This window comes from Cohnella boryungensis (genome assembly GCF_042651945.1).
Taxonomy (GTDB): Bacteria; Bacillota; Bacilli; order Paenibacillales; family Paenibacillaceae; genus Cohnella; species Cohnella boryungensis.
In genome coordinates this window covers 346,029-576,714 of the sequence record NZ_JBHSED010000003.1, presented here as the reverse complement: position 1 = coordinate 576,714, position 230,686 = coordinate 346,029, and the positions used below count along the sequence as shown (strand labels likewise).

Annotated in this window: 177 protein-coding genes, 6 tRNA genes and 1 pseudogene (2 of these 184 only partly in view); 32 read left to right on the top strand and 152 right to left on the bottom strand. The window is 55.2% G+C overall.

Annotation, left to right across the window (positions count from 1 at the left end; genetic code table 11):
* From ACFO1S_RS03690 to ACFO1S_RS03650, 9 genes are all read right to left on the bottom strand, one after another.
* On the bottom strand, positions 1-253 hold the 5' end (the start) of the coding sequence (locus ACFO1S_RS03690; RefSeq protein ID WP_378126265.1) for a Gfo/Idh/MocA family protein. 872 nt of this gene lie to the left of the window's left edge; 253 of the gene's 1,125 nt are visible here — the first part of the coding sequence; the start codon lies at positions 251-253; the stop codon falls past the left edge of the window.
* Between the two features lie 342 nt (positions 254-595).
* The gene (locus ACFO1S_RS03685; protein ID WP_204600573.1) at positions 596-4,126 is read right to left on the bottom strand and encodes an S-layer homology domain-containing protein; all 3,531 of its coding nucleotides are present in this window, start codon (positions 4,124-4,126) and stop codon (positions 596-598) included.
* Positions 4,127-4,400: 274 nt separating this feature from the next.
* Complete coding sequence (locus ACFO1S_RS03680) at positions 4,401-5,378, bottom strand: aldose 1-epimerase (protein ID WP_204600575.1); 978 nt, start codon at positions 5,376-5,378, stop codon at positions 4,401-4,403.
* Between the two features lie 83 nt (positions 5,379-5,461).
* On the bottom strand, positions 5,462-6,454 hold the full coding sequence (locus tag ACFO1S_RS03675; protein ID WP_204600577.1) for an ABC transporter permease: 993 nt from the start codon (positions 6,452-6,454) through the stop codon (positions 5,462-5,464).
* A gap of 20 nt (positions 6,455-6,474) precedes the next feature.
* Positions 6,475-7,437, bottom strand: a complete 963-nt coding sequence (locus tag ACFO1S_RS03670; RefSeq protein ID WP_204600579.1) for an ABC transporter permease — start codon at positions 7,435-7,437, stop codon at positions 6,475-6,477.
* Positions 7,438-7,586: 149 nt separating this feature from the next.
* Positions 7,587-9,146, bottom strand: coding sequence for a sugar ABC transporter ATP-binding protein (locus ACFO1S_RS03665; RefSeq protein WP_204600580.1), 1,560 nt, complete (start codon positions 9,144-9,146; stop codon positions 7,587-7,589).
* Positions 9,147-9,210: 64 nt separating this feature from the next.
* Positions 9,211-10,317: an ABC transporter substrate-binding protein gene (locus ACFO1S_RS03660; RefSeq protein ID WP_204600582.1), complete on the bottom strand. Its 1,107-nt coding sequence runs from the start codon at positions 10,315-10,317 to the stop codon at positions 9,211-9,213.
* A gap of 175 nt (positions 10,318-10,492) precedes the next feature.
* Positions 10,493-12,094: a response regulator transcription factor gene (locus ACFO1S_RS03655; protein ID WP_204600583.1), complete on the bottom strand. Its 1,602-nt coding sequence runs from the start codon at positions 12,092-12,094 to the stop codon at positions 10,493-10,495.
* A 26-nt stretch (positions 12,095-12,120) separates the two neighbouring features.
* On the bottom strand, positions 12,121-13,947 hold the full coding sequence (locus ACFO1S_RS03650) for a cache domain-containing sensor histidine kinase (RefSeq protein WP_204600585.1): 1,827 nt from the start codon (positions 13,945-13,947) through the stop codon (positions 12,121-12,123).
* Between the two features lie 283 nt (positions 13,948-14,230).
* On the opposite strand from ACFO1S_RS03650, the gene ACFO1S_RS03645 reads away from it, so the two are divergent.
* From ACFO1S_RS03645 to fdhD, 3 genes are all read left to right on the top strand, one after another.
* Positions 14,231-14,596: a Na-translocating system protein MpsC family protein gene (locus tag ACFO1S_RS03645; RefSeq protein ID WP_204601019.1), complete on the top strand. Its 366-nt coding sequence runs from the start codon at positions 14,231-14,233 to the stop codon at positions 14,594-14,596.
* Positions 14,597-14,755: 159 nt separating this feature from the next.
* A complete protein-coding gene (locus ACFO1S_RS03640; RefSeq protein ID WP_204600593.1) occupies positions 14,756-17,110 on the top strand; it encodes an FdhF/YdeP family oxidoreductase in 2,355 nt (784 codons plus the stop codon).
* 52 nt (positions 17,111-17,162) lie between these two features.
* Complete coding sequence (gene fdhD, locus ACFO1S_RS03635) at positions 17,163-17,951, top strand: formate dehydrogenase accessory sulfurtransferase FdhD (RefSeq protein WP_204600595.1); 789 nt, start codon at positions 17,163-17,165, stop codon at positions 17,949-17,951.
* A 143-nt stretch (positions 17,952-18,094) separates the two neighbouring features.
* Here the strand turns inward: fdhD and ACFO1S_RS03630 are convergent, their stop codons facing one another.
* From ACFO1S_RS03630 to ACFO1S_RS03615, 4 genes are all read right to left on the bottom strand, one after another.
* A complete protein-coding gene (locus ACFO1S_RS03630; protein ID WP_378126260.1) occupies positions 18,095-19,291 on the bottom strand; it encodes an MFS transporter in 1,197 nt (398 codons plus the stop codon).
* Between the two features lie 352 nt (positions 19,292-19,643).
* Positions 19,644-19,865, bottom strand: a complete 222-nt coding sequence (locus tag ACFO1S_RS03625; protein ID WP_204600597.1) for a hypothetical protein — start codon at positions 19,863-19,865, stop codon at positions 19,644-19,646.
* Positions 19,866-19,979: 114 nt separating this feature from the next.
* A complete protein-coding gene (locus ACFO1S_RS03620) occupies positions 19,980-20,153 on the bottom strand; it encodes a hypothetical protein (RefSeq protein ID WP_204600599.1) in 174 nt (57 codons plus the stop codon).
* Positions 20,154-20,185: 32 nt separating this feature from the next.
* A complete protein-coding gene (locus ACFO1S_RS03615) occupies positions 20,186-20,644 on the bottom strand; it encodes a flavodoxin (RefSeq protein WP_204600601.1) in 459 nt (152 codons plus the stop codon).
* Positions 20,645-21,052: 408 nt separating this feature from the next.
* On the opposite strand from ACFO1S_RS03615, the gene ACFO1S_RS03610 reads away from it, so the two are divergent.
* Positions 21,053-22,282 (top strand): nitrate/nitrite transporter, encoded by a 1,230-nt coding sequence (locus ACFO1S_RS03610; RefSeq protein ID WP_204600603.1) that lies wholly within the window; start codon positions 21,053-21,055, stop codon positions 22,280-22,282.
* A 161-nt stretch (positions 22,283-22,443) separates the two neighbouring features.
* Here ACFO1S_RS03610 and ACFO1S_RS03605 read toward each other — a convergent pair whose 3' ends face one another.
* The 13 genes from ACFO1S_RS03605 to ACFO1S_RS03545 form a co-directional block, all read right to left on the bottom strand.
* A complete protein-coding gene (locus tag ACFO1S_RS03605; protein ID WP_204600604.1) occupies positions 22,444-23,445 on the bottom strand; it encodes a Gfo/Idh/MocA family protein in 1,002 nt (333 codons plus the stop codon).
* A gap of 3 nt (positions 23,446-23,448) precedes the next feature.
* Positions 23,449-24,426, bottom strand: coding sequence for an ROK family protein (locus tag ACFO1S_RS03600; RefSeq protein ID WP_204600606.1), 978 nt, complete (start codon positions 24,424-24,426; stop codon positions 23,449-23,451).
* Complete coding sequence (locus ACFO1S_RS03595) at positions 24,423-25,055, bottom strand: D-sedoheptulose-7-phosphate isomerase (RefSeq protein WP_204600608.1); 633 nt, start codon at positions 25,053-25,055, stop codon at positions 24,423-24,425. Before ACFO1S_RS03595 ends, ACFO1S_RS03600 begins: the two co-directional genes overlap by 4 nt.
* A complete protein-coding gene (locus ACFO1S_RS03590; RefSeq protein WP_204600610.1) occupies positions 25,048-26,745 on the bottom strand; it encodes a hypothetical protein in 1,698 nt (565 codons plus the stop codon). Before ACFO1S_RS03590 ends, ACFO1S_RS03595 begins: the two co-directional genes overlap by 8 nt.
* 66 nt (positions 26,746-26,811) lie before the next feature.
* Complete coding sequence (locus ACFO1S_RS03585; protein ID WP_204600617.1) at positions 26,812-28,455, bottom strand: extracellular solute-binding protein; 1,644 nt, start codon at positions 28,453-28,455, stop codon at positions 26,812-26,814.
* A 77-nt stretch (positions 28,456-28,532) separates the two neighbouring features.
* Positions 28,533-29,453: a carbohydrate ABC transporter permease gene (locus tag ACFO1S_RS03580; protein ID WP_204600619.1), complete on the bottom strand. Its 921-nt coding sequence runs from the start codon at positions 29,451-29,453 to the stop codon at positions 28,533-28,535.
* A gap of 33 nt (positions 29,454-29,486) precedes the next feature.
* Positions 29,487-30,434: an ABC transporter permease gene (locus ACFO1S_RS03575; protein ID WP_204600624.1), complete on the bottom strand. Its 948-nt coding sequence runs from the start codon at positions 30,432-30,434 to the stop codon at positions 29,487-29,489.
* 104 nt (positions 30,435-30,538) lie between these two features.
* Positions 30,539-31,627 (bottom strand): beta-galactosidase BglB, encoded by a 1,089-nt coding sequence (gene bglB / locus ACFO1S_RS03570; protein ID WP_378126255.1) that lies wholly within the window; start codon positions 31,625-31,627, stop codon positions 30,539-30,541.
* Positions 31,628-31,685: 58 nt separating this feature from the next.
* Positions 31,686-32,840, bottom strand: coding sequence for a trans-sulfuration enzyme family protein (locus ACFO1S_RS03565; protein WP_204600625.1), 1,155 nt, complete (start codon positions 32,838-32,840; stop codon positions 31,686-31,688).
* A 21-nt stretch (positions 32,841-32,861) separates the two neighbouring features.
* Positions 32,862-34,751, bottom strand: coding sequence for a heparinase II/III domain-containing protein (locus ACFO1S_RS03560; RefSeq protein WP_204600626.1), 1,890 nt, complete (start codon positions 34,749-34,751; stop codon positions 32,862-32,864).
* 187 nt (positions 34,752-34,938) lie between these two features.
* Positions 34,939-36,720 carry a sensor histidine kinase gene (locus tag ACFO1S_RS03555; RefSeq protein WP_204600627.1) on the bottom strand — a complete coding sequence of 594 codons (1,782 nt, stop codon included), beginning with the start codon at positions 36,718-36,720 and terminating at the stop codon, positions 34,939-34,941.
* A 23-nt stretch (positions 36,721-36,743) separates the two neighbouring features.
* On the bottom strand, positions 36,744-37,823 hold the full coding sequence (locus ACFO1S_RS03550) for a glycoside hydrolase family 88/105 protein (RefSeq protein ID WP_378126253.1): 1,080 nt from the start codon (positions 37,821-37,823) through the stop codon (positions 36,744-36,746).
* A gap of 134 nt (positions 37,824-37,957) precedes the next feature.
* On the bottom strand, positions 37,958-39,607 hold the full coding sequence (locus ACFO1S_RS03545) for a response regulator transcription factor (protein ID WP_204600628.1): 1,650 nt from the start codon (positions 39,605-39,607) through the stop codon (positions 37,958-37,960).
* A gap of 192 nt (positions 39,608-39,799) precedes the next feature.
* Here ACFO1S_RS03545 and ACFO1S_RS03540 point away from each other — a divergent pair.
* A pseudogene (locus ACFO1S_RS03540) lies at positions 39,800-40,039 on the top strand (MFS transporter); the annotation flags it as partial.
* 75 nt (positions 40,040-40,114) lie between these two features.
* On the opposite strand, the gene ACFO1S_RS03535 reads toward ACFO1S_RS03540, so the two are convergent.
* From ACFO1S_RS03535 to ACFO1S_RS03510, 6 genes are all read right to left on the bottom strand, one after another.
* Positions 40,115-41,131: an SGNH/GDSL hydrolase family protein gene (locus ACFO1S_RS03535; RefSeq protein ID WP_204600630.1), complete on the bottom strand. Its 1,017-nt coding sequence runs from the start codon at positions 41,129-41,131 to the stop codon at positions 40,115-40,117.
* Positions 41,128-42,504: an FAD-dependent oxidoreductase gene (locus ACFO1S_RS03530; protein ID WP_204600631.1), complete on the bottom strand. Its 1,377-nt coding sequence runs from the start codon at positions 42,502-42,504 to the stop codon at positions 41,128-41,130. Before ACFO1S_RS03530 ends, ACFO1S_RS03535 begins: the two co-directional genes overlap by 4 nt.
* A gap of 44 nt (positions 42,505-42,548) precedes the next feature.
* Entirely contained in the window at positions 42,549-43,559 is a 1,011-nt protein-coding gene (locus ACFO1S_RS03525) for a glycoside hydrolase family 130 protein (RefSeq protein WP_204600632.1), read from the bottom strand.
* A gap of 33 nt (positions 43,560-43,592) precedes the next feature.
* Positions 43,593-44,495, bottom strand: a complete 903-nt coding sequence (locus ACFO1S_RS03520) for a carbohydrate ABC transporter permease (RefSeq protein ID WP_204600633.1) — start codon at positions 44,493-44,495, stop codon at positions 43,593-43,595.
* A 99-nt stretch (positions 44,496-44,594) separates the two neighbouring features.
* Positions 44,595-45,494 (bottom strand): carbohydrate ABC transporter permease, encoded by a 900-nt coding sequence (locus ACFO1S_RS03515; RefSeq protein ID WP_204600634.1) that lies wholly within the window; start codon positions 45,492-45,494, stop codon positions 44,595-44,597.
* 72 nt (positions 45,495-45,566) lie between these two features.
* Positions 45,567-46,979: an ABC transporter substrate-binding protein gene (locus tag ACFO1S_RS03510; protein WP_204600635.1), complete on the bottom strand. Its 1,413-nt coding sequence runs from the start codon at positions 46,977-46,979 to the stop codon at positions 45,567-45,569.
* A 290-nt stretch (positions 46,980-47,269) separates the two neighbouring features.
* Between ACFO1S_RS03510 and ACFO1S_RS03505 the strand changes: the two genes are divergently transcribed.
* Entirely contained in the window at positions 47,270-48,766 is a 1,497-nt protein-coding gene (locus tag ACFO1S_RS03505) for an FAD-dependent oxidoreductase (RefSeq protein ID WP_204600636.1), read from the top strand.
* A gap of 9 nt (positions 48,767-48,775) precedes the next feature.
* Here ACFO1S_RS03505 and ACFO1S_RS03500 read toward each other — a convergent pair whose 3' ends face one another.
* From ACFO1S_RS03500 to ACFO1S_RS03480, 5 genes are all read right to left on the bottom strand, one after another.
* Positions 48,776-49,606, bottom strand: coding sequence for a helix-turn-helix domain-containing protein (locus ACFO1S_RS03500; protein ID WP_204600637.1), 831 nt, complete (start codon positions 49,604-49,606; stop codon positions 48,776-48,778).
* A gap of 123 nt (positions 49,607-49,729) precedes the next feature.
* Positions 49,730-51,346, bottom strand: a complete 1,617-nt coding sequence (locus tag ACFO1S_RS03495) for a response regulator (protein WP_204600638.1) — start codon at positions 51,344-51,346, stop codon at positions 49,730-49,732.
* Complete coding sequence (locus tag ACFO1S_RS03490; RefSeq protein ID WP_378126248.1) at positions 51,333-53,096, bottom strand: cache domain-containing sensor histidine kinase; 1,764 nt, start codon at positions 53,094-53,096, stop codon at positions 51,333-51,335. The genes ACFO1S_RS03495 and ACFO1S_RS03490 overlap by 14 nt, the downstream gene beginning before the upstream one ends.
* 203 nt (positions 53,097-53,299) lie before the next feature.
* Complete coding sequence (locus ACFO1S_RS03485) at positions 53,300-56,356, bottom strand: 3-keto-alpha-glucoside-1,2-lyase-like domain-containing protein (protein ID WP_378126247.1); 3,057 nt, start codon at positions 56,354-56,356, stop codon at positions 53,300-53,302.
* A 270-nt stretch (positions 56,357-56,626) separates the two neighbouring features.
* Positions 56,627-57,268 (bottom strand): lysoplasmalogenase, encoded by a 642-nt coding sequence (locus tag ACFO1S_RS03480; protein WP_378126245.1) that lies wholly within the window; start codon positions 57,266-57,268, stop codon positions 56,627-56,629.
* A gap of 220 nt (positions 57,269-57,488) precedes the next feature.
* On the opposite strand from ACFO1S_RS03480, the gene ACFO1S_RS03475 reads away from it, so the two are divergent.
* The gene (locus tag ACFO1S_RS03475; RefSeq protein ID WP_204600641.1) at positions 57,489-61,292 is read left to right on the top strand and encodes a helix-turn-helix transcriptional regulator; all 3,804 of its coding nucleotides are present in this window, start codon (positions 57,489-57,491) and stop codon (positions 61,290-61,292) included.
* 214 nt (positions 61,293-61,506) lie between these two features.
* Entirely contained in the window at positions 61,507-64,584 is a 3,078-nt protein-coding gene (locus tag ACFO1S_RS03470) for an S-layer homology domain-containing protein (protein ID WP_204600642.1), read from the top strand.
* A gap of 571 nt (positions 64,585-65,155) precedes the next feature.
* Here ACFO1S_RS03470 and ACFO1S_RS03465 read toward each other — a convergent pair.
* The 6 genes from ACFO1S_RS03465 to ACFO1S_RS03440 form a co-directional block, all read right to left on the bottom strand.
* Entirely contained in the window at positions 65,156-66,493 is a 1,338-nt protein-coding gene (locus tag ACFO1S_RS03465) for a cohesin domain-containing protein (protein WP_204600643.1), read from the bottom strand.
* Positions 66,494-67,240: 747 nt separating this feature from the next.
* Positions 67,241-67,326, bottom strand: a tRNA-Leu gene (locus tag ACFO1S_RS03460).
* A gap of 53 nt (positions 67,327-67,379) precedes the next feature.
* Positions 67,380-67,455 (bottom strand) — tRNA-Lys (locus ACFO1S_RS03455).
* Between the two features lie 3 nt (positions 67,456-67,458).
* A tRNA-Glu gene (locus tag ACFO1S_RS03450) sits at positions 67,459-67,533 on the bottom strand.
* Positions 67,534-67,774: 241 nt separating this feature from the next.
* Positions 67,775-67,865 (bottom strand) — tRNA-Ser (locus ACFO1S_RS03445).
* Between the two features lies 1 nt (position 67,866).
* Positions 67,867-67,942, bottom strand: a tRNA-Asn gene (locus tag ACFO1S_RS03440).
* 234 nt (positions 67,943-68,176) lie between these two features.
* Between ACFO1S_RS03440 and ACFO1S_RS03435 the strand changes: the two genes are divergently transcribed.
* Both ACFO1S_RS03435 and ACFO1S_RS03430 read left to right on the top strand, forming a co-directional pair.
* Complete coding sequence (locus tag ACFO1S_RS03435; RefSeq protein WP_204600644.1) at positions 68,177-68,704, top strand: TetR/AcrR family transcriptional regulator; 528 nt, start codon at positions 68,177-68,179, stop codon at positions 68,702-68,704.
* Between the two features lie 56 nt (positions 68,705-68,760).
* Positions 68,761-70,197, top strand: a complete 1,437-nt coding sequence (locus tag ACFO1S_RS03430) for a DHA2 family efflux MFS transporter permease subunit (RefSeq protein ID WP_204600645.1) — start codon at positions 68,761-68,763, stop codon at positions 70,195-70,197.
* Here ACFO1S_RS03430 and ACFO1S_RS03425 read toward each other — a convergent pair.
* Complete coding sequence (locus ACFO1S_RS03425) at positions 70,186-70,689, bottom strand: SprT family protein (RefSeq protein WP_204600646.1); 504 nt, start codon at positions 70,687-70,689, stop codon at positions 70,186-70,188. The two genes, ACFO1S_RS03430 and ACFO1S_RS03425, sit on opposite strands and share 12 nt — an antisense overlap.
* Before the next feature lie 120 nt (positions 70,690-70,809).
* Here ACFO1S_RS03425 and ACFO1S_RS03420 point away from each other — a divergent pair, with 120 nt between their 5' ends.
* Both ACFO1S_RS03420 and cmpA read left to right on the top strand, forming a co-directional pair.
* Positions 70,810-71,166 (top strand): hydrolase/acyltransferase, encoded by a 357-nt coding sequence (locus ACFO1S_RS03420; RefSeq protein ID WP_204600647.1) that lies wholly within the window; start codon positions 70,810-70,812, stop codon positions 71,164-71,166.
* A gap of 86 nt (positions 71,167-71,252) precedes the next feature.
* Positions 71,253-71,405 (top strand): cortex morphogenetic protein CmpA, encoded by a 153-nt coding sequence (gene cmpA, locus ACFO1S_RS03415; protein ID WP_204600648.1) that lies wholly within the window; start codon positions 71,253-71,255, stop codon positions 71,403-71,405.
* Positions 71,406-71,485: 80 nt separating this feature from the next.
* Here the strand turns inward: cmpA and ACFO1S_RS03410 are convergent, their stop codons facing one another.
* The 17 genes from ACFO1S_RS03410 to ACFO1S_RS03330 form a co-directional block, all read right to left on the bottom strand.
* Entirely contained in the window at positions 71,486-72,148 is a 663-nt protein-coding gene (locus ACFO1S_RS03410; protein ID WP_204600649.1) for a nitroreductase family protein, read from the bottom strand.
* A 232-nt stretch (positions 72,149-72,380) separates the two neighbouring features.
* Positions 72,381-74,117: an ABC transporter substrate-binding protein gene (locus ACFO1S_RS03405; RefSeq protein WP_204600650.1), complete on the bottom strand. Its 1,737-nt coding sequence runs from the start codon at positions 74,115-74,117 to the stop codon at positions 72,381-72,383.
* A gap of 104 nt (positions 74,118-74,221) precedes the next feature.
* On the bottom strand, positions 74,222-75,127 hold the full coding sequence (locus ACFO1S_RS03400) for a carbohydrate ABC transporter permease (protein WP_204600651.1): 906 nt from the start codon (positions 75,125-75,127) through the stop codon (positions 74,222-74,224).
* 12 nt (positions 75,128-75,139) lie between these two features.
* The gene (locus ACFO1S_RS03395) at positions 75,140-76,108 is read right to left on the bottom strand and encodes an ABC transporter permease (protein ID WP_204600652.1); all 969 of its coding nucleotides are present in this window, start codon (positions 76,106-76,108) and stop codon (positions 75,140-75,142) included.
* 260 nt (positions 76,109-76,368) lie between these two features.
* A complete protein-coding gene (locus ACFO1S_RS03390) occupies positions 76,369-77,895 on the bottom strand; it encodes a response regulator (RefSeq protein ID WP_204600653.1) in 1,527 nt (508 codons plus the stop codon).
* 4 nt (positions 77,896-77,899) lie between these two features.
* Positions 77,900-79,672 (bottom strand): cache domain-containing sensor histidine kinase, encoded by a 1,773-nt coding sequence (locus ACFO1S_RS03385; RefSeq protein ID WP_204600654.1) that lies wholly within the window; start codon positions 79,670-79,672, stop codon positions 77,900-77,902.
* Positions 79,673-79,907: 235 nt separating this feature from the next.
* Positions 79,908-80,375 carry an Rrf2 family transcriptional regulator gene (locus ACFO1S_RS03380; protein ID WP_204600655.1) on the bottom strand — a complete coding sequence of 156 codons (468 nt, stop codon included), beginning with the start codon at positions 80,373-80,375 and terminating at the stop codon, positions 79,908-79,910.
* A gap of 119 nt (positions 80,376-80,494) precedes the next feature.
* A complete protein-coding gene (locus tag ACFO1S_RS03375) occupies positions 80,495-82,675 on the bottom strand; it encodes a Tex family protein (RefSeq protein WP_378126239.1) in 2,181 nt (726 codons plus the stop codon).
* Positions 82,676-82,912: 237 nt separating this feature from the next.
* Positions 82,913-84,154, bottom strand: a complete 1,242-nt coding sequence (locus ACFO1S_RS03370) for an aminopeptidase (RefSeq protein WP_204600657.1) — start codon at positions 84,152-84,154, stop codon at positions 82,913-82,915.
* A gap of 92 nt (positions 84,155-84,246) precedes the next feature.
* Entirely contained in the window at positions 84,247-84,597 is a 351-nt protein-coding gene (locus ACFO1S_RS03365) for a type II toxin-antitoxin system PemK/MazF family toxin (protein WP_204600658.1), read from the bottom strand.
* A gap of 3 nt (positions 84,598-84,600) precedes the next feature.
* Positions 84,601-84,882 (bottom strand): CopG family ribbon-helix-helix protein, encoded by a 282-nt coding sequence (locus ACFO1S_RS03360; protein ID WP_378126237.1) that lies wholly within the window; start codon positions 84,880-84,882, stop codon positions 84,601-84,603.
* A gap of 185 nt (positions 84,883-85,067) precedes the next feature.
* Positions 85,068-86,249 carry an alanine racemase gene (gene alr, locus ACFO1S_RS03355; protein WP_204600659.1) on the bottom strand — a complete coding sequence of 394 codons (1,182 nt, stop codon included), beginning with the start codon at positions 86,247-86,249 and terminating at the stop codon, positions 85,068-85,070.
* Between the two features lie 190 nt (positions 86,250-86,439).
* A complete protein-coding gene (locus tag ACFO1S_RS03350; RefSeq protein ID WP_204600660.1) occupies positions 86,440-87,591 on the bottom strand; it encodes a LolA family protein in 1,152 nt (383 codons plus the stop codon).
* 238 nt (positions 87,592-87,829) lie between these two features.
* Positions 87,830-89,029: an MFS transporter gene (locus ACFO1S_RS03345; protein WP_204600661.1), complete on the bottom strand. Its 1,200-nt coding sequence runs from the start codon at positions 89,027-89,029 to the stop codon at positions 87,830-87,832.
* Positions 89,030-89,036: 7 nt separating this feature from the next.
* Positions 89,037-89,486 (bottom strand): MarR family winged helix-turn-helix transcriptional regulator, encoded by a 450-nt coding sequence (locus ACFO1S_RS03340; protein ID WP_204600662.1) that lies wholly within the window; start codon positions 89,484-89,486, stop codon positions 89,037-89,039.
* 174 nt (positions 89,487-89,660) lie between these two features.
* Positions 89,661-90,374, bottom strand: coding sequence for a M50 family metallopeptidase (locus tag ACFO1S_RS03335; protein ID WP_378126235.1), 714 nt, complete (start codon positions 90,372-90,374; stop codon positions 89,661-89,663).
* 118 nt (positions 90,375-90,492) lie between these two features.
* Positions 90,493-91,503 (bottom strand): peptidoglycan DD-metalloendopeptidase family protein, encoded by a 1,011-nt coding sequence (locus tag ACFO1S_RS03330; protein ID WP_378126294.1) that lies wholly within the window; start codon positions 91,501-91,503, stop codon positions 90,493-90,495.
* A gap of 213 nt (positions 91,504-91,716) precedes the next feature.
* Between ACFO1S_RS03330 and ACFO1S_RS03325 the strand changes: the two genes are divergently transcribed.
* Together ACFO1S_RS03325 and ACFO1S_RS03320 are read left to right on the top strand one after the other, a co-directional pair.
* Positions 91,717-92,439 (top strand): response regulator transcription factor, encoded by a 723-nt coding sequence (locus ACFO1S_RS03325; protein WP_204600663.1) that lies wholly within the window; start codon positions 91,717-91,719, stop codon positions 92,437-92,439.
* Positions 92,429-94,192 (top strand): sensor histidine kinase, encoded by a 1,764-nt coding sequence (locus ACFO1S_RS03320; protein ID WP_204600664.1) that lies wholly within the window; start codon positions 92,429-92,431, stop codon positions 94,190-94,192. The genes ACFO1S_RS03325 and ACFO1S_RS03320 overlap by 11 nt, the downstream gene beginning before the upstream one ends.
* Positions 94,193-94,256: 64 nt before the next feature.
* On the opposite strand, the gene ACFO1S_RS03315 is transcribed toward ACFO1S_RS03320, so the two are convergent.
* From ACFO1S_RS03315 to ACFO1S_RS03305, 3 genes are read right to left on the bottom strand one after another with little or no spacing between them, the layout of a single operon-like run.
* The gene (locus tag ACFO1S_RS03315) at positions 94,257-95,345 is read right to left on the bottom strand and encodes a Gfo/Idh/MocA family protein (protein WP_204600665.1); all 1,089 of its coding nucleotides are present in this window, start codon (positions 95,343-95,345) and stop codon (positions 94,257-94,259) included.
* A complete protein-coding gene (locus tag ACFO1S_RS03310) occupies positions 95,342-96,391 on the bottom strand; it encodes an AraC family transcriptional regulator (RefSeq protein ID WP_204600666.1) in 1,050 nt (349 codons plus the stop codon). Before ACFO1S_RS03310 ends, ACFO1S_RS03315 begins: the two co-directional genes overlap by 4 nt.
* 29 nt (positions 96,392-96,420) lie before the next feature.
* A complete protein-coding gene (locus ACFO1S_RS03305; protein ID WP_204600667.1) occupies positions 96,421-97,407 on the bottom strand; it encodes a Gfo/Idh/MocA family protein in 987 nt (328 codons plus the stop codon).
* Positions 97,408-97,620: 213 nt separating this feature from the next.
* Here ACFO1S_RS03305 and ACFO1S_RS03300 point away from each other — a divergent pair, with 213 nt between their 5' ends.
* From ACFO1S_RS03300 to ACFO1S_RS03290, 3 genes are all read left to right on the top strand, one after another.
* Positions 97,621-98,787 carry a M20 family metallopeptidase gene (locus ACFO1S_RS03300; protein ID WP_204600668.1) on the top strand — a complete coding sequence of 389 codons (1,167 nt, stop codon included), beginning with the start codon at positions 97,621-97,623 and terminating at the stop codon, positions 98,785-98,787.
* Between the two features lie 309 nt (positions 98,788-99,096).
* Positions 99,097-100,830: a methyl-accepting chemotaxis protein gene (locus ACFO1S_RS03295; RefSeq protein ID WP_204600669.1), complete on the top strand. Its 1,734-nt coding sequence runs from the start codon at positions 99,097-99,099 to the stop codon at positions 100,828-100,830.
* A gap of 223 nt (positions 100,831-101,053) precedes the next feature.
* Positions 101,054-101,425 (top strand): DUF3862 domain-containing protein, encoded by a 372-nt coding sequence (locus tag ACFO1S_RS03290; protein ID WP_378126232.1) that lies wholly within the window; start codon positions 101,054-101,056, stop codon positions 101,423-101,425.
* Positions 101,426-101,535: 110 nt separating this feature from the next.
* On the opposite strand, the gene ACFO1S_RS03285 is transcribed toward ACFO1S_RS03290, so the two are convergent.
* The 10 genes from ACFO1S_RS03285 to ACFO1S_RS03240 all read right to left on the bottom strand — a co-directional run bounded on the left by ACFO1S_RS03285 (position 101,536) and on the right by ACFO1S_RS03240 (position 111,972).
* Positions 101,536-102,681 (bottom strand): MFS transporter, encoded by a 1,146-nt coding sequence (locus tag ACFO1S_RS03285; RefSeq protein WP_204600670.1) that lies wholly within the window; start codon positions 102,679-102,681, stop codon positions 101,536-101,538.
* 17 nt (positions 102,682-102,698) lie between these two features.
* Positions 102,699-103,460 carry an SDR family oxidoreductase gene (locus ACFO1S_RS03280; protein ID WP_204600671.1) on the bottom strand — a complete coding sequence of 254 codons (762 nt, stop codon included), beginning with the start codon at positions 103,458-103,460 and terminating at the stop codon, positions 102,699-102,701.
* A gap of 25 nt (positions 103,461-103,485) precedes the next feature.
* Entirely contained in the window at positions 103,486-104,937 is a 1,452-nt protein-coding gene (locus tag ACFO1S_RS03275; protein ID WP_204600672.1) for a CoA-acylating methylmalonate-semialdehyde dehydrogenase, read from the bottom strand.
* 13 nt (positions 104,938-104,950) lie between these two features.
* The gene (gene iolC, locus ACFO1S_RS03270) at positions 104,951-105,937 is read right to left on the bottom strand and encodes a 5-dehydro-2-deoxygluconokinase (protein ID WP_204600673.1); all 987 of its coding nucleotides are present in this window, start codon (positions 105,935-105,937) and stop codon (positions 104,951-104,953) included.
* 27 nt (positions 105,938-105,964) lie between these two features.
* A complete protein-coding gene (iolB, locus tag ACFO1S_RS03265; RefSeq protein ID WP_204600674.1) occupies positions 105,965-106,783 on the bottom strand; it encodes a 5-deoxy-glucuronate isomerase in 819 nt (272 codons plus the stop codon).
* Positions 106,784-106,836: 53 nt separating this feature from the next.
* A complete protein-coding gene (locus ACFO1S_RS03260; RefSeq protein WP_204600675.1) occupies positions 106,837-107,658 on the bottom strand; it encodes a carbohydrate ABC transporter permease in 822 nt (273 codons plus the stop codon).
* Entirely contained in the window at positions 107,655-108,500 is an 846-nt protein-coding gene (locus tag ACFO1S_RS03255; RefSeq protein WP_204600676.1) for a carbohydrate ABC transporter permease, read from the bottom strand. The genes ACFO1S_RS03260 and ACFO1S_RS03255 overlap by 4 nt, the downstream gene beginning before the upstream one ends.
* 178 nt (positions 108,501-108,678) lie before the next feature.
* Positions 108,679-109,971 carry an ABC transporter substrate-binding protein gene (locus ACFO1S_RS03250; RefSeq protein ID WP_378126292.1) on the bottom strand — a complete coding sequence of 431 codons (1,293 nt, stop codon included), beginning with the start codon at positions 109,969-109,971 and terminating at the stop codon, positions 108,679-108,681.
* 50 nt (positions 109,972-110,021) lie between these two features.
* Positions 110,022-111,176: a diphosphate--fructose-6-phosphate 1-phosphotransferase gene (locus ACFO1S_RS03245; protein WP_204600678.1), complete on the bottom strand. Its 1,155-nt coding sequence runs from the start codon at positions 111,174-111,176 to the stop codon at positions 110,022-110,024.
* A gap of 7 nt (positions 111,177-111,183) precedes the next feature.
* On the bottom strand, positions 111,184-111,972 hold the full coding sequence (locus tag ACFO1S_RS03240; protein ID WP_378126228.1) for a DeoR/GlpR family DNA-binding transcription regulator: 789 nt from the start codon (positions 111,970-111,972) through the stop codon (positions 111,184-111,186).
* Between the two features lie 212 nt (positions 111,973-112,184).
* On the opposite strand from ACFO1S_RS03240, the gene tkt reads away from it, so the two are divergent.
* Together tkt and ACFO1S_RS03230 are read left to right on the top strand one after the other, a co-directional pair.
* On the top strand, positions 112,185-114,194 hold the full coding sequence (gene tkt, locus ACFO1S_RS03235; protein WP_204600680.1) for a transketolase: 2,010 nt from the start codon (positions 112,185-112,187) through the stop codon (positions 114,192-114,194).
* A gap of 64 nt (positions 114,195-114,258) precedes the next feature.
* Positions 114,259-115,116: a class II fructose-bisphosphate aldolase gene (locus ACFO1S_RS03230; protein WP_378126227.1), complete on the top strand. Its 858-nt coding sequence runs from the start codon at positions 114,259-114,261 to the stop codon at positions 115,114-115,116.
* 402 nt (positions 115,117-115,518) lie between these two features.
* Here the strand turns inward: ACFO1S_RS03230 and ACFO1S_RS03225 are convergent, their stop codons facing one another.
* The gene (locus ACFO1S_RS03225; RefSeq protein ID WP_204600682.1) at positions 115,519-117,015 is read right to left on the bottom strand and encodes an alpha-N-arabinofuranosidase; all 1,497 of its coding nucleotides are present in this window, start codon (positions 117,013-117,015) and stop codon (positions 115,519-115,521) included.
* A gap of 133 nt (positions 117,016-117,148) precedes the next feature.
* On the opposite strand from ACFO1S_RS03225, the gene ACFO1S_RS03220 reads away from it, so the two are divergent.
* Positions 117,149-117,928, top strand: a complete 780-nt coding sequence (locus ACFO1S_RS03220) for a helix-turn-helix domain-containing protein (protein WP_204600683.1) — start codon at positions 117,149-117,151, stop codon at positions 117,926-117,928.
* Between the two features lie 79 nt (positions 117,929-118,007).
* On the top strand, positions 118,008-120,509 hold the full coding sequence (locus ACFO1S_RS03215; protein ID WP_204600684.1) for a winged helix-turn-helix domain-containing protein: 2,502 nt from the start codon (positions 118,008-118,010) through the stop codon (positions 120,507-120,509).
* A gap of 92 nt (positions 120,510-120,601) precedes the next feature.
* On the opposite strand, the gene ACFO1S_RS03210 is transcribed toward ACFO1S_RS03215, so the two are convergent.
* From ACFO1S_RS03210 to ACFO1S_RS03120, 19 genes are all read right to left on the bottom strand, one after another.
* Positions 120,602-124,705, bottom strand: a complete 4,104-nt coding sequence (locus ACFO1S_RS03210; RefSeq protein WP_204600685.1) for an S-layer homology domain-containing protein — start codon at positions 124,703-124,705, stop codon at positions 120,602-120,604.
* Between the two features lie 214 nt (positions 124,706-124,919).
* Positions 124,920-126,212 (bottom strand): extracellular solute-binding protein, encoded by a 1,293-nt coding sequence (locus ACFO1S_RS03205; RefSeq protein WP_204600686.1) that lies wholly within the window; start codon positions 126,210-126,212, stop codon positions 124,920-124,922.
* 109 nt (positions 126,213-126,321) lie between these two features.
* Positions 126,322-127,941 carry a response regulator gene (locus tag ACFO1S_RS03200; RefSeq protein ID WP_378126290.1) on the bottom strand — a complete coding sequence of 540 codons (1,620 nt, stop codon included), beginning with the start codon at positions 127,939-127,941 and terminating at the stop codon, positions 126,322-126,324.
* A 20-nt stretch (positions 127,942-127,961) separates the two neighbouring features.
* Positions 127,962-129,761: a sensor histidine kinase gene (locus ACFO1S_RS03195; protein WP_204600688.1), complete on the bottom strand. Its 1,800-nt coding sequence runs from the start codon at positions 129,759-129,761 to the stop codon at positions 127,962-127,964.
* Positions 129,762-129,831: 70 nt separating this feature from the next.
* Positions 129,832-130,506, bottom strand: coding sequence for a beta-phosphoglucomutase (gene pgmB, locus ACFO1S_RS03190; protein WP_378126223.1), 675 nt, complete (start codon positions 130,504-130,506; stop codon positions 129,832-129,834).
* A complete protein-coding gene (locus ACFO1S_RS03185; RefSeq protein ID WP_204600690.1) occupies positions 130,490-132,856 on the bottom strand; it encodes a glycoside hydrolase family 65 protein in 2,367 nt (788 codons plus the stop codon). The genes pgmB and ACFO1S_RS03185 overlap by 17 nt, the downstream gene beginning before the upstream one ends.
* 35 nt (positions 132,857-132,891) lie before the next feature.
* On the bottom strand, positions 132,892-133,704 hold the full coding sequence (locus ACFO1S_RS03180) for a carbohydrate ABC transporter permease (RefSeq protein WP_204600691.1): 813 nt from the start codon (positions 133,702-133,704) through the stop codon (positions 132,892-132,894).
* Between the two features lie 2 nt (positions 133,705-133,706).
* Entirely contained in the window at positions 133,707-134,651 is a 945-nt protein-coding gene (locus tag ACFO1S_RS03175) for a carbohydrate ABC transporter permease (RefSeq protein WP_204600692.1), read from the bottom strand.
* A gap of 158 nt (positions 134,652-134,809) precedes the next feature.
* Positions 134,810-140,266: an S-layer homology domain-containing protein gene (locus ACFO1S_RS03170; RefSeq protein WP_378126221.1), complete on the bottom strand. Its 5,457-nt coding sequence runs from the start codon at positions 140,264-140,266 to the stop codon at positions 134,810-134,812.
* A gap of 374 nt (positions 140,267-140,640) precedes the next feature.
* Entirely contained in the window at positions 140,641-140,910 is a 270-nt protein-coding gene (locus tag ACFO1S_RS03165) for an S-layer homology domain-containing protein (RefSeq protein WP_378126219.1), read from the bottom strand.
* A 278-nt stretch (positions 140,911-141,188) separates the two neighbouring features.
* Positions 141,189-142,817 (bottom strand): chaperonin GroEL, encoded by a 1,629-nt coding sequence (gene groL, locus ACFO1S_RS03160; RefSeq protein ID WP_204600695.1) that lies wholly within the window; start codon positions 142,815-142,817, stop codon positions 141,189-141,191.
* 27 nt (positions 142,818-142,844) lie between these two features.
* Positions 142,845-143,129, bottom strand: coding sequence for a co-chaperone GroES (groES, locus tag ACFO1S_RS03155; protein ID WP_204600696.1), 285 nt, complete (start codon positions 143,127-143,129; stop codon positions 142,845-142,847).
* Between the two features lie 275 nt (positions 143,130-143,404).
* Positions 143,405-144,676, bottom strand: coding sequence for a methyl-accepting chemotaxis protein (locus tag ACFO1S_RS03150; RefSeq protein WP_204600697.1), 1,272 nt, complete (start codon positions 144,674-144,676; stop codon positions 143,405-143,407).
* 166 nt (positions 144,677-144,842) lie between these two features.
* Positions 144,843-145,619 (bottom strand): twin-arginine translocase subunit TatC, encoded by a 777-nt coding sequence (gene tatC / locus ACFO1S_RS03145; protein WP_204600698.1) that lies wholly within the window; start codon positions 145,617-145,619, stop codon positions 144,843-144,845.
* Between the two features lie 97 nt (positions 145,620-145,716).
* Positions 145,717-145,950 carry a twin-arginine translocase TatA/TatE family subunit gene (gene tatA / locus ACFO1S_RS03140; protein WP_204600699.1) on the bottom strand — a complete coding sequence of 78 codons (234 nt, stop codon included), beginning with the start codon at positions 145,948-145,950 and terminating at the stop codon, positions 145,717-145,719.
* Between the two features lie 39 nt (positions 145,951-145,989).
* Entirely contained in the window at positions 145,990-147,015 is a 1,026-nt protein-coding gene (locus ACFO1S_RS03135) for a molybdopterin-binding protein (protein ID WP_204600700.1), read from the bottom strand.
* Complete coding sequence (locus ACFO1S_RS03130; RefSeq protein ID WP_204600701.1) at positions 147,012-147,506, bottom strand: MogA/MoaB family molybdenum cofactor biosynthesis protein; 495 nt, start codon at positions 147,504-147,506, stop codon at positions 147,012-147,014. The genes ACFO1S_RS03135 and ACFO1S_RS03130 overlap by 4 nt, the downstream gene beginning before the upstream one ends.
* A 59-nt stretch (positions 147,507-147,565) precedes the next feature.
* Positions 147,566-148,048, bottom strand: coding sequence for a cyclic pyranopterin monophosphate synthase MoaC (gene moaC, locus ACFO1S_RS03125; RefSeq protein ID WP_204601044.1), 483 nt, complete (start codon positions 148,046-148,048; stop codon positions 147,566-147,568).
* A 5-nt stretch (positions 148,049-148,053) separates the two neighbouring features.
* Positions 148,054-148,704, bottom strand: a complete 651-nt coding sequence (locus tag ACFO1S_RS03120; RefSeq protein ID WP_204600702.1) for a 5-formyltetrahydrofolate cyclo-ligase — start codon at positions 148,702-148,704, stop codon at positions 148,054-148,056.
* A gap of 166 nt (positions 148,705-148,870) precedes the next feature.
* On the opposite strand from ACFO1S_RS03120, the gene ACFO1S_RS03115 reads away from it, so the two are divergent.
* Positions 148,871-150,787 carry an ABC-F family ATP-binding cassette domain-containing protein gene (locus tag ACFO1S_RS03115; RefSeq protein WP_204600703.1) on the top strand — a complete coding sequence of 639 codons (1,917 nt, stop codon included), beginning with the start codon at positions 148,871-148,873 and terminating at the stop codon, positions 150,785-150,787.
* Between the two features lie 365 nt (positions 150,788-151,152).
* On the opposite strand, the gene gluQRS is transcribed toward ACFO1S_RS03115, so the two are convergent.
* The 8 genes from gluQRS to thiL all read right to left on the bottom strand — a co-directional run bounded on the left by gluQRS (position 151,153) and on the right by thiL (position 157,458).
* Positions 151,153-152,124: a tRNA glutamyl-Q(34) synthetase GluQRS gene (gene gluQRS / locus ACFO1S_RS03110; protein ID WP_204600704.1), complete on the bottom strand. Its 972-nt coding sequence runs from the start codon at positions 152,122-152,124 to the stop codon at positions 151,153-151,155.
* A 77-nt stretch (positions 152,125-152,201) separates the two neighbouring features.
* Positions 152,202-152,278, bottom strand: a tRNA-Asp gene (locus tag ACFO1S_RS03105).
* Between the two features lie 111 nt (positions 152,279-152,389).
* Positions 152,390-153,316, bottom strand: coding sequence for a helix-turn-helix transcriptional regulator (locus ACFO1S_RS03100; RefSeq protein WP_204600705.1), 927 nt, complete (start codon positions 153,314-153,316; stop codon positions 152,390-152,392).
* 190 nt (positions 153,317-153,506) lie between these two features.
* A complete protein-coding gene (gene tsaD / locus ACFO1S_RS03095; RefSeq protein ID WP_204600706.1) occupies positions 153,507-154,583 on the bottom strand; it encodes a tRNA (adenosine(37)-N6)-threonylcarbamoyltransferase complex transferase subunit TsaD in 1,077 nt (358 codons plus the stop codon).
* Complete coding sequence (rimI, locus tag ACFO1S_RS03090) at positions 154,576-155,073, bottom strand: ribosomal protein S18-alanine N-acetyltransferase (protein WP_378126215.1); 498 nt, start codon at positions 155,071-155,073, stop codon at positions 154,576-154,578. Before rimI ends, tsaD begins: the two co-directional genes overlap by 8 nt.
* Positions 155,074-155,077: 4 nt before the next feature.
* Positions 155,078-155,878 (bottom strand): tRNA (adenosine(37)-N6)-threonylcarbamoyltransferase complex dimerization subunit type 1 TsaB, encoded by an 801-nt coding sequence (tsaB, locus tag ACFO1S_RS03085; RefSeq protein ID WP_204600708.1) that lies wholly within the window; start codon positions 155,876-155,878, stop codon positions 155,078-155,080.
* Positions 155,875-156,393 (bottom strand): tRNA (adenosine(37)-N6)-threonylcarbamoyltransferase complex ATPase subunit type 1 TsaE, encoded by a 519-nt coding sequence (gene tsaE, locus ACFO1S_RS03080; protein ID WP_204600709.1) that lies wholly within the window; start codon positions 156,391-156,393, stop codon positions 155,875-155,877. Before tsaE ends, tsaB begins: the two co-directional genes overlap by 4 nt.
* Positions 156,394-156,399: 6 nt before the next feature.
* Positions 156,400-157,458 carry a thiamine-phosphate kinase gene (gene thiL / locus ACFO1S_RS03075; RefSeq protein WP_204600710.1) on the bottom strand — a complete coding sequence of 353 codons (1,059 nt, stop codon included), beginning with the start codon at positions 157,456-157,458 and terminating at the stop codon, positions 156,400-156,402.
* A gap of 802 nt (positions 157,459-158,260) precedes the next feature.
* Here thiL and ACFO1S_RS03070 point away from each other — a divergent pair.
* Entirely contained in the window at positions 158,261-158,983 is a 723-nt protein-coding gene (locus ACFO1S_RS03070; RefSeq protein ID WP_204600711.1) for a CAP domain-containing protein, read from the top strand.
* A gap of 179 nt (positions 158,984-159,162) precedes the next feature.
* On the opposite strand, the gene ACFO1S_RS03065 is transcribed toward ACFO1S_RS03070, so the two are convergent.
* From ACFO1S_RS03065 to ACFO1S_RS03055, 3 genes are all read right to left on the bottom strand, one after another.
* Entirely contained in the window at positions 159,163-159,726 is a 564-nt protein-coding gene (locus ACFO1S_RS03065; protein ID WP_204600712.1) for an NAD(P)/FAD-dependent oxidoreductase, read from the bottom strand.
* A 96-nt stretch (positions 159,727-159,822) separates the two neighbouring features.
* Positions 159,823-160,014, bottom strand: a complete 192-nt coding sequence (locus ACFO1S_RS03060; RefSeq protein ID WP_204600713.1) for an H-type small acid-soluble spore protein — start codon at positions 160,012-160,014, stop codon at positions 159,823-159,825.
* Positions 160,011-160,187 (bottom strand): hypothetical protein, encoded by a 177-nt coding sequence (locus tag ACFO1S_RS03055; RefSeq protein WP_204601074.1) that lies wholly within the window; start codon positions 160,185-160,187, stop codon positions 160,011-160,013. Before ACFO1S_RS03055 ends, ACFO1S_RS03060 begins: the two co-directional genes overlap by 4 nt.
* Positions 160,188-160,307: 120 nt before the next feature.
* On the opposite strand from ACFO1S_RS03055, the gene ku reads away from it, so the two are divergent.
* Both ku and ACFO1S_RS03045 read left to right on the top strand, forming a co-directional pair.
* A complete protein-coding gene (gene ku, locus ACFO1S_RS03050) occupies positions 160,308-161,177 on the top strand; it encodes a non-homologous end joining protein Ku (RefSeq protein WP_204600714.1) in 870 nt (289 codons plus the stop codon).
* A 34-nt stretch (positions 161,178-161,211) separates the two neighbouring features.
* Entirely contained in the window at positions 161,212-162,171 is a 960-nt protein-coding gene (locus ACFO1S_RS03045; protein ID WP_204600715.1) for an ATP-dependent DNA ligase, read from the top strand.
* Positions 162,172-162,259: 88 nt separating this feature from the next.
* Here the strand turns inward: ACFO1S_RS03045 and ACFO1S_RS03040 are convergent, their stop codons facing one another.
* Positions 162,260-162,577, bottom strand: coding sequence for a winged helix-turn-helix transcriptional regulator (locus ACFO1S_RS03040; protein WP_204600716.1), 318 nt, complete (start codon positions 162,575-162,577; stop codon positions 162,260-162,262).
* 60 nt (positions 162,578-162,637) lie between these two features.
* Between ACFO1S_RS03040 and ligD the strand changes: the two genes are divergently transcribed.
* Positions 162,638-163,534 (top strand): non-homologous end-joining DNA ligase, encoded by an 897-nt coding sequence (gene ligD, locus ACFO1S_RS03035; RefSeq protein WP_378126288.1) that lies wholly within the window; start codon positions 162,638-162,640, stop codon positions 163,532-163,534.
* Positions 163,535-163,538: 4 nt separating this feature from the next.
* Here the strand turns inward: ligD and cls are convergent, their stop codons facing one another.
* Positions 163,539-164,972: a cardiolipin synthase gene (gene cls, locus ACFO1S_RS03030; RefSeq protein ID WP_204600718.1), complete on the bottom strand. Its 1,434-nt coding sequence runs from the start codon at positions 164,970-164,972 to the stop codon at positions 163,539-163,541.
* A gap of 110 nt (positions 164,973-165,082) precedes the next feature.
* On the opposite strand from cls, the gene ACFO1S_RS03025 reads away from it, so the two are divergent.
* Together ACFO1S_RS03025 and ACFO1S_RS03020 are read left to right on the top strand one after the other, a co-directional pair.
* Positions 165,083-166,069, top strand: coding sequence for a M23 family metallopeptidase (locus ACFO1S_RS03025; RefSeq protein ID WP_204600719.1), 987 nt, complete (start codon positions 165,083-165,085; stop codon positions 166,067-166,069).
* Positions 166,070-166,074: 5 nt separating this feature from the next.
* Positions 166,075-166,518 carry a bactofilin family protein gene (locus ACFO1S_RS03020; protein WP_204600720.1) on the top strand — a complete coding sequence of 148 codons (444 nt, stop codon included), beginning with the start codon at positions 166,075-166,077 and terminating at the stop codon, positions 166,516-166,518.
* A 20-nt stretch (positions 166,519-166,538) separates the two neighbouring features.
* Here the strand turns inward: ACFO1S_RS03020 and ACFO1S_RS03015 are convergent, their stop codons facing one another.
* The 22 genes from ACFO1S_RS03015 to ACFO1S_RS02910 form a co-directional block, all read right to left on the bottom strand.
* Entirely contained in the window at positions 166,539-167,564 is a 1,026-nt protein-coding gene (locus ACFO1S_RS03015; RefSeq protein ID WP_204600721.1) for an NAD-dependent epimerase/dehydratase family protein, read from the bottom strand.
* Positions 167,561-168,850 (bottom strand): L-2-hydroxyglutarate oxidase, encoded by a 1,290-nt coding sequence (lhgO, locus tag ACFO1S_RS03010; RefSeq protein ID WP_204600722.1) that lies wholly within the window; start codon positions 168,848-168,850, stop codon positions 167,561-167,563. Before lhgO ends, ACFO1S_RS03015 begins: the two co-directional genes overlap by 4 nt.
* Positions 168,847-169,923, bottom strand: coding sequence for an acyltransferase (locus ACFO1S_RS03005; RefSeq protein WP_204600723.1), 1,077 nt, complete (start codon positions 169,921-169,923; stop codon positions 168,847-168,849). The genes lhgO and ACFO1S_RS03005 overlap by 4 nt, the downstream gene beginning before the upstream one ends.
* Entirely contained in the window at positions 169,916-170,809 is an 894-nt protein-coding gene (gene rfbA, locus ACFO1S_RS03000) for a glucose-1-phosphate thymidylyltransferase RfbA (protein WP_204600724.1), read from the bottom strand. The genes ACFO1S_RS03005 and rfbA overlap by 8 nt, the downstream gene beginning before the upstream one ends.
* Positions 170,810-170,844: 35 nt before the next feature.
* Positions 170,845-171,753: a glycosyltransferase family 8 protein gene (locus ACFO1S_RS02995; protein WP_204600725.1), complete on the bottom strand. Its 909-nt coding sequence runs from the start codon at positions 171,751-171,753 to the stop codon at positions 170,845-170,847.
* 56 nt (positions 171,754-171,809) lie between these two features.
* Entirely contained in the window at positions 171,810-173,450 is a 1,641-nt protein-coding gene (locus ACFO1S_RS02990) for a glucosamine inositolphosphorylceramide transferase family protein (RefSeq protein WP_204600726.1), read from the bottom strand.
* Positions 173,395-174,588 carry a GNAT family N-acetyltransferase gene (locus tag ACFO1S_RS02985; RefSeq protein WP_204600727.1) on the bottom strand — a complete coding sequence of 398 codons (1,194 nt, stop codon included), beginning with the start codon at positions 174,586-174,588 and terminating at the stop codon, positions 173,395-173,397. Before ACFO1S_RS02985 ends, ACFO1S_RS02990 begins: the two co-directional genes overlap by 56 nt.
* Positions 174,585-175,670 (bottom strand): GNAT family N-acetyltransferase, encoded by a 1,086-nt coding sequence (locus ACFO1S_RS02980; RefSeq protein WP_204600728.1) that lies wholly within the window; start codon positions 175,668-175,670, stop codon positions 174,585-174,587. The genes ACFO1S_RS02985 and ACFO1S_RS02980 overlap by 4 nt, the downstream gene beginning before the upstream one ends.
* 16 nt (positions 175,671-175,686) lie before the next feature.
* The gene (locus ACFO1S_RS02975) at positions 175,687-177,093 is read right to left on the bottom strand and encodes an oligosaccharide flippase family protein (RefSeq protein WP_204600729.1); all 1,407 of its coding nucleotides are present in this window, start codon (positions 177,091-177,093) and stop codon (positions 175,687-175,689) included.
* A gap of 26 nt (positions 177,094-177,119) precedes the next feature.
* Positions 177,120-178,250, bottom strand: coding sequence for a glycosyltransferase family 4 protein (locus tag ACFO1S_RS02970; RefSeq protein WP_204600730.1), 1,131 nt, complete (start codon positions 178,248-178,250; stop codon positions 177,120-177,122).
* Positions 178,247-179,287 (bottom strand): UDP-glucose 4-epimerase GalE, encoded by a 1,041-nt coding sequence (gene galE, locus ACFO1S_RS02965; RefSeq protein ID WP_204600731.1) that lies wholly within the window; start codon positions 179,285-179,287, stop codon positions 178,247-178,249. Before galE ends, ACFO1S_RS02970 begins: the two co-directional genes overlap by 4 nt.
* 23 nt (positions 179,288-179,310) lie before the next feature.
* Positions 179,311-180,228, bottom strand: a complete 918-nt coding sequence (locus ACFO1S_RS02960; RefSeq protein WP_204600732.1) for a glycosyltransferase family 8 protein — start codon at positions 180,226-180,228, stop codon at positions 179,311-179,313.
* Positions 180,229-180,241: 13 nt separating this feature from the next.
* Complete coding sequence (locus ACFO1S_RS02955) at positions 180,242-181,222, bottom strand: NAD-dependent epimerase/dehydratase family protein (RefSeq protein WP_204600733.1); 981 nt, start codon at positions 181,220-181,222, stop codon at positions 180,242-180,244.
* 26 nt (positions 181,223-181,248) lie between these two features.
* A complete protein-coding gene (locus ACFO1S_RS02950) occupies positions 181,249-182,679 on the bottom strand; it encodes an oligosaccharide flippase family protein (protein WP_204600734.1) in 1,431 nt (476 codons plus the stop codon).
* Positions 182,680-182,689: 10 nt separating this feature from the next.
* Entirely contained in the window at positions 182,690-184,042 is a 1,353-nt protein-coding gene (locus ACFO1S_RS02945; protein ID WP_204600735.1) for a sugar phosphate nucleotidyltransferase, read from the bottom strand.
* A gap of 17 nt (positions 184,043-184,059) precedes the next feature.
* On the bottom strand, positions 184,060-185,310 hold the full coding sequence (locus ACFO1S_RS02940; protein WP_204600736.1) for a hypothetical protein: 1,251 nt from the start codon (positions 185,308-185,310) through the stop codon (positions 184,060-184,062).
* 28 nt (positions 185,311-185,338) lie between these two features.
* Positions 185,339-187,318 (bottom strand): WecB/TagA/CpsF family glycosyltransferase, encoded by a 1,980-nt coding sequence (locus ACFO1S_RS02935; RefSeq protein WP_204600737.1) that lies wholly within the window; start codon positions 187,316-187,318, stop codon positions 185,339-185,341.
* A gap of 12 nt (positions 187,319-187,330) precedes the next feature.
* Positions 187,331-188,458 (bottom strand): glycosyltransferase family 4 protein, encoded by a 1,128-nt coding sequence (locus ACFO1S_RS02930; RefSeq protein ID WP_204600738.1) that lies wholly within the window; start codon positions 188,456-188,458, stop codon positions 187,331-187,333.
* A gap of 19 nt (positions 188,459-188,477) precedes the next feature.
* Entirely contained in the window at positions 188,478-189,119 is a 642-nt protein-coding gene (locus tag ACFO1S_RS02925) for a sugar transferase (protein WP_204601046.1), read from the bottom strand.
* 52 nt (positions 189,120-189,171) lie between these two features.
* Positions 189,172-190,059, bottom strand: coding sequence for a UTP--glucose-1-phosphate uridylyltransferase GalU (galU, locus tag ACFO1S_RS02920; RefSeq protein ID WP_204600739.1), 888 nt, complete (start codon positions 190,057-190,059; stop codon positions 189,172-189,174).
* 241 nt (positions 190,060-190,300) lie between these two features.
* Positions 190,301-190,975: a CpsD/CapB family tyrosine-protein kinase gene (locus ACFO1S_RS02915; RefSeq protein ID WP_204600740.1), complete on the bottom strand. Its 675-nt coding sequence runs from the start codon at positions 190,973-190,975 to the stop codon at positions 190,301-190,303.
* A complete protein-coding gene (locus tag ACFO1S_RS02910) occupies positions 190,956-191,711 on the bottom strand; it encodes a YveK family protein (protein ID WP_204600741.1) in 756 nt (251 codons plus the stop codon). Before ACFO1S_RS02910 ends, ACFO1S_RS02915 begins: the two co-directional genes overlap by 20 nt.
* Positions 191,712-192,055: 344 nt before the next feature.
* Here ACFO1S_RS02910 and ACFO1S_RS02905 point away from each other — a divergent pair, with 344 nt between their 5' ends.
* A complete protein-coding gene (locus tag ACFO1S_RS02905) occupies positions 192,056-193,510 on the top strand; it encodes a glycosyl hydrolase family 28-related protein (protein ID WP_204600742.1) in 1,455 nt (484 codons plus the stop codon).
* Positions 193,511-193,587: 77 nt separating this feature from the next.
* Here the strand turns inward: ACFO1S_RS02905 and ACFO1S_RS02900 are convergent, their stop codons facing one another.
* The 7 genes from ACFO1S_RS02900 to ACFO1S_RS02870 form a co-directional block, all read right to left on the bottom strand.
* A complete protein-coding gene (locus tag ACFO1S_RS02900) occupies positions 193,588-194,367 on the bottom strand; it encodes a polysaccharide deacetylase family protein (RefSeq protein WP_204600743.1) in 780 nt (259 codons plus the stop codon).
* Between the two features lie 15 nt (positions 194,368-194,382).
* The gene (locus ACFO1S_RS02895) at positions 194,383-195,507 is read right to left on the bottom strand and encodes a glycosyltransferase family 4 protein (protein ID WP_204600744.1); all 1,125 of its coding nucleotides are present in this window, start codon (positions 195,505-195,507) and stop codon (positions 194,383-194,385) included.
* Between the two features lie 26 nt (positions 195,508-195,533).
* Positions 195,534-196,316 carry a tyrosine-protein phosphatase gene (locus ACFO1S_RS02890; protein WP_204600745.1) on the bottom strand — a complete coding sequence of 261 codons (783 nt, stop codon included), beginning with the start codon at positions 196,314-196,316 and terminating at the stop codon, positions 195,534-195,536.
* A 149-nt stretch (positions 196,317-196,465) separates the two neighbouring features.
* The gene (locus tag ACFO1S_RS02885; protein WP_378126208.1) at positions 196,466-197,260 is read right to left on the bottom strand and encodes an ABC transporter permease; all 795 of its coding nucleotides are present in this window, start codon (positions 197,258-197,260) and stop codon (positions 196,466-196,468) included.
* On the bottom strand, positions 197,244-198,176 hold the full coding sequence (locus tag ACFO1S_RS02880; protein ID WP_204600747.1) for an ABC transporter ATP-binding protein: 933 nt from the start codon (positions 198,174-198,176) through the stop codon (positions 197,244-197,246). The genes ACFO1S_RS02885 and ACFO1S_RS02880 overlap by 17 nt, the downstream gene beginning before the upstream one ends.
* 277 nt (positions 198,177-198,453) lie before the next feature.
* Positions 198,454-199,545: an LCP family glycopolymer transferase gene (locus ACFO1S_RS02875; protein ID WP_204600748.1), complete on the bottom strand. Its 1,092-nt coding sequence runs from the start codon at positions 199,543-199,545 to the stop codon at positions 198,454-198,456.
* A 39-nt stretch (positions 199,546-199,584) separates the two neighbouring features.
* The gene (locus tag ACFO1S_RS02870; RefSeq protein ID WP_378126207.1) at positions 199,585-200,025 is read right to left on the bottom strand and encodes a hypothetical protein; all 441 of its coding nucleotides are present in this window, start codon (positions 200,023-200,025) and stop codon (positions 199,585-199,587) included.
* Positions 200,026-200,284: 259 nt separating this feature from the next.
* Here ACFO1S_RS02870 and ACFO1S_RS02865 point away from each other — a divergent pair, with 259 nt between their 5' ends.
* On the top strand, positions 200,285-200,659 hold the full coding sequence (locus ACFO1S_RS02865; RefSeq protein ID WP_204600750.1) for a helix-turn-helix domain-containing protein: 375 nt from the start codon (positions 200,285-200,287) through the stop codon (positions 200,657-200,659).
* Positions 200,660-200,754: 95 nt separating this feature from the next.
* Here ACFO1S_RS02865 and ACFO1S_RS02860 read toward each other — a convergent pair whose 3' ends face one another.
* From ACFO1S_RS02860 to gltB, 6 genes are all read right to left on the bottom strand, one after another.
* Positions 200,755-200,892, bottom strand: a complete 138-nt coding sequence (locus ACFO1S_RS02860) for a hypothetical protein (RefSeq protein WP_204600751.1) — start codon at positions 200,890-200,892, stop codon at positions 200,755-200,757.
* Between the two features lie 190 nt (positions 200,893-201,082).
* Positions 201,083-201,421, bottom strand: coding sequence for a LytTR family transcriptional regulator DNA-binding domain-containing protein (locus ACFO1S_RS02855; RefSeq protein WP_378126205.1), 339 nt, complete (start codon positions 201,419-201,421; stop codon positions 201,083-201,085).
* Between the two features lie 118 nt (positions 201,422-201,539).
* On the bottom strand, positions 201,540-201,668 hold the full coding sequence (locus ACFO1S_RS02850) for a cyclic lactone autoinducer peptide (RefSeq protein ID WP_204600753.1): 129 nt from the start codon (positions 201,666-201,668) through the stop codon (positions 201,540-201,542).
* Positions 201,665-202,192, bottom strand: a complete 528-nt coding sequence (locus ACFO1S_RS02845; RefSeq protein WP_204600754.1) for an accessory gene regulator ArgB-like protein — start codon at positions 202,190-202,192, stop codon at positions 201,665-201,667. The genes ACFO1S_RS02850 and ACFO1S_RS02845 overlap by 4 nt, the downstream gene beginning before the upstream one ends.
* 2 nt (positions 202,193-202,194) lie before the next feature.
* A complete protein-coding gene (locus ACFO1S_RS02840; RefSeq protein WP_204600755.1) occupies positions 202,195-202,842 on the bottom strand; it encodes a hypothetical protein in 648 nt (215 codons plus the stop codon).
* 981 nt (positions 202,843-203,823) lie between these two features.
* The gene (gltB, locus tag ACFO1S_RS02835) at positions 203,824-208,428 is read right to left on the bottom strand and encodes a glutamate synthase large subunit (protein WP_204600756.1); all 4,605 of its coding nucleotides are present in this window, start codon (positions 208,426-208,428) and stop codon (positions 203,824-203,826) included.
* 278 nt (positions 208,429-208,706) lie between these two features.
* Here gltB and ACFO1S_RS02830 point away from each other — a divergent pair, with 278 nt between their 5' ends.
* Positions 208,707-209,990, top strand: a complete 1,284-nt coding sequence (locus tag ACFO1S_RS02830; RefSeq protein WP_204600757.1) for a stalk domain-containing protein — start codon at positions 208,707-208,709, stop codon at positions 209,988-209,990.
* Positions 209,991-210,081: 91 nt separating this feature from the next.
* Here the strand turns inward: ACFO1S_RS02830 and ACFO1S_RS02825 are convergent, their stop codons facing one another.
* The 3 genes from ACFO1S_RS02825 to kapB form a co-directional block, all read right to left on the bottom strand.
* On the bottom strand, positions 210,082-210,258 hold the full coding sequence (locus ACFO1S_RS02825; protein WP_204600758.1) for a putative motility protein: 177 nt from the start codon (positions 210,256-210,258) through the stop codon (positions 210,082-210,084).
* Positions 210,259-210,272: 14 nt separating this feature from the next.
* Positions 210,273-212,534 carry an Ig-like domain-containing protein gene (locus ACFO1S_RS02820; RefSeq protein ID WP_204600759.1) on the bottom strand — a complete coding sequence of 754 codons (2,262 nt, stop codon included), beginning with the start codon at positions 212,532-212,534 and terminating at the stop codon, positions 210,273-210,275.
* Between the two features lie 169 nt (positions 212,535-212,703).
* Positions 212,704-213,084: a kinase-associated lipoprotein KapB gene (gene kapB / locus ACFO1S_RS02815; protein ID WP_204600760.1), complete on the bottom strand. Its 381-nt coding sequence runs from the start codon at positions 213,082-213,084 to the stop codon at positions 212,704-212,706.
* 103 nt (positions 213,085-213,187) lie between these two features.
* On the opposite strand from kapB, the gene ACFO1S_RS02810 reads away from it, so the two are divergent.
* Complete coding sequence (locus ACFO1S_RS02810) at positions 213,188-214,303, top strand: MGDG synthase family glycosyltransferase (RefSeq protein WP_204600761.1); 1,116 nt, start codon at positions 213,188-213,190, stop codon at positions 214,301-214,303.
* A 128-nt stretch (positions 214,304-214,431) separates the two neighbouring features.
* On the opposite strand, the gene ACFO1S_RS02805 is transcribed toward ACFO1S_RS02810, so the two are convergent.
* The 7 genes from ACFO1S_RS02805 to ACFO1S_RS02775 all read right to left on the bottom strand — a co-directional run.
* Positions 214,432-215,154 carry an AraC family transcriptional regulator gene (locus tag ACFO1S_RS02805; protein WP_204600762.1) on the bottom strand — a complete coding sequence of 241 codons (723 nt, stop codon included), beginning with the start codon at positions 215,152-215,154 and terminating at the stop codon, positions 214,432-214,434.
* Between the two features lie 314 nt (positions 215,155-215,468).
* Positions 215,469-218,987, bottom strand: coding sequence for a glycoside hydrolase family 48 protein (locus ACFO1S_RS02800; protein ID WP_204600763.1), 3,519 nt, complete (start codon positions 218,985-218,987; stop codon positions 215,469-215,471).
* Between the two features lie 46 nt (positions 218,988-219,033).
* On the bottom strand, positions 219,034-222,291 hold the full coding sequence (locus tag ACFO1S_RS02795) for a glycoside hydrolase family 9 protein (protein WP_204600764.1): 3,258 nt from the start codon (positions 222,289-222,291) through the stop codon (positions 219,034-219,036).
* A gap of 104 nt (positions 222,292-222,395) precedes the next feature.
* Positions 222,396-224,873, bottom strand: a complete 2,478-nt coding sequence (locus ACFO1S_RS02790) for an endo-1,4-beta-xylanase (protein WP_204600765.1) — start codon at positions 224,871-224,873, stop codon at positions 222,396-222,398.
* Between the two features lie 71 nt (positions 224,874-224,944).
* Positions 224,945-227,011 carry a cellulase family glycosylhydrolase gene (locus tag ACFO1S_RS02785; RefSeq protein ID WP_378126200.1) on the bottom strand — a complete coding sequence of 689 codons (2,067 nt, stop codon included), beginning with the start codon at positions 227,009-227,011 and terminating at the stop codon, positions 224,945-224,947.
* A gap of 18 nt (positions 227,012-227,029) precedes the next feature.
* On the bottom strand, positions 227,030-229,735 hold the full coding sequence (locus tag ACFO1S_RS02780) for a glycoside hydrolase family 9 protein (RefSeq protein WP_378126198.1): 2,706 nt from the start codon (positions 229,733-229,735) through the stop codon (positions 227,030-227,032).
* Positions 229,736-229,974: 239 nt separating this feature from the next.
* Positions 229,975-230,686, bottom strand: partial view of a hypothetical protein gene (locus ACFO1S_RS02775; protein WP_378126196.1) — the 3' portion only. The gene runs 416 nt beyond the window's last position; 712 of the gene's 1,128 nt are visible here — the last part of the coding sequence; its start codon lies off the right edge, out of view; the stop codon is at positions 229,975-229,977.

Below are 230,686 nucleotides of genomic sequence, written 5' to 3'. Positions count from 1 at the left end.
CGATGTCCGGGTCGCGGATCAGCTGCTCCCAGGTTTCGTGAACCTTCGGGATGCCTCGCAGCTCTGCAACCGCTTTCGCATTAGCGTACGTTCGCGAGGCGATCGCCACAGGATTGAATCCCGCGTCCCGGTAAGCAACCAGATGGCAATCCCTCATGATGAAGCCCGAGCCGATACAGCCGATGCGATAATCCTTGCGTGCGGGCATAACCGGTTCGATATTCAAGTTCAAATCCAGTTCCAACTCGCTCAAGCGCGCTTCCTCCTTCACAGCCAAGCCGTTGTGATGCTTCCATCATAAAATTCCCGGCTTCCGAATCCGACCCATAAAATCAACTTGTTGGGGGTGTTTTTTATACCTGTTGAAGCGCTTACTTTATTGCCTTGCCGTCTATTTCTGGGTCTGTATCTTCTATATCTGATTGTTCAAGTAAAAACAACTTGCCGGCCTTGGGCTCGACGGCACATGTTTTGTATCGCGCGATCAGATGAGGATAAGGAGGTCTGTATCTTTGCTAGATGATCGTTCAAAAAAAATCCCCCGCCAGCCAATGAAGGCCAGAAGGGGATTGTCCGTTCTATTCAGGATTCTCTATCAGGGATTGATCAATTCGGAGCGTTCCAGAACACGCTCCAGAAGAACGGCGGTCTCGGCGCGAGTGATGTTGCGATCCAACTGGAGTCGATTGCGCTCGCCTTGAATCAGACCCTTCGACACTGCGAAGGAGACAGCCTCCCTCGCCCAGGCCGGCGCATCGCGGTAGTCGTCGAAGCTCTCCAGCTTTAACGTATCCTGACCGCTTTTCAAGCGGCTCTTAACGCCCGAAGCCGTGAGCGCGCGGACCAGCATCGTCAGCGCTTCTCCGCGACTAATCGGCTGCTCCGGACGGAAAGTTCCGTCAGAATATCCGTCGACGATCCCGTAAGCTTTGGCCAGCCCGATATCCGCTTGATAACGGGACAAGCCGGAGACATCCGAGAAAGCCGCGTCGGCAGACAGCCTGTATAAACCAAGCATGCGAACCAGGGATGCCGCGTACTCCGCCCGGCTCGTGCGGCTCTGCCAGGCGAAAGTCGTTCGTCCATCATCCGTGCGTTCCGGTTCCATGATCAGCCGATCGAGCATCTGGCCAACGCCTTCGCTCGCCCATGCCGGCAATGGCTCATCTAGCTTAACCGAATGTCGGATCACGCCATACAAGCTATTGGTCAAGCTGCTGATTCGAGCATAGGTCACTCCATCTCGGGTATAGAAATAGGTCGGAACATGCCGCAAGACCGATTGACGCTCATCGTATACGACACCCGTGGTCATCTCTCCCGCATCAGCCGTACTCGGCATGCGGATCTCGCGTTCCACCCTGCCTCCGAACATCTCTATCGCCACATTCTTATCCCCCGCCTGCAGCTCAAGCCGGAATTCCATTGGCGTTGCGAGCACGCTTGCCCCGGCATATGAAGCTGCCCTAGCGAAGCTATCGCTCTGCCGCTGGCTGGCCGGAGCCAGCGTGACCTTGAAGATCATTTGCTCATAGGGCATATCCTCGGAGAACTGCCCCGTCTTAATCCGTTCCGATATACGGAATTCGGACGACGGAAGGCGATAGGTTCCGCTCCCTGTCCGAATCTCCAACGACTGGTTATGCTCGACCAGGGTTTGGGCCAACAAGCCGTTCCACTCCACCGTGACCGGACCGTTCTCCGAGGAAACGTCTACCGTCACCGTTCTCCATTCCGTCTTCTCTGTCAGCTTGCGAGCAATGGCGGATTCCTCCAACATGACCCGAAGCGTTTCTCTGCCAGAGAGCTGAATACGTTCTCCGAGAGCCAATCGGTTCTGCCGGTCAGCGTCGAACCATACATCGATGCTTCCGACCTGAACCGGAGGCTTCTCTGCGGTTCCTGCGGAGTCTCCGTTGCTGCCGCTGGAGGCATCCGACTCTGCGGTGACCGCAACCGACGGAAGACTTTCCGCATCGTTAACCGTCTGGGTTACGATATAAGATGCTCCTCCCGTTAGCCCGGTAAAGACATGCGTTGCCCCGTCAGGAGTCGCGCTTGCAACGGAGACATTGCGGGAGTCGTATAGGGTAAGCAGCGCGCCGGGCATGAAACCGGACACGGAAACGGATCTTTTCCCCGCAACCGCTTGAACCGCCGGAGGCAGCGAAGCCGCCAGGCCGGAAGCACGCGAGGTTACGCCGTTCAGCCTCTGCTCGACATAATAGTTATGACCCGGCGCAACGTTGGCGAAGGTATAGTCGCTTTGCCCCAGCGACCAAGTGGTGTTCGCGAGTTCCGTTCCGTCCGCTCGATATAGGATGACATCCGCCTCGTACACCGCCTGCGTAACCGAAACGGAGAGCACGCCCCGTTCAAGCGCGGGAGCATTCGGCGATACGCTAACCAGATTGGAGCCTTGGCTTTCCGCGCCGCCGGTCGTTTGGGTCACGTAATAATTCAAGCCCGGCGTTACGACGGTAAACGTATGCCCCGTCTCCAGCGCCCCTAACGTATGCTGAGCCAGCACTGCGCTTCCATTCCCTTGATAGAGCTTTAACTCGGCGCCGTTATCCGCTCCGTTTACCGCAACCGATTGCTCGCCGCCAAACACCTGAAGCCCCGACGGAGCAACGGTCACGGTGTTGGAAGCTGCGCTTTCCGCGCCGTTGGCGACCTGACGGACATAATAGCCGCTTCCTGCCGGAACGTCCGTAAACACATAGGCCGTTTCGCTTCCCGTCAATCCATGCGTTTGCAGAAGCTCCCCATTCGACCGATACAGGTTCAGAGTCGCCCCGGTCTCGGCCCCCGTAACATGAACCGCTCTCGTTCCTCCGTCGAGCAGAACCGGGGAGGGAGTGACGGTCACCGTATTGGAGCCCTGACTCTCCACTCCCGCAACGGATTGGGTCACGAAATAGTTCAGCCCAGGCGCTACGGCACTAAACGTATACTCTGTTTCCAGAGCCCCCAGTACGTGCGTAGCTACCGCCGTCCCGCCTCCCTCCGCATACAGCTTGAGAACCGAACCGCCGGTTGCGGCAGAGGCTTGAACCTCTCTCGTTCCGCCGACCGCCGACACCGCTTCCGGAGAGACGGTCACCGTATTGGAGCCATCGCCCTCCGAATTGTTAACTGTTTGCGTAGCATAATAGCTCGTGCCTGGAGGAACGGCGAGGAAGCTATGGGACGTTTCCGTGCCGGTTAAGGTATAGCTTGCCTCCTCCGCGCCGTTCGACCGGTAAAGCCGAATCGTCGCCCCGGTCTCGGCTCCCGACATGTGAAAGACGCCGACGCCTCCCGACGCCATAATCGCCGGGGGCGCAACCGTTACGGTCGCCGAGGACGCGCTGCCGACGGCGCCGACCTGCTGCAGAACGTAATAGTTCAAGCCCGGCGCAATCCCCGTGAACGTATGCGAGGTTTGTCCGGCAGCGAGCTGCTCCGTCCCCGCTGTCGTGCCGTCCGCTCTGAATAGCGTAAGCAATGCGGCGTCCTGCGCGTTCGTTACGGCGACCTGCCCGACACCGCCGCTGACGGAAGGCGCCGGCATGGAGGAGGTAACGAATACGGAATTCAAGGAGCTCCGTCCGTTAACCGTCTGAATGACGTAATAATTCTCGCCGTACGGAACGGCTTCAAACGTATAGGCCGTTTCGCCGGAAAGTAACGTATGGGAAGCAATCACGCCCCCGCCGGATTGATACAAGGTCAGCAAAGCGCCCTCCGTCGCATCGGACACCGGCACCCGGCCGAAGCCCCCGTTCGCTGTTACGGCTCGAGGGTCCACGCTGATCATATTGCTTCCGGTATACGCATACTCCAGCGTGCTCTTGACGGGCAAGCTGTATCGATAAGATTTAACATAATAATTTTCGCCAGGAGGCACGTTCGTGAATGTATAAGAACTGGCGATCGAATTGGATACGTTCACTTGCAATCTGTCTTGCTCCGCTCCGTTCCCGCGATAAAGAACAACATCGGTCGCATCGGAAGGAATGTTCGTAGCCGTGACCGACTCTACGCCCCCCGCCAGCGTAGCGTCCGCGGCATAAGCCTGATTCGGATAATAGACCGCCAGTAGTACCGTAACTAATAAGAAAACAATGCCTTTTCTGATCATAGAATCTGCTCCTCTGTAGGTCTCAAGTTCCCATCGTTCGATCGCTATGCGATCTTATCGCGCGACACAGACAATCGCTTATCGATATCCCGATTGTAACGGACCTCCAGAACCGGAGACAAGCAATATTTGGCGAATATCGTTGAAATTTGTCGAGTTGCGACTCTGCCCGGGAGGCTATCGAGAATGAGGCGTTTGGGCGTATCTTCGCACAAAGCAAAACGACCCCGCCGCGTTCGTTAAGAGCACGGTGAGATCGTCCCTGCAGTTCACCTTATTCCACCCACATGCACGTGCTGAATTCGATCTCCTCGCCCGGAGCAATTCCTCTTGCCCCCGTCCGTTCGTAGGCGTAGGGCAGATTAAACGCGTCCGTCACATAGGTGTACGGCTCAAGCGAATAGGCCGACGCCCAATCGGGACGAAAGAGAAGCACGTACGGAAACTCAGGTCCAAGCCGGTAAGCGATCGTATAGCCGCTCTCCTTCAGCTCTATCCGGCAAGTGCGGTCCCCGCTGTCGTCCAGCGACAGCAGAGAGCATCCGAGCCGGGGATAGTCGGAGATCGGAACACCCGACCGCAACCGGCCGCTGAACGCCGTCTTCGACGGTTCCCCAGTCACGAAGGCTTGATCGGTCACCGGCCATTCCTCCGCGGCAGGAACCCGCAGCACGATTTCTTCCCCGTTTCCGAACGGCAGCGAGAAGTAAGGATGCAGTCCGAATGCGAACGGCGCCTCCTCCCCTCCCTCATTCTTGATCGTACCGCCCATAGCCAGCCGTCCTTCGTATAGCCTTATCGTTACCGTAAAAGTCAACGGATGAGGAAAATACGCCAGGATGTCCGGATGCGACGAATATTGGAACCGAGCGGTCACGTACGCGCCTTCCTTTTCGGATTCGCCGAGGTCGATCACCTCCCACGGGCGCGAGCTGAGCTCGCCGTGAAGATGGTTCGTCGGCTCGTTCAGCGGCAGCCGATATTCCTTGCCCCGATAAGCGATCCGCCCATCCTTCACCCGGTTCGGAGGGAACAGGATCGGCGTGCCGTAACGGAACTTGTCGAACTCCTCGTCCCGAAATGCGCTCAGGAGCGGCGGAGGCACAAGCACCTGCTTGCTGCGGCACTCGAAACGGTACAGATTGCAGCCGAACTCCGGGGCGATCTCCGCAAGGCTATCCGTCAGACGATCCGTCAGCTCGATCACGTCAAACCCGTCTCTTTCTTTGACCCTTGCTCCATAACGCTTCATGTCGCTTGCTCCTTTCTTCTCGGGCTAAGCTTCAAGCAATGGGGCGCTTGCGGATTAGCCCGTGTATCGCGCGCCCAATTGAGCTACGCCGTTTTCTGTCGGCCGTATACGATCAGCAGCAGCAGTAAAATGCCGCCGTATACGATCTGCCTGCCGCCCTCGCTGATGTTCAGCGTAATGAGGATGCTGCTGAGCGTAGTGAGCAGAATCGCGCCCGCCACGGTGCCGTTGTAGCTCCCCAGGCCTCCGGCCAAAGAGATGCCCCCGATGACGACGGCGATCACCGTAGGAAGCATATAGGCGGCGCCGATGTCGAGGAAGGCCGTGCCCGTGTAGCTCAGCAGCAGCATCCCGCCGATTGCGGAGATCGCCCCGCTTGCTCCGTATACGACCGTGCGGACGACGCGCGTCCGAATGCCCGACAGCTCCGTGGTTAGTCGGTTCATGCCCAGGCCGTAGAGCAGATTGCCCCATTTCGTCCGGGTCATGAAGAGCCAGACGAGCAAGGCAAGCGCAAGCCATAGCAGAACCAGGTTCGGAATGCCCGCCGTTCTTCCCGTTCCCAGCTCCTTCAGCAAGGGCGAGGCCATTCCCTTCGGCTGCCCGTTCGTATAGACGAGCGCTGCCCCTTGAATGACGCTGGCCATCGCGAGCGTCATGACCAGCGGCGGCACCTTGAAGTATGCAATGCCCACCCCGCTCGTGCAGCCGATAAGAAAGCCAACGGCCAGGACGACGATTACGGCGAGAGGCAAATTTCCGTCCAGGCCCCCGATCAGCTGCGAGGACATAACGGCCCCCAGAGAAGCCATAGCTCCTACGGACAGATCGATGCCCTCCCCGCCGGAGAGAACGACGAGCATCTGAGCCAGCGCGATAAAGCCGAGCAGGGCGGAAATGTTCAGAACGTTCATAATATTGGAGAAAGCGCCGAACCCGGGAGAGACGAGCTGCCCCGCGACGAAGATCAGTACGGCAAGCGCGTAGGCGACCAGCGCCTTGTGATTGCCGAGACTCCGGATTTTCCGCAGCGCCAGACCCGGCGCGCCCGCTTCGCTTGTTTGCAATGGGCTCATGCGAGATATAACCTCCCTTTTCAGGCCAACGCTTTCTTCCGAAGAGAAGGAAGAATGGACAGAGTCAGCGCGAAGATGATGATCAAGCCTTTAATCAAATCCTGATAGAAGGAGGACAGATTCGCGAAAAAGATAATGTTGGAGATCAGGCCGAGAATCAAAGCCCCCAGCACCGCGCCGATGAGATTGCCCTTGCCCCCTTGCAGGCTGATGCCCCCGATGACAACGGCGGCAATTGAATTCAGCGTATAGGCTCTGCCGATATTCGCATCGCCGGTAGCCGTCTGCGAGACGATGACCAGCGCCGCCAGCACGATGAAGATGCTGCTGATCAGGAAAGCGTACAGCTTGACCTTCCTCGTGGGGATTCCGTTCGCGTAAGCCGCCTGCTCGCTGCCGCCGACCGCATACAGGTGCCGGTAGATTTTCCGTCGGCGTATGAATGCCCAGATTGCAAGTCCGGCAAGGATGAACAGAAGCGACACCGGCAGGAACGATGCGATCGTCGCCTGATACGTCTCATAGAATACGTAGGGAATGTAGCCCCCCGGCTGCGGCATGATCAGCAGCGCCGCTCCGTAGCAGATCGAGGACACGGCGAAGGTCGAGATGATGGCGGGCAGCTTCAGGAAGCCGACCGTTAAGCCGTTCAGCGCCCCAACGGCAAAGGTAGCTATCAGCGCAAGCCCGATGCCGATCAGGATGCCCGAGGGCGAGTCGTCCATCGTCGCGGCCATGATGACCGTTGACAGCGTGATCGCCATTCCGAGCGACAAATCGATGCCGCCGACGAGAATGACGACGGCCTGCGCCATGCTGGCGAGGACCAGGGGCGTGAAGCTGGCCAGATTGGAATGGATGACGTCGTACGTAAAAAAGCCCGGCTGCAGCACCGCATTAACTCCTACGACAATCAGAAACAGGATCGCAATGGGAAACAGGCTGTGGTGCTGAAGCTTATGCCAGCGGTTATGTCCGTTCATATCGATTCACCCCAGACTATCTTGCTAGTAGGTTCTCAATGCCCACACGATTGAAGAGCAATGCATATGTCTTCCTTGCGCCGAAGCAGACTGCCGCTCTCGCACGGCCGCCCGTCAAGGCGGCCTTGGCTGATTTGGATACGGCGCGTCTATCTCCCCGCAGCAGCCGCGCTTGGCCGTCCCGCTGCCGCAGCGGGGCCTGCTGCCTTCGCCGAGCGCAGCGATGCGGAGACGAAGCGCTGCTCCCCGTATTCGGCGGGGAAGATCTCATCGACGATCTGATCCTCGAACAGTATGAATACGCGATCGCAGATGTCCATCAGCTCCTCGTGATCGCTGGCGTACAGCAGCACGGAGGTGCCTTGCTCGGCCAGCCTTCTCACCGTGTCGTACAGCTCCCGCTTGGCTCCGACGTCCACGCCCTTGGCGGGGTCGCTGAGCAGCAGAACCTTGGGCGCCAGCGGAAGCCACTTCCCGACGACCACCTTCTGCTGATTGCCGCCGCTCAAATATTGCACGACTTTGCCCGGATCGTTAGGCACGATATTGACCTGGCGAATGACCTCTTCCGCTTCCCGCTTAAGCTTCTTCCAGTTCAGCAGAAACCCCGTCTTCCTCGTCGCGAATTGCGGATAGATCAGATTCATCAGCACGTCATGCTGCAGAAACAGGCCTTCCTTATGCCGGTCGCCCGGGACGAGTACGATCCCCTCCCTGACGGCCTGCTTCGGATGCCGCAGCTTCAGCCTTCGCCCGCCGAGCGAGACCTGTCCGCCGGCCGGCTGCTCCAGGCCGGACAAAGCCAGCAGAAGCTGCTCCTGCCCCTGTCCCTGCAGACCTCCGAAGCCGACGACCTCCCCCTTCTTGACCTTGAAGCTCAGGCCCTCCCGGGCTTTGCGCAGCTTGAAGTCCCGCACCTCCAGCAGCGTATCCGCACCCGGGTCCAGCCGGCCGCCCGTGCGTTCGCCAAGCGCATGGCGATGCTCCTTGCCGGATATCATCGAGACGATCAGGCTCTCATCCTTCGCTTCGGTGTCGAAGTCGATGGCCCCGACGGTTTCCCCGTTGCGGAAGACGACCACATAATCGCAGATGCTTTTGATTTCCCAGAGACGATGCGAGATGAAGATGATGGAGGTTTGCCGCGCCTTCAGCTCCCGCATGACCGCGAACAGCTTCTCTACCTCCGACTGCTCCAGCGGAGCCGTCGGCTCGTCGAGAATGAGCAGCTTGGGCTGCTGCGCAATCGCTTTGGCGATCTCCACGAATTGCTTTTGCGCCAGGGACAGCTCCCGCACCTTAAGATCGATTGCCAGCTCCGGGGCGAATTTGGCCAGGAACGCCTGCGCGGTCTCCTTGGACGCCTTGTCGTTCACGAAGCCCAAGCGCCCCTGAGGCTCGATGCCGAGCGTCATATTCTCCCAGATGGTCAGCTCCGGGATCAGGCTCAGATGCTGGTGGACCATAATAATCCCCTGCTTCCTCGCTTCCTGCGGATTCGCCACGTCCAGCTTCGTCCCGTTGAACCAGATTTCCCCTCCGTCCGGCTTGACGACACCCGATATCATTTTGGAGAACGTAGATTTGCCGGATCCGTTCGCGCCGAGCAAGCCGCACACCTTGCCTTGCTTGCAGATCAGGTTGCCGTCGCGAAGCGCCGCGACTCCCCCGTACGATTTGCGCAGCGATTTGGCTTCGAGCAATTGCATGCCTCTTCCCCTCCTGCTTTGAGAAGGAGGGGATACCTCGGTACCCCCTCCTTGCATTGCCGTGCTATTCGAAGTAAGAATTCAGTTGTTCCTCGCTCAGCATTTCGTCCAGCGTATACGTATCCGGCTTATCGGACACCTTGGCCAGCTCGGCTTCCAGATTATCGTTCTTGATGTGCGTGCCAATCGGATAATAGTACGTATTGTCCTTCATCGGAAGCTTGCTCTTCTTGCCTTGCAGCAGCCGGACGCCGATGCCCAGCGCAGTCGCGCCGATGCCCGGAGGATTGTTCTGCCCGTAGGTGTTGAAGCCCTGGGCATCCTTCAGCTCTTTCCACTTCTTCAGGAAAGCGACGTTATTCTCTCCCGTGATGACCGGCAGCTCCTTGTTCGCGGCCTGGAAAGCGTTCACGACCCCCAGCGCCATGCCGTCCTGCGTCAGAACGCCGTCGATCTTCGGATAAGAGGCGATCAGATTGGAGGTGACCTGCTGCGCGTTCGCTTCGTCCCAGTTGCCGTTGACTTCCGTCAGCACTTTAATATCCGGATATCTTCCGAGCACTTCCTTCATCCCGATCAAGCGGTTGACGTTAGCCGGGTGGCCGGCCAGTCCGCTGACGATGACGATGTCGCCCTTGCCGCCAAGCTCATGCACGAACCACTCTGCGAGGTTCTTGCCGAATTGCTGCTGGTCGATGACAACGTTAATCGCCTTGGGAGTCGTCACCGGCTGATCGAACGTGATGACGGTGATGCCCTTCTTGACCGCCTCCTCGATTACCGGATTGAGAGCGGTTTCAGAATTGGGGTCGATCAGCAGCAGATCGACTTTGGCGTTAATCATATTGCGGATTTGCGCGATCTGGTTGTTCACGTCGACGCCTGCGTGCTGCACGATGATTTTCTCGACCCAGCCCTTCTTCTTGTACTCCTCCGCAAGCTGCTCGATCGCTTCCGTCATCTGCGTTCTCCACCCGTTGCCGATGTACCCGTTGCTCATCCCGACGACGATGGGCTTAATTTCTTTGTCGGAGCCCCCTTGAGAAGCGCTTGCGCTGCTGCCCGATGCCGGCGCGGAGCCTTCCGACCCGCTTTCCTTCTTGCTGCACGCCGACAGCACGAGCACGGACGCCAGCACGATGCCGAGTACGATGGACAAACCTTTTCTCATTTGAAAAGCCTCCCTCTGATATGGAACATCCATGATCTGCTCTCCGCGGCGTCCCGGTCTCTCTGCGATTAGTTGCGGGTACGGGCTTCTGCCTGAGACCTAGATTATCACGGATGCCGAACGTCGCAGACGCACAGAATCAACTAAACGAGTGCAAAAATTATACCTAAATGCTTCATGTACGATTGTCGGTGTATTGGCTCGGGCTGATGCCGAAAAACTTCTTGAACACCTTGCTGAAGTATTTCGGGTCCTCGTAGCCGACGATCTCGGATATTTCCTGCTGTCTGAGCGAGGTCGTCTCCAGCAAGCGCTTGGCTTCCTCCATGCGAATGCGCGTGATATAGCCGTTAAAGCTCTCTCCGGTGTAGGTCTTGAATATGCGGCTGAAATAAATCGGGTTGATATGATACTTCTCCCCTACCCAGCTCAGCGTCAAATCCGAGCTGCAGAAATCTTTGATATACGCTTTAACGCGATAGACGATTTCCTTGCCCGTCGCATCCTGGCCGTCGATCAGATGGCGGCAGGCCTCCTCCAAATATTGATACAGCCAATCCACCATCTGCTCCAGCTGGCTGAATCCGGCGACGATGCCCGCGATATCGCCCGCGGAGTCTCCCGAGCCGTCGGAGGCGACGGCCGCTTCCTCCTGAGCGAACTGCTTGATGGCAAAATAGAGCTCGAAGAACAGCTCTTGAGCGTGCGTATGGTTCAAGATGAGCTTCGTGCGAACGGCGTTGCGGAACAGAACGTCGATATGCTCCTTGGCTTTATCCCACTTCTTCTCCTTCAGCAGCTTGACGAGCAGCTTCGTATCCGCGCCAAAATTCGGTCGGTCCGCCTTCGACGGAACGAGCGCGAAATCGATCGCCTTGCCGGTACCCTGAAGCAGCCTCTCCTTCACCGCAAACAACGCCTCGCGGTAAGAGGCCGGTATGCCGGCAGCCTGCCCGTACGCGCCGCCCAGGCCGACAGTCACGCGAATAGGAAGCTTTCGCTCCAGCTCCGCCGCGAACGCGTTCAGCGCTCCGAGGCATGCGTTTCCCTTCCCGGAAGCCTCCGGATGCAGCAGCAGAATAAACTCATGCTCCCGCCGGATGCTCTTTACGACGCTGCCCTCGATTCCCATACCGGTCGCGAATTCGCCGCAGGCCCGTTCAACCTCCTGATAGAGCATGAGATCATGCTTCGGCGCCAGCTCGCTCCCCGCCAAGTCGGGAGCTTCGATCTTGACTACGGCGACTCTGTGCCGGCTGGCCCCCAGCTCCTTGCTCCATTCCCGCTCCACGTCGGCCGGGATCGAAGCGGCCGCATGGCTCGACAGCCAATGCAGCAGCGACTCTTCCTTGAGCTTCAGTCGTTCCCGTCGTTCCCGTTCCCTGCGCCATGCGCTCTCGGAGGCAAGGATCTCCTCCTTGACGGCCAGCAAGGAGTCTCTCATCTCGCTCTCCTTAATCGGCTTGAGCAGGTATTCCGATATTCCGTATTTCATCGCCGCACGGGCATATTCGAATTCGCCGTAGCCGCTCACGATGACAAACTTCACCGTATCGTTGATTTCTGCCGTACGGCGGATCAAGGAGATGCCGTCCATGACCGGCATCGAGATGTCCGTAACAACAAGATCGATCTGGCCGTCCTCGATGACCCGCAGCGCTTCGGCTCCGTCTCCCGCCTCCGCCGCGACGCGCATCCCCAGACTCTCCCAATCCACCTTCATCTTGATGCCGCTGCGAATCGGCGCCTCGTCGTCCACAATCAATACGTTTAGCATGATGGTTGACCCCTCTCTCTGATCGTTCAAGCGCTGTGTCCGGCTTGCACCGCCTCGCGCAATATCGGGATTTCGATCGTCACCTTCGTGCCGAGCCCCTCGGAGCTGACGATCGCAAGGCCGAATCTCTCCCCGTAGAAGCTCTTGATCCGATGCCGCACGTTCGCCAGTCCGATGTGAACGCCTCCGTCAACTTTGCTCTGGAGCCGGTTCGGCGCGGCTTCCAGCCGCTCGATCAAGGCGGCAAGCTTGTCGTCCGTCATGCCCGCTCCGTTGTCTTCAATCGTGAGAAGCAGGCTCTCCTCGCCCGGCCTTACGATAATCCGGATCATGCCTCCTTGGCGAATGCCGTGAACGACGGCGTTCTCCACGATCGGCTGGAGCAGCAGCTTGACGATGGTGCAGTCGCGTACGGTCGGATCGATGATCAGCTGCCACTTGAGATCGTCTCCATAGCGGATTTTCTGAATATGCAAGTAGCGCAGAAGCTGCCCCGTCTCCTCCTCGATCGTCGCCTGATCGTTCCCGTTCGTGCTGTAACGGAAAATATCCGCGAGCATCTGGGTAATCTGACTGATCTCCTTCTCCTGCTTGACGGTGGCGATGCTGTCGATAACCGACAGCGTATTGTACAGGAAATGGGGATTGATCTGGGACTGCAGCGCTTTGATCTCCGCATCCTTCTGCAGAATCTCCGCCTCGTACACCCGATCGATCAGCTGATTGATCCGCTTGAGCATCCGGTTGAAGCTGCTGCCCAGCACCCCGATCTCATTGTTGCTCTTCAGATTCACGAACACCTTGAGATCCCCGCCCTCGACCTTCCGCATGGCTGCGGCCAGCCGCTTGACCGGCTTGGAGATGCTGATGGAGATGGACAGGGAGATCGCAACCGCCAGGACGAGCAGGATGAGATACATCTGGATGGAAAATTTGCCGACCGAGACGATTCGATCCATCAGGTAAGAATACGGAATCGCGCTGACGACGAACCACCCTGTCGCCGTCGACTTGGCGTAGGTAATCATAAATTTCTGACCGTCCAGCGAGGAGGAGAACATTCGCGGGTCGCCATCCCTGGCGCTCCTGATCTGCGGCACGAACGAATAATCCGCCGGCTGGGTCAGCTTCTTCTTGCTGAGATGGGAGACGACCTTCCCTTCCTTGTCCATAATAAACACGAAGCCGTTAGGGCCGAGATCAATATAGGAGAACGTGTCGGCCAGCGCAAACTCCTTCGTGCCCAGCACAAGCATCGCCGCCACATTACCCGTAGACGGGTCGTATATTTTACGCGTCAGCGTCGTGAGATACTCGTACAGCATGGACGGGCTCCGGTTGCGGATCGTCCCCCGCCAATAAACCGGCTCCGCCCTCGCCAAAGCCCGCCTGTATTCCTCGGACTGCTTGTAATCCTCGGGAACCATCATCTCGCCGGACGTGATCGCGAGCTCTTGATCGGCCATCAAGATCTGCGCGCCGACAATCTCGCGCTTCGAGCTTAGAATCTGACTCAGCTTCTGCTTCAGCTTGGCCGCCGCATGGCTCTCCTTCTCCCGGTCGCCTGTCGCCGCAATGTCCCGGATGAGCTGCTGAATGTCGACACCGGATACGATCTGAAGACTGATGTCTTCGATTCCCGTCAGCAAGGCGTCCAGTCTCCCGGCCGACTGCACCATGATCTGCTCGGAGTACAGACCAGTCTTCTCTTCGATTCCTTTGTACGCATTGCTGTAAAGCACATAACCGATCAAGATCGCGGGAATGACGGTCAAAATTACGAAAAAAACGAACAGCTTCCACTGCAATCGACCGAAGAACGAACGGGACAATCGGTTCCAATGTCCGAACAAGGCTGGCGTTCCTCCTTTTCTGACTCCAAATTGTATGCGCTTGCATAAGCTCGTGCGGAGGTTCTCTCACATGCCTTTCCGGGCGCGCTTTCCTCAGTTGTCGTTCGTGTTGTTGAACTCTATTATAATGGACTTTGCATCGAGGTCTAGCCGCTAACATTTTCCCTGCCGCCAAAATTCCCGATTGCAGACGGGCGCGTTTTCTTGTTAAGATGGGGCTAATATCGGCCTTTGTCGCGGAGCAGCGATCCTGCCGCCGGGCATGGGCAATCGAGGGAATGCGATGAATCGATACGAAGCCGAATTCAGCAATCTCGTGAAGGCCTACCGGAAAAGACACATGGGCAAGGGCCCCAGCCGCATCGTCACGACATTCTGCAAAAATTGGGCCATCTGCGAGATGGAGGGCAACCTCTCCCCCGTTGAGAAATTCATGGCGTCCGCCGATGAGGGCAAAAGCTTCGTTCGCGACGCGAGAACGCTGGGGGTGAAGGACATGTACCGCAAGCATCCGCCGGTCGAAATGGAAGCGCTTTTAGGCGCGAAATTCGTCTCGCTCTACCTCGACATCGACGTGGACAAGGATTTCGGAATGTCTATCTTCGTCTTCGACGAGGACCTGCAGCGGAAATTTGGTACGTCTTCCTGAACGAAACATGCTGTTCAACCCAGGATTGGACCCCGGCAGCGCTCCTGCAAGGGACTAACCGCAAGACTAGCGCGCTCTTCTTGATGAAGAAAGCACAGGCTTGGCGGTTTTTTGCGCATGGGCATTCCATAGACGCGGCGAAGAGATGGAGGATTAAAGATGGGCAAGACGAAGCATAGCGGTAAAATCAAGCTGCCCGGAAGGCCCGACCCGAAGCTGTGGGTCAGCAAGGTTCCCTTCGGTCTGGGCAAAGTCAAGCCCAAGCATATTCGGGATACGATGAAGGTCGTCTGGGATAACCGGGATCGTCTTCCTTACGCTTACCGGATATTAACGCAGGGCGTCTGCGACGGGTGCGCGCTCGGCGTATCGGGCCTGTACGATCAGACGCTCAGCGGGCCTCACCTGTGCACCACCAGGCTGAACGTTCTGCGACTGAACACGATGCCCGAGATCAAGCCGGACATTCTGCACGCGGATATCGAGGTGCTGCGGGGAATGGACAGCACCCGCCTTCGGGAGCTCGGCCGAATTCCGTATCCGCTTGTTCGCCGCAAGGGCGAGCGTTCCTTCCGGCGGGTCGGCTGGGAGGAAGCGCTGGATCGGATTGCGGCTAAAATCCGCGGCATAGACCCGAAGCAATTGGCCTTCTATCTGACCGCGCGCGGCATTACGAACGAATCCTATTACGCGGCGGCGAAGGCGGCGCGTTATCTCGGCACGAACAATATCGACAACGCTTCGCGTATCTGCCATTCCCCTTCGAAGACCGCATTGAAGCGGTCTCTTGGCATCGGAGCCTCCAGCTGCAACTACAAGGATTGGATCGGCACGGATGTTCTCGTGTTCTGGGGCAGCGTCGCGGCCAACAACCAGCCCGTATCGACCAAATACATGTACGCGGCGAAGCGCCGGGGCACGAAGATCATCGTCATTAACCCTTATCGCGAGCCCGCAATGGAAGGATACTGGATTCCGTCGATCCCGGAATCGGCTCTGTTCGGAACGAGGCTGGCGGACGACTTCTATCAAGTGAACATCGGCGGGGATATCGCCTTCATGAACGGCATTATGAAAACCTGGTTCGAGATGGAGGACGCGAGGCCGGGCTCGGCGATCGACCACGCCTTCGTAAGCGCGCATACGGTCGGCTTCGAGGAGCTGAAAGCCCATCTGTCCGCTCAGGACTGGGGGGCGCTCGAACGCTCCTCCGGCTTGACGCGGGACCGGATCGGCGAGTTCGCCAGACTGCTCGCTCTCTCTCGTTCCGGCGTGTTCGTCTGGAGCATGGGATTGACGCAGCATCGCTTCGGGACGGACAACATCTCGCAAGTGGCCAACCTCGCGCTGCTTCGCGGCTTCCTTGGACGGGAGCATTGCGGGGTGATGCCGATTCGCGGGCATAGCGGCGTTCAAGGCTCGGGCGAGATGGGCGCGGACCCGTTCAGCCTGCCGGGCGGCGAATTCTCCGCCAAGGACATCGAAAGAATCGAGCGCTTATGGGGGTTCAAGCTTCCGCAGTGGCAGGGCGATATCGTCGGCGTCTCGCTGGAGAACGCTCTGCTGCCCGCGGATCACGAGCGCAAGCTCAAGCTGTTCTACACGTCTGGCGGCAATTTTCTGGAGACGATGCCGGACCCGGACTTCGTCAGGCGATGTCTGGAGAGCGTCGAGCTGCGCGTCCATCAGGACATCGTGCTGAACACGTCTACGCTGGCCGACGCGCAGGAGGAGGTCTGGGTGCTTCCGGCGATGACCCGTTATGAGCAGCCCGGGGGCGGAACGTCCACCTCGACCGAGCGAATGGTCTATTTCTCGCCGGAGATTCGCGGGCCGCGCATCGCCGAAGCGCGCCCCGAGTGGGAAATATACGGCCAGTTGGCTGCGCGGGCGAAGCCGGAAGGAAGTGCGGCCGTCGCCTTCCGGGATGCGGCGAGCATTCGCGGCGAGATCGCGCTGGCCGCCCCCAACTATGACGGCATCCAGCATCTTGCCAAGCAGGGGGATGTGTTTCAGTGGGGCGGCGCTTGGCTTTGCGAGAACGGCGTATGTCCGACGGAGGACGGCAGGGGCCGCCTGCTGCCGATCGAGCTCCCGGAGCTGCGCAAGCCGGAAGGCCGCTTCTATGTGACGACCCGGCGCGGAAAGCAGTTCAATTCGATGGTCTACAGCGAGACCGATCCCTTTAACGGAGCGGGCCGCTTCGACGTGCTCATGAGCCGGGAGGACTCGGCGGACCTCGGCGTGCGCGAGGGCGATGCCATCGTCGCGTACAATCGTTACGGCGTGTTCTACGGCAGAATCAAGCTGGAGGATATCGCCAGAGGCAACATTGAACTGTATTGGCCTGAGGGCAACGTATTGCTGCCCAAGGGCGTCTATGAGCCTTACGCCGGCATCCCGGAGTACAACGCGGCAGTTGTCGTCGAGAAGGCGGAGACGTATCACGCGCTTAAGGATACCCGTTATGTGGAACGCAGAATCGAGGAATTGGAGCTTGAGGCGCCGGAATGAACGGAAGGACCACAGCGCGCAGGGAGGAATGGGAATAAAAGGAGGACGGAACATGATCCAGCGGTCTTGTGTCACTTGGCGCACAACGAAGGCGCTTGACGGGCAAACGTTCGAAGCGGACGACGAGATCGCGGCGGAATTTCCGCTGACGATCCGGCTCGACGGCGAGGAATTCGCCACGCTTGTCTGCTCCCCAAGCGATCTGCACGATCTTGTCGTCGGCTTCCTTGCCTCGGAAGGCATTATCCGCTCGGCGGAGGAGATCAAGACGTTCACCCTTGACGAGGTGCGCGGCATGGCTTACGTCGATCTGCATCGGCCGCAATCGTCCGCGAAGGAGCTTCATTCCAAGCGGCTGATCGGTTCCTGCTGCGGCAAGAGCCGCCAGTTTTATTTTCATAACGACGCTCGAACGGCGCGTACCGTCGCCGGGGGAGCAGCCATAGCCCCCCAGCGCTGCTTCGAGCTGATGAAGCGGATGCAAGACAGCTCCGTAGAATTCCATCTGACCGGCGGAGTGCACAATGCGGCTTTCTTCGATGAAGCCGATCTTATGGAGGTTCGTTCGGATATCGGCCGGCATAACGCGCTGGATAAGCTGTTCGGACACAGCCTTCGCCAGCGCGCGAGCATGAGACGCGGCGTTATCGCATTCAGCGGCCGTCTTTCCTCCGAGGTGGTGCTCAAGGCGGCGAAAATCGGCTGTCCCATTCTGCTCTCCAAGTCCGCTCCGACCGACCTCGCGCTTCGGCTTGCGGAAGATCTCGGCATGACCTGCGTCGGCTTCATTCGCGCCAATTCCATGAACGTCTACACGCATCCGCAGAGAATCCTCTTGTAATCGCGCTCAGGAATGCCGCACAGGGCACAAAAAAGCACCGAATCCAAGGCCTGGCTCCAGGCCTTGGATTCGGTGCTTTACGCTTTGCCGGCTGTCATTCACCTTGACGCATCGTCGTCAGGTCAACCGCCGTTAGACCTTGTTCACGCCTTCGTTCTTTTCTTGTCCCAGGCCATCACGAACACCGCGACGGCGCAACCCAGCAGCGACAGCAGCGCCCCTGCCCAGGGAAGCGCCCCCAGGCCCGCGTTCGTAATGACCAATCCGCCCAGAAAAGCGCCGCCCGCATTGCCGAAGTTGAGCGCGGAATGCGTTGAGGTCGAGGCCAGCGCAGGAGCATCCTTGGCCAGCGTCATGATCAGCACTTGAAGACCCGGCAGCACGGCGAACGAGACGATTCCCCACAGAAAGATCAGAACGACGACGACCGCCGGAAGATCGTCGAAGAGGGCCATTACCGCCAGCACCGCAGCCAGCGCGGCAAAGCTGCCCACCAGCGTCGGCATCAGCTTCCAATCGGCCAGCTTGCCCCCAAGGATATTGCCGAGGGTGACGCCGATGCCGAACAGGACGAGCACCCATGTCACATCATGCTCGGCGAATCCGGTCACCTCCTGCAGCAACGGCGCGATATACGTGAACACCGTGAACAAGCTGCTGCAGCCTAGCGCGCCGGCAAGCAGCACGACGAGCAGCTTAGGCTGAACCAGAGCCCGGATTTGCCGCAGCGCGCTGGAAGCCTGCTGCTGGCGCACATCCGGAACAAGCGCCAAAATGCCGATCAGCGTAATCAGGCCCATGGCGACGACCGCCCAGAACGATGCTCGCCAGCCCATATACTGCCCGATAAATGTGCCGAAGGGCACGCCGATCACGTTCGCCAGCGTAAGTCCCGCCATCATCACCGACACCGCCGCCGCACGACGATTCGGCGCGACCAGATTGGACGCCAGAATCGCACCGACGCCGAAGAACGTACCGTGAGCCAGTGCCGTGAACAGCCTCGCTCCCATAAGCACGGCATAATTCGGCGCAACGGCAGCTACTCCGTTGCCGATGATGAACAGCAGCATCAGCAGACACAGCAGATTTTTCTGCGGAATGCGATGCGTTGCGACTGCGAGGATCGGAGCGCCGATCGCCACGCTCAGCGCATAGCCGGTAATTAACTGCCCCGCCTGCGGGATCGACACATTCAAGTCCGACGCCACATTCGGCAGCAGCCCCATAATGACAAATTCCGTCATGCCGATGGCGAACGCGCCGGCGGTCAACGAAAATAATGCCAACGGAAAACGATCCGACGCCTTCGCGTCGGCGGTTAAACTTCCTGTACGCAAATTCTTATACCTTCCTTCTGACTGACTTGCAAGTATTCGCGTTGTCCTATCCCGGAAGCAGACTGCTTGTCCGTCTATGATGTGCTTAAAAGTCCTGATAAAACGGCTTGAACCCGCAGTTCAACGCTGCAAGCCAGACTCCTATCAACCCGTAGGAAACGGCAGACATCCTTAACGATATGAAGCGAACAGTGCTGCCAGGAATTCAACTTATATAGAATAAGGCCAAACCGCAAGAAGCACAATATGCGCTTCGCCCCCCGTTCAACCGCCAAAAAGAGACTTTCGGCAAGCCCCGCCCAAGCGGAACTTGCCGAAAGTCTTTTTCCCATGGAGTTATCTGGATAATTCCTCAGATCAGCGCGATAGCCAGAAGCGTAAACAAGGACAAAGTCAAAATATCGGAAGCGCCGCCGAAACCAAACCAGCCCGATATTCTCACGTCTCCCGACGTTCTTAAATACACATTGTCCCGGTCCACATGGCAGATTACGCCTTCGAAACAGCCGCAGCGCGTATGAATACGCACCCTGCGATTCATGTGCTGCTTGCAAATATGATACATTTGTTCCATGTTTGAATGAGCCTCCCGTATAGTGGTCGCATACCTGTTACAAGCTTATGTGAACCCTCTTCCGGGGGATTGGACAATTGCGGAAATGTACGTATGCCCTTGGACGCTTGACTGTTATTCCCGTCCTGCGGACGTGCGCCCTATCGGGTGCTTAAGCAATTCCGCCAGCGTGAACGAAGGCTCCGAGCCGTTCTCCTTCTGCGGATGCTCGACCAGATCTTCCCGCTGAGCCTGATATTCCTCGCTGCCCTGTTGAACGGACTGATAGATTTTGTACAATAACCCCATGCGACTATCCTCCTTCATTAAGCTTGCTCTGCTTATCCCCGTACGCGGCTTCGCACGTAACCCACGAATTCGCTGCCGTATTGTCGGCACTCTTGCATCTCCTCCGAGGAGGGCGACAGTTCCACCTTCAGGCCGGGCAATACCAGTTCCGCTCCAACTTCCTGTAGCTTCTCGTTCAACAAATCAACCGCGGCGCCATATGCCGGGTAACAGGAGTCGCAAGAGCCGAATACGGCCGCAGCGCGTCCCTCCAGCCGCACCCGATCCATCTCCTCGTAGAAATCAAGGAATTCGTCCGGAAGCTCTCCGTCCCCCCAAGTATAAGCGCCTAACAATATGCCATCATGCCGTTCCAATTCGGAAGCGCTGGCGTCCATCACCGATTTGACGATTACTTCGGCGCCTTCCGCGCGAATGCCTGCCGCGATCGCTTCGGCCATTTCTTCTGTATTCCCCGTCATACTTGCGTAAACGACTATAATATCCGCCAAAGCTGCAGTTCCTCCCTTGCCGGCTGTCCTTTAAGACGACCGCAGGTTAGTGAAATAGGGTACGTTCTTCATTTTAATGATAATGATTCTCATTGTCAATATAAGAGGGTTGGATTATACGTTGGAATCGTCTTTCCTGAGGAGTTCTTTTAGGAATAAGCACTTAAAATTTGCGTCATATATTCTAACTCAGTTATCGAGAAATCTAGAAAATTTGTCTTATGTGTAATATATATTGACTCGATATTTACATTTATTTATAATTCGGATTAAGTTCACACTGCTGTGATCCCCTTAATAAATCGGTTAGCACAATGACGTGCTGCCATCCGGCAACGAAGCCGCAGACTTCCCTAGGGAGGCTTGCGGCTTTATCGCATTTCCCCAACTTAAAGGAGCGATGTTCGAATGGACAAAAAAGGGTTCTGGCAAAGCGGGCATAAACCTTCACTCTTCAGCGCGTTTCTGTATTTCGACATGAGTTTTATGGTCTGGGTTCTGATCGGACCGCTCGTTGTCATCATTATGAAGGATTATCCAATGGATCCCATCCAGAAAGCGAACCTCGTCGCTCTCCCTATTCTCGGGGGGTCTATCCTTCGCCTTGCGTTCGGCTTCCTGACGGACTATCTCGGTCCCAAACGAACCGGACAGCTCGGTCTCCTGCTGACAACCATTCCGTTGATATGGGGATGGCAATTCGTTAATTCCTTGACCGACATGTACGCGGTAGCCCTGCTGCTCGGCGTAGCCGGAGCCTCCTTCGCCGCCGCTCTTCCGCTGGCCAGCCAGTGGTATCCGAAACAGCACCAGGGACTCGCCATGGGCATTGCAGGCGCCGGCAACAGCGGAACCGTATTCTCGACCTTGTTCGCGAATCGGCTTGCCGAGCACTACGGAAGCTGGGAAACCGTGTTCGGGCTCGCCCTGATTCCGATCTTTCTCGTCTTTGTCGTCTTTACAATCTTCGCCAAGGATAGTCCTAATCGCCCCGCGCCCAAGAAGCTGTCTCAGTACGCAAGCGTGCTGAAGCAGCGGGACACCTGGCTGTTCTGTCTGCTGTACTGCGTTACTTTCGGCGGATTTGTAGGGATGTCCAACTACTTGACGATTTTTTTCAACGCCCAATACAACCTCGGCGCCGTACGGGCGGCGGATTTCACAACCCTATGCGTCATCGCCGGAAGCTTCTTCCGTCCCATCGGAGGCTTCCTCTCCGACAGGCTCGGAGGCGTGCGTATGCTGACCCTTCTGTACGCCGGAGCATTCACCATGTTCGTCTGCGTGGCGACCCTTCCGTCCCTGTCCATGGTTGTCGTGCTGCTTTTCGCCGGAATGATGTGCCTCGGAGCGGGCAACGGCTCGGTATTCCAGCTCGTCCCCCAACGATTCGGCTCCGAGATCGGCCTCGTCACGGGGATTGTTGGAGCAGCGGGCGGGCTCGGCGGGTACGCGCTGCCGCTGGTGCTGGGAAGCCTGTATCAATCCAGCGGGACCTATTCCACAGGATTCCTGATTCTAGGCGGTGTCGCCCTGGCCTGCGTTTTCTTGCTGCTGATCGTTCAGGGAGCTTGGAAGCGTACTTGGAGCGGCCAAGGCGGAACCGCCAAAATCGACAGCCTCGGCCAAGCCTCTTAAACAAACCGCAAGGGGCATTTTCTCCTTGGCGCCATGCGCTTCTTTGGAGAAAATGCCCCTTATTGTGTTATGCGACCTAGCCGAACTATTTCACTCCGCGCAAGCGCCGCAACCGCTTTTAGTTCGACCTAGCCGCACTATTTCGCTCCGCGCGAGCACTGTTACAAGGTGACCGACCGGCCGCTATCCACCGATTCGTTGGCTTTGATGACCAGGGCAAGCGACTGCGCCGCATCGGCATAGGATGAACGGATGAACGCCTGCTCACCCGTTCTGACCGCTTGCAGGAACACAGCCGCTTCCTCGGCGTACATGTTCTCGTCCGCATAATGCAGCGAGATTTGCTCGCCCTTATATGTTCCATGCAGCCTGCTGCCCAGTCGCGTCAGATCGACGAGGAGCCGATAATCCCGTCCCAGCAGCTGGATCTTCGCCTGCGACTCCGCAATGCCCCACGAATGCGTATGCGTATGAACCATGCCGGACTCATAGGCCAGATTCACGACAAAATTCTCCTCGACGGTGTATTCCTCGCTCTTGGGTCTCTGCACGTTGCCTCCAAACGCATGAAGCCCGGTTGCCCGGCGCGCGCCCTGACCTGTAATGTAGCGTGCAGCGTCGATTAGATGAATCGCCTGATCGAACAGCGGCCCCCCGGACAACGTTTTGTTGTACAGCCATCTGGGCGTCGTCGCTTCAACCAGCCCCGCGCCGCACACATGAACGCTGCGCACGATCGGAACGACGCCGCCTTCCGCAGCGATCAATTCCTTGGCCTTGCTCGCCGCTCCGGTATACCGATACATGAAGCCGACGGAGTGGATTATGCCGCTCTCTTCAATAATCGCAGAGATGGCTTCCGCTTCCTCCATCGACTTGGCCGGCGGCTTCTCGATAAAGCAGGCGACTCCTCTGGCCGCCGCCTCGGCGATCGGCCCCTTGCGAAGCCCCGGAGGCGTACAAATAAACACCGCGTCCAGCCGGCTCCGCTCGAACAGCAGCTTGTAGTCCGTATACGGCTCCGCGCCATATTCGCGAGCGATCTCCGCAGTCTTCTCCTCTTGATTGCCGCATACCGCGACAATGCTCACATCCTCATGCGCGATCAGATTGCTCATATGCCGCGTGCCGATGACGCCAATTCCGATAACTCCGATCCTCATCCCCTATGCCTCTCTTTCCTTTAATTCCATATGAGCGACAGCCAGACTGGCATAGTCGCCCACCCGCTCGCCCAGCTTGGCGGGAACGATCGTACAGACCGAGCGCGACCGCTTCAACGCCCGCTTGGCCAGCTCCTCTAACGCCGCAGGTTCCAGCAAGCTCCGCTGACGATGATAGATGCTGCCGACCACAATCCGTTCCGGGTTCAGAATATCGACCAGGACAGCCAGGCCTCTGCCCAGCTGCTCCCCGGATATCCGCATAATCTCCACCGCCGCTTCGTCTCCCCGCAAGGCGGCTTCGCCAACCCTCCTCGCGCTGATCCGCCCCAGCTGCTCGTAGCTCTCGCAGAAGGAAAGCGGCTCCCCCGCCTGCAGGGCGGCCAGCGCGCAGCTGCGGGCAAGCTCCGCGATCCCTCCGCCGCTGCAGAAGCCTTCGAACGAACCGACCTTGCCATATCCGACCGGTCCGAAGGCTTCCATGGTCACATGCCCGATCTCTCCCGCCATATCGTTCGTTCCGCAATAAAGCTGTCCATTCAGAATGAGACCCGCTCCCATGCCGGTGCCGAAGGTCAGGAAAACCATGTTGCGGGTCCCTCTGCCCGCCCCCCATTTCCATTCCGCTACCGCACCGGCATTGGCGTCGTTCTGCAGCTTTACAGGCACCCCGTATCGTTCGCGAAACGGCCGAACGATATCGACGCTATCCCAGCCCGGAAGGTTGGGCGGGGAGAGCAGCAGTCCCTTCTCGCTGTCCAAGGGCCCGCCGCAGCTAATGCCGACGGCAGACGGCCGCGCAACGGATGACAGCCGGAGCAATTGCTCCAGCTGCTCCATAAGCATGTCGATCGTCTGCTCCGGACCTTCCGGAGTCGCGAACTGACGCTTCTCCAGAATGACCGCCTCTTCCCCCTCGATTCGCCCCAGACTGACCGCGCATTTCGTCCCGCCGATGTCGATCCCGGCGATATGGCTCATTGGAAATTCGCCTCCTCCAGAAGCAGGCAGATCGCATGATAGATCGGAAGATGCCGCTCCTGAATGTCCGGCGTATGCGCATAGGGCACCCGAATCGTCACGTCGGCCAGACGCTTAAGCTCGCCGCCCGATTGTCCCGTGAAGGCGATCGTCTTAAGGCCGAACGCTTTAGCGACCTGCACGGCGCGCAGAACATTGCGCGAGTTGCCCGAGGTGCTGAGGCCGAGCAGCACATCGCCGGGCCGGCCATAGCCGTAGACCTGCTGGGCGAATATCATCTCCGCCTCTACATCGTTGGCATAGGCGGTCATCAAAGCCGAGTGGCTGACGAGAGAGATGGCCGGCAGCGCCCCTTGCAGGCGATCCGCCAAATATTCGCCCTCTCCCGGGTAGGCTTCAATCAGGGTATCCCGTCGAGATTCGGGAAGCTCCCTGCGGGAATTAAAGCCCTTCATCAGTTCGCCTACGATATGCTCGCAATCCGCGGCGCTGCCGCCGTTGCCGCAGGCTAGCAGCTTCCCGCCCCTGTCATAGGAAGCTTGCAGCAGCTCGAATGCCTTCCGCACATCGGGAAGGCACTCGCTCAGCTCCGGGTATTTCGCCGCAAGCCCGTTCAGGATGCTACTCATCGCCCTCGGTGAAGCAGCGGAATCGGAGCCACGCATCGGCAGGGGTAATCCAGTTGACCGTCATATTGATCGCATACGGATTGATCGGATCGTTGCGCATCGTCGTTTCGTCATGCTCGTGCGCGCCGCCTTCGACGCGAATGCAATCGTTGCCTGCGCGGAACAGGGCTCCGCCATGCGACAGCCGCTTCGTCGCTCTTCCGGTATCGACGAGGCCTTCTCCAGTCAGGGCGCCGCCCTCGTCGAAGACGCACACCGCTTGCAAATATAATCCGCGAGGATCGTCCGATACGACCCTTACGTCCATTCCGTCTTCAAGCAGTCGAAGCTCCATGGCAACCGTCATCTTGACGACTCCGACTCTCTCGCGAAGATGGTTCGGCATATCGACGTAGCTGCCGTTGGCCGGTTTCGTGTATTCATCCGCCAACGGACCGAAGTAACAGCCCTCCAGCTCGATTTCCATGCGATAGAGGTCTTCGGCCAGCTTGGCGATTCCCGGAAATGCCGCAGCGCCGACGCCGAACCAGCCTACGCCGAGCTTCATGCCGAACATCCGGGCTTCCCCATATTGGAGATAGAGACTGTCGGGCTGACCCGCCATTGCCGTAATGCTGAGCTTGCCTTGCCGATGGCGAAGCACCGCCGCGCCGTGCGGATGCTTGACAAGCGGCCCCACGTAAGGGACCCGGTCGGGAACGCGAGCACGATTGCCTTCTCCGAACAGCACCGTGTACGAATCGCTCAGCTCCGCGACGGTGTCCGGCAATTGCATCCGCTCGGGCTCCAGCATCCAGTGCAGCAGGGTCAAGCTTCCCCGAGGCGCGGTGCGATTCGCCACCTTCGCCATCGCCGCCAATGTCGGGTCCTGGTCATACGAAGCGAACAGATGATAAGCGACATAATAGCGGTCGTCCATTCGGCATATCAAACCCAAGTCCTGCCGCCCGGAATATTCGGTCACGATGGTATCCCCCGGATGCATGAGGTAACACATCATGCGCAAGGTGCGGCTGGCCGCTTCCATCGCCGGCTTGTGATCAAATACGAGTCCTACGGTATACAAATAATAAGAGCAGATCGCATTGTAGAACGCATTGCTGCGCTCCGTCCACTCGCCGTATTCGGTAATGTCCAGCCCTTCGTTCAGAAACTCGAAGGCGCGCCGGCGATATTCGTCTCCTCCGAACAACTGCTCCAGCTTGGCGAGCGCGGAAGCCATGACCCAGCGGTGATTCGGAGTGTGGATGCCTCCCCGCAGCAGCGCCGGAGAGGCGCGACGCAGAAATTCAAGGAGCGTATCCGTTACTTTCGCGGCTTCGGGGCCGCCGTCTCTAAGCGCCAGCTGCGCCAGCGTAGCGGCTAGATGCGTCGTAAACGCCGTATCCGGCGGAGAGTCGATATTGCAGAAATACAACGTCACGTTGCCGCTCGGCAATTGAGTGTTCAGGAAAGCCTGGGCCATCCGCTCCATCATGCTTATAAGCTCCCGATCCCGGTAGTACGCCGATTTGGGCTGGCAATAGAGCACCAGCATAAGCATCAATCGATGCAGTTCTTCCCCCTGAACACGCATTTTCGTGCCCGTCTCCTGCTCCTTCAGCATCCGCGGCCATTCCTCCGCCAGCTTTCCTTCCTGCAGGCGAATCAGCTCTAGCAGCTCCTCGTGCCCCACAGCTTGTGCGTTCATCCTCTGTCCCCCCATGTAAGTCGAAAGGACGGATGGCTTCTGCAACCCTTCCGTCCTTCCTGTCGTTTACTCGTTTGTCGTTTTCCAGTTCATCTGCACAAGACTTTCGGTCACTTCCGCGTCATACGCTTCCCCGCCGTTTTTCTTCCAGCCGGAGACGACCTTCTCCCACTCCGCATCGAAATCCTTGGCGATAATCGCCTTGGACAGCGCGTCATAGAGAAACTTCGTAATGTTCGCGATGGACTTCTCCGAGACCGGACGCGGCGTGTCGATCAACGGCACCTGCTTGCCGTAATTTTCGTACGCCTTGTAGTACGGATCGAGAATGTCGGCAATCTCGTCGGCATTCGGCTCGTTCATGTACAAGGTTTTAAGTTGCTCCTTGTTCGGATTGCCCATATAGCCTTGGGTAATCAGATTCAAATCCTTGAAGTACCAATCGATCTCCTCGGCGTTTTTGGCCGGATCGATCGTGATGAACAAGCCGTTCTCTTCCTTGTAATGCACGCCCTCGATACCGCCCTGCACCAATTTGATGTTTTTCGCCAGGAAGTTCAGGTATTTTACGGCGGCTGCAGGGTTTTTACTCGACTTCGGCACCAGATTGAACAAGCCGTAGAGGTTCGCCTCGGTTATCGCTTGGGTGCCGTTCGGGCGAATGAACGGATCTACCGTAACCCACGTTGCCGTCGGAACCGTCTTTCTTGTTTCTTTCGTCATCATCCAAGGGTCTTCATTCGATTCCAGGAAGCCCGCTACGCCGGACATATAATGCTGCAAATATTGCTGCGAATTGACATCCGTCACGAATTCTCTGGAAATCAGGCCTTCCTTATACAGCTTGTTCATGAAGCGGAAATACTCCTTGCCTTCCTCCAGAACGACCGGGGAATGGAACACGCCGTCGGTAAAGTTGCCGCTAGGCATATACATCTCCGAGCTCGGTCCGTCCGTCGCCACGCCTGCGCCCCACATCGGGCCGAAGAAGAAGCCCTTCATGCCTTGGCTGATCGCCGGGAGCGCCCATGGTATAACGTTGTCTTTGCCTACGCCGCCGGGATCTTGCTCCTTAAACGCTTTCAATACGTTATACAATTCGTCCAGCGTCGTCGGCGCCTTCATGTCGAGCTTGTCGAGCCAATCCTGTCTGATCTTCATATTCGCGCCCGCCGCGGTGCTCATCCGCATCGCCGGAATCGCGTAACGCTTGCCCTTGTACTTGCCGGCTACATCCAGCGCAGGACCGATCATGCTCTTGATATCCGGGCCGTATTGATCCAGCAGATCGTCCAGCTCCCACAGGCCGCCCTGCTCCGCCCACTTGAACACCGCGTTGACGTCATACGTGATGATGATGTCCGGACCTTCGCCCGAAGCCATCCATACGCTGTTCTTCTCGCTTTCCTGGGAACGAGGCAGGATGACGTACTCGACGTCCAATCCTTCCTTCTTCGCTTCCTCTTGCAGCTTTTTCACAATAATCGTATCGCCCAGCTTCTGGCCGCTCGGAGAATTGGAGCGATCCCACAGCGATACGCGCACCTTTTCCAGCTTGCCGGGCTGCTCGGAGCCCGAGCTCCCCGTTGAATTCTCCGCCGGGCTTGCGCCGCTGTCTTTATTTTTGTTTCCGGAGCAAGCCGCCAACGAGATCATCACCAGGATGAGTGCCAAGCCAAGCAAGAGCCCTTTCGTCATTCTCCCCTTCATCTACATTGCCTCCTCGGTTGTTGGTCGTGATTCATTTATGAAGCCGGAACGGCCAGCTGCAGCTAGCCGCCGGGTCATCATCCCTTAACGGAGCCCAGCATGGAGCCTTTGACAAAATACTTCTGAAGGAACGGATACACGACGAGAATCGGAACGGTAGCGACAACGATGACGGCTGCCTTCAGCGATTCCTGAATGACCGTGAATTGGCTGTCCATCGTCATCTGCTCCAGAGAGGTATCCATCTGCGAGAGCAGCAATATATTTCTCAGCTTGACCTGCAAGGTAAGCAGGTCCGGATTATCGATATACAGTACGGCGCCGAAGTAGGAATTCCAGTGACCGACCGCGTAGAATAGCCCGATCGTAGCCAGCGACGCGCCCGATAAAGGCAATATAATCTGCACCAGATAACGGATATTGCCGCAGCCGTCGACAATGGAAGCCTCGCGAAGCTCGTCTGGCATCGCCTGGAAGAAGCTCTTCATGATAATGACGTTAAAGGCGCTGATGAGCCCCGGAATGATGAGCGCCCAAAGCGTATTCAACAGATCCAGCGACTTCACGAGCAGGAACAGCGGAATCATTCCGCCGCTGAAGAGCATCGTGATGACCATGAACTTCATGAAGATGCCCCTGCCTTTAAGATCCCGCCGCGAGAGCGGGTAAGCCGTAATGATCGTGAAGAACAGATTCATCGCCGTGCCGACAACCGTGAGATATACCGTCACCAGAAGCGCGCGGATGACCGAATTGTCAGCCAATATCATGCGCATGGAATCCCATTGGAATTCCACCGGCCAGAGCAGCACCTTCCCCGTCTGAATCGCGTTGCTGCTGCTGAAGGCGTTCGCCAGCGTATTCACGAACGGAAAGAGACAGATCAAGGTGAAGAAGATCAAAGCCCCGTATACGATAAAGCTAAACAACGATTCGCCGAGAGACTGCTTCCCTCTTCTTGGCGACGTTTTCCCCGAAGCGGCTTCAAGAGCGGGCATTCGCCATCCTCCTTTCCCGAAGAGCGGGACCGTTTACCATAGCCCTTCGCCCCCTGCCTTTTTGGCCCAATGGTTCGCCGTCACGATCAGCGCCAGATTGATGACCGACTGGACCATGCCGACCGCCGTCGTCAAGCCGAAGTCGCCCTGCTTGATCCCGACCCGGTACACGTAGGTGCTGATGACATCGGACACGTCGCCCACGACCGAGTTCGCCAGCGCAAGCGGCTGCTCGATGCCGATGGACACCATATTTCCTACGGCGAGGATGAACAGAATGATGATCGTCGGCATAATACTGGGCAAGGTAACGCTTACAATTTTGCGAATGCGGCCCGCTCCGTCAATGGAAGCCGCCTCGTACAGCGAAGGATCGATCGCCGTGATCGCCGCCAGATAGATGATCGTGCCCCAACCGGCGCTTTGCCACACTGCGGATAACGTATAGGTGATAATCCACCAGGTTTTATCCGCCATGAAGTAGATTTCGTCCATTCCGAACCAGCGCAGAATCTCGTTGACCACTCCGTATTTCGGAGACAGCACCGCGTACACGATTCCGCCGAGCACGATCCAGGACATAAAGTGCGGCAGGTAAAGCAGCGATTGCGACACTTTCTTCAAGTACTTCGAGCGCACCTCGTTCAGCATCAGCGCGAGCAGAATCGGGGCCGGAAAGCAGATGAGCAAGCCCAGCAGGTTCAGCACGAGCGTGTTCCGCGTAATCTGCACGAACTCGGGGATCGACAGCATCTCCCGGAAGTTCGCCAGCCCCGCCCAATCGCTGCCCCACACGCCCTCGAAAATATTGAAGTCCTTAAAAGCGATAATCAATCCCCCCATGGGGATATAAGAAAAGACGATGAAAAAAGCGACAGCCGGCAAAAGCAGTAAATATAAATCGTAGTTTTTTCTCCATTCCTTCATGGCCGGTCTCGCGCTTAACGGAATTCCCGTTTTGTTGATTCGATGTGCTTTCATGTTCGCTCCCCTCCATTGGCGCTGCCTATCCGTCGTTTCCGTGTTTATAAATGAAGTATAGAGGCGAATGTAAGCGTTTCAAATACGGTAATTTTTTGATTTTATTAGTTATTTTGATTTCCCCGAACATGATGCAGACTCTCCGCCAGCATAAGCAGCGCCATCGATTGTCCGTAAGGCATCGGACATTGCGGAATCTCTTTGTAGAAATCCAGAGTGCGCCCCATTCGCGTGCCATAGGAAACCCCCTGCACCGCTCCGCCTTCGTCGATTCGGGCAATGACGGCTTGCAGAGCGCGCATGCCCGTCTTCCGGTAGCCTTCGTCGAGATAACCCTTGCGAACCGCCTTTAGAATTCCGTAAGCGAAGCCGGCCGTCGCCGAGGTTTCCTCGTAGGAGGTCGGATCGTCCAGCAGCGTATGCCACATCCCGGAAGGGGCCTGCAGCTCCGCCAGCTTGCCGACCTGCCGCTCCAGCGAAGACAGCAGGAAGTTCCGAACGCCGCCCTCCACCGAGACGATGTCCAAGTAATCGACCAGCCCCGCGGTGTACCAGGCGTTGCCCCTGCCCCATCTCGCGCCGGCGAAATTGTGGTTTTCTTTAAACGTCCAGCCATGGTAAAAGAGTCCCGTACTCGTATCCGTCAAATATTTCAGATGAACGAGGAACTGCCTTACGCTCTCGTCGACATAAGCGCGCTCGTTCAGCAGATCGCCCATTCTCGCCAAGAACAGCACGGTCATATACAGCGTATCGTCCCACAGCTCGCCTTCATTGGGGCTGTCCACCGCCGTATGGGTAATGCCGAACTCCGGCGTGCGCGGCATCTTCACGGCCGCGTAGCTCGCCCACTCCTCGCAAATATGAAGATATCCCGTATCGCCGGTCTCCTCGTACAGATAGCTGAGCGTCAGAAGCGGGCACATCGTATTTACGTTCTTCTCCGGCAATCCCCGCTCGATATGCCGATTAAACCAGGAGGTCAAATAATCAAGAATTTCCTTGTTGCCGGTTTCCTTGTAATAGAGATACAGCGAGAACAGCCCCACGCCCTGGGACCAGTCCCATACGTCCATGGAAATAATGCTCTCGGCCGTATCCTCCTGAATCGTGACCTCCAGATTGCGCATGCCGGCGATCACTTGCTCGATCAACGTCCGCACGTCCTGTCTGCCCATCGTTTGAATGTCCATGCCGCACACCCCTGTTTATATAATCTCAAATGACGATCTCCTCGTCGCAGCTCGTTTGTTATAGACGCTTCATCGCTTCCAGCGAGCGATCCAGATCCGCCAGCAGCGATTCGGGATGCTCCAGACCGACCGAGATGCGCACAAGCCGCTGCGGCACCCCCGTTCGCCGGGAGGTTTCTTCATCCAGAGAAAGCCCCGGCGAGTTGATCAGGCTCTCGAAGCCGCCCCAGCTCGGGCCTTCCTCGAACAACGTCAACGATTTAATAAAGCCCGCAACCTGCGCCTTCGTGCCGCGCGGAACGAAGCTAAGCAGCCCCGAGCAGCCGCTCATCTGGGTTTTTCCCAGCTCATGCTGCGGATGGCTCGGCAGTCCCGGGTAGAGCACCCGCTCCACGAGCGGATGCTCTTCGAGGAAGGCCGCGATGCGCATGCCGCTCTCCTGATGCCGCTCCATTCGCAGCGGAAGCGTCCGCAGCCCCCGAATGAGGAGCCACGCCTGATGCGGGTCCATCGTCGCCCCGAACAGCCCGCGCTCCTCATGGGTGATTCGCTCCATCCGTTCTTTGCTGCCGACGATAACCCCGGCGATAATATCGCTGTGCCCGCCCATATATTTGGTCGCGGAATGGACGACCAGATCGATTCCGCAGGCGATCGGGTTCTGGAACAGCGGCGTCGCCCAAGTGTTGTCGGCGATTGTCACAATGCCCCGCGCTCGGGCAATCGCCGCAATCGCGCGCAAATCCTGGAGCGTGAATACGTTCGAGAGCGGCGTCTCCAGATAGATCGCCCTCGTATTGGGCCGTATCGCCGCTTCGAACTCGCTTGCGCTCTCCCCCGATACGAAGGTCGTTTCTACTCCGAATCTGGCCATATACGTCTCCAGAAAGATTTTCGTCGGAGCATAGACGTTCAGCGGGCAGACGATATGGCAATCCTTCTCCATGACGCTCATCAGCGCAGCTGTAATCGCGGCCATGCCGGAGGAAAAGCAGCGGGCTTCCTCCGCCTCCTCCAGCGCCGCGATCTTCTTCTCGGCGATTTCCGTCGTCGGATTGGACACGCGGGTATACGTGTAGCCGTGATTCACCGTTTTGCGGGTAAAGAGCGAGTTCTGAAAGATCGGCGGCACGATCGCCCCAAGATAACGATCGTAGTCGTCTCCCCAATGCGCGCAAATATCTTCCTTGCTCCTGCCTTGAATGTGATCCATGTCGCTTCCTCCCGTTGCGGCTTAAAGGGATGTCGTCCAGCGGTACTCCGCCTTATAGAGGGCCGAGCGGCCCGTTCGGCGCACCATCACGCCCCAACGCGTCTTATCCAGGCGATGCTCGTAGCCTCTGAAGACATACACTGTCGTGCCCGGGGCGCCTGCCATGCGGAGCGTAACCCGCTTGTCGCCAAGCGTCCATACAGCCTCCCATGCTTCGTTCGTCTCGCAGCAGGACGTATCCAGCATCATCTGATAGCCGTCCGCGCTCCCCGGCGGGTCGCACGGGGTCAGCTCAAGCGAAGTGCCGAGGTCGCCGGAGCAGTGGAACAGCCAGTCGATCACATGCTCCTCCTCGCTGCCCGCCGTCGGTCTCACCTCGAACTCATCCATGAGCCTATCCGGCTCTAGCTGCAGCCGTCGGGCGAAGCCGATCCCCGGGTACACTTCATCCGCAGCAACGGCACACAGATTGCGCTCCAGATCGAACAGCTCCATCCGCCCTGCCGGACGGTTCGGCTGATTGGCCCGATCGATCATGACCGAATTATGGGCAATCGTCTTTCGCTGCCACTCCCGAAACAGGTCCGAGCCGTATCCGCTGTTGGAAACGTCTCTGGAAACAATCTCATCCTTAAGGAACACCTCGAAGTGGTGAATGTCCGCATGAGAATGCCCTTCCAGCACAAAGCCGTATTTCAGGAAAACCGTCGCCTCGCCGCTTTGCAGCTGAGCGAAATAAATATCCTTGTCATAGCGGGAACGACCGTCAGGCAAACCGCTTCCGGAAGGGAGGGCATCGAAGCGTTCGTTCTCCCAGTCCCGGCCGAACAAGAGCCGGGCGACTCCCCCGACATTCGCGCCGAGATGCGCCTGATCGGGCAGCTCGTAGCTGCGCGACAGGGCGTAACGGAACGGCGCCTCGTCATGCACGCTTCGAATCCATTCGTATTGCTGGGCGTAATTGGCGAACTTGAGCAGCGGCCAGCCGTCGTTCGGATTCGGAAACTCTCCGTTCGAGAACGCATACTTGACCGGATAGCGGTACATCCGCAGCAGCGCATCCTCCAGAATCGGAAAATCGTAGTCGTACAGCCTGCAGAAGGCATGATAGTAGGTCAAGCCTTCCGCACAGTAGAAGTGGTAATGGAACGAAGCCTCGTACCAGAAGCCCTCCGGCAGCAATCCGTCCGCCAGCTTCCGCTTGATGCCGTTCTCGCCTTCGGCGGCCCGCTCGCACCAGATTCGTTCGTCGAAGAACAGACCGATCATGCCGGCCGCAGCTTTCATCCAGCAGATGATATTGGGCGTGCACCCGATCTTCTCGATGAGAAATTCAGCCTGAGGGATAAAGAAGCGCCGCTTCCAGACCTCCAGCTCTTCCCGCGCGAATGCGTCCTTGACCAGCTCCATGCCGTTCAGCAGCCAGATGACGGCGACTCCGTCGGTCAAGTCGCACCCCGAGAAGCGCCCCTCCTGTCCGGGAGGCGTCCGTACCTGAAAGCTGCCGTAATTGTCGCTGAGAAAGGACAGCACCCGGCGAATGTAAGTCAGATAGGCAGCGTCTCCATACAACCGATACAGCACGGCCGCCTGAAACACCTGAGAACATGCGGAGGTTCTGTAGATATAACACCAGGCCTCATCCGCCTCCGAAGCGACTCTCAGCTCCCCGCAGCCGCTGCAGCGATGCTCGGAGGGCTTGGCCGGATCGAAGATCAGCGCCGCGAAGCACCGATCGCAGAAGTAATGATGCCCCCAGCCGGCAATTCGATTAACGTCATCCTCGTAGTGGGCGACCCACCAATCCGTCTCCGGCTTGAATCGACCGACAATGCTTCTTGCCCATTCGAATGTCTCGATTTTGTCGCGTATCGCCGACCAATCCTCTACCATGCGCCTTGCATCGCTCATCTCCGCACTCTCCTTAGAACGCATTCCAGATCGATTTCGGAGCAACCCCCGCTCGCTCAAGCGAGACCCGGTTCCTCTTCGTGCCTCCTATTCTACAAGAACCGCAAACGCTTTCCATTGGACATTCTTGCGCTTATATTAGCTATTTTGCAATAAAAAACGGCGAAACGAAGCCGCTATAAGCGCTTCATTCCGCCGTTTGAACCCTCGGCAGCCGCACGCGAACCGACGTGCCTTCTCCGACTTGACTGCTGATCTCCAGGCCGTAGCCTTCTCCGTACAAAATACGAATTCGCTTATGCACGCTGATGACCCCGACATTCGTGTGCTTCTTCTTCTCGCTCGGCGCCGTCTCGTATAGCTCGGGATTGAGCAGCCGCCGGATTTTCTCCTCCTCCATGCCCACTCCGTTGTCGGTGACCGTCAGGAGCAAATCCCCGTCCGCCTCTTCGCAAGCGATGCGAATGAGCGCTTTTCCCGGCTTCTCCTCGATGCCGTGAACGATCGCATTCTCCACCAGAGGCTGCAAAATGAATTTGGGCACCTCGCAATCGCCCAGCTCTTCGTCCGTCGCATAATCCACCTCGATGCGATCGCCGTAGATGATGGAGTGGATAGACAAGTAGTTGCGGATAAACTCCAGTTCTTCCCGCAGCGTAATGACGTCGCCTTTCTTCCCCAGGCTTTCCCGTAGCAGCTTGCCCAACAGATAGATCAGCTCGCCGATCTCTTCTTCCCCTTTAATCTTGGCCATGCTGTAGATGGACTCCAGCGTGTTATACAGAAAATGCGGATTCATCTGCGCCTGCAGCGCTTTGTATTCGAATTGCAGCGTTCTGTACTCGGCCTTCTGCTTCAACAGCTTCTCGCGATACACCGAGTTAAACAGATCGTTGATCTTCTCCGCCATCGTGTTGAACTTCACGGTCAGCATCCCGACCTCGTCCCGGCTTCTCGGGACGATCACCTCATGGTTGAAGTCGAGCGTGAAGCTGGACATTCGTTGCAGCAGCACGCGAATGTTCTCCGTAATGTTCTTGGAGATGCGTGCCGCGAGCAGAAAGGCGAACAGCAGCGAGACGAGCAGCGTGCTGATCGTCCAATATTTAATGCTTTCCGTGCCCCGGGTCAGCTGGCCCACATCGATAATCTGCACAATCTTCCACTTGTCGTAGTCGGTCGCCAGCACATTCGAGATGTAATGCTTGCCTCCGTAGTCGAAGTCGGTTTTTCCCGTGCCGGACAGATGCATCGTCTTGCTCAAGTAGTATTGCGCGGCTTCGCTCCGACCGCCGGCGACGAACAGCTCGTTGTTCTCGTCGAGAATGAGCACGTCTCCGTCCATCAGGTTGTGAACGCGGGTCAGCACGCTGCCGATATAATTGCTCTCCACGCCGATCGCGATAATTCCCACATAACGGGTCGTGGCGATATCGTAAAGCGCCTTTACCATAAAAAGCGTGTCGTTCTCCCCGCGGTACCAGTGCGCCCTGCCCCGCATATCCCGAATTTCGTTCAGATCGAGCCGCTCCAGCAGATTCTCGTTGTCCTTCGAAGCGCCTTTGCGTCTGATCGAATAATGCTGGTCCTGGGCGTCGATAATGAGGACGGACAAGTAATAATCCTCATAGAACAGGAGATCGTTCAGAAAATCGTTAATGTATTTATCCCGGGGATAGCGGCTTTCGCCGGCCTCGGGGAGCTGGCTGAGCTTCTCGCTGAGCGAGGAGTTGCGAAACTGCTGAAAGGCCATTCTCTCTACATCTGTCGTCAGCTTATCGATATTAAGGCCGATCTGACCGATCAAATATTGCGAGAATTCTCCCGAATTCCGCTTGATCGCCCCGACAGAAACCCAGTAATTAATACCGCTGATGGTAAGCCCCGTAATCAGAATGATAATCGTGATGGAAAGCAGAAATTTGGTTCTCAGCTTGGCGTCGACAAAGAGATTTCGGATTGTCCGCATCTCATCCCCCGCTCCCGGAAGTTTTACAGCTCGTCCATATGGCGCAGAGACTCCACGAGCATAAGCAGCGTCATCGATTGTCCGTAGGGCATCGGACATTGGGGAATATCGCGGTAAAATTGCTTGGTAAGCCCTATGCGCGTGCCGTAGGAAACCCCCTGCACCCTCCCGCCCCCGTCGATTCGGCGAAGGACCGCGCGCATCGCGGACACGCCCGAATCGCGGTAGTCTTCGCTGATGTAGCCCATGCGCACCGCCTTGAGAATGCCGTAGGCCAAGCCCGCAGTCGCGGAGGTTTCCTCATAGCTGGACGGATCGTCCAGCAGCGTGTGCCACATGCCGTTCTTCTCCTGAAGCTCGGTCAGCTTGCGAACCTGCTGCTCCAGCGAGCCCAAGAGAAACATTTCGGTGCCCAGTGGCAGATCGACGATGTCGAGATAGTCGACCAAGCCTGCCATGTACCAGGCGTTGCCCCGTCCCCAGAGCGCTCTCGCGAAGTTGTCCCTGCGCGCGAACGACCATCCGTGAAAGAACAAGCCCGTTTCCGAATCGGTCAAATACTTCAAGTGGACGAGAAACTGGCGAACGCTCTCCTGAACGTAGTGCTCCCTCTTCAACAAAACCCCCATCCGCCCGACGAACAGCACAGCCATATACAGCGTCTCGTCCCGCAGTTCGTTTTCGTTCGCGCCATCTAGCGTCCCGTGGGCCATCCCAAACTCCTGCGTTCGCGGCATCTCGTCGACGGCATAGCTCGCCCATTCTTCGCAGACGACCAAATATTCCGGGTTCCGGGTTTCCTCGTACAAGTAACTGAGCGTAAGCAGCGGACACATCGTATTCACCGTCTTGCGGGGCAAGCCCTCGCGCAGCCGGTCGTCGAACCAGTCGGTCAAGTAGCGCAGCGTGTCCCGATTGTTCGTTTCCTTGTAATACAAGTAGAGAGAGAACAAGCCGACTCCCTGCGACCAATCCCATTCCTTCATCGAGACGATGCTGACCGGCGTGTCCTCCTCGAAGCCCACCTCCAGGCTTTGCATGCTCGCAATGACCTTCGCGATGTTGCCTTCGATCTCTTCCCTGTCCAGACGAGCCCTCGTCATTCCCCATCCTCCCGTCTCTCCCGCGACCGCCGACGAATCCTCATTCGGCATTTGCCCTCGTGTTCGTCCATACTCCCGGCAAAGCTAACTGTAGGTCATCGGGCTTCCAAAAGAAATACGCCGATATTGCGGTTTTAATAGGAATCTTTACTCTTGTTCTTATATTCCTTGGGAGAGACGCCCTCTACCTTCTTGAAAACCTGATAGAAATAAGCGTACTCCTTGTACCCGACCATCTCTCCCACTTCGTTTACCTTATGTCTGGGATCTCTGAGCAATCGTTTGGCCGCTTCGATCCTCGCCTTGGCGACCAGATCCACGAAATTGATGCCCGTCTCCGTCCGCAGCAGCCGACTCAGATAGCTGGGACTCAGTCCGAAATGCTCGGCAAGGGAGGTCAGGCTGATATTGTCCGCGAAGTGGCTGTTGATATAATCCATCGATTTCTTCACGATCAGGCTGTATTCCTTATCGTTGCCTTCGAGCTTATGCTTGACCGTCTGGATAAAGGAGCTCAGGTAATCGGAGGCCGTCCTCATGTTGGGCAGCTGATAGACGTCCTCCAGCATCTCGTCGATGCTCTTGTCAAAGCCGAACTCGTCTCCGGTGACGCGATAATAATAGCGGGCCGCCGCCAGGCACACATCCGACAGGAGCCCCTTCGCCACCAAAATATTGCCCTCGCTGTAAGCTTTGATATGCTCAAGAAACTTCTCCAGATGGCTTGCCATTTCGTCGCTGGACGCATGCTCCAGCATACGGTTGAATTCCTCAAGATCGCGAATAATCGCGAACCTGCCGATCTCTCCCGCAGCCTCGATTCTCTCCGGGAACAGCACGGGCTCTTCGGCTCGAAAAAAGCTGACATCCATCAGCGCGGAGGCCTCGGCATAAGCTTCGCGAAGCTCCTGGAGCTTGCGGTAGTTGGAGCTGACGGCCATGCAGCACAGAAGCCCGTGCTTCTGGCGCACCAGCTCGATCAGATCGTGGCAGAAGCTTTGCAGCTTCAGTCTAAGCTCTCGGGGGGACAGCGGTCTGGGAAACAGGCAGACGAGCACCAGGTCGCTGCGGTCGTACGATTCGATAACCTCGAATTCTCTCCTTGCCGCCGAGGCTTGCGCCAGCTTCGTCAGATCGCCGCGAATGCGCGGATGAATGCTGTGACTGTCCGCGCCCTGCACCGTCTCGAACATCTGCTTCGAGCGGACGATGAGCACGGAGCATCGGCTCCACGCGATGCCCAGCTCGGCCGTCGCCGCGGCCAAGTCGTCATCCTGCGGCTGGCTGCCACCGATCAGCTCGGACACCAGCTTGCTCCGCAGCGAAGGCAACGAGCTCCGATGACGCTCCGAGAGCTGGCTGAAGGCTTCGTCCTTCTCCGCGCGCCGAGACAGCTCCGATTGCTTGTTATCCAGCTCGGTCACGGCCTGGCCGATCACCCGCTGCAGCTCTTCGTTGTGAATCGGCTTCACGACGATATCGTGCACGCCGAGCCTCACGGCTCGCTTGGCGAAATCGAAATCCTGGTAGCCGGTAATCAGGATCGTCTTCGACCGGGGCAGCTCCTCGTGCATATACTCGGCAAGCTCAAGACCGCTGATCCCGGGCATCTTGATATCCGTGATGAGAATATCCGGCTGCTTGTCGAGAATCACTTGCTTGCCCTCGACGCCGTCCATCGCCTGGCCGACAACCGTGCAGTTCAGCCGGCTCCAATCCACGGTTTGCACGATCGATTGCAGTATAAGCGGCTTGTCGTCAATGACGACAACGGTCTTCTTCACTCGAATCCCCCCTGATGACTTAACTCACGACTGCAAGCGTTTACAATTATAGATGCATTAGAATGACCGTTATGGCTTTTTGCTTATTTTAGCATAGCGGCGGCAAAGTGATAAGCTCCTGTGTCCGGCTTGCCGGTGAGTCCCTCAGCTCCGTCAAAGATACGCTGCTTCGGCCGGCCAGCCGGTGCCCCTGTACAGGCGGCATTGTTCCAAAGCACACCGAAGGAAATCATCGGTGTGGCTTCCGGACTATTTAGTACGTCGAGAAACCTGGGAGCCATCTTCTCTTCCTTGTTGATCGGCATCGTCATGGGGAATACGTTCAGCTTCGGGGGCTTACATATGCTAGGGATAGTTCTTACGATCGTAGCTTTGTGCCTGGTATTCATGGGTTGGAGAAGGCGGGAGTCAAAGCAACTGCCAGAAATGTAGGGTCATTGAGTTATGTGAACGCTTTGACAAACAAAAAAACCGAGAGCCGAAGCCCCGGGCATTTGTTATAGATTTTCAACTTCGTACTCGTCCACGTCGAATGTCATTATCGAACGCAAATTCATGAAGGTCGCGGAAACGCCGGCCTAATAGCTCATACCCTTCGGCTCCAGGGTGCAGACCGTCCGTCAGAAAGGATTCATCCTCCGGGCCGAGCCAGTTCAGACCATCCTGGTAGTATAACTGGCGATCGCCCCGCTCCCGCAACTGCTCCACGGTCTCGCGGATGGCTTCCCGCATCATGGGCAGAGTGAAGCCCAGCGAATTGAGCTCCGTTTCGCGGACGGTGCCGTAGATCGGTGAAATGACAAGCAGCGGGGTTTCCCTGTGCTTGTCGCGTATCGTCTCCAGCAGTCCGATCAGCAGCGGCTTGAACATGCGCGGGCTTAAGGTGGCTGCGCCATAGATGTTCACGCCCGCGCATATAGAGATGAAATCGGCCGGCAAGTCGCGAATCAGCCGCCCGATCATCGGCTCCATGTGGCAGTTGCCGGAGAAGCCGAGATTGGTCAAGCTGAAGCCGCAAGCTTCGGCGGCAATGGCAGGCCAAGCGCGCGAGGGGCTGGAAGCCGCGACGCACTGGGTAATGGAGCTGCCGTAAGTAATCCAACGGGGCCGGGTGTCCGGCAGCGGGACTCCGACGGCTTCGGCGCCAATCCGCAGGCCGGTGACGGTCATTCCGATATTTTGCGGAAGCCAAATCTCTAGATCCTTGCTTCCGCCCTCAAGTCCGCTGAATAACGCTTCCGTCGCTCCAGAGGGCAGGCGGAGCGTCTGGCGCAATTCTCCTTCTGCCACGCAATCCATCGCCGCTGCATCCGCAAGCGGAGCGAAGGATACGGACGCCTCCGTGGAGTCCGTGCGCAGCCGCAGGCGAACCCCGGCACAAATCTCGGCTTTGCCCTCGATTCCCTCCGGCGGATACAGCTCGTAATCCGTGTAAGGAATACGCCAGGGCTTGATCCCTTCCTCCAGGCGCTGGAGCGACACGGCGCCGTGAAACCACACCTCCGTTAAGGGAAGGGACTTCACGGCGCACTCCCTTCCTTCTGCTGCTCAGCCGGGATGCAATCCTCCCCCAGCCATACATCCTGCTCCAGCAACCGCCGCTGAAGCTCGGCTACGGAAATGCCGCGCGAGCCGGCGCCATCGCGCAGTGCCAATGCGGCCGCCGTTCCCGAGGCTTGGCCCATGGAGAAGCAGTTCGGCATCACCCGCAGGGAGCCTTGCACCGCTCGATCCGAGGATACGCAGCGTCCGGCAACCCAAAGGTTGTCGATGCCGACCGGCAGCATGATCCGGTACGGTACGCCGTGCGAAACCCCCGGCGGTAGATGGTTGAAGGTCATTTCGCTTTTGCTGTTGGCGAGATGAATATCGATGTAGTAGGCGTTGCGGGCAATGTCGTCCGGGAAGGAGCGCGCGGCAAGGAAATCCTCGACCGTCAGGATATAGTCCCCTTCAATGCGCCGAGTCTCCCGGATGCCGAGCTGCTCTCCGCTCGCCGCCATATGGGCGTGCTCAAAGCCCGGCACATAACGACGGAAGAACTGCAGCTGGCGTTCCGCCGTGCGACGTCCTTCAATCGCCCCTCGCGTCAAATCCTCGGCAAGGGTGCCGTCAACGCCGAATACATGGCCGAAGTTGACCCCCACCAGGCAATCGCTGATCCAGGCCAGACCGGAGATCGACTTGCGGCCCTCCGGCAGCGCGCCATCTGCGATAGCCTGCTCCACCGTCTTATGCAGCTGACCCGTATCCCCGCTCTCCTCCAGAAACCTTTTGAACTTCGGACGGTCCACATTCGCAAGCAGATAGCACATGCTGCCGGGCTGAAGCTCGCCCGCTTTCCCGCCCTTCTGAAAAGGGACTCCCGCCAGAGCGGCAATATCCCCGTCTCCAGAGCAATCTATTATATATCGGCAGGCGATGAAGGAACGTCCCGTTTTGTTGACGACAACGACGCCTTCAACCGTCCGGCGGTCCTCGGACAGCACGACATCGTAAACAAAGGTATGATATAGCGGCATAACGCCGCTTTCCAGAATGGCATCGTCATACACCCGTTTCAGCACCTCGGGATCGATCGGCACCCAATCCAGCGTCTCTTGATATTCCTCGCGGTACTCAGGCTCGCACGCCTGTTTCATCCGTTCCATCAGTTGAAGGCCGAGACCGCGGATAATCGGCTTCCGCTTATCCGTAAAGGGACAGAAGGCCGGAACGAGCGCCACCGTGCCCATGCCGCCAAGGAACCCTCTCTGCTCCACCAGCATCGTTTGCGCTCCCCCTTTCGCGGCGGCAATAGCCGCGGCGATGCCGGAAGCTCCTCCGCCGATGACCAGCACATCCACCTCGCGGGCAACCGGAATGCTGGCGGATGGCAAAGTAATGTGTCTTTTCATAGAAACCTCCCCCATTCCGTATAGGTTAAGTAGTTCATAATTGCTTATTTGACTGGGCCTTCCAGACATATTTGCAGCAAATCGTCTACATGCGCAGTAGCCAAGCATTCTACGGTATCGGCGGCCCCATAGTAGATTTTGACTTCTCCGGAATCCTCCAGAATCATGCCCCCCGGAAAAATAACATCGTTGCGGAAGCCCCCATTGGTCTCATAAGCGGCTTCCGGCGCAAGCAGCGGCGCCTCGGCCTTGCCGATGATCCGGCTGGGATCGGCAAGATCCAGCAGCATAATGCCGGATGTATAGCGTTTCTTCCAGCTGTCCTCCCAGCCGTTCTTGCCCCGGCTGCGGTCGATGTCCACGGCATGGAACAGGGTCAGCCAGCCTTTGTCCGTTTTGACCGGCGGAGCGCCCGGGCCTACCTTGTCATTCGCATAGGCTACATCTTCAACCGCCAGCAGCAGCTTGGAATTGCCCCAGTATTTCAGGTCAGGCGAATCGCTCATCCACATGTCGAAGCGGTCTATGCCTCCCCGGCTGTATACGGGCATAGGGCGCTCCAGCCGGACATACTTGCCCCCGATCCGCTCCGGGAACAATACCATGTTGCGGTTATCTGGCAGCGATAGGCTCAGCACCTCGAAGGAGCTGAAATCCTCGGTTACGGCAATTCCGCCGCGCAGCCCGTGCTTGGTATCGACCGCAAAGCACAGATAGCATTGTTCGCCGATTACCGTTAGACGCGGATCATACACCCGGATGACCTCTTCATCGTGCCAGGACCAGCACGGTTCCGGCTGCACATCCCACTTTATACCATCATCGCTGAAGGCCAGTCCAAGATTCGTTGTATGATGAGGGGCAACAATCCCTTTATGTTCATCGCCGTAGTCATTGCGAAAAACCATCACGTATTTGCCTTTGAATTTGGCAACCCCGGCATTAAAGACCATCGCCGGACCGTAAGGCACGTCGTCCGGAGACAGTATCGGATTTGCGGAATACCGGGTAATGATCGGGCTGGAAAACAAAGATCCCAATTTATAATCGCTCATATGCATGATGTCTCCTTGTACATGGAATTGAAGTTAACCTTTGACTGAACCCGCCGTAACCTGAATGAACGACTTGTTCGCCACAATATAAGCGAGCAGCATCGGCAGGATAGACAGACATGCTCCCGCCATCATCAGATGGATCTGCATCGCCGCGGAAGAACCGTATCGGAGATTCGCCAGCCCGACGGTGAGCGTCTGCAGCTTCGGATTGGTCATCGTGAACACCAGCGGCAGAATGTATTCGTTCCAGGCATGGCGGAAGGCGAACAGACCGGCCACGCCCAGCCCCGGCGTCAAGAGCGGCAGAATAATCCGGAAGAAGGTTCGGGCGAACCCGGAGCCGTCCACCATTGCCGCTTCGTCAAGCTCGCGGGGAATCGCTTTGAAGAAGCCCAGCAGCATGAAAAACGTGCTGGAATGGGCGCTGATCAGAATCAGGATAACTCCCCACAACGTAGTATTCAGGTTGAGCGCGACCATCAAATCGAATTGCGGGCGCAGCACGATGGCGCCGACGGATATAAACATCATCGATGCCTGAGTCGTCACATACAGGGATTTACCGGGAAAATTGCGCCGATCCACCACATAAGCCGCCATGGCAGCTACCAGCAGGGTGCCTGCCGTAACCATAATGCTGATAAAAGCGCTGTTCCAGGTATAGCGGGCAAAATTGGCCTGCTTCCAGGCTTCCGCATAGTTGACGAACTGCAGCTTGGCCGGCAGCAGGCTGCCGCCGGTCATCATTTCGGCGCCGGTCTTAAGAGAACCGAACAATGTCATCAACAGGGGAATGGATGTAAGTATCGCCGTTATCAATAAAAACAGCCACATGACCGTACGGCCCGCAATTCTGCCTGTGCGGCCGGAGAGCAGGCGGGCGGCGATCTTGCCGCGCCTGCTCGGCTGTTGGGATAACGCCTGTTCGTTCATTCGCTGAACCTCCTGTCACCCGCAGCCGTTCATGATGCACCGATCTGCGGCGTTGTCGTCAAATGGTAAAGGCCTTCGCAAAATTGGCGTCTGACGCTGCTAATGCAGCTTGTTCATTTTACGGCTCAATAAGAAATACAGGCCGGTGATCGCTCCGACAATAACAGCGGTTGCCAAGCCTACGGCGCTGCCGTATCCAAGCTGCTGCTCCACAGGCGAACCCGTGGATACCGGGAACAACAGTTTGTACAGATAGAGATACATGACCTCGGTTTTGCCGATCGGCCCGCCTTCCGTGATGAGCATTATGCTCTCATAGCCTTTCAGGGAGGCGATAATCGCCAACATAACGACCAACTGGGCAACCGGAGCCAGCATCGGAAGCGTAATGCTCCAGAACCGTCTTCCGGCGTTCGCGCCGTCAATGGCCGCGCTCTCGTACAAATCCTGCGGAATGCTCTGCAGCCCGGCCAGAAACAGCAGCATATAGTTGCCGACCGCACCCCATACCGCCACAAGAATGACCGTAAGCATCGCATACTTCGGCCCCAGCCAGTCGATTGGCTGCGAGACCAGATGCAGCTTCATCAGCACGGTGTTAACCATCCCGTTATAGGAATTGAAGATCGTATAGAACACAACGGATATAACTGCGGTACTGATGATCGTCGGCATAAAATAAATGCCGCGCAGCAGATTTCCTCCCTGCAGCTTGCCGTTCAGGATAACCGCCAGCAGCAGGGACAGTGGCAGCGTCAGCAGCAGCTTGCCTCCGGCATAGATAAAGGTATTGCCAACCGATTCCCAGAACAGGGTGTCGCGCATCAGCCGCCGGAAATTGTCCAGGCCAACGAACAGCGGGTCGCCGTATCCGGCATAGTCATAGAACATATAACGCAGCATCCATAATAAGGGGTAGATGCCCAACGCCGCCGTCAAAATGATGCTAGGGGACAGAAATAGGGAGTTTTCCCCTAACCGTTTCCATTTAAAGCCCATGCTTCGTTCCTCCTTCGGGGAAAGAAAAAGGGCATCCGCCAATATTGCGCGCGGCAGCCCCTTCCTTGCCTGTTATTCTCCCTGCGGCTTGGTTGGATCAAAGCCAGGGTTCGGCGTTACAGTAACCTCGCCTTTCTCCACCGCTTGGGACAATGCGGCGTTGTATCTTGTGTTCAAGTCCTCTGTAATCGCTTTCGCATCTCCATCGGTGAGGATATATTTGAAGAATGCATCCGCATAATTGGAACCCTCCGGAGTCACGTTTGGCGATACGGGCCAGAGCGAGTCGTGTTCCCCGACCAGGAAGCTTTCCATCCCGCCGATCTCCGGGTCTTTGGCCTGTGCCACAATGCTTGGCACAATGGCAATCCCGAAGCCTTTTTCATGATAGGTCTTCAGAACCTCGTCGCCGTACATATACTGCATGAATTTCCAAGCCGCTTCCTTATTGGCCGATTGGGCGCTGATGCCAAGCCACGTTCCGGCGGACACGATTTCGGAAGTCCCCTTGATCTGCCCGTCCAGCGTTGGAGCCAAGGCGCCGCCCCAGTTGATTTCCGTCGGAAACTGATCCTTGTACACGCCCGGCTCCGTCGAGAAGGAAAGATACATCCCGATTTTGCCTGCGGCGAATTGGGCGCGCAACGGGTCGATGTCCAGCGATTCCGCGCCAGGCAGTACACTTCCGTCTTTATACATTTGCTTGAAATATTCGATGACCTGCGAGTAAGGCGCGAAGTCGAACTGTCCTGTTTTCAGATCGAAGCCAAGTCCCTGATGACCGCTCAGGGAAAGAATCTCCCGGATGGAACGATCAAATGCCGACTTCGGACTTTTGAAGTTCAGAGCGAAGCCATAGATGCCTTCGGCTTTGCCGGCTTCGGTAATTTTCTTGGCACCGTCTACCATTTCCTGCAGCGATGCCGGGGGACCATCGATGCCCGCTTTGGCAAAGAGATCCTTGTTGTAGACCAGTCGCAAGGTATTGCCAGTATTGGCCAAGCTGTACACTTTGCCGTCAAAACGGTTGACGTCGTCGAGCATCAGCTTGCTGAACTTCGTTTTTATGTCGTCGGTAAGAAACTCGTCAATCGGCTCTAGATAGCCTTTTTTGACAAATCCGGCCGCATTGCCGCTCTTTAGACGCAACACATCCGGCGCCTGTTTGCTGGAAAAGGCAATGTCGACGCTTTGCGCGTAATTCTCGGACAGAACCGTCAATTCCACCTGAATATTGTTGTCGTTCGTCTCATTGAACTTGTTGATCAATTCCTTGATATACTCTTGGTCGTGACGGTCGTCCGTCCAGTATTTAAGCTGTACAGGTTCGCCTCTCGCCGTGTTGCCGTCTGTTTCGGCTGAGGGAGTTGCCGTGCTGCCGACCGGTGCTTCAGTCGCCGCACTGCCATTGCCGTTGTTGCCGCAGCCTGTAATTCCCGCGGCCAGTATAAGGCTCAAGCCGAGACCTAACCATTTTTTCCGCATACATTCTACCCCTTTGATTGACGTTTGTATTGTGAGCTCGTTTTTTATTATAGGCCCTTGCCCCCGGAAAAGGAGTGAGGCAGCCTCACTTTTCAGGGACAGAATTCTACGGTTTGCGCACGCGCCTCTAGCAACTCATGATTTCAAAAGCCTTTTTTTCATAAAAACGGCATGTCACAAAAAAACAGTAAGATTCATCAAATATAAAAGGCATATCCATCATTCTCACCAGACCGACAAGCGCTATATAATAACGTTTGTAAGCCGAATAATGATGGAGGAGGAGTAAAGTGAACAAGGAGAAACAGTATGATATTGTAATATACGGAGGAACGGCAGCAGGCATTGTGGCGGCTGTTCAAGCAAAAATAATGGGCAAAAGCGCGGTAGTGATTGAGCAAGGCCGGCGAATCGGGGGCCTGACCAGCGGAGGTCTGGGAGATACGGATGTGGGGATGAAGCAGGCTATCGGCGGCTTGTCCTTGGAGTTTTACCGGCGAGTAGCCCGGAAATATTCGCAAGACGGGGCTTGTTGGCTTTTTGAACCCAAAATAGCGCTCGAGGTTTTGCAAGATTGGGTAGTGGAAAACAACATCGAAGTCGTTTACGGGGAAAGGCTTGAGTTAAAGGACGGGGTGACAAAGCAAGGATCAAAAATCATCTCCATTCGCATGGAATCCGGGAACGTCTATAGAGGCAAGGTGTTTATTGACGCTACTTATGAAGGAGATCTGCTGGCCAAAGCCGGCGTATCCTATTTTGTCGGCCGGGAGTCGAATTCACAATACGGGGAGACATTAAACGGCATTCGTCCCGGGAATGAACTGCCCGGCGGGATCGATCCCTATGTGATTAAAGGGGTTCCCTCGAGCGGCTTGCTTGCACGTGTCAATTCACACCCCGGCGGCAACATTGGCGATGGGGATGCCAAGCTTCAAGCTTATAACTTTCGCATGTGTCTGACTGACAATCCGGATAACCGGCTGGAAATCGAAAAGCCCGTCGGATACAACGAAGCCGATTATGAAATTTTGTTCCGGGCCATCGAGCAAGGGCAGCGCTCACGTTTCTTTAAATTGAATCGGGTAACCCCGGATAAGACGGATTCCAATAACAATAGCGGCATTTCTACGGATTATAACGGAATGAACCATAACTATGCGGAGGCGGATTATCGGACACGGGAACAAATTTGGGAAGCCCACCGCATCTATCAGCAAGGCTATGTCTGGACCATTCAGAACCATCCGCGGGTGCCGGAGGAAATTCGGGCGGCCTACAAGCCGTGGAGCTTGCCGCTCGATGAATTTATTGAAAGCGACCACTGGACTCCCCAGTTGTACGTCAGGGAATCCCGCAGAATGATTGGCGATTATGTGGTAACGGAGCATGATGTCCGACTGGAAAACCGGGTGCCGGATTCCGTAGGAATGGGCTCCTTTGCCATGGACTCGCACCACACCCAATACTATGTAAATAAAGACGGGCATGTAAGCACGGAGGGCGGATTTTATATAAAATTGACAGCGCCTTATCCGATAAGCTATCGGGCGATTGTGCCAAAACAGACGGAGTGCACCAATCTGATCGTACCTGTATGCGTTTCCTCTACCCATGCAGCCTACGGCTCGATCCGGATGGAGCCCGTCTTTATGATCCTGGGGCAATCGGCTGCAGCCGCAGCCGCACTGGCGCTTGATGCGGACGGCATCGTTCAAAATGTTAAGTATGAGCAACTGCATTCCATACTCGTACAAGAAAATCAGGTTTTGTATGCAGACGTCTAATGCCCTGCATCAATAATGGTTTAACCAAAATCCGAATTTGCGCCGGTATTCTCCCGGAGGATGTCCAAATCGTTCGCGGAACACCCGGCAGAAATGAGCGTAGCTCTGGAAGCCCGTCTTTTCGGCAACCTGCTCCAACGCAAGATTGCTGTAGAGCACCTGCTGCTGCGCAAGCTTTAGCCTAACGTCAATGCAGTAGGCGAAGAGCGATTGGCCAAAAGCGGCTTTGAACAGATAAGAGCAGCGGGAGACGCTTAATCCGACGGAGGCCGATATTTTTTCCAAACTGAGAGGCTCATGGGCATGATTTTCTATGAATAGCTTAAGCTTGTACGCGGTATCCGCTCCCTTGGTGCGCTGCTTGATCCCAATCACTTGCTCCAGTGTCAAGCAAAGCGTTCTCAGAAGATAATCCATGATCTCCTCTTGGTTCTGCATCACCTTTTTCTTTTCGTTGATAATATGCTTCCATAAAGTAATGACCGTATCGTCAAAGCCAATGTTCGTTTTGGTTGGCAAGCTTTTGTCTTTCCACCACGAATCCAGCCATCCCCCCTTGCCGGTCAGGAAATAGTCTCCGACGGGTTGGACCGCACCCGATACCGGAGCGCTTCGAGGCTGCACGTTTAGTTCGTACGGCTGATCGGGAGGATAAATGAGCAGGTCGCCGGGGATGATGGTCTCGTATTTCCCCGCCACCAGCGCACGGCAGGTTCCTTCTGCCTGAAGCCGGAACAGGTAGAAGGTCAGCCCGTCTTTATATTTAACGGAGTGGGGCTTCGTGTGCGTGAAATAATTAGCATAAATGACGCTGGATCGGTGTGGAAGTAACTTCGTCATAAGCAAGGTTCCTCCTGGAAATAGCGGTTCTGCTCCGATTATATAGTTTCTTCGAAGAGATGGACAGGAGTAAGAGATCCGTTTCGATGAGAAGCGGGTTTGCGCAGCACCGCCTCACGGCTCCTACCGGTCTAGGTGATAGCCCGCCCTAAACTCCGACGGCGTCTGGCCGGTGATCTTCTTGAACATCTCGCTGAAATACCTGCGCTCCTCATACCCTACGGCCGAAGCCACCTCCTGCACCTGCGCCCCCTCCACCAGCAGCAGCTTCGCTTTCTGGATGCGTTCCGAGGTCGTATACTGTGTGACCGTCATCCCGGTCACCTGCTTGAACAAGCTGGAAAAGTAGCTGGCGCTGAGATGCACATGGGCGGCGCATTCGCCGACGGTAATATCCTCGGACAAGCGACCCTTGATATAGTCAATGGCTTTATAAATCACCTTCTGCCCTTCGGATAGGCTGTTCCGGCGCACCAGATCGGCTACCTCCGTGCACAAGGCAAGCAGTTGACGCTGCAATGAAGCCAGCGGCAGCCCCACCGTCCCTTGCACCGTCCTGAATCTCTGAATCAGCGGCTGTATGTCCGAATACGGAACCATTTCGTAAAAGGTGCGAATCGCCGAAGCGGCCAGCTCATCGTACAGGCTGAGGAGATAATCCGGATTTTGCCGGGAGATCCGTCGCTGCAGCGTTTCCGAAATCGCGGACAGAATGGCCTCCGTCCGTCCGGCATTTCCGGAACGAAGGGCTAGCAACAATTCGTCCTTGTACTCCAGCGCCAGCGGCTCCTGGCTTCCGCCATGGTGAATATCGTCATGCATAATGGCCGCATTGCCTTCGGTGAACAGGTGATGGGAGAGCGCCCGATGAGCCTGTCGGTAGGAATCCGGGAGCTCGCCGACCTCCTCCACTCTGCCGCCGACCCCGATTGAAACCGTTAGCTTGGTATAGCGTTCAATATTCCGGCAGATCTGCTCGGCCATTTCGATCGGACTGGCCGGTCCTGTATCGTTCAGTACGGCCAGGTACTGGTCGTGACGGACGCGGAAAACAACGCTGCGTGCTTGATCGGCAAGCGTCTCCTGCATAATATTGAGCAGCGAGAACCGGATTAGCTCCATCTCCCGGATGGACTGCTCGGCAACCTGCTCCCGGAATCGGTCAATTTCAATCAGCATCACCACGAAGCCCCGAGGCTCAAGCTCAATATTCAGGAAATCCCAGCGTCCCGAAGCCTCTTCCCATGAAGTGCGGTGGCTTACGAGCAGCGCAAAGTATTCCTGCCGCAGCGCCGGCATGCTCTCGCGGAGCTTGATCTCCATTTCTCTCAGATTCAGCAGCTTGGATTTCTCTTCCATAACCTCCGCTTTGGCTCGCAGCACCGCCGACATAATCTCTTCTTCCGAAAAGGGCTTCACCACAAAATCAAACGCCCCCAGCTGCACCGCCTGTTGGGCATATTCGAAGTCGGCATAGCCGCTGATCAGAATAACCTTGCAGCTGCGGTTCTCTTCCAGAACCGTGCGCAGTATGCTCAGCCCGTCCATTCTCGGCATCCGTATATCCGTGATGACCAGATCCGGCCGCAGCTCGTTGATCAGCTTAAGTCCCTCTTCCCCATTGCTCGATACACCCGCGACCCGAATCCCCTGATCTCCCCAGTTCATCGCGGTCAGCCCATCCACTACGCTTTTAATATCGTCGATGATGCAGAGACTGAGCGCCTCAGGATTGCTCATTCAGCTGCTCCCCTTTCTTGGGTAAAGAAATTCGTATTTCCGTTCCGCGCTCCGGCGCGCTGTCTACGTGAAATTCCGCACCGTCCCCATAATAGAGCTGGAGCCGCCGGATCAGATTGGACACGGCATACCCCTTCTTCGATTCCAGCCAAAAGAGCGCGCGCACCTGGTCTTCATCCATGCCGCTGCCGTTATCGCGCACGGCAAGCGTCCAGCGCTCCCCGTCCCCGGCAATCTCGATCTCGATACGGCCGCCGTGCTTCAGATCGTGAAACCCGTGCAAAATGCTGTTCTCCACCAGCGGCTGCAAAATGATGCGCGGAATCGAAAGCTCGGACAACCCCGGTTCGCGCGCATGGATCTCATAAGAGAATAAGCCTTCATAGCAGCTTAGCTGCAGCTCCAGATACTGGCGCACATGCTCCAGCTCTTTCGACAATGTCGTAATTTCCCGACCGTTGTTCAGCCCGAGTTGGAACAGGCGGGAGAGCGACATAACCATTTGCTGCGACGGCTCGATCTGCTTCAATTTCAACTTCCAGTAAATGGTGTTCAATGTGTTGTACAGAAAATGGGGGTCCATCTGCGAGGACAGCGCCTTGATCTCCGCAGTCCGCTTATGCGTCTGCGCCTCCGTGACTTCATCGATCAATACCACGATCTGCTCCAGCATCCGGTTGAACCGGAATCCCACCTGCCCCAGCTCATCTCCGCTGCCGCTCTCGAAACGGGCGGTCAGATCGTTGCTCTCCACCCGCTTCATCACCCTCAGCAGCCCTTGCAGCGGCTTCAGCAAATAGCGCGCAAATGCGCCCGAGATCAGTATCGTTACGATAAAAGCAGCCAGCGCAACCCCGGCGATCAGCCATTTGACGACTACCAGGTCCTTCAACACGCCGGCCCGGGACCGGATGGTCGTCATCGTCCAATCCGCAATGTCGAGACGGACATAATTGAGCAAATAGGTTTCGCCGTCCAGTTCAAAAGATTGACTGCCCTCCGAGCGATTCATCATGCCCTTCAAATTTCCCGCATCCACCGCCTGCCGGACCAGCTTTTCCTTCGCGGGGTAGACCGTCTCTCCTTCGGCGTTCAGCAGAAAGCTCGACGCCCCTCCCTCGATGTCTCCCTGCACCAGCTTGCGGAAGCCGTCCTCGCGGATATTCACGACAATGTATACACCGCTAACCGGAGTGTCGAAGATCGGCTCCAGAATGAGCGAGATGACGCGGTCCTTGCCGGAGAAGAGCATATCCTCATGACCTTCCACCCACAGGTTCTTTTTCTCCTGTTCGATGCGCTCGTACAAAAAAGTATCCTCGAACGCGGTGAGCCGATTGCGGTTCATGGATGAAGGATAGAATTCGCCGATCGGCGTAGACACATAGATCGACTGGATCAGCGGCTCGGCGACCCGCGCCTGCGAGAAAACATTGTCAAGATCGTTCAGATGAGTGTAATACCTGCCGTCATCCCCGGAGACGACATCCCTCAGCATATCGTAGAAAGGCTGGCTGATCATGAATGTCATCATAATGAGCATCAGCTTGTTCAGCTTCTCGTCCACAATCTGCGCGGACCGAACCACCGTGTCCTGCGTGAGCTTCAGCGCGTTTTTCTCCAAGGTGGCGGCCGAGATATAATAAGACAGCCCTCCGGTCATCAGGACAGAGAGTACGATGACGGCCAGAAATGCGATTTTGAGCTTGTTACGGAACGATTGCCTGCGGAGGTAGTCCAAGCTGTTCACGCCTTCCGTTAAATATCTCTATCTATTGATTATGTCACTGCAGCCTCCTATCCGACAATAAACGACACCAAGGAAAAAACGAAGCTGTCCCGAGAGGCCATTGCATGGCTTTAGGGACAGCTCCTTCGTATGATCCCATCTAAGCTGACCGACCTGTAGATCGGTTCTTTTGGAGCACTGCTTGGGCTGATGCTCAGCGCATTCTAGGGAGCCAGAACCAAAGCATCATCGAAAGCGACGCCCGCCGAGGTTGTCCGGAAGCCTATTTTCCCTGCCGTCAATTCCGTTACGGGATTGGTCCATTCAACCTTCAGCTCTCCATTCACGTAACCTTGTATCGTGTTCCCCTGGACGGCGGCTTTAATCGTATACCACTGCTTCTCCTGGGCTGTGAACGGAGTACTGGATACAAGGGTCATGACATTGCTCACGGATTTGTACAACTCCAGTTTTTTAGCCGTTGAATTGATTCGGTACATATAAAAATTATCCGCATCCTGTACCCTGAATAGAATGCCTGCGTTTGCATTGGCGATGGGCATTTTCACTTTGGCTTCATACGTATAATCCGTCCATGAATCGCCGGCGGTAATCAGCGCAGCGGCTGACGCATGCTGGAGCAAGGCTTTCGTGCCGTCCGTTGCCACGCTCCAGGAGCCCGAAGCAGACGTCCATCCTGCCGTATCGCCATCTTCGAAATTGTCGCTGAATCGGGTGACCGTAGGAGCCGGATTAGGTGAAGTTTCATTTACGTCCGTGACATAGATCGTAAAAATCTTCTCATGATAGAGTCCGCCCGAATCTATGCTTCTCACCCGGATACTGTAGCTGTTTTTCACTTCGTAATCCGGCGTTACGGCAAGAAACAACTTATCGTCCGATATGGCGAAGCTTCTGTTGTCCGCATCCCCTGCCCCTGCTGTCAGCATATAAGCAAATGTTTCTCCCGCATCAGGGTCGGTAGTGGTGAATGTTCCAACCATGCCTCCGGCAGTCGTATTTTCAGCCACGCTGTTGTGCGATAACGCAATATCCACAGGCGCTTTATTAATCGGGGAAACCACCGCATTGTCAAAATGGACGCCCGCCGAGGTCGTCCGGAATCCGATCCCTCCTGTTGTCAATTCCGTTACAGGATTGGTCCATTCCATCTTTAATTCCCCATCCACATAAGCGGTAATCGTCTTCCCTTGTATAACCGCCTTAACCGTATACCACTGCTTCTCAATGGCCGTGAACGGAGTACTGGATACCGCCATCAGTTGTCCATTCACGGATTTGTACAGCTCCAGCCTTTGATTCGAGGAATTGATTCGATACATATAATAATTATTCGCATCCTGTACCCTGAAGACAATGCCTGCATTGGCATTGGTAACGGGCATTCTCATTCGGGCTTCGTATCCATAATCCGTCCATGAGTTACCGGAATTGGCGGTAATCAAGGATGTGGTTGTCTGGTTCCCGCTGGACAGTACTTTATTCGTGTCGACTGTCGGTACTGTCCAACCGCCTGTAATGGATGTCCATCCCGCCGTATCTCCGTCCTCGAAATCATCGCTGAATAGCGGCGGCTTGGAATTGGCAAAGGTGATTCCGTTCACATTATTGTTGACGGTAATGTTCAAGTCGTTCAGGTTTGTTGCGAGCTTGCCTCCCACATAAACATCCGAGAACATGACACCGTTAACCATTCCGCCTTTGGCGGCATTCCCGGAAAGCCTGGATTTCTGAGATCCGGTCTCGCGAACATTGATGTTCTTCAATATCACATTGCTTACATCGCCGGAAGTACTGGTGGACACCCCGAGCCAATAGTTTCCGAATTGATTGATGCCGACTCGTTCGATATCGATATTTTCAAAAGTAATATTTTGCGCGTAGCCTTCCTCCGGAAGAGTGTTATATTGGTAGCCGTGATCAACCAGCAATGCCCGGGCGCTTTGATAGACATACGAATTGCGGATGGTTACGCCGATCTGCGGCTGGGCTACTCCCATGCCAATCTTGAAGGCCGCGCATCTTGTCCATGCAAAAGCGTCGTCAAAGACCACATTTTCCAAATGTTCAAGCGCTCCCGGCCACCATTTGGACATCCCCGTCTGCAGCCAGGTTTTAGTAGAAAAGGTGTCATCATCCGATATTCCTATCGCATGTTTAACAAGCACGTTCTGACTCTCATTGATATCGATCACGTCATTCTCGATCTTGTATAGATCCTGGAATCCCTTGAGATTTTTAATTGTCACATTGTCGGAACGAACAACCATAAACGACCAGAAGCCGCCATCCCGCAGGATTAAACCATCAAAAGTAAAGTTCGTGGTTGCGATCGGAACAAGCAGGTTATTCAGGAACCCTTCATTTTTGTTCGGCGCCGGCATCTTTCGCTCTCGCATCGCTATGCCTTTTCCATCAATGGTTCCCCGTCCTCGTATCGTGATATTGCTGGAGTCTACGGCAGTACGAATGAAATACGTTCCGTCCGCATTTCGCGAATCCTTGCGAAAATCAATCGCGTAGTCTTCCCCCTTGCCTGTGCCGACAATGACAGCGCCTCCGGCCAGGTAGAAGGTTACATTGCTTTTTAAGGTTAGGTTCCCGCTTTTATAGACACCGGCCGGGACAAATACAATGCCGCCGCCAGCTTGATAAGCGTCATCGATAGCCTGCTGAATCGCATTCGATGCCATCGATGTCCCCGTTTTGTCCGCGTTGTACGGAGATTGGGTCACATTATAGATCCCGGCGCCCGTGGACGGGGGAATATCCGTCTCCAAGGGATCTGCCGCGATGACAAGCTTCTTCAGGTTATTGATTTTCACGATCACATAGGTGGAGGAAGAAAGCGTAAACGTTAGCTTGTTCCCATTGACCGTACCCTCGATGTTTTTGGCCTGTGGACTGATGGAATAAGCTGTAATCGGCTCATTGACCGTAACCTCGATGCGGACCGTACCGGAAAAAGAAAATTGAGCGTAGTCATAGTCGGCCAGATAGCTGATTACAGGAATCGCTTCGTTATCCGCTTTCAATGAAAACACGCTGGACGCGGTATAGATGGATGGCATCGGGTAATTTTGAATCGTGGCCGGAGCGCCGGCGATCTGCAGCAATGCTTCCGGGTCAGCGGCATCCGTCATCTCCACTGTAGAAGTAGAATAGCTCTCCATACTCTCGGTCGCATCGGCAGCCCGGGGTAAAAATCCTGTGATCAGAACGGCAAGGACTACCAACAGACTAACTGCTTTTCTTGTCATTGTACGCATAAATACCTCCTCAACATTATTCGCGGCCCGGAGAAAGCGCTAACATTTTTTCGAAAAACAAGCAATCCCAATTTCTTACGCTCAAGCCCCCCTTCCATTAAAACTTTTCACTGTCAAGACGGATTATAATCCCTGCCCAAAAAGAAAGGAGCGGGGCAAGTCCACTCTCCAGGGATACATTTTAACTGTTCTCCGTGCAGTAACCCTAATAATAAACAGCCCGAGAGCTTAGGCTCCCGGGCTGATTTGTATGTACCGAAGTCAAGACTTCTGTTCCATACTGCGGGCAATTAAAAACTGCGCCGAATAGTAGGTGATCATCACACCGTAATTTGCCCACGCAAGCGGAGCGACAAACATATTCCAGGCAAGCAACGAGTCGGACAGGAAGAATAGGACAGCTCCCGCTATGGCAAATCGGCTCCCGCTAATAACGGCGCTCCAGATCATGATGGAAATGACAATGACATAGATGAGCACCGGAATCCATAATCCGCTGTTTCCGCCTGCTACCATGCCTTCGTGGAGTTCCCGCAGTAGGAAATAGGAATACACTGCAATGGGAATAAGAGTAAGCCAATGGACGGAAGAGAATATCCACCTGGTCATAAAAGCGATGATATATACGAGATGTGCCGCCAAAAACGCAAATAGCCCTGCCGCAAACCATTGATTTCCCGGTAACAGCAACAAACCGTCGCCAATGGCAGAGAGGAATAAGCCGACAACGATGTAAGTCTTATAAGCTTTCGTGACGTTGCGGGTTAAACCTGCCAGCCCAATGATAAGAAGGATCGTCCCCGGCTTCAATATCCATCGCAACACCGTTTGTTCGCCTGCCATGGCGAATAAGTACCCTATCCCGGAAACTACAATAGCGGCTATTAAAAGATTTCGATTCACAGGCCGTTTCCCCCAACATGATCTTATTTGTGCACGCTGCGCTTGTTCCTGTCTGCCGGCAGCATACCCGGAGTCAGTATAGTTCACACTAACTATTCGCACATATGCCAAATGGTATAGAAACTCAATAACAGTAAGAAACTGCCGATAATAAGGATGAATTATTGTCGAGCTACTGTAAAATAGATGTACGAAGTGCACAAAAGGGGTAGTGGTTAACATGCAAGAACTTTCCAAGGCGATCCGAATCCCGGATGAAATATATGGCAGAGAAAATGAACTGGCCGTTTTGCAAGAAGCATTCAGATGGGCCACTCTCGGCTCCACAGAGCTAGTTGTCATTTCCGGACAGCCCGGCGTGGGGAAATCTTCTCTCGTGCTAAAAGCCTTCAGATCCGCCGTCATCGGAAAGTGTAAATTCGCTTCTGGCAAATTTGATCAGTACAGTACAGGCATCCCTTATGAGCCTTTTATAAAATGTTTTAAAACCGTTATTAGGCAAATACTGACCGAGCCTGAGCTCATTCTTCAAAAATGGGTCCAACGAGTTCAAGAGGTAGTCGGTCCGAACGGAGCCGTCATTGCAGAGGTGATACCGGAAGCGGAATTGCTCCTAAAGCCGTATCCTCCTCTGGAGCCGATTCCGGCAATAGAATCGCAGAATCGATTTGAGTCGGTGTTTCGCCGCTTCGTTCAAGTGTTCACACAATTGGATCATCCGCTCGTTTTGTTTTTTGATGATGTGCAATGGGCTGATGAAGCTTCGCTTCGACTGCTGCACTCGTTGATCGTTGCTCCCGAAAGTCAAAATCTGCTTGTGATCGCCGCATACCGCGAACAGGAAGAGAATGGGAACATCAACCGGATCGAGCAATGGATGGTGGGCGTGCATTCCGGATATTCAATACGCCGGATCTTGCTCAAGCCGCTCGAATTCAGGCACATACAGAAGATGGTGGCGGATACCGTCGATTGTCATACATCCGAAAGCTCATCTTTGGCTCAGTTGTTATTTGCCAAGTCATTGGGAAATCCGTTTTATTTGAAGCAGCTGCTCAAATCGGCCTTCGACAAACAAAGCATTCTGCTTCATCCCGATGGACTATGGGAATGGCATCTGGAGGCTTTGCAGGAGCTGCCGGAAATCGACGGGCAAGTCGATTATTTGATCGATCGGATTAGCAAGATTCCAATGCGCTCCAGAGAGCTGCTTGTTGTCAGCTCATGTCTCGGCAACAAGTTTAATGCTCGATTGTTAAGCGCAGTGAGCGGTTATCAAGAGAACGAGCTGAACGAACATTTGTCGTCCGCCATTCAGGACGGGCTGTTGATTGCGGTAGATCATGCGGAATCCGTCCTACAATATCAATTTACACACGATCGAATTCAACAGGCGGCTTATTCGCTGCTGGATCGTCGGCGCCTGATGGAAGTCCATTTGACCGCAGGGCGCTATATGATGAAGCAGTATTCAAGCGATAAGGACCGGCCTTTGTTCGATATCGTAAACCATCTCAATCATGCACTCGAGCTGCTATCCCCGGAGGAACGCGAAACGGCTGTCGAATGGAATGAGGAAGCGGGTAGGAAAGCGATGCAATCTTCCGCCTATTCGACAGCGCTGCAATATTATAAGACGGGGATTGAATGCGCTCCGGACGATTTCTGGAATCGCCGCTTCGAATTTACGTTTCAAATGCATGTAAAATGTGCCGAGTGCGCCTATTTATGCGGGCAATATGAGCAGGCGGATGCCGGTCTGAGCCACGTTTTGAAGCGGACGCACAGTTGGTCGGAGCGCGTACAGGTGTATAAATTGAAAATCGAGCAATACAGCAATATGGGAAAATATTCGCAAGCGATTGAATTGGGGCTTCAAGCGCTCCGGGATGCCGGCATTCGAATATCCGACCGGCCGCATAAGCTGGTTATTCTAAAGGAAGTTCAATTAACGAAACGGCTGTTGGCGAAAAGGATGCAGGAGCTTCCCGCGTTGCCCGAAATGACCGACCCTCAGGCCAAAGGCGTGATGGAGCTGTTAGCGGCTCTTGTGGCGCCGACGTTCTTTTTCAACCGGGAAGTATTCGCTGTCATTGCATCCAAATTCATACGGCTCGTATATAAACACGGCTCCTCTTCGGGAGCCCCCGGTGTATATGCGGCTTATGGCATGCTGCTAGGTACGGCGCTTGGTCAATACGAGCTGGGATACCGTCTTGGGCAAATTGCGATCGACTTGGTGGATCGGTCCGCCAATGCTTCGGTTAAAACCAAAGTGCATGTCATGTTCTATGGTGTCATATCCCCTTGGATACGATACGACCGCGACGATGAAGTCAAGCTGGAGCAGGCTGCCAGACTGGGCTTGGAAGCGGGAGATTACGTGTATGCAAGCTATGCGATCGGCAGTCTTATCAATTTGTCTTATGTCAGAGATTCGATGGACCACATGTTCGAGATCAACCGCAAAAGCTTACAAGTGATCGAGCAGACGAAAGAAGAGCTTGTTTTCAAAAACGCTTTAATTTATATGGAATTGGCAAAAGTCTGGAGATCCGCCATTGGCGACATAGGACCCATAACGGGTGGCCGGACAAGCGAAGCGGAATTTTTGGAAGAAGTCATGAAGGAGGAAGGCAAAGCCGTAACGCTGTATCAAATATACACGTATAAAACGCAAATGTATTATTTGTTCGGACGGTACCGGGAAGCGGTTCGCTTCGCTGAATTAGCCAATCCCTATGAGCATTTGTCGGCTCATGCTCCTCACTTGTCGGAGCATCATTTCTACGAGGCGCTGTCGATTGCAAATTCATGGGAGGAATTTTCTGCAAGCGAAAGAAGCGTATATTCGAAGACATTGAAGCGGAGATGCCGACAGTTCAAAGCATGGGACAAGATGTCGCCGGAAAATTTCCGACATAAATGGCTGTTGATTCAAGCCGAGATAGCCCGGTTAAAAGGGGCGGAGCAGGAGATGGTAGATCTATACGATCGTTCCATTCAATTTGCCCGTGAGCGAAATTATCCCCAGTATCAAGCGGTGGCTTGCGAGCTGGCAGCCAAGTATCATTTGCAAAAAGGCAGAGAAAGAATCGCCCTCGGATATATTCAGGAAGCTTATGAAATGTACGGCGTATGGGGTGCTGAGTCCAAGCGATACGACCTGCGGATGCAATATCCTCAATGGTTGCAGGAATCATCGAATAGCGACGAGCAGGCAGCTTCTCCTATACCGGACAAGGATCAGGATTCAACGCGGGCAGATGATAAAGAAATTGACTTTGGTGTGATTGTCAAAGCTTCCTTATCTTTGTCCCAAGGTTTGGACTTGAAAGAGATTCACAGGCATCTGCTGGAAATTGTTATCGAGACTTCCGGTGCGGAAAAAGGATGCCTGATCGTAGTTAGGAACGGCGATCTGCATGTGGAGACCGTTATAAAGGCTAACGGCGAGGTTAGCGAGCTGTCTGCCGCGTTGTCGGATAGCAAGGATGTGCCGGCATCCCTGATACAATATGCTTCGCGGCTCGGGCAATGGGTTCAAATCGAGAATGCCTCACAGGATGATCTTTTTCAGATTGATCCGTACATTATCAGGAACCACTGTCAGACGGTTTGTTGTTTGCCGCTTTTTTTACAGGAACAGCTTTCGGGGATACTCTATCTGGAAAATAGCCGGCGTAGTCTTACGTTTGCAAATGACAGCATCGCGACGATTCGTATTTTGGCATCGCAAGCTCTGTTCGTTTGGAAGCTGTCCGGCTCTTTCGGAGACATGCCGGTCTCGCCAGTCACGCCGAATGAACCGAAGGATGAGTATTCTATGGACGCCTTGACCGACCGCGAGCTTGAAGTGCTGAACCTGATGGCATCGGGAATGACCAATAAGGAAATTGCTTATCAGTTGGGGGTTACGGCAGGTACGGTCAAAGTTCATATCCATAACATTTTCAGCAAATTAAACGTGAACAGGCGAACGAAAGCTATTGCCGAAGCCAAGAGGAAAAATATACTGAGTTAATCGGAATGCGACGGATGTGAGGATGCGATAAGCATCCTTTTTTTGTTGTATAGGGGGACTTGTTCCGGGTAGAAACGCATTTTTCTTTAGTTCTACACCTGCTCTATACCATTTGGTATATGCGGATTTCTGTCAAGACGGATATGATCGTTAGGTACTTCATAGGGGGGTCATCGTTAATTGCAAGAAACTATTTAACTGGGAGGATATTATATTGGGGTTCAAAAGCAGGTTCAGACGTTGGCAAATCGTTATCACTTATATTCTCATTGCGGGGCTTCTCGCTCTCGGCGGCGGGACTCCCGTTCAGGCCGATTCAGGTACTGGCAACAGCTCCTTCAGCAGTTTTACGGTTACGACAGAAACACCTGCTTATTTTAGCGGTTATTGGGACAACCAGGGAGATTATACGAAAGAAACGCCGGCATATCATTTCACATTTACTGCTGCCGATAATTTGCAGGCGGGGGACATGATTCAAGTCGCGCTGCCGCATGCGTTTAATTTCGTGGGAAACCCGGGATTTTTGTGGTCGACCAATAAATCCGTTCCGATGGCTAATATTTCTACTGTAGTCAACGGAACGCCAAGCGGTATTCTTTTTGCTGCCGCAACGACGCAGTATTCTGATGACGGGTTTCCGGCGTTGTCGTTCCAACTATCCAGCGGCATTGTTAGCGGCGCTATGGTGGACATTCGTTTGGCCGATTTCCTGATTACACCTGATTATCACCGCATTAGACCGGGGCTGAAGTCGTATGCGCTCCGTTCGAGCGGCAACTCCAATCCATTCTCGACGACTCATGGCTTGTTTACCCGCAATGTTTCCAATTATTATCCAGATGCCGACTCGTATGCGGCATCGGCCGTCACGGGTTATCATTTCAAGTTTACCGTCATGCAGCCTATAGAACCTGGCGGAACGATCACGATGGTGTTTCCTCAGGGAACATCGGTTCCTGCTTTGGTAGATGCATCTAAAGTCAAAATCAACGGGACGCCGGCAGCTTCGGCGGTTGTGTCCGGCAATGAGCTGACCATACAGTCGACAACTGCATTGCCAAGTTTCTCAGCAGCGGTGATTGATATCGACCCGTCTGTCCAAGTGGCGAATCCGTCTGTACCTGGCTATTACAATTATGCCGTCAAGACAAGCGTCGATCCGATGGCTGCGTCCCGCAGGATCGGAATCGTCTCCGCGTCAGGCGCTTCGTTAGCCGATAACCCGTCCAACAACCAAGGTGATGTGGATGAGGACGATACCCATTTGCGCTTTATGTTTACCGCACCTACGATACTGAAGGCGGGAGATACGGTTACCGTATCCAGCGCTCCCGGTACGGTATTGAGCGAACCGGGCATTTCCGCAGCAGATATCATCTTGGAATGGGCGTCGGATGATCAGGAGCATACCGTCTCCGCTGCGGCTTCCGTAACCCGCATCGCAGACAACAAGCTGCAATTCGTCCCTCCCCCGGAATATTACGTCGATCCCGACTATCATCTCATATTCAATATTCCGAAAACGATCGTACAAGGCTATGGAGAATACGAATTTCAAGTATCCACTTCGCAGCAGGTCATACCTGCAAGCGTGACGCTATTAGTTGCTCCGCCTCAAATTCAAAATTTCAATATGAATGCCAGCACTAGAGTTGCAGGCGCACAGAACGTATCCTATACGTTTGCTTTCCAGACGAACGAACCGTTAGCCGCAGGCGACGATTTCAATCTCCTATTTCCGCAGGGAATCACAGTCCCGCCGGATATACAAGCAAGCTCCGTTACGGTCAATGGGGTGCAGGCGAGTGGTGTTGCGTATGATCGTTTCCTGCGTAAACTCAGCGTAGGAGTCCCTATGGATTTGCGCTTATTGGATGCGGTTTCCATTACGATTGCCGGGAATGCAGGACTGACCAATCCGGCTGTCGGAGAGTATTCGTTCAGCGTGTATCCTACATGGTACAGCGATAAAGGAGCGACGGAAAAACTCAATTTTGCAACGACGACGGGAATAGCCGCATCGCCGAATACCGTGGAGCTGAAGCTGGGAAGCAGCGTCAGCAAGCAGTTGCAGGTGACGGCGAGCTTATCGGATCAGACGGCACAGGACGTAACGACGGCAAGCTCCGGCACGACGTACAGCAGCAGCGATGGGAATATAGCGATCGTCAAGCCGGACGGATTGATTGAGGCCAAGCGGGCAGGCCAAGCGGTGATTACGGTCACGAACAGCGTCTACAGCGACAGGGTAAGCGTCACGGTAACAGCGGATCAGCAAGGAGCGGGTACAACATCTCCTAGCAGCAGTCTTACTGCCCCTCAAGAGAAAGAAAGTGTCGAGAAGGATATCGTTGCCGCAGAAGGAGGAAGCGTCATCTTTGATGGAGTCGCTTCCGTACAAATAGCTCCGGGCGCCTTACCTGCAGACGGGAAAGTAAAAGTAGCCAAACTTCCGGCACATCGCGCGCCTCTAGCAACAGGTTTGGAAAGGCTCAGCAGCAACATCGTGGAGTTCACCAGCAGTACGGGCAAAACATTCAATCGACCGGTAACGCTTGGTTTCAGCTATAATCCGCAGCAAGTGGCGGCAGGGTCCAAGCCGGCCGTGTATTACTACAACGAAACCCAGGCTCGTTGGATATACTTAGGAGGCAAGGTGAAAGGAGACGGTACAATTGCCGTCGAAGTCAGCTATTTCGGCAAGTTCGCCATATTTGCATCTAGCATAATCGAGTTTGCCGATTTGAAAGGTCATTGGGTAGAGGCGTATGCAGATCGTCTGATCGGCATGGGTGTCGTTCGCGGCTTTGAAGATCAAACGTTCCGTCCCGATCAACAAGTGACCCGGGCTGAGTTTGTGAAAATGGCAGTCGATCTGCTAGCATTAAAGCCTGCTGCAGCTCCCGCCGCTTTCGCAGATAACGATTCGATTCCGGCCTGGGCGAAGGGCGCAGTCGATTCGGCAGTTGAGGCAGGAATCATCCAAGGCTATAAAAAGCAGGGCAAGCTTTGGTTCAAGCCGAATCAATCGATAACCCGTGCGGAGCTGGCTGTCATTCTCTCTAAAATGTTGGAAAAGCAGCTGATTGGCAAGAGTGCAGACAAGGTTGCCTTTTCGGATCAGGCGAGCATTCCTGCTTGGGCGCAGTCAGCGGTTAAAGCAATAGCCGGCTATAAAATCGTTAGCGGCTATGAAGACGGAACATTCCGCCCGGACAATAACGCTACGAGGGCTGAAACGGTAAAAATGCTATTTATGTTATCGGAGCTGTTGCGTCTTTCCGAGTAAGATGTTTGTTTCAACAAAGTGACAAAGCATCCCCTGAAGCGGACTAACCCGCTCCAGGGGATGCTAAATAAATGGTGTTAATATCCTTTTGAAACCCAATATACAACGTGTTACTGCTAACGCATAATGTCCATAAGTTGACGGCATCGGCTGTCCAGTATTTGTCGGATAAGCTGACCGCATTCTGAAAAAAAGCAGGGAGAATTATGACAATTCTCTCCCCGACAACGCGTTTGTCATATGATCGTCGATGATCCGATGTGTATTCTGTGCACCGTACAGCAGACCGTGTGTACAAACCTTGTTGATCATTCGAGCGGAACCACTCGCGAAACGATAAATCTCGTCGATCGCTTCATCCACGATCACCACCGATTGCAAGCGGTGGATCCCCCGCGTGAACTCAATTTCCCGATGCAGCTGACGTTTGGCGTCTCCTCGGTAGAACTTTGATTCGCAACCGAAGAAAGGAGCGGGGCAAGCCCACTCTCCAGGGATACATTTTAACTGTTCTCCATGCAGTAACCAAAATAATAAACAGCCCGAGAGCCTATGCCCCCGGGCTGATTTGTTATGCATTCAACGGATAGTTTGGATTCTTTAAGATTTCGCTAACGATATACACTAAATCATCGTCATTGATGTTCGTGTCGCCGGCTTGGTCGGCATCATGTTTCGTGTGGTCTGTTTGGTCAGCCGTTTTGCCATAGTAAAATCCATCAATCGCTAAATCAACAAGCGTATATTCACCGGTTCTGTTTACATCCTTAACGCCTTCTATTTCGATCGTATCCTCCGTGCAGGATTCTTCTCCCAAGTCGTACTCCGATTCGGTATCCGCAATTCTGCACTCCAGTGCATCAACCTTGGCGATTCCTGTCTCTTTGCCCGTGAACTTTAGCTTCAAAATCACTTGCTCGCCGTTAATCCCATATTGCTCGCCTTGACTCGCGATAATAAAGCGCAGCTTTCCGTCCTCGTCCGTCGGTTGGTTGTACACTTTGTAGCCTGGAATTTCCTCGAAGCCAACGTAATTCAACAGATTGCTGTCATAATTAATCTTGAAGTCCTCGGCATAAATATTGCTTACGTTCTGAAGGACAATGTCGGATGTGAACTGCTCTCCGACCTTGATTTTCTCTTTATCGATTACTACGTTTAACGTTGGTACCAAAGGATCTACAACACTGACCGATACTTCGTTTGAATTTACGCTTTCTGCTGTACCGTTTACCGTTGTGACAACATAGTAATAGGTTTGTCCGACTTCGACCGTAGAATCTGCATAAGTAATACCGGTTACTGTAGCAATTGTTTGATAAGGGCCCCCAGGTGTCGTAGATCGTTTAACAGAGTATGCGGGAGCTCCCAATACGTTATTCCAGCTTAGCTCGGCAGCAGAACCATTTAAGGCTCCAGTCAATGTGGGTGTATCAAATGTAGATTCATTCCCAAAGAAGTCAAGCTCGTAAATCTTTTTTGTATTTCCAGAACCTTGTTGGAAAGATATCTTACTTATCTTGTTTTTGTTGATCGTCTTAAGCGTACCGCTAACATCCGGTGTGAAATAAGTAGCCTGTCCATACACATCGATAAAGTAAACCTGAGTTGGGCTTGTTGTAGACTCTGCTTTTATTTTATAGCTTGTAATGTCAACCGGATGATCAAAGCTAATCCACAATGTATCATTGATGGATTGAGATTGGGACGACGCTGGCAGACTGTAATACGTTAATTCATCATTGTCAGTTACCAGCGGCGTTGTTGAACTAACTGAATTGGAATCTGATCCAATATTCCAAAGTTTCCCGTTCGTTAGGCCACCCGTATAAGCACTAACTGACGACGCGGGTATGAACAATGCAAATAACAGAGACAAACTAAAAATAAATCCAAAAACCTTCTTCAAGCGAATTCCTCCTAGTTGTTTATTTCCACTATCATACAAGGAAGAATCAGGAATTTGCAGTCTTATTCTTTACAGCATTCGACATTATACTTAAGGGTTAAAAGGAAAATGAAGGAAATGGCGTTGCGGTCGATATCCTACAGGTCGGATACCTAATGCTGGTTACAATCGTCTACCTGATCATTGAAGCTATTGTTTTAAGCAACCGCTGGCTTATGCGCACGTGACAAAATCTCCTTCTAAAAACGGCTTATTGTCGATTAACCTAGTAACGTGTAAAATATTAACAACCACTTACAACTAGGAGGATCACATGATTATTCCCGGCAGGTCTATATTTTGCTTTATTTTTGCTGCTTTAGTCTTCCTGTATGTGTGGCTATCTCCCCGGTCAAAAACTTTATCCAAAAATCAGCCCACAAACCCGTCGATGCGTAAATCAATTAAGCTTAGTCAAATTACGGGTGGCATAGTTTTAATATTTATGGGTGTTTATGATATATTGTACCCACTAGATTAAATACTCGCCTTAAAGTGGGAGGCGTTTCAGTCCTATCAATAAATGAGTCGTTAGTGCAGGGATAGATCGGCTCTATCCCCTATCTCTCATCCGAAGGCAAGCCAGGGCTATAAGCTCGCTCTCACGGCCCCAAATACGAACGAACATTCTCCATCATTCGTTCCCTCATCGTACCTACACAAATAAAAAAATCCCTTATATATCAAGGGATTTCGTCATCTTAAGTATGGTGCGGTCGAGAGGACTCGAACCTCCACGAGATTGCTCCCGCCAGCCCCTCAAGCTGGTGCGTCTGCCATTCCGCCACGACCGCATAGTATGTGATGTCGTCCGATCGGTACCCTATTGCCTCACCGAACAAATAACTGGTGAGCCATGTAGGACTCGAACCTACGACACCCTGATTAAAAGTCAGGTGCTCTACCAACTGAGCTAATGGCTCTCATGGTGACCCCTAGGGGATTCGAACCCCTGTTACCTCCGTGAAAGGGAGGTGTCTTAACCGCTTGACCAAGGGGCCATCTTAGCCATTGTTTTGGCGCTTTAAGGCGTTACCCGCTTCAGACGACAAATATGATTATATCTGAACCCTATGCGGATAGCAAGCACTTTTTTGACCAAGTTGTAGATTTTTTTTCGAGGCGCATGTGCCCTGTTTTGGAGCGGCCGGAATTGCCCGTTCTTCTGTATCCCTGCCAAACATCAAAAAGAGCCCAACGTCTAGGACGAGGGCTCCCTCAAGTCGTCTTAAGAATCCATTGTGGCGGGGAGAGAGGGATTCGAACCCTCGCACGCATGACACGTCTACTCCCTTAGCAGAGGAGCCCCTTATAGCCACTTGGGTATCTCCCCATGGCTCCCCGAACAGGACTCGAACCTGTGACAACTCGATTAACAGTCGAGTGCTCTACCAACTGAGCTATCAGGGAAAGTTTCAAAAGCGACAAGTAATAATTTATCATGAGCTTGCTGTTAAGTCAAGCGTTCTGCGGAATTTTTTCCACACAATTTTTTCGGGGCTGCAGCGCAACGATTTTATCCAACATAAGGTTGACACTTTTACACGTTTCAAGTAATTTATTGAGTGATAAATCAATTCTCATTTCAACCCAATCATTCCTCTCTGTGATCAAGCAGGGCAGTAAGGAGGACGCTGCAACACGATGAGCCCAAAAGAAGAAATCGCAGCTAACCGCAAAGAACAAATCTTGAACAGCGCCGTCATTTTGTTTGCGTCTCAGGGCTTCTATAAGACCACAACCGCTCATGTTGCCGAAGCGGTCGGCGTGACCCAGCCTTATGTGTTCCACTTCTTCAAGACCAAGGAGCAATTGTACCTGGCGGTTCTGGAGCGGGCATACGAACGGCTGCTGCGGGCGTTTTCCGCTGTCGAGGCTCCCCCGGATGTCATTGTTCATCGCATGGCAGAAGCATTCAACACCTTGATGGATTCCTACAGGAACGAAATTCTGCTGCTGATGCAATGCTTTACGACGCCTGAGCCGGGTGTAAGACAATTCGTGCAAAACGGTTTTTCCTTAATCTACGAAACGGTCAAAGCGCGATTTGCAGCCGCGGGCGTCCCAAAGGCCGGCGAGGAGGCAAGCTTCTTCATCTCTTGCGGAATGATCATTACCCTGTCCGAGGTGCTGGAAATGCCGAAATTATCGCCCTGGTACGACTCCGAGTAATCGGAGTTAACCTTTGACATATATTTATTTATCAATAAATAAAAGGAGAGGTTTCTATGTTTACAGCCGCTCGCATTCGACTCTTGTTCGTAACTTGCATCGCTCTGTTCATGGCCATGCTCGATAATTTGGTGCTGGGGGTTGCCTTGCCTTCTATCCAGCAGGATCTTGGAGCCACGCTATCCGATCTGGAATGGTTCATGAACGCCTATACGCTGGCCTTCGCCGTATTGCTCATCCCCTTCAGCGTGCTTGGGGATTCCATTGGGAGGAAAAAAGTATTTCTGGCCGGGGTTGTCCTCTTCACGCTTGGCTCCTTGCTCTCGGGCCTCAGCGAAACCTCGCTTGCTCTGATCCTGTCCAGAGCCCTTCAGGGCGTCGGGGGAGCTGCAATCGTGCCTCTTAGCTTAACGCTCGTCAACAACGCATTTCCGCCCGAGAGGCGGGCTGCCGCCATTGGATTATGGTCGGGAATATCGGGTCTCGGTCTAAGCGTCGGACCGCTGGTCGGAGGACTGATTATGGAGGGGGCGCCTTGGCAGGTTATTTTCTATGTAAACGTCCCTGTCGGCATTCTGGCCTTCTTGCTCGGACTCAAGTGGCTCGGGGAATCCCGAGGCATCCGCAAGCCTCTGGACCCGCTTGGCGTCGTGTTGCTGACCTCAGGGCTGTTCAGCCTGATCTTCGGCTTGGAACGGGGAAATTCGGAAGGCTGGGGTTCTTCTGTCGTCCTGGGCGCGTTAGGACTGGGAGCTGTCCTGCTGGTTGGCTTCTATTACTGGGAGAGATCGCGTCGGAACCCGTTCGTTCGCTTCGAGCTATTCCGCAGCCGCGCCTACAGCTTCTATACGTTCGCGGGGTTCTGGATGAACGCAGGGGTATTCGGCGTTATCTTCCTGTTAACGCTGTTCCTGCAGCAAGCGCAAGGCAATACTCCTTTGCAGGCAGGCGTCAAGGAAATGGCTTGGACGACGATGACTATGATCGCGGCTCCTCTTGCCGGTCTGGCCATCAGCCGCTTGGGCAACCGCAACGTTCTGCTTGCCGGTCTGCTGTTCCAGACGGCGGCTCTCGCTTGGTTTGCCTTGATTATTCATACGCAAGGATTCGATTTTCCGTTCGTCTATATCGTTGGGCCGATGATGCTCGCGGGTACCGGGATGGGGCTGAGCTTTACGCCGCTTTCCCATGGATTAATCACGTCCGTACCCGAGGATGCTGCCGGGGAAGCGAGCGGCATGGGCAACGCCACTCGCGAGCTGGGGGGAGTATTCGGCATCGCGATCAGCGGCCTGATCTTCCAGTCGGGAGACCCTATTCGCTCGCCTCAAGACTTTGCCAGCCATGTCGTGCCCAGCCTTGCAGCAGGGGCCGCTATGATGGCAATCGCCTTCCTTGGTATTGCCCTGTTCGTTAAGAGCCAGACTAAGTCCGAGGGCGGTTCTCCGAATTCTGCGTTGCCGGCGTCGCTGAAGACCGATTCAGCGGTTTAAGGCGGATGACTGTTCCTCCCCGCTTGTCGGCTCAGGCTGCGCCTGAAACAGCTTGAGCCGACCGCGGCAACGTCCGCAGGCATATTTCCGCGGGTCGATGCGGCGTTTGCGAGGATAGCTCATGCCGCAAGCCTGACAGACAAGCAAATATTTGACCGGCAAGCGTCTCGTCGCCCCGGGAAGAGGCTTGCAATGCCTCGTTGCCCCTACTTGAAGGAGCAATTGCTTAAAATCGGCATCCCGATGCTGGTATCCCCGACGCTGCAAATGCAGATGATAGTGGCAAAGCTCATGCTTGATGATCGCTTCCGTCTCCTCCGCGCCATGAACCTCCAATTGATGCGGACTGATTTCGATATTATGGCTCTTCGTAAAATAACGCCCTCCGGTCGAGCGGAGACGAGCGTTAAACGTAGCTTTATGCCGGAACGGCCAGCCGAAATGATCGAGGGAAACTTGCTCGACCCATCGTTGCAGCTCCTGATCGTTCATCGTGTTCCCTCCCTTCGGGCGAAGCGCCCGCGCGCTTGTCTGCGGCTTGAACTACTTGAATTGTAGCCTTCGGTTGGGCTACACTGTCAAGTAGAAATGGTCGAGGGGAGACTGCGTTAAATGTCCGAAATGTCTTACGTGCTGTTTCAGCAGGAGCAAGGAGCTCTGGAGTTCGTTCAGATGCCCGCCTCCCATGCTTATCAGTTAAGCGCGCTGAACCTGCGCCTTCATAAAGAGCTGTCCAAGCTGACTGCCGATAACGTGCCGAAGCTTCCCCGCGTAATCGCGGAGTTCTGCAACCTGGATCTGCATGACGAGAGCCTGTCTCCGATCGGAGGCCTTGATTACGTGAACGAGCTTGAGCGGACGTTCGCTTCGGTTCGCGAGGGGGCGTACCCTCTAATCGCGCTGTTGACCGAAATCCGCGCCTTGCAGGCGCAATTGGAGCAGTGGTACGAAGAAGAGGACCTGCTGTAAGAAGCAATCCGATGCGGACCTGCACGGTCATCCGCCCAACCCCATATGCTAGCAATACAGCATGCGAGGGGAGGAGGACGATTTCGATGCCTCAATGGCTCTGCAATCAATTAATGTCCGCTTTTCAGAAGAAGGACCGCAGGCAAATTCGTCTGTTGAACGATTGCTGGTTTTATTACCGCACCAAACCCGAGAAAACTAAGGAAACCAAAGATACTGCTGGGTTCACCCACCCTTAACGTTAAGCCAAAGAGGATCTCTCGCCCGCCGTAACCGGCGAAACGACGAGATCCTCTTTTTCCTGCCAAGGAGCGGGAGCTTACAAATCAAATTCATTCCATCTGACTACGTCCTCTACGGAAAGCCGGGTAGACGGATGGCCTTCCTGAGCGGCTTTGCCGATCGCAATCAGCATAATCGGAACATAACGTTCTTCAATGCCGAAGGCTTCCATGAACTTGGCCGCGTTGTAGCCGCCCATCGGCACCGTATCGTATCCTCTTGCCTTAGCCGACAGCATCAGTTGCATAGAGAGAATTCCGCCGTCGGTGTGGACGATCTTGCGGGCAATTTCCGGCGGAAGGCTGGAATAGAGATTCGTCGAGTTGGTCACGAACGCATTTTTGGTTTCTTCCGACATGTATCCGGCTTCGAATGCGCCGGAGTAGATTTTCTCCGCCAGCTTGTAGCTTTCCAGGTCGCCAAGCACGGCAATAACGGCCGATGCGTCCACGACTTGACGCTGGTTGTTCGCAATCGGCAGTAGCTTTTCCTTCAAGGGCTGGGAATCGATGACGAGCAGACGCCAAGGCTGAAGATTAGAGGAGGATGGCGCGCGAAGCGCTTCCTGCAGTAATTCGGTCATCTCTTCCTTGGAGATCTTGAACGTCGGATCGTAGTGGCGCACCGAGCGACGTCCTAATACGACCTCGGAATAGCTTTGGGATTGCGCGGTTTGGGGGTTAGCCTGCACAGTTGACATGGGAATGCCTCCTTATTCATTGAAAAATCATTAACTGAGTATAATATGCCACAGTTATCGCCGACATCATTCACTGATTTCGGCAGTGAAGGGGGATTCGTTAACTGTTTCGGATATAGCACAGTATAGTGCCGCGCATCGGCAATGTCAATATCCGTACCCGGAAACCGAACAAACCGGGCGAGACGGATCAAATCCGCTCCCCGGTTTGTATGTCTTATCCGAATGGGAATCAGTTGCCCCACAGGGCAAGGCGCTCGTTCAATAGTTGCTGGCGCAGCTCTTCCGCCTTCTCGACGCCTGCCGATTCGATTTCCTTCATGTATTTGTCCCAGATGGCATCGAATTGGTCCGGTTTGGCAAGAATCGCTTCGGGAATCCGCTTCCAGGTAATGTTCTTAAGCTTCTCCTCGAGAACGACGAGATCGCTTTCGCTCGGAATCGGAATGTTCCACAGGGCTCCCCATGGCTTCATTTTGAATTCCTCTTCTTTCGGGAATAGATCCTTCCAGATGGTTCCCCCGTAAGCGGCAAGAACTTCCTTCTCCACATCGCTGTAATCGTTGATCAGCTGTTCCGGGAATCTTGTCGAGAAGTAGTTGCCTGAAGCATCTTGAACGCCATCGCCGTAGTGGGCGCTGAGCAGGTTATAGCTGCCGATGCCCGATTCCTTCTGGAAGTTGATGGCATCGTTGACCTTGCGATCGTTCACTTCCGCCGGAATGACGCGTTTGCCGTTTTCGACGTTGTAATGCTTGCCCTCGATGCCCCAATTCACGAGCACCTGGCCTTCTTCCGAAGCGAGGTAGTCCAAGAACTTGATCGTGCGAACCGGGTCCGGATTGTTGACGGAGATGGCAACGCCGGAGCCGCCCGTGAATCCCGTCGGCCAGAACGCTGTATGCTTATATTCTTCTGTGAGCGTGACTGGATAATGGCCGTACGCCTGATCGAACTTGCCTGCCGTTTTCAACGCTTTCTGACCGTCGTCGAAGCTCCACTTCTGGTCGATCAAGCCGAGTACTCGGCCTGTCGCAATCTTCGCCTTGTACTGGTCGTATTTCTGTACGAACGACTCTTTGTCCAGCAATCCTTCTGCGTTCATATGATTCAGCCAGCGGAAATATTCCTTTTCTACCGGACGACGGAAGTGATAGGTCACTTCGTTCGTGTCGATGTCCACATAGTATTCTCCATCGTCGGAACCGCCGGTTACCGCAAAGGCCGGATTCGTGACGCCGATGTACATCCGCCAGTCGTCGGCAATAAGGGAGAGCCCGACGTTCGGATTCCCGTTCTCGTCCTTCGGATGCTTCTCCAGATAGCCTTTGATCGCATTTTCAAAATCCTTGACCGTACGGATCGTAGGATAGCCGAGCTCCTTAACGACGCGGTGCTGCAGCTGGAAGCCCCCGACGGCTTCAAAGACGCGATGGTTGATACCATCGTACGAAGGAATAACGTAGATCGATTGATCTGACTCGCTGTATTTCAGGCGGTTCATTTGGCCTTCGAACAGCTTCTTCAGATTCGGAGCGTGCTGCTCGATCAAGTCCGTCAGATCAAGCACGGCGCCCGCGTCGACGAATTTGCTGATGCTATTCTTCGCGCTAATCAGATCGGGGTATTCGCCGCTTGAAGCGATGAGAGCGGATTTCTGGACAGCGTCGCCTACCGCGAATTCTGCGTTGAGCGAAATCCCGGTTTTTTCTCGGAGCACATTGCCGATGTCATCCTGATTATTTCCCCAGTTCGCGTTGACGTCTTCGCTGTAGAAGCTAAGCGACAGAGGTTCAAACTTCTCCTCGGACGGGGATGCGGACGCCGAGCTCGAGGCGCTCGGGGAAGCGCTCGGGGAAGCGTTCGGGCTGGACGAGCCTTTGTCGTTGTTGCTGCCGCATGCGGTTAACAGGCTGCCAAGAAGCGCGGCGCTCAGAATCAGGCTCGGCCATTTTCTCTTTGTTGCCATGTGGTACCCTCCTCAATAATGTGCGATTGCAATATACGTATAACGGGCATGCCCGCTGATACCGGTTACAAAGCCGGACCCGCATAAGCCGTCGCGCGAAGCGATCAGCCTTTGACGGAGCCGAGCGTCAAGCCCTTGACGAAGTACCGCTGCAGAAACGGATATACGAGCAGAATCGGCACCGAGACGAAAATCGTGATCGCCATCTTGACGGAATCCGGCGATACGGTTGACATTGACTGAATGAAGTTTTGCGAGCGGTAATCTCCCGAATTGTTCGTCGTACTCTGAAGCACTTTGACAAGCTCATACTGCAAGGTCGTCAAATGCTCGCTTGAGCCGTTATAGAGATAGGTATCGAACCAGGTGTTCCATTGGCCGACTGCGAGGAACAAGCCGATCGTCGCCAGGGCGGGCTTGGTCATTGGCAGGATAATCCGCCAGTATATCGTGAAATCGTTGGCCCCGTCGATTTTCGCCGATTCCTGCACCTCGTACGGGATGCCGTCCATGAACGACCGGACGACGAACACATTAAACGCGCTGACGATGCCGGGAAGAACGTAAACCGCGAACGTGTTCATCATGTTCAGATCTCTAATCAGAATATAGAACGGTATCAATCCGGCGGTCACATACATCGTCACGGCCAGGTAGGCGGATACGAACCTGCGTCCTTGAAAGTCGCGCCGCGCCAGCGTATAAGCGATCATCGACGCGCTGATTAACCCCATCACAGTGCCTGCAAGCGTGCGCAGCAGCGAATTTCTGAACCCTGTCGCAATCGTGTCGTAGTTGAAAATCACTTTGTAGTTTTCCAGCGTGAACTCACGGGGAAAGATCGTAATTCCGCCCCGCACGCTGTCGGTGGAATCGTTCAGCGATATCGCCAGCACGTTGAGAAACGGGTAGAGCGTAACGATTGATGTGACGATAAGTATCGCATAGATGAGAACGTCGACAGCCCGGTCGGACCAGGGGGCGCCTCTGCGAATGCTGCGAGCCGACATGCCAGTTCCCTCCTAGAATACGCTTTCTTTCGTGAAACGCTTGAACAATCCGTTCGCCGTGAAGAGCAAGATGACGGCAACGACCGAGTTGAACATGTTGATCGCCGTCGCGAAGGAAATCCGGTTAATCTTGATTCCGTATTCCAGAGCGTACAGGTCGAGCACCTTCGAGAAATCGGAGACGAGATTGTTGCCGAGCAAAAATTGCTTTTCGAACCCGATATTGATCAGATTGCCGATCGACAGAATCATGAGAATGATGATCGTCGGGCGGATGCCGGGCAGTGTAATGTGCCACATCTGCCGTAGGCGGCTCGCTCCGTCCACCTTGGCCGCCTCGTACAGCTCCGGCGCGATGCCGGCCATGGCCGCCAGGTAGATAATCGCGTTCCAGCCCGTTTCCTTCCAGACGTCGGACAGCGTGACGATACCCCAGAAATAATGTCCTTTCGCCAGCCACTGCACGGGTTCGTCCAGAAGACCGAGCCACATCAGGAAGTCGTTGACCGCGCCATTGTCGGTGGACAGCATCTTGGACACAATGCCGGCCACGACCGCCCAGGAGACGAAGTGGGGCAAATAGGAAATCGTCTGCGCCGTTTTCTTGAACGCCATATTTTTCACTTCGTTGAGCAGCAGCGCGAAGACGATCGGAATCGTGAAGCCTGCGATCAGCGACATGAAGCTCATCGCGAGCGTATTGCGCATGACCATATAGAACGTCTCGTCCTGGAAGAGCAGCCGGAAGTTATCGAACCCGACCCACTCCCGCTCCCATACCGACAGCTTCGGCTTGTACTTCTGAAAGGCCATCAGCCAGCCCCACAAGGGGTAGTAAGTAAAGACGAACGCCCACACGACGAACGGCAACGACATCAGATACAAGTACCGGTTTTGTAACGCCCGCTTGATAAAAAGAACCGTCTTCGACGGCGCCGGTCTTCCGACCGACGGGGCGCCGCTCTCCGGTATCGCTTTCATGAATACCCCTCCCTGCTGTATGAATTTATGATAATGAAAACGCATTCTTTTCGCTACACGCAGGATTCGCGCAATAATCATATAAAAATCGGATACAAGCAAAAACGTCTTCGGCGTCCTATGCGAGCCGAAGAAGCTTTGCGGAGACGATACAGGGATGAATAAGCGTGAAACTTATAAGGTCTGTATCGTTAAAAAAAAGGCCGTTCCCGCAAAGTCTTGGGAAACGGCAGCGCCGATCGGACAATCCCGATCCGGCTTTATTCGGTTGTATCCTCTCCCTCGCCCTTTTTCCGGAAGGAAATGGGGGACGAGCCGACGTACTTGCGAAATTTGGCATGAAAATAGTCCACGTTCGTATAGCCGACCTGCTCCGCCACCTCGTACACCTTTTTGCCTTGGCGGAGCAGCTCCTTCGCCTTCCCGATTCTGACCTTATCCAGATAGGTGTTGAAGTTCTCGCCGGTCGCGCTTTTGAACAGCTTGCCCAGGTAGGAGCTGCTGTAGCCCAGCGCTTCGGCCAACGCCTCCAGCTTGAGCGAATCGGAGCTGTTGCGGTGAATAAGCTCGATCATTTTCCGAACCTGCTTGTCCGGCCCCCCGTTATCCTCGCTTAGCCGATTGGAGATATCCTTGCCGATCGAGACCAGCCGTTCCAGCAGCTGTCCGTAGCGATATTCTCCGTATAACGAGGCCGTTCTGGCATTGAGCGTCTGCAGCTGCTCCCGCAGCTCCGGCCTCTTCAACGACAGCTTGGAGATCGCAGCGGACATGCTGGCGACAAAGCCCGCCTTGAGCTCCTGCTCGGACGCTCCGGCGGCCAGCCAGCCTGCGCCCATCCGCCGGAGGACGGCCTCGACGGCAGCCGGATTCGCGGCGTCCAGCGCAAGGAACAGCCTGTCCTCTGCCGAGCCGGTTTCCGCATCCTCCGCTTCGTCCGGCGTTTCGGGCTCCGCGAGGTGCATTCTCTCTCCCGCGTATAGAAAATGATGCTTCATCAGAGCACGCGCCCGTTCGTAAGAACGTCTCAGCGACGCCTGATCCGGGACGGCTCCGCCTGCGACCGAGACGAAATCGAGCCCGCATTCCCCGCAGGCCTCGGCGATCAGCCGATAGGCATCTTCGCGCCCGGACAGGGAAGACCCCGTCTCCTTCAGAAGCAGGCCGAGATAGGCGCCGGAGGAGAATACGGCTCCTCTGCCGACGCGCTCGAAGCGCTCCGCCAGCAGCCGCTTGATCCGGGCGACCGTGGCGGCCTCGATCTCTTCGCGGCTCTGAAGCTTGATAAGCGCGATCTCGTAAGCCATCGCAATCCATTCCTTCGTTCCCCCAAGCGACGCCTCTTCCCCCGACAACAGCTTCAGAATTCGGCCTTCCAGATTCCGCTCCTCGGCTTCCTCGCGGTCGATTGCCTCCAGCTCCTCCTTGACACGCCGCAAATAGCGAACAAGCTCGTCCTCGTCGATCGGCTTAAGCAAATAGCCGTCAACCCTCAGCTGCAGCGCCGTGCGCGCATATTCGAAATCCGCGTACCCGCTCAGGATCAGGAAGCGCGGACAAGGACGATACTGCTCTTGAATCGTTCGCAGCAGCTCAAGGCCGTCCATTCCCGGCATGCGAATGTCGACGATCACCAGCCGGGGCTCCAGAAGAGGAAGCTTGCGCAGCGCTTCCGCTGCATCGGATGCGACATCGACGACTCGAAAGCCCTCCTCCTCCCAATCGACGATTGTGCGAAGCCCTTCCCGAATCAACGGCTCGTCGTCCACGATCAATACGCTGTACATCGTTTTATGCTCCTTCCGCGGGAATTTGGAACGACATCCGAGTGCCCTTGCCCGGCTCGCTCTCCATCTTCAAGCCCGCTGTCTTCCCATAGGTCATGAGCAGCCTCTGCTGTATGTTGTGCAGCCCGATTCGGTCCGCATCTTGCTCCGACAGCGAGCGAAGCACTGCTTCAAGCTTGGCCTCCGTCATGCCGATTCCGTTGTCTTCGACGCCAACGTTCAGCATGCCGTCCTCCACCCAAGCCCTGACCGCGACGGCGCCTCCGCCGACCGACTTCTCCAGTCCGTGCACGACCGAGTTTTCCACGAGCGGCTGGATCAGCATTGGCATGATGGCCGCTTTCTCCGCCGCCGGATCGAGATGCAGCTCGTATGAAATCCGGTCCTCGTGGCGAAATTTCTGAATCTCCAGATAACAACGGATAATATCGAATTCCTCAAGCAGCGGAATTTCCTTCCCGGTCAGCTCCAGGTTTTTCCGCATCAGCTTGCCCAACATTTTCACCGTCTGGGAAATTTCCTTCTCTCCCTTCAAGTGCGCCTTCATCCGAATCGACTCCAACGCATTGTACAGGAAATGCGGATTGATCTGACTGGCCAGCATCTTCAGTTGAATCTCGTTCTGCTTCCGCTCCATATTGCGGGTAAGCTCCGACGAGGCTTGCACCTCCTCCATCAACTCCCGGATGCTGCCGACCATTTGGTTGAACTGGCGCTTGATCTGCCCGATCTCGTCATTCCCGTCCACGATCAGCTCCGAATTGAAATTGCCCATCGACACCTTGCTGATCTGCTTGTTGAATTTCAGGAGGCGCTTCGTCAGAACGGTGCATATCGAATAGATCAGCAGCAGCGCCAGCAGGAACGCCACGACGAGAATTTGAAAGCCGACCGACGTAATCCGGTTCGCTTCCTTCATAATGCTCTCGACCGGAAAAACAGACACGATCTTCAGCCCGTTGTAGCTGTTCTCCGGCCGCACGTTCTCCACGGTAACCTTGGACACGACTCCGCCCGCGGATAGCTCGTACTTGCCGGGACCGAGCCCTGCGACAGACTCCCCCCACGCCGATTTGCCCAGCGCCTTGCCGATCATCTCCGGACGATTGGAGGCGACGACAACGCCCATCTCGTCGGCGAGCGCGATCTCAGGCTCTTCCTGTCTTAGAAATCCGCTCAATTCACTCGTATTGACGTCGATCTGCAGCAGGCCAACCGAGCGGCTTTCGGGAAAATAAATGCTGCGGACAAGACTCAGCATGCTATCGGACGAGCGGGAGACGCTCTGGAAGTAATACCAGCCGAGACGCCCTGTCTGCTCGATCGCCGAGCTGTACCAGAACGTTGTCCGGGTCTGCTCATCCATTGGCGTAAACTCCCAGTTGTCGATGAGCGTCGGATTGTCCGCATACACCTTGAACCGGGTCACTTCGGTGTTGAAGTCGAGGAAGGTTTTGAACTTCTTGTAGTTCCAGTAGGCGTCTACCACCTGGAACACATTCTGATAACGCGTTGTGGCGACATCCTCCAGATCGTTGTCGAGGGAGAGCTGGTTGGCGAGAAGCACGGGGACGCTCAGCAGCTCTTGAACGCGGCTCTTGACCCGCTCCATCGTGCTCTCCGATTGCTCGGTCGCGCGTTCCAGCGCGGTTTGCCGAAACTCCTGCACGACGAAAAAGCCGACAATCATGAAGGGCAGGATGAAAAACAGCATATAGGACCACACCATTTTATTGCGCAGCTTCATGTCGTTGAATCTTCTGGCGTACCGGTTCACCGTTCCTCCCCCTTTTATTAAAGTTATAGGCCAGGCTTCCGAACATTGCAAGCGTTTCCCCCGTTGCGAAGCAAGACCATGCGGTTTGCTCCGCCCCACCTGCCCTCTGCATGAAGACTGTATAGGCAACCGTAGACACCTGCGGAAAAATGCCAAAAAGCCCCGCCGCTGGCGGGGCTGAAAAGACGAATTATACCTGGAAACACGTCGAAGCAGCATAATAGCTAATCACGCCTCAAGAGGTGAGAGGACGCTCCTGTCCCGGACAGGGTTGGGCCCGTTCCGCGATTTGCCCGACGGTGTATTTGCCCAGCACCTGCGCTACGGCGCTGTCCATCTCGGTCGTCAGCTCAAGGAAAACCGCATTCATTTCCTGGCCGAAGGCGTGGGTTCCGGTCGTCTCCCGGATGCCCGAGCACAGCGGGTCGGCGATATGCAGGGCGGAATACACCTCGGCCAGCGACAGCGTGCTCGGATCGCGCTTCAACCGGTAGCCGCCGTCCCGCCCTTCGCGCGTATCGACGATGCCGGCCTTGACGAGCAGGGACAGAATACGCCGGAGCAGCGTCGCCTCCGATTGCATATACTTAGCCAGCTCCGCGCTGGGACAAGTTCTCGCTCGTTCCTTCGACAAGATCACAAGCGCCTGAAGCGCCAAACCAAACCACTTTGGATGGTAGGATTCGCATTTTTCCGAATTCATGCAATCGCCTCCAATGGGTTGAATTGTATCGAAAAGCAAGCCCCCGGGCAAGTGGCAATATCATGACCGTTCTATCGCCAGAGGCCCGGAAGGACATCTTCCGGGCCTCCTCGGCTTCGTCAAGGCTGACGCATCGTCAGGCTTACGCGCCCCTTCTTCAGATCGACCCCCAGCACCCACACGGTAACCGTATCGCCGACGGCGACCACCTCCGTCGGATGCTTGACGAACTTGTTGCTGATCTGGGAAATATGAACGAGCCCGTCGTTCTTGATGCCGATATCGACGAAAGCCCCGAAGTCGACCACATTGCGAACCGTTCCCTTCAACTCCATTCCCGGCTTCAAATCCTCGATGTCCAGCACGTCCGTATGGAAAATCGGAGGCGGCAGCTCGTCGCGGGGATCCCTGCCCGGACGCTGCAGGCTGTCGACGATGTCGCGCAGCGTCGGAATGCCGACGTCGAGTCGAGCCGATACGTCCTCCAGACTGACGTCCTTCAGCTTCGCCTTCAACGCCTCCGAGCCGATCGCTTCGAGCTTCAGTCCCAGCTCCTTGAACAGCTTGCCGACAACGCCGTACGATTCGGGGTGAATCGGCGTGCTGTCCAGAGGGTTGCTTCCGTCCGAGATTCTTAGAAAGCCCGCGCACTGCTCGAACGTCTTGGCGCCGAGCCTCGGCACCTTCTGAATCTGCGAGCGCTCGGTGAACTTGCCCTTCTCCTCCCGCAGCTTCACGATGTTGCGGGCCATCGTGGCATTGATCCCGGACACGTAGGACAGCAGCGACGGAGACGCCGTATTGACGTCGACCCCGACATGGTTAACCGCCGACTCGACGACGCCCGTCAGGCTCTCGTCCAGTCTCTTCTGCGTCACGTCGTGCTGGTATTGTCCGACACCGATGGCCTTCGGCTCGATCTTCACCAGCTCGGCAAGCGGGTCCTGCAGCCGCCGGGCGATGGAAACCGCGCTTCGCTCCGAGACATCCAGAGCCGGGAACTCCTCTGCCGCCAGCTTGGACGCCGAATAGACGCTCGCCCCGGCCTCGTTCACGATCAAATATTGCAGGCCGCGTTCCGGCAGCGACTTGATGATGTCTACAACGAACTGCTCGGTTTCCCGCGAGCCCGTACCGTTGCCGATGACAATCAGATGAATGCCGTATTGGCTGATCAAGCGGCGGAAGACGACTTCCGCTTCGGCTTTCTTGTTGTGGGGAGGCGTCGGATAGGTAACGGCGACCTCCAGCAGCTTGCCGGTATCGTCTACGACCGCCAGCTTGCAGCCTGTACGGTAAGCCGGATCGACGCCAAGCACGACCCGCCCCTTGACCGGCGGCTGCAGCAGCAGGTTGCGCAGATTCTCGGAGAAGATGCCGATAGCGTGCTCTTCGGCCTTCTCCGTCAATTCTCCGCGAAGCTCCCGTTCGATAGACGGAGAGATCAGCCGCTTGTAGGCGTCTTCCGCCGCCGCAGCCAACGTCTCGCGCGCGACGGAAGGGCCCCTCAGCGTCCGGCGATTGATTTCATCGACGATCCGGTCCGCAGGCACCTCGATCGACGCGGAAAGGAATTCCTCCCGCTCTCCCCGGTTGATCGCCAGCACGCGGTGCGGCGGCAATCGCTTCACCGGCTCGGAATATTGATAGTACATTTCATAGACGGATTCAGCCTCCGCGTTCTTGGCCTTGCTCGCAAGCACGCCTTGATCCCAAGTGAACCTGCGCACCCAGCGGCGAATGTCGGCATCGTCGGCAAGTCCTTCAGCCACGATGTCGGACGCGCCCTGAATCGCCTCCTCGGGGGAGCCCACGCCTTTGTCCGCGTCTATATACTTGGCCGCTTCTCCGCGCAGGTCCCCCTGCTTGGGCTGCGAGAGCAGCCATATCGCGAGCGGCTCCAGGCCCCGCTCCTTGGCGACGCTCGCTCTCGTCTTGCGCTTCTGCCGATAAGGCCGGTACAGATCCTCGACCTCCTGCAGCTTCGCCGCCTTCTCGATCGCCGCTTGCAGCTCGGGGGTCAGCTTGCCCTGTTCCTCGATCAGGCGAATGACTTCCCCTTTACGGTCTTCCAGCCCCTTCAGGTAAGTACGCCGGTCGTCGATGGCGCGAAGCTGAACCTCGTCCAGCTCCCCGGTCATCTCCTTGCGGTACCGGGCGATAAAGGGAATCGTGTTCCCGTCGTCCAGCAGCGCCGCCACCGTTCGGACCTGACCCAGGCCCAGACCGAGCTCGGCCGCGATTTGCCTGATCATTTTCTCTTGCGTATCCTTTGCTGCGCTCTCGTTCCCCACGTTCATCGTTCGTGCCTCCCGTAGCATGCTTGTTGCATCCTTTTATTATCTCTTTCCTCTCGCCCTTAGGCAAGCTCAAGAGCTTGCCGGAAGATTGCGAAGCGGACTTCGGCCCGTGTCCGGAAATAAACGAAGCGACCTTATCCCGGTGGAGTGCCGGGAAAAGATCGCTGTAATGCCTAAGCAGGCTTTATTCGTATAGCGCAGCCTTGGTTTCCTCTTTCCCCGGCCCTTTGCTTCGTTTTACGCTTGGGACGCCCAGTTCCCCTTGCGGAATATCGGCACGACCGTTCCGTCCTGGCGGATGCCGTCGATGTCCATTTCGGCGGAGCCGATCATAAAGTCGGAGTGTACGATGCTTTCGTTCACGCCATGCTCCTGTAATTGCTCCCGCGACATCTGCTTTCCGCCTTCGAGGTTAAAGGCGTAACCGCTGCCGATGGCCAAATGGTTGGACGCATTCTCGTCGAACAGCGTATTCAGAAACAGGATGTTCGATTGCGAGATGGGCGATTCATGAGGCACCAGCGCGACTTCGCCCAAATAATGCGCTCCTTCGTCCGAATCGATGAGCTGGCGCAGAAACTCTTGCCCCTTCTCCGCCACCGCCTCGACGATGCGTCCGTTCTCGAACGTCAGCTTGAAGCCGTCGATCAAATTTCCGCCTTGGCTGAGCGGCTTCGTGCTGGACACGTGCCCATTCACGCCGGTTTTCAGCGGTACCGTAAACACTTCCTCCGTCGGCATGTTGGCCATGAACGGCACGCCGCTCTCGCTGGTGCTGCCCGCCGCGACCCAGAGATGCTTCGCCGGAAGCTCGACCGTGAGATCCGTGCCCGGAGCGCGATAATGAAGCTTTACGAAACGGTGCTCGTTCAGCCAATCGCTTTTCTTGACCAACGCCGCATTATGCTCTTCCCAGGCTTTCACCGGGTCGGGGGAATCCAGACGCACGGCCTGGAAGATCGCTTGCCAGAGCCGATCCACCGCCTCCGATTCCGACGCGCTGTCGGGAAATACCTTGGTGGCCCAGTCCTTGGTCGACGCCGCAACGACCGTCCAGCTAACCTTGTCCGCCTGGATGGCTCTTCTGAACTCCGACAGCCCATTGCCCGCCGCCTTCTGGTAGTTGCCGATGCGGGAAGGCTCTATACCTTGAAGCAAATCCGGGTTCGGGGAGGAGAAGGAGATGAAGGCTGCGCCCTTCGCCACGAATTCATTTCTCTTCGCCGTCTCCCATTCCGGAAAACGCGTAAATACGTCATCGGCCGCCTTCTCGTACTTCAAGCGGGTCAGTCCTTCATCCGTCCAGTCGACGTGAACGTTGCCTGCGCCAGCCTCGTAAGCTTTAGCGGCGACCTTCCGCACAAGATCGGCGATTTCGATCGACGCAAGCACGAACACCTCTTGCCCCTTCTGTACGTTAACGCCCACGCGAACGATCAATTCCGCGTATTTCTCAAGCTTCTGCTCCCAAGTTCCCATTATGTAGATCGCTCCATTCACCGTATAGTGGTATTCGCAACAAAAACGACAGGCAGCCTTCTATCCGAAGGTCGCCTGTCTTAATTTTACCATTAGAAGTCAATTAATCCGACACTGATTTGCAAGGCGTCGTTCACCTTGTGCATCGTGTCGTCGTCCAAATGCGTGATTTTATCGGTCAGCCGCTGCTTGTCGATCGTACGGATCTGCTCCAGCAAAATAACGGAATCCCGCTCCATGCCATGGGTTTTCGCTTCGATTTCTACATGCGTCGGCAGCTTTGCCTTCTGGATCTGCGCCGTTATGGCCGCAACGATCACCGTCGGGCTGAATCGGTTGCCGATATCGTTCTGAATAATCAGGACGGGACGCACCCCGCCTTGCTCCGAGCCGACGACGGGCGACAAATCCGCATAGAATACGTCTCCGCGCTTCACGATCAAGGTCTACACCCCGCTTACGAGGCGACCTAGTATATTCTCGGCGTCCTCTTCGGCGTGAAACGCTTCGGATGCCATATGGAGATTGATTTTGGCCATTTCCAAATACCCGCGCTGCATCGCGTCGCGAATCAACCGCTTCTTGCGTTCGACCAGATAGTGCTTCATGGCCTGACGAATGATCTCGCTGCGGTTGGTATTTTCCTTGGCGACGACGAAGTCGACTTCGCGCAGCAAGTGATCCGGAAGACTGATCATAATGCGTTTCGTATTGTGTAAATTGGCCACCGAACGGACACCCCCAAAGATTTTCCAACAAGCACCCTATTTTCCAGTATGCATGAGACCGTTCGGAATTATACGACTCGATCCCCCGCAGTCGGATCCTTATCCGAGCTTTTTCGCATAGGGGTTACCATTCGCGATCAAGCCCCGACATTCCTGCCGATTCCGACAATAAAAAATAGCCAAAATTATCCCTGAAGCGGATTGACGACGGCAACGACCTCTCCATTGCTGCGGTATACCCTCGGAATTCTCGTCGCCAGCATGCAGATGAGCTCGTAATTGATCGTTCCCAGCTTGCTTGCCACTTCTTCCGCGGTAATCTGAGCCTCTCCTTGACGTCCGATCAGCACGACCTCTTCCCCCGGCGCGATCTTGACGGCACCCGCCGACTGTGCGGCATTCAGACCAATCATGCATTGATCCATGCATATCGTCCCCAGCACAGGTACGCGGCGTCCGCGCACAAGCGCTTCCGCTTTGCCGCTCAGCATGCGGCTGAAGCCGTCGGCGTAGCCGATCGGCAGCGTGCCGATCGCTTCCTCTCCCTGCGTAAAATACCGGGTTCCGTAGCTGATGCCTTCTCCCGCCGGCAAGCTCTTCACATGGGTGATGGCGGTTTTGAGCGTTAAGACCGGTTCAAGCCGAACGGCCTCTTCCCGCACCTCGGCGCTTGGGTACAAGCCGTACATACCGATGCCCAGACGCAGCATGTCGCCGGTGTGCTCGGGCAGATCGATGCCCGTCGCGCTGTTGCCCGAGTGTATGATCGAGATCGGCATACCCGATCGGCGCACGTAATTCGTCACGCTCGCGAATCGTTCGACCTGCTTCATCGTATACGTCTTATCCTGTTCATCCGCGCACGCGAAGTGCGTATACAGACCTTCTATATCCAACTGCGGCAGAGCGAAGGCCTTCTCCAGAAACCGCTCCGCTTCTCCTCCCGGCAGCAAGCCAAGCCTGCCCATGCCCGAATCGATCTTCACATGAGCCTTCAGCTTCTTCTCCGATGCCGGGAGGCTCGCCGCCGCTTCCAGCATTTCTTCCCGATATAGCGTTATCGTAATGCCCCGTTCTCTGGCCAGAGGGTACCCTTCTGGAGGCGTATAGCCCAGTACCAGAATCGGAGCGTCTATTCCCGAAGCCCGTAATTGCAATGCTTCGTCCAAAAAAGCGACTCCCAAATAATCCACGCCGACCGAAACCGCTCTTCTGGCGATTTCCACTGCCCCATGCCCATATGCGTTCGCCTTGACGGAGGCCAGTATTCTGGTTCCGGGAGCCAGATGACGGCGCAACGCCAGGATGTTGCGATCCAGGGCGTCTAGGGAAATCTCGGCTACGGTCGCCCGATAATAACAGTCCACGGACCGTTCACCTACCCTGCTGCTCAATACTGCAATAAATTTATGTTACCGGGAGGATGAAGGACTGTCAACGATATTCAGGAAGGCAACCTTTGCCAGCTCGCCGCAGGCAAAGGGCGAGGAGGAGTCCGTCTCTCCCTCGCCTCGCCCCGATCCGTACTCGTCTCGCCGATGTACGGTCTGTTCCATTTTATTTGCCCGAGGAATCCACCATGGACTGAGCGATTCTTACCATATCGTCATGCGGCAGATCCTCGCTGCTCAGACGGAACTCCATGCCGTTGTAGCTCCAGGTCAGCGTCGTTATCGCGCCTTCCGTCAAGTGGCCGAGCGTGAAGCCGAGATCGAGCGAGATGCCTTCGCTGAGCGTGACCGCTCTAACTTTCGCGACGCTCTCCACAAGGGTGAAGTCGTAGCTGCCGGTATACCGGAGCATGACGCCCTGCTGATCGCCCAGCTGGAGATCGCTCGTATCCTGCCACTCTACGCCTGTCGGCAATGCCTCCGCGTCCGGCTCGATCACGGAGAAGGTCGCTTGCTCCGGCGCAGGCGGCTCGGTCCCTTCTCCCGTAGCCTTGTCGTCCGGAGCCCCGGAAGCGTCGGGCGTAGCCTCCGGTGAAGCGCCGGAGCCCGGAGCGGACGAGCTGTCGGGACTCGGGCTGCCTTCGGGGGACTGCTCCGACGGCTTCGCGTTCGAATTCGGAACGACACCCATGTTCTTATCCATATCGAAGGCGGATTTGTCGAACTTCTTGCCGAATTCGAAGGAATTGAAGATGACCTCGACCATCTTGTTCCCGTTGGCATCCGAGACTTCGACGTGCTTGGGCGCGTAGTCATTCTGGGCCAGCCAGATTTTCTGCCGGGCGAACGAGCCGTTCTGGTAGTTGCCGGCCATGACGTCGAATACGTAGCTGTCCTTGTCCGTCGCGAACTGCCGCGAGTTGTCCATAATGATGCTTTGCGCCAGCGTCTGATAGAGGTAGACCTGACCTTGATTGTCCGGCCAGTCGCTCTGGAAGCGATAGCTTTTATTCAGCTGCGGGGTGAGCACGAATACCCCTTCCGTGTTGCGAAGAACGATCTGCGTAATGTCCCGCTTGGCGTTCGTCAGCGCGATCCGGTACATGTCCGGCTTCTGGTACCATACTTCCACCTTGTACTCCAGCGGCTGCTGTCCCGTATGCAAGATCATCGTTCCTCTGCCTTCGTAGCTTTCCATTTTGTCCACGACTTTGTCCAAATCCTTCACGATCGAATCCGCGTTCTTGCTTCCGCAACCGGCCAGTAAAACAACCATTGCGACTGCAACGGCGGCGATCCATGAAATCCGACGACGCATGCGATCCACCCCTCAGCACTTTAATCAAGCCATGGTTCATGTCTATGAGGGGACTTGACCAAATATGCAGACTAGCATGACAAGCGGTGGTCGCAGCCAGCCTGAAGGACGATCGTCCGGCTTGAAACCGGAGAGGACGGCTGCCCCAAGATCCGGGGAGTAGCAAATCATCCCTTCTCAGGAAACCTTTCCGCTTCGGCCAGCGTCTTCGACTGATCGGCTTCGCGGCCGCTTCGCTTCACCCTTGCGTTGCGGGCTCATTCCTTCTGCGAAGGCCTTCTGCAATCGTGTAAGCGACGAGGAAGAGAACCATAAACCCGGCGGAATACCGGTACATAACCGCGTAATTCGATGCCGAAGAGATGACGCCCAGGACGAAGGCTCCCAGGGCGACTCCCAAATCCGTCGAATTGTAAAACAGACTGTTGGCGACGCCGTGCTGTTCCCTTGCGGAGGAACGCAATAGCCAGGCCTGCAGGGTTGGCTGAATCGCTCCGAAGCCGAGCCCGTACAGCAACGCCGACAGGATCAGCACGGGCATCGTCGTCGCGAGCGATAGAACGCTCAAGCTGGCAATGATGCAGAACGCGGCAGGAACAAGCACGACGGCATGTCCCTTGCGGTCGAACAATTTGCCCGAGATCGGACGTACGATGAGAATGGTCACGACGTTGAAGAGGAAGAATAGCCCGACCTGCTCCAGGTGAACCGATTCGCCGAACAGGGAAATAAAGCTGAGCACTCCTCCGTAGGTAATCGCCAGCAGCACGTTAAGAAATGCCGGGAATAACAGCCGCTTGTTGAAGGATCGGCGACCGGAGGCGGCCTGACGTGAATCTCCCCCTGCCTTGCGCCCGCTCGGGGCCGTTCCGGCCAGCAGCAGAACCGGTATGGCGAGCAGCAGCGTAACGGTTCCGACAACGGTTAACGCTCCGAAGCCGGCTTCCTTCATGACGTTCAGGCCGATCAAGGGTCCCACAGACATGGCCAGGCTGGTGGAAAGCCCGAAATACCCGATTCCTTCCCCGACCCTGTTGCCGGGAATCGACTGCGACACGAGCGTCGGAATAATGGTGCTCGCCATTCCGAAGCCCAGCCCGAAGCCGATTCTCATCAAGAGCAGCGATTCGATCGAATGGGCCAACACGTAGATCGCGGTCATTAGAATACCGATGGCGAAGCCGCTGTAGAGGAGCTTCTCCCTGCCGATCCTCCTCATTAATCCCGCCGTCATGAACCGCGCGAAGATCGCAGCCAGCGCGAATACGCTCGTGAACAGGCTAAGCGTCAGATCGTCCGCGCCATATTGGCCTTTCACGTAAGCCGGAAACGCCGCCAGCAGCATTTGCAAATTGAGAAATAACAAAAACGAGCTCGCCGTAAGCGCGAGAAAAGCTCTTGTCCATAGCTTCTCCGGCGCTTTTGTTTGCAATTTCATGTTGTCCCTACTCCCGTTCCGAGATGTCCTGTACATGCTGTCCGATTCTGGAGAGCAGCTCCCTTAGAAGATCCAATTCTTCATCCGATACGCATTGTCGTACCTCTTCGTTCAACCGGCGCTCGACCGGAATCATTTCCTCCATCAGCCGTTTGCCCTCATCCGTGATATATACCTTGAAGGAGCGCCGATCGCGCTCTCCGATCTTCCTGTACACCAGCCGCCTTTGTTCGAGATGATCCAGTATTCGCGTCGTCGTAGGCCTGTCCCGGCCGGAGCGCTCGGCGATTTCCTTCTGGATCAGTCCTTCCGCCTTATAAATCTGGAACAATACCGACCATTGCTCCGGCGTAATCTCGTAGCTTTTCATTCGGCTTAGAAATAACGTCGTCAGCTTGCGGTAGGTGAGTCCCAGCATATGTCCGATCGCTTGTTCCTTATCAAATAGCTGCGTCATTTGTCCTTTATTTATGCTCCTTTCGGGTTATTTAGTTGCTTAGACAATTATATTTCAAGCAACAATCGCTGTAAACTCATAAAAAATAAGCCGCGCCCAATCGCTTGGGAGCGGCCATTCATTAAAAGCGGGCCGAGGCGAATTGCCGGATGGCCTCTTGCCGACAGAGGCCGATCAGTCGAAGCCCCGTTTGTAGAACAGCTTGATCGAAGCTCTCGCGCATACGAGGGAGAACAGCGCGAACAGCAAGCCCCAGAAAGCGGCGGGAATGTACGTCGCCCGGTCCAGATTCGCCGCATCCCCGGCAGCCGCCGGGTCCTGGAAGGCCATGGAGAGAATAATAAGTGCGCTTAGAACGGATTCAACCAGGCAAATGAAGGCAACGAGCAAGTAATAGCCCTTCAGCAGCCCCGGACGGGACCACACGCAGATCAGGATGGTCAGGATCGCAAAACCCGCGCACCAGGCCATCCCGTAGCCGTTGCGGACGAAGAGCGCAAGTCCCAGCACGGCGATTGACGCGATGACGATCAGTCCCGCTTTCTCTTTCTTGCGAGAATGCAGATAGAATAGCAGAACGGCGAACAGGGCCGAGCCGAAGTAGCCCGCCAAGGAGATCGGAACGCTCTTCCACCCTCCCGCGTAAGCGGAATAGGTGAGCCCGCTTTGGTCCGAATAGAGATGAACGTACAGAACGTCCCCGGACAACAGCAGCGTGGCCAGGGCATGGAACAGCTCATGAATCAGCGTATCGACATTGCGGAAAAAATCGGAGAACGGAATCAAGCGCGTAAGAACCGCCGCAATCGTAAGGAACAGCGCGACCCGAAGCCATGAACGGATGACAATCCCTTCTTTCTGTTGCGAATTCGTTGTGAACAGCTGCAATCCGTTGCCATTATATCACTGCTGCGCTTATGTCGATAGAGAATTCCCGGCGCGGCGAAACAGCCCTCCGCTTCATTGCAAGCGGGGGCTGCCCATATCTCTCTATCCTGCACTCTGATTATTGACCGCCGTCGACAACCGTTCCTCTCAGCGGATCAAGTTCATTTTCCCACTGGATGCGAATGGATTTGCCTTCGAACAGGTCCGGCTGATCCGACACCTGAAAATGCAGGTGCGCCTCGCTCGAATTGCCGGAGTTGCCGCATAGTCCGATCGGATCGCCCTGGGACACTCGATCCCCGACCTTCACCTCGACCGAGCCCTCCTGCAAATGGGCCAGGAAGCTGAACTCTCCGTCGCCATGGTCTATGACGACGACATTGCCCGCAGGATGCTCCGTGTTGAACGTGCCAACCGGCACGTTGTCCTTGATATCGTTCACGACGCGCGCCACTATGCCGTCGCCCGGAGCGAGAATCGGCTGGCCGTAGGCGTAATAGCTTTCGTTCCGGGCAGGGTCTCCTTCGTACGAAGCGCCATTCTTTGCTTGGACCAGATCGTAGGCATAGCGCTGGCTTTCGTGCTCGTAATGATAATTCATCAGCACGTTGGTTCCTCCCCACACGACGAACCATTCCCCCTTGAAGGGCAGCCCGTAGGCCCTCTTGGTCTTGACGGCATCCGTGTCAGGAAACTGCTTCAGAGGTTGCAGGCGCATTGCGAGTATCGTTCCCTGATCGTCGAAGGTCATGCTCAACGCCTGCCGTCCTTGAGGATCGGTCCACACGTAAGAAAGCTGCCCCTCAAGCTCCGCCTGCGGCTCCCGCTTCCACTCCTTCACGTCCGCGCTGAACTCGACATAACCCTCGCGCAACTGCTCGACGCTAATCGCCTTGTGGAAGTCCTCGCTCATCTGGGCGTACACCTTGTCGAACTGTCCCTCTATCAGTGCCGATGGCACCTGCTCAGGGCTTAATCGCGCCCCGCTCTCCTTCTTCGGCTCGGGCGACTCCGCAACGGCGGAAGGCGCAACCGAAGACGACGGCGACGGCGACGCGTTGTGCTTCCCGTCATCCCCGCTCCCGCATCCGGTTACCAACAAGGCGCATCCCGTCAGCAGCACGATCATTTTTTTCAACTCTGCCACATCCTTTGCTTTGCTCTGTTCTCTCCTTCCATTATGTACGATCAGCCTTATGTCCTTCGCAACGGAAGCTTACGTCCAGCTTAATCTTGTCCGGGGAGAATTAAGGTTCCGTTAAGACGATAGCGTCCCTGGCCGGCTGCAGACGTGTTAAAATTAACTTACCCTTATCGTACCGTGACAAAGGAGCGACACCCTATGAACGAAGCCTCCATTCTTCTGGTCGACGACGAGCTGGCCATCCTCCAATTGCTGGGTACCGTGCTTCGCAAGGAAGGCTTTCACAAGCTCACCCAGGTCAAGACAGCCGAGGAAGCGCTCGACATCTGCGCCAGACAAAGCTTCGACGCCATCGTGCTGGATATCGCCCTGCCGGGAATGAGCGGGATCGAGGCTTGCCCCTTCCTTCGCCGTTTGACCGATGCCCCGATTCTGTTTCTTAGCGCCAGAACAACGGACTTCGACAAGCTTACCGGCTTCGCCGTCGGAGGCGACGATTATGTGACCAAACCGTTTAATCCGTTGGAGATCGTGGCTCGAATCAAATCCCTGCTTCGCCGTTCGGGCAAGGCCGCCGCAGCCGCGCCACCGGCTCCCGGAGGCACTCTTGACTTCGGAGGCTTTCAGATTCATGAAGCCGCCGCGGAGCTTCGGGTCGACGGAAAGCTCGTAGCCTGTCCCTCGCTTGTGTTCCAGCTCTTGCTCTTTCTGTGCAAAAATCCGAATCGGGTGTTTACGAAAAGCGAGCTCTACGAACGGGTGTGGGGCGAGCATAGCCTGAGCGACGATAACACGATCATGGTGCATATTCACCGCATCCGCGAGCGAATCGAGCCTGACCCGAGTCAGCCCCGATACTTGGTCAATGTCCGGGGGCTGGGGTACAAGCTGGTCGCGCAGGAGCCTGTCCATGAGCGTTAAGAGGAGACTGGCCCTGCGCCTGATCGCTTGGCTGATCCCGATCGGCCTGATTCTGTTCGCCCTGGCCGCCCTTGCGATGAACTGGACGCTTAACCAACTGAACCGAATCGAAGCCATGCGGCAGTTCAACAGCGCCGGCTTGTACGAGCTGGTTCGGACCATTCAGAAGGAGGGCGATCAGGTTCGTTTCGATCCGAAGCTCCTGGAATTGGTGAAAGAGACCGGAGGCTGGCTGCAATATATCAATGAGGAGGGGCGCGTGACGGAGGAATTCTTCACGCCCGCCGATGTGCCGAAAGCCTACGGACCGGGTCAGCTGACCGCCTACTGGCTGGGGAAGAGTCCTTTTCCGTACGAATTGTACTTATGGATTCAAGAGAAGGACGGCGCCATGCATACGCTGATCTACGGCATAGCCAGAGAAACCGACGCCCACGTTCGCCAATTGGCCGAAGAGGCTGTCATTCGAGGGCGGGAGATCGTCCTGGGCGAGAAATTAAGCGCAGGCTTGCTAGACAGCTCTTCCTGGGTGCAGCTGCTGGATGGCAGGGGGCGCGAGATCGCCTCGTTCAACCGTCCCGCCGGCGCGCCCGCCTCCTATACGGCACAGCAATTGGCGCTGCAATCGGTCTACCCGGACCGCTATGGAACGAAGCTTGCCACGTATTACGACGACACCGCTTCCCGCACGTGGGTCATCAGTACGCCGCTGCCCGGCGTCGTCCCGGGAGAGACTCCCGCGCTAAGTCCCGAAAGCCGGGTCATCGTGACGGGCATCGGAGTATTGCTGTTAAGCGCGATCCTTCTGTTCGTTCTCGCGTCTCTCTGGTTCGGACAACGCTTCGGATCGCCGATTGTCCACGTGCTTAACTGGCTGCGGCAGCTTGGGGAAGGCAGATACGAGGAGCCCGTCACCTCCGGGGGAGTTCCTCGCAGCCAGGACCGCAAGGGCCGCAGAAAACGCAAGTACCGTGTGTACCACGATGTGCTTAACTCCATGGATACGCTCTCGCAGACGCTCCATGCCAATGAAGCCATGAGAATCGAAACCGAGCGTATGCGGGAGGAGTGGATTGCCGGAGTTTCGCATGATCTGAAGACGCCGCTCTCCTCCATCACGGGTTACGCGCACCTGCTGAACAATCGCGAATACGAATGGTCCGCGGAAGAAATCCGTTCGTTCAGCGCCGTCATACTGGAGAAATCCGCCTATCTGGACGAACTGCTCAACGACCTTGCATTGACTTATCGGCTGAAGAACGGGCAGAACGCCCCTTCCTTAGAGATGCTGGACCTGAACGAATATGCGAGCGATGCCGTTATGGAGGCTGCCCGGCACCCGGCCGCCCCTGCGGGCAAAGTACGCTTTGTTCCTGCCGCCTCTCCTGTTTACGTGAATAGCTACAGACCGTGGTTAAAGCGTATCTTCGACAATCTGGTCGCCAACGCCCTGCTTCACAACGAAGCGGAAACCGTAGTGACCGTTTCCGTGACAGGCTCCGCTTCCGGCGAAGTCGTGCTGACCTTCGAGGACAACGGCAGAGGCATGGATAAGGAAACGGCGGATCGGCTGTTCGAGAGATATTATCGGGGCACCGATACGGAAAGCCGGACGGAAGGCTCCGGTCTGGGAATGGCTGTCACGAAAGCGCTCGTAGAGAAGCTTGGCGGTACGATTGCGGTGGATACCGCGCTCGGGAAAGGTACTGTCATCCGCTTGAGCTGGAAATCGGCACCTGGGAGTCCAGCTTGAGGAAGACCCGCCTCTCTCTGTCCAAGCAGACAAAGAGGGCGGGTCTTGGCGTTTGAAGATATCGTTATGACGATTGCGGAAGCTCGACGGAAACCTCGCGGCCGGACTCCGCGGAGCGCAGCACGCCGTCGATGATCGCTTGCTGAATCAGGATTTGTTCACCTGGAATCGGCGCGGGACGTCCGTCTCGAACCGCCTCGGCAAAGTCCCGGACCTTCTCGTCGAACAAATCCAGCTTGTGCTCGATGAGCGGAATCGGCGTGTTCGTATGGCCCCCATATTCGTCATGGTACAGCGTAATCGAGCCTACCGAGCCGTCCCACACGCCGGACCAGGGTCCGCTGCCCGCAGGCGTAATCTTAAGGCCCGCATCGGTGCCCAGGAACATCGTCGCTCCGAGCGTGTCCATATGCATCGCCCAGGAAATCTTGAACTGCAGCACGAGGTCGTTCTCGAAGCGCACCATCGCCACTCCGAAGTCTTCCACTTCGAATTTCGAAGCTTCCGGATGGTAGAGCGGATTACGTCCGAAATGACTCGACGTATAAGCGGATACAGTAAGCGGACGAGGGTAGCCCAGCGCGTTCAGCGCCATGTCCAGCGAGTAGCAGCCGATATCCGCCATCGCGCCGGCGCCGGCCAGCTTCTTGCTGATGAAGGTGCCTCCCGGCATGCCGCGGCGGCGGCCGCCTCCGGTCTCGGCATAGTACACTTTGCCGAGCCGGCCGGACTGCACGATGTCTTGCAGCAGCTTCATGTTCGGATCGTATCGCGGCTGGAAGCCGATCGTCAGCATATTGCCGGTGCCGCGCGCGACTTGCGTCATTTCCAGCGCTTCGGCGAACGTCACGGACATCGGCTTCTCCAGAAGCACCTGCTTGCCCGCCTTCAAGGCGTCAACCGTCGTCGCATGATGCGAAACGTTCGGCGTACAGATGCTGACGCCGTCCAGCTCCTGCTCCAGCAGCTTCTGATGGCCGTCGTAGGCCGCCGCTCCCGCGAGTTGCTCCGCTTCGACGAACTGTCCCGCTTTGCCCGGAACGACGTCCGCGACGGCAACGACTTCTACAAACGGCAGCTTGCGATAGGCCGCCGCATGCGCTCGGGCGATTCCCCCGCTGCCGATAATTCCGATCCGCAGATTTTTGCTCATAGATTCTCTTCCCTCTCTGTTGGCAAGTTGATAGTCTTCCCGCGCGCTTCTCCGGCGTGTAGTCGGCGATACGCGCTGGGCGTAACCTCGTATTTGTGCTTAAACACGGGATATAAGTAATTCGGGTTGGCGTAGCCGTGCCGCAGCGCAATTTCCTCCACTGAATCGTCCGTCTGGAGCAACTCAGAGCAGATGGCCGTCAAGCGCACATGCTCCAGATAGTCCCGGAAGGTGGTGTGCCCCTCGCTGCGGAAGATGCGCTGAAGCTGTCTTGGACTAATGCCGATCGACTCGGCCACCTGCTCAAGCGAGATCGGCAAGCTTTCATTATCCAGAATATATTGCGTTGCCAGCTGATATCTGTGAAATCCCATATCCCGCTCCGGGAATGTGATTTTTCCGTCGGGTCGCTCCAGCACGCGGGCTGTCCGCAGAAGAATGCCCACGATGGCCTGCTTCATGAACGTATAGAATCCGGCAGGCTGCTCTTCCCAGATCCGGTACGCCTCCAGAAACCCGCTCATCGCATGGTACCGGTCCGCCATCGGGATCAGGGGCAGCTTCTGTAGAGCCGCTACGCATTCCCGCGCCTCCGCCGCCTCCCGTTCGTCCCCCCAGCCGTCCTTCTGCGCTTCCCCCTCCAGCGGAACGATATCCAGATGAAGACATAGCTCGTACATCGGATCTTCCAGATCGGATTCCTGATAATGCAGCAAGTCCGGCCCCGTCATATAGAAGAGGCCCTCGTGCAAATCGTAGGGCTGATCCGTCAGGATGACCTTGCCCTTCCCCTTCGGAATGAAATGCAGCTCGTACTCGGAGTGCTTGTGGAAATTGATAATGTGTCCCGGCGGAAAAGAAGCGAGATGGCAGCGCAGCACGCGAATGCCGAAGGCTCCCCAGCGGAATTGCAGGTCCAGCCGGTCAAGCGCGTCCTGCTTGCCCGCCATACGAGCGTAAGGAAACGGACCGGGGCTGCCGGAGGCTTTTCTATCGAATGCTTTTCTCGGCGCTTCCTCGCCCTTCTTGATGTGCTCTGCCGCCATGTCGCGCCTCCTCCGCTGCCTTCTTCCGCTTAAGCCAATTCGTTGACGTGAATCGGACGCCCCTCCGCGACAGAACGGTTGGCCGCTTCCATCAACCGGGTCAGATCAATCGCCGCAGCCACATTGTCCGACGCTTCGGTCCCGCTTTGAATATGCTCGACCCATTGATGGAACGCCGACGGCCGGGAAGGCTCAAGCTCAAGCTTCTCCCATTCTCCGCTTCCGCTGTTAGAGCGCAGAACCGGAATCTCCTCCGGAAAGCCGAATAGCAGCGTCCCCTCCGTGCCGTGAAGCTCGATGGAGAACGGGGAATGGCTGTTGACGAATCCCGCCTCCACGATGCCCAGCGCGCCGTCTGCGTAGCGCAGCACGGCGACCGCATTGTCCTCCACTTCTCTGCCCGTGACGTAGCCGTAAGTGGCGTGAACGCTCTCCGGCATACCCAGGAAGCTCCGCACCAGATACATCGGATGACAGCCCAGATCGATCATGGCTCCCCCTCCGCATTGCTCCTTGGAGTAGAAGTGCGGCGGCAGCCAATTCGCGATGGCTCCGTTATGGGACAGCCGCACCCTCGCGAGCGTCAGCTTGCCCAGCCGCCCTTCCTTGACGACTTTGTCTATCGCGCTCGTATATCCCGCGTACAGCCTTGGCAAGGATACCGTCAGCCTGACTCCGGCCTCCCGGATCGACGATACGATTTCCGCCACCTCTGCGCTGGTCGGGGCAACGACCTTCTCCGTGAAGATGTGCTTGCCCGCCTGCGCCGCTTTTACGATCACTTCGCGATGAAGGCTCGTCGGCGCGTCGACGATGACCGCGTCGATGTCCTTCCGGGCAAGCATCTCATCCAGCGAGTCGTAATACGGCACTCCGTACTTCGCCGCCTTGGCTTGCCCGCGAGCGGCTTCTTCGTCCCAGATTGCCGCAAGCTCTGTGGCCGGGTGGTCCACAGCCTGCTCGGTGTATTCGTCCGCATGCACGTGCCAATAGCTGATCTTACCGATTCGAATCATGTTGGCCTCCTTGGCATCTTACTTAAAATATACGACAGTAAATCAAGATTACACAAATCGTTGACCGAATATAATGAGTTTATGTGCCATAAAGACTTTAAAATTGCGACATCAATTCTCAACCTCTCAACCGAATGTCCCAGCTTGATTGTCATCTCCCGAAGGGATACGATTAGGAGAGCAACCACCCTGATTGTCAAAGGAGCTTCTCTTATGGCCGATCTTAAACCGATCATCCATGATCGCATTCAAGCTTATTCCAACCGCCTTACGGAGATCGCAGCGTTCATCGGCGCGAATCCTGAGCTTGGACACGAGGAACGGCAAGCCTCCGCTCTGCTGATGTCCGAGCTGGAGAAGCACGATTTTCGGCTGGAGCGCAGCGTGCTCGGCCTGGAGACCGCTTTTATCGCCGAATACTCCGTCGGCAAGCCCGGCCCGATTATCGCCTTGCTCGCCGAATACGATGCCCTTCCCGATATCGGCCACGCCTGCGGCCATCATCTGATCTGCACGATGGCGCTGGGCGCGGCAATCGGTCTGCGCTCCGTCGCGGATCAAACGGGAGGAACGATCCGGGTATACGGCACACCCGCCGAGGAGACGAAAGGCGCTAAAGTCGACATGGCCGCCGCCGGTTTGTTCGACGATTGCGACATTGCGATTATGGCTCACCCCTATCACGGTTACGAGCGTTCCGGCTCCTCCCTGGCGATGGATGCCTTGCAATTCGAATATCGCGGCAAAGCCGCCCATGCCGCAGCCAATCCCGAGCAGGGCGTGAATGCCCTCGATGCCGTACTCCTGCTCTTCAACGGAGTAAACGCCTTGCGCCAGCAAACCCGGGAGGACGCGCGCATCCACGGCATTATCTCCCAAGGCGGGACGGCTCCGAATATTATTCCGGACTATGCGGAGGCCCGCTTCTACGTCCGTGCGGCCGATCGCGCCTACACGGACGAATTGACCCGCAAGGTAACTGCCTGCGCCGAAGCGGCCGGCATCGCTACGGGATGTGCGCTTAACGTCGTCTCCTACGAATATTCCTACGACGAGCTGCGCACCAATGAAGCCCTGTCAGACGCTTTCACGGCCAATCTGATCGCTTCCGGAATTCCCGAGCAGGAGATTTCGCGGGGACACGATAACGGCTCGCTCGATCTGGGCAACGTCTCATTGCGCTGCCCCGCCGCTCATCCCTATATTAAGGTCGTCAACGAGCCCTACTCGCTCCATAGCCTTGAGTTCCGCGACGCTGCGCAAACCCCTCGGGCTTACGAGGCGATGCTGTTCGGAGCCGCAATGCTGGCCTATACGGCGCTCGACGTGCTTACGGACGAGGACCTGCTTCAGCGCATTAAGACCGAATTTCAGCGATAACCCCCGATAGAGAGACGGGACCTCCAGGGCTGCGGAGTCCCGTCTCTCTATTTTAAATTTCCGTCGGCCTAATGGGATGTAACGCAGCCCGGCTTTATTTGTACTAGAGTTTCCTCTCTATCCTCCGCAGCTCGTCTTGAATTTCCACTTAAATGCGATTTGTAAGCCCTTCATTTCTTTCTTCCAATTAACAAAACCCGACTTGAAAACGTTTTTTTCAACAGTTTTCGTCAAATCCCTCTACATTTCCATTCTTTCCAGCCGATATTACATATTAAGATCCTATAACCATCTAGAGGAGAAACCGCCATGATGAACAACATTTCTGTGAAAACCAAGCTCTTCATTCTCTTATTCGTTCCACTGCTTTTGTTTGCGGGTACGGCGGTTTTTCTGATTCAGTTAAACTCGTCAAACATTAAAAAGCTGACCACCGTGCTCTACGACACCACCTACACCTCTACCGCGCTTATCCTCAATGCCGACAGGGACATGTATCAGGCGCTCTCCGCTTACCAGCAGCTTAGCTCGCAATATGTATCTCCCGAAGACAAAGAAAAAGCCAAGACAAGCTTTGGCGAGAACGTGGTCCAGGCGAAGGAACGGATAGAGCATGCGCATCGAATCGTGATCGATCAAGGCGTCTCCCATCTGACTCTGGTCGCAGGCGGAGAGTCCATAGAAGCCACGCTCACCAACGTCGAGCAGCTCTTCCAGGATTGGGCGAAGATGGTAGAGAGCGAATATCAGCGTCAGACCTTCTCCATCGAGAAAGAATCCGACATTATGCAGCGCTTCGAAACGGCGCGAGGCAACATCAACGATATCGGGGAAATCCTAGAGGCCTATGCCGAGCAAGAGACAAGCGAAATTACCGCCGCTCAGGAGCAAACCCGTACGATAACCTCCATTGTCCTGATCGTTCTGTTCATCACGCTCATCTCCTTCGGTATTCTGCTGATCCGCAAGCTGAGCCGGACCGTCGCTCTCGTACAGACCAAAACGCAGCAAGTCGCGCAGGGAGAACTGAATTATACGCCGCAAAGCAAGTATGACAAAGACGAGCTGGGGCAGATCCTCTTCTCGGTCGATACGATGATCGGCAAGATGCGCGAGCTGATCGGCAGCATCGCCAACAACGCCCAACAAGTCTCCTCCGCATCGGGAGAGCTGGCCCAAAGCGCTCGGGAATCCACCTTGGCCGCCACCCATGTGGCGGAAAACATCCAGGATGTCACGACGTTGGTCGATACGCAGACGACGATCGCTCAAGAGGCGAATACCGCCATGGAGGAGATGGCTGTCGGCGTTCAACGGATTGCCGAAAGCACGAACGTCATCTCCAGCCACTCCATGAACACGACAGAGATGGCAGAGGTCGGCAGCGTGAAGCTGGCAAAGCTGAAAGAACAGATGGAGCTGATGTCGGCCGCGATCGGCGACCTGAGCCGCACGGTAGGCGTGCTTAGCGATAAATCCGATAAAATCGGCGATATTACGGACAAGATTACGGCGCTTGCCAACCAGACCGGCATTCTTTCGCTCAACGCCTCGATTGAAGCGGCCCGGGCGGGAGAGCACGGCAAAGGCTTCGCCGTCGTCGCTCAGGAAATCCGCAAGCTTGCGGCGACCTCCCTGGAGTCCGCCCAAAGCATTCATGAGCTGATCGGCGATACCCGGAATGAAATCGGACATGCGTCCGAATACATGAAAGCCACGATCTCTCAGAACGAGCAAGGCGCAGCCACGCTTGTGGAGGTCGCATACGGCTTTGAAACGATCGTGGAGTCCATTAAAGAGGTTTCCCGGCAGCTTCATGACACTTCCGCCGTGACGGAACAGATGTCCGCTAGCTCCGAGGAAGTATCGGCCAGCATGGAGCAATCGGCCGCATCGGCGAAAAACATCTCCGACAAGGCTCAGAGCGTATCTGCCGCCACGGAAGAGCAGCTTGCTCTTGCAGAGAACATCTCCCACGCCACCGAGCAGTTGCAAGCTATCGTACAAGCGCTGAACAATTCCGTTCGGTACTTCAAGCTCTAGGACCCTTATGTTCCGGTCTGGGCCATCCCGCTTGCTGCCTCTCATCCTCGCCCCAGTCTTCCGGTCACGGATGCAGGGACCTCTGGCACGACGATGTTCCTAAAGGAGCCTAAGCCCATTCTCCCGATTTCTTGGGAATTGTTTCTATCGGCCTCTAGTTGCTGTAAGATGTCGTAGACGGATATGCATTTTCCTGTCTATTACACCTATGGGGTTGATTGAATTGAAGCTGATTCGCACGATGTTAATACTGACTCTCCTTGCCGTCTTTACTCTTCTCGCCGCTTGCGGCTCATCCGATGATCCGAAGGAAACGTCCTCTGCAAGCCCATCCGCACAGGCATCGCCGTCTGCCGCGGAGAACGGGGGAAGAGCCACGATAACCAAAGAGCAGTACGACAAAATCAAAAACGGAATGACCTATAAAGAAATTATCGAGATTGTCGGGGGAGAAGGCGAGCTCGTCTCGGAGTCGGGCAAGGAAGGCGACGACCTCTATGCAACGGCGGTTATGTACCAAGGCAAGACGGGCACCGCCAGCTTTGTCTTCCTGAAGGACGAGCTGCAGACGAAATCCCAGTTCGGCCTGGAATAAACAAGGACATCCCAAAAGCGTTCATATGAGATGGGAACGTCCCGCGTTTGCAACCGAAAGGACCTCAAATTCCACAACGTGGGAGCTGAGGTCCTTTTCTCTAGGAAAGTCTATTCTTTAATCAGTCTGGATCGATAAGCCATGGCCAGCCCGGCAGCAGCCGCACTGAGCATACACCCCAGCAGGTAGGCTGCGTGCGGGCCCGTATGATCGATCATCCACCCCCCGGCTACTCCGCCGATAATGCCGCCGAGTCCCATAAAGATAGCCAGATAGAGAGTAATTGCAGTGGCAATCAGCTCCTTAGGGACGATTTTGTAGATATATCGGGTTGAAGCAACCAGAAACACCGAGAAGGTCGCCATATGAAGCGCTTGTCCGGCAATCACAAAGCCTGAATGCTCCGCCAGCCCATAGATCAACCACCGGATCGCATAACAAATGCAAGCGATAATGACAAAGCGGATTTCATCGTACTTGTCCATCAGCTTGCTTAGAAACAACAGCGAAATCATGGAGCCGGCAGCCGACACCGTCCAGCCTAAGCCGGCAATCGTCCCTGTCGCGCCAAGCTGCCCGAGATAAATCATCAGGTAGGAATCATTCATCCGATGCGGAATGCTGACCAGCAAAATGATTATCAAATAGAGGAGAAATGTCCGATTGGAAAAAAGCTTAGCAAAGCTCTGCATCGTCATCGGCTTTGCTTCCCTCTGGGCATCCGGCGTTCGCAGAAGCAGCAGCAGACCGCAAAGCAGAAGAAACCCGTACATCCAACCCAAATACCTCATCCCGTAATATTGAAGGACAAAGCCGATGACCAGCGTCGTCGTCCCTACCCCCACCTCGCCCCATAAGCGGATGGCACCATAGTTCACCTTATTGTCATTCGCATACTTAACGAGCAGACTTTCCAGCAATGGAGTAGCCGCCGATACGAAAAACATGAATAACCCCAAGAATAGCATAATGCTTAGCATCGTATGGGACATGAACAATGGGATCGTAAGCAGCAGGCCTGCTCCAACCAGAAGCACGATGACTTTCTTGATCGTTTTGTTCCGATCGCTGACGACTCCCCAGAAGGGAGGAGCGAAGATGGAGACCAGCGCTCCCAATCCCACCACGACGCCAATTTCACTATGACTAAGCCCGCGAAATTGGAAATACAAAGGAAAGCAAATGCTGATCCCCGCACTGGCGGAAAACAAAAAGAAGGTGACGAGTGCAAGCCTGACCAGTTGAATCCCCTCCAACGCTCGGCTGCCTCACGCTATCTGCCGAGCCAGCCCCCATCGACGGCAAGCAGGTGTCCATGGATATAGTCGGAAGCAGAGGAAGCCAAAAACACGATGCTGCCCTTCATATCCTCGGGCGATCCCCATCTCCCCGCCGGAATACGCTCTGTAATCTGTTTGTTGCGCTCTTGATCGGCAAGCAACGCTTCATTCATATCCGTAGCAAAATAGCCTGGAACGATGGCATTCACATTAACCCCATACTTCGCCCACTCATTCGCAAGCGCTTTGGTCAGCTGTCCGATGCCGCCTTTGGCTGCCGCATAGGCCGGAACCGTTATCCCGCCCTGATAGGTCAAGAGCGATGCCAGATTAATGATTTTCCCCTGCCGACGTTCGGTCATATGACGACCGGCGGCCTGACAGAGAAGCCACACTGCCTTCAGGTTCACCTGGAGTACATCGTCCCAGTCTGTCTCGGCAAACTCAACAGCCGGGGCACGACGCTGTACCCCGGCATTGTTGACTAGAATATCGACCTTGCCGAAATGAGAGATCACCGCCGGGATCGCTTGCTTCACCTGATCCATATGCGCCAGATCGCAGGGAACAACGATACAGTCTCTGCCCAAGCTTTCAATGACCGCTTTCGTCCCCTGATCCTCCGGCTCCCGCTGCAGCAGCGCCAAGTCGGCTCCAGCCTCGGCAAGGGCGATCGCCAGCTGTTGACCTATGCCTCGCGTTGCCCCTGTCACCACCGCAACCTTGCCCGCCAAGTTAAACATCGATTCGCTCATCTCTCAAGCAACCCTTTCGCTCCTGTTAGGAATAACGCGCGACGACCATTTTCTTGCGGGTATAAAATTCAACGCCGTCCTTGCCGTTCGCATGTAAATCGCCGTAAAATGACTTCTTATAACCCGAGAAGGGGAAGAATGCCATTGGAGCCGGAACTCCGACATTAATGCCCAGCATGCCCGCATCAATATTCTCGCGATAGTGGCGGATTGCCTGGGCGCTGTCGGTGTACAACACCCCGCCGTTGGCAAATTCCGATTGGTTGGCAACCTCAATGGCTTCATCCAGACTGCTGACGCGGACAACGGATAAGACTGGCGCGAATATTTCATCCTTCCAGATTTGCATTCCCGGCTTCACGTGATCGAACAAGGTCGGCCCCACGAAGCTGCCCTTCCCTTCCGATTCAGGAGCCTGTCGGCCATCGAGGACCAGCGAAGCTCCCTCCTGCTCGCCGATCCCAATGTAGGACACTGTCCGCTCCTTATGCGCATCGCGAATAACAGGACCTAGAAATACCCCCTGCTCTAGCCCATTTCCAATTTTGAGCCGGCTCGCCGCCTCGGTTAAGCGAGACACCAGCTCGTCCCCGACGCTTCCTACCGCCACGACTACCGAGGTTGCCATGCAGCGCTCCCCTGCAGAGCCGTAAGAAGCATTAATAATTTCCTTGACGGTCAACTCCAGATTCGCGTCCGGCAGCACGATCGCGTGATTTTTGGCGCCTGCAAGCGCCTGCACGCGTTTCCCATTCGCAGCCGCACGCTTGTACACGTATTCCGCGACAGGCTGAGACCCGACGAAGGAAATCGCCTTGACATCTTCATGATCAAGCAGCCCGTTTACGACATCCTGAGCGCCGTGAACAATGTTGAACACCCCGGCGGGAAGCCCGGCTTCAGCCAGCAGCTCGGCAAGCCGATTAGCCAACAGCGGCGTTTTCTCGGAGGGCTTCAGGACGAAGGTGTTGCCTAAAGCAAGAGCGAGCGGGAACATCCAGCAAGGAACCATCATCGGAAAATTGAAAGGCGTAATGCCGCCGATGACCCCGATCGGGTAGCGGTACATATGAGATTCGATTTCTGTTGCAATGTCCGGCAAGGTGCTGCCCATCATCAAGGTCGGCGCTCCCGAGGCAAACTCCACATTCTCGATGCCGCGCTGCACCTCTCCGTAAGCTTCTCCGTAGCTTTTGCCGTTCTCCTGAGTAATCAGTCTCGCCAGCTCGTCCCAGTGCTTGACCAGAAGCTGCTGATAATTAAACAGGATTCTGGCCCGCTTCGGAACAGCTACCCTCTTCCAGTCCTGAAACGCTGTATGGGCAGCTTCAACTGCCGAATCCAGCTCCGCGCGGGAGGAAATCGGGACGATTGCGATAGGCTCCCCTGTTGCAGGGTTCGGAATGACGTCTGTTGTCCCGCTGGTTGAGGCTACCCATTGTCCGCCGATGAAGTTATGCAAGGTTGGAATTGACATTGGACAGGCTCCTTTAATTTGCGCTCTGAATAAGCGCTTGAATTTTTTCTATTGTAGGCATAGCGTCCGAGCTGCTGTGGCTGGAGACGACAATCGACGCGGATGCCGCGCCCAATCGCTGGCTCTCTTCGACGCTTAGCCCATTCATCAATCCATATATAAATGCGCCTGCGAACGAGTCGCCCGCACCGAATGTTTTTACCACATTCGCTTTATAGGTAACGCCTTTCAGAACCTGGCCGTCCCGAGTGAACGCCGTAGAGCCTGCTCCCCCATGCTTCACAAGTACAATCTTGGCTCTATGCTCGAACCACATATTCGCGGTTTCTCGGTCATCTCTGGCTTGTCCGGCAAGATCCTCTAGCAAATCGAACTCTTCGCGCCCGCCCAGAATAATGTCGCTCTTCTCCGCGACCAGCCGGCAGTATGCGCCGACCTCCGCCAAGGAAACCCATGTGCGGGGGCGATAATCGATATCGAAAATCACAACGACATCGTGTTTCCTCGCATATTCAAGAGCGATGAACACGGCTTCGCGCGAAGGGCTTTTGGCTAACGCCGTACCGGAGATCAGAATGGCTTTCGCCCGCTTGATATAAGCTTCGCTGACATCGCCCGGCTCCAGCTTCAGATCGGCGACATTGTCCCTGTACATAAGAATGCTGCATTCCTCCGGGGACTTGATTTCCGTGAAGACCAAGCCCGTGACGCTGCCCGATAGATCCTTGACTACATTTGACGTATCTACGCCGCATTCTTGCAAATAATTCATGATAAATCTACCATGCTGGTCGTCTGCAATTCTTCCGATAAACCCGGTCTTTTTCCCCAGCTTGGACAACGCTATGGTTATATTCGCAGGAGACCCGCCTACATACTTCGTAAACGTCCTCGTCAGCTCCATCGGTCTGTTGATTTCGTTGGCATTCAAATCGATGCACAGGCGACCTACGCCAATCAGATCAAGCTCGCGGTGCTGCTGGAATTGTATCAAGCTCATGCCGTTTCTCCCTCCTGACCCTAATCTCTACTTCATGAACAAAGGTATCAGCCGTTCGTGGTCCTTATCGTTATGGAATTTCCACGTGCGAACCGGTCCAGCCATGACGTTCAAGTAATACAGCTCAAAGCCAGGGGGCGAGGATACGGGATGATAGCCTTTAGGCACCAGCACCACGTCTTCGTTGCAGATCGCCAGCGCTTCGTCCAAGGAGCGATCGTCTGTATAGATCCGTTGAAAGCCAAAGCCGCCTTCCGGATTCAGACGATGATAATAGGTTTCTTCCAAATGAGACTCATGCGGCAAGTTCAAGGTATCATGCTTGTGCGAAGGGTAGCTGGACCAATTGCCGCCAGGCGTATACACCTCGACAACCAACAAGCTGTCCGCTTCCTGATCCTCCGGCAAAATATTGTGGACAAGACGCTCGACCGGACCGGAGCCCCGCGTCAGCACGCCGACATTCTCAGGCGCAATCAATCGGGCCTTGTACGTGCCTTTGCCCGGAGAGGAACAGATGGCGATTTCCAGCTCCGTTACCGCCTCAACGCTATACTGGTCATTGGAGGGAATATACACTGAAAATGCCGGCGTTTTCTCGAAAATATTCATTCGTTTGCCGATGTCCCGCCATTGCTCATGCTTCGTGCCTACATTCGCTTTGCCGCTCAGCAGGACGATACATACCTCGCGGTCCTCCGTCTGCCGCTCCAGCCTTTGACCGATGCCCAGCTTGTAAATCTGAAAGCCGACATACTCCCACCCGGCGGATTCGGGGGTTACCGTAAGCACCTGACCCGAAGCATCCGGTTGCGTAGCGCTCTTCACAATATAAGGTGATGTCATAGGTGCTCTACCTCGTCAATCTCTAGTTTTTTTCTGTACGCCGTTCCGGTTGCTTACTTCACGCTTCCCGCAGTCAAGCCTTGTAGGAAATACTTTTGCAGGAAGAGGAAGACTAGAATCAGGGGTACGCTAGCCATGAAGGACAGGGCCATCAACGCATTCCACTCTGTCGCGAATTCCCCGATCAGCATTCCGATTCCAATCGTTAAAGGCCTGACGTTAACGGAGTTCGTAAGCACGACGGCAAACAGGAATTCATTCCAGGCCAGAATGAAGGTGTAGACGCCTGTTGCGATCAAGCCCGGCAAGCTTGGCGGCAGAATAATAAGGAAGAAGGTCTTGAAGGGCCCGCAGCCGTCAATTGTCGCAGCTTCATCCATCTCCTTAGGGATTGTGGCGATGAAATCGCGCATCATCATAATGGAGAAGGGCAGCGAGAACGAGGTATAGGCCAGAATCAGCGCAATATACGTGTTGTACAGACCGACGCTCGTAATGAACAAGAAGTAAGGAATGCTGAGCAGAACCATTGGAAACATTTGCGTAAGCAGGATATAAATAAGCGCGCCATTTTTGCCTTTGAACTTAAAGCGCGTAAAGCCATACCCCGCCAACGAGGCGAACAGAATACAGATGGCGGTTACCGACAGAGCAATGATGTAGCTGTTCACAAACAGGCGAAGCAAGCTCTTGTTGCCGAATACCGTTCTAAAGGCGTCAAGCGTAGGATGCTCCGGTATTAATTGCAAGGGCATGGAGAATACATCCGGATTGCTGCGGAACGCAATACTGATCATCCAAGCAATCGGAACCATCAGGATGCTGCCGAGAACGACAATAGTCAAATAAGTGGAGACTTGATTGCGCCTTCTCAATGGTCATTCGCCTCCTTCCTGAGTGATGCCCTTAAGTACAGGATCGACGCTGAAATCATAATAAGGAGCATAATAATCGCAGCGGCGGAAGCATAACCGAAATTAAGCTTTCGGAATGCAAAGTGATAGATGAAGGTGGACATGACCTCCGTAGCGTTCATTGGCCCGCCGCCCGTCATCAGGAACACGAGATCGAAGGAACGGAAGTTCCAGATCATCTCCAGCATAGCTACCGTGAGCAGTATGCTCTTCAACTGGGGAATCGTGATATATCGCAAGCGATGCATAAACCCTGCCCCATCGATTTCGGCAGCCTCGTACAAATCCTTGGAAATCGTCTGCAGGCCGGCAAGAAACATCAGCATCATGAACGGAAAGCTGCGCCATATATTCGCGAGCACAACGCCGAACATCGCCGTGCTTTCTTCGCTCAGCCACGCTGTCTGACCAAGCGATTCCAAGCCAATGGATCTCAGAAACCAATTCAACAAACCGAAAGGACTAAGAATCAATATCCATGTTGCCGCAATGACAGTGGACGAGGTTAGCCACGGGAACATCAACAACGATCTGTAAATAGCGCGGAACCTCGTATTAATAGGCTGATTCAACAGAATTGCAAGCGTTAATCCAAGCACCAATCCGCAGACGACGCTGGCAATTGTAAAAACGGCCGTATTGCTCATGGCATTCCAGAACAAAGGATCGTTGATGATCGCTTCGTAGTTGGAGGCGCCTGCAAATACCGGGTTTGCCTTATCGGAATAATCAAAAAAGCTCATTTGGATAACTTGAAATAAGGGATAACCGGTCAGCAGCAGCAGCAGAATCATTGCAGGCATTACGAAAGACGCTTTTATAAAGAAATCCATTAGTCCTTGGGATCGAGAACGACCGGAAGACTTCAGGTGATTTTCACTGTTGGTGTGGGATTGTTTCATCCAGCATCCTCTCTTCCTGAGCAGGGAACTCCGACGGAGACGGAGTTCCCCTTGTTCTCAAGTATCGCTTACGGTTCTCTTACAGCCCTGCTTTAACGAAGGCAGCATCCCAATAGGCCGCGGCATCTTCAAGCGCTTTCTGCGCCGTTTTCTTATCCGTCAGGAAATTTTGCACCTCGATCGTAAATTGCTTCCTCAGATCCGTAGCATCCGGCAGGAAATTATCAATGACTTCTACATTCTTAGCGCTATTGTGTTGGTCGATAAACACCTTCAGGTACTCATTGCTTTGGAAATACTCGTCCTGCATCGTCTGCTTGTTATACGGGAAGAAGTTGGTCGCCTTATCCCACAGCAATTGACCTTCCGCACTGCCCATGAATTCGATGAATTTCCACGCTGCGTCCTTATTTTTTCCTTTTGCCGCCAAGGTCAGGACAGAGCCTTGCGCAATCGTCCCGGTCGTTTTACCTGCAGGCATTGGAACAACGCCAAATTCCAGATTCGGATTCGCTTTTTTCTGAATAGCGACACCCCATGGCCCCTCGAACATAAACGCAATGTTGCCTGCGCTGAAGTTGGCCCTCTTCTCTTTCTCGCCGGCAATCAGCTCGCCTGGCGTCATGACCTTAAGCTCTTTAACCAAGCGTTTGTAGAACTCCAGCGCTTGCACGCCTTCCGGACTATTGAATGCCGCACGGTTGTTATTAATGATTTTGCCGCCTGCTTGCAAGATATAAGGGAAAATTTCGTAGCTGATGACCGTTGGCGGATCCGCAACCAGATTACCTGTCATCGCATATTGATTTTTACTCGCATCCGTTACTTTGACGGCCGCCGCTTCGAACTCTTCCCAGGTTGTTGGCGGCTGCACGTTGGCGGCTTCGAGAATTTTCTTGTTGTAGAACAAGCCCATATTGCCGAACGTTACCGGTACGCCGTAAAGCTTGCCTTTCCAAGGAAGGAACATCGGACCTTCTAGCGCGTCCTTGTATTCTTGCGGAAGCTTGGCAACATACTCATCTATTGGAGAAATAATCCCCGCATCCGCAAATTCAGTTACCCACGCTCCGCTTGCTGTAATAATATCCGGGGGAGAGCCCGCAAGATCAAGGGCAAGAATCTTGTCATGCTCCTGTGCGAATGGAAGATCATCGATAATCAATTCTATTTCCGGATACTTGGCTTCGAACGCGGCCTTAACTTCGTTGATCTTGTCCGGTCCCTGCTCGCTCACCCAGTGCTGCAGCCAGTGAATTTGTGTCCTTTCTCCTTCTTTGGCTGTGTTCTGCTCTTCGCCTTTGTTAGACCCTGTAGAAGGCGGCGAGCAAGCGGCCAACAATAATACCATCGCTGTGATTAAGCCCAACATGCTTTTCACTTTCACATAAAACTCCCCTTTGTGACTGGATTATATTGTTGCTACAGTGAAACCGGTTCAGGGACTTGTCCATCTACTAAAGGCAACATATATTCTCTAAATGCCCGGGTAGGCATCTGTTGCTCGGCATCCCAGAACTCGGGAGGCAAATATCTTTCCTTGCCGGCGATATCGTCCAATTCAATCCATTCAATGTCGCAATAATAAGGGTCGTTGGAAACTCGCCTCAATCGCACCATTCCGCCCGACAAGCCTTCGGAAGCAAATCTGACGGCTTCTGCTCCAAGCCTGTAGGCCTCCGTCATATCGCACCGGGAAGCCATCCCGCTCATGCATCTGTAGAGTACGCCCGGAGCTGTGACACGAGTTTTCAAGCCGAGACGCTCGCGAACCGCTGCGGCAAGATGCCCGCTGATTCCCGTATTCAGACGTTCGCGAATTTGTTTGTTCCCGGCCTGATCTGACTGAATATTCCGAAATTTTATGTGATCCGGAATGACTGCCATGACCTGTCCATAACTGAGATAAGCTTCTTCCAGCTGCGCAAGAAAGTGCTCCACATCCGTTTCATGCTTTGGCATATAGACGAGCTGCGGGTAAGCGCTTGCATTTTTCTTGCCCAAAGCGCTCGCTGCGGCCAGCCATCCCGCATTTCCCCCCATGACTTCTACGATCCCGACCTTGTCATAGGCCTTCATGGAAGCCATATCCATTCCAATCCACTGAATCATGTGAGACACCAGTTTTGAAGCGCTTGCAAAACCAGGCGTATGATCTGTTCCTAACAGATCATTATCTATCGTCTTGGGAATGTGGACAAACCGAATGTTCTTTCCCATCGATAGAGCAAGCTGATGCAAGGCTTTTACCATCCGAGACGAGCCATTCCCCCCGATAAAGCAGAAAATAGTTACCTGAAGCTGCTCTAGTCGATGAATAATTCGCTCAAAATCGCCGTCTGCAAGCAAGTAATGGGAGGCCCCAAGCACGGAGCCCGGCTGGAGGGAAGCTTGCTCAAGCTCCGCCAGCCTCCCCTCCAGCAGGACAAGCTGCTCGTTCAGTATGCCTTCAATGCCATTGCGAGATGCGTATACATGATTGATGCCTTTTAATCTCACAGCCTGCTCGACCGCCCCCTGCAAGGACCTATTAATTACAGGAGTCGGTCCGCCAGACTGTGCAATCAGCACATTCACTTGAATGTCACCTCCTTTCCGCGATCATGACGCGGCATTTAGCCTCAAGCAGCGCTTTCGTTTCCGCAGAGATCCCATCGTCCGTAATAATCGTATGATGCTCCTCGATCTTAGAAATCTGGAAGGAGCCGATGACATTAATCTTCGAAGAATCCACCAGCCAATAGATTTCTTTGCCCGACTTAAGAAGCACTTTCTTGACCTCGGTTTCCATAATATCCTCATCCGTAACTCCATGAGTCAGAGAAACTCCGGACGAACCGATAAAGACCTTCTCCGCATATATGCTCATTAGGCTTTGTTCAATAAAAGGACTCAGCAAGGTTGTTGTTCTCGACCGAAACACCCCGCCGGTAATAATCGTCAGAACTCCCTCCTTATCCTCCAGCTCTTCCGCAATATTAATGGCCGATACAACTGCCGTCAGATTTTTACGCTCCGGCAAATTTTTGGCTACCTGTATCGTTGTCGTTCCGGCATCGATGATAATCGTTTCCCCTTCATTGACAAGCGATGCGGCCAGCTTTCCAATCGCCTCCTTAGCTTCCGAATTACGCGTCAGCTTCATCGTGAACCTCTCGTTCAGATAAGAGGTTTTCTTCTCCGAGCCTTCTTCAACCAGTTGGGCGCCGCCTCTGATTCTAACGAGCAGATTCGTATTGTTCTCCAGAAAGCTTAAATCCCGGCGAGCCGTTATCTCGGAAATCTGCAATTCGTCCACGATTTCTATGATACTTATCGTTTTCTTTGCCTTTATCATTTCAATAATCTGATCATGCCGTTTTTTCAAGATCACAATTTGTCACCTTTTCTTTTGAGTTAATCCAATAATGATCATTTTGTGATCGAATCTGTGATGTCATCAGTATATAATGATCGTTACGGAAATGTAAAGCGCTTTCTTTTTAATTTTTATGATTGTAAAATGTTTTGTAATCGCTTACTATTGGGGTGTAATTGATCGAAAACGATCAAATGGACAAAACCCCACCTATAAGGAGTGAAAAAATGACTAGGACCAGATCGGAAATTGATCAGTTGTCGATCAATACCATTCGAATGTTAGCTATCGATGCTGTTGAACACGCCAACTCCGGTCACCCCGGCATGCCATTAGGTGCATCCCCAATGGCCTATACGCTATGGACACGAATACTTCGTCAGAACAGCGCCAATCCAAAGTGGTTCAACCGTGACCGCTTCGTCTTATCGGCGGGCCACGGCTCTATGATGCTGTACAGCTTGCTTCATTTGAGCGGTTTTGATGTTTCCATTGAGGATATTAAGCAATTCAGGCGCTGGAACAGCAAAACACCCGGTCATCCGGAGTTCGGTCACACCGAGGGAGTAGAGGCCACAACGGGACCGCTTGGCCAAGGAATGGCCATGTCCGTCGGAATGGCGCTTACAGAACGGTTTCTTGCGGCTGTCTACAACCGCCCCGACTATGAGATCATCAACCATCACACGTATGCCTTATGCGGCGATGGAGATCTAATGGAAGGAGTCAGTCAGGAAGCCGCCTCAATTGCGGGACATCTCAAGCTGGGACAGCTTATCGTCCTATACGATTCCAACAGCATCACTCTGGATGGCGAAACCGATCTATCCTTCACCGAGGACGTGAAGCTGCGCTTCCAGGCCTACGGCTGGCAGGTCTTGCAGGTGCAGGACGGCAATGATCCGGACGCAATCGAAGCCGCGATTCTGGAAGCCAAGCAGGACAAAGGCCGGCCGACGCTGATCGAGATTAATACAGTCATTGGTCACGGCAGCCCGAATAAAGGCGGAAAATCCGCTTCGCACGGCTCGCCGCTTGGCAGCAGCGAAGTCAAGCTTGTACGCGAATTTTACAATTGGACCCATGAACCGTTCCATGTTCCGGAAGAAGTCCGCGATCATTTCTTGCAGCTTAACAAGCATGGCATTCAAGCCGAAGAAGAATGGAACCAGCTATGGGAGCAGTATAGCCAAGCTTATCCGGAGCTTGCAGACCAGCTTCGGCTTGCTATAGACGGCAAGCTTCCGGCTAACTGGGACAAGCACTTGCCCGTCTACTCGCCGGATCACAAGCCCATTGCAACTCGTCAGGCATCCGAAGATATTCTTAATGCGCTAGGAGACACGCTCCCCAATCTGTTAGGCGGATCGGCTGACCTGGCCTCCTCCAATAAAACTCTGTTGAAGCAATCGCCAAATTACTCGCCCAAGCAATACGAAGGCCGCAACATCTGGTATGGCGTTCGGGAATTCGCAATGGGCGCCATAATGAACGGGATACTGCTGCATGGCGGAGCTCGCGCATATGGCGGTACATTTCTCGTCTTCTCCGATTATATGCGTCCGGCCATGCGGCTTTCGGCCTTGATGGGGCAGCCTGTAATCTACGTATTCACGCATGACAGCATCGCCTACGGAGAGGATGGACCGACACACCAGCCGATTGAGCACATTCCCTCCTTGCGACTGATTCCGAACATGCTCGTGGTTCGCCCTGCCGATGCCAACGAAACCGCGGCCGCATATCGCTTAGCGCTATCTCAACACGATCGACCCGTATCGCTTATTCTTTCCCGCCAGGATCTCCCCGTACTGCCGGGGACAGCCGAGCATGCCGATCAATTGTCGAACGGAGCTTACGTCCTTGCAGATGCAGAGCACGGAGAACCTGATCTGATCCTGATTGCCTCTGGCTCCGAGGTCAATCTCAGCCTGCAAATTCGCGAGCAACTCAGCCAGAGAGGACTCGGCGTCCGTGTCGTGAGCATGCCTTGTCGGGAGCTATTCGACTTGCAAAGTCAAGCTTACAAAGACACAGTCCTCCTTCCTTCCGTCGTCAAACGTGTTGCGCTCGAGATGGCGCATCCATCCGGCTGGGAACGATATGTAGGCTTCCAGGGCCTGACCTTCGGAATAGATCGATTCGGCGCATCCGCGCCCGGGGACCACATGATCGAACAATTTGGGTTTACGGCCAGCCGTCTCGTTCCACAGATCGAAGCTTACATGAAAAAATAGGATAAAATCTCCACGCCTTACTAACAGCATTCTAACATACTCTATCATAATCGGAGTGATTCCAATGAATCCATTAGTTCCAATGACCCACTTTCTGCCCAAAGCGAAAAAAGAAAAGTTTGCGGTAGGTCAATTTAACGTCATTACGCTGGAATTCGCCGACATCGTTGCCACGGTTGCAGAGGAAGAGAATGCCCCCGTTATTTTTGGAGCGGGAGAAATGTCCATCAAGTATATGGGACTCGACTATTGCGTAGCCGTAGCTAAGCTTGCGGCCAGCAAGGTCAGCGTCCCGGTTGCCCTGCACTTGGACCACGGCAGCAGCTTCGAGGTTGCCATGAAATGCATTCAGGCAGGCTTCAGCTCGGTGATGTTCGACGGGTCGAAATACCCGCTGGAGGAAAACATTCGCTTAACGAAGCAGGTGGTTGCAGCCGCCCACGCCGTCGGCGTATCTGTTGAAGCGGAGTTGGGCTCCATTGGAGGAACCGAAGACGATCATACAGTCGATGAAGCGGATGCCGCATTGGTTAAACCGGAGGAAGCCATCTATTTCTGGAATGAAACCAAGGTCGATGCCATGGCGATCGCGGTCGGCTCGGCTCACGGAATGTACAAGAGAGAGCCCAACATTAGAACGGACATCATCGAGAAGGTTGCAAATGCCATTGATGTATCCGTCGTTCTCCATGGGGGGTCGGGCATCCCGGACGATGCGATTCGCAATTCAATTACTGCCGGCATAGGCAAGATCAACGTCAATACGGAAAATCTCGTCGCTTATACTGCCGCGGTTCGCAAATTCATCGCATCCAACGACACCGAAACAGACCCTCGAAAATATCAAGGGCCTGCCCGCGAAGCAATGAAAGACGTCATCCGCAGCAAAATCCGTCTCTTCGGCAGCAACAACAAAGCCTGAGCATAGACGGCTTGCGCTGCCATTAACAAGCGATATAACAGCCAGGGTGGAACGGATGCTTCAGATCTGTTCCACCCTTTTCTATTGCCTCCCATATGCGAGCCGCAGCGAATCGAAGCTTCACTCCGCCGCCCATCTCCCCCCGCCTGGCAACGGGCAGCCTCGCGCTTTAAGCTTGGCAGCTACCGGAACAATGCAACCGCAGAGCATACACGTCAAGCCGTCCTGGCATTTGACGCAAGTCCGGCAGAGCTCCAGTCGGATACGGTAAACCTCATCGGAGACACAGTGCTCCGAATCGAACATTGGCGAATCCAGAATACGCGCGATCTGAGCCTCCGTCACCTTATACTCCGGCCGACACCCCTTGCATAGCGACTGGGCGGAATCCGTCATCCCGGTTTAGTTACCGGATGTCAGGCACAGAACAACAACCGACATCGGGGGCAATTCAACCTTCAGTCGTCCCGGCTCTGCGGTAAATCCGGCAAACTCCCTCGGCTGTACGGCATCCGGCTGTTGAAACGAATTATGCGCGTCCATCGCGGACTCCGCCAGCACGGTGCCGCTCACCTTCCATGCGCTCTCTCCCATCCCCCGAAGATCGATGGAGACGGACGAGCCCTCGGCGGGATTGAGATTGCACAGGCTGATATGGATGCGGCCCTCGCCGTCTCGCGAAGCAGAGGCCGATACGGCCGGAGTGTTCTTGCCGCTCTGATCGAGCTTGCCGCAGTCCAGCGTCAAATCTAGCAATTCCGCATCCTGGTGAACCTTGTACATATCAAATACATGATAAGTCGGAGTCAGCACCATTTTTTCGCCTTCTGTCAGAATCACCGCCTGCAGCACATTGACAACCTGAGCAATATTCGCCATTCTGACCCGCTCGCAATGCTTATGGAAAATATTCAGCGTAAGTCCCGCCACCAAGGCGTCCCGCATTGTGTTTTGCTGGTAGAGGAATCCCGGGTTGGTTCCCGGCTCCACATCGTACCAGGTTCCCCACTCGTCTACAATCAAGCCGACTCGCTTGTCGGGATCGTACTTGTCCATGATCACTTCGTTCTTGGTCAGCAGCTCGTCCATGAAATAAGCCTTATCCATCGCGGCAAACCACTCCTGCTCATTAAAGCCGAGAGCGCTGCCTTTGGCCGACCATTCCGGTCCGGGAACCGTGTAGTGATGAAGCGTAATGGCATCCATGAATTTCGCCGCTTCGCGCATCAGCACCTCCATCCAGTTCAGATCGTCGCCGCCCGGACCGCAAGCAATCTTATGAACCTTGTTGTCCCCATAATTGCGAACATAGGTCTGATAGCGACGATAGAGATCCGCATAATATTCCGGCCTCATGTTGCCCCCGCAGCCCCAGTTCTCGTTGCCGATTCCGAAATACGTTACCTTCCACGGCTCCTTGCGGCCGTTCGCCCCGCGCAATTCGGACATCGGGGAGATGTCTCCTGAAGTCAAATATTCCATCCATTCCGACATTTCCTGCACGGTACCGCTTCCAACATTCCCGCTGATGTACGGCTCGCAATCCAGTAATTCGCACAGCCTCATGAATTCATGGGTGCCGAAATGATTGTTCTCCACCACGCCGCCCCAATGCGTGTTGATCATTCGTTTGCGGCTCTCGCGCGGACCGATTCCGTCCATCCAATGATACTCGTCGGCGAAACACCCGCCCGGCCAGCGCAGCACCGGAATCTTGATCCGGCGCAAAGCCTCGACGACATCCGTGCGAATCCCGTCGGTATTCGGAATCGGAGAATCCTCTCCTACCCACAATCCTTCATACACGCATCTTCCGAGATGCTCGGAGAAATGTCCATAGATGTTTCGGTTGATCCGTCCCTTGCGAATATCCGCGTTCAGTACGCCTTGATAAGCCATGCCGGGCTCAGCTCCGTTTCATAGGTCGATTAGAAGGCCATTTTACATCCAAAGTATACCGGCTTGTCTTTTTCCCTTCAATCGATTATACTGCCCAAAAACTGACCTATCGTGCTTTTTCAGAGGAGGAACTATGATACGTTTGGTGAGCTGCGGATATCAATTCACCCATGAAGACGGACTCGTCATTCATCGGCCCGCCGGGGCGGGAAACTACGCTTTCGTTTATTTCAAGAGCGAATCCCAGGTAGCGGTGAACGGCTGCGCGACGCCCGTCTCCCCCTACAGCTACATTCTTTTTTCCCCCTCCGAGCCTCATCGGTACGGAGAGCCCCGCAAGCTCTTCGTCAACGATTGGCTTCACTGCGAAGGGGAAGAGCTGGCCCACCTGCTGGCGCGCCTGGACTTTCCCTTGAACACGCCGATACAAGCCTCTGAGCCCCTCTCGATCTCCAGAAGCATTATGGACCTTCAAAGCGTCCAACGCCTTGGAGGACCCTTGTGCGAAGAGATTCTCGATCTGGACCTCAGAAGCTTCTTCACCGGATTAAGCAATGATCGGCGCCGTCCGCTGGCGCAAGGACATCCCCATCCTTATTTCGTCCAATTTACCGAGCTGCGGAACCGTCTGTACAATTTGCCCCAAGCCAGATTCTCCGTCGACGAGCTCGCCGTAAGCGTCAATCTGAGCAAATCTTACTTTCAGCATATCTATAAAGAGCTGTTCGGCTGTTCCGTACTCGATGACATCATTCGCAGCAGGCTTGAATACGCCAAATATTTGCTGGACAACACCACGCTTGCGATTGGCGCGATTTCCAGAATGTGCGGGTACGAGCACGACACCCATTTTATGAGGCAGTTCAAAAAATTTCTGGGCACTACGCCGAGCCGGTACAGGAGTAAATGTTGATGAAACAAGTAAAACGGCTTCTCATTCTCTATATGATATAATTTGGGAAATCGTATAAGTGCGGAAAGGAAGATAAGAAATGCGCATGCTGGGAGCTCACAAAAACACGGAACGGGTTCGAATTCCTCGCTCCCGTTGTCTGCAGCTGCTGGAGCGAGAATCGCATCGCTCCTTGACGCTGTTCGTCGCCCCGACGGGTTACGGCAAATCGGCGCTGATGGAAGACTGGGTGCGCTCGATGTCTCCCGATATTTTCACCGGCTGGTTAACGCTAGAGGGGGCGGACAACGACCGGATGCGCATACTCGGCCGCTTGACCGCCATACTCCCGACTGAAGAAAGCGCCGAAGGCCCGCCTTCTCTCGATTCGGTCGTACGATCGTTCTACGCTCGACGAGAGATTTGCCTATTCCTTGACCGGTTTGAAGCTATACGGGAACCGGGCATCCGTCAGATGATTACGGATCTGGTTATCCAAGCTCCGGCACATGTTCGCTTCTATATTGCCGGTACGGACGTGACGCCTTTGATGGGAGACGCCCGAATTCCCCATTCGGACTTGCTTGTCGTGACGGCCGATTATTTGCAGCTGGATAGGAACGAGATGCGGCAAATGGTGAAGCTGAACACCGGAATCGAGCTGGAGAACGATGCCGTTCAGTCGTTAGAGCGGCTGACCGAGGGCTGGCTGCCGGCCGTAAGCAGCTTCATTTCGTATCTGGATGGCAGCAGAGCTTGCACCCTGCAACCAATCGAAGCCATCGACTCGGTCGTGCCCGACATGCAGCGCTTCTTTTTGCATCGCGTGTTTGCACATCAGTCTTCCGAATTACAGTCCTTTATGCTTCAAACCTCGATTCCTGATTTTTTGGATAAACAACTCGCTTTCGAGTTAACGGATCACCCTAAGACGGCCGACATGATCGAGCAGCTTGAAGGGAGCGGCCTGTTTCTGTTTCAAGAGGCTTCCGACCGCTATCGTTATCATGCGTTATATGCCAATTTCCTGCGCGATCATTTTAAGCAAACCGCTCAAGAACGCTATGAGCTTTTGTACGACAGGCATGGCGTCTGGCTGGAAAATAAGGGCCTACTGCTTGACGCGATTCGGCACTGGCTGCACGTTTCGAGCTATGAACGAGCAACGCGCGCTTTCCTCGCCGATATCCCGGCTCTTTTCTCCCATCCGACCAAATCGGTCTTGCACGTGCTGGACGCCTTTCCGCTGAAGGAATTGATCAGTCGCCCTACAGCCGCGATTTTGTATGTGTGGTTCCTGATTGTCGACCAAAGGATCTCAACCGCGGAAACAGTGCTTCATCAGACCGAGGCCGGGATGGCGGAGGATCAGTCCTACCTTTTCGCCCTCACGGGAGAGGATCTGCGCGGGTATCTCGCTTCCTTCCACTCGATTATCTACTACTTGCGGAACGATCGCGAGAAAGGCACGGCATTCATGAAGGAGACGGAATCCCGCCTGAACGGCCGGGGGCTGATCTATTGCCATACCAGCTCGATCAGCAAACCCGTCAGCTCCCTGTTCAAAAGCGCCTTTGGTCATTGGGGGTCGCTGGACCAATCGATTGCCATGTGCGAATACGCGGAAGAAAAGTGGCGCGGCGATAGCGTAGGATACGGCTATTTCCAGGCGTTGCTCGGCGAATGCTATTACGAACGAAACCAACTGGGCGAGGCCCAAACGCGCTTGCTCATCGGGCGTAGAATCGGGCTTGACCGAAGAGATGCCGGATTGCTGCTGCCTACGACGTTGACGCTCGTTCAGATGAAGCTGAACGAAGGAAATGCGCAGGCCGCGCGGATGCTTCTGGAGGAGACGCAAGCTCTCTTAGCCGACCAATCGGAAGGCGCATGGCTGCTTGATGCCTGCAAGGCACGTCTGTGCATCGAAACGAACGATTCCGCTTCTGTAAGCCGCTGGATCGCTAATCAGGAAGAGAGCACGACGGGAACGCACGATCACAACTATATGTACGGATATTTGACGCTGCTGCGGGCTCTGCTTTATACGGAAGAATTCGAGAGGGGCGTCGCTTATGCGGAAAGCCTGCTTCAATATAGCCACAGCTTGTACCGTCATTATTATAAAGCGGAGCTGCATCTGCTGTTAGCCCTGTTCGGCGACGGAACGGGAAATAACGTCTCCGTCGTTCGCCACCTCGAGCAGGCGCTCCACATCGGCCATGCCGAGGGATATGTCCAGTTGTTCCACAATGACTGGAAGCGGATCGGCCCCCTGATGGCGAAATACGAGAAGCAGCTGCAGTTGGCTCTGCTACAGGATACGGGCGACACTAGCGTGTTCTACGAACAATTGCGGCACACGGTCGGATCCGCAGCGCCGAACCAGGGCGAATTCGACAAAGCCTCGAATCTGCTCACGCCTACCGAATACAAGGTGCTCCAGCTGCTGCTCGAAGGTCGATCGAACGCCTTCATCGCCGGCAGCCTGAACAACTCGATCGAAACCGTTAAAAGCCATTGCAAAAAAATATACAAAAAGCTTGAGCTTAAAAATCGCGGCGAGGTCAGGGCGCATTTCGAGCGCGTCGCTCCTATGTAGAACAAGCTGTTCTCTGCATGAAAAGCGCAAAGGGCAGTACAGATGTCTTCTGTACTGCCCTTTGCGCTTACTGCGCCGGCTTATGTTCCGTTTTAGTCCATAAACTCGACATATTGCAGGAATCGCCTCAGCATCACAACGGCTTGCGCTCTGGTCGCGTTATCGGAAGGCGAGATTGCGTCCTCTGTGCTTCCGAGGATGATCCCTGCGGCTACGGCTTGAGCAATCGCCGATTTGGCCCACGCGGAGATATCGGCGCGGTCGCCGAACTTGCCCAGAACGATCGGAATGCGATCTCCGTTCATTTCAGGATGGCCCAGAAACGCAAGCGCATTGCTGAACATAACGGCCATCTGTTCTCTCGTTATGCGGGAGCCGGGTGCGAATTCGTTCTTGGACAATCCCTTAGCCAAGCCGGATCTGACCCCCGCTTCAATGACCGGCGCGAACCAATCTTCCTTTGCAACATCGTCGAAGGTGGCGCCCTCGATAGTTTGCTCGATTTGCAATCCTAATGCGCGGACCAGCAAAGCCGTGAACTCGGCTCTTGTGATCGGGCTGTCCGGCGCGAATTTCGTATCGGATACCCCGCTTGCGATCAGCTTTGACGCCAGCAGCTCCACGTCGGCTTTCGCCCAGTGACCGCTCAGATCGGCAAACGATCTGCGGTCCGATTCCAGAATGGCATAGATGCTGTTGTGCGGCACCTTGATCGATATTTCCGTTTTGCCGTCCGCCCTTGCCCCGGTCACTGCCGGAACAAAGGAAAACGTCCGCGTTGCGGGGTCGTACAGAACGGCGGTCATGCGTTCTCCCGATATCGCCTTGTCCAGCACGATCCCCCGAATCATGTACGTTCCGCCAAAGTCCCGCACTTCCGCCGTTTGTCCGTCGGCCGACACAGTCACTTTATAATCCACCGCATCTCCGATCAGCCTAAGTCCGGCTTTGTTCGCGGCTTGCTCCAGCCGTTCCTTCTCTTGTCCGGCCACTTTGGCGATGAAGACATTCACAAGCTTCGTTTGCGGCTTCGGATTCAGCGCGTTCACCGGAAGTTCATAGCTGGAATCATTCAACACGATCCTGAATACGGTATTCGGATAGGCGCTCTTCACTTTGTCGAGGGCGGCCCAGGAAAACTGCACCTGGTCGGCCTGCGCGGAGTCGTCAACCACGACGGTGACGAACGGTTTTCGCGCTTTCCCGAGCAATTCCTGCACTTGCCCGAGGATAGCATCGGTCAACGCGACATGCTCGACGATCGTGCCGTCGTTAAGCTTCTCCTTGACGATAAATGAAGAATCCATCCATAGCGTAATACCGCCGCCGGAATCGATCATCATTTTCGGACCCTTCGAAGGGATAGAGGGTTCAGCGGCAGAACCCGTGCTCCCCGAGCCGCTTGAAGGGCTGCGAATATTCGAAATCGTAAGCTGCGCCACGGCTTCATTGCCCGCCTCGTCTATCGCGTAAACCGAGTACGTTCCGTTAGCGGTTGCCTGAAAGCTGTCCCCGGCAAGCGAATGGCCGCCTGTCGCAAAATAATCGGCGGTTCTCGTTCCTTCCGCCCACTTGGTCCCGGCTATACCGCTTCCCGTGCCGTCTATGGCTGCCGTTACCGTCACGGGACCGTTGGTCGTTACCGTGCTCGCAGGCTGCTGGGACAACGTAATTTCCGGTCTTACGGAATCGATGAGAATGCCGGTAGTTGTCGCAGCCGGCAAAGCAAGCGAAGCCGCAACGGTCGTCTCCGCCGCATGGATTGCCGCGCCATTCGGCAATTGGATGTGCCTGCCGATAGCAATGTCGTTCGAATGGACAAGACCTTCCTGCACGATATACGTGAAGAGCAGCTTGTTCCGCTCGCCGACGGGTTGCCCGGCGTAGGCTGCGTAAACCGTTGTTGCGTCGGCCCCGTCACCGATCGTAAGAGGAACTGCCGGGGTGTTTACGACATCGATGTCTCCTTCGTAGCTCACGGTGAAGGTCAGCGCATCGCCGATGCCGTAATACCGGACGGGCGGTGTGCCAAGGCCGGTCATCTCGGGAGCGGGAACCTCGATCGTCAGCCGGTACGCGCCATCCGGCATGCCGTTTATACCCGTCGTTGCGATCAAGATGTCATTGGCGCCGGGTTTCACAGTCACTTGCGCCGACGCCGACTCCGCCGCTCCAATCGTTACCGTCGTATGGGAATCTGCGGGACTGGCGGTAATATTGACGGATTTGATATACCGGTCCGCCAATAAATCGTATGCGCCCTGAGCTGCTCCGAAGACAGCAGGGCTCCAGGACAAGACGCCGTCCGTCGAGGTTGCGCCCAAGGCTTGAAGCTTCACGGCGTCGAAATGACGGATAAACATCGGATACGATGTCCCGTTCATCATCGCCCAGGTACCGGCAAAATCCCAGCCGCTATACGTAGCTGCAAGCTGCATGTCCGCGGTCGTTTTCCCTGCGCCGCCAGCGGAAACCACGAGCCCTCCAGCTTCGGTGTCCCAATAGGAATGGGTCGCTGCGCTGCCGGTGTTCTCTCCGATCAGCCCTCCTGTATGATCCCCGCCGTTTACGAGCCCTGCGGCATAGGTGTACGCCACGTTTGCCGCTCCGCTGTTTAACCCGACTAGTCCGCCTACCTGCTCGTTACCGGCAACATGGCCCTTCACATAAACGTTCGAGAGAGTTCCCGAGTTGCTGCCGACTAAGCCGCCGACTCGGCTGCCACCCGTTATTGACGCGTTCTCCAGGCCAATATTGCGGATAATGCCCGAAGACGCCGCGAACAACCCGGCATCGTCGTTCGAGCCGGAAACGGTCAAGTTGCAGATGGCATGCTTGTTGCCCTCGAATGTCCCCGTAAACGGATGAGCTCCGTCACCGATCGGATTCCAGCTCCGACCGGCCAGATCCAGATCGTTCATCAGCTCGTAGCTGTCGCTTAATTCGTAGTGGGCGGTTCCGATCTCCGCCAGCTGGGAGGCGGTCGCGATGCGATGGGGATAATGGACTCCGTCTTCGCGAATGATCTGAAGCGTATAGCTCGCGGTGAACGGATTCGTTGCGGCTCCGGGCACGGCAACGTCGGTCGAAGCCGTGATGACGATACTGTTATCGCCTGGAACCAGAGAAACGGCTTTCGAGTCGGTAGCATCGCCGTTGATTGAAACACTCATGCGGCTGCTGTTGGAATATACGGACACGGTTACGCTGTCGACTTCGCCCGTTACCCGGCTTGAATAGGTCGAGGCGCTCGCGTTAAATGCCGGTGTGTATGCGACGGCTCCGTCGTTGAGAGTCAGTTCGTCCAATGAGATTTGCTCCAGCGTTGTACGGTGAATCGGAAATGTCATGCCCTCCAGTATGGCCCACTGTCCTTGCGCGGAGAAGTCCCACGAGTTGAAACTGGCGGCAGATTTCATTTGTGGTGTCGTTAAAGAAGAGCCAATCGGGGAAGTGTCGCCGGCCAAGTCTTTATTGTAGTAGGATGAGCTTACGTTGAAGCTGTCGCCTTGCGCAAGACCGACAAGTCCTCCGACATATCCGCTTCCTGTTCCGTTTACCTGAGCTGAAGCGTAAGAAGTGCGAATTTCGCCTGGCGCTGACGGGACCCCAATGGCGTATCCAACCATTCCGCCGACATTATCGGCACCTTTCACGGTTCCGGTGACATAAGCGTTTTCAAGTGTCGAGCCATTAAGATATCCAACCAAACCGCCGACGTCGCTACTGGCTCCGGTTCCCAAAATATCGACATTGATCAAACCTATATCTCGAATAGTAGCTCTTGAAATCGCGCCGAATAATCCGACTGTGCCTGCACTTCTATTGATTTTCAAATTGGAGACCGTATGGCCGTTGCCGTTAAAAGTACCTCTGAAGGCAAATTGATCGCCGCCTCCGGCCCCAACCGGCTCCCAGCCGTCCCCGCCATTGTATCCGGCGCCTCCCGGGCTTAAATAAGCGAACAAATCGATATCCGTGCCGAGCGCATAATGACCCTCCAGATTAGACCGCATCGCGTTCAACCCGGGAGCGTCATAAATCATAGTGGGACAATCGGCAGTGGTTCCGGGCGTTACGCCATCGCATGCGGATGCGAACGCTTTGTTTTCTGTGCCGAAAGGTAACGCCGCAGTCGTAATTACGATGATGGCGAGCAGCAGGGTAAACCCCTGGCGGATAAGCAGCTTCCTCATTTCAGTCCCCCCAATAAACATAAAAAATCTAGTTTAATATAACCATAATATAGGCTGAAAGCCTATCCCCCTTTTGGGGTGAGATTAAAGGACACTGCACAGAGGATAATTACGATCCGTCGGGGATACTCACCGGGCCGGAACGTTATTAAGCCCGATGGACGACACGTTGAGCAACGTGTCGTCCATCGGGCTTTAGCTTCCAAGCTATCGGCTACTTCTGTCCGTAATTCTTTTGCAGCTCGTTCAGCAGCTCTTCTACCGTTTTTTTGCCGCCTTTGAAAATGATCTCTTCGACGCCCTTAACGAGATCCGCATTGAACATCTTCGTCTCTTGCGGATACGCGAACGGCATTCCGGCCTTCTCCATGTTGTCGAACACCGGCTTGAGCTCTGGATACTGCTCTAAATATTTCGGCAACAAGGCGGATACGGCAGGGGAATAACCGACGCCTTCGATCGCGTTCAACTGCGCTTCGTCGCGCAAAGCGTAATTGATTACCTTCATCGCTTCAAGCTTATTCTTACTGCCTTTCAGAATGGACAATCCGTGCGAGTATGCGCTTTGAGCATCCACGGTGCCTTTAGGCATCGGCAATGCAATCAATTGCAAGTTCGGATTAGCTTCCTTCAGGTATCCGACGTACCAAGGACCGCCTGTCGACATCGCTCCTTTTTCCTTGGCGAACACTTCGCCGTCCCATGGCGCGCCTACTTCAATCGGCGCGATAGCCACTTTCTCTTTCAGGAATAGATCCGTGAAAAATTGCACGCCTTTGATGTTTTCCGGCGAGTTGATGGTCTTGCCGAAGTTCCAATCCCCGCCAAACGCATGTACGTACTGCGTAATGTGGAACGGATCAATGCTGCCGACGATCCCTTTCATTCCATCCTTCGTCATCGCTTTAGCCAGCTCAACCAGCTCATCCATCGTCTCCGGGTACTTCGTAATGCCCGATTTATCGAACAACGCCTTGTTGATGGATAACATCGAAGTAGACGAGTCGTAAGGAATGCCGTACAGCTTGCCGTTGTCCGTCCATCCTTTGTAAAGGGAGGCAGCAATTCGGCTCTTATCGAAACCGGCTTGAGGGATCCATTCATCAAGAGGCTCAAGAACGCCTTTGGCGATATACTCGTAATTTCCTTCATCCGACATGGCAATAATGTCCGGACCTACGCCCGCTGCGATTGCAGCAGGAACGGCTTTCCAAAATTCATCGCTGGTCGGATATTGCTGCATAACGACTTTGATTTCGGGATATTGCCGCTCTAGACCATTCACCATAAATTCGAAGTTTTTCTGCTCGGAGGCGTTGGCCCAATAAGCCATAGTCACTTCGACAGGATCTTTCTTCTCCTCTTGAGACGGAGACGGCGCGGTGGAAGCCGATGGGGAGGATCCCTGATCCTTGGTTGAATTCGAGTTCGAGTTTGTTCCGCAAGCAGAGACAAGCGTCACAAGCAGGACGGCGCTAAGCAGACTAAACCATGACTTCTTCTTCATCTTTCGTACCCCTTATGTCAGATATATTCGCCTGCATTCGGCGTACTTCAATCATATGGAATAAGCGAGAACTGAAAAATCGTGGATCTTTACATTCTATCGACGATTTTTACTTACCCGTTCCTTCCAATATTGCTTTTCGATATTCGTTTGGAGGTTGGCCGTATACTTTTTTGAAAGCGATATAATAGTTATCCGCGCTATTAAATCCTACTTTCTCCGCAATCTCGTAGGTTTTGAGCTTGCCGTCGAGCAAGTCGTCGAGCGATTTCTTCACTCGATACTGGTTAATGTAGGGAATCAGCATTATCGAGGTCTGCTCTTTGAACAGCCGACTTAAATAGCTGCTATTCAGGCCGACATGATGGGCCAACTCCTCTAAGGTCAAATCGTGATCATAATATTTATGAATATATGCCAGCACCTTCTGGATTTTCAAATTCGTCGAAATTCCCGTTTCCTGCCGTTTGCTGCGAATGTACGCCAGTTCATTAGCCAAAAGCTGTCTGACTCGCGCCAGATTGTCCGCTCCCATAATATCCTCGATAGTGGGAAGGCCGCTGCCATTTGCATCTCTATCCGCCTCCGAGTACATTTCCATAAGCGAATAATGCAAGCTAACGCTTAGATCCAGCGTCTCTCTTTTGCTTATATCGCGGTTTTTCCCGATCGTCTCGTACAAGAGGCGAAGGCAGGCATCAGCCTCCTCCCAATTTGCCGCTTCCGTTTTCGTTCGAATCTGCTTAACGAGCTCCTCATAATTGCGTTCGTGGTTCGCAACCTTCCTCCGATGTACTGTCTCGTAGAACACAACGCTCGCTTCGGCTTCGAAAAACAAATCCTCCGACGCCCGAAACGCCTCTTCGTACGCTGCAGGCACTTTGAGCAATTGGTTATGCAGCGCGCTCACGCTGAAGCTGACGCCAATGTTCATAAATTGCTTAAGCGCCGTTCGAATCGTCCTGATCAAATGCCACTGCTTCTCGAACACGTCATTCAAACTGCGAAGCTTGTCATATGATTTTAGGATGGCGAATTGATTGCCGCTCACTTGGAAAAATTCCAATTGATCAAACTTTCGAAAAATTTCGCTCAAAATATTGGTGACCGAAAACCCGACCAAATGATCGAGCGGTTTGGCATACCGTTTCTGGACCATCTCGAAGTTATCGATAAATAAGAGCATGCAGCAGACATTAGGTTGCTTAAGATCGATTCCTAATTGCTTCGTTTTCCGCTCGATCTCCCATTCGTGCCTGACGGAGCCCTCGATCCACCCTTTACAAAACAACGCCTTCAATTCCGGTTTACTTCGCTCTTCGTTACGACGCAAATGCTCGATTTGATCCGATTGTTTACGTTCCTCAAGGGCAAGGCCGCGTACGCGATTCAACGTCTCGAAGACAAGCGCTGGATAAAGGCTGGGTTTGTGAATATAGTCGACGGCTCCGAGCAGCATCGCTTCGCGAACGTATTCAAATTCATTATAGCTGCTTAGAATAATGACCTTGCTCGGATCCGAATGGGTTTTCAAATGACGCAGCACTTCCAGTCCGTCCATAACCGGCATCCGAATGTCCAGGAATACGATATCCGGCTTCAATTCCGCCATCTTATCGATCGCTTCCTGTCCGTTACGGGCTTCGCCGACCAATTGATATCCATGTCCTTCCCAATCCATGAACGACTTGAAATTCATCCGTACGAAATTCTCGTCATCTACGACCATTATCTTCACTCGCCTCACCCCTATTCCATCTGCTTAAGTTCCGAAGCTATAACAGGAACCCTGATTAACACGGTAGTGCCCGATTTCCATTCACTGCGGATTTCGACCCCGTAATCCGTTCCGAAGTGCATCTGAATCCGCTTAAAAACGTTAGAGATTCCGATAGAGTTGATTTTTTCCGAGCCTTCCTCCACATGATGGAGCAGCTGCTGCATTCGCTCCTTCTGCATACCGACGCCATCGTCCCGAATGGTGAACAAGATCGCGTTATCTACCCGCTCCACGTCGATGGTTAGCTTGTAATGTCTCGTCTCCTCGATAAATCCGTGGAACACGGAGTTTTCAACGAATGGCTGCACGATAAACTTCAAAGTCCTGTAAGAAAGAACTTCATCGGATATGCGGCATTCGAATTCGAACGCATGGTAATAGCGCAATTGCAACAGCTGCATATAGTAGCGGATGAAAGTCATTTCCTCTTCGATTGTGACATACTCTTCCGTGTTCCTTGTAGAAAATGTCAGTATTCGAATTAAGGCATCCAATACCTCTGTGATGTTATCGGCCCTTTGCGCCTGGGACATCCACTTGATCATCGTTAAAGTGTTGTACATAAAATGAGGGTTTATTTGGTTCTGCAGCGCGTTAAGCTCCGCGTTGCGTTTCTTGTGCTCCTCGTCTTTAATCTGACCGATCAAGGTCTTGATTTCCCTTGTCATTTTGTTGAAGGCGCGTCCCAAACGACCGATCTCGTCCTGGCTGTCCGAAACAGCCGTCACGTCGAATTCTCCTAACTCTACTCGTTGCATCTTCCTGCTCAAGCTGAGGATAGGCGTTGAAATTCTCCGCGATAACATATAGGCCGCGATGAAAGCGGTTACCGTTAGCGGGATAAGCGTATACAAGGCTAGTCTTCGAATTTGATTCGCTTCGCTGAACAGACTTCGTTTATGAATAATGCTGTAGAACTTCCAACCGCTTATGGACGATGAATCGCTAACGATATAGTAGTCCCCGTTTCCGCCCTCCGTCCCTTGGGCAGTCGCGGAAAGCTTCGGATCGTAGCGCATTAACACCGAATCGAAGGAATTGCCGATTTCGCTCTTTTTCGTCGAGAATAACACCGTGTCGTTCTCGTCCACGATGACCTGCTCGACATCGGAACTGAATTTAAGTCCTTTATACAAGCTGCTTAGCGCATCGCTTTTCAAATTGATTACGAATACGCCAAGCTTACGATAGGAATTGGAATCTACGATGACTCTCCCTATGGATACGACGTTTTTTACGGGCGAACTGACCTGCTTCTCCATATGCAGCCCGATGACGACCGGAGCTCCCCCGCGATTAAGGATTCGCTTATACCACGCCTCATTCTCCGGAGAATAATCATAGTTGAAGATGACCTCGTAGCCTCTGCGGTATACGTAGTTGCCCGTCTGCGGATAAATAACCAGGGAGTCGATATCATTGTTGAACATGAATAGATCCTTGAAGAACGTATCGTTTACATACCGGTAATCCTGGCTGCGCTCGAACATCCCGTACTCCATGGTCGAATAATCCTTTGCCAGAATGTCGACAAGCTGTTGGTCGTAATAGGGCTTCTCCGATATTTTCAGCATGTTTTTGAGAAATGTGTCGCTGTTGGATATGATCTGCTGATTCAAATCCTTGAAAGAATTGACGATTCTATTTTCGAATGAGGACATGAAAAGCGTGTAAGAAACGAAATTAATAATGCCTATCGGCAAAACGATGAGGAGCACGTAGGTCGAAAACAGCTTCTGACGAATACTCCAGTCCTTAACTCTCTTCATCGCATCGTACTCCCCAGGGTGCTTAATCGAGCTTATGCTGCTCCTATTGTAGGATGGAAAGAGGCCGCGCTCAATCTTTTTGATTGTCTATTCTATCGAGGATGTCTTGTAGTTGAAGGAAAGAACTGTCCGGTACAATGTAATCGGCCTCGTGCAGCACCTCGCTGGAACCGATTCCGATTGCGAACATGCCGGCTCGCTTGATCGCTTGCACGCCCGCCTCGGCATCCTCTACGCCTACACACTCCTTAGGGGAAACCCTAAGCTCGGAGGCTGCCCGAAGATAAATATCCGGGTAGGGCTTTCCATGCGGAATATCGGCGGGGTCTACGATGACTTGAAAAAAATGCCCTATCCCCAATCTTTCAATGATGGTCGGCGCGTTACGACTCGCCGAAGCGAGCGCAATTCCGATACCCGCTCCAACGATATCCTTCAGCAGCGTTTCAATCCCCGCAAGCAGCGCTTGCGGACCGATCGTGCCGATTAGTTCCTTGTAGTAATCGTTCTTGCGGGCTGCCAACGCTTCTTTGTCCGAAGCGGTAAAACACGCATCCGGCTTTCGTTCCAATATCTTCTCCAGCGACTCCATCCGCGATATCCCTTTGAGCAGCTCGTTGTAATCTCTATCGAAAGGAATGCCCTGTTCGCTTGCAATCCTGCTCCAAGCTTGATAATGCAGCTCCGCGGAGTCCGTAATGACGCCGTCCAAGTCGAACACGAATGCTTTAATTCGCTTGTTCAACCGATGCACCCCCTTCGACAAGCTCCAAGTCCAATGTTTGCTTAAACGTATGGAGGCGACCTCTGACATGCAGGGACAGCGACTCGTTCCGATTCGTCCCGTTCGTAATTTGCAGACGCTTCTTGTCGATCCGAACCTTTAGCTTATCTCCCTGCCAATAAAGCGGGAACTCCAATGCCTCCCAAGCCGCAGGCAGACGAGGGTCGATTCGGAGCAGCCCGTCCAAAGAACGGACGCCGCCGAAACCGAATACGACGGATTTCCAAATGCCGCCGATCGAGGCCGAATGAATGCCCTGATCGGACGATTTCATATTCGGCCCCAAATCAATGCGGGCCGCCTGTTCGAACATGCGATACGCAAGCTCGTCTTCCTCCACATCGCAAGCGAGGATGCAATGCGTGGACAAGCTGAGCGACGAGTCATGTACGGTTAACGGCTCGTAATAGCTCCAGTTCGCTCGTTTGACCTTCTTCGTAAATTGATTCTCAAGCAGATAGAATAAGACGAGAAGATCCGCCTGCTTAGACACCTGAATCTGGCTGATCTGATCCATGTTGTAGTCCTCCAGAATCAGGCCGACATGAGCTTGATTCCGATATTTGCCAAGATCAATGCGCTCCTTGTGCAAGTACGTATCGTCTTGAGGGATGACGTCATCGATAGAACGCGGCTGAGGCAAATAAATCCGCTCCGCTTTTTCCGCCCACTCTTCGGAAGCTTCCTGGATTCTCATCCGCTCGTTTAACTTCGTCCAGGCCTCCTTGTCGGCATGCAGCAGCTCTTCGTGGCAACGAATCGCCGTCCTGAGGTTCCAATTCGCCATATAGTTCGTATATGCGTTATTGTTCACATGCTCCTTGTATTCATCGGGCCCGATGACATCTTGAATATAATAACGACCGCTGGGTTGATCCCATTCGACTCGGCTTGCCCAGAAATTCGCGGTCTCCATGATGATTTCGTATCCGCAGCGGACCATAAAGTCGCGGTCGCCCGTCGTCCGGTAATATTGCCATACGCCATAAGCCACGTCGCTCGTAATGTGCTGCTCGATCAAGCCCGTCCAAATCCGGGTAGGCGTTCCGCTAACGACGTCGACCGGTCCCCATTCGGGAGTCTCTTCTTCCCCCGTGCCGGCAGACTCCCACGGATACATGGCTCCGCGGAATCCGCGTCTCTTGGCGTTGAGCCTAGCGCCGTCAAGCGTACAGTACCGGTATTCCAACAGCTTACTTGCAGCCTCAGGGTCCGTGAATAAGAAATAAGGCATAATGAAAATCTCCGTATCCCAGAACACATGACCTTTATAGCCTTCTCCGGTTAGCCCTTTCGCCCCTACGGAGATTCGGCTATCGTGCGAAGGTGTCATAATCGTTAGATGATACTGAGCAAACCGAATGGCTAGCTGGTCGAAGCCGCGGTCCGTAGTCACCTTGATCGGAACGGCTGCCCATTTCTCTTCCCATACCCGTGCGCTCTCGGTCAAGAGAGCTTCGTAACCTAGCTCCGCGTAACGGATCAGCTCCGAAAGAGAAGCTTCCTTTAGTCGCCCCAAGTCCCCGCATGTATTGTCAATATCGCGGCTCGTATGGATGCTGCACGTTTTCTCGAACACGAGCTTCTCGCTTTCTTGCAGCGATACCTTCATCTCAGTCCCCAAATATCGGCGCTCTATGGAAGGCTTATTGATCGGAGAGACTAATCTTCCGTCCTTCCAGAAGCGGTGCGTGCAATTGAAGACAAAATCGATTTTCGATTCGGTCGTCGCTGCGGTCATTTGCAGATGAACTCCGTCCGCTATCCTTTTGTCTCCTTCGTGAAAATGCTGCGCCCCCGAGTTCGTCATCCTGCCGTCAATGCCGGATCGCATGGCGACATCCGTCTTTCCCGACAACGGCGTAATTTCCAGCCTCATGCCGATCAGATGCCTATCTTGCATGGAAACGAATCGGCGAAACACCAATTCATATTGCTCTTTCTTCGCGCTCTCCCAGACGACTTGGCGGATCATCTCCCCATTCTTCAGATTGAACCGACGGCTATACGCCAAGATTGTTCCTCTTTCCAAATGAAACGGTTCCCCGTTCAGTACGAGATTCAGCGCTATGAAATCCGGAGTATTCGGCAGCTCCGTCACTTCCCGGTCATCGAATCGGTTAAACGTCCCCGCGACGAAGCAGTTTCTCGTTTGCCCAGGATAAGACTCCTCCGTGCATGCGCGCACCCCCAAATAGCCGTTGCCTTGCGCGAAAATGGTCTCGAACTTGGCCAAATTTCGCTCATCGAATACGGTCTCCTCCAAAATCCAATGAGTCCATTCTCCTTGACCGGTCGAATAGTCGATCATGATGATTCCTCTCCTTATCTCGCTTTCTCTCGCGATTACCCTTTAAGCCCAGTCGTCGCAATGCCCTGTACCAGATGGCGTTGGAAGATCAGAAAAACGATAATGATCGGAATCGTTAGAAGAACGACCCCCGTCATCGTCAAGTTCGGCCACTCGAAATAACGGTTTTTCAAAGTATTCAAGCCTACGGTCAGCACATACATTCGGCTATCGTTAACAAGCGTCACCGGCCAAACGAACGAATTCCATGTCCCCGTATAACTGAAAATAATCTGCGTGCCGATCGCCCCTTTCGATAGCGGGAGAATGATCCGGAAAAACGTGCCGATCTTGGTCACGCCGTCGACTTCCGCCGCTTCCTCTAGCTCCTTGGGAATAGTGAGGAAAAACTGACGCATCAGGAAAACCAGAAAACCTTGGAACAGGAACGGTATGATCAGACCTTGGTAGGAATTAAGCCACCCCAGCTTAACGATCATGGAATACATAGGGATAATCGTCACCTGATAAGGGATCATCATCATCCCGATAATGAGGAAGAAGATAAGACTTTTGCCCGGATATCGAAGACGCGCAAGCGAGTAGGCGGCTGTTGTATTGATGAATAAATTGCCAATCAGAATCCCAAGCGTAACGATAATGGAGTTTTTGTACCATGTCAGAATATCGGAGTTAAGCAGAATGTCGGAGTAATTGGCAAACGTAAGACGGTAAATCGGAACGAGCTTATCGATATCCGTTTTAGATAATAAGGAGGTGTACAGCGCGTAGCCAAAAGGGACTGCGAAAACGAGCGAGCACAGCGCAAGCAACGTATATCGCACCCATTTGTTTTTTCCGTTTTCCATCTCTATATGTCCTCCCGCGTAAACCGCTTCTGTATCAAAGTAGCGATGACGATAAAAGCGAAAATAATAAATGCCGCGGCGCTTCCGTACCCTGCGCGATTATAGCTGAAGGCTTGGCTGTAGAAGTAGACGACGATCGTGCTCGTTGCTCCCGCCGGACTTCCGAGAGATCCGTTACGTGCCAACGCATAGGGCTGATCGAATATTTGCATGACGTAAATGATGCCGGACATTAACACAAGGAAGGTCGTCGGCTTCAGCATGGGCACTGTAATTTTCCAAAACTGCTGCCAAGCGTTGGCGCCGTCCACTTTACTGGACTCGTACACGTCCTCGGGAATTGTCTGCAGCCCGCCGAGATATACGACTACAAAAAAACCGACGTAAGTCCATACGGTTAAAATGATCAGAAAAGGCAGCGCGTAAGTGACACTGGCGTACCAGGATACGTCTTGCAGCCCGAACAAATGGAAAAACCGCGTCGCTATGCCGTCCTTCTGCATGAACAGATACATGAAGACGGTTGTGACGGCAATCGTTGAAGTGATATACGGCATGTAATAGAGAGTCCGGAACATCCCTTTCATTCGAATCCCTTTATTTAAACCAACGGCGATAACGAGCGCGAGCATCGTTTGAACCGGAACCGCGATCACCGTGAGCAAGGCCGAATTGCGGAAAGCGTTCCAAAAATCCGAGTCTTGCAGGATAGCCTTATAGTTGTCCAACCCTATGAACCGAGCTGCGGACGGATTCAGGAAATTAATATCCTGAAAGCTGTAAATAAAAGAGCGGAGCAGGGGATAGTAGAACCAGCAAGCCATCAAGAGGATGATTGGAGCTACGAACAGGTACCCTACGAATACAGGTGAACTGGCCAAGGAGATGTACCCCTGACTCGCCCTCGTTCCCTTTTCCTTTTCTTTTTTCCTTTGTATTGCATTCATCGACTTGTTTCCCTCCTACGGTGTCTTTTTCTGTCTCTATCATAAAAGGAAGGGCATCTCCCTAGAACGGAAGATATTTAACAATAACCGAGGATTTTTACTTGTAGAAATCGAAAAGCCGACGTCTGTAAGGAGAGACGCCGGCTTTTCCGATATTGCTATTTTGTTTGCAAATACTCCATCATCTTAAGCACCAGAATCACCGCTTCCGCTCTCGTCGCTTCATCGTTTGGAGCAAACCGATTATTCGATTTCCCTTTGATCAGACCGGCTTCATAGGCGGCCGCTACGTAAGATTGTCCCCACTGCGGGATTTGCTCCGCATCCGCGAAAGGCGCCTTTTCCTTCGTATCCGTCTTTAGATTAAGCGCCCGAACGATCATCGCGATTAACTCCAACCGGGTAATCTTTCGATCAGGATAAAAATTCTGGTCTCCATAGCCTGTAACAATTCCGGCTTGAACCGCCTTGGCAACGTACGGCTTCGCATAGGCCGGAATGCGATTCGAGTCCCCAAAGGAAGGGCTGGTTTGATCCGTCGAGAAATTCAGCGCCCGGCCCAGCATAACCGTAAACTCGCTGCGGTTAATGATTGCATTCGGACGGAATGTGCCGTCCGGATAACCATTGACGATTTTCCGTTCTACGGCAGTCTGGATAGACGCTTGCGCCCAATGATTCTGGATATCCTTCATCTGTGGCTGATTCGTTCCGCCGGAGCTGCCATTGTTGCTTCCGTTGTTTTCGTTGTTGCTCCCGTTGTTGCCATTACTGCTACCATTGTTTCCGTTGTTGCTTCCGTTGTTAGGATTGTTCCCGTCTGCCTTTTTCAGAACCTTCAACACGAAAGTCTTCTGCAGCTCTTTTCCATCCTTTCGAAGCGTTGCCGTTAAGGTGACCTCGGTCGTACCGGATGGGCGTACCACCTTCCCCGCATTCGTAATCGTCTCAGGCTTATTCGACAACCACGCGATCTCGCTACCCTTCTCTCCAGCAAGCGGCAGCGTGACGTCTTGGGTTACAGATAGAATGGAATCTCCGTTCGCATAACCGATCTCCAGCGCTTCGTGATCCAGCTCCAAGTCCGTATGCCCGGGCAGATCGCCTAAAGTAATGGTTACGGATTGCGTGCTTAACGGAACGGTAACTATACCTTTGGCGTTATCGACCACGCCCGCCGAGACACCGATAATATTGTTCACCATGCTCGGCAGCTGAATGCTGAAATTCGCGTTGCCGGCGTCAATCCTGGCTTGCTCCAGCTGAGCGTTCAAGGTCACTACAAGTTTGTTGGCGCTCCGAACGACCGTATATCCTACTCTACCTCCTTGAAGCGCAGGGTAGTTATTTACCTTAGCGACTACATTACGATTGTTCGCCGCCTCAAGAACCCATTCCTTCGGAATGCCGCGTCCAACGATGATTTCATACTTCTGGTTTTGATCATAAATTCTTTCGGCAATAAGCGCGTCGATCAGCATTTTCGAGTTAACGGCCTGCCCCCACATATGCTGGGCCGACCCGCCGCCGCCCGGCGTATTCTGAACGTTTAATTTGTCGTTGGTGCTTGCCCACGGACTGTTCGCAGCAGGATACGCTACGCCTTCCCACCAGCTGAATGGCCCGCTCATCGATTTTTCGATCATGAATTCGTACGCTTTGATCCCGCTGTCCCTGTAGGCCTCCCCGCGCAGCGCGGCGCTGCCGTAACCGGCATTGTACGCGCTCGAATAAAATCCATGCGGGTACCCGCCGAAGTTGTAGGTGGAATCCGTCGTACCTTCATCCCAACGTCTGTTGATGCCATACAAATACGTATCGTCCAGCATCGTCAGATTGATATTGTTTTCGGGCTGTTCGGCTCCATACAAGTAACCATCCCATAACCATCTTCCGAATAAGTACATGGATGCCCAGTTTGCATCTCTTGAATCTTGCATGCGGTTTTCATCGTTGCTTTGCGTAACGGATGCCGGGATATAATTCAAGCCTTTGTCCGCAATCGTCCGCTGCAGCCGCGTCGTAAATTTCTCCAGCAAATCGTCATATTGCGCTTTGGCCCATTGCGCTTCGTTTAAATAATGTTCATCCTGACTGATTCGGAATAACTCACGGGTGATATATTCATATGACGTCAGCCCCATCAATGCGGAATAGTTATCGATGGTCCAATAACCCTCGCTATCGATGGCCCACGTTTTTTTCATAATGCCTTCGTTCGTCCGATCGCTTTCGATGCTTCTCGCGCCGACCTTTATTCTCTTCTCGAATACAGTGCCAACCGACCCGTCATCTGCGATCATCGTTTCTTGGAAGACAGACGCATCTCCCGTCTTGCTCAGATAAACGGCGTAAGCCCATGGCAGCTTCCAGTTCGCATCCCAGTACTGGTCGGGGTCTACCAAACCCGTCTCGATATTGACTCCGCCCGTCAGCGGAATGCTTCTCAAATAATCCTTCGCATAATGGAAATCCCCGCTCTGGATCAATTGAACCATAATACCGATCGTGTCATGGGAGAATAATCTGGCGTATCCGTTCTCGCCAACATGCAAATAAGTATCGTCTTTAATCGTCATCGTATCGATATAACCCGCCTTAAAGGCATTTACTAGTTCTTGATTGGGTAATTCGATATCTACCAGCTCGGAGAGCCGCGACTGCCAGTACGCTCTCATTTCATTGTAGTTATCGGCGTAGGAGCCTTGCGCCGCAACCTGTTCCCTTGTCAACGAAGTATAGCTGGTCGCGTTGTTATCGAAGTATTCATACTTGTCCGCCTCGATTGCAAATTCCCTGACGACAGTTTCACCGGCATTGATCACATACGCATTCTGGGCCGCTTCATTCAAGGCGACCAAATTGTTGGAGACGATCGGCAGCAGTCTGGTTTCATTCGAATCATTAACCGCCGTTACCCGGGAATAATCGACGACATAATCTTTGTGGTCCACCGAATGCTTATTCGCGAACGTCTCGATTTTATACCGTACGTTGTCTTTGGCATATTCGCTGATGAATACCGGTAAATACCCTTCTCCGTTATACCACTTGATATCGCTCGTATCCGTTACGCCGAACGTAACCATCTGTTTGGGAGCGACCGGCCCATGCTGCATAGGACGGCCTCCGCCGATCTGATACGAACCGTCCGCAAACCCGAGCGAAGCGTTCTTATCCCCTTCGAAACCAAAGGCCGCTGTCATTCCCCCGTGCGTTTCGTATTGGTATTTTCCTGCCGCCTTAAGATTGGCGAGCGTGTTCATCACTTTTGAATAAGCTGTAATCTTATCGCTATCCGGAGCGTCAACGCTCAATGCTTTCACGGCATTCAACGCGTCGTTCAAAGCGCTGACCGAGCTTTCGGTGTACCCTTTAATAACCGCGCGGCCAATGACATCCACTTGCGCGGCTATATTCTCTAGGCTTGTATACAGCTCCAATTGACCGGCGGCGGATTCCAGCAGTTCCAGGGCTGCATCCATTCCCTCTTGGGAGGCATCGACATTGTTCACAACGACGATAGCCTGCTGCAATTCTCTCTCCAATACTGCCCAGGACTGCAGCGTATACAGCCTGCTGCTATATTGAAGAAGCTCATCGATTCGCGACTTCAAAGCACTGCGATTGACGAACGTATTTTTGACGATTCGCAGTATCCCGGTACCCAGCGAAGCTTCATGCTGGAAAGCGCCCGATACCGACTTGCCAAAATACTCGCCGCTCGTTTCAACGTTCCTGGCCATTACGAGCCAGCGGTATTGATCTCGACTCAGCGCGGTTTGCGACAGCACGATCGCATAGCGTTTATCTTTGACAAGACTATATTGAAGCTTGGCTGTCGTAAAATCGCCGTCGGCTACCCATTTCTCGCTGACCGTTGCTTCCGCGAGCGGCGAACCCGTAGGTAATCCTGCCCCTGTCGTGTTGTATAGCCGTACAACGAGATCGCTCGGAGTCGTCCCTATCTTCTTAAGTTTAAATTGAACTAGCTCCATATCGAAGTTTTCTTTTGCTGTGAAGGTTTGATAACGGTCTTGTTGATCGCCAGGGCTTCCCAGCTCGTATTCTCCCTTTGCAGCTCCCGTGTAATCGATCATGATATTCGTTACTCTTCTGACAAGGGCAGCCTGAGCGGCTGAGAGCGCGGATATGGCTCCGTCAACTTCCGCTTGCGTCGCGTCCGCTTTATCAAGAATATTTTTCGCTCCGTCTTTTGCGGCTACGAACGACTGCCACGAGTCATTCGTATATAATCCTTGAACGATATCTTTCACTGCCGTATAGGCATTCTTCAAATTGATTTTCTCTGCAATCTCCTTACTGCTGACTGCCAGTCCGGAGAAGCTCATGTTGCCATCCCGAACAAGCGCCTTGGTTTGTCGGACCTCCAATTTTAACGTTACGCCTGCAGGCACTTTGATTTGGTACTTATATACCTGAGCGGATGATGCCGCGCTTACTTTCTTGGTTCCGTAAAACGAGCCGTTCGCATAGATGTTAACGTCCACTTCTGCCTGCCACATGCCGATGCCGAATACGATCGTCGACGCTTGAGGCTGCGGAGCTACCGTAATATCGTAACCCGTACCTGTAACCTCTCCCGCGTTCCGAATATGCGGAAACAAGACCATGAAACCGGAATCGTTGATACCTGTCTCATAGCCTGCCATGCCGTCGTTCCAGGAGTATGCCAAGTAATTCGCATCTCCCCCTCTATCCCTCTTTCCTTCAAACTCCGTAGTTCCATACAAGCTAAAGGCAACGGAGCTCGAACCCGCTTTTTTAATGTGGGTGACGTTATTGACGCCGCTCCCCTTCATATGCAGCCAATCGATATCGCCGACTTGGGATAGATTAAGCGCATAGTCGCCGGACAATAGGTTTTGTTTCACATCGAGAGTAATTTCCTCCTCCACGCTGCCGACAGCGAGTCCGGAGAAGCTCATGTTTCCCCACTGGGAGAGCGTTTTGGTCTGCCGGACCTCCAATTTCAAGGTTACCCCAGCAGGCACTTTGATTTGGTACTTGTAAGCCTGCGCGGTTGATGTCGTGCTTACTTTCTTGGTCTCGTAAAGAGCGCCGTCCGCGTAGATGTTCACGTCCACATCCGCCTGCCATAGGCCGATGCCGAATACGACCGTCGTTGCTTGAGGCTGCGACGCTACCGTAATATCGTAGCCTGCATCCGTCACCTCTCCCGGGCCGCGATTCTGCGGGAACATGACCATGAAACCCGTATCGTTCGAGCCGGTTTCATAACCTGCCATACCGTCGTTCCAGGAGTATGCCAAGTAATTCGCATCTCCCCCTCTATCCATCTTGCCTTCGAAGCCCGTGGTGCCATATACGCTAAACGTAACGGAGCTCGGACCCGCTTTTCTAATAGGCGTGACGTTATTGACGCCGTTCCCCTTCATATGAAGCCAATCCACATTCCCTGCCTGAGAAAGATTGATCGACTCCCCTCCGGACAATTGGCTTTGCGCGACTTCAAGGGCAGACGGTGTAACAGCCCCGTGGGCCACCCCTGTTTGGCTTATACTCATTGATGAGATCGCCAAGAAAAATGACAGTACGATTGCAATTAACTTGTTGAATGACTTGTTCTTCATCGATTGAGCCTCCGTTAATAGACTGGATTGCAAAAACGCAGCTTCATTGTAAACCGTTTCAATAAGGTGAAATATAGAGGATCTTTACATGAAGCTGAAATTTTTTACTTCTTCTCGCCGGTAAGGCTAATCTGGGTCGTTATCCGCATCGCCCATACTGGGCGCACAATCGGACAGAACAAAAAAGAGGTCAACAGCGTCAAGTAATGCACCAACGCCATGACCTTTTTTTCTATTGAGTGAGTAAGAACTACCCCAAACCCAATATGGACAAAGTAAACCGGTAAAACATTCGCCTTACTTATGATAAGGTTTAGTGTACCCTCTCTAAGGCGAAATCGAAGGCGCCCGACTAGGTGCCTTCCATCTGCCTATTACGCAAGCGAATCCAATAACATCTTCAACTGTGGGCTAAGCTCCAGCACATTCAAGATGATCTGCAGCGCTTCTGCACGCGTGGCTTTGCTCTTGGGATCGAATCTTCCATCCCCTTTACCGCTAACGATACCTGCTTGCGCTGCTGCTTTGATCTCGCTAGCTGCATAAGTGCCATGTATATCATTGAAATGGCCTTTTGCTGTATCTTTCACCACGTTATTAAGGTCTACGATACGCGACAGCATAACGACCTTTTCTATCGACAACAGCAGATCATACACCAATCAAAGGAAAATGTGCGCAACATAGATGATGGTCTGCGCAGTGCATAATAAATAGGCCTCTCACAAAGTTCGAATTGAACTCGTGAGAGGCCTATTTTTTAATTCGATATGGTCAATCCGAGTTTCTCCGAAGAGAAACCCTTGCCCCATATGACTTCACAGCCCAGATTACCGCATGGAGCGCTTTGTGCTCCATCGGCGATGAATTCTACCGCTGAATCGCGGTCGCTCCTCCTCGATTTACATCGAAGAAGAATTCATCACATCATGCCGCCCATACCGCCCATGTCAGGCATGCCGCCTGCAGGAGCTTTTTCTTTCTCAGGCTTATCGGCGATAACCGCTTCGGTCGTCAGGAAGACGCTCGCTACGGAAGCCGCGTTTTGCAGTGCGGAACGCGTAACCTTCACCGGATCGATGATACCGGCTTCGAACATGTTCACCCACTCGCCAGTGGAGGCATTGTAGCCTGTGCCAACCGCTTCCTTCTTTAGACGCTCGACGATAACCGAGCCCTCTTGGCCCGCGTTAGCAGCGATCGTGCGGATCGGCTCTTCCAGAGCGCGCAGGATGATGTTTACGCCCGTTTTCTCGTCGCCTTCGGCTTTGACTGCGGAAACCGCTTCGAATACGTTAACCAGCGCCGTACCGCCGCCGGATACGATTCCTTCTTCAACGGCCGCGCGAGTCGCATTCAATGCGTCTTCGATGCGCAGCTTGCGCTCTTTCAGCTCGGTTTCGGTAGCCGCGCCGACTTTGATAACCGCTACGCCGCCTGCAAGCTTAGCAAGACGCTCTTGCAGCTTCTCGCGATCGAAGTCGGAAGTCGTTTCTTCGATTTGCGCTTTGATTTGGTTTACGCGAGCATCGATGTCCGCCTTGTCGCCGGCACCGTCCACGATAATCGTGTTTTCTTTGTTTACGCGCACTTGGCGTGCCGTACCCATTTGTTGAACCGTGGTGGATTTCAGCTCCAGGCCCAGCTCTTCCGTGATCACTTGACCGCCGGTCAGAGCCGCGATGTCTTGCAGCATCGCTTTGCGGCGATCGCCGAAGCCAGGCGCTTTGACGCCAACGCAAGTGAATGTGCCGCGCAGGCGGTTCACGATCAGCGTGGACAGCGCTTCAGCTTCGATATCTTCGGCAATGATCAGCAATTGCTTGCCGGATTGCACGACTTTCTCAAGAACAGGCAAGATTTCTTGAATGTTCGAGATTTTCTTATCGGTAATGAGGATCAGCGGGTTCTCCAGAACGGCTTCCATCTTGTCCGTATCGGTGATCATGTACGGAGTGATGTAACCGCGGTCGAACTGCATGCCTTCAACGACTTCAAGGTCCGTATTGAAGCCTTTGGATTCTTCAACCGTAATAACGCCGTCTTTGCCGACTTTCTCCATTGCGTCCGCAATCAGTTCGCCGACTTCTTCGTCAGCGGCGGAGATTGCAGCTACCTGAGAAATGTTACTGCGGCCTTCAACCGGCTTGGAGATCGCTTTAAGCTGCTCGACGGCTGCTCTAACCGCTTTGTCGATGCCTTTGCGGATCACCATCGGGTTAGCGCCTGCCGTTACGTTTTTCAAGCCTTCGCGAATCATCGCTTGAGCCAGAACCGTAGCCGTAGTCGTACCGTCGCCCGCGATGTCATTCGTCTTCGTCGCAACTTCTTTAACAAGCTGCGCGCCCATGTTCTCGAAGGAATCTTCCAGTTCGATTTCTTTGGCAATGGTCACGCCGTCGTTCGTGATCAGCGGAGAGCCGAATTTCTTCTCGAGAACAACGTTGCGGCCTTTCGGTCCGAGCGTTACCTTTACCACGTTTGCCAAAGCGTCAACGCCGCGAAGCATCGCGCGACGAGCGTCTTCGCTAAATCTGATTTCCTTTGCCATCGTGAATACCCTCCTCGAATTTATGGATTAGTCGACAATCGCGTGGATGTCGCTTTCTTTCATGATCAAATACTCTTTGCCTTCGTATTTGATTTCCGTGCCCGCATATTTAGAGAACAATACACGATCGCCCGCTTTTACTTCCAACGCGACCCGTTCGCCGTCTTTGGTCAGTGATCCGCTACCTACCGCAATAATCGTTCCTTCTTGCGGCTTTTCTTTAGCGTTGTCCGGCAATACGATGCCGCTAATCGTCTTCTCTTCCTTGGCGTTCGGTTCCACGAGAACGCGGTCCCCTAAAGGTTTAATCATGTAAATAGCCTCCTTCTTAAATTAGCTGGTTTAATTTTGAAGCCATTCCTGTTAGCACTCATTTGTGTTAAGTGCTAATAACCATTTTCTATGATACGGAATTTAACGAGGGTTTTCAAGTCCTTTTGCGTTAAATTTAGAAATCCGTTCGAGCAAGCAACAACATCTGCCGCCCTCCCAGGGAACGGCAAGCCAAGACGCAAACAGGTCGAGCTCCGGGGCAACCTTACCCCGGACTCGACCTGCTTCGAGACAGAGAGCCTGTCTCGCATGGATTATGTCTTGAAGTTGCCGACCAAGCCTTTCAAGCGAGAAGCCATAGAGCTCAGCTTGTCGGCCGTGCGGGCCATCTCCTCCGTCGAGGACAGCTGCTCCTCCGTCATGGCCGATACCTGCTCCGTGAAGGAGGCCGTTTCCTCTGTGATCCGGGCAATATCCTGGATCGACTGCACGACCGACGTGCTGCCTGCGGACATCTGCTCGACGGAAGCCGCCACTTCGACGATGTTCGAGCTCAGCAGTCCCACCTTGGCGACGATATCGCGGAAGGTTTCCTCGGCGTTCTGCATGCCTTCCACCGCGGAAAACACCTGACCGGCGCTTTGCTCGAACATCGTAGCCACTTGCCCGATATCTCCCGACATCGTCCCAATCGTATCGCCGATCTGTACGGCGGATTGCTGCGTCTGATCCGCCAGCTTGCGAATCTCGCCCGCAACTACCGCAAAGCCGCGCCCGTGCTCTCCGGCGCGCGCCGCTTCAATCGCGGCGTTCAAGGCAAGCAGGTTCGTCTGGTTGGCAACCTCGGAAATGTACCCGATGACCTCGCGCACCTGCTCGGATTTATGATTGAGACCTCTGACTACTTCCTGCAGCGAGCGGAAAGCCGTGCCGACTTGAGCAATTTCCTCATACGTCGATTGCAGCAATTCCGAGCCGGCAGCCGCGCGGCCGACAGTCGTCTGCGCCGCATCCGATACTCCGGTCGTCGTCTCCGCCACCTGATTCAGTCCATCCAGCGTTTCCTGCATCGTCGCCGAGATTTCCTGCGATTGCGCCACCTGCGTCTCGGAGCCTGCGGCGACTTTCTCCACCGCTTTGGACACTTCGCTGCTCACTCTGGCGTTCTCGTCCGCGCCTTGCTTGAGCACGATAGCCGAGGCGGCAAGCTCGGACGTGCTGTCCCGCAGCTCCTTCATCATTTTCTGAAGTCCGTCCAGCATCTGATTCGCGGCGTTCGCAAGGTCGCCCATCTCGTCGGTCGATCGTATATGTATGCGTCTGGTCAAATCTCCGCCGGAGGACGCGATGTTGCGCAGCGTGGCCGTAACTCCTCCGATCGAATCCGTCAGGTTGCGCGTCAGCCGCAGGAGACCGAAACCGCCCGCGCCTGCGATTACAAGAAAAATGACGATGATTTCTACGAATAACAGCGTCTTGTCCCCAAGATTCGAGCCCGTAAGCAGCAGTACGAAAGCAACGGCCAACAGAATCACAATTCCAACATAACCGGCCGCAATTTTACGACCTAAAGTCATTTCGCGCATGCCCTGTCCCTCCCGGATTTTCCCCGACAATGTAAGCCCTTACTGGAAACAAGTGTATCATAATTTCGTCGTTTAGAATATCGAAAAATGACAAAATTTGCTTCGCGGGCGAGCAGGAGATTTCAGATTGCGCCTAGAAGGAACGGAATCGCTTGACCGTTCGTTGCTATTCGTCCAGCTCAAGCTCTCTTTGCTGCTGAGCCTTCATTCTTTTTCCGTAGGCCATTCTGGACAGCAATACGCTTAACTCGTACAGCAGAATAAGCGGAATGGCGACGAGCATGTCGGATACGACATCGGGAGGCGTAACCGTCACTCCGATGAAGATCAGAATAAACCATGCGACTTTGCGCATCTTCTTAAGCAGCATCGGATTCAAGATTCCGATACGGGTCAGAAACAAAATCAATAACGGCAGCTCGAACAAAAGGGAGATCGGCAGCAGGATGTTGAACAGGAAGGAGAAATATTGCGTCACCCCGTAAGTCTGCTCCAGGCCGAGATTCCCCGTTACCTTCTCCGTAAACAGGAAGGCCATCGGAAATACGACGAAATACGAGAACGCCAGGCCGACAAGAAACATCAGAAGCGCTCCCGGAACGAACTGCAGCGTAGCCTTCTGCTCTCTTGGTCCCAATGCCGGGCGCACAAAAGCCCATAACTGATACATGGTAAAGGGAATCGCGAGAATGAACGAAATCAGAATCGCGAATTTCATATACAAGCCGATCGCATCCCAAGGGGAGAACGCATGGAGGTCCAGATTGTCGACCGGAGCCGCCGCAACCAAATAGTCGAATACGGGCTCCGCGCCGAACAAACCTCCGACAAGCCCGATAATGAAAATAATCAAGCAATAGATCAGTCTTTTGCGCAGCTCGCCCAAGTGCTCCGTCAACGGCATCCATTCCCGATCCCGCGCCGAGCCGGCTGTTTCTTTCATGTGGTTTCGCCTCCATACAACAAGAGGACTGCCCCTTCCGCAAATGTCGCATCTGCGCCGAGGGACAGCCCCTGTAGGTGTTCCTTGCCCGTCCCGGTTATTCCGGGAGACGCCGTTCCGCTTTCGGCTTGTCCGCCTCTTCAGGAGAAACGTCCACGCGTTGCTGTGAACCACGATCCTTGGAATCATCCATCAGATCGTTCGCGCCCTTCTTGAATTCGCGCAGCGTACGGCCGAATGCTCTGCCCAATTCCGGCAGCTTGTTCGGTCCGAAAAGCAGCAATGCGATCAGTACAAGCAAAATAATTCCCGAAGCACCTATGCCTGACATGTGAATACCTCCGTTCCTGTATGTGCAGCCCGCAGGCCCTTAGCAGCGATGAAGACCTCCGTAGCCTAAATCCGTAATATCTTCCCTGACGATTATATCCCCGGCCAGTACTCTTGGCAAAATCACATCGAAGGAAGTATACGGATCGTGCATGACGCAGCCCGGCAGCCCGAAGATCGGAATGCCGTCCAAGTAGCCGAACAGCAGCATCGAGCCCGGAAGCATCGGTGTGCCGTAGCTGATAATATTCGTGCCCGCCTCGGCAATCGCCCCCGGGGTACGGTCGTCGGGATCTACCGACATGCCGCCTGTCACGAGTATCATATCATACCCTTGTTGCCGTAAATAGTGAATTTCATTGACAATTGTATGGCGATCATCCGGGGCGAAGCGCTGCTCGGCGACCACAGAGCCGAATTCCGCCAGCTTGGCCCGGACCGCAGGGCCGAATTGATCCTGAATCCGTCCGGAGTACACCTCCGTTCCCGTCGTCAGCAGCCCGGCCTTTACGGTGCGAAAAGGACGTATGCTGACCGGCGCCGCTCCGTGCGAAGCGCGGTAATCGGCGGCAATCGTCTCCACGGCCTCCACCTTGACGGCCGGAATAATGAGCGGAATTGCCCGCGTCGCCGCCAAGACGTCTCCTTGCCGCACGACCCGGTGACGAACGACGGTCGCCAGCGCGATTTCCCCCAATCGATTGATCTCATCGACAACGTCGCGGGCGATGCAGGCCAACCCGGGAATCTCGGCTTTCAAGCTGACCTTCCCCTCGTAAGGCTCACCGCGGCTCACGTTGTCTCCGCATAGCGCTTGCGCCATTCGAAGCGCCGCATCGTCCTCGTGCAGATCCGTATCGGCCAGTTCAAGGATATACAAGTGCTCCTTGCCGATGTCCTTCAGCCTCGGAATATCCTCGGGCACGACGACATGCCCCTTGCGGTACAGCCGCCCCTTGAATTCGCCGGGCAGAATCTGCGTAAGATCGTGCGCCAGCCTCATGCCGACGGCGTCCTCCACCTTCACTTCCCTCAAGTGCGAGACGCCGCCCTCCGGGGCCTTCATTGCTCCCGCCCCTGCCGCATTCCCTTCACTTGATCAAGCGCTTCGGGAAGTACGTCCATGACGGCCATCAGATGCTCATGAACCCCTTTCGGGTCTCCGGGCAGATTCAGAATCAACGTCCGGCCGCGAATGGCGCATACGCCGCGGAACAGCAAGCCATGGCGGGAACGCCGGGACACGGACTCGCGCATCGCCTCCGGGATCCCCGGGACGAGACGCTCGGCCACCCGAAGCGTAGCTTCCGGCGTGACGTCGCGGTAGGCCAGTCCCGTGCCGCCCGTCGTCAGTATCAGATCCGCCTGAAAATAATCGGCCATCTCTATGAGCGCCGCGCGAATTTCGTCCTGATCGTCCGGCACGATCCGGTAATCGACGATGTCTCCCAGCAGTTCCTCCTCGATCAACTCGCGTATGACTTGCGCGCTCGTATCCTCGCGCTCTCCTCGCGCTCCCTTATCGCTGGCCGTCAACAAAGCTACCTTCCAACGCATGCCCTCATCCTCCCGCACCCATGAGTACGATTCCTCGTCCCGTTCTCTATCTCTCTTCCTTATTCGCCAGAGATGACATAATCCCCGCTCTTGCCGCCCGTCTTGCGAAGAAGCGAGACGGAGCCGATCACCATATCCTTCTGCAATGCTTTGCACATATCATAAACGGTTAACGCAGCGGCGGATACGGCGGTCAACGCCTCCATCTCCACGCCCGTTTTTCCGGTCGTCTTCACTTCTGCCGTAATCGTTAACGTATCCTTGCCATTGTCGTCAAAACGGATGTCCACTCCCGTTAGAGGAAGAGGATGGCACATCGGGATCCAGTCCGACGTTCGCTTGGCCGCCTGAATGCCCGCGATCTGGGCAACGGCGAGCACATCCCCTTTGGAAACCGAACGATCGCGAATTCTGCTCAGCGTCTCGGGCGCCATAGTGACTTTTCCCTGCGCAACGGCAACTCTGGCGGTCGCTTCCTTGTAGGAAACATCCACCATTCTCGCTCTGCCCTGATCATTGAAATGCGTCAGCGATTCCTCCATGCTGCTCAAGCCCAATCTCCCTCCCCGATCCGCATGATTCCTTGCTCCGTCGCTAAGGCATGAAGGAGAAGGTCGTGGGATTCTGCGGGCAGCGGCTCCGCCACCACCTGGATCGCGTAAGCAAAGCCGACCCATATTGTCCCTTCCGCGACCGCTGCCTCTCTCTGCGCATAGAGCCGATCGTAATAACCGCCGCCGTACCCTAACCGCGCAATCGTCCCGGCCTTCGCAAGGCTATAGGCCATTCCCGGTACCAGCACGATATCGAGCGGAATCGTCGTCGGCACCAGCCGCGAGCGGAGAGGATCGGGTTCCGGTACTCCCCAGCGGCCGGGCGCCCAGTCGGAGGCCTGTTGCACTTCCCGCAGCTCCAGCCCGCCTTCCGGCTTCATCCGCGGGGCGACAAGCAGATCCCCCTTGTCTCGGCATCCTCGGAGCAAGGGCAAGGGCGACGCTTCCGATCGGTAAGGCGCATATACGCACAGCCTCAGCGGCCGGCCAAGCTCGCTTCTGAGCGGACTGAGAAGTCCGTTCTCCAAGCGCGCGCACAATTGATCCGATAGCCGCTGTCTGTCGGCCGGAGCAAGCCCGTCCCGCACAGCGGCCATGCGTCGCCGCCAATTTGCTTTCTCCTCGCTGATTACTTTATTCTCCATGAATGCCATGCCTACCTTCGAAGCCCCTTGAAAACCTGCTTTCATTTTATCATTGAATGCCTATTTTCGCCAAAGGATAACGCTTGGACATTTCTTGCAACTTTACGGTACACTTGAACGGTAGGAAAGCCATAAACCAGAAATGAACTTGTCGGAGGGATTCCTCTTGCTTCTCCAAGCATCCAGCATTACCAAACACTACGGCGTAACGCCCGTATTGGAAGGCATATCGCTGCAAATCAACGAACGCGACCGCATCGGCCTGGTCGGCGTGAACGGGGCGGGCAAATCGACCTTCCTTCGCGTATTGGCCGGTGAAATTATCCCGGATACGGGCTCCGTCTCCAAGCCAAGGGAATTGAAAATCGGGTATTTGGCCCAAAACGGCGGGCTGCAGGGGCACCGCACGATTCAGGAGGAAATGAATTCGGCATTCGGCCCCCTGCTGGAACAAGAGAAAGCGCTGCAGCAGATGGAGGCGCGAATCGCAGATCCGCTGGAGCTGGACAACGCCGTCCGATACGAGGCGCTGCTGGCTCAATACGCCGATCTCAGCGAGAAGTTCCGCGAGAACGGCGGCTACGAGATGAATAACCGCGTGCGCAGCATTCTGCACGGCATGGGCTTCGGCGGCTTCTCTCCGGATACCGAGGTCGCCTCCTTGAGCGGAGGCCAGCGAACGCGACTGGCCCTGGCCAGACTGCTCCTCGTTCAGCCCGAGCTGCTGCTGCTTGACGAACCGACCAACCACCTGGACATTCAGACGCTGACCTGGCTGGAGCAGTATTTGAGATCGTACGCCGGCGCCATGGTCATCGTCTCTCACGATCGATACTTCCTGGACGCGACGGTCACCTCCATCGTCGAGATCGAACGGCACCAGGCCACGCGATATACGGGCAACTATAGCCGCTTCATGGATCTGAAGGCCGCCGCCTTCGAGCAACAGCTCAAGCTGTTCGAGCAGCAGCGGAAGGAAATCTCCCGAATGGAGGATTTCATTCAGCGCAATCTCGCGCGCGCCTCTACTACTCGCCGCGCCCAAAGCCGACGCAACGCGCTGGAAAGAATCGAGCGGCTGGAGAAGCCCGGGACCTTGCGCCAGGCCAGCTTCTCGTTCACGGCGGAGCGTCGCAGCGGCAAGGAGGTGCTGCGGGCCATTCGTTGCTCCGCCGCGCCCAAGGAGGACATGGCCCCGCTTTTCCGCAACGTCTCCTTCGAAGTGAAGCGCGGGGAAAGGATCGCCCTGCTGGGGCCGAACGGCGTCGGCAAAACGACCTTGCTGCGGGCTTTGATCGGCAAGCTTCCGCTAAGAAGCGGAGCGTTCGATTGGGGAGTCGGCATCAGCCTCGGCTACTACGATCAGGAGCAGCGCGAGCTGAATCCGGCGAACACCGTGCTGGACGAAGTATGGAATGCTTATCCCCATCAGCCGGAAGCGGAGATTCGCACCGTCCTCGGCAATTTCCTCTTCAGCGGCGAAGACGTTCGAAAAAAGATCAGTTCATTAAGCGGGGGAGAGAAAGCCCGCGTGGCGCTGTCGAAGCTGATGCTGCTCAAGGCCAACGTGCTGCTGCTGGACGAGCCGACCAACCACCTCGATCTAATGAGCCGGGAAGTGCTGGAGGCCGCTTTGGACGAATATGAGGGCACCTTGATATTCGTCTCTCACGATCGCTACTTCCTGAACCGGATTGCCGACCGGATCGTCGAGCTGTCCGCGGACGGCGCAGCGCATTTCCTGGGAAATTACGACGAGATGGTCGCCAAAAAGCAACAAATGGAGGAATGGTCGTCGACAAGCGACGACACCGCTGTCGGCTCCGGCGAGCCTGCGACCAGCAGCTACGAGGTCGAGAAGCAGGCCAAGCGGGAGGACCGGGCCCGCACTCGCAAGCGCGAGCAGGCTGAAGCCGATATCGCTCGTCTGGAGGAAGAGCTTGCCGCGGTGGAGGAAGCGATGGCCACGCCCGAAATGGCTACCGACTACGTTATACTGAGGGAAAAGCAAGCCGAAGCGGAGCGTCTGCGCGCCAGCTTGGATGAGGTGTATCAAGTGTGGGAAACGCTGATGGAAGAGTAACAAGTCGATTGGATCTATTCACATAGTTATGCACAGCTTGCGTGCCGTCCGTGACGGTTAATCCCGGTTTGAGCTCTGTTCAAACAGTTGGTACGCAAGCTTTTTTTGTCGCTATTTGAGCTTATCCCCCGATTTTTGCCGATTTATCCACATTATCCACACTTTCCACACTGTAACTGTGAAAAAGTCGTTCTATTTTCACATCTTTTCAACTGCCTGCGCCCCAAGGGTTTCACCCCCTTGTCCACATTGTACACATGGTCTGTGGATAACTTTGTCCACATGGAAAAAGATTAGAAAAACGGAGGCTTCGCATGGGAGAGAATATAAAAAGAACGCCAGCTATCAAGCTCTGGCGTTCACGCTCAGGACGTAGAGGAGCCCAGCCATTGCAGCAGCGGCTCGGTCACGATCAGATGGCCATGCTCCGGATGCACCGGCCTGAACAGAGGGATCAGCTCTCCTAGAGCGATCGGCTCTGCGCGCTCGATCCAGCCGGCCACCGCCGCCAGGAAACCGAGCAATCGCTCCGGGGCGATCTTGGCGGATCTAAGGAAAGAAAGCGAAAGCGACTGATCCCGCTTGGCCAATCGCTGGCCGTTCTCGTTGACCAGCAGCGGAATATGGGCAAAGGCTGGAGGCTGCAGCCCGAGCGCTTCATACAGCGCGAGCTGTCTCGGAGTCGAGTCGAGCAGATCAAGCCCGCGAAGGACGTCGGTGATCCTCATAGCCGCATCGTCGACGGTTACCGCAAGCTGGTAGCTGAATAGGCTGTCGGCTCGTTTAACGATGAAATCGCCGAGGACCGCTCCCTCAAACCGCTGCCGCCCTGTCCAGCCATCCTGGAATTCGATTGCGCCAGTCGGCATAACGAAGCGAAGCGCGGGCACCTTGCGCAGCGCCCTTTCCGCCCGCTCCCTTGCGGTCAGCCTCCGGCAGAAGCCGGGATAGGCCGCGCCTTCGGAAGCGAGTCCATGAGGGGCGCTTCCGATAGAGGCCAGATCGCTGCGGCTGCAGAAGCAAGGATATAGCCGATTCGCCTGTTCCAATCGCGCCAAAGCTTCTTCGTATAGCGGCTCTCGCAGGCTTTGCACATAGGGCATGTAAGGACCGCCCTTCTTGGGACCCTCATCCCAATCGAGCCCCATCCAGGCCAGGTCTTCCACGATTCGCTCCGCATACTCCGGACGCGCGCGGGCTTTGTCGATATCCTCGATCCGCAGCACGAACTCCCCGTCCGCCTGCCTCATCTGAAGCCAGGCCGCCAATGCCGCGAACGCATTGCCGACGTGAAGTTGTCCGGAAGGCGTCGGCGCGAAACGTCCGCGTCGGCTCATTGCACTCACGCTCCTCTGGAGATACAAAAAAGAGCAGATCAGCTCTGCTCGGTTTTCTCTGGATATGAGATCAATCATGGCGGAGCCGACGGGATTCGAACCCGCGGTCTCCTGCGTGACAGGCAGGCATGTTAGGCCTCTACACCACGGCTCCACACTCATATTGACCATGTCTTAGACACAAATAAGATCATATCACGGAGGGGTAAGATCTGGCAAGCCTTTTTATCTGCGCCGACACCTGTTCCGTGCAGAGGGCATAGAATTACCCCTCATCCAAGATCGCTTCGAAGTCCAGATTCGTCGGATGCTCAGGCAGCACGACGGGCTCCTCCATATTGGTGGACGGCACATCCGGCCCGACCTCTTCGAATCGGACGCTGTCGATCCAGACCTTTCCCGGACCGTTCAGAAGCACGCCAAACGCGACAGACTCGCTCTCCTCCGGCACGTCCAACACAATGCTGTATCGGCTCCATGCCTTCGTCCCGGCAATCGGCCGATTGTTCATATTGTCGAACTGGAGCACCTCCTCGCCTTTTCCGTCCACCCGCATCCATATCCCGCACCATTCCGCCACGCCCTCTGTCTTGATGAACGCGGAAAGCTCGTAGCGCCGTCCGCGATAATGGGTCGACCGAAAGCTCTGCATCAGGGTTGCGAAGCCTCCCGCGCTTGCCGAGCGCGATTGCAGCCGTCCCGAACCCTTCCCGCGATGAACCGTCGCATAGTCCACCGCCGTCTCGTAATCCCCGGGATGGGAGCCTGCGAGCATCCAGCCCGCTGGCCCATTGCCTTGTTTTCTATTCTCCATGGTCTCTTCCTCCTTCAAGTAATGAGTCGCTCCTTCCATGAAGGAAGCGAAGTATCGGCGATATTGTCCAGGGGACATCCGGTAGGCTCTCTTGAAAGCCCTCGTAAACGCCGCCTGCGATTCGAACGTGTATTCGAGTGCAATATCCAGAATGCGCCGCTCCGTCACAGCCAGCTCTCCCGCCGCGTTCGCCAGCCTTCGTTGCCGAATATAGCCGGCTAGCGGCATCCCGATATGGGCATGAAACATTCGGTGAAAATGATACTTGGAGACGGACACGAGCCGGGCTGCGTCTTCGAGTAAGATCTCCTCCTTCAGGCGGGACTCGATCCAATCGACGACCCTCAGCACGTCTGCCGCATCTTCCGTATAGGTCAACTTGCCTCCTCCCTTCTGCTTTCATTTTACAGCCTTGTCCCGAAGCATATTTGACCGAGCTTGCTTGATTGTCTCGTCCTCTAAAACAAAGAACCGTCATTTCCGCGTTCTTCCGCTCCCTTGATGGAGCAGCCACGGAAATAACGGCCTTGTGCTGCCAAGCCTATGTTGGATGTTCGGGCTGACTCGTCTACACGGACCAATCCTCCAGCGACAAAATCGGCTCCGCCTTCAAATCCAGAGAGGAGAACTGCCTGCGGCGCCATTTCAAATCCGCTGCTGCGGCAATCATCGCCGCATTGTCCGTGCACAGCTTGTTCGGGGGAATCAGAAGCGGCAGACCCGCGTCCTCGCATAACTCCTTCAAGCGCTCCCTCAGGCCGCGATTCGCTGCGACCCCGCCGCACAGCAGCATCTGGCGCGCTCCGGTCTCCTTCGCGGCGCGGATCGCTTTGCCTGTGACCACTTCGATAACAGACTGCTGAAAGCCTTTGGCAAGCCCGGAGAAATCCGGCGTCTCGCCCTTCATTCTGGAGCGGTTAATCTCGGCCAAGACGGCCGACTTCAAGCCGCTGAAGCTGAAATCGTAGCTATCCGGCTCCAGCCACGAGCGCGGCAGCACAACCTCCTCAGTCGCCTCCTGGGCCAGCTTGTCCACATGCGGACCGCCTGGGTAAGGAAATTGCAGCGCTCTGGCTACTTTATCGTAAGCTTCGCCTACGGCATCGTCTCTTGTTCTGCCCAGAATGTTGAATTTCCCTTCCTCCTCCAGCAGCACGATTTCCGTGTGTCCGCCGGACACGACGAGCGCGATTGCCGGATACACAATATCGCCAATCAAGTGATTGGCATAGATATGACCCGCGATATGATGCGTCCCGATCAGGGGAACGTCCAGCGCCAGCGCCAGGCTTTTGGCAGCGACGACGCCGACCAGCAAGGCCCCGATGAGACCGGGACCTTGCGTGACCGCGACTGCGTTAATGTCGGACAGCTCGACGCCCGCTTCGCGCACGGCCTCCTCCAGCATCAATGTCATCGTCTCGACATGCTTGCGGGATGCGATCTCGGGCACAACCCCTCCGAATTGCCGATGCGTATCGATCTGGCTGGATATTTTGTTGGACAGCACCTCGCGACCGTTGCGAACGATGGCAACAGATGTCTCGTCGCAGCTTGTCTCGATGGCCAGCAGCAAGTAATCGGATACCGCGCCGGGCCCGGCTCCTTGAGCTGCTTGATCGTTCAGACGGCCGATTTCACTCATTTGTTTCTCCCTCCGCGGTCCCCGCCGTCTCCTCATCCCCGATATTCCGGGGATCGAGCTCAGCCCACATGATCAGCGCATCCTCCAGATTGTCCGAATAGTAGTTCGGACGCACGCCGGACGAATAGAAACCCATCTTGCGATACAAGGACTGGGCTCTGTCGTTGGACACGCGCACCTCCAGCGTCATTCGCCTCGCGCCGAGGAATTGCGCCGTTCTCATCAGCTCGCGAAGCAGCGCTTTCCCGAGGCCCTGCCCCTGGTATTTCTCCCGAACCGCGATATTCGTCACGTGCGCCTCATCCAGAATCAGCCACATTCCGCCATATCCGATAACGGTATCGTCAAGCTCCATGACCATATATTTGGCAAACAAATTATGCGTTAGCTCATTGCGGAAAGCTTCCTCCGACCAAGGCGCCGTGAAGGCTTCATGCTCGATCTCGACGACCGCAGCCACATCGCCCAGATTCATCAAGCGATAGTTCATTCCGTCACTCTCCCCGGTTTGACGCCAGCAGCTTCGCTTCCGCTTCCGCCAATTGCGTGTAGTTGGGGACGAAGGTATGGACATCGTGCGCTTCGCCTTGGCGGAACCTGAACTCGGCCAACAAGCCGACGGCTGTCGCATCCATGTCCCATGCGAATGTGCGCAGCCTTGTCCCCGATTGCTCGGCTTCCTCGATAGCCGCCTGATGGAGGGCGATGTCTCCGACGAACCAGATGGCCGACACCTGAGCATCCTCTGTTCCCTCGTCCTCGATCCTGGCGGCCCAATCCGCAATCAGACGGATGCCGTCGGCATCGATCGTCTGCCAGCCTCCGGCGTGATTCGCCGCATACCGGGACGTATAGACCTGTCCCCTTCTCGCATCCATGATCGGGACAAGCCAGACGTCCCTGTCATCCGCCAGATCTTCGTTCTCTTGACGCAGGCGGCGCCACGCCCCCAGACCGAGCGCCTCAAGACTGGATACGCCGACGAGCGGCTTATTCCATGCCCAAGCGAGCGTCTTCGCTGCGGTAACCGCGATGCGCACGCCCGTATACGAGCCCGGACCTTGTCCGACGGCAATGACGTCCAGCTCTTGTCCCGCAATCCCGTTCCGGCTCAATAGCTCCTTGATCTCCGACAGAATGCGCACCGAATGGTTGCGCTCCGCGAAGGAAACGACCGAGTCGATTAGCGCTCCGTCCTTCACAATCGCCGCCGAGAAAGCCGCCGTAGACGTATCGAAAGCGAGCACCGTCACGGAGCCGCTCTCTCCGATTAGACTTCCATCTGTTCTGATCATCCGGACTGTTCCTCCCCCTTAACCGGCTTAAGTCCGAGCGCGATACACCATGCCTCGTATTGGCTCCCGATCGGAGAACAAACCATTCGGCGGGACTCCGCACCCGTCGTCTCTAGCCGCAAATGCAAACGCTCCGAAGGAAGGATAGGCTCGATTAGGGAAGCCCACTCGACCAGCGTAACGCCATTTCCATGAAAATACTCGTCCAATCCGAGCTCGTCCGCTTCTTCCAGCGACAGCCGGTAAACATCCATATGATAAAAGGGAAGCTCCGCTCCCTCGTATTCTTTAATCAGGGTGTACGTAGGGCTGTTCACGATATCCTGCACGCCGAGCGCGGCCGCGAACGCCTTCGCAAAATGGGTTTTGCCCGCTCCCAGGTCCCCATCGACCGCAAGCACGGATCCTGGAAACGCAAGCTTGGCCATCGCTTCCGCGAAGGCGGCCGTCTCCTGCTCCGACAAGGCTTCCAGCTCGTATTGGGCCGGCGAGCCTCCGGTTTGATTCGACTTCATCTAGATTCACATGGTCCCTTCGGCAAAATGATTATATCCCTTCTTCTCGACCGGCCGACGCTTGCGCGTATCCGCCAGCTCCAGCTCTACGGCGGGCTTTCCTTGCTCTACATCGCCGATTATGAACAACGGCAAGCCTTCCTTGCGGAACGTCTCCCGCATGGCCGCTTCATGCTCCTTATCTACGGTGCCGATCAGCACGTAGTCTTCGCCGCCGAATAAAGCCAGCTCCAGCGGGCGAAGGCCTTCGCTTCGCGCATAGGAGGCCAATTCGCCGGACATCGGCAGCAGCTTTTCTTTAAGCAGCAGCTTCACTCCCGATGCCTCGGCCAGCTCCCAGGCCTCGCTGGCCAGGCCGTCGCTGATATCGTTCAGGGAAGTCGCCCAGCCCTTTTCCAGCAACAGTCTGCCGGCTCTGACCGACGGCGCGGGACGCCGATGGGCCTGTACCAATCTGGCGGGAATTGAGGCGATTCGCGATTTTTCGCCCGCTGCTTCCGTCAACGGAGAGCGCCGCATCAATCCATGCAGCCCCGCGGCCGAAAGCCCCGTCGGTCCCGTCACGAACACCGACTGCCCCGGCTTCGCTCCACTTCGGAGAATGGCCCGTCCCTGCTCGACGGTTCCGATGAGCGTCACAGACACGACCAGATCCTGCGGGGCAGAGGTCGTATCTCCTCCGACAACGGCGACGTTATATAGCCCCGCGCACTCGTACAAGCCGTCGTAAAGCCGTTTCATTCTGTCCGCGTTCCAGGACGGAGGTACGCTTGCCGATACGAGCGCAAACTTCGGCACGCCGCCCATCGCCGCAATATCGCTGACATTGGCGGCAAGCGCCTTGTAGCCGACATCGGACTCGCGCATCGTCTCGTTCAGGAAATGAACCTGCTCTACCATCGTGTCCACGGCAACCAGCCATTCCTGGCCGGAGCGGACGGACAGGACGGCCGCATCGTCTCCGATCCCTTCGACAACTCCTGCCTGTTGAAGGAAACCCGCGTTCTGGCGGCCTTCCGTCCAAGCGCGAATACGCCCGAATTCGTCCAGTGGCGGCACGGTCATTTCCCCATTTCTTCATTATTGCTCTAATTATATCGGGGTGCGCCCGAACATGCAAAGAATCCTGCAACGGCAACGGCTCAGGCGCACCGGATATCGTATGCTGCGCACCAGCCGCTCCGTCAGAGCTCAATTCCCCCTGCTGCCCCGTGGCATGCTGTTTCCTCGCTCTTCCTCCCCGACGTCCTCCTCCGCGCTTTAGTTCACTTTTGCACAACTAACGCCGCCCTCGCCTCCCCTCCACCACGCTTTAGCTCGCTTTCGCATAACTAACGCCGCCCTCGCCTCCCCTCCCCCGCACTTTAGTTCGCTTTCGCATAACTAACTCCGCTATCGCCGCCAATTCTCCGCGCTTTAGTTCGCTTTCGCATAACTAACTCCGCACTCGCCTCCCCTCCTCCGCGCTTTAGTTCGCTTTCGCATAACTAACTCCGCTATCCTCGCCCCTCCTTCGCGCTTTAGCTCACTTTCGCATAACTAACGCCGCTATCCTCGCCCCCTCCTTCGCGCTTTAGCTCACTTTCGCATAACTAACGCCGCTATCCTCGCCCCTCCTTCGCGCTTTAGCTCACTTTCGCATAACTAACGCCCCGCGTTCGCGACGGGCGGCAGCTAATGCGAAGGACCGCTTCTGAGCGGCGGAAGAGCATTTTATGAGAATAATATTATTCTAGGTTCGTATCCCTTGGCGCAGTAGCAAAAAGCATGCGATCGGCCGAAGGATGGGAGATTTTGTGGCATGTAATCGCCCTAGCATGCTGATAGACTTTGGGTTATTCCAAGCCAAAGGGAGGAATTAAGATTCATGAAGAAGTTTAATTTGAAGAAAGCTCTGATGCTAGGAACGTTGGCGCTTGCCATAGCTATTCCTGCTGGAGCTGGCGCGGCCTCTGCCGCAAGCTCCGCCGGAAATTCGATAACGCAAGATCAAGTGACGCAATTCGCCGGCCGGTACGGCATAGATCTCAACGCCTTGATTCAACAGCTGCTGCAAGGCAAATATCCCGGCAGCGGTCAAACGACTCAACCGACACAACCTACTAAACCTACTCAACCTGCACAGCCTGCTCAGCCGTCCAAGCCAAGCACGGGCAGCGGCAACACGGGCAGCAACGCCGGCTCGGGCACGAACGCCGGAACGAGTACGGAAACGGCAACATCGGCTTTCGCCTCTCAAGTGGTGACACTGGTCAATCAGGAGCGCGCAAAAGCGGGACTGAAGGCGCTGAACACATCCAACGCGACTTTGACGAAAATGGCTTTGGACAAAGCGAAGGATATGTACAACAAAGGTTACTTTGATCATAACTCGCCGACCTACGGCTCTCCGTTCGATATGATGAAGCAATACGGCATTAACTATCGCTATGCCGGAGAAAACATCGCCAAGGGTCAGCGCACCCCGCAAGAGGTAATGACGGCTTGGATGAACAGCCCCGGCCATCGCGCCAACATTCTGAGCGCCAACTTCACGACGATCGGTGTGGCTTATTACAACGGAGTGTGGGTTCAGGAATTCATCTCGTAAATTTAATGAAAACAGGCTGACACGGGTGTGTACCCCCGCTGTGCAGCCTGTTTTCTTGATTTAGGCAACCTCAAGCCGACTCCCTTCCCCGCGCCTCCAGCGTCTCCAGACGCCGACAAAAAAGGCTCCGCGGGACAGGGCGCAGAGCCGCGCCTCTCCTCGCAAAGCCTTTAATGCTTCTATGCCTTCAATACGTCGTGGTCGACGTAACGCTCTCCGTTAAGCTCGCTGATGACGTTGATGGCTACCTGGGCCCCATCGCCCGCCGTAATAATCGTATGCATGCTAACCCCGGCAATCGTGCCTGCCGCCCATACGTTCGCCAGATTCGTTCTGCCGTCAGGGCCGCAATCGATGATCGTCTTGATCCTCGGCTCCGTTCCCGGCTTCGTGCGAACGCCGCTGTGCTCCGCCACATCGGCGAACATCCCCGTGGCGATAATGACATGGCGCGCTTCGTAGGTTCCCTCTTCCGTCTCGATCGTGACAGCCCCGCCGCCCGCCGTAAGCTTCGTTGCTTTCGCCGTTACGAATTCCGTTCCGAACCCGGCCGCCTGCTTTTTGCCCAGCGCGACAAGATCGGGACCGGTAATGCCTTCGGTGCCGTAATGATTTTCAACCCAGGCCCGCTTCGTTACGCTTTGGTCGCTGTCGATGACAATCGTTTTTTTGCCGGCCTTTGCGGTAAAGATTGCAGCGCTGGACCCGGCCGGTCCCCCGCCTATAATCGCGACATCATACATGATCATCACTCCTTCGGGATAATAGGGAAACTTTACTTATTGTACCACGCCGTTAATGCGCTTTCAAAAAGTAACCCCATCCCGGAACGAAGTTGTCTACGAGGAGGGTGCTTCGGTCAGGCGCTCCACTCCGACCGTCTGCACGTCCGTCGGGCTTTGGCCCACCTGCACGGTCGCCATCCCGTTCTCGACGTCCACCTTCTCGATCCATACCGATTGTCCATTGTCCAGCTTCACCGCAATGTTATCGGACGAATCGTAGATTTCCTTGGCTCTTTGCGCGTTCAAGGGGTATCCTCCTCCATCGTTCCCGTTGTCGTTTCCGAGATTAAGCCGTTATGCAGCGTAACCTGGCCGCCTCCGAGGCCCTCGTTGATCATCCGATCGATATCCATATCGTACTGGTCCCTTCCTTCATGGATCGAATCGGTTTCCGCCATCAGGTTTTCTTCTTTATCCACTTTTCATCAGCTTCCTTTCGGTTAGAGCCTCCAGCCTTTTTCCAATATGCCCCGCGCGGTTGTTTTCCATGCGGAATGGGCACCGTAACAAACATCATTCACGCAAAGGAGCGCTGCCTCGTGCATACCGTCTGGAAAGGCGCCATCAGCTTCGGCCTCGTCCACGTCCCCGTCAAGATGTTTACCGCTACCGAGGACAAGGACATCCATCTGCGAATGATCCACAAGGAATGCGGAACCCCCATCTCCAACGTGCGAACCTGTCCACATTGCGAGAAAGAAGTGACGTGGGAGCAGATCGCGCGCGGCTATGAGCAAGAGAAAGGACGCTTTGTGCTGTTCGAACAGGAAGAGCTCGATGCCATCAAGCCGGAAAACACGCGAACGATTCAGATTCTCGACTTCGTCGATCTGACCGAGATCGACCCGCTGTATTACCAGAAGGCGTATTATTTGTCCCCGGATCAAGCCGGATCGGGAGCCTATAACCTGCTGCTCGAAGCGATGCGCCAGTCGGGCAAGATCGGAATTGCCAAGATCGCCATTCGCAGCAAAAGCAGCCTGGCCGCCATTCGCGCGGTAGACAACTGCATTTGCATGGAAACGATGCATTACCCAGACGAAATTCGCCCGCTCCAGCTTGTCCCCAATCTTCCCGAGCAAGCGAACGTCAACGACAAAGAGCTAACCATGGCAAAGATGCTGATCGAGCAGCTCTCGGCGTCTTTCAATCCAGCCAAGTATACGGACGATTACCGAATTGCTCTCCAGGAAGCGATTCAGCGCAAAATTTCCGGAGAAGGTCCGGATATCGTGACCGCGCCGGAAGCGGCACGGACGAACGTCATCGATCTTATGGCTGCGCTGCAGGCCAGCCTTGAAGCGGTTGTAAAGCCGGAAGGGACGGACGACCCAGTTGACGAAGGAGACCGGGGAAAAGCCAAGGCGCGGGGAACCAGAAGCCGCAAGAAGGAAGGCGCAGTGCCATGACCGGCGCCAATCGGATCGACCGGGCGGATATCGAATGATTTTTCCCGCAAAGCCAATCGTCCCGTTCGAGCCGGTGTCTGTCATCGAGAGCCCGCAAGGAGAGGATTGGGTTGGGCAGATCAAATGGGATGGCGTACGGATGCTCGCTTACGTGAGTGGCGGCAGCGCGCGCTTGTTTAACCGCAGACTGCACGAGCGGACACTGCAGTATCCCGAGTTCGCCGATGCTGCCGCCTACGGGTCCGCAGAATCCCTTATTCTTGACGGCGAGATGATCGCCTTCGACAAGGACATTCCTTCCTTCCGCCAAATTATGCGCCGGGACAGCCTGCGTCAGGAGGCCTCCATTGCCGCAGCCGTTTCGCGGATTCCCGCAATCTATGTGGTGTTCGACTTGCTGCTGGCGGAAGGGAATTGGGTCACCGAACGACCTTTGGCGGAAAGGCAGAGTCTGCTGAGCCGCTTCGTGCGGGAATCGGAGCGCGTGCAGCTTTGCCGCAATTTTACGGACTCGTCGGCCTTGTTCGAGCGAATGAAGCAATTGGGGATGGAAGGCATCGTCTGCAAATCTTTAAGCAGCGCCTATGGCATCGGACTGAAGGACAATCGCTGGCGCAAGCTCAAGATTACGCAAGATCTGATCGCGGCGGTCGGAGGAGTAACCTATAACGGGAATAGGGTGAACGCCTTGCTGTTGGGGGTATTCGATGAAAGCGGGGCTCTGCATTATATCGGGCATGTCGGCACAGGCAAGCTTACCCGGCAAGATTGGCTGACGCTTACGGAGCAGGCGCCTTCCCTCGTCTCCGCTCATATGACCTTCGCCGAACGTCCCGATCGTTACAAGGATGCCACATGGGTAAAGCCCCATTGGGTCGCTAAGGTGCAATTTCTCGAATGGACGCCGGGAGGCGTCATGAGACAGCCGAGCATCCAAGCGCTGCTGCCTGCCGCCGCTTTGTCGGAATGCTCCGCTAAGCAGATTGCGCGATAGTAGGCACGAGGCCGGCGAACAATCGTTCAGAGGCGCTGACGAATAACATAGGGGAGAGCATTGACACGCGTAATCGAGCCCGAGCGGCTCATTGGGGCTCAATCCATTGGCTGGACCAATTATGGATGCTATCGAACAGAGGGGCCAGTGCCCTCCCCTTATCCGTAAGCTGATATTCGATCCGAACGGGCGTCTCCGGGTATACGTCCCGGCGAACGATGCCCTCGGCCTCCAGCTCCTTCAGCCTTTCCGACAATACTTTGCCGCTCAGGTTCGACAGGGAGCTCTCGATCCGGGCGAACCGCTGCGGGCCCTGCATGAGCTGATACACAATCAGAGCCGTCCAGCGCTTGCTCAGAAACTCCATCGCCTTCTCAAAGCGGGGACACATCTGCGTTTCGTCCATGTTCTTTCTCCCTCCTGTTGTACGTCCTTCTATTATACGCCAAAATCGCGGAAACGGGGGCTGAATATGACCAAGCAACGAACGATCGTCAAGCTGGGCGAGTTTGAACTGGCGCTGTCTCATCCGGACAAGCCGATCTGGCCGGAGGCCGGAATCACGAAGCTGGCATACCTGCAGATACTGGCCGAATTGGCTCCTTATCTGCTTCCCTACACGTCCGGGCGTTATCTCACCACGATTCGTTATCCCGAGGGCATACACGGCGTGTCCTTCTATCAGAAAAACAGTCCCGAGCCGACGCCCGAATATGTCCGCACCGCTCAGGACGGCAGCATCCGGTATGTGGTGCTCGACTCTCCGCAGACGCTTCTGTGGATGGGCAGCCTGTACAGCCTGGAATTCCATGTATCGTCCAACGAGATTGCAACGCCGCTGCCGAATACGTGGATGCTGGATATCGATCCCTCCCTTGAGGAGGAGCCTCGCTTGATGGAGGCGACTGCGTATGTCGGGGAGCTGCTTCGCTCCCTCGGCTTGCACGCCGTGCCCAAAACCTCCGGCGCGACAGGCGTGCAGGTCGTCATGCCGATCGAACGCGGTCCCAGCTTCGAGGACTTGCGCGCGTTCGGGAAGTTTATCTCCGAATATCTGGCTGCGCGCCACCCCGGCCTGTTCACGGTAGAGCGCTTGAAGAAAAACCGAGGCGATCTGATCTACCTCGATTACTTGCAGCATTATACCGGCAAAACGCTTCCGGCTCCGTATTCCCCGCGCGCGCGTCCCTTTGCCCCCGTCTCGACGCCGCTGACCTGGGACGAGGTGCGCCGAGACGTCAAACCGGCGGATTATCATCTGCTCAACATCCGCCAACGCCTTAGCGAGCAGGGCGACGTGCTTGCCGCCGCGCCCCGCCAATTGTTGGCTCCTGTATTGGCCAGCCTGCCCTCCAGCCTGTAACGGGCTACAGCAGCGGCGACAAAATCCGCGCCATCGCTTCCTTGACCTTCTGTATTCGGGGCCTCTGCAAAAACTTCTGCAGGTTGATTTCCTCGCTGTCCTCCAGATCCTTGAGAAAATCCTTCTCTACCTGAGCGATGGCCGCCGGGTCGAACAAGTGAGCGTTGATCTCGAAATTGCTGAAAAAGCTGCGCAGGTCCATATTGGCCGAGCCTACAATCGCGGCCATTCGATCGAGAACGAGCGTCTTGGCATGAACGAAGCCTTTCTTGTATTGCCAGATCCGGACGCCGGAGCGCATCATCTCCTCGGCGTAGGAAAGCGTCGCCAGATGCACGAGCCACGTATCCGGCACATGTGGCAAAATAATCCGAACGTCCACTCCGCTCACCGCGGCATCATGAAGAGCCATGGCGATGCTGGCGCTCGGAATGAAATAGGGGGTCGTAATCCAGATTCGCCGCTGGGCGGCGTTCACCATCGCGAATACGGAGTCGTGTATCGCGTCCCCCCTGCGGTTCGGTCCGGCCGGAACAATCTGAACGACTTCCCCGCTCGGCACGTCGTGCTCGGGAAAGTAGGCCTTGGCGTCCGGCTTTTCGCGCGTCGCGATCTCCCAATCCTTCAGAAACACCTCCTGCAGCCAATAGACGGAATCCCCCTCCAGCATCAAGTGCGTATCCCGCCAGTAGCCGAGACGCGGATGCTTGCCGATGTATTCGTCGCCGACGTTGATTCCTCCGATAAATCCGACCTTGCCGTCCACGATAGTGATTTTGCGGTGGTTGCGGTAATTCATCCGCTTCTTCAGGAAGGAAGGCCTTAGCGGAAAAAAACAAGCGCACTCCACGCCGTGCTGCTTCAGGTTCTGAATATAGGCATTCGTCAGCTTGATGCTTCCGATCCCGTCATACAGCAGCTTAACCTGGACGCCTTCGCGCGCCTTCTCGATCAGCGCCCGTTGAAACGTTTTGCCCACGCCGTCGTCCCTTAGAATGTAGGAGGACATATGGATGTGGTGGTTCGCGCCGCGGATCGCCTTGAGCATCGCTTCGTACGTATCGATCCCGTTGTTGAAGACGACGCTGCGGTTTCTTCCCGAGAAGGGCAGCTCTCCGCGCTTAAGCAGCGTGCGAAACAGCCGAGGCCGGACAGCGAGCTCTGTCGACGGCAGCTCCGCAGCGTCCGTGACGGTGGCGCTCATCGCAAGCAGACGGGCGCGGCGGCGCTGATCGAGGCTTCCCCGGCGGCGCGCCTTCCGGCTCCGTCGATACTCCGTCGCAAGGAAGTAATACAGAATGAAGCCCACAAGGGGGAACAGAAACAAAATAAAGAGCCACGCCGTCGCATGCGCGGGCCTTCTGAATTCGAGCAGCAGAATCGTCGCCGCCTGAAAAATAAAGATAAACAGCAAAATGCACAGACCAAACGCAATCATTCGTCTTATTCCTCGCCGTCTCTTAATGATTTGCCGGAATGAAAGAAAGGTTTCAAGAATAGATTGTGCCAGATAGACTTCGAACAACCGCGAAGCCGAAAGGAGAACCGATGGCGCGAATAAGGCGGAAGACAAAGTGGTCATTCATCCTGATCCGTGACGCGGATCGCCGGGTGAAGCAGTATCGGTTGTCGGGCAGAACGGTCGCTCTCCTGCCCGTTGCCGCGGCATTGACGGTCGCCGGGGCGTTCGCGGCTACGGAGCTGCAGGCGCTGCAACGAATTCACGAGCTGGAGGGCCTGCTGGCCGGAGAAACAGCGAACAGCAAGAGCTCGCTGGCCGATCGCAACGCGGTCATTGAATCGCTGCGGCTTGAGGTTCGCCAGTTGAATGAGCAAACCGGGCATCTGCAGGACCGAATGAGCGAATTGGCCGAGCTGGAGGCCAAGCTTCGCCAGTTCATCGGCGAGTACGGCGATCCGTCTGCCTCGCCTCAAGGAGCAGCCGGCGCGGCCCGCTTCGCGGACCCGGCCTTCGATTCCTTCGAAGCTCCGCCAGTCGACAGGCTATCGGCCGCCGCCGTGGAGACGACCATCGCGGATTTCTCCGAATTGTCGCAAATGCTGGGCGAGCTGGCCGTCTCCATGGAGGCCAATCTGCGCAAGGCCGAGCTGCGCCGCGCCGAGCTGAACGCCATGCCTTCCGGCTGGCCGACTGTATCCAGGCGACTGACTTCGGGCTTCGGCTACCGCAGCGATCCGTTCACCCGCAAATCCACGTTCCATGCGGGGGTTGATATCACCGGCGATGTCGGCGATCCGATATTCGCTGCCGGAGACGGCCGGGTGAAGGAAGCCGGATTCAACCTTACACGTGGTAATTATATCATCATTACCCATCGAAACGGTTTGGAATCATGGTACATGCATTTAAGCAAGATTGAGGTGGAGCAAGCGCAGGCAATCAACCGGGGAGCGCGGATCGGGGAGATGGGCAACAGCGGACGCAGCACCGGTCCGCATTTGCATTTTCAGATTGTTGCCAGCGAGAAGCCGATTAATCCGCTTCCTTATCTGCAGCAAATCAAGGAGGATTGAATGCGATGTTGACAAGGAAAAGTGCGCGAAGCTCCGACGTTACGGACACGTTAATCGGCGCCGGGTCGGAATTCAGCGGAACGTTGAGGTCGGAGACGGATATTCGAATCGAAGGGTCTTATCAGGGAGACATCGAGAGCAAGGGGATGGTCGTCATCGGGGAACGCGGCTTGGCGAAGTCGAACGTGAATGCCCGGGAGGTCACGATCGCAGGAAAGGTGTACGGGGATGTACATACGTCCGGCAAGCTGACGATCACCGCAACGGGGCAATTGCACGGCCACGCCCATACGGCCATGCTGCTCGTGCAGGAGGGCGGGATGCTGAACGGCAGCTGCGCGATGGAAAGAGGTGAAGCGAAGACGGCAAGCGCAGCCGTTGCCGGGAGCGGCTCCGGCGCAGGCGGCCACGCGGGCCAGACCGACAAGAAGGCGAAGCAGGCGGGGTAAGGCCGCCTGCTTCGCTTCGGCTACAGGTCGATAATCGCCCCGTACATCTCTACGTTTTTGATAATTTTGTGCCACTTGACCAGTTCCTTGTACCAGCCCAGCGTAATGGACTGCTCCATCCGGCTGATCTTCCCGTTTTCCAGGGCATTGTAGATTTCCCTCGCCCCGTCGGCGGCCGTCCATCTCGCTTCCCAATTGAGCAGGCGGCCGATCTTATCGAAGCTCACCCGATAGGAGCGATGATCGGAGTCTCCGTACCATTCGATGGCCACGTCCCCGGGCAGCGCCGAAGCGATCTCTTCGGCCAGCTGTCCGACCTGATAATTGTTGCGATTCGAGCCCACGTTCAGAATCTGGCCGTTTACCATCGCGCTGTCCGCCTCCAGCAGCAGGCACATGACGTCCGTCGTATCCTGAACGTGCACCATCGGCCGCCACTGCTTGCCGTCCCGCATCAACGGAATGACGCCATCCCGATAAGCGCCCAGCGTCATCCCGTTGATGGCTAGATCGAACCTCATTCGCGGCGAGAAGCCGTACACCGTCGCCTGCCTCATGACGACGACGGTGAACCGGCCGTCCGCGAGCGGCAGCACGCCCTGCTCCGCCTTCTCGTTCGCCTTCGCATACGTCGTCAGCGGGTTGGCGGCCGAGTCCTCGTCGACGATCTCGTCCGGTCCGATGAATCCGTAAATGCTGCATGACGAAGGCAGGATGTATCTGGATACGCCGAGTCTCTTGGCGATTGCCGCCGTATTCACGCGGGAGACGTGGTTGATCTGATACGTCGCTTCCGAGAACGATTCGCCGCCTGGATCGTTGGAGATCGCCACCAGGTCGATCACGGCGTCCACTCCGGCGAAATACTCTTCCTTTATTCTTCTTGTATCGTCTTTGATGAGGGTCAGGCGGGAATGCTCCCCGAGATGCTCTTCGCCGAAAAAGTAGCGATCCAACGCTTTCACGCGGTAGCCCTTGGCCAGCAGCTTGGGCACGAGGACGCTGCCGATATAGCCGCCGGCGCCCGTCACCAATACCGTTCTCATGTTCCTACGCTCCTCTTGTATATTTTCACGTTGCTCCGGTCCGGCCTGACCGCAGCGGGGGCTTGCTGTCTTGCGATCTCGTCCGCCACGTATTCGGCGAACGGCAGCGAGCAGGTAAAGGCCGGCGAGACCGCGTTCAGCACGTGCATGGAACGGCTGTCGCCCTCCAATACGAAGTCCTGAACAAGCTCCAGCGTTTCCTTGTTCAGCAGCTGCGCGCGAATGCCGGGACGAAGGAAGCTCCCGAAGCCTCCGGCGTCCAGCTCTTTCACCATGCGCAGAGACAACCCGATAAAGTTTTTCTTGCTGATCTTCCTGAGCTCCGCGAACGCCAAGCTTCTAAAGTGAAAAGCGTTTTTCCACAGCAGCTTGGCCTCGTAGTAGACGATCTGAACGAATTCGCCCAGCTTGAAGCGCTGCAGTCCGGCGTAATTTTCCCGCCACAGCGCGGGGATCGCCGTCGGTCCGATCTTGACGCTGTCATCGACCGTCTTCGTAAAATGCACGCCGAGGAAGGGATTGCCCAGATTCGGCACGGGATACACGTTCGTTCGCACGTCGGTTTTGTTCTTCGCGTATTTCAAGTAGATGCCCTTGAACGGAATAATCGTATATTTCTTTCCGAAGCCGTAGCGATGGGCGATCTTATCCGCGTACAAGCCTGCGGCGTTCACCAGATACCCGTATTCGATGATGCCCCGATTCGTCGTCGCGCGGTTGTCCTGATGCTTCAGATAGACGGTATTAAAGCGGAATTCCACGTTGTTATGGGAATTTTCCCATTTCAGCTGCTGGCACACCTCGACGGGATCGACGGACGAAGTGCTCGGCGAATAGAGCGCCTTGCGGAACGTGCTCACATTGGGGTCGACGCTTCTGACCTGCTCCTCGTCCATCCAGACAAGCTCGACTCCGTTCGCGTCGCCCCTGCGCTTCAGCTCCTCAAGTCCCTCCAGCTCCGCCTCGTTCGCGGCGACGATCAGCTTGCCGCATCTGTTGATTTTCAAGCCGTTCTCTTCGCAGTAGCGGGTCATCGCCCGGTTCCCGTCCCGGGTGAATCTCGCCTTGAGACTGTCGGCCGAATAATAGAAGCCCGCATGAAGCACGCCGCTGTTCCTTCCGCTGGCATGCATCGCGATTTGCGTCTCCTTCTCAATGACGCAGATCGAGGCGCTCGGCTCTCTGCGTCTAAGCTCTCTGGCTATCGTAAGTCCCATGATTCCTGCCCCGATAATCAAATAATCGACCTTTTTGTACCTCGAACCTTTCTCTCCTCCGGATTTCATGTCGCCGCTCTCCTCCTCGTCTTCTTGGCATAGCGGAAAGACAATCCGTTCATGGCGCTTCCCGAGACGGCTGCTGCATACGACAGCAGGAATACCGCAGGCGCAAGCAGCAGGCTCCAGAGCAGCGTGTCCGCCGCCTCCTCCATCCGCAGCGACTCCAGAGTCAGACGGGCGGCGTTCAGGAACAGCAGATGAACCAGATAGATGCCGACCGACCGCCTGCCCATCCGGGACAACACCGAATGCCGGCCCCAATCCGGGAAGCGCATAAGCATCAGGAACAGGCCGCCGCAGCCGATCGCCGTCGCGAACGAATAATCCCCCGATACGGTCAGCCAGGTCCTCTCCGCATATTGAGTCAGCGCGCTTCCCGCGATCAACCAGAGGAAACGGCTTCGCGGCCAAGCGAACGCAGTCGCTACGATCTCCCGATAGCGGAACAAGGCAAAGCCCGAGGTCGTATAGAAGAGTCCGAAGAAGAGGGCGTCTCTTGCCATAAAATCTCGCGGGAACCCTCCCAGGTACGACTCCCCGATGATCCCGACGACATGCAGGACAGCGCTGACCGCGAGCAAGCGCTTGATCCAGCCTCTTCGATGACAATGATAGATGACCGCGATGCAGGCGACCAGCGAGGTCAGAAACCACAAGTGATAGCCGCTGGAATACAAGCCGTAATACAGCAGCCCGACAGGAATTTTAACCAGATCCGAAAGTCCCATCGCCTGAAAATCCGCCAGCGCCTGCCTGTAGGTATGATAGCCGCTGATCTGCAGCGTCGCCGCGTCGTAGAGCAGGTAGAGCGCCTGCCAGATGAAATAGAGCTTGAGCAGCTTGCTTGCGTATTTTCGATAATAGGCCTTCGGACTATCCGAGAGGAGGATTTTGCCCGCGAAGAGATAGCCCGAGGTCAGGAAAAAAAACGGAACCGCAAAGCGCGAGATCGCGTCCAGGAAAAGACCGAGCGTATGCCAGCCTCCCTCCAGCCTCATGAACGGCTCCGCATGAATGACAACGATGCCGAAAATGGCCACGACGCGCCACAGGTCAATGGCCGCGTTCCGCTCAGGCATAAGCGCTTCCCACCTCTGCGCCGCGATTCGCGAGCCGGAGCAAGTGCTGTCCGTAGTCGTTCTTCCGCATCGGCTCGGCCAGCTTCAGCAGCTGCTCGCGCGTAATGTACCCGCAGCCGAAGGCGATCTCCTCCGGACAAGCGACCTTCATTCCGCGGCGCTTCTCGATCGTCTCGACGAAACGCGAAGCCTCGTGCAACGCTTCGTGCGTCCCCGAGTCGAGCCAGGTAAAGCCCCGACCGAGCATTTCAGCCCGCAGGCCGCCGCGATTCAGATAGGCCAGATTAACGTCGGTGATCTCATACTCTCCCCGTGCCGAGGGCTGAAGCCCTTTGGCGATATCGACAACCTGATTGTCATAGATATAGAGCCCTGTAACCGCATAGCTCGATTTCGGGGCGATCGGCTTCTCCTCGATCGATCGGGCCTGTCCCGCCGCGTCGAATTCGACGACGCCGAACCGTTCAGGGTCCGCCACGCGATAGCCGAAAACCGTCGCGCCTCCGTTGCGCTTAATGGCTCGCTGCAGCGTAGGCGCCAGCCTTTGCCCATAGAAAATGTTATCGCCGAGAATAAGCGCGACCCCTTCCCGGCCAATGAATTCCTCCGCAAGAAGGAAGGCCTGGGCGATGCCTTCCGGCTTGGGCTGCACCGCATAGCTGAACGATACGCCCCAGTCCGAGCCGTCTCCGAGCAGTTGCTCGAATCGGCCGTAGTCCTCGGGCGCGACGATGATCATCATCTCGCGGATGCCCGCCGCCATCAGAACGGATATCGGGTAATAGATCATTGGCTTATTGTAGACCGGCAGCAGCTGCTTGGACACCGTTCTCGTTAACGGATACAGACGCGTCCCGCTTCCGCCTGCCATCACGATTCCTTTCATGCCTATCTCCCCCGTCGTAACATGATAAAACTCTGTTATCCGTTCGCCATCAGGCTTTTCATCTTGCTCAGGAAGGCGATCGCGGGCCGGGGCAATAGTTTGCGGGTGACGGCTTTCATCCCGGCTGCAAGGCTCCGCTCCGGACGGTATGCGCTCCATGCCGTCATCGCCAGGTAGGCAAAATAGACCCTCTTGTATGGATGATCGTTCCCGTAATGCCACGGCTTGGACGAGCCCGTATAGTGAAGAATGCAGGGCGGCGCGGGAAGCCCGCGTTCCTCCGGCTTCACCATATTGGTCTGCATGTTCCAGCGAGCGGGCAGCTCCAGCCAATCCCGGTACAGAACGGCGTTCAGCCCGTCCTGATCGTGGAATTGCATTTTGTCGGGAGCGCGGACGACCGCCTCGATAACCTGACGGGACAAGGAGCGGCTTTGCCATTTGCGCAAGTTGAACAGAAGCACGCCGGCATTGAAATAGCCCGCTTCCGCGGATATGCCCAGATCGGCGAGCCGTTCCCGACCTCCCGGATCTGAGACGGCCGCAAGCGCGTAATCGCCGAGCTCCATGTCCCACAACGGCCGAATATCGCAATTGACAACCACGTCGCAATCCAGATAAATGACCTTCTCGAGCGCCAAGGAGGCGACAATCTCCGGAACTGCCAGCTTGAAGTAGGTTGCCTCGTTCAAATGACGGCTGATCGGCAGCCCTTCGAACAGGCTCCGGTCGAGCGGCACGAGGCGCAGCTCCGTTCTCGTTCCGTCCAGCGTGCGGCGAAGCTGCGCCTGCTGATGCTCGGGCAAGCCGTCATGGGCAACGTGAAAGACCGCGTTCGTACGGGCGGACAGGTGAATCGCCAGCGATTTAAGAGCGACGCCGAGATGCTGTACATAATGCGTATCGGAGGTTGCGACGATATGAATCGTTTCTTGCTTAGTCATGAATTGCGCTCCTCTTCGTTCCAATTATTCGCCTGCAGCCGCATAAGCCCCGGACATCACCCCGCCGCGGAGCCTTGCAGCAGCATCTTGACCCGGGCTTTCACGCGCAGCGCGAAAACCTTCAAATCTACCGTCTCGACCTTGGCGTCGATCAACGTTCGGCTGCCTGCGGATGACAGCGTATGCAGGCCCTCCCCGTAGGGGCTCTCTGGCAACGGAGCAAGCCGATGAACGGTTTCCTCCGCGAATTCGGTCGTCGACAGCGCCAGAATGCGGTTGATCATGACGGCTCCGCCGTAGGTCGCCGAGCAGTCCTGCGCAGGCCGGAACAATTGCCCGTCCCGCTGGAAGGGGGTTCCGGCCGGGCGGGCCGAGCGGATATCCATCTTGACGGGGTTAAGCGGATGCGGGAGCCACGGCCCCGTCAGCTCCTCCGCATACCAGATATGCAAATGGGAGTTCGGCCCCTCGCTCTCGTCCGTGCAGAACAGCCACCATCTGCCGTCATGCCGGAACACCGTTGCGTCGACCGCGCGAAAGTCGCGAATGAGCACGCCGATCTTCTCCCACCTTCCCGGAAACTCGACCGCCTTGTACAGCGACACCTCCGAGGCTTGGTGGGTTTCCGGGATGCAGAATATTTCGTCCCGCTCGCGAAGGAGATAGGGATAGGACATATGCACGGGCAGCTCTATTGCCGGCCTTGCCTCCCCTCCCTCCTCCTCCTCGGACAGCAGCGCTTTAATCACGCCCTTGTTCGTCCCGTAATCGTATTCCTCCACCAGCACGTGCAGCTTGCCGTCGATCTGCATGCCGAACGGATCGGCAATATAACGGCGCCGGCGGGGAAACCAGCGGATCTCGGACGGATCGGCTGGCTCCGCGTCCAGGAAACGATCGATCGGACGATCCACGACGCCGACGTTCCAATGCTCCGCCACGAACCAGCGCGCGAAAAAATTGCGGGCCTTCCGAGCGGCCGTCTTCCAGATCAGCTGCGCGGTTCCCTTGGCCGTAGGCCCGGAGATCAACGCCGCCAGGTCCGCGCCGACCATTCTCGGCGGCTTCGGCCGCTTCAAGCTGCCGGGAAGGCGGCCGGCGGCAATGTCGCGGCACACCAGCGCGGGCCAGCTCGCGCTGAAGCGATGGATCGCATCGATATTCCTGGCGTAGGAATGAGCGGCGGCAGGCAAAGCTCCTTCCCGCAGCGCGAATTCCGTTCCCGGCTCTTCTCCCCGGCGAACGAGCGCGACCGCGCTCGTCGTTGCGCCGTCCAGCAGATTGCGGTAGGAATAGCCTGCCGCGTCCCGGAATAGATCGTCGCCGTAACGAAATTCCCATACGCCGTACTTCGCGGCGCGCAGCAGGCCCGGGTTCAGCTCTCCCTTATGGAACGACAGGATCGCATCCAGCCCGTAGCGCTTCAGCTTGCCCAGCTCCTGCGCGCCGTCCTCATGGAGCATCAGGATCGGCGCAGGCGGCAAAGCCTCCTCCGCCGCGGCCAGCGAACTGGAGGCGCGGGTCAGCCAGCGCCGCAGCGCGCGCCAGGCGAACGAGCCCCCGTGCCGATCAGGGGCGCTCTTCTTCATCATTAGAAGCGGAACGACCGCCCGATTGGAGTCGAGCAGAAGGCGAACGCACTCAGCCTCCCACCGCTTCCATGCCGGGCCGTCGAGCAGTATCGCCACTCTGAGCATGAAGCTCCCCCCTCTTCTTATCCTTCGTTCCCAGCTTTCGCGCACGCTCGGCCAAGCGTTGCCGCAGGTGCGTCGCCCCGCTCAGCCGGACAAGCGTTCTCGCGATATAATAAAGCGCCAGCAGCGCCTTCTTGGGGCTGCGGTTAAGCACGTCGATGTCATAGTTTCTGCGCACGGTATCGGTCCAGTAGAACTTGTACGGCTGCGTGCCGTCCTCGAAGTCGAATTCCTCCATGCCGCATTGCGCGTAATGCTCGATCATGCTTCGGGCGAGCATCACGCCGATGCCGCGCTTGGCATACTCCGCCGAATAATTGATGAACTTGCCGTACACCTTCTTGCCCATATGGAAGCAGAGACCGATCGCCTCGATCCTGCCGTCGATTTCTAGATAAGAGAAGCCGAGCCGACCCTCCCGATTCATCCGCAGCATAACCGCTTCATAGAATCGGGTAAATTCCGGACTGCGGAACTTGCTGTCGGCCCACTTGAGCTTATTCAGCTCCACGGCCCTTCTCCATAGCGCGTTTTCGAAGGGCTGGTCCAGTTGCAGGTTCACCTCGTGTTCCTTCCGCAGCTTTCTTTCCTTGCGCTGAATTTCCCTATGCTCCTTCTTGTTGATCTTCTCTGGATAATGCAGCGAATAATTCAGATAGGGGGTCAGATCCCCCTCCTCCTCGAACAGCTTGAAGCGATCTCCGACCAGCCGCCGCAGCAAATACGTCGCATTGTTCTTGGAGCTCAAGTTCCGCAGAGCGAGCCTGTCCCAACGAGAGCCGAAGCGCTCGAGAGCATCGACAAAACCGTTCAACAGAGTTCTTTCGTTGTAGGCGCGATGGAGGCAGAAGCCGCAATACGTGGCAAGCCCCTGCGTAATCGGGCGAAGCGTTCTAATGCGAAGCCAGCCTATCTTCTTCGTCGTGATCCGCAGCGGGAAAATGGCGACGCAGACATCCGACTCGTACAGAACGACGATAAACAGACGAATCGCGGAGCCGTCCATCGCATTCAGACAGTCGTTCGCCCACTCCCAGGTATCGTAAGGATCGGGGCTTTCCATCTCCTGGACCAGTCCGGTCCAGAGCGGACGCAAAGAGTCAAACGCCTCTCTGTCCGTCACGATCTCGCAGCGCATCATCCCGCTCGCTCCTTTGTCTTTTTCCTTCTGGCATTTCGCACGTACAGCTTCATCAGCCAACGAGCCGCGCCCGGCCGATACGCGTAAATATGATGATTGGTGCCGGCCTTGTCCGCCCAGTAGAATTTGTAGGACTCGTCGCCGCGCAGGAAATCGAATTCCTCCGCCCCGAGCTCGTCATAGTGCTTCATCAGGTGCATAAGCAAAATAAGACCCGGTCCTCTGTCCGCGAATTCAGGATTGAGGGCGGGCGTATAATAGTAGATTTTGCGGGCGTTGCGAAAGCCCATATGCGCCGCGGCGAGGCGGCCTTCGATCTCAAGGAACGAAAACTCCAGGCGATCGCTCGCGTCAAGCGCGGTAAGCAGCTCCCGCCAGAACGCCAGCAGCGGGGCATCCCGGAATACGCTCGTCTCCCCCCATCTTCCGAGATGAAGCTCGACCATCTTCAGCCATGTGGCCTCATCGAACGGCTGGCTCACCCGAATGCGGCAGTCGCATTCCCGGACAAGCTTTCTCTCCTTGCGCTCGATCGCGCCGATACGGGACTTGTTCGTCTTGCCGCTGGACAGTTGCCGATAGTCGACGTAGGGCGTCATATCGCCCAGCTCTACGTCGATATCGAGCTTGCGGGCAAGCTTATCGCGGACAAGCATCGTGACCGGGTCTCTGGAATTAAAGTTGCGCAGCTCGATGTAGTCCCAATCCCGGCTGCCCGCAATCATCTCGTCCACCAGCAGATCGATCAATTGTCCGTAATGATAGCCGCGATGAAGATAGAACCTGCAATAGTCGCGGTATACGGAATCGATCGGCTCCAGCACTCGGGCTTTAACGAAGGGGAGCTTTCTGAATTTGCGCTCCTGCAGCCGCATCGGGGCAATTCCGACGCACAGATCCCCGTCGTAGACGACCACGACGAAGAGGCGATCGGACTCGTCGCAGAGATGCTTCAAATAAAGACTGCTCCACTCCCAGCAATCGAAAATTTCGGGCTGCTCCATCTGCTCGATCAGCAGCCGCCAGTCCTGCTCCAATCGCTGAAATTCGGATGCGCTTGTGATTACCTTCGACCTCAGCATGATTTCCCTCCGATTCTTATGACGCGTCTCCGGCTCTCAAGCTCCTGATTTGCCTGACATACCCTCGCAAGCGAATCCGCGGCTCCGCCCAGACGACTAAGACGAGAAGCGGAGCCAGCAGCAAGAAAGCCCACGGGATCGGTACGGTCGGAAAGAATAGCGCAGGCGCGCATACGGAGGCGTAGATCAAGGCTGTCCGGTAGCGAAGACGATACTGCTTGCGGAGCGGAAGGTGAATCGCGTAGTACGTAGCCAACGTGACGATCTCCGCGATTGCGTAGCCGTACAGTCCGACAATCGGCAGAAGCGCGCACGCGACCGCGACGAAGAGAACGACGTGCAGCGCATTGAATTTAACGACGCTCCAGTTGTCCCCGCGAACGTACAGCACGTTCACATGCATGCTGAACAGGCAGCTGATCAAGAACGAGACGGCGATGTAAGGATACAGATGAAGCACGGTGGTCCAATCGTCCCCGAAGAGCAGCGGCACAAGCCACTGGGAAACGACCGAAAACCCGATCAGAAACGGCACGACCGAAAAAATCTGCAGCGGCATCAGCTCGTTCAGCGTGTTCTGAACCGCTTCCTTACTCTGGGAAATTTTAGAGAACGCCGCAAACGAAATGCGCTGAATTGCGCCGTTCACAAGACTGAGCGCTTCGATGACCCGAACGGCGAGAGCAATGCACGCCACGCCTTCGGGCCCGACGAAGCGGCCGACCAGGAGCGGATTCACCAGTGCCCGCAACGAGATGATCCGCTTGGACAACGAATGGCTTATTCCGTACGCGAGCATCTTCTTGAACGTAAGCCGACACCAGGACAACGATGGCCGATAGCCGGTAAATCGATATCCGAGCGCAAGCGCGGTCAACGCCTGAACGAGATTGCCGATAATCGGAGCCCAGAGGCCGAATTGCCAGTAGGCCAGCGCGATGGCCGCGCCGTAATAGGCGACCTGGGTATACATCTCCACGAACGCAATGCCCCGAAAGTCCAGCTTTCTCTCCAGTATAGCCAGGGCGGGCACGAGAAAGGCCGTCGCGGGCAAGCCCAGCAGCGCCAGCAGAAACGGCCATCGAAAGCTCTCGTCATGGAGCCATTCCGCCAGCAGCGAGGACGCGCACGCGCCGAGGGCAACCGCGATTGCGGCCGACACCAGAATGGCGGTAAAAACCAGATCGTACAGCCGTTTGTCCGCCCGTTCTTCCCTGACAAGATAGGCGTTCATCCCGTTCGCGCACAGCTCGGTCAGGAAGAGAATAAGCCCGTTAAGCGTAGCGTACATACCATAATTACGGATGCCGATCAGATGCATGAGCAGCAGCATGCCTCCGAAAGAAATCGCAAATCCCGCCATCCGGCGTGCGACCAGGTACGCGCCGCCCTTCATCACTTGCCCGCGCAGGCTAGCTGCCATTGTCGGTCACCACGCTTCCCCGCATTCTAATGCTTCCGGCACAGAGCCAGGTAATCGTTCGCAACCCGATCGAACGACACCCTCTCCTGCAATCTCTCCATCACGCCGCCACCCGCATTCTCCGCCGCAGCTTTCTCAAGCACCTCCTGAATACGGTCCGCCCAGCGGTCGGAGGAGAATTCCAGCACATGGTGGTTCTGACTGTAAGGAGCCAGCTTCCGCGCCGCAGGAATGTCGGAGCAGATCGTCGTCAGCTTGGCATGCATCGCTTCCAGCAAAGCGAGCGGCGACGCCTCGTAGAGCGAAGGGAACAAAAACACGTCCGCGATCTGCAGCAGGCGGCCCACGTCGTCCCGGCTTCCGAGCAGCGTCACTTCCTCCTCCAGACGCGCTTCGCGCAGTCTGGAACGGATCAGCTCCGTATAGAGACTGTCCTGCCAATTGCCGACGAGCAGCATTCTGAAACGAAATCTTCTGCGCTTAAGACGATCGGCCACCTCCACAAGAAAGTGCTGGTTCTTGATCGGGTCGAACCGAGCTACATGAATCAGCACCGGCAACTCGGGCTTGAGGTTCAACGCCTTGCGCAGCGCTTTCTTCTCGTCCTCGCCCAGCTTGGCATAGCCGCTCGTATCAATGCCGTTCTCTATGACGACAAGCTTGTCCTTTGCCCTGGCGAATTTGCTCTTATAGGTCGACGCGACATGCTCGGCTACGCTGACAACGCGGTCAACACCGTATAGGCTGAGCCTCTCCAGCAGCTGATCCTTCCTGCTTGGCCAATCGTCCCCGCCGCTGTGAAGCGTTGTGATCGTATACGTTCTGCGGTAGCACAGATTGCGCAAGCCGGCATAGACGTTCGGGGTGCAGCCATGCGCATGGACGATATCGGGACGGAAACGGGCGATCTCCCGATTCAGCAGCCGCAGCGTTCTCCAGGCGTCTCCGAAGCCGCTTCGCTTGTTAAGCTCGACGATCCGCACCCCCAAAGCGCGAAGCTCTTCCAGCATCCGCATGCGCCCGTGCTCGTCGGATGAACGGAACAGGGTGACCAGGGAGCAATCGATCTGTTTCTTGCGATAATGCTTGATCAGCTCGAAGGCTACCTTCTCGGAGCCCGCGAATTGCAGAGACTGAATCAGAAACGTTATTCTCACGAGGCTTCGAACTCCTTCTCCTGTTCCAGTCCGTATCCGTTCGGATTATTCGTCTGCCATCTCCAGGCGTCGGAGCACATTTCCTCCACGCCTCTTGTCGCCGTCCAGCCAAGCTCCCGCTCCGCCTTGGAGGGGTCTGCGTAGCAGACGGCCACATCCCCGGGCCGTCGTCCGACGATCCGATAGCTGATCGTGCGGCCCGACGCCCGCTCGAAGCAACGCACCATCTCCAGCACGCTGACTCCTTTGCCTGTGCCGAGGTTGTAGGCCTCGACTCCCCGCGACGAGGAGATTTTTTCCAGGGCCTTCACATGTCCCGCCGCCAGGTCCATGACGTGAATAAAGTCGCGGACGCCCGTTCCGTCCCGAGTCGGATAATTGTCTCCGAAAATCTGCAATTCTCTTAATCTGCCGTGAGCGACTTGAGAGATGTAGGGTAACAGATTACCGGGAATACCACTAGGGTCTTCGCCGATCAAGCCGCTCGAATGGGCGCCGACAGGGTTGAAGTACCTCAGCAGAGCGATGCTCCATTCCCCGTCCGAGCTGTGAAGATCTCTAAGAAGCTCCTCCGCGATCAGCTTTGTCCGCCCATAAGGATTGGTCGCCTGCAAGGGAAAACCCTCCGCTGCCGGAGGGTTGGACAGAATGCCGTATACGGTTGCGGAAGAGCTGAACACCAGTCTCTTCACCTGGTAATGCTGCATCGTCTCCAGCAGCGCAAGCGTGCCGGATACGTTATTGCTATAATACGGAAGCGGCATCGACACCGATTCGCCAACCGCCTTCAACCCCGCCAGATGGATGACCGCTTCGATCTCGTGCTCTGCAAAGATCGCGCTCAGCTTTCTCCGATCCAGAATGTCGCCTTCGTAGCTGGCCAAGTCCTTTCCGGCAATCCGCCGAACCCGGCGAAGTGCCTCCTTGCTGCCGTTGCTGAAGTTATCGATGACGACGACCTCGTACCCCGAGTTCAGCAGCGCTACGCAAGTATGGGAGCCGATAAAGCCCGCCCCGCCGGTAACCAGTACCGCCATATGGATTCTCCTTCCCGGCCGTTCTAGGGCCGAAGCCTTCGTATCGCCGCTGCCTCCGGCTGCGGAAGCCACCTGCGCAATCTGTCGCGCCAGGGCCGGGCCAGCCGTTTAAACACCCGGCCGGCGCTGATGACCGGCTTGTACGCTTTCCATTCGGTCAGCCGCAGGTAGTTGTAATACTCCTTCCTCAGCGGATGCGTGCAGTCATAGTGCCACGGCTTCACGCCGCCTGTATAATGCACGATCCCGTGAGGATGATGCTTGTCCCATCTGCCCTGGCTGACGCGATTGGTCTGCACGTTCCACTTCTCGGGCAATTCCAGCCAATCGCCGTCGAGCACCGCGTTCAGCGCATCCTGATCCAGATAGATCAGCCTCTCCGTGTTGCGGGAAATATACTCCATTGTCCTCGCGCCGATCGCTTGCTCTCTCCATTTGGCCAAATTTATCATATAAACGCCGGCGTTGAAGTACCTGTTCACGGACATGCCCAGATCTCCGCACCGATAGAGACCGCCCACATCTGTCACGGCGGCCACTGCCTTCCCCTGGAAATCGATCGCCCACATCTCGGCGATATCCCCGAGCACGACGGTATCGCTGTCCAGACATATCGCCTTATCGACCGATTCGGGCAACACATCGGCGGTAGCGAGGCGAACGAATGTCTCCCGGTTTACGTAGTTAAACAGGCAGAAATTCTCGTAGGCGGCCCCATCGATGAGAATAAAGCGAATATGCGCCCCATAAGGGGAGACGGAGGCCGACAGCTTGTCTTGGTTGGCTTCGGTAAGCCCCGTGCTCAGCACATAAATCCGGATCTCAGACCCGGATTTATGGTTGGCAAGCATGGATACCAGCGTCACGGCCAGATGCTGCGCGTAATGGTTATCGGCGAGAGAAACCACATGGATACAACCGTCGTCGAGCGCCCTGTTCATAGCGAGCCCCTCCTTAGGAAAGCACGCGGCTATATTGAACCCGCACTTCCTGCTCAATCCACGCATACGTCCGCTTTAATCCTTCTTCGAGCGTAATCCGCGGCTGCCAGCGCAGAATCTCGTACAGCCGCGTATTATCGGAGTTTCTTCCCCGCACGCCTTGAGGACCGTCGATATGCTCGATCTCAATCTCATATTCCGCCAGACGCGAGACGACCGAGACCAGCTCGTTGATCGAGATCAGCCGGTCCTGCCCGATATTCAGCGGGTGCGGGTAGTCGGACTGCATCAAAGCGTAAATCGCCTCCACGCAATCGTCCACATAGCAGAACGAACGCGTCTGTTCGCCGTCCCCCCATACCTGAATCGACCTTTCGCCATGAAGCTTGGCTAGCGCGACCTTGCGGCAGATCGCGGCGGGCGCCTTCTCCCGTCCCCCGTCCCAGGTGCCCAATGGACCGAAAATATTATGGAATCGGGCAATGCGCGTCTCGATCCCGTAATCCTCGCGATAATGCTCGCACAGCCGTTCCGACACCAGCTTCTCCCAGCCGTAGGCGTCCTGCGGCATGGCCGGGTAGGCATCCTCCTCCTTTAATGGCTTTACGTTCGCATCGGTCTGGAGGTATTCGGGATAGATGCAAGCGGACGACGTATAGAGATAACGGGCGGCGCCGTTCTGCCTGGCTGCTTCCAGCGTATGAAAATTGATCAGCGCATTGTTGTACAAAATCTCGGCATGGTGCGTCGTGATGTATCCCATGCCGCCCATATCGGCCGCCAGCGCATACACCTGCTCCATGCCGGAGGTCGCCAGCAGACAATTGTCCCATACGCGCAGATCCATCACGAGAAACTCGTCCGCGCGGGATTCGGAATAGTCGGGCTTCTTGATATCCGCCCCTCTGACGTAATAGCCTTTGTCCTTCAGCAAACTCACCAGATGATTGCCGATGAAGCCGCCCGCTCCAGTTACCAGTACCGTTTTTTTCAATTCCATTCGCCTCCGTGAATATCGTTTTAGGACTTGCCGCCTTGGCTTGCGCCAATCAGCTTCGTCTTCATAATTCTTTGAATGTAGGACATCCCCTCGATGCTGCGGAATACCCCGAACATAATGACCAGCACGGGAACCAGCAGCAGCAGCGCCCACGGGAACGGGAGCACCGGCAGGAATACAATTGGGATGCAGGTCGCCATGCAGATTAACGGCATCCGGTAACGCAAGGTATAGCTGCTGCGGATCGAAGCGTGAATGACGATGTAGGCCGCCAACGCCAGCACCTCTGCAGCCGCATATCCATAGATGCCGAAGATAGGCAAAGCCGTGTAAGACGTCAGAATGAAGATACCGACGTACGCGAGATTGAACTTGGTGACAGCCCAATTCGCTCCACGCACGTAGAGCATGTTGATGGGCAGGCTGAAGATCGCGAACATGCTGTATTCAATCGCAATGAAAGGATAAATATGCAGCGCCGTCTCCAGATCGCCGCCGAAGAAGTAGGGCACGACCCAGTGGGCAAGCACGCCGAACCCCGTAAGAAGCGGAACGAGAGAGATGATCTGCAGCAGCATCGCTTCGTTCAAGGCGTTCTCCACTCGCTGCTTGTCGCTCTGGATTTTCGACAGCAGGGAGAAGGAGATGGTCTGTATCGCCCCGTTGACGAAGTTCAGCGCCTCGACGACCCGGATCGAGATGGATACGGCCGCCACAGCCTCCAGTCCGATGAATTTGCCGACCAGGAGCGGATTGACAAGCGTCCGCAGCTCCCAAATGCGCTTGGAGAGCGTGTTCCCGAAGCCGTACTTCAGCATCTTCCCGAGCATCTCGCGCGACCAGTACAGCCTCGGCCGATAACGGGAGAAGTAGAAGCTGATCGCTACGGCCATCAGACCTTGAAGCAGGTTGCCGATGACAAGCGCCCATATGCCGAACCCGAAGTATACGAGCGCCAATGAAACCGCATAGTAGATAATCTGGTTGTACAGCTCGTAGATGGCCACCTTGCGATATTCCAGCCCCCGCTCCAGCTTGGCGAGAGCCGGGAGCAAATAGGCTCCGTTCAACATGCCGAGCAGCGTGACCAGGAAAGGCAGTTGAATATGCTCGTTGTGCAGCCAGGATTTAAGCAGGAATGAAACTCCGACCCCCACCGCCATGGCGACGATAGAGGAGAGCAGCACGAACGTAAACGCCATATCGTATTGCTTCCGTTCTTCTTCCGCGTCCGTCTCCGCCTCGCTTCGGATCAAGTATGGATTGATCCCAAGCTTGCACAGCTCTCCCATGAAGGTAATAATTCCGGTAATCGATACGAACAAGCCGTAATTCTCGATCCCGATCGCGCGCATCAGCAGCAGCATCCCGCCGAAGCTGATTCCGAAGCCCAGCCCTCGTCTTAGAATGTAATACGTTCCCTCATGAATGACTTTGTTACGGAAGCTCATCTGCGCCACCTCACACCACCGCGCTTCCCCAAGTAAAAACAAGATTGATCGTGTCGGCGTTCAGAGATACGCCGCTCTGGATTTCAAGCACATACAATTCCGTGAACGCCTTGACCCCGTGCTTGGACTTGGGCGGAATCTGGCAGGTGAAGCCCTTCTGGATCTGCATCGTTTTGCCGTCCAAATACATTTCCCCCGTGCCGCTGACAACACTCCAGATTTCCGTTCGTTCAAAGTGGATTTCGATGTCCGTCTGCTTCCCTGCCTTGACGACCATCTGCCGGGTAAGAATCTCGAAGCCATCGGCATGCTTGGAGTAATCCAGCACCTTGCTTGTGCCCCAGGAATGCTCTTCGAACATCGGCCTTAGATCGTAGCTCAGCGTTTCCTTTAATCTGGGGCTGGCCGACTTGTCGGCTACCAGGATGCCGTCGGGGCTGACGACGACAACCGAATCGGGCACTCCCAGGATCGTAACGGGAATATTAAGCTCATTGATCAGATGAGTGTTGGTCGAATCCTCGCTGATCGTCCCCATGCCGATCTGGGACTCCGCCATCTCCTCCGTCAACGCGTTCCACGTCCCCAGATCCTTCCATGCCCCCGCATAAGGAAGCATAGCTATGCGCGGTTCCTTCTCCACGATCTCGTAATCGAAGCTGATTTTCCTTAACGAGTCGTATTGCCGCGACAGCTGGGCATAGTGAAGCGGAACATGCCTGTCCTGCATTCTCGCCAGCATGTAATGCAGTCTGAATGCAAATACACCGCAGTTCCAATAGGCGTGGCTCCGCGCGATTAACTGTTCGGCGATCGCGGTCGAAGGCTTCTCGTGGAACCCCTTCACTTTCATGTATTTTCCCGAACGGACAGCGGACTCGATCAGAATATAACCGTATTTCTCGGAAGGGCCTGTCGGCGATACGCCCATGAGCACCAGATTGGCCGGCATTTCGCTCAAGCCATCCTCCAGTTCCAGGAGCGCATGGAAGAAGTCGGCTTCCACGTATGCGTCCACGGGCAAGACGACGATCGTCTCATCGGGACTTGCGTCTTGAACAGAATGCAGATAGGCCGACGCCAGCGCAATCGCCGCGAAGGTGTCGCGCCGCTCCGGCTCAACGATGATCGGAACGTGCGCGCCGATCTGGTTCACAATCATGCCCGACTGATTGGCGCTTGTCGCGACGATGCAGCGATCGGCGAGTCCCACGCTTTGCAGTTGTCTCCACATTCGCTGCAGCATCGACTCGGGATGCCCCTCCGGATCCTGCAGCATTCTGAGAAATTGCTTCGATCGGGCCTCGTTGGACAGCGGCCACAGACGTTTGCCCGAACCTCCGGATAGGAGAATTAATCTCAAGCTCTTCACCTACTTTTCTATTTGGAAACCACAGCTCGTTCTAAGCCGACCTCGCCGATATGCGGCCTCATCCATGCCCGCTCCGGCAATCGCTGCTCGGGCAGCGGGAACAGCCTCTTATTAAAGAGCAGCCCCATGAAATAAAATGCGTACCACGACGATTGCGTAAAGATGAGATTGGACTGGGAGATGCCGGAAAGCAAATAAAAAGACAGCAGCAGCGCGATCGTCATCAATACGAAGTAATCGTTGCGCCGATCCCGGTATTGCCGGAGCAGGAGCCGAAGCTTATGAACGACCAGGCCGAGCATCAGCATGTACAGGAACAAACCGGCCAAGCCGCAAGAGATCATCACCTTGAGCCAGGCATTATGCGAATCGGCATGAAGCACGACGTCGAATTCGTGATCCTTCATCATCGAGTAGCCAAACAGAATATTCAGCAGCTCCCCCTCGAAGAAGCGATCGGTAATCGAGCCCCAGATTTCGCTTCTCCCTTGCGTATTGCTCGCGGAGAAAATCTGTTCGGAGTTCATATCGATGACGAGCGCATCCTCGGAAATGTACCGATTGACGTAGAACAGGTAGCCTCCAATAAATACAACCAGAGAGTAGAAGATGATTAAGTTTCTCTTGAAGCTGCTGAACTTCACGTCATGATAGCGAAAATACTCCACCACCAGCCCGATCAGAATGACGGCATAGACGATCAGCGTCATGCGGGAGTTGGCCATCAGAATAAGCTTCGGCGCGATAAGCAGGATGTAGACGGCGGCGATGCGCTTGATGAAGACGGAGGAGCCGAAGAAGAGAAAGCGTCTGAAGAAAATAATCGACAGAATCACCATGATCGCCAGATCCGTCTTGTAGTAATAAGGCCCGACGAAGGTGTGAACCGCCCCCCAATACTGATAGCCTTGTCCGATCGCCGCGAGGAAGATGACATAGAGCGTTGGAACGATGTAGGAAAGCGCGATGAGGCTGATGGTTTGGCTTACCCGTGCTGCAAATTGCGCCATAAAAAACAGCAGTATCGCCGAGATCACCTTTAGAAATATCGCGAATGTCAGCTCGTCCATCTGCGCCAGCAAAGAACGAAACATCAGGAAGGAGAGCAGCAGCAGCGCGAGGTTAACCTTAATGAGCTTGATCTGGAACAGACAAGCTAAGGAGAGGGCGAACACGCAGGCGATCAGCAGCGAATTCAAGGCCTTCATGCTCCATAGCAAGTCCGCCAACGGCTTTAACAGAAAAATCAGGTTGACCATCCGACGATCCCTTCCCGTATTAGGCTGATCAGGCTTCCAGCTTCCGGGTTTTCAGCTTGTTGCGACGGAAGGACAAGAAGTACCGATAGATGAATTTGCTGTTGTGGTACGCGTATCGCTTCCACAGCCGCCGGGGCTCCATCAGCAATCGGAACAGCCACTCCAGACCGAGGCGCTGCAGGAAAACGGGCGGCCGGGTAATGTTGCCGGCCAGATAATCGAATGCTGCGCCGACGCCCAGCATGACGCCCTGAATACGATGGCGATGCCGATTCATCCAGACCTCCTGCTTGGGACATCCCAGCGCAACGAACACAAGATCCGGGTCGGAGGCGTTAATGCCGTCGACGTAAGCCTGCTCCTCCTCTTCCGTAAGCGTTCGGAACGGAGGGGAGGCAGTCCCGACAATGCTTATTCCCGGGTATTCCCGCTCCAGCTTGCTCCGCAGCACGGACAACGTCTTGTCCGTGCAGCCATAGAGATAGATCCGATATCCCCGCTTGCTCGCACGGCGGCATAGCTCCTTTGTCAACGTCGTTCCATCCACGCGCTCTTGCCCCCGATAGCCGAGCGCTCTTAAAGCCCAGACCAGCGGCATGCCGTCCGGCGTGCATATGCCCGCTTGAGCCAACGCCCGCTTGAAGTCGTCTCTCTCGGTTGCGGTGACAAGGGAATGCGTCGTGCAGACGCAGACGTAATTGGGCGTTCCCTCGCCAATCCAGCGTTCAATCTCCGCCGCCGTGTCCCCGAGGCTTAACGCCGTAATCTCCGATTCCAGGACGTACCCTCCGGCCAACTGCACGCCCGCACGCTCCTCCGCTTCCTCAGGATTCGCCGCGGGCGGAAGAAGCTGCTCATAAATCTGGACAAGCCTGGAGGCATTTAACGTCTTGTCGAACCGGGTGCGATAGACGAATCTGACGTTGCGCTGCAGCAGCTCGTACACGCCTTCCTCTTCGGCTTTGCGAATAACGGCGGGCAACTGCGTCCGATCTCCGACCTCGTAGTGGAATCCGGTAACGCCATCCTCGACGATCTCCGCCAAGGAGCCGATGCAGTTGCACAGCACCGGCGTTCCGACCGAATACGCTTCGATGACCGTCATCGGAAATCCCTCGTAGCAGATGGAAGGAACGATCAGAAAGCGTGCTTCCCTCATATGCTGCATCACGACGGAGGAATCCTGATTGCCGAGAAATACGATGTTGGGCATATGTCGGGCTTGCCGCCTGAGGCGCAATTCGTCCGGCCCTTCGCCGATGACAATCAGCTGCTTGGAAGGGTCCATATCCCGCCAATTGTCGATAAGCGTATCCGCGCCCTTCTCCCGGGAGAGTCTGCCGACGTACAAGAAAAAAGCCTTCTTGGGCGCTTCCTCGCCCGAGGACTGCGTGAAATTCGCCTTAACCGCGATCTTGTCGGCAGGCAGGCCGTTTTGTACAAATTTATCTCTCGCAAATTCCGTCAGCACGATATATCGATCAACCTTTCTCTCCCAAGTGCGAATCCGGCGATTGACCGCCAGCATCGCCGCTACGACGGCGCTTTGCAGCCGGGATTCCCGATAACAGCCTTTCGTTACTGCGTGAAGCAAGGTTTGCTCGGCGCATTTCTCACACACCGCCCCATTCTGGAAGAAGGCTCCCGCCGGGCAGAGCAGGCGGTAATTGTGCAGCGTCTGCACGACCGGAATCCCGAGCTTCTTGGCCGCGTAATAAGCCGAAGGGGAAATCAACGGAAAGGTGTTGTGAAAATGGACGATATCCGGCTTATGCAGAGACAGAAATCGCTTCATCTCCCGATAGCTTCGCAGCGACCAGATCGTCCTCCAAGGAGCGAGCAGCTTGCCTCCTAACGACATGCGCTTGATTTCGTCATTATGCTTGCGATAAGGAATGACTTGATGGCCCATCGTCTTCAGCAGCTCGATCTCCTGGCCAACGACCTTGTCTTCTCCGCCTGCATGCTGATAATAGTTGTGAACGTGGGCGATTTTAATTGGCTGCATCTCTTCCCATCCTCATTTAACGGCTGCTAGATACGAGTCCACTTCCCGCTCGATCGTAATCTGTCTTGCATACTCCCGGCATTGCTCCCGAATCTCCCTCAGGCGGCTGGGATTGTCGATCAAGGCTTCCATGGCCGCGGCGATCTCGCACACAAGCGAAGGCTCATCCAAGCGATCGTCCACCACGACGCCCCCGGCTCCGGAAACCATCTCCGAAGCGCCGACCGCCCTCGTGACGATAGGGGCGAGGCCGTTCAGCATCGCCTCGTGAACGACTACTCCCCAGGGCTCCTTATGGCTGGTCAGCACGAAGATATCGGCCTTGCGGTATGCTTGCTGAATGTCTTCTCCAACAAGCCTCCCCAGGAAAACGACATGCGACTCCAGTCCGAGGCTGTCCGCAAGCCGTTGAAGAGTAGCCTTTTCCGGCCCGTCTCCGACAATCGTCAGCCGCCATTCACGGGAAGTTCCTTTGTCCTTCAGCATACTGGCGGCGCGAATTACTCGATCCACCCGCTTCAAATCTACAAGCCGACATACGGTAAGCAGCTCGATGACGCCTCCAGACGTCGTAGGAGGTGTCGACTCCTCGTAATAGCTGGCCTCCGGGGTCAGGTAGGAAACATAGGTCCGGCCTTTCATTCTCCCGGAGATCCCTTCGATGTGTCTTTTGGAGCTTTCGCTGCAGCAGATGCAAGCCGTCGACCGGGACAGGACAAATTTGCGGAAGAGCAGCCGAATCCACCGATAGTTCAATTTGTTGAAGAAATCGCGATTCTCATCCGTCATCGACACGAGCCTTACGGTTTTGCTTGAGAGCATCAGGTACAGGAACGTCTGAACGATAAATAACGGCGAGAAGTCCGATAGCACGACAACGTCCGGAGACCTCTTGAACAGCTGTCTGAGCAAATTCAGATGAATCGGCATCCTGCCCGTCTCCGTGCTCACGGATTGCCCGCCAAGCACGCTGTAGCGAACGCCGTCGCCCAGTTGGCTGGACCAGGTCTCTCCGTAAGACAGGGAATCGAACAGAATTCTCCCGTCGAAATCCCCGCTATTGCAGAAGGAATGATAGAGCTGATAACGGTAGGGGACGGGAACGTTCGTAATGAGCAAAATTTGCGGCTTAGGGTTCATGGATTCACCTTTTGAACGATTAGAATGCATGCTTGGAGCCCAGGAAGACCTTGAATGTTCTTGCGATAATAAGGACATCGTTTAATAGGCTTCTCTCGGCTATATATTGAAGATCGATTCGAACCATGTCCTCGAAGCTCGTGCTGCTTCTGCCGCTTACCTGCCATAGGCCGGTGCACCCCGGCGTCACAAGCAGCCGCTGCAGATCGTAGGGCGTATACAGCTTTACCTCTCTCGGAAGCGGCGGACGGGGACCGACCAGACTCATCTCCCCCTTGAGCACGTTCCAAAGCTGCGGCAGCTCGTCGATGCTCAGCCTGCGCAGCACCTTGCCGACGCGGGTCACCCGCGGATCGGCCTTCATTTTGAACATCGCGCCGCTGACTTCGTTTTGATCGAGAAGCGCGGGCAGCATGTCCTCCGCCCCCGTCTGCATGGATCTGAATTTGACCATGCGAAACGGCTTTCCGAGTTTGCCCACCCGGGTTTGAAAGAAGAATACGGGCCCCTTCGGGTTTTCTAATTTTATGAATATTGCGATAATTATAAACAAAAACAGCAAAGGAACGACCGCAAGCCCGATGCACGCAAGATCGATCATTCTTTTTCCGACGCGATACGCCAGACTTATCCGATCATGCTGGGCGACATATGCGGCCATTGGGCTCGAACGGCTTTCCAGAGGCAAATTCAGATCTTGCATGCTCATGCTCCTATCTGGCCGGAGTCCGGTATTCCGTCATCAGGCTCTCCATGGCTTTCATCAGCGGCAGCTGCAGTTGCTCGTTCCTAAGCGCGAATTCAAGCGTGGTGAGAATAAAGCCCAGCTTCTCTCCCACATCGTAGCGCGTTCCTTCGAATTGATAACCGAATACGCTCTCGATCTCCGCTAATCGCTGTATCGCATCCGTTAATTGAATTTCTCCTCCGGCGCCGGCCTGCGCGTGCTCCAGGAAGCGGAATACCTCAGGCGTGAGCACGTATCTGCCCATAATCGCCAGATTGGAAGGCGCGTTCTCCCGCTCCGGCTTCTCGACAAAGCCGGACGTTTCGTACAGATTGCCGCAACGGGCCCCGGGCACAATAATGCCGTAGCGGCTGACTTCCTCCGGAGGCACCGGCTGAATGCCGATGACGGAGCTTTGCTCCCGCTCGAATTGTTGAATCAGCTGCAGCAGACACGGGGTGTCGGATTTGACGATATCGTCTCCCAGAAGGACGGCGAAGGGTTCGTTCCCGATGAATTTGCGGGCGCACCATACCGCGTGACCCAGACCTCTGGGCTCCTTCTGCCGAATGTAATGAATGTCGACGATGTTCGTAGAGCGCTGCACCTCCTCCAGCAGCTGCAGCTTCTGCTTCTCCAGCAGCGCCTTCTCCAGCTCGAAGGCATTGTCGAAGTGATCCTCGATCGCCCGCTTGTTTTTCCCCGTGACGATGATAATGTCCTCGATCCCGGACGCTACGGCCTCCTCCACAATATATTGGATGGTAGGCTTGTCCACGATCGGCAGCATCTCCTTCGGCATGGCTTTGGTAGCGGGCAGAAACCGAGTGCCCAAGCCGGCTGCGGGAATAATCGCTTTTCTGACTTTGCTCATTACAAGACCTCCTCTTTCAATTGCATGCCCGTTAAGAGATAAAAAGGTAAGCTATCGCTTCCTAGCGACTCGCGATCTACGAAGCGATAGCTTGGCTTTTTATAGACGGGGCATTCAACCCCCCCTCACCTCACACCCTTGACGATCAACGTCTAAGGTGGCGCGCCACCCACGGCATGAGCGAGTGCCTACTTTGATAAAGGTAGAGTAGACATTACCTTAGCGCCGGAAAGCTCGCCATTTAATAGGAATAGACCTTGTCCTGCTTGGATTTCTTCTTGTTGTTCACGACTACGCCCAGCAGGTTGGCGCCCGAATGGCGCAGCTGGGCTACGGCTCTCTGCGCAAGCGCCCGCTTCACTTTGCCGTAATGAACGATATACAGCACGCCGTCGCACCGCTTCGAGAGCAATTGGGCATCTGATACAGCAAGAATCGGAGAAGAATCGATTAGAATGATGTCGTAGCGTGCCTTCAGCTCTTCCAGCAGCTCTTCGAACCTCGGGGAGCTGATTCCCCCGTAGGGATTCGGCAGCGGTGGACCGGCGGTGATAAGCGCGAGGTTGGGCACGAAGGTTTCGATAATCGCCTCTTCGATCTTGCACTGTCCCGTCAGCAAATAAGAGAGCCCTAATCTTGTAGAGGCCGAGAAGACCTGGTGCAGCGTCGGCCTGCGCAGATCGGCGTCGATCAGCAGCACCTTTTTGTCCGACTCGGCGTAGGCAATCGCCAGATTGCTGATCGTCGTCGACTTGCCTTCATTCGGAAGCGTGGACGTGACCAGCAAGGTGCGGATTTCCTGATTGCCCGAAGCGAAATAGAGGTTTGTTCGCAGCGTCCTATAGGCTTCGGCGACCTGCGGATTCGAGCTGTTGCCTTGCGTGACGAGCCTGTATTTATCGATGGATGCCGACATGAATGCTCTCCCCTACTCTTTTCTTTTTGGAACCCTCGGTATTTTTCTGTACCCGCGCCTTTCGGATCCGGGTCACGTTGGCGAGCGTCGGCAAGCCCAGATAAAGCTCGACGTCCTCCTCCGTCTTGATCGAGTCGTCCAGAAATTCCAGCAGGAATACGAGACCAAGCGCCAGAAACAGCGACAATCCGAACGCGATGAGCGACTTCATCAGCATGCCGTAGGAAACGGGATGGCTGTGGTCGGACTTCTTGGCTTCGCTGAGAATCGTAATGTTGTTCACGCTCATGATCTGGGGGACTTCCTGCTTGAACACCTCCGCAACGGCGTTGACGATCATCACCGCTTGATCCAGAGAAGGGTCCTGTATCGAGATGCTCATTACCTGAGAGCCCTTGGAGGATTCTACCCTCACGCTTTCGCTCAGCTTGGCGGCGTCCATGCGAATATCGGGATATTGCTGTACGACCTTCTCCATAATTGCCGGAGTAGCGATAATTTCCTTGTACGTCTCGATGAGCATAATATTCGAATTGATTTCGTTCATATCCGGTCTGGCGGTCATGGAGTTCTGGCCGGAATTGGTCACGATCAGCTTGGAGTTCGCCTCGTAAATCGCATTGGGAAAATAATAGTCGTAGGTCGCGGTAGCCCCGCAGGCAAGCGCGACAATCGCTGCAATCAGCCACCACCGTCTCCGAACAACCTTGAAATAATCCTTCATATTAAGCTCCATATGCAACCCCCAAGTCTGCGAGATACCGCTTTACTGTTACAATTTGTATCTTCATATACGCAATATATGATACAATTAGTATCATGTCAAGCTTATTTTTTACATTCGCATCCAGATCGAAAGAGTAAAAGCAGGCGCCTGTTTTCGCGAGCCGGAAGTCCATTTTTGACAACCGTGTCACCGAATCGGCCAAGCCAGCATTTAATACAACACATAAATAGCAAGTAAAAACGGCTTCGCCATCCTTAGGTACGGCGGCAGACGTTTTGTATCGAGCTATCAGATGGGATAAGAAGTCCAAATGGTATACTTTCTGATATGGGAACAAAGGGAGGATAGTGCTGATGCCCATCAACGTAATGAACTTCGGTGCCAAAGGCGACGGCAAGGCGGATGATACAGCGGCCATTCAAGCGGCCATAGACAGCGTCGGCGGAGAGACGATCTTCTTTCCAGTAGGTCTGTACAAAATCTCCAAGCCGATCCGCATCAAGCGTGGAATTACCCTTAAGGGCGCGACCACCTTCGACGATACCGTCAAAAACGCTTCCAAAATTATTTTGGCCGATCGCGCCAACTGCTCCATGGTTCAAACTCCGGCAGCCTACGGCAAAGAATCGACGCATTACATGGCCATCGAGAACCTCATCTTCGACGGCAACAAGCTGAATCAGACCGTTGAGAACCCGGCCATCATGTTCTGGGGAGCCTGGGTGGGCTCATGGATTCGGGATACGGCGATCTTCAACAGCTTTGGACCGGCTCTCTCGTTCAACAAGGGCGCGGACCTTGTCGTATCGAACGTCTGGATCAACGGAACGGATACCAAGGATTATGCCGTAGAATTCAACCGGGGCATAAGCTCCAGCGCGCGCGAAGGCCTTGTCAACATCCACGACCTGTACATTGAGCGGACATCCAATGGGACCAAGCCCAAGGACAGCACTACCCCCTCCTCCTATGGCAAAGGCATATGGGCCAACTCGCTGGTGACCTTGAACATCACCTCGGTCCATTTCGAGCATAGTCTGATCGGAATCGACGTCCAGAGCTGCATGACCGTGGAGCTCGGTCTCGTATCCACCTCATATTGCGGAGACTCCGCCAGAGAATCGGCTTTGCTGCGCTTTCTGAATGTCGACACCCGCGTATTGAAGTGCTCGACCGCCGTGGCGATATCCCCTTCCTCGAACTTCAATATGGTCATGCCGACAAAGGGCGTCTCCTCCAACGAGCTGCCCACGATCCCCTGCGGCAACGGCTTCATGGCCAACTACGCTTACTGTCAATACGGTTGGTCAGACTACTATCTCCCGCAGAACAGCAAGGTGCTCAATCAGCTCAGGCTCGTGAAGAACGGCGGTTGGGATCGGCAAATTCTGGCCATTCAGACGGAGGCGGCGAACGCTTCGCAATATCATTTCGTCAAGGGCATCCAGGACAGTCTGCAGATCGGCTCCAACTTCGGGAAGACGGCCGAGAAAAGCTTCCTGACGATGTTCAGCGGCGGAACGAACGAAGCTGCAGACTGCGTTCGGGTGGACGCCCCCTTGTATTTGCAGGACAGGGGCGATGCCAGCGTCGTTACGAACGGCTCGGTTTTCCTGCTTAAAGGCAACCCGGTGTTCTCCAGGGGCAACAACGTTTACAACGGAATGGTGACGGTGCGGACCGGCTCCGGCGCGCCGACGGCCAACGCCGACTATATCGGACAGGATTATATCGATATCAAGAACAGAGTCGCCTATAAAGCCGTTAATGCGGGCACCGGCTCGAAAGACTGGAAGCAAACGACGTAAGCCGCTTAAAGCGCAAACAGGCCCCCTTGGGACGGAGGCCTGTTGCTGCGTTTGCAGAGAGGATGAGTACGGCAGCCTTACTTGCATCTCATAAAATAGAACCATACGAACTTCAGACCGACCAGCCTTCGGATCGACCTAAGGAGCACGCCGTTTCCCGGTAGCCGTCTTGGCCTTGCCCTCATGGACAAATCCGCACGGCGGCTGAGCCCCTCTCGGACGGTCACGATCGGAACGCCGATGGCTTGAACGTACCGGATCGTCTCGCGCAAATGGCGCTGCTGCTCCCCGTCATGAGACCGCTCCGCGGGGTGCAGCATAAAGATGAGCCAGGCTCGCGCTCGAACCGCTTCATCCACCCTGGCCTTGTAGTAAGCGATTCGGTTTGTCGCGAGCGGCAGCCGGGAATCGAAATAGGAGCCGAGAGCGACTCGCTGCAGGCGATAACGATCCGCCCTGCCGGTATTCCCTCCGCCGCCGACCTCGATTCCCGCATCGTAATACCTGCCGGCTATGCTTCGCACTCTCGCGTTGTTGCGTCCATAGGGGTATACGATGGCTTGAGCTCCGAACCCCAGTGCCCGCAGCTCCTCTTGCGAGCCGCGACACTCTTCCTCCATCCGCGCTTCGGACAGCTCGGTCAGATTGACATGCTCCCGAGCGTGGGAGGCTACCTCCCAGCCAAGCTCGTCCTGGAGATAGGCGATCTGCTCCTTGCCCATATACCCCGCTTGTCCCACCTGCCTGCTCGTAATCGCCACTACGCAGGGCACGCCGGCCTGTCTGAACAACGGCATAAGCTTGGTCCAATCCTCCTGCGCTCCATCATCGCTGACAAACGTAACCATGGCCTCCATGCTTCCTTCCCCTCTCTATAGGACGGCTGACAAATACGAGGCGACCTCTTGCGCAATCGTAATATTGCCGGCATATTTCAGACACTCGCGCTGCATTCGCTTCATCTTCTCCGGATTGGATAGCAGGCTCTGCAGCGTTGACGCTATGGCTCCCACGATTGCGGATTCTTCCCCGCTGTCGTCAATAACGATTCCTCCGCCTTTAAGGACAAGCTCCGAGGAGCCGACCGCCTTCGTAACGACCGGAACAAGGCCGTTGAGCATCGCCTCATGGACGACGACTCCCCATACCTCCTGATCGCTGGTCAGCAGGAAAATATTCGCGTCCCGATAAGCCTGATGAACCTTCTCGCCGACCAGGCGGCCTTGGAAGAGAACCTTCTCCTCCAATCCAAATCTTCGAACCATTTCCTTCAAACGCGGCTCTTCCGGCCCGTCTCCTACAATCGTCAACCGCCAATTCGGCACGTCCTTGCTCTCATCGAGAATTTTCGCGGCCTGGATAAGCCGATCCACTCTCTTCAACTCGACAAGGCGGCATACCGTCAGCAGATTTATCTGGACCGGCTGGAGCTCCTTCGCTGCCGGCTTCTCGTAATAGCAGGATTCCGGCGTTAAATAAGAGACGATCGTCCTTCCTTTCATGCGTTGAGTCAGCGCCTCGATATGCTCCCGGGAGCTTTCGCTGCAGCAGATGCATTTGTCGACAAAACGGAGCGTCAGCTTGCGAAACAGCAGCCGAGCCCGCTTCCAGGACAGCCGATCGAAGAATGCCCTGTTCTCATCCGTCATGGAAATCAGATTGACTCTGTGCCGTGTCACAAGCATATAGAGCAGCGTCTGCAGCACCAGCAGCGGAGAAAACTCCGACAGAATAATGACCGTTGGAGACTTCCTCCAGAGCTGTCGGAAGAGCTTGAGCGACAAGGGAGTTTTCCCTGTCTCTCCGCTGAGCGATTGTCCTCCGTATATTTCGTAATTCACCTTATCGTCCATGGAAGTCGCCCAAGTCTCGCCATAGGACAGAGAATCGAACAAAATCCAGCCTTCGAAATCATTGCTGCTGCAGAACGATTGGTACAACTGGTAGCGATAAGGCACGGGGATGTTGGTAATGTATACGATAACCGGCTTCTTCATGGAGCCCCCTCTTTCTCCGGCAATGTCTAACGATTTCTTCGCAGAAACCCGATCGGCCCTCTTCTTGTTTCCGCCGGGACGACTGTCTCGCTGCAATGAAGCATCTCTCCCTGCAGCAGCCTCCGGGCATTGTCCTGCAGCATGCCGACCAGAGGCTGGCCAAGCATGGAATCCAGCGTCTCATAAGCCTTCTGCAGCCTGAGCGGTCTTGCATCCGTATCGTGAGCGTCGGAGGCCAGCAGATGAATCCAGCCGTTATGCGCCATTCGGAACGCCGCCTTCCTCGCCTCCCGTCCATACAGGCCGTTGATCGAAGGTGCCGTGAGCTGAAAGTAAGCGCCGGCAACGATCCATTCGTACATGTTGCCGGGCTCCTGTACAAACGGAAGGTGTCTCTCCGGATGGGCGATTACGGGTTGGTACCCTGAATTCCGAAGAGCTTGAACAAAATCGCGCCAATGTCTGGGAGTCGACTTCGAAGGCAGCTCGATCAGCACGTAGCCGCTCGAATTCAACGGCTGAAGCGCCTGAAAATCGGGGCCTTTCCGAGCATTCGCGCTATAGTGGTATTCTTGCCCCGCCCATACGGCCAAGGGCACCTTCTCCGCGCTGAGCAGCGTGTTCATGCGACCGACCATCGAAGCGATCTTATCCGTTCTGTTATAGTAACGGCCCTTGCCGTGATGCGGAGTGGCAATGACATCCGTGATGCCCTCGCTAACGGCTTCCTTGGCCATCTCCAGCGCTTGATTCCAGTCGGTCGGGCCGTCATCGCACATCGGAAGAATGTGACAATGCGTATCGATCATAGAAAAACTCCCCTGAAAATGCACAGATTGTATCGCTCACACTCTAATTTAGATACATATTGTATCATTGTCAAGCCCAAAAATACGCTTATTTGCTCATTAAAATGGCAAAAGCCACCCGAGAGGGTGGCTTGCTTGACATCGGCAAATCAGGCTGTAATATCACGCTTCCGGAACACCAGCCAAGAAACGGCGACGAAGAGCACGAAGTACGCGAGCAGTATCGACAAGGAGAAGCCCAGCGTCGTCGGATGGTTCGGAATCGATCCCGCTTTGCCTTCAATGTACGGGGTCAGATCGAGGTGCATGAACAGCACGTATTTCACCCATGCCTTGTTCGCCATAGCGAACAGACTCGTGATCAGATTCCCCGCGAACAGCAGGGAGATCGACAAACCGATCGCCAGCCCTCCGCTGCGAAACGCCGAGGACATCATGAACCCGAATGTCACGATCAGAATCAGGCTGATGAACTGGAACAGGTAATACTGGAACACATACTCCCAGTTCGACATCCCGGCTATAATGGCGGTGTCCGAATTATAGCCGAATACCAGCAGATTGGCGAGCAGCGTAACCAGAAAGGCGACCACCGTGAAGAACAAGGCGAACAGAAGCGTGGACAGAAACTTGGACAGCAGGATCATGGATCGGCTCCAGGGTCGAATAAGCAGCAGCTTGATTGTCCCCCAAGTGAACTCTCCGGCTACAATGTCCGCCGCCACGACCACCGTGAAGATTGTAATCAAGGAGAACAGCACCATTGATTCGATCATCATCATGCTCCAATTGGACATGTTGTCTCCGCCTCCGAGGTAGAAGCCGATGGAAATCAAGGGAGGCAGCAGCACGATAAATCCGAGCATGATCCATGTGCGCAAGCGACGGTATATTTTCATGTTTTCATTCAGAATCAGGTTCATAAAGTTAACCAATGGTCTCACTCCTCGTCATCTCGAGGAATTGGTCTTCCAACGACTTCGTCTTCGTACGAATTCCGTAGACCTGAATTCCAGCTTCCACGAGCCTTCGGTTAATGGCGGCTACCGCATTGCGATCGGCGGACAGCAGAAGCAAGCCGTCGACAATCCGTCCCTCGCCTTGTCCTTCAAGAATGCCAAGCGCCGCATCCGGATGATCGACCTCGAACTGAACCTCCGTCAGCTGCGGATTTCCGACCTCGCCTTCGGCGCGATCGCCTCTTATGGAGCGAACATCGATGATCTGACCCTTCTGGAGAATGGCGACCCTGTCGCACATCAGCTCCATCTCGGATAACAAGTGCGAAGATACGAGGACAGCCGTTCCTTCGTCCTGAGCCAATCTTCGCAAATAATCTCTTAACTCGCGAATGCCTGCCGGGTCCAGGCCGTTCGTCGGCTCGTCCAATACGAGCAGCTTCGGCTTGTGCATAATCGCCTGCGCCACGCCGAGCCGCTGCCTCATCCCAAGAGAATACCTCTTCACCTTGTCATGGATGCGACCCTGCAGTCCGACCAGCTCGACCACTTCCTGAATTCTTTCCTTGGTGACGGAAGGGTTCATCCGGGCATAATGCAGAAGATTCTGATATCCGGTCAGAAACTTGTACATCTCCGGGTTTTCCACAATCGCGCCTACTTGGACGATCGCTTCGGGAAATGCCGTTTTGATGCTATGGTTCGCGATGTGAATGTCCCCTGAGGTCAAACCCATCAAGCCGACGATCATACGAATCGTCGTCGTTTTGCCGGAGCCGTTCGGACCCAAGAAGCCGAATACTTCGCCCGGGTGTACTTCGAAAGACACACGGTCGATAATCGTCCGCTTGCCGATGACCTTCGTCACGTTGTGCAAACGGGCGACTGGGGCCTGTGACATAACCATACCTCCGCCTGTTGAATTTGTTCAGGTTAATTATACCAACAATCGCTTCGAATGCCGAATCCCTGAACAAATTTAAGGAATCCTTAACCCGAGCGTTCCAAATGCTTGCAGTTCACACAGCAGCCCAGCCGATACTGGGCGCGGTAATACCCTGTGCGAAACAGAAGGCAAGCCTGCTCGATCGTCTTGAGGCGTTCGCATTTCAAACAATAAAACAATGGGTAATGTTCCATCCTTCTCCCCCCGCATACATGATGGCGCTTATCGGATTTTATTCCGCATCCAGACATTTCAGGATAGCCGATTGAATTCTGCGCCGCTCCTCCGCCGTAACCATGTAGTAATAGATGCCGTCAATCATCTTGCCCTGCCCTTGAAGGTAGAGGGTGTCTACGTGCTGGATGGCAGGACGGTAATCCATGACCAGATTGGCCATATTACCCGCCGTCAGATTCGTACGAACGAATTCGGACAGGTGCGACAGCAGCTTGGGCAGCTTCGAGAGCGTACCCACGTCAGCTACCCGATCGATCGCATCCGTCACAATTTGCCGCTGGCGCTGCGTTCGGCCGAAGTCCCCTTGCGGGTCCGTTTTGCGCATGCGGCTGTAAGCCAGCGCCGCTTCGCCATCCAAATGCTGCACCCCTTGGGGAAAGGAACGGCCTTCATAATCGAAGGCGCGAGGGTTGTCCACCTCTACTCCCCCGACCGTATCGACGATATTCACAAGCCCTTCCATGTTCGTCTTCATATAATAGGCGACCGGCACGCCGAATAGGCGTTCGACGGCTTCAACGGACAACGGAGTCCCTCCGAAGGCATAGGCGTGATTAATCTTGTCGTACTTCCCGGAGTTCGGCATCCTTACCCGGGTGTCCCGGGGAATCGATAGCGCAACGGCTTTACCGCTTCTGGGCTGCACCGTCAGCAAAATCATCGTATCGCTTCTCCCCCGATCCCACGGCCGCTCATCCACTCCCAGCAGCAGCAGAGTAAACGGCTCCTTGTCCGACAGCTTCGGATTTCTTAATCGCTCTACGTCGGCAACGCTGATGACGACAGGCTCGGACGGGCGCTCATCCGTTACAGATACGGGAACGACGGGCGAAAGCGGCTTCTCCTCCTTCTCTTCGCGCCGTTCGTTTTCGCTTGAAGACTCCTTCTGCGACAACGACGTGGGGGAGAGACTCTCCTCTTCCCCCTCGAAATTCGGATTCTCCCATTTTACCGAAGGCAGAGGCTCATACATCTCATGCATCGTTCTTTGTACGGAGAACCAGAAGTATCCCCCTGCCGCAAGAGTAAGGAGGAGCAACGTTCCTAAAGAATAAAGCAACACTCTAATGGCGCTTGCCCGCTTCAATCTCGAATTCCCCTTTCTCGACTACGGTTCAACTTGATTTCAGGACGTCACATCCAGGCGCTCGAAGCCCCGGTCATCACGTCGGTCCATCACTTTCTTGTAAAGCCTGTGAATCGAAGGGCTGGCGACCAGCGCCAGCCGCATGTATTCATGGAATCGGTATTGGAAAGCTTGACGCTCCAGCCCGGTCATCACCCACCGTCCTCCATAGATGAGCAGTCCATCCTCATGACCGCAATGCAGCACGATAAATCCCGGCTTTGCCGTATAGTGCCCGAGCTGCAGCACGACTTGCCACTCGACGTCATTCCGTATCGGCAATCTGAGATGAGTAGCGAAGCTGCAGCCTCCCAAGCTGATGTCTCTTAGGAGCACGCGCTGTGAATGGCTTCTCAGCTCCTTGCCCTGGACCTGATACAATGAAAGCTCCACGAAGAACGGCGTCTGGAGCTTAAAGCGAATATGGGCACGCCTGTTCAACGCAATCTCCTCGTCCATCGCTTCACCAAGCCTCAATATAGATACACTTCGTAGCATTGTTCACCTTTAATTTACGATACATATCGTATCTAGTCAAGATAAAAATATAATATCAGGATTATAAATCGTTATAAATACTGGGAAATTGGTTAATTACTGAGGTAGAATAGGGGAGGGAATGCGACATTTCGTCGCATTTAGTGCAATTGTCCTTCTTCCATATTATGATGAAATTATCGAACATCCTGGGAGGGATCTGATGAATATCGGAAGTCGTCTCGCCTTTCTAAGAGACCAACGCGGCTTAACCCAAGAAGAACTCGCAACATCCCTAGGCATCTCGCGGGCGGCTTTATCCCACTATGAGAAGGGCCGACGGGAGCCGGACACCGAAACGTTAGGCAAGTTCGCGGACTTGTTTAAGGTATCTATGGATTTTTTGGTAGGGAGAACGCATCAATCGAATGCTGTATTGGACCCTGACATACGCCAGTTCGCGGATGAGCTGGAGCTCTCCGACGAGCAGCTCCTGGAGCGCTTCAAGCTTACGATTGACGGCCAGACTCTGACACCGGAGGAAGCCCGACGCTTTATCGCCTTCGTGCGCGCCGAACGGAATATGAATCAAGATTAATATTAAAACGGCTTCGCCGTGCTGCGGTACGTTTTAAAAATAATAAAAACCTCGCAGACTGCGAGGTTTTTTATTCGTTTCGTAGAGTGCCGCGACTATGCTTTGCCAATCGGCTTTTTGTATTCTTCAGGCCATTTATCCTTGCTGATGCCCAATTGTTCCAATATGTTGCGGATGTCAATTTCCAAAGGCTGCTTATGTGTAGCGTGATCTATCGGCATATCCTTCTCCATCTCCGCTCTCATACCCTCTCTACGATTCCGGTTATGAAACACTAAGATTAGTATAGGAGATCAAGGATGCAGAGGGTGTCGAGAGATGGGGCGGAACCCGATTATTTTAAGCGGAACTTTTGTCGAAGTCCCGGCTTTCCTCACGAAATATACAATATTTGTTATTTTCCTTTATTTTACCTTATCGTAATCAAGATTCCCCTTTGTCCGTTTTGTTTGCGTTCCTCTCGATCCAAGCCATAATGACCGATTTTAGCTTGGATAGATTCATAAAAGCGACGATAGCGCTCTGGCTGTTCGCATCCTCCTCCTTCTCAAAAAATACGAGTCCTCTTTTCTCGTCGAATCTTCTTATTAAATTCATATTCACAAGATTGGTGCGATCCAATTTCTGAAAGCCGATCTGCTCAGTGTGCTTGGCATACATGCTTAGAGACGGAACGAGAGGATAGAACCTGCCCTCGGACGTTAGAAAGACGACCGCTCCGTCCTCTGTCTGGATATAAAGTACCTGAGCCATATCCATCATGATAACTTCACCATCGTTGTTTCGATCCTTTGTGACAGGTTGAATCACTATGCTCCACTCCACTTAAGAATCCTTGCGGACAGCGGCTGCCGAGGCAATTCCGGCAACCGCCCCCCGATTATCTCTTCATTAATTCTGCGGGCACTTCTGGACGGTGACCTACTGCTCCCATACATGCAGTTGTAACAAATAGAGTCGCAGCCATGCCGAGTACCGTTGCCAATACGGTGAAGATTCTTCTATTCATCTTATTTCACCTCCTTTATAGGGTAATAGCGTAAGCGCGACAATCATCCAGGAGACCGCCAATATATCGGATTGAATCAGGAAATTGGATAGTACTAATACCAATGCAATCAACTTCATTACCTTGAGCCTCCGGTCGGATAAGAGGGTATGATTCTTGAAATCGACAGGAGCATATCTCCACACCAGCAATGCGCTTACGAGAGTAAACGCAAGCAGGACGGGAGTGTTCAAGGTGATATAAGGGACGACCGCAACCGCTGCCGACGAGGCAAGAATACAAAGCACAGGCGATTTCAAGTGATGCCCTCCAGCTAGGTACCGCAATACGCCTATCACGAGCAGAGCAAGACAGGTCTCCTGAAACTTCCCGTTCATTAACCCGATCAACAAGCTTAGGATGACCGTCGCAACATTCGTCAGAATGGAAATAAGCGCATACCTCATTACTTCCTTGCTGACGTGCTTTCTATCGTTGTGGCGATACACATAATCGCTGATTCGTTCGGACACTGCTTCTATCATTTCTACAGCTCCTTTCTAAAGGCCAAAAAGACCAGCAGCATTACAGATAGAAGAAACAACGTGCTTAAGGTGCTGTATAAGAAGGTATAATTAATAAAAATGTAGGCAACGCCGGAGATGAAGAAGCAGGCGATAAGAGAGATTAGCAGCAGGACCAGGTTTACGCCGGTTACCGCAACCTTCTCGACAGAACGATCGGGAACGAATGAAAATCCGATTCTCTTCCTCAGCATCCCGTACGCAATGCTGATGGTGATCGCCGACCCGGCAACCTGGATCAACTTAACATTGAGGAAACTGCCCGTAATCTGCTCCATATCGAGTCCCGTGCGCAGCAACAGCAGAATCATCGACTGGATGGTGAGATAGATCAGATAGCTGGTCACAACCATCAATAACGCGTAAAACGGATGAATCCGAAAGATCAGCCATGCGAAAATGAAAAACCAGCCCAGCATGACCAGCGGAGTAATGCTGTCTAATTCAAAAACAAAACGCATCAGATAGGACGATTGAGCCATGACTGCTGCAGCAATAAAGACATGAGGGATGTAACCTTTAAGCGAGAAGCGAAAGGTGGCTAGCATCAAAGTCATGATGGCCATCACTTCGAACACGTTAACCCCAACATCCAACAGAAATTGAGACATTTTGTGCCTCCTGCATTCTAATCTATACTCTTCCATTTTACACCTTAATTTGCCAATATGAAAGATTTTTATAGTTTTGCATCGGCCAATAGGCTCATTTTTTTAGCTTTTCTGCCTGAATTCTCCAGTCCTCACTCGAAACCTGTCTTTATCTTTCTGAAGATCGGCTAAGCGCTCGGTCCCCCGTCCTATTCAAACCTTACCAACGTCTCCAATTCTATCGGGTTAGAATAAGGTCTCTGATGTCCGCAAACCTGGAGGGTCCAGGCGATTTAGAGAGTCATTCAATCATCCAAAGTGATTCAGCAACTTATAGCGGTCCTGCAACTTAGGGTGATTCAGCTACATTGGCGCTTGGAGTAGCTTCGTGCTTGGAGTAGCTTGGTGCTTGGAGTAGCTTGGTGCTTGGAGTAGCTTGGTGCTTGGGAGCAGCTTGGTGCTTGAGAGCAGCTTGGTGCTTAGATAGCGGTTGATTAAGCATCTTGTGCTAGTGGGGGGCGGTTCCTCATTGGCGTCGATGGTGTGGCGGACATAGGAGCCTTTATTCGTGCGATTTCCCCAGTATTTAAGCTCGTCGCGGACATGAGCGCCGTTATTCACTCTATATTTCGTAAATTTGAGGGATTCTCGACCATTTAACGGCTCTCAGGTCCACATCATCCTAAAAATCGCTCTGATTTCAAAAAATTAAGGTCTCTGATGTCCGCAAACCTGGGGGGCCAGAGGATTAAGTAATTCAATCATCCAAGTGACTTAGCTACTTATGGCGCTCCAGTAACTTAGGGTGACTCAGCTACTTATGGCGGTCCTGCAACTTAGGGTGAATCACAGCAACTTAGCGCCAGCCATAGCAACTTACAGCAATTTACTTAAAGTAAACCCGGCTTCGCCGTCCTTCGGCACAGCGCAAAAAAACACCGACGGGCCGCCTGCTTTCAGGCTAACCCATCGGTGCTTCTTATTCGCGTCATTCTACGCTGCTCAGCTTCCGCCTGCGCGGGACAAGTCCCGCATATTGGCTTCGAACGCGGCCAGCAGCGCCTGTTCTCCGCTTAATCCCTGAGCCTCCACCTTGGCAATCTGCTCCATCATCCGCTTGTAGTCCTTAGGAATGACTTTTACAATTTTGCCTACGATGTCGCTCCAGCCTTCGAGCACCCTGCGACCCAGGTCGCTCTTCGTATATTGCACGTGATTGGCGATCATGGCACGAACCTCGGCAATCTCGTTCGCATCCTCCAGGCCTTCCAATCCGACCATCTCGAAGTTGCAGCGCTTGACGAATTGTCCATCCCAATCGACAACATAGGCGATTCCGCCGGACATCCCCGCCGCGAAGTTGCGTCCCGTCTGTCCGAGAACCACGACGCGGCCTCCGGTCATGTATTCGCAGCCGTGATCCCCGACACCTTCCACGACGACCTTCACGCCGCTGTTGCGGACTGCGAATCGCTCTCCCGCAACGCCTCGGACGTATGCTTCGCCGCTTGTGGCGCCATAGAACGCGGTGTTGCCGATGATCACATTATCCTCCGCCTTGAAGGGCGCTGCCGGAGACGGATAGATGGCGATCTTGCCGCCGGACAATCCCTTGCCTACATAGTCGTTAGAGTCGCCTTCCAGCGTCAGCGTCATCCCTTGCGGAAGGAATGCCCCGAAGCTTTGGCCGGCGGTTCCGACGAAGTGGAAGCGGATTGTGTCCTCCGGCAAGCCGTTCTTGCCGTAGCGGTGCGTCACCTCGGAGCCGACGATCGTTCCGACGACGCGGTTCGTATTCTTGATCGGGAACGTTCCCGCAACGCGCTCTTTGCTCTCCAACGCCGATTCGGCTGCCGCCAGCAGCGACTGCATATCCAGCGATTCGTGAAGCAGGTGATCCTGCCCCTTCGCATTGTGACGATAAGAGCCTTCCGGAAGCTCTGGCATATGAAGGAGCGGCGTCAGGTCGATGCCTTCCGTCTTGTAATGTTTAATAGCGAGCTTCGTATCGAGCCGGTCTACGCGTCCGACCATCTCTTCAACCGTGCGGAAGCCAAGCTCCGCCATAATTTCACGGAATTCCTCCGCCACGAACTTCATGAAATTAACGGCATACTCGGGATCGCCCATAAATTTCTTGCGCAGCTCCGGATTCTGCGTCGCGACGCCTACCGGACAGGTGTCCAGCTGGCAGACACGCATCATAACGCAGCCAAGAACGACAAGCGGTGCCGTAGAGAAGCCGAACTCTTCCGCGCCAAGCAAGGTGGCGATCGCGATATCGCGTCCCGTCATCATCTTGCCGTCGGTTTCGACGACAACCCGATCCCGCAGATTGTTAAGAATTAACGTTTGGTGCGTCTCGGCAAGCCCTAACTCCCAGGGCAAGCCCGCATGCCGGATAGATCCGATCGGAGAAGCTCCCGTACCTCCGTCATAGCCGGAAACCAAAATCACGTCGGCGCGCCCCTTGGCTACGCCCGCCGCGATCGTGCCTACGCCGACCTCGGATACAAGCTTGACGTTAATCCGTGCGCGAGGGTTCGCGTTCTTGAGATCGTGAATCAGCTCGGCAAGGTCTTCAATCGAGTAAATATCGTGATGCGGCGGCGGCGAGATCAAGCCAACGCCAGGGGTTGTGCCGCGCACCTCGGCAACCCAAGGATACACTTTACGGCCCATCAGTTGACCGCCTTCGCCCGGCTTGGCGCCTTGCGCCATCTTGATCTGAATCTCCTCCGCGTTCGACAGATAATAGCTCGTCACGCCGAAGCGTCCCGAGGCCACCTGCTTGATCGCGCTGCGGCGAGAATCGCCGTTGGCATCCGGCGTATATCTCGCCGGGTCTTCTCCGCCTTCGCCGGAATTCGACTTCCCGCCGATGCGGTTCATAGCGATGGCCAGCGCCTCGTGGGCCTCCTTGCTGATCGAGCCGAAGGACATGGCGCCGGTCTTGAAGCGCTTGAAGATCGACTCGACCGGCTCGACCTCTTCGAGCGGCACGGAAGGCTGGTCGTGCTTGAATTGCAGCAGCGAACGCAGCGTACGAACTTGCTCATACTCGCCCTGAACAAGAGCGGAATATTTCTTGTACGTAGCGTAATTGCCGGTTCGGGTCGCCATCTGCAGCGTGTGGATCGTCTGCGGATTAAAGAGATGGTCTTCTCCGCCTTTGCGCCACTGATAATCTCCGCCGGAATCCAGCTCCCGCTCGGCTCCTTGCTGCTCGGAATAAGCGCGGTTGTGCGCTCCCAGCGTCTCGCGCGTAATCACGTCAAGCCCGATGCCCTCAATGCGGGAAGCCGTTCCCGTAAAGAACTGCTCCACCACTTCCGTATTGAGACCGACCGCTTCGAAAATCTGCGCGCCGCGATAGGACTGAATCGTCGAGATGCCCATCTTGGACAATACCTTCACGACGCCTTTGGTTGCGGCTTTGATGAAATTCTTGACGGCTTTCTCATGCGAAACATTACGTATCATGCCTTGACGGATCAGGTCGTCCAGCGTCTCGAACGCCAGGTAAGGGTTCACCGCGCTGACGCCGTAGCCGACGAGCAGTGCGAAGTGATGCACCTCGCGCGGTTCGCCCGATTCGAGAAGAATGCTCACCTTGGTCCGCGTGCCTTGACGAATCAAGTGATGATGCAGGGCGGATACGGCCAACAGGGACGGAATCGCCGCATTGTCGGCATCGATGCCTTTGTCGGACAGAATGAGTATGTTATGTCCTCTGGCAATCAGGCGGTCCGCCGCTTCGCACAGCAGCTTCAGAGCGTCGCGCAGTCCCTGCTCGCCTTCCTTCGCCGAGAAGAAAATCGGCAGCGTGCTCGACTTGAAGCCCGGACGGTGTACATGCCGGAGCTTGGCGAATTCCTCGTTGGACAATATCGGCGTGTATAGACGGATGTGCCGACAGCTTTCCGGCTCGGGATTCAGCAGGTTCCGCTCAGGTCCGACCGTCGTATAGGTTGAAGTGACGATTTCCTCGCGAATCGCATCGATCGGCGGATTTGTAACTTGGGCAAACAGCTGCTTGAAGTAGTTGAACAGACGCTGCGGCTTCTCGGAAAGCACGGCCAGCGGAGAATCGTATCCCATCGAAGCCAGCGGCTCGATGCCCGTCAGAGCCATCGGCTCCATGATCTTACGAACATCCTCGAACGAATAGCCGAACGCTTGCTGACGCGACTGAACCGTCTCATGATCGGGCTCCGGCAGCTCCGGCGCTTCCGGGAGATCCTCTAGGTCGACGAGATGATCGTTCAGCCATTCCCGGTAAGGATGCTCCGTCACAATCGAACGCTTCACCTCTTCGTCGGAGATGATGCGGCCTTCCTTCGTGTCCACAAGCAATATCCGACCAGGGCGCAGGCGATCCTTCACAACGATGTCCTCTTGCGGAATTTCGATAACGCCCGCTTCCGAAGCAAGCACAATCAGATCGTCCTTCGTGACATAGTACCGTGCGGGCCGCAGTCCGTTGCGATCGAGAACAGCGCCGATTTGAACGCCGTCCGTGAAGCCTACTGCTGCAGGACCATCCCATGGCTCCATCAGACACGCATGATATTCATAGAAAGCTTTTTTCTCTTCGTCCATATGCTCGTCGTTCTGCCATGGCTCCGGAACCATCATCATCGCCGCATGCGCCATGGAGCGACCTGCCAAGTACATGAATTCGAACGTATTATCGAACATCGCCGTATCGGACCCGTCCGGTGCGATAATCGGCTTGATCTTCTCCAGATCGTCGCCGAACAGCTCGGATTGGAACAGCGTCTGGCGGGCGTGCATCCAGTTGATGTTGCCGCGCAGCGTGTTGATCTCCCCGTTATGGATTAAATAGTTAAAGGGATGCGCCCGCTCCCAGCTCGGGAACGTGTTCGTGCTGAAGCGCGAGTGAACGAGCGCCATCGCCGTCTCCAGCCGCGGATCGTGCAGCTCGGGATAGAATAGACCGACCTGCTCAGTCGTCAGCATCCCTTTGTATACGATCTTCTTGCTGGAGAAGCTCGGGAAGTAGAACATGTCGGCGCCTTCGATGTCCGAGTAGCGGATTGCCTGCTCCGCGCGCTTGCGGATGACGTACAGCTTGCGCTCGAACGCCAGATCGCTTGCCAACGCCGCCGAGCGTGCGATGAACGCTTGACGAACGAAAGGCTTGACCTTCTTCGAGGATTGGCCCAGCGGCTCGTCATTGGTCGGCACTGTGCGCCAGCCGATCAGGGTTTGCCCTTCTTCGGCGATAATGCCTTCGAAGATTTCCTCATGCTTGCGGCGAATGTCATCCTCTGTCGGAAGGAAGGTCATCGCCACCGCATATTGTCCCGCTTCCGGCAGCGTGAAACCGAGCTTTGCCGTTTCCGCTTCGAAGAAGCCATGCGGAATTTGCAGCAGAATTCCCGCGCCGTCTCCGGTGCTCGGCTCGCTGCCCTGGCCGCCGCGATGCTCCATGTTGAATAGCAGCGTTAAAGCCTGCTCGACGATATCGTGCGATTTCTTGCCCTTGATATGAGCGACAAAGCCCATGCCGCATGCGTCTTTCTCGAACTGCGGGTCGTACATCCCTTGCTTGACGGGAAGACCTTTACGCATTTCTACCATGTATATCAACCTTTCTGTGCGCAGTGTAGGAAAATATGCAAAAACGCTTCAAATCCCATCCTTATTCACCTAGAATAAAGCTATTGGAGGGGCAGCGGCACTAACGGGGGATTTGAACGTCGTGGACTGTCGGCAGTAAATTTTCTAAATATTCGCGAAATGATAAGTTATTTTACCACCCTCGCGAAACGAATGGCAATTCAATGTTTTTATAAAGCCGATAACCTTAAGCTTCGCGCTTCACCGGCAATGGCTACATAAAAGGAGGAATCAAGTCCATGCAACTTGCACTACGTCGTTCCTTGCTCGCTCTTGCCGCATCGGCCATCGCGCTGACGGCAACCGCGGCTTCCGCATCCGCTGCCGGTACGCAGCTTGAGCCCAAAGCGCAGCGGATCGTTGCGCTGGGAGACTCGGTAAGCGTCGGCTTTGAGCCTAAGGATGCAATCATCAGCGGAGCAGAGGCTCCATACGGCTACGTCGATCGGATTCTGGAGCAATCCCTGTTCCGGGAACGATCCCAACTTTCCAATTACGCCATCATGGGACTGACGACCCCCGGACTTGTCCGTCTTCTGGAGGGTGCCGCAGAGGGCAAGCCGCTCGCTTCTTCGGAGCTTCAGGATTTCTCCGCTTACGATCCCCGAGTGGTCGAGCAAGCCGACACAATCGCCGGAAAGACGAAAGAACTGGCCCATGATCTCGCCCAAGCCGATCTTGTCGTGCTCACGATCGGAGGCAACGACTTCAGTTCGGTCGTCAAAGCTATCAACGGCCAGTCTACGACATCCGCACGACAAATTATACAGGATGCCTTTCAGAAAACAATGAAGGATTACACCGAAGATTTGGATAAAATGATGACTCGCTTGCATGAGTTGGCGCCGTCCGCCAAACTCGTGCTGGCCGATCAGTACTTGCCGTTATTCAAAGGACACGAGCTATATCCGCTGCTGAACGGTAAGGTGAAAGAACTCTCCGAGCATTTGGACTTATACGCCGAGGCTTCCAACCGCAACGGCATCCCCTTGAAGATCGCGCACGTCTCCAAGAAGTTTGAAGGCCGCGAGAATGCCTATACGTATTTCAATCAATGGGAAGGGTTCGATATTCATCCCAAGCAAGCCGGATACGAGGCCATGGCTCAAGCCTTCGCCGAAGCGATCTGGAAGGACGGCTACCGCAAGCCCGCCCCCAGAGCTTCCGATGTCCCTCTAACCGTCGTCATTAACGGCAAGGAGCCTCCCAGCACGCCCGTTACCGTGAACAACACCACGTTTCTGGCGCTTAGGGACGTTGCGGATGCCGTAGGGGCCCAGTTGAAGTGGAGCCAGAAGACGAAAACAGCCGTGTTCAAGAAAGAGGACAAGGAGGTTGTCGTCACCATCGGCTCAAAGTCCATTCTCGTGAACGGAGTCCCGAAGGCGATCAGCACGCCCGCCTACTTCCAGCAAGTCGGAAAGCTGCAGAAAACCTACGTTCCTCTTGCCGTTATCAGCGAAGGCTTGAACTATCAGGTCGTCTTCCGCAAGCCCATCATGACCGCATTCATCAACTTCTGATTTCATTCCGATTAGTATGCCCGCGAATCTCCAAAAAAAAGGTTGAACCGAGCTATCCAAGCTCAGGTTCAACCTTTTTGATGTTGCCGGCTTACACTTTAACGTCCAGTTGCTGTCCCACATTCGAAGGAATGCTCGTCTGCAGCGCTTGAACCATCTGCTGACCCTGCTGCTGCACGATGTCCAACGAGTTGGACAACACGGCTATGCTAATCTGCTGCCTAAGGCTTGCAGCACTTATCGCGCCGATTCCGCTGATGCTGCTCAAGCTCATTCCTCCCCTTATTTCGCCGAAACGCGAATTGTAACCGATTTTCCGCCGAAGGTTCCTTTAATTGTCGCGGAGCCTTTGGCTTTGACCGAGATTTGGCCGTTCGTCACCGTGGCGACGGAAGGCTTGGATGTTGTCCAGGTCGCTTGAGAGGTAACGTTAGCGGTTTTGCCGTTCTCGTAAAGCGCCGTCACCGACACGCTGAACTGGTTGCCCGCGACCGCCTTAAAGGAGGTTTCGGACGCGGTCAGCTTCGTCAGCTTCGCCGTGACCACGTAAGGGATCTCAAGCGGTTTGCCTTGAACGCTTGCAGTCAGTGTGCCTGAGCCTTCGGTCAGTCCCCTTACGGTGGAGCCTTTGATCGTCACATGCTCCTCGTTGGAAGCTTTCCAATCCACACGCGAGCTCAGCGTAACCTTTTTCCCGCTTTTCGTCGTTCCAACAACCTTAACCGTTTGCGTGCGGTTAAGCGTCACGCTTACCTTGGCCGGCGTAATCGCGAACGAGGTAAACTCCTCTTCGACCGTCACCTTGACTTTAACCGTTTTATTCAGATAAGTGCCCGTTAACGTCGCGTTGGCCGCCAGCAGCCCTTTCATCGATGTTGGCTTGACAAGCAAATTAGCCGTAGAGGACTTCCACGTCACCTTGTCCGTAATCACTTCTTCCTCGCCGTTCTCGTAGATGAGGCGCACGGTCGGCAGATCGACCTCCCTGCCGATGACGACGCTGATCGTATCCTGGGCAGGAATCAACGTTAAAATCTTGTTGTGCACGTTGACGGTTACCGTCTTCGTCAGCGTCGTTCCCATGACGCCGCCTACTTGCGCAGTGAGCGTTGCCGTGCCGTTGCCTACGGCCTTCCACTTCCCGCTCTCCTCCAGAACAACGACATTTTCATTGTCGGAAGTCCATTGAACGTAGCTGCCGACATCCTTGGTTTCCCCGGTCAGCAGCGTGCCCGTTACTGTCGGCAGCGTAACTGTTTCTTCGGCGAATACGTCAAGCGTATCCTTGGCTACCGTAATCGACTCAATCGTGGGTGACACGTTAACCGTAAGGGACTTGGACAGTCCCAGATAAGATACTTTGATCTCCGCCGTACCCGCTCCCTTAGGTACGACATAGGTCTTGCCGTTAGCGGCCTTCTCAATGACCGCCACGGCTTGATCCTCGTCGGAAATTTTCCATTCTACCAGGTCGGTTGCGTCCTTCGCACCGGTCGAGCCGCTGTTGGCCGTTGCGGTCAGCTCTACCTTGGCGCCGTATAGCGTCGTATAGATCGGCTTCTCCGGCGTGATCTTCAATGCTTCGTAAGGCGTCTTAACGATAACCGTCAGCGTTCCCGCGCCGCCCAGCCTTTTCGCCGTGACGATCGCCGTTCCCTTGCCGACGACGGTCAGCTTGCCCTTCTCCTCGACCTTCACAACGGCCGTATTGCTGCTCGTCCAGGTCGCATCGTCGCTAATCGCTTCATAGGAGCCCGACTTCGATTTGGCGTATGCCGTAAGCGTCAATGCATTGTCCGTTCCTACCGTCAGCTCTAGCGGGCCTGAATAAACATTGCCTGCCGCATTGCGGATCTGAATTTCCTCATAAGGGGATTTGATCTTAAGCTCGACGGAATCCGTCTTCCCCTTGCTCTTGACCGTAATCTTCACTTCGCCCTCGGCGAGCGGCTTAACGACGCCTTTGTCGACCGTGGCGACAGTCGAATTGGAAGATGTCCAGGTCGCCGTTGAAGTCACGTCCTCGCTGGTCGAGCCTTTGATTCCGACGGCGGACAGATTCAGGTTCGTGCCCAGATAGGCATCAAGCTCATCCGCCGCATCAGCGGAATTCAGCTTAAGCTTTACCTCGTCGAAATACTGTTCTGCGGTTACGATAAACGTATCCGTCTTTTCCTTGTATCTCGCCGTAATCGTGGCAGAGGCTACCGGCCCTGTCGCGGTTACGACGCCCTTGGACACCTTCACGTTCGAAGACGTCGAGGTCCAGGTCGCATCCTCGGTTACATTTTTGTCCCCGGACAACGACATGCTGACGTAAGCGTTCAGAATAATCGAATTATCGTCGACGTAGAGCTTACCCGGCTCTTGCGACGTCGAAGTAATGTACACGGATACGGCGACATCGTCGGCGGCTGCGGCGACTCCTCCGAAGGAGCCTCCTGCCAGTGCAATCGCAAGAAACAAAACGAGAATACGATTATAAATGATTCCTTGACGTGACGACTGGGACGGATGTTTCGCTTTTGCGCTCCACGTTTTCATTGTTAAGCATATCCTCCATAAGCAGAAATTCGAATTTGGGTCTTCACTATAATAACGGCTTCTCTGACGGATTCCTGAAGATGGAAACGGAAATTCAGAATATTTTCAGTAAAAAAAGCTGCAATTTAGGCCGATAAGCCTATGTTGCAGCTTCATGGAGTCCGGTTAGTTAGAGCCCGTAGTCCTTATGCAGCGTTTCCAGATTGGCGAGGCATTTCTCCGCCCATCGACGCAGACGGTCGACCCGCTCCCTCTCCAGTCCAAGCGCCGTACGCAGAGATTCGCGATATTCCGGAATTGCCCCCGTGTAGGGCTGAACCGTCTGCCTCGGCACCCAAACCTTCTCGGTATAGGACAATGCCCGTCGTTCATGGAACATAGCCGCGTCCGGATCATAGGCGCTGTGCAAATCCCCTTGCGTCGGATGCTGCAGCACCGCGAGCACCTTAACCAAAGCGCGCCGCTCGTCGCGATCGGCGATCTCTCCTATGTAGTCGCCCGTTTTATAGCTGATTTTCACGATTTCATTGCCGACATCGGCCTTACTCATTGTCGTCATCCCCTTATTCGACCGGATTCTTCTTATTGTACCACTTGTTCGCCGACCTTCTTAAGCGTAATATGGAAGTAGGAAAAGTGGAGGATTATTTCAGATGCGTAAAAAACGAGTTCTGCTGCTTTCCGAAGGTTTCGGTACCGGACATACCCAAGCGGCATACGCGCTCGCAGTCGGGCTGCGCCAGCTATCCCCGAAGATTCAGACCCGGGTGATCGAGCTCGGTACTTTCTTGAATCCCGTCATCGGTCCGCTTATTCTGTCCGCCTACCGTAAAACCGTGAGCAAACAGCCCAAGCTAGTCGGTAAGATGTACCGAAGCGCCTATCATAAATCCCTTAACCGCATGACGCAATTCGCGCTTCATCGCATTTTTTACAATCAGGTCTCGGACGTCGTCCGCCAATTGAAGCCGGATTCTATCGTCTGTACCCATCCCATCCCCAATGCCGTCGTGAGTCGCCTGAAACGGCTGGGCCTGGACATTCCTTTGTATACGCTGATTACGGATTACGATGCCCATGCGACCTGGACGAATCCCGAAGTCAATACCTATCTGGTCAGCACGCCTGCCGTACGGAACAAGCTGATCGCGCGCGGAGTGCCGCCCTCCTCCATCGAGGTTACGGGCATCCCCGTACATCCGAACTTCTGGCATCCTCACGACCGGGCGGAGATCCTGTCCCAGTTCAATCTGAAGGACATGCCTACCGTACTCATCATGGGCGGAGGCTGGGGGCTTCTGTACGGGGAGGAACTGGTCGAATATATGACCTCGCATGCCGATCGCGTACAGATTATCCTCTGCACGGGCAATAACGACAAAGCCAGAGAGAAATTGCTCGCCGATCCGAAATTCCAGCATCCCAACATTCACGTAATCGGCTTTACGAAGGAGATCAGCAAGCTGATGGACGTCTCCGATCTGCTGGTCACGAAGCCGGGAGGCATGACGTGCACAGAGGGCATGGCCAAAGGAATCCCTATGCTTTTTTACGAGCCGATTCCCGGGCAGGAGGAAGAGAACGCGGAGTATTTCGTCACTCACGGCTTTGGAGAACTGATGACGAACAACGAGATGATCGACCGCTGGTTCCGACTGATCCAGGAGCCTTATGCGGCCGACCAGCACCGCGATACTTTGCTGGCGCTGCGCAATGCCGAATATCATCCCGCCAAATGCTCCGAAGCGGTGCTCGCTCTTATGAAATAGAATGCTGGAGAGCGCTTGCAGCAGCCCTTAACGGAAGCACACGCAGAAGCACCTTCGTCCACGATACAGTGGAGAAGGTGCTTCTTTCGCATAGGCGCGATGGAATGGAGAGGATGCCCCCGCTCCGTCTATTGAATTTTTTTGCGGAATTGCATCGGGGTGACCCCCGTCAGTTTCTTGAACGTACGCGTAAAATGGGATAAATTGTCGTAGCCCAAGCGGCTCATGATGTGGCTGATTCGTAGTTCCGATTGCGTCAACATCTCCTTAGCATGTTCGATCCTCTGGCGAACGATATATTCGGATAACGACCATCCGGTTTTCTTGCGAAAATAACGGGAAAGGTAGGCCGGATGAAAGTGGACGTGATGCGCGATCTCCTCGCGGGTAAGCGGTTCGGGCAGATGCTCCTCGATGTATTGGAGTATCCGGCGAAGCAGCGCGTCGTCGGCTTGGACGTTGAGCGGTCTGGGCGGCCTTCCGACCCTGCCGTCGGCCGGCGGTTCGTCCATCTTCTCTTGGGGGAGCTCCCGCATGGCGACGGTATCTCCGATCTCGATATCGACGTCGGCGTACAAATAGGTTTTTGCCGCCTTCCTCAGCGATCTGCAGCGATGCTCCAGACCGGACAGGATCTGCTCCGGCGTCGGCAAGCCGAACAGGAACACGGCCGCTCCCAAGCGCATTCGTACGGTCGCTCCGGGGAGCGGATGCCTGATCAATTCGTCGGATGCGTTGCACAAGGCATATTCCAATAAATTGCGGTCGCGATCGGGCAAGGGAATGTGCCATTTTCTTACCGTTATCCGAATGGGCAATACCCAGCTGTTCTCGTAACCAGCAGTACTCATCAGTTCCCTCCTTCATGATGTCCATTCGTTCTATCAGGAACGAAATCGGACCGAATCGGTGCTTTCCATCTGCGAGAAACTCCCTCTGCTATCCGGTTTTCCCCTCCTTCGGCCGCATTTACTTCAAGAGCGCAAGGCTGGCCTTTCGCCATTATACAGGAAGCCGACAGCTTCTATCTATCTACTGAAATGACCAACATAGCACTTTGATGACATCGCTTACATTTTATTCGGTATTTTTGGCTCCTTAAGAGAAAAAAGAGGCCCGGCGCGGATTCTACCAGCGCCGAACCTCTTGCATCAATCGTTGTCGATCAAGGCTCAATTCCCCACACAAGCGTACCGTTCTGATACAACGTCACCTTGTTCCAGTCCGCGTAGGCCGTCTTCGTCGGGTCGAACGAATAATCGTTCGCTTCGTTGAAGTTGGTCCAGTCCGTCTTGGACATCCGCAGTTGAATGTCCCCCGTCTGTCCCCCCGCCGCGATCGAGCCGGCTCCCGATGTGAACGACAGCTCCGCGTACGTATCCGCACCGGTGCCCGAAGCGCTGCCGAACGTCACTTGAATGTTCGATCCGCCGATTTGCGCCCAGTCGATCCAAGCGTTCATCGCCGCGCTGCCATCCTTCGTAAAGTAGTAGCGCACCTTGAGCGTGCTCAAATTCACAGCCGCAGTTCCGGTGTTCTTAATGTTCAGGAAAGGCTTGATCTGATTGTCCGTAGCGTTCGTATCCGCAGCCTTGTACTGGACGACGAGGCTGCCCGTAGTCGGCGCAGTCGGAGTCGCGCTCGCCTGTGCCGAGTTCGCGCTCTCGCCTGCTGCGTTAACTGCGCTGACAACGTAATAATAGGTCGTTCCGTTCGTCAACCCCGTATTCACATAGCTCGTTCCCGTCACGCCCGTCGCAACGGTCGTGTATGGGCCGCCGTTTGTCGTTGCGCGCTTCACGTTATAGCTCGTCGCGCCGGCGGATGCCGTCCAGCCCAAGGTCACTTGCGCGTTGCCCGCTGTCGCCGTCAAGCCCGTTGGTGCTGCGGGAACCGTCACTCCGGAGCTTGGCGTTACGCTGACCTGAGCGGAATTCGGGCTCTCGCCAGCCGAATTGACTGCGCTGACCACATAGTAATACGTCGTGCCGTTCGTCAAGCCCGTATTCACATAGCTCGTTCCCGTTACGCCCGTCGCTACGGTCGTGTACGGTCCGCCGCTCGTCGTCGCGCGCTTCACGTTGTAGCTCGTCGCGCCGGCGGATGCCGTCCAGCCCAGTGTCGCTTGCGCGTTGCCCGCTGTCGCGGTCAAGCCCGTCGGAGCTGCGGGAACCGTCACTCCGGAGCTTGGCGTTACGCTGGCTTGAACGGAATTCGTGCTTTCTCCTGCCGAATTGACTGCGCTAACCACATAGTAATACGTCGTGCCGTTCGTCAAGCCGGTGTTGACATAGCTCGTTCCCGTCACACCCGTCGCTACGGTCGTGTACGGACCGCCGCTCGTCGTCGCGCGCTTCACGTTGTAGCTCGTCGCGCCGCTGGATGCCGACCAGTTCAGCGTCGCTTGCGCGTTGCCCGCTGTCGCCGTCAACGTAGCTGGAGCGGCCGGAACGGTAGGGGTTGTGCCCGCGCCGATCAGACGATCATACTCGGCGTAAGCCGTCGCGATGTCGACCTGCGACCAGAAGCGGTGATACTTGAATGTCGGTACGCCGTTATCCCAGGTTTGCGTCGTCTGGTTAAAGGAAGTATTGTACAGGTTCGACAGGTAGGACCATTTCGGATCAAGCATGATTTTCGGACGCAATTGCGCATAGCTGATATAAGTTCCGTTGCCGCCCTTGGACGGGTCGGAAGCGATGCCGCCGGTTCCGGGAATCGTATTGCCTTGGCCGAAGGTACCGCTCCAGCCTGCCGGGAAGTAAATCTCCTTCGTGAAGAAACGGCTGTAGTCCTTGCGCTCTTCGTCCACGACAACGCCCACGCCGTCGTTGTAGCCCCAAGCGACGTCCAGCAAGGAATCGGCTGCCGTTTTGGCCTGATTGCCGAGCGTTGTGAAGTTGCCCGTCTCCGCCTTCGTTCCGGCCGCGAAGAAGGTAAGCGCCTTAACATAGCTTCCCATTACGCCGACATCCTGCGTCGGATTCTTCGTAATGACATGGAAGTTCGGGTTGCCGGTAAAGGAGGAGAAGCCGTTCCAGTTGTCCGGTTGGCCGACCCAATCCTGTCCGCCCGGAATCCAGAATTGTCCGGGAGCGGATACGGTGGCCACAACCGGGTTGTTGCCGCCCAGAATGCGGTTGCCCGAACCGTTCAGATAATAGCCGTCGCTGTCGGACACCGGACGCTGGTTGACAAACGTATAATCGAGCGCCCAATCCGTCCATTTCGTAATGACGTTTTTGGCCATCTGGAAATTCTGCGAGGTTGTGTCTCCGCTCGCTGCCAGGATGTAATAGATTTCCGCCACGCGCTCCAGCGGCCAAGCCTGAAAGCCGAACCAGGTGTTCGAGCCCGGGTCGTGATAGACCGGATTTTCCTGATAGGCGAGCCCGTGGAACGTGCTGACGCTGGACGGATATGCGCTGTAATCGCCATTCCAGCTATTCGTAGCTCCGCCGCCGATCGCGCCCTCCGAGGACAGCAGCCAGTTGTAGAATTCAAGCTGTCTCGTAAGAGATGCGTTCCAGTCCGCTTGACCCGTCGCCGATGCGGGAGCCATGCCGCCCGCAGTCGTTCCGAGCGCATAAGCCGCGACTGGGTTCTGATAGGCTTGATGCGCGTGGCTTGCGCCGATGCGCCAAGCCCAGTTGCCGCTGCTGCCGAGGCCTCCGCCCCAAGCCGTGTACCAGGACATGAGATACATCGAAGAATTCTTGCCGCTTCCCGCAGCCGGCGAGCCGTCGCTTGCGCTGCCGATTTGTTGGAAATACTTATCGAACATGCCATAACGAAGGTAATCGCCCATCTTCTTCGCTTTATTGATAATCGCCGTGTTATTGAAGCCGAGCTGCTTAGCCCAGAAGATGACCTGAACGGCGCGCGCGTCGGCATCGGTGGCGTTGGTATAGCGCCATTGAGGCGCTGGGACTTGATTTTCCTTGGTGAATAGGCTCATAAAGCCTTCGTTCGGCTTGCCGAACGTTTTGTTGTCCTGGGAGGGATGCGTGATTGCTTCCCAAACCGATTCCTGCTCTCCGCGCTGGAACGTATTGACGTAGGTCGCCGTGTGCGACGGATTGAGCAGATTGCCGTAGCCGTACCAGTTGTCAACGTCCACCAGCCAGTGCATTAGGTACGTCTGGTTATTGCCGTATGCGGCCTTCATCTCCGCGTCCAGCGGATCCGATCCTGCTGCATACTGCCCTGAGAGCTGAGATGGATACTGATCCGGATAAGGCTTCTCGGCCGCGTAGGTAGCCGGGCTGCTCGGATTGTAATAGCTCATCGTCGGCTGTTCTTCCTTGCCGTCTCCTTCGTTGATCGGAATTATATATTTCTCCATACTGGCCCAAGCGGCCTCCAAATTGGCCCAGTTTCCGGTATAGTAGCCATACAATGTCTCCAACCACAGCCAGTAGCTGTAAGCCTCAGAGGTTGTCATATGCCCGTAGTCCGGCGCTTCGCTAAGCAGCGTTTCAATCGAATGATAGGGGATTCCTTCCGGCGAGAAGTAGCCGTTAGCCGGATTTTTGATCTGGTTGTACATCTGCATGAACCGGGCCTCGTACACCGTAGCCGCGGATGCCTCTTTAGGAGACACCCACAAGCCGGCGAATGCGGACACGATCAGCGCGAGCGCGATCCACCAGACCAATCCTTTACGATACAAGCCTTGTGCCATTTTTCGTCATTCCTCCTTAAGGATAATAGAGAAGACTAAGCGTCTCTCAAGGCTCCGCTCCCCAGACGAGCGTGCCGTTCTGATACAACGTTACCTTGCTCCAGTCGGCATAAGCGGTCTTCGTGGCGTCGTACGAATAGTCGTCCGCTTCGTTGAAATTGCTCCAGTCCGTCTTCGCCATCCGCAGCTGGATGTCGCCGGTCTGGCCTCCCGCCGCAATCGATCCTGCGCCGGATGTAAACGCCAGCTCGACGTAGGTGTCGGCTCCGGTGCCGGAAGCGGTGCCGAATGTGACTTGAATATTCGTGCCTCCCACTTGCGCCCAGTCGATCCAGGCGTTCATGGCCGCCGACGAATCTTTCGTGAAATAGTAGCGTACCTTCAGACCGCTTAAGCTCACGGCGGATGTGCCGTTATTCTTAATGTTCAAGTGCGGCTTGATTTGATTGTCCGTAGCGCTGGAATCGGCAACCCTATACTGCACAACGAGATTGCCGGTCTGCGGAACCTGCGGAGTGACGCTGGCTTGCGCGGAATTCGCGCTTTCGCCTGCCGCATTCACGGCGCTGACGACGTAGTAATAGGTCGTTCCGTTCGTCAGGCCCGTGTCAGCATAGGTTGTGGCGGTTACTGCGGTCGCGATGGTTGTGTAAGGCCCGCCGCTTGTCGTTGCGCGCTTGACATTATAGCTCGTCGCACCGCTCGATGCGGTCCAGCTCAACGCCGCTTGCGCATTGCCCGCCGTTCCCGACAAGGCCGTAGGCACTGCCGGCAAACTCAACTGAGGCGTTGCTGAGGCTTGCGCCGAATTCGCGCTTTCGCCGACGGCATTCACGGCGCTGACGACGTAGTAGTAGGTCGTGCCGTTCGTCAGCCCCGTATTCGCATAGCTCGTACCGATCACGCCGGTAGCCACAGTCGTATACGGTCCGCCGCTGGTCGTCGCGCGCTTCACGTTATAGCTGGTCGCGCCGCTCGATGCGGCCCAGTTCAACGTAACCTGCGCATTGCCGGCCGCAGCCGTCACCGCCGTTGGAGCGGCCGGTACGGTCGGAGCCGTAGGCGTCGCGGAAGCTTGCGCGGAATTCGCGCTCTCGCCTGCCGCATTCGATGCGCTGACGACATAGTAATAAGTCGTCCCGTTCGTCAGCCCCGTATTCACGTAGCTTGTGCCGGCAATGCCGGTCGCTACCGTCGTATACGGTCCGCCGCTCGTCGTTGCGCGCTTCACCGTGTAGCTCGTCGCGCCGCTCGATGCGGCCCAGCTCAACGCCGCTTGCGCGTTGCCCGCCGTTGCGGTGAGCGCCGTTGGAGCTCCCGGAGGCGTCGGAACGACCGGACCCGGCTCATTGCCGAATACCCGAACACCGTTGTCGTAGACCGGGATATACGTTGTCTTGACAGCGGTGCCGCTTGTCAGGCCCTGTGCGGAATAGTCGTTAGCAGGATTCCAGAAGGAAGTGCCTTGCGGTCCCGCCAGACGGAACTGGATTTCCTTCTTGAAATGCGGCTGGCCGCCCGGATAGATTTTAGTGCCGGTAAAGTCGACCTTGACGTAGTAGATGTGATTGGCTGCATCGTGCGCCGTCAACGGCGACACTGTAGCCCCTTGATTGTAGTTGGTGCTGATCGTAATGTTGCTGGCGTTATAACCGGCCGCATAGACCTCGGACAGATCCACGTAGTAACGGAAGGAGAGCTTATCTCCCATGCGCGCAGGCCAGCCGGAGCGATTGTTCAACAAGGCCTTAATCTCCGTATAGTTAGGCCCCGTGCTATTGAAGGAAGCCTCTACGAACATCTCGTCTTCCTTCGTTTCCGCAGGCGGGAAGTTCGCAAGCGGCAACTGGCCTGCGCCGTAGAGCAGCTTCATCTTGGCCAGAACGCCTGTAAATGCCGCATTGTAATCGGTTGCCACTTCGTTGCTGACATAATCGCCTATCGAGTCGGTATACGCATCGGTGCTGTTCGGACCGCCAACTAGCGCTCCGTACAGGACGTGACGATGATTGACTGGCGTCGTTTGGCTGTCCATCCAGGAGCCGTGCGAGGTACGATGGTGCGGATGCTGCGGCGAATTCGCGCCGAAGCCGATGACGTAGCTGCTATTGCGCGGGTTGTCTCCGAGCACATACAGCGTCTGATTGGTCGCGAAGTTTTTATATTTGTTTTTCTTGGCGGTATCCGTCACCCAGTCGGAGTATACGAATGCCAGGAAGGAGGCGTTCATTGCATATCGGAGCGACCCCCAGGTATCGAGCCAAGCCAGACCTCCGGGCGAATACGTGATTTTCTCGCCGGTTCCGGCAACGCCGGACGTCCAGTAATCCAGATTGCGCTCCGTGGACGTAATGAATGCGGGATCGTTGGTAATGCGAGCGAGCAGCAATTGCGCTCCATAGTGCTTGTCATCCCAGGCATGCGTCCATTTGTAGCCCCAATTCGTGGATTGGCCTTCCTTGCCCCAGTTGTTGGAGGCAGAGATCGCCTTGGTCAAGTAGGTATTATTGTTCGTCGCCAAGTAGAGCCAGACCGCTCCCCATGACAGCTCATCCCAATAGCCGGACCAGGAGTTGTAGAACGACTGGGCATCGGTCACGCAATCGCTGTACTTCCCTCGGTACGTATCGGCGAACGAATACAACTGCTCGGCATGAGTCAGCAAGGTTGCCGCATACGTCGGATTCGTATCGCGGAAGACGATCGAAGAGGCTGCAAGCGCCGCCGCCGTTTCGCCCGCTACATCGGAACCGGGGCAGCTGGCGGAAATTTTGTAGGAAGGTCTGTTCATCTGCATAACTTCAGCAGGTCCCCACCAGGCATGGTCTACTCCGCCCTGTCCAACCTGAACATAAAGCTCGTTCGGCGCTGTGTGGGCCTTGATGAAATAGTCCGTCGCCCATTTCAGATTGTCGAGGATCGCTTCGTACTGGCCGGCTTGCTTGTACCCGTCCTCATACTCATAGACGGACCACGCCAGCATTGTCGCAGAGGCGGCCATCGGCAAGCCGAACTTGACATGATCCCCGGCATCGTACCAACCGCCGGTCAGGTCCTTGCCCACGTCCGCCCCGTCCGTCATGCCCGAATCGCCGCGCCACTGCACGCGATTGTTCGCCGGAAGGTCGCCGGATCGCTGCGCTTCATAGAAGTAGATCGATTTTTGCAACGCCTCGGCGTAGTTATAAGAGGTGACTGCCGCGCTGGCCTGGGGAGAACCCAGCGGACCTGCGCCTGCCAAGACGGACAATCCGATCGCTGCGGTCGCCGTCACGCACAGCGCCTTTCTCCAAAGCTTTCTCATCCTAAAATTCCCTCCCGCATAGAATTAACTTCTGCTTTTTCTAACAGCCGGTTTCCGTCGTTTGCTCCGGGACATCCCCCCTTTCAATAACGCCCGCACCGCCATTAGGGCTCGTTGCCCCACGCGCGCTGGCCGTTCAGATAGAGCGTGACTTTACTCCAATCCGCGAAAGCCGCCTTGGTGCCGTCATACGAATAATCGTCGCTCTCGTTGAAGTTCGTCCAGTCGCTTTTGGCGAAGCGCGCATGAATCTCTCCGCTCTGCCCATTGGCCGGAATTGACCCCGCTCCTGCGCCGAACGAAATTTCCAAATACGTATCGGCCCCTGGCTTGGGCGCTGCCATAGTCACGAAAGTGCCGCTGACGTTGCTTCCGCCGATCTGGGCGTAATCAGACCAGAAGTTCAAAGCCGCGCCGGCTCCCTCTTTCGTAAAATAGTAGCGAAGCTTCAGCCCGGTCATCGCCACCGGCGCGCTGCCCCGATTCTTGATGTTGAACTGGGCCGTAATCTGGTTATCGTTAGGGTTCGGATTGTTGGCCTTGTACTGGACAACGAGGTCGCTCGCGACCGGCACGTTCGGCGTTGCGCTCGCGGCGGCCGAATTGGCGCTCTCCCCCACTGCATTGATAGCGCTGACCGTATAATAATACGTCGTGCCGTTCGTCACGCCTGTATCCGTATAGCTCGTGCCGACAGTACCGGCCGCCACCGTTACGTAGGGACCTCCGCTAGCCGTCGACCGTTTCACGTTGTAGCCGGTTGCTCCGGTCGAGGCGTTCCAGCTCAGCGCGACTTGAGCGTTCCCCGCTGCGGCGACAAGCCCGCCAGGGGCAGCCGGAGCCTCGGGGCCAACGGGGCCGCCGGCGTCGACAGTCACCGTCACCTGCTGAACAGACGCCCCGGGAGCAAGCTCCAATGTCTGAACGACCGGAGAAGCTCCGGGAACGGTAACGGTCAGCTTATAGCTTCCTTGAAAGCCCCGGAACGCGAACTTGCCCGTCGCTCCAGTCGTCCCGGTCACATCGGTTTTCCATTCGTCCATCAAGGCCAGATAGCGTTGGCCCGCTGCGTTGAGCGTCCAATTCTGATTCACAATCGCCGCATCGGCCCCTCTCCAGTGAGAGCCGGCCCAGAAGCCCCACATCATCACGCCTTCGACTGCCGGATGGCTATATGCCAGCCGATACAGCGCCTCCAGATTATCTGCCCGAATATTCTCATTGGGTTGTACGGAATCGTATTCGGTGATCCAGATCGGCAAGTTAAACGTAGCCAGATTGTCCAGCCGCTGCTTGACCGCATAAGGGTCTACCGTAGCACCGAAATGCCCCTGAGCCCCGATTCCGTCAATGGGTGCGCCTTGGGCCAGCAATTGTTGAATTTGCAGCTTGTAATTGTTGTCCTCCGCATACTCGATGACGTTGTAATCGTTGACGAACAGCTTCGCATCCGGGTCCAACTGCTTGGTCCGCTCATACATGTAGGGCCAGATCGATGCCCCGAGACGGTCCTTGAAGAAGCTGCCGTGCAGCATCTCGTTATTCACGTCCCAATGCTTGAACTTGCCTTTGAAGTGATTGACGACGCTTGTTATGCGGTTGTCTAAAGCCGTGCGCAAGGCTGTTCCGGTCAGGCTTTTCACCCAGGAGGGCTGAGCATCCTCAACCTCCCAGTGCACGGTATGCCCGCGTACCGGAATACCGTTCGCCTGCGCCCAGGCCAGCATTTGATCTGCGACAGAGTAGTTGACATTGCCTTGACTTGATTCGTTGGAATACCATTTCGATTCATTCTCGAAGACCGCCCATTCGAAATGATCCTTGAAGAAGTTGGCGTAGGTCGGATTGGAAAGCACCGTATTGTTGATGGCCGAGCCGAAGCCGAAGAGGCTTCTTGTCTGCTCCGCATGTACGGTCGCTCCCGCTACGGGGCTGCCGTTCTTATCCACGACATTAACTGCCGCATCCCGCTTCCTCAGCTGCTCGATTCGCGCGTTCGCCTCCGCCTTCCAATCAGTCGCCGTGCGTTCGGCCACCTCCAGGTCGTCCACATAGAAATTCACCGAAGGCTGCGGCCCTTCCACATAGAGGAGCAGATCGGTTGCGGCGCCGGATGGCTGATAGACGAAGGTGCCGCGCAATTCGATCCACCCTCCGTTCGTTACCGTAGACTGGGCAATCGTCGTATAGCTTGTTCCACTGCTATCGATCATTCGCATCGTCAGCTTGACCGTGTCGCTCGCCGAGTTCTGCAGCCGAACCCGCGCTGCGACATCATAGGTTAAACCTGGCACAGTGTTTGCCAGCAGGCTTTGGGATATTCCATTCCAGTCCGCTTGACGCCCTGACACGAGCCCGCTGTAAGCGCCTCCATTCGCCTCCGCAGAGGATGCCGCAAGCGTCGCCGTGCCCATGCTGGTCCACCCGGCCGTCGTTCCCGTCTCGAATCCCGGATTCGTGAGCAAATTCGTTCCCGCCGCATGTACCGGACTTCCTCCCCAGCCGGAGCCTCCTGCAGGGACTAGCAGGACAGCCGCCAGCATCAGCATAAGCCAGAGCTTAACCCTCTTGTTTGCCCTCATCGTGCTTCCCTCCTATCGAATTGGACCGCAGCCCGCGCCGCCTCGGTCCCGGCGCGGGCTTTCGTCGACTCTTAAGGCTCGGTGCCCCATGCCAGCGTGCCGTTCTCGTAAAGCGTGACCTTGCTCCAGTCGGCATAGGCCGTCTTCGTCGGATCGAACGAATAGTCGTCCGCTTCATTGAAGTTCGTCCAATCCGTCTTCGTCATGCGAAGCTGAATATCGCCTGTCTGGCCGCCGGGAGCCAGCGACCCGGCTCCCGCTCCGAACGACAGCTCGGCGTAAGTGTCAGCGCCCGTTCCCGCAGCGCTTCCGAAGGTCAATTGAATGTTCGTTCCGCCGATCTGCGCCCAGTCGATCCAGGCGTTCATCCCCGCGCTGCCATCCTTCGTAAAGTAATAGCGAACCTTCACATCGCTTAAGCTGACCGCCGTCGCTCCCGTGTTCTTAATGTTCAAATGCGGCTTGATCTGACCGTCGACGGCATTCGTGTCGCCCGCCCGGTACTGCACGACAAGCCCCCCGCCGCTCTGCGCTGCCTGCGGCGTTGCGGCAACCTGAGCGGATGCCGCGCTTTCGCCTGCCGCATTCACCGCCGTTACAACGTAGTAGTATGTCGTTCCGTTCGTTAGACCCGTATTCGTATAGCTCGTCCCTGCAACGCCCGTTGCTACCGCCGTGTACGGACCTCCGTTCGTTGTTGCGCGTTTGACCGTATAGCTTGCCGCTCCGCTGGCCGCATTCCAAGTCAGCGTCGCTTTGGCATTGCCCGTTATCGCCGTAACTCCCCCCGGAGCCGCCGGCAAGGACGGGCCGCCTCCGCCGTACAGATCGGCTAGGCTGATGCCGCTCGTTGTCCCTGCGCCCCCGAGCGGAACCTGGTGATCCAGGCTGACGAACTTGCCGCCGCTCTGCCACAATGCCGGCTTCAGCATCGTATATTTCGCCTCGTCCCAAGTCGCCCAGTCGTCAAGCAGCAGTCCGCCCGTATCCCCCGAATTCGGATTTATGCACCAGAACGTATGATGGATTCCCTCTTCAATCATCAAATCGCGAAGAGCCGTCATCCACTTGTCCTGCCGCGCATCCTGCCCTAATCTTCCGCCCCACTCCCCGACGAGCAGAGGCGCAATGTTTTCTTCGTGGATGAACAGCCAGTTCGGCCTCCACACATCGTTGGTCAAGGTTGTTTTATTGAAATTCGTCTGAAACCAGGGCTGGTCGAATACCAGCGGGCCGTAATCATGCGGCGAGTAGACCAACTGATCCTGATTGGCGCCCAGATTGACCGGATAGTCTCTGACCCCTCTCAGATTGCCGCCCCACCAGGTGGAATGGAAATCCGTCAAGCCGGTCGAAGACCATGTTTTGCCTGCCTTCGGATAAACCTCGATTCCTTCGCACAGAATGAGCACCTTCGGGTTGATCGCCAATATTCGGTTGCCCGCGGTTTCGCACGCATTCTTGAAATTATCGACGTCCGTCGAGCCGTCCCATTTGGCCCGGGAGGCTTGAGACTGTGTCCCGTGAGGCTCGTTCTTGATATCCATAGCCACGATCGTATCGTTGTTCTTGTAGCGCTCCGCAACCCACTCCCATGCCTGATAGAAGAGCTCTGGCGTAATCGTTCCTTTGTACCACATCGGATAGAAGTGGCCCGCGTTGTCCGCTTCCGCGCTGTGAACGTCCAGCATGACCTTCAGTCCATACTGCTCGCACAGCTCCAGCCAGTAGTCCCAGATTTGCAAGGAGTTTTTGCCTGTCAGCTCCGGATTGACGTAGGTGTTGACGTTCGGCTGCCCCCCCATCTGCCCATTCTTCCATTCCAGAAGCAGCTCCGTCGAGATCGGAACGCGTACGATGTTAATTCCCCGATCCGCCATCCCCTTCGTAATCTGCCGGATGTTCGCCGACCACAGTCCGTGGAATACGCGCTCGGATGCGTTGAAGCCAAACCAGTTCGCTCCCGTCAGCCACACCCGGTTGCCTGCCTCGTCCACGATTTTGTTGCCTTCGACGTGCAGCCAATCCTTGGCGGGCACGGCTGCCGCTGCCGATCCGGCACCGGACGCCAATCCGCCCAACAAACCAAATGCCAGCAGCAAAGCCTGAATTGACTTCCATCCCTTGGATCGTTTCATCTTCTTTCCTTCCTTCTCTTAAGGTTCGGCGCCCCACACGAGCGTTCCGTTCATGTACAGCGTCGTCTTGCTCCAATCGGCGTAGGCCGTCTTCGTCGGGTCGAACGAATAGTCGTTGGCTTCGTTGAAGTTCGTCCAATCCGTCTTCGCCATCCGCAGTTGAATGTCTCCCGTCTGAGCGCCCGGCGCCAGCGTACCCGCTCCCGCCGTGAAGGTCAGCTCCGCGTAGGTGTCCGCTCCCGTTCCTGCGGCGCTCCCGAACGTCACTTGAATGTTCGTTCCTCCGATCTGCGCCCAGTCGATCCAGGCATTCATCCCCGCGCTCCCTTCCTTCGTAAAGTAATAGCGGACCTTCACATTGCTCAGGCTCACCGCCGTCGTCCCTGTATTCTTGAGGTTCAAATGCGGCTTGATCTGATTATCGGTCGCATTCGTATCCCCCGCCTTGTACTGCACGACCAGTCCGCCGCCCGTCGCCGGCGCCTGCGGGGTGACGCTCGCTTGCGCCGATGCGGCGCTCTCGCCCGCCGCGTTCACAGCCGTTACGACGTAGTAGTATGTCGTTCCGTTCGTCAATCCCGTATTCGTATAGCTCGTTCCCGCAACGCTCGTCGCTACAGCCGTGTACGGACCTCCGCTAGTCGTGGACCGCTTCACGTGATACCCCGTCGCTCCGCTGGACGCGCTCCAGTTAATCGTCGCTTGACCGTCTCCCGCCGTCGCCGCGACGCCCGTCGGCGCTCCCGGCACCGTCGGATTGCCGATGTCGGGCTCGCTGCCGAATACTCTAACGCCGTTCTCATAAACCGGAATATGCGCCGTCTTCTGATGACTTGCGCTTCCAAGCCCTTGATGGGAGGGATCGTTCGCCGTATTCCACGGCGCTCCGTTAGGGACGTTTAACGTAAAAGTCGTTTGCTTGCGGTATTTGTTGATGTCGCCGGGGTAAATATTCGTTCCCGTGAAATCTACATTCACATAGTAGAGCGTGCCGCTCCAATGCAGCAGATTGCTGATGGCCGCTCCGCCCGCATTGTCCTTGCGAACCGTGACGTCGGCAGCCGTATACCCGCCCTGCAGCAGTTCGCTCAAGTCCACGAAATAGCGGAACGACAGCTTGCTGCTCGCCCGCGGCGGAAGCACGGAGGCATTGTTCAAATAGGCGTCGATTGAAGTCGAGCCCGGCGAGTACGTGTTGGCCTTGGCCTCCACGAACATCTCATCCGGCTGGGAAACCGGCTGCGGGAAGTTCGCCAGCGGCGTTCCGCCGAACATCAGATACATTTTGGCGATCGCGCCCGTAAAGCCGGCGTTATAATCGGTCGCCACTTCGTTGTTGAAGTAGTTGCTCCTGTCGTCGGTGTAGTTATCGCTGCTGCCCGGACCGCCGACAAGCGCCCCATATAGAATGTTACGGTTGTTCGTCGGGTTCTGAATGCTGCCGACGATCGAGCCGTGTGCGCTTCGGTGATGCGGATTTATCGGAGGATTATTGCCGAAGCCGACGACGTAGCTGCGATTGCTTGGGTTGTCTCCCAGCGCATAATTAATCTGAGTAATGCCGAAGTTGCGCAGCGTCTGCGCCTTGCCCGGATTCGTCGTCTCCAGCCAGTCGGAATAGACGAAGGCCAGGAAGGACATATTCGACGCATAGCGCAGGGAGCCCCATTGATCGAGCCAAGCGAGCCCTCCAGGCGTATAGGCGATTCGCTCGTTGTCCGAGGTGCCCGTCGTCCAGTAGTCGAAGCTTCGCTCCACATTGGTCTTGTACACGGCTTTGTTGGTTAGCTTGGCGAGCAGCAATTGAACCGCATAGTGCTTGTCGTCCCACGCCAATCCCCACTTGTATTCCCAATAGGGGCTATTACCGTAATTCTCTTTCTTGAAATTTTGCGTCATATTCTCGGCATACGTCAGATAGCTGGAGTCGTTCGTAGCCAGGTACAGCCACACCCCCGCCCATGCCAGCTCATCGTAATACCCGCTGAAAGAATTGTAGAAGCCTTGAGCGTCTTGGATACAATCGCTGTACTTGCCTCTGTACGTATCGGCAAACTGGAACAATTGCTCCGCGTGCGTAAGCAAGGTAGCCGCATAAGAAGGCTGGCTGGACGCAAACACAATTGAAGAGGCCGCCAGTGCCGCCGCTGTCTCCCCGGCCAGATCGGAGCCCGGGCAGGCAGCGTCAATCTTGTAGGAAGGACGCGCCATCGTCATCGTTTCGGGCGGACCCCAATAAGCATGATCCGCTCCGCCGTTGCCTACTTGTCCGTAGAGCACGTTCGGCGAAGGATGCGCCTTAATCAGATAGTCCGTCACCCACTTGATGTTGGCCAGCAGCTCGTCCATCTGTCCCGTTTGCGTGTAAGCGTCTCCATATTCCTGCGCAGACCAGGCCAGCATCGTCGTCGTATACGCCATCGGCAATCCGAACTTCACATGATCTCCCGCATCGTACCAGCCCCCGGTCAGATCCAGGCCGACATCCGAACCGTCGGATAATGCGGAATCTCCCCGCCACTGAACCCTATTGTTCGAGGGAAGGTCTCCGGCCCTCTGCGCTTCGTAGAAATACATCGACTTTTGCAGCACTTCCGCGTAATTGTAAGTCGAATCGGCGCTTGCCCGATCCGCGAAGCCTATAATTCCTGCGATTCCCGTCCATCCCATCGACACGGCAAGAGCGAATGATCCCCATCTGCGGAACCGACCAGCTGACTTCATGCGCGATTGGCCTCCTTAATTTAGAAAAGGTTTTCTATCTCCTCTTCCATTATAAAACCGCGAACTCTCCCGAAATGTGCGGATTGTGACCACTTTATCGCGTTTTCGTAACCGAAAATGGTTTGATTAAAAAGATCAAAAGAAAATCATGACCGACAACGTCGCAAAGCATCGAATGCGAAGGGCTGAGCGGCCATAAAAAATCCCCAACGGAGACAGGCTTCCCGTTGGGGACTCGATTACAGGTTTTCTATTCGGCTTACGATGTCAGGGTGCTTTCTTTCCCAGTTATCCCGCTCGTTTCTGATACGGATCAATTGCTCCTCCAGGTTGTCCCGGGTCAACAGGACGCCGAAGTTTTCTTGAACGCTCGCTTTATCGGAATTCCATATTCTGTCCATCACGTAATTGCCTATTTTTTTCCCGTAATGGGATTGGTCCATATACATGTCGAATCGATCCGGAGAACTCGTTGTAATCGAATTGAACCCGGAAAAATCCCATACGTCTGTAATCTCCACGACTTCTCTTTTCCAGGCTTCGAATTCATCCCATAATCCCGCTACGCGGATACCTTCCCATTGCAAAGCATGGGAGGGATGAATCATCACGGTTAACTCCACCTGATTGTCGGAGCAAAGCGCAACGAATCTGCGCAGATCATCCAGGCTTTGCTCCGACAACTGATAGCGGGCATAAACCTCTCTATTATGAAGATGATTTTTGAGATGCTCGTAAAACATATTCGTTCCCTGCTCCATAAGCCTTTGATTGCGCAAGATGACCTCTTCCTCGCTGTAGCTGCCGTCTGCCAACAAAATATCGCTGGCGTAGGGATTGCCCGACAGATTTATCCGCAGCACCTTGATACTGTCCTTCAGCGCTTGCTCCGTAAGAAGATTCCCCAGCAGATCTTGCCGGACCCACGCTGCCGACTTCAGCCGTTCCTCG

Excerpts from the sequence above, each read along its gene's own strand:
- ACFO1S_RS02805 (WP_204600762.1), bottom strand. The coding sequence starts at position 215,154 with ATGAGTACTGCTGGTTACGAGAACAGCTGGGTATTGCCCATTCGGATA.
- ACFO1S_RS03130 (WP_204600701.1), bottom strand. The coding sequence starts at position 147,506 with ATGCGTTGGAAGGTAGCTTTGTTGACGGCCAGCGATAAGGGAGCGCGA.
- ACFO1S_RS03150 (WP_204600697.1), bottom strand. The coding sequence starts at position 144,676 with ATGCGCGAAATGACTTTAGGTCGTAAAATTGCGGCCGGTTATGTTGGA.
- ACFO1S_RS03575 (WP_204600624.1), bottom strand. The coding sequence starts at position 30,434 with ATGAAAGCACATCGAATCAACAAAACGGGAATTCCGTTAAGCGCGAGA.
- moaC (WP_204601044.1), bottom strand. The coding sequence starts at position 148,048 with ATGGAGGAATCGCTGACGCATTTCAATGATCAGGGCAGAGCGAGAATG.
- ACFO1S_RS03510 (WP_204600635.1), bottom strand. The coding sequence starts at position 46,979 with ATGCGGAAAAAATGGTTAGGTCTCGGCTTGAGCCTTATACTGGCCGCG.
- ACFO1S_RS03640 (WP_204600593.1), top strand. The coding sequence starts at position 14,756 with ATGGGCAAGACGAAGCATAGCGGTAAAATCAAGCTGCCCGGAAGGCCC.
- ACFO1S_RS03005 (WP_204600723.1), bottom strand. The coding sequence starts at position 169,923 with ATGCCTGAGCGGAACGCGGCCATTGACCTGTGGCGCGTCGTGGCCATT.
- ACFO1S_RS03135 (WP_204600700.1), bottom strand. The coding sequence starts at position 147,015 with ATGAAGGCCCCGGAGGGCGGCGTCTCGCACTTGAGGGAAGTGAAGGTG.
- ACFO1S_RS03350 (WP_204600660.1), bottom strand. The coding sequence starts at position 87,591 with ATGCGTCGTCGGATTTCATGGATCGCCGCCGTTGCAGTCGCAATGGTT.
- ACFO1S_RS03585 (WP_204600617.1), bottom strand. The coding sequence starts at position 28,455 with ATGAAGGGGAGAATGACGAAAGGGCTCTTGCTTGGCTTGGCACTCATC.
- tsaE (WP_204600709.1), bottom strand. The coding sequence starts at position 156,393 with ATGAAGTCGAATCAAACCGGAGGCTCGCCGGCCCAATACGAGCTGGAA.
- ACFO1S_RS03610 (WP_204600603.1), top strand. The coding sequence starts at position 21,053 with ATGGACAAAAAAGGGTTCTGGCAAAGCGGGCATAAACCTTCACTCTTC.
- lhgO (WP_204600722.1), bottom strand. The coding sequence starts at position 168,850 with ATGAAATCCGGAGGAGAGAAAGGTTCGAGGTACAAAAAGGTCGATTAT.
- ACFO1S_RS02780 (WP_378126198.1), bottom strand. The coding sequence starts at position 229,735 with ATGAAGTCAGCTGGTCGGTTCCGCAGATGGGGATCATTCGCTCTTGCC.
- ACFO1S_RS03680 (WP_204600575.1), bottom strand. The coding sequence starts at position 5,378 with ATGAAGCGTTATGGAGCAAGGGTCAAAGAAAGAGACGGGTTTGACGTG.
- ACFO1S_RS03255 (WP_204600676.1), bottom strand. The coding sequence starts at position 108,500 with ATGCCTGCAATGATTCTGCTGCTGCTGCTGACCGGTTATCCCTTATTT.
- ACFO1S_RS03170 (WP_378126221.1), bottom strand. The coding sequence starts at position 140,266 with ATGAAGAACAAGTCATTCAACAAGTTAATTGCAATCGTACTGTCATTT.
- groES (WP_204600696.1), bottom strand. The coding sequence starts at position 143,129 with ATGATTAAACCTTTAGGGGACCGCGTTCTCGTGGAACCGAACGCCAAG.
- ACFO1S_RS03345 (WP_204600661.1), bottom strand. The coding sequence starts at position 89,029 with ATGAAATTGCAAACAAAAGCGCCGGAGAAGCTATGGACAAGAGCTTTT.
- ACFO1S_RS03670 (WP_204600579.1), bottom strand. The coding sequence starts at position 7,437 with ATGAACGGACATAACCGCTGGCATAAGCTTCAGCACCACAGCCTGTTT.
- gltB (WP_204600756.1), bottom strand. The coding sequence starts at position 208,428 with ATGGTAGAAATGCGTAAAGGTCTTCCCGTCAAGCAAGGGATGTACGAC.
- ACFO1S_RS02820 (WP_204600759.1), bottom strand. The coding sequence starts at position 212,534 with ATGAAAACGTGGAGCGCAAAAGCGAAACATCCGTCCCAGTCGTCACGT.
- ACFO1S_RS02865 (WP_204600750.1), top strand. The coding sequence starts at position 200,285 with ATGAATATCGGAAGTCGTCTCGCCTTTCTAAGAGACCAACGCGGCTTA.
- ACFO1S_RS03515 (WP_204600634.1), bottom strand. The coding sequence starts at position 45,494 with ATGGGCTTTAAATGGAAACGGTTAGGGGAAAACTCCCTATTTCTGTCC.
- ACFO1S_RS02995 (WP_204600725.1), bottom strand. The coding sequence starts at position 171,753 with ATGACTAAGCAAGAAACGATTCATATCGTCGCAACCTCCGATACGCAT.
- ACFO1S_RS03395 (WP_204600652.1), bottom strand. The coding sequence starts at position 76,108 with ATGAAAGCGATACCGGAGAGCGGCGCCCCGTCGGTCGGAAGACCGGCG.
- ACFO1S_RS03205 (WP_204600686.1), bottom strand. The coding sequence starts at position 126,212 with ATGAAGAAGAAGTCATGGTTTAGTCTGCTTAGCGCCGTCCTGCTTGTG.
- ACFO1S_RS03370 (WP_204600657.1), bottom strand. The coding sequence starts at position 84,154 with ATGGGAACTTGGGAGCAGAAGCTTGAGAAATACGCGGAATTGATCGTT.
- ACFO1S_RS02930 (WP_204600738.1), bottom strand. The coding sequence starts at position 188,458 with ATGAACCCTAAGCCGCAAATTTTGCTCATTACGAACGTTCCCGTCCCC.
- ACFO1S_RS03340 (WP_204600662.1), bottom strand. The coding sequence starts at position 89,486 with ATGACGCAGCTATTTGATAAGGAACAAGCGATCGGACATATGCTGGGA.
- ACFO1S_RS03550 (WP_378126253.1), bottom strand. The coding sequence starts at position 37,823 with ATGACGAGGGCTCGTCTGGACAGGGAAGAGATCGAAGGCAACATCGCG.
- ACFO1S_RS03070 (WP_204600711.1), top strand. The coding sequence starts at position 158,261 with ATGAAGAAGTTTAATTTGAAGAAAGCTCTGATGCTAGGAACGTTGGCG.
- ACFO1S_RS03390 (WP_204600653.1), bottom strand. The coding sequence starts at position 77,895 with ATGTACAGCGTATTGATCGTGGACGACGAGCCGTTGATTCGGGAAGGG.
- ACFO1S_RS03280 (WP_204600671.1), bottom strand. The coding sequence starts at position 103,460 with ATGAGCGAATCGATGTTTAACTTGGCGGGCAAGGTTGCGGTGGTGACA.
- ACFO1S_RS03410 (WP_204600649.1), bottom strand. The coding sequence starts at position 72,148 with ATGTCAACTGTGCAGGCTAACCCCCAAACCGCGCAATCCCAAAGCTAT.
- ACFO1S_RS03435 (WP_204600644.1), top strand. The coding sequence starts at position 68,177 with ATGAGCCCAAAAGAAGAAATCGCAGCTAACCGCAAAGAACAAATCTTG.
- ACFO1S_RS03320 (WP_204600664.1), top strand. The coding sequence starts at position 92,429 with ATGAGCGTTAAGAGGAGACTGGCCCTGCGCCTGATCGCTTGGCTGATC.
- ACFO1S_RS03520 (WP_204600633.1), bottom strand. The coding sequence starts at position 44,495 with ATGAACGAACAGGCGTTATCCCAACAGCCGAGCAGGCGCGGCAAGATC.
- ACFO1S_RS03495 (WP_204600638.1), bottom strand. The coding sequence starts at position 51,346 with ATGAGCAATCCTGAGGCGCTCAGTCTCTGCATCATCGACGATATTAAA.
- ACFO1S_RS03330 (WP_378126294.1), bottom strand. The coding sequence starts at position 91,503 with ATGATCGTGCTGCTGACGGGATGCGCCTTGTTGGTAACCGGATGCGGG.
- ACFO1S_RS02845 (WP_204600754.1), bottom strand. The coding sequence starts at position 202,192 with ATGATAGAAGCAGTGTCCGAACGAATCAGCGATTATGTGTATCGCCAC.
- ACFO1S_RS02910 (WP_204600741.1), bottom strand. The coding sequence starts at position 191,711 with ATGGAGCTTAATATGAAGGATTATTTCAAGGTTGTTCGGAGACGGTGG.
- tkt (WP_204600680.1), top strand. The coding sequence starts at position 112,185 with ATGACTAGGACCAGATCGGAAATTGATCAGTTGTCGATCAATACCATT.
- ACFO1S_RS02830 (WP_204600757.1), top strand. The coding sequence starts at position 208,707 with ATGCAACTTGCACTACGTCGTTCCTTGCTCGCTCTTGCCGCATCGGCC.
- ACFO1S_RS03600 (WP_204600606.1), bottom strand. The coding sequence starts at position 24,426 with ATGAGCCATATCGCCGGGATCGACATCGGCGGGACGAAATGCGCGGTC.
- ACFO1S_RS03375 (WP_378126239.1), bottom strand. The coding sequence starts at position 82,675 with ATGAACGTGGGGAACGAGAGCGCAGCAAAGGATACGCAAGAGAAAATG.
- ACFO1S_RS02960 (WP_204600732.1), bottom strand. The coding sequence starts at position 180,228 with ATGAACAGGGCGCTCGACGACGGTTGTATCCATGTGGTTTCTCTCGCC.
- ACFO1S_RS03400 (WP_204600651.1), bottom strand. The coding sequence starts at position 75,127 with ATGTCGGCTCGCAGCATTCGCAGAGGCGCCCCCTGGTCCGACCGGGCT.
- ACFO1S_RS03555 (WP_204600627.1), bottom strand. The coding sequence starts at position 36,720 with ATGCGGACAATCCGAAATCTCTTTGTCGACGCCAAGCTGAGAACCAAA.
- ACFO1S_RS03620 (WP_204600599.1), bottom strand. The coding sequence starts at position 20,153 with ATGGGGTTATTGTACAAAATCTATCAGTCCGTTCAACAGGGCAGCGAG.
- ACFO1S_RS02985 (WP_204600727.1), bottom strand. The coding sequence starts at position 174,588 with ATGATGCGCTGCGAGATCGTGACGGACAGAGAGGCGTTTGACTCTTTG.
- ACFO1S_RS03605 (WP_204600604.1), bottom strand. The coding sequence starts at position 23,445 with ATGAGGATCGGAGTTATCGGAATTGGCGTCATCGGCACGCGGCATATG.
- ACFO1S_RS03305 (WP_204600667.1), bottom strand. The coding sequence starts at position 97,407 with ATGATTCGAATCGGTAAGATCAGCTATTGGCACGTGCATGCGGACGAA.
- ACFO1S_RS03250 (WP_378126292.1), bottom strand. The coding sequence starts at position 109,971 with ATGTTGGGCTTAATCACAGCGATGGTATTATTGTTGGCCGCTTGCTCG.
- cmpA (WP_204600648.1), top strand. The coding sequence starts at position 71,253 with ATGCCTCAATGGCTCTGCAATCAATTAATGTCCGCTTTTCAGAAGAAG.
- ACFO1S_RS03380 (WP_204600655.1), bottom strand. The coding sequence starts at position 80,375 with ATGAATTCGGAAAAATGCGAATCCTACCATCCAAAGTGGTTTGGTTTG.
- ACFO1S_RS03565 (WP_204600625.1), bottom strand. The coding sequence starts at position 32,840 with ATGGATCACATTCAAGGCAGGAGCAAGGAAGATATTTGCGCGCATTGG.
- ACFO1S_RS03675 (WP_204600577.1), bottom strand. The coding sequence starts at position 6,454 with ATGAGCCCATTGCAAACAAGCGAAGCGGGCGCGCCGGGTCTGGCGCTG.
- ACFO1S_RS03660 (WP_204600582.1), bottom strand. The coding sequence starts at position 10,317 with ATGAGAAAAGGTTTGTCCATCGTACTCGGCATCGTGCTGGCGTCCGTG.
- ACFO1S_RS02950 (WP_204600734.1), bottom strand. The coding sequence starts at position 182,679 with ATGAGCTTCCGTAACAAAGTCATTCATGAGGGAACGTATTACATTCTA.
- ACFO1S_RS03655 (WP_204600583.1), bottom strand. The coding sequence starts at position 12,094 with ATGCTAAACGTATTGATTGTGGACGACGAGGCGCCGATTCGCAGCGGC.
- groL (WP_204600695.1), bottom strand. The coding sequence starts at position 142,817 with ATGGCAAAGGAAATCAGATTTAGCGAAGACGCTCGTCGCGCGATGCTT.
- ACFO1S_RS02800 (WP_204600763.1), bottom strand. The coding sequence starts at position 218,987 with ATGGCACAAGGCTTGTATCGTAAAGGATTGGTCTGGTGGATCGCGCTC.
- ACFO1S_RS03315 (WP_204600665.1), bottom strand. The coding sequence starts at position 95,345 with ATGAGCAAAAATCTGCGGATCGGAATTATCGGCAGCGGGGGAATCGCC.
- ACFO1S_RS03295 (WP_204600669.1), top strand. The coding sequence starts at position 99,097 with ATGATGAACAACATTTCTGTGAAAACCAAGCTCTTCATTCTCTTATTC.
- ACFO1S_RS03485 (WP_378126247.1), bottom strand. The coding sequence starts at position 56,356 with ATGACAAGAAAAGCAGTTAGTCTGTTGGTAGTCCTTGCCGTTCTGATC.
- ACFO1S_RS02905 (WP_204600742.1), top strand. The coding sequence starts at position 192,056 with ATGCCCATCAACGTAATGAACTTCGGTGCCAAAGGCGACGGCAAGGCG.
- ACFO1S_RS02915 (WP_204600740.1), bottom strand. The coding sequence starts at position 190,975 with ATGTCGGCATCCATCGATAAATACAGGCTCGTCACGCAAGGCAACAGC.
- ACFO1S_RS02980 (WP_204600728.1), bottom strand. The coding sequence starts at position 175,670 with ATGCTGAGGTCGAAGGTAATCACAAGCGCATCCGAATTTCAGCGATTG.
- ACFO1S_RS03180 (WP_204600691.1), bottom strand. The coding sequence starts at position 133,704 with ATGGAAAACGGAAAAAACAAATGGGTGCGATATACGTTGCTTGCGCTG.
- ACFO1S_RS02840 (WP_204600755.1), bottom strand. The coding sequence starts at position 202,842 with ATGTCTCAATTTCTGTTGGATGTTGGGGTTAACGTGTTCGAAGTGATG.
- ACFO1S_RS03025 (WP_204600719.1), top strand. The coding sequence starts at position 165,083 with ATGGCGCGAATAAGGCGGAAGACAAAGTGGTCATTCATCCTGATCCGT.
- ACFO1S_RS02975 (WP_204600729.1), bottom strand. The coding sequence starts at position 177,093 with ATGGCAGCTAGCCTGCGCGGGCAAGTGATGAAGGGCGGCGCGTACCTG.
- ACFO1S_RS03595 (WP_204600608.1), bottom strand. The coding sequence starts at position 25,055 with ATGAGTAGCATCCTGAACGGGCTTGCGGCGAAATACCCGGAGCTGAGC.
- ACFO1S_RS03020 (WP_204600720.1), top strand. The coding sequence starts at position 166,075 with ATGTTGACAAGGAAAAGTGCGCGAAGCTCCGACGTTACGGACACGTTA.
- ACFO1S_RS03405 (WP_204600650.1), bottom strand. The coding sequence starts at position 74,117 with ATGGCAACAAAGAGAAAATGGCCGAGCCTGATTCTGAGCGCCGCGCTT.
- rfbA (WP_204600724.1), bottom strand. The coding sequence starts at position 170,809 with ATGAAAGGAATCGTGATGGCAGGCGGAAGCGGGACGCGTCTGTATCCG.
- ACFO1S_RS02900 (WP_204600743.1), bottom strand. The coding sequence starts at position 194,367 with ATGGAGGCCATGGTTACGTTTGTCAGCGATGATGGAGCGCAGGAGGAT.
- ACFO1S_RS03225 (WP_204600682.1), bottom strand. The coding sequence starts at position 117,015 with ATGGCTTATCAAGGCGTACTGAACGCGGATATTCGCAAGGGACGGATC.
- tsaB (WP_204600708.1), bottom strand. The coding sequence starts at position 155,878 with ATGATCAGAACAGATGGAAGTCTAATCGGAGAGAGCGGCTCCGTGACG.
- ACFO1S_RS02925 (WP_204601046.1), bottom strand. The coding sequence starts at position 189,119 with ATGGCCGCATATGTCGCCCAGCATGATCGGATAAGTCTGGCGTATCGC.
- tatC (WP_204600698.1), bottom strand. The coding sequence starts at position 145,619 with ATGAAAGAAACAGCCGGCTCGGCGCGGGATCGGGAATGGATGCCGTTG.
- bglB (WP_378126255.1), bottom strand. The coding sequence starts at position 31,627 with ATGGACATTCAAACGATGGGCAGACAGGACGTGCGGACGTTGATCGAG.
- ACFO1S_RS02810 (WP_204600761.1), top strand. The coding sequence starts at position 213,188 with ATGCGTAAAAAACGAGTTCTGCTGCTTTCCGAAGGTTTCGGTACCGGA.
- ACFO1S_RS03475 (WP_204600641.1), top strand. The coding sequence starts at position 57,489 with ATGCAAGAACTTTCCAAGGCGATCCGAATCCCGGATGAAATATATGGC.
- iolB (WP_204600674.1), bottom strand. The coding sequence starts at position 106,783 with ATGACATCACCTTATATTGTGAAGAGCGCTACGCAACCGGATGCTTCG.
- ACFO1S_RS03215 (WP_204600684.1), top strand. The coding sequence starts at position 118,008 with ATGCGCATGCTGGGAGCTCACAAAAACACGGAACGGGTTCGAATTCCT.
- ACFO1S_RS03045 (WP_204600715.1), top strand. The coding sequence starts at position 161,212 with ATGATTTTTCCCGCAAAGCCAATCGTCCCGTTCGAGCCGGTGTCTGTC.
- galE (WP_204600731.1), bottom strand. The coding sequence starts at position 179,287 with ATGGCGGTACTGGTTACCGGCGGGGCGGGCTTTATCGGCTCCCATACT.
- ACFO1S_RS03590 (WP_204600610.1), bottom strand. The coding sequence starts at position 26,745 with ATGAACGCACAAGCTGTGGGGCACGAGGAGCTGCTAGAGCTGATTCGC.
- cls (WP_204600718.1), bottom strand. The coding sequence starts at position 164,972 with ATGATTGCGTTTGGTCTGTGCATTTTGCTGTTTATCTTTATTTTTCAG.
- ACFO1S_RS03580 (WP_204600619.1), bottom strand. The coding sequence starts at position 29,453 with ATGCCCGCTCTTGAAGCCGCTTCGGGGAAAACGTCGCCAAGAAGAGGG.
- ACFO1S_RS02850 (WP_204600753.1), bottom strand. The coding sequence starts at position 201,668 with ATGAATAGAAGAATCTTCACCGTATTGGCAACGGTACTCGGCATGGCT.
- ACFO1S_RS03065 (WP_204600712.1), bottom strand. The coding sequence starts at position 159,726 with ATGTATGATGTCGCGATTATAGGCGGGGGACCGGCCGGGTCCAGCGCT.
- ACFO1S_RS03625 (WP_204600597.1), bottom strand. The coding sequence starts at position 19,865 with ATGGAACAAATGTATCATATTTGCAAGCAGCACATGAATCGCAGGGTG.
- kapB (WP_204600760.1), bottom strand. The coding sequence starts at position 213,084 with ATGAGTAAGGCCGATGTCGGCAATGAAATCGTGAAAATCAGCTATAAA.
- ACFO1S_RS03310 (WP_204600666.1), bottom strand. The coding sequence starts at position 96,391 with ATGGCGGCAGAGCACATCAAGAAGGGCGAGGAAGCGCCGAGAAAAGCA.
- ACFO1S_RS03210 (WP_204600685.1), bottom strand. The coding sequence starts at position 124,705 with ATGAGGAAGCTGCTTATCCGCCAGGGGTTTACCCTGCTGCTCGCCATC.
- ACFO1S_RS02880 (WP_204600747.1), bottom strand. The coding sequence starts at position 198,176 with ATGTCACAGGCCCCAGTCGCCCGTTTGCACAACGTGACGAAGGTCATC.
- galU (WP_204600739.1), bottom strand. The coding sequence starts at position 190,059 with ATGAGCAAAGTCAGAAAAGCGATTATTCCCGCAGCCGGCTTGGGCACT.
- ACFO1S_RS03665 (WP_204600580.1), bottom strand. The coding sequence starts at position 9,146 with ATGCAATTGCTCGAAGCCAAATCGCTGCGCAAATCGTACGGGGGAGTC.
- ACFO1S_RS03560 (WP_204600626.1), bottom strand. The coding sequence starts at position 34,751 with ATGAGCGATGCAAGGCGCATGGTAGAGGATTGGTCGGCGATACGCGAC.
- ACFO1S_RS03300 (WP_204600668.1), top strand. The coding sequence starts at position 97,621 with ATGGCCGATCTTAAACCGATCATCCATGATCGCATTCAAGCTTATTCC.
- ACFO1S_RS03200 (WP_378126290.1), bottom strand. The coding sequence starts at position 127,941 with ATGGTCGTAGATGACGAGAATTTCGTACGGATGAATTTCAAGTCGTTC.
- ACFO1S_RS02935 (WP_204600737.1), bottom strand. The coding sequence starts at position 187,318 with ATGCAGCCAATTAAAATCGCCCACGTTCACAACTATTATCAGCATGCA.
- ACFO1S_RS02785 (WP_378126200.1), bottom strand. The coding sequence starts at position 227,011 with ATGAAACGATCCAAGGGATGGAAGTCAATTCAGGCTTTGCTGCTGGCA.
- ACFO1S_RS03685 (WP_204600573.1), bottom strand. The coding sequence starts at position 4,126 with ATGATCAGAAAAGGCATTGTTTTCTTATTAGTTACGGTACTACTGGCG.
- ACFO1S_RS03420 (WP_204600647.1), top strand. The coding sequence starts at position 70,810 with ATGTCCGAAATGTCTTACGTGCTGTTTCAGCAGGAGCAAGGAGCTCTG.
- fdhD (WP_204600595.1), top strand. The coding sequence starts at position 17,163 with ATGATCCAGCGGTCTTGTGTCACTTGGCGCACAACGAAGGCGCTTGAC.
- ACFO1S_RS02860 (WP_204600751.1), bottom strand. The coding sequence starts at position 200,892 with ATGGAGAAGGATATGCCGATAGATCACGCTACACATAAGCAGCCTTTG.
- ACFO1S_RS03220 (WP_204600683.1), top strand. The coding sequence starts at position 117,149 with ATGATACGTTTGGTGAGCTGCGGATATCAATTCACCCATGAAGACGGA.
- ACFO1S_RS03530 (WP_204600631.1), bottom strand. The coding sequence starts at position 42,504 with ATGAAAAGACACATTACTTTGCCATCCGCCAGCATTCCGGTTGCCCGC.
- ACFO1S_RS02895 (WP_204600744.1), bottom strand. The coding sequence starts at position 195,507 with ATGAAGAAGCCGGTTATCGTATACATTACCAACATCCCCGTGCCTTAT.
- ACFO1S_RS03185 (WP_204600690.1), bottom strand. The coding sequence starts at position 132,856 with ATGATCGACTATTCGACCGGTCAAGGAGAATGGACTCATTGGATTTTG.
- ACFO1S_RS02795 (WP_204600764.1), bottom strand. The coding sequence starts at position 222,291 with ATGAGAAAGCTTTGGAGAAAGGCGCTGTGCGTGACGGCGACCGCAGCG.
- rimI (WP_378126215.1), bottom strand. The coding sequence starts at position 155,073 with ATGAACTATCGCTTGATGAATCTGGGCGATGTGGCTGCGGTCGTCGAG.
- ACFO1S_RS03325 (WP_204600663.1), top strand. The coding sequence starts at position 91,717 with ATGAACGAAGCCTCCATTCTTCTGGTCGACGACGAGCTGGCCATCCTC.
- ACFO1S_RS03195 (WP_204600688.1), bottom strand. The coding sequence starts at position 129,761 with ATGAAGAGAGTTAAGGACTGGAGTATTCGTCAGAAGCTGTTTTCGACC.
- ACFO1S_RS03015 (WP_204600721.1), bottom strand. The coding sequence starts at position 167,564 with ATGAGAACGGTATTGGTGACGGGCGCCGGCGGCTATATCGGCAGCGTC.
- iolC (WP_204600673.1), bottom strand. The coding sequence starts at position 105,937 with ATGAGCTTGATACAATTCCAGCAGCACCGCGAGCTTGATCTGATTGGC.
- gluQRS (WP_204600704.1), bottom strand. The coding sequence starts at position 152,124 with ATGAGCCGACGCGGACGTTTCGCGCCGACGCCTTCCGGACAACTTCAC.
- ACFO1S_RS02940 (WP_204600736.1), bottom strand. The coding sequence starts at position 185,310 with ATGGTCAACCTGATTTTTCTGTTAAAGCCGTTGGCGGACTTGCTATGG.
- ACFO1S_RS03525 (WP_204600632.1), bottom strand. The coding sequence starts at position 43,559 with ATGAGCGATTATAAATTGGGATCTTTGTTTTCCAGCCCGATCATTACC.
- ACFO1S_RS03040 (WP_204600716.1), bottom strand. The coding sequence starts at position 162,577 with ATGGACGAAACGCAGATGTGTCCCCGCTTTGAGAAGGCGATGGAGTTT.
- tsaD (WP_204600706.1), bottom strand. The coding sequence starts at position 154,583 with ATGAGTGAAATCGGCCGTCTGAACGATCAAGCAGCTCAAGGAGCCGGG.
- ACFO1S_RS02855 (WP_378126205.1), bottom strand. The coding sequence starts at position 201,421 with ATGATGGATATGGCTCAGGTACTTTATATCCAGACAGAGGACGGAGCG.
- ACFO1S_RS03430 (WP_204600645.1), top strand. The coding sequence starts at position 68,761 with ATGTTTACAGCCGCTCGCATTCGACTCTTGTTCGTAACTTGCATCGCT.
- ACFO1S_RS03230 (WP_378126227.1), top strand. The coding sequence starts at position 114,259 with ATGAATCCATTAGTTCCAATGACCCACTTTCTGCCCAAAGCGAAAAAA.
- ACFO1S_RS03175 (WP_204600692.1), bottom strand. The coding sequence starts at position 134,651 with ATGAATGCAATACAAAGGAAAAAAGAAAAGGAAAAGGGAACGAGGGCG.
- ACFO1S_RS02790 (WP_204600765.1), bottom strand. The coding sequence starts at position 224,873 with ATGAGGGCAAACAAGAGGGTTAAGCTCTGGCTTATGCTGATGCTGGCG.
- thiL (WP_204600710.1), bottom strand. The coding sequence starts at position 157,458 with ATGACCGTGCCGCCACTGGACGAATTCGGGCGTATTCGCGCTTGGACG.
- ACFO1S_RS03500 (WP_204600637.1), bottom strand. The coding sequence starts at position 49,606 with ATGACGAAGTTACTTCCACACCGATCCAGCGTCATTTATGCTAATTAT.
- ACFO1S_RS03120 (WP_204600702.1), bottom strand. The coding sequence starts at position 148,704 with ATGGAGAATAAAGTAATCAGCGAGGAGAAAGCAAATTGGCGGCGACGC.
- ACFO1S_RS02990 (WP_204600726.1), bottom strand. The coding sequence starts at position 173,450 with ATGCTCAGAGTGGCGATACTGCTCGACGGCCCGGCATGGAAGCGGTGG.
- ACFO1S_RS02890 (WP_204600745.1), bottom strand. The coding sequence starts at position 196,316 with ATGATCGATACGCATTGTCACATTCTTCCGATGTGCGATGACGGCCCG.
- ACFO1S_RS03275 (WP_204600672.1), bottom strand. The coding sequence starts at position 104,937 with ATGTCAATTCCAACCTTGCATAACTTCATCGGCGGACAATGGGTAGCC.
- tatA (WP_204600699.1), bottom strand. The coding sequence starts at position 145,950 with ATGTCAGGCATAGGTGCTTCGGGAATTATTTTGCTTGTACTGATCGCA.
- ACFO1S_RS03425 (WP_204600646.1), bottom strand. The coding sequence starts at position 70,689 with ATGAACGATCAGGAGCTGCAACGATGGGTCGAGCAAGTTTCCCTCGAT.
- ACFO1S_RS03645 (WP_204601019.1), top strand. The coding sequence starts at position 14,231 with ATGAATCGATACGAAGCCGAATTCAGCAATCTCGTGAAGGCCTACCGG.